Annotated in this window: 236 protein-coding genes, 17 pseudogenes, 2 riboswitches and 2 other annotated features (1 of these 257 only partly in view); of the genes and pseudogenes, 175 read left to right on the forward strand and 78 right to left on the reverse strand. The window is 36.5% G+C overall.

Annotation, left to right across the window (positions count from 1 at the left end):
- From OR571_RS16795 to OR571_RS16830, 8 genes and pseudogenes are all read left to right on the forward strand, one after another.
- Window positions 1-271, forward strand: partial view of a YfmQ family protein gene (locus OR571_RS16795; RefSeq protein ID WP_282244416.1) — the 3' portion only. Its footprint begins 164 nt before the window's first position; 271 of the gene's 435 nt are visible here — the last part of the coding sequence; the start codon falls outside the window, past its left edge; its stop codon occupies window positions 269-271.
- Window positions 272-1,207: 936 nt separating this feature from the next.
- Complete coding sequence (locus OR571_RS16800) at window positions 1,208-1,645, forward strand: hypothetical protein (protein ID WP_282244418.1); 438 nt, start codon at window positions 1,208-1,210, stop codon at window positions 1,643-1,645.
- 198 nt (window positions 1,646-1,843) lie between these two features.
- Window positions 1,844-2,284: a YybH family protein gene (locus OR571_RS16805; protein ID WP_282244420.1), complete on the forward strand. Its 441-nt coding sequence runs from the start codon at window positions 1,844-1,846 to the stop codon at window positions 2,282-2,284.
- A 582-nt stretch (window positions 2,285-2,866) separates the two neighbouring features.
- On the forward strand, window positions 2,867-3,007 hold the full coding sequence (locus OR571_RS16810; RefSeq protein ID WP_282244422.1) for a hypothetical protein: 141 nt from the start codon (window positions 2,867-2,869) through the stop codon (window positions 3,005-3,007).
- A 67-nt stretch (window positions 3,008-3,074) separates the two neighbouring features.
- Window positions 3,075-3,416, forward strand: coding sequence for a GNAT family N-acetyltransferase (locus OR571_RS16815; protein WP_282244424.1), 342 nt, complete (start codon window positions 3,075-3,077; stop codon window positions 3,414-3,416).
- 240 nt (window positions 3,417-3,656) lie between these two features.
- On the forward strand, window positions 3,657-4,154 hold the full coding sequence (locus tag OR571_RS16820; protein ID WP_282244426.1) for a DinB family protein: 498 nt from the start codon (window positions 3,657-3,659) through the stop codon (window positions 4,152-4,154).
- A 237-nt stretch (window positions 4,155-4,391) separates the two neighbouring features.
- A pseudogene (locus tag OR571_RS16825) lies at window positions 4,392-5,281 on the forward strand (PhzF family phenazine biosynthesis isomerase).
- A gap of 683 nt (window positions 5,282-5,964) precedes the next feature.
- A pseudogene (locus OR571_RS16830) lies at window positions 5,965-6,444 on the forward strand (hypothetical protein); the annotation flags it as partial.
- Between the two features lie 774 nt (window positions 6,445-7,218).
- Here the strand turns inward: OR571_RS16830 and OR571_RS16835 are convergent.
- Both OR571_RS16835 and OR571_RS16840 read right to left on the reverse strand, forming a co-directional pair.
- Window positions 7,219-8,856, reverse strand: coding sequence for a helix-turn-helix domain-containing protein (locus tag OR571_RS16835; protein ID WP_282244428.1), 1,638 nt, complete (start codon window positions 8,854-8,856; stop codon window positions 7,219-7,221).
- An 8-nt stretch (window positions 8,857-8,864) separates the two neighbouring features.
- Window positions 8,865-9,269 (reverse strand): hypothetical protein, encoded by a 405-nt coding sequence (locus tag OR571_RS16840; RefSeq protein ID WP_282244430.1) that lies wholly within the window; start codon window positions 9,267-9,269, stop codon window positions 8,865-8,867.
- Window positions 9,270-9,406: 137 nt separating this feature from the next.
- On the opposite strand from OR571_RS16840, the pseudogene OR571_RS16850 reads away from it, so the two are divergent.
- The 3 genes and pseudogenes from OR571_RS16850 to OR571_RS16860 all read left to right on the forward strand — a co-directional run bounded on the left by OR571_RS16850 (window position 9,407) and on the right by OR571_RS16860 (window position 14,259).
- Window positions 9,407-10,635, forward strand: a pseudogene (locus tag OR571_RS16850) (MFS transporter).
- Window positions 10,636-10,647: 12 nt separating this feature from the next.
- Entirely contained in the window at window positions 10,648-12,093 is a 1,446-nt protein-coding gene (locus OR571_RS16855; protein WP_282244436.1) for a M20 family metallopeptidase, read from the forward strand.
- A gap of 675 nt (window positions 12,094-12,768) precedes the next feature.
- Window positions 12,769-14,259 carry an MFS transporter gene (locus OR571_RS16860; protein ID WP_282244438.1) on the forward strand — a complete coding sequence of 497 codons (1,491 nt, stop codon included), beginning with the start codon at window positions 12,769-12,771 and terminating at the stop codon, window positions 14,257-14,259.
- Between the two features lie 173 nt (window positions 14,260-14,432).
- On the opposite strand, the gene OR571_RS16865 is transcribed toward OR571_RS16860, so the two are convergent.
- The 3 genes from OR571_RS16865 to prli42 form a co-directional block, all read right to left on the reverse strand.
- Window positions 14,433-15,548, reverse strand: coding sequence for a DUF4179 domain-containing protein (locus OR571_RS16865; RefSeq protein ID WP_282244439.1), 1,116 nt, complete (start codon window positions 15,546-15,548; stop codon window positions 14,433-14,435).
- Window positions 15,549-15,551: 3 nt separating this feature from the next.
- Window positions 15,552-16,088 (reverse strand): sigma-70 family RNA polymerase sigma factor, encoded by a 537-nt coding sequence (locus OR571_RS16870; protein WP_282244440.1) that lies wholly within the window; start codon window positions 16,086-16,088, stop codon window positions 15,552-15,554.
- A gap of 389 nt (window positions 16,089-16,477) precedes the next feature.
- The gene (gene prli42 / locus OR571_RS22805) at window positions 16,478-16,720 is read right to left on the reverse strand and encodes a stressosome-associated protein Prli42 (RefSeq protein WP_348775057.1); all 243 of its coding nucleotides are present in this window, start codon (window positions 16,718-16,720) and stop codon (window positions 16,478-16,480) included.
- On the opposite strand from prli42, the gene mce reads away from it, so the two are divergent.
- The 10 genes from mce (at window position 16,703) to rnz (ending at window position 24,848) form a co-directional block, all read left to right on the forward strand.
- The gene (gene mce / locus OR571_RS16880) at window positions 16,703-17,113 is read left to right on the forward strand and encodes a methylmalonyl-CoA epimerase (RefSeq protein ID WP_282244441.1); all 411 of its coding nucleotides are present in this window, start codon (window positions 16,703-16,705) and stop codon (window positions 17,111-17,113) included. The genes prli42 and mce overlap by 18 nt on opposite strands.
- A gap of 4 nt (window positions 17,114-17,117) precedes the next feature.
- The gene (locus tag OR571_RS16885; RefSeq protein ID WP_282244442.1) at window positions 17,118-18,665 is read left to right on the forward strand and encodes an acyl-CoA carboxylase subunit beta; all 1,548 of its coding nucleotides are present in this window, start codon (window positions 17,118-17,120) and stop codon (window positions 18,663-18,665) included.
- Window positions 18,666-18,681: 16 nt separating this feature from the next.
- Entirely contained in the window at window positions 18,682-19,794 is a 1,113-nt protein-coding gene (locus tag OR571_RS16890; protein WP_481900408.1) for a M20/M25/M40 family metallo-hydrolase, read from the forward strand.
- Window positions 19,795-19,816: 22 nt separating this feature from the next.
- Window positions 19,817-20,302 carry a chemotaxis protein CheW gene (locus OR571_RS16895; RefSeq protein ID WP_142540571.1) on the forward strand — a complete coding sequence of 162 codons (486 nt, stop codon included), beginning with the start codon at window positions 19,817-19,819 and terminating at the stop codon, window positions 20,300-20,302.
- Between the two features lie 196 nt (window positions 20,303-20,498).
- A complete protein-coding gene (locus OR571_RS16900; protein WP_282244444.1) occupies window positions 20,499-21,734 on the forward strand; it encodes a DNA polymerase IV in 1,236 nt (411 codons plus the stop codon).
- Window positions 21,735-21,827: 93 nt separating this feature from the next.
- On the forward strand, window positions 21,828-22,154 hold the full coding sequence (locus OR571_RS16905; protein WP_282244445.1) for a metal-sensing transcriptional repressor: 327 nt from the start codon (window positions 21,828-21,830) through the stop codon (window positions 22,152-22,154).
- Window positions 22,155-22,171: 17 nt separating this feature from the next.
- Complete coding sequence (copZ, locus tag OR571_RS16910; RefSeq protein ID WP_282244446.1) at window positions 22,172-22,378, forward strand: copper chaperone CopZ; 207 nt, start codon at window positions 22,172-22,174, stop codon at window positions 22,376-22,378.
- 188 nt (window positions 22,379-22,566) lie between these two features.
- Complete coding sequence (locus OR571_RS16915) at window positions 22,567-23,151, forward strand: YdhK family protein (RefSeq protein ID WP_282244447.1); 585 nt, start codon at window positions 22,567-22,569, stop codon at window positions 23,149-23,151.
- A 173-nt stretch (window positions 23,152-23,324) separates the two neighbouring features.
- Entirely contained in the window at window positions 23,325-23,651 is a 327-nt protein-coding gene (locus tag OR571_RS16920) for a four-helix bundle copper-binding protein (RefSeq protein WP_282244448.1), read from the forward strand.
- 249 nt (window positions 23,652-23,900) lie between these two features.
- Window positions 23,901-24,848 (forward strand): ribonuclease Z, encoded by a 948-nt coding sequence (gene rnz, locus OR571_RS16925; protein ID WP_282246266.1) that lies wholly within the window; start codon window positions 23,901-23,903, stop codon window positions 24,846-24,848.
- Between the two features lie 16 nt (window positions 24,849-24,864).
- Here the strand turns inward: rnz and OR571_RS16930 are convergent, their stop codons facing one another.
- Window positions 24,865-25,020, reverse strand: coding sequence for a hypothetical protein (locus tag OR571_RS16930; RefSeq protein WP_282244449.1), 156 nt, complete (start codon window positions 25,018-25,020; stop codon window positions 24,865-24,867).
- 76 nt (window positions 25,021-25,096) lie between these two features.
- Window positions 25,097-25,909 (reverse strand): pyrroline-5-carboxylate reductase, encoded by an 813-nt coding sequence (gene proC, locus OR571_RS16935; protein ID WP_282244450.1) that lies wholly within the window; start codon window positions 25,907-25,909, stop codon window positions 25,097-25,099.
- Window positions 25,910-25,958: 49 nt separating this feature from the next.
- Window positions 25,959-26,173, reverse strand: a binding site (T-box leader).
- Window positions 26,174-26,296: 123 nt separating this feature from the next.
- Between proC and OR571_RS16940 the strand changes: the two genes are divergently transcribed.
- From OR571_RS16940 to OR571_RS16960, 5 genes and pseudogenes are all read left to right on the forward strand, one after another.
- Complete coding sequence (locus OR571_RS16940; RefSeq protein WP_282244451.1) at window positions 26,297-27,238, forward strand: MBL fold metallo-hydrolase; 942 nt, start codon at window positions 26,297-26,299, stop codon at window positions 27,236-27,238.
- Window positions 27,225-27,977 (forward strand): SDR family NAD(P)-dependent oxidoreductase, encoded by a 753-nt coding sequence (locus OR571_RS16945; RefSeq protein WP_282244452.1) that lies wholly within the window; start codon window positions 27,225-27,227, stop codon window positions 27,975-27,977. The genes OR571_RS16940 and OR571_RS16945 overlap by 14 nt, the downstream gene beginning before the upstream one ends.
- A 52-nt stretch (window positions 27,978-28,029) precedes the next feature.
- On the forward strand, window positions 28,030-28,455 hold the full coding sequence (locus tag OR571_RS16950; protein WP_282244453.1) for a GNAT family N-acetyltransferase: 426 nt from the start codon (window positions 28,030-28,032) through the stop codon (window positions 28,453-28,455).
- Between the two features lie 10 nt (window positions 28,456-28,465).
- Window positions 28,466-28,822, forward strand: coding sequence for a DUF3139 domain-containing protein (locus tag OR571_RS16955; protein WP_282244481.1), 357 nt, complete (start codon window positions 28,466-28,468; stop codon window positions 28,820-28,822).
- 188 nt (window positions 28,823-29,010) lie between these two features.
- Window positions 29,011-30,092 (forward strand): annotated as a pseudogene (locus OR571_RS16960) (FAD-dependent monooxygenase).
- Window positions 30,093-30,132: 40 nt separating this feature from the next.
- Here OR571_RS16960 and OR571_RS16965 read toward each other — a convergent pair.
- The 3 genes from OR571_RS16965 to OR571_RS16975 form a co-directional block, all read right to left on the reverse strand.
- A complete protein-coding gene (locus OR571_RS16965) occupies window positions 30,133-30,408 on the reverse strand; it encodes a hypothetical protein (protein WP_282244483.1) in 276 nt (91 codons plus the stop codon).
- A gap of 63 nt (window positions 30,409-30,471) precedes the next feature.
- On the reverse strand, window positions 30,472-31,728 hold the full coding sequence (locus OR571_RS16970) for a TolB domain-containing protein (protein WP_282244486.1): 1,257 nt from the start codon (window positions 31,726-31,728) through the stop codon (window positions 30,472-30,474).
- Between the two features lie 105 nt (window positions 31,729-31,833).
- A complete protein-coding gene (locus OR571_RS16975; RefSeq protein ID WP_282244488.1) occupies window positions 31,834-31,998 on the reverse strand; it encodes an aspartyl-phosphate phosphatase Spo0E family protein in 165 nt (54 codons plus the stop codon).
- Window positions 31,999-32,320: 322 nt separating this feature from the next.
- On the opposite strand from OR571_RS16975, the gene hslO reads away from it, so the two are divergent.
- Entirely contained in the window at window positions 32,321-33,199 is an 879-nt protein-coding gene (gene hslO / locus OR571_RS16980) for an Hsp33 family molecular chaperone HslO (protein WP_282244490.1), read from the forward strand.
- A 197-nt stretch (window positions 33,200-33,396) separates the two neighbouring features.
- Here the strand turns inward: hslO and OR571_RS16985 are convergent.
- Window positions 33,397-34,034 (reverse strand): annotated as a pseudogene (locus OR571_RS16985) (cupin domain-containing protein).
- Between the two features lie 135 nt (window positions 34,035-34,169).
- Here OR571_RS16985 and OR571_RS16990 point away from each other — a divergent pair.
- The 10 genes from OR571_RS16990 to OR571_RS17030 all read left to right on the forward strand — a co-directional run bounded on the left by OR571_RS16990 (window position 34,170) and on the right by OR571_RS17030 (window position 39,755).
- Entirely contained in the window at window positions 34,170-34,658 is a 489-nt protein-coding gene (locus OR571_RS16990) for an NUDIX hydrolase (protein WP_282244492.1), read from the forward strand.
- On the forward strand, window positions 34,618-35,160 hold the full coding sequence (locus OR571_RS16995) for an NUDIX hydrolase (protein ID WP_282244494.1): 543 nt from the start codon (window positions 34,618-34,620) through the stop codon (window positions 35,158-35,160). The genes OR571_RS16990 and OR571_RS16995 overlap by 41 nt, the downstream gene beginning before the upstream one ends.
- Before the next feature lie 57 nt (window positions 35,161-35,217).
- Entirely contained in the window at window positions 35,218-35,409 is a 192-nt protein-coding gene (locus tag OR571_RS17000) for a histidine phosphatase family protein (RefSeq protein WP_282244496.1), read from the forward strand.
- Between the two features lie 373 nt (window positions 35,410-35,782).
- The gene (locus OR571_RS22995; RefSeq protein ID WP_481900420.1) at window positions 35,783-35,947 is read left to right on the forward strand and encodes a histidine phosphatase family protein; all 165 of its coding nucleotides are present in this window, start codon (window positions 35,783-35,785) and stop codon (window positions 35,945-35,947) included.
- A gap of 348 nt (window positions 35,948-36,295) precedes the next feature.
- Complete coding sequence (locus OR571_RS17005; RefSeq protein ID WP_282244498.1) at window positions 36,296-37,087, forward strand: hypothetical protein; 792 nt, start codon at window positions 36,296-36,298, stop codon at window positions 37,085-37,087.
- A 190-nt stretch (window positions 37,088-37,277) separates the two neighbouring features.
- The gene (locus OR571_RS17010) at window positions 37,278-37,745 is read left to right on the forward strand and encodes a GNAT family N-acetyltransferase (RefSeq protein WP_282244500.1); all 468 of its coding nucleotides are present in this window, start codon (window positions 37,278-37,280) and stop codon (window positions 37,743-37,745) included.
- 34 nt (window positions 37,746-37,779) lie between these two features.
- Window positions 37,780-38,310, forward strand: a complete 531-nt coding sequence (locus tag OR571_RS17015; RefSeq protein WP_282244502.1) for a DUF6886 family protein — start codon at window positions 37,780-37,782, stop codon at window positions 38,308-38,310.
- Between the two features lies 1 nt (window position 38,311).
- Window positions 38,312-38,758: a GyrI-like domain-containing protein gene (locus OR571_RS17020; protein ID WP_282244505.1), complete on the forward strand. Its 447-nt coding sequence runs from the start codon at window positions 38,312-38,314 to the stop codon at window positions 38,756-38,758.
- Window positions 38,759-38,801: 43 nt separating this feature from the next.
- Entirely contained in the window at window positions 38,802-39,326 is a 525-nt protein-coding gene (locus tag OR571_RS17025; RefSeq protein WP_282244507.1) for a GNAT family N-acetyltransferase, read from the forward strand.
- Window positions 39,327-39,338: 12 nt separating this feature from the next.
- Complete coding sequence (locus OR571_RS17030; protein ID WP_282244509.1) at window positions 39,339-39,755, forward strand: GNAT family N-acetyltransferase; 417 nt, start codon at window positions 39,339-39,341, stop codon at window positions 39,753-39,755.
- Window positions 39,756-40,325: 570 nt separating this feature from the next.
- Here the strand turns inward: OR571_RS17030 and OR571_RS17035 are convergent.
- Both OR571_RS17035 and OR571_RS17040 read right to left on the reverse strand, forming a co-directional pair.
- Window positions 40,326-41,513, reverse strand: coding sequence for a sigma-54 interaction domain-containing protein (locus tag OR571_RS17035; RefSeq protein ID WP_282244511.1), 1,188 nt, complete (start codon window positions 41,511-41,513; stop codon window positions 40,326-40,328).
- Window positions 41,514-41,515: 2 nt separating this feature from the next.
- Window positions 41,516-41,719 carry a hypothetical protein gene (locus OR571_RS17040; protein WP_282244513.1) on the reverse strand — a complete coding sequence of 68 codons (204 nt, stop codon included), beginning with the start codon at window positions 41,717-41,719 and terminating at the stop codon, window positions 41,516-41,518.
- 353 nt (window positions 41,720-42,072) lie between these two features.
- Here OR571_RS17040 and OR571_RS17045 point away from each other — a divergent pair, with 353 nt between their 5' ends.
- The 8 genes from OR571_RS17045 to OR571_RS17080 all read left to right on the forward strand — a co-directional run bounded on the left by OR571_RS17045 (window position 42,073) and on the right by OR571_RS17080 (window position 50,910).
- On the forward strand, window positions 42,073-42,819 hold the full coding sequence (locus OR571_RS17045) for an SDR family NAD(P)-dependent oxidoreductase (RefSeq protein ID WP_282244514.1): 747 nt from the start codon (window positions 42,073-42,075) through the stop codon (window positions 42,817-42,819).
- Between the two features lie 189 nt (window positions 42,820-43,008).
- On the forward strand, window positions 43,009-43,788 hold the full coding sequence (locus tag OR571_RS17050) for an SDR family NAD(P)-dependent oxidoreductase (protein ID WP_282244516.1): 780 nt from the start codon (window positions 43,009-43,011) through the stop codon (window positions 43,786-43,788).
- A 29-nt stretch (window positions 43,789-43,817) separates the two neighbouring features.
- Window positions 43,818-45,209: an aminomethyl-transferring glycine dehydrogenase subunit GcvPA gene (gene gcvPA / locus OR571_RS17055; RefSeq protein WP_282246268.1), complete on the forward strand. Its 1,392-nt coding sequence runs from the start codon at window positions 43,818-43,820 to the stop codon at window positions 45,207-45,209.
- A 25-nt stretch (window positions 45,210-45,234) separates the two neighbouring features.
- Window positions 45,235-46,812 (forward strand): aminomethyl-transferring glycine dehydrogenase subunit GcvPB, encoded by a 1,578-nt coding sequence (gcvPB, locus tag OR571_RS17060; RefSeq protein WP_282244518.1) that lies wholly within the window; start codon window positions 45,235-45,237, stop codon window positions 46,810-46,812.
- Between the two features lie 77 nt (window positions 46,813-46,889).
- Window positions 46,890-47,612 (forward strand): amino acid ABC transporter ATP-binding protein, encoded by a 723-nt coding sequence (locus OR571_RS17065; RefSeq protein ID WP_282244519.1) that lies wholly within the window; start codon window positions 46,890-46,892, stop codon window positions 47,610-47,612.
- 43 nt (window positions 47,613-47,655) lie between these two features.
- Complete coding sequence (locus tag OR571_RS17070) at window positions 47,656-48,471, forward strand: transporter substrate-binding domain-containing protein (RefSeq protein ID WP_282244521.1); 816 nt, start codon at window positions 47,656-47,658, stop codon at window positions 48,469-48,471.
- Between the two features lie 42 nt (window positions 48,472-48,513).
- Complete coding sequence (locus OR571_RS17075; protein ID WP_282244523.1) at window positions 48,514-49,203, forward strand: amino acid ABC transporter permease; 690 nt, start codon at window positions 48,514-48,516, stop codon at window positions 49,201-49,203.
- 54 nt (window positions 49,204-49,257) lie between these two features.
- Window positions 49,258-50,910 (forward strand): M20/M25/M40 family metallo-hydrolase, encoded by a 1,653-nt coding sequence (locus tag OR571_RS17080; protein WP_282244524.1) that lies wholly within the window; start codon window positions 49,258-49,260, stop codon window positions 50,908-50,910.
- A 374-nt stretch (window positions 50,911-51,284) separates the two neighbouring features.
- Here OR571_RS17080 and OR571_RS17085 read toward each other — a convergent pair whose 3' ends face one another.
- Window positions 51,285-52,304 carry an NADH:flavin oxidoreductase/NADH oxidase gene (locus OR571_RS17085; protein WP_282244525.1) on the reverse strand — a complete coding sequence of 340 codons (1,020 nt, stop codon included), beginning with the start codon at window positions 52,302-52,304 and terminating at the stop codon, window positions 51,285-51,287.
- 178 nt (window positions 52,305-52,482) lie between these two features.
- On the opposite strand from OR571_RS17085, the gene OR571_RS17090 reads away from it, so the two are divergent.
- Together OR571_RS17090 and argH are read left to right on the forward strand one after the other, a co-directional pair.
- Window positions 52,483-53,691, forward strand: coding sequence for an argininosuccinate synthase (locus OR571_RS17090; protein ID WP_282244526.1), 1,209 nt, complete (start codon window positions 52,483-52,485; stop codon window positions 53,689-53,691).
- A complete protein-coding gene (gene argH / locus OR571_RS17095) occupies window positions 53,688-55,061 on the forward strand; it encodes an argininosuccinate lyase (RefSeq protein WP_282244527.1) in 1,374 nt (457 codons plus the stop codon). The genes OR571_RS17090 and argH overlap by 4 nt, the downstream gene beginning before the upstream one ends.
- A gap of 157 nt (window positions 55,062-55,218) precedes the next feature.
- Here argH and OR571_RS17100 read toward each other — a convergent pair whose 3' ends face one another.
- Entirely contained in the window at window positions 55,219-55,992 is a 774-nt protein-coding gene (locus tag OR571_RS17100; RefSeq protein WP_282244529.1) for an HAD-IIB family hydrolase, read from the reverse strand.
- A gap of 82 nt (window positions 55,993-56,074) precedes the next feature.
- Here OR571_RS17100 and OR571_RS17105 point away from each other — a divergent pair, with 82 nt between their 5' ends.
- From OR571_RS17105 to OR571_RS23005, 19 genes and pseudogenes are all read left to right on the forward strand, one after another.
- Complete coding sequence (locus OR571_RS17105; RefSeq protein ID WP_282244531.1) at window positions 56,075-56,761, forward strand: Crp/Fnr family transcriptional regulator; 687 nt, start codon at window positions 56,075-56,077, stop codon at window positions 56,759-56,761.
- A gap of 529 nt (window positions 56,762-57,290) precedes the next feature.
- Window positions 57,291-57,824 (forward strand): GNAT family N-acetyltransferase, encoded by a 534-nt coding sequence (locus OR571_RS17110; protein WP_282244532.1) that lies wholly within the window; start codon window positions 57,291-57,293, stop codon window positions 57,822-57,824.
- Window positions 57,825-57,929: 105 nt separating this feature from the next.
- The gene (locus tag OR571_RS17115) at window positions 57,930-58,247 is read left to right on the forward strand and encodes a DUF3870 domain-containing protein (protein ID WP_282244533.1); all 318 of its coding nucleotides are present in this window, start codon (window positions 57,930-57,932) and stop codon (window positions 58,245-58,247) included.
- Between the two features lie 272 nt (window positions 58,248-58,519).
- A complete protein-coding gene (locus OR571_RS17120) occupies window positions 58,520-59,680 on the forward strand; it encodes a CaiB/BaiF CoA transferase family protein (protein WP_282244534.1) in 1,161 nt (386 codons plus the stop codon).
- Between the two features lie 16 nt (window positions 59,681-59,696).
- On the forward strand, window positions 59,697-60,902 hold the full coding sequence (locus tag OR571_RS17125; protein ID WP_282244535.1) for an acyl-CoA dehydrogenase family protein: 1,206 nt from the start codon (window positions 59,697-59,699) through the stop codon (window positions 60,900-60,902).
- A 129-nt stretch (window positions 60,903-61,031) separates the two neighbouring features.
- Entirely contained in the window at window positions 61,032-62,117 is a 1,086-nt protein-coding gene (locus tag OR571_RS17130) for a metallophosphoesterase (protein WP_282244536.1), read from the forward strand.
- A 78-nt stretch (window positions 62,118-62,195) separates the two neighbouring features.
- Entirely contained in the window at window positions 62,196-62,597 is a 402-nt protein-coding gene (locus OR571_RS17135) for an MBL fold metallo-hydrolase (RefSeq protein ID WP_282246269.1), read from the forward strand.
- A pseudogene (locus tag OR571_RS17140) lies at window positions 62,548-62,712 on the forward strand (MFS transporter); the annotation flags it as partial. The gene OR571_RS17135 and the pseudogene OR571_RS17140, both read left to right, overlap by 50 nt.
- A gap of 181 nt (window positions 62,713-62,893) precedes the next feature.
- Complete coding sequence (splB, locus tag OR571_RS17145; protein ID WP_282244538.1) at window positions 62,894-63,922, forward strand: spore photoproduct lyase; 1,029 nt, start codon at window positions 62,894-62,896, stop codon at window positions 63,920-63,922.
- A 215-nt stretch (window positions 63,923-64,137) separates the two neighbouring features.
- The gene (locus tag OR571_RS17150; RefSeq protein ID WP_282244540.1) at window positions 64,138-64,938 is read left to right on the forward strand and encodes an NUDIX domain-containing protein; all 801 of its coding nucleotides are present in this window, start codon (window positions 64,138-64,140) and stop codon (window positions 64,936-64,938) included.
- A 90-nt stretch (window positions 64,939-65,028) separates the two neighbouring features.
- Complete coding sequence (locus OR571_RS17155) at window positions 65,029-65,580, forward strand: cysteine hydrolase family protein (RefSeq protein ID WP_282244543.1); 552 nt, start codon at window positions 65,029-65,031, stop codon at window positions 65,578-65,580.
- 20 nt (window positions 65,581-65,600) lie between these two features.
- Window positions 65,601-67,052: a nicotinate phosphoribosyltransferase gene (locus OR571_RS17160; protein WP_282244544.1), complete on the forward strand. Its 1,452-nt coding sequence runs from the start codon at window positions 65,601-65,603 to the stop codon at window positions 67,050-67,052.
- Between the two features lie 51 nt (window positions 67,053-67,103).
- Window positions 67,104-67,721 (forward strand): nicotinate (nicotinamide) nucleotide adenylyltransferase, encoded by a 618-nt coding sequence (gene nadD / locus OR571_RS17165; protein ID WP_142536850.1) that lies wholly within the window; start codon window positions 67,104-67,106, stop codon window positions 67,719-67,721.
- Between the two features lie 118 nt (window positions 67,722-67,839).
- Window positions 67,840-68,093 (forward strand) — a binding site (T-box leader).
- An 81-nt stretch (window positions 68,094-68,174) separates the two neighbouring features.
- Window positions 68,175-69,731 carry a lysine--tRNA ligase gene (lysS, locus tag OR571_RS17170; RefSeq protein WP_282244556.1) on the forward strand — a complete coding sequence of 519 codons (1,557 nt, stop codon included), beginning with the start codon at window positions 68,175-68,177 and terminating at the stop codon, window positions 69,729-69,731.
- A gap of 348 nt (window positions 69,732-70,079) precedes the next feature.
- Window positions 70,080-71,540, forward strand: coding sequence for a T7SS effector LXG polymorphic toxin (locus OR571_RS17175; protein ID WP_282244558.1), 1,461 nt, complete (start codon window positions 70,080-70,082; stop codon window positions 71,538-71,540).
- A 23-nt stretch (window positions 71,541-71,563) separates the two neighbouring features.
- On the forward strand, window positions 71,564-71,731 hold the full coding sequence (locus tag OR571_RS17180; protein ID WP_282244560.1) for a hypothetical protein: 168 nt from the start codon (window positions 71,564-71,566) through the stop codon (window positions 71,729-71,731).
- 14 nt (window positions 71,732-71,745) lie between these two features.
- The gene (locus OR571_RS23000; RefSeq protein ID WP_481900409.1) at window positions 71,746-71,895 is read left to right on the forward strand and encodes a hypothetical protein; all 150 of its coding nucleotides are present in this window, start codon (window positions 71,746-71,748) and stop codon (window positions 71,893-71,895) included.
- A complete protein-coding gene (locus tag OR571_RS17190; protein WP_481900410.1) occupies window positions 71,892-72,449 on the forward strand; it encodes a PoNe immunity protein domain-containing protein in 558 nt (185 codons plus the stop codon). The genes OR571_RS23000 and OR571_RS17190 overlap by 4 nt, the downstream gene beginning before the upstream one ends.
- Window positions 72,450-72,608: 159 nt before the next feature.
- Window positions 72,609-72,749, forward strand: a complete 141-nt coding sequence (locus OR571_RS23005) for a T7SS effector LXG polymorphic toxin (protein ID WP_481900421.1) — start codon at window positions 72,609-72,611, stop codon at window positions 72,747-72,749.
- A 95-nt stretch (window positions 72,750-72,844) separates the two neighbouring features.
- Here OR571_RS23005 and OR571_RS17195 read toward each other — a convergent pair whose 3' ends face one another.
- Genes OR571_RS17195 through OR571_RS17205 form a run of 3 tightly spaced genes read right to left on the reverse strand, consistent with a single transcriptional unit; the run spans window position 72,845 to window position 75,434 of the window.
- Window positions 72,845-74,077, reverse strand: coding sequence for an ATP-binding protein (locus OR571_RS17195; protein ID WP_282244562.1), 1,233 nt, complete (start codon window positions 74,075-74,077; stop codon window positions 72,845-72,847).
- 4 nt (window positions 74,078-74,081) lie between these two features.
- Window positions 74,082-74,951, reverse strand: a complete 870-nt coding sequence (locus OR571_RS17200; RefSeq protein WP_282244564.1) for a tetratricopeptide repeat protein — start codon at window positions 74,949-74,951, stop codon at window positions 74,082-74,084.
- A 30-nt stretch (window positions 74,952-74,981) separates the two neighbouring features.
- The gene (locus OR571_RS17205; protein ID WP_282244566.1) at window positions 74,982-75,434 is read right to left on the reverse strand and encodes a hypothetical protein; all 453 of its coding nucleotides are present in this window, start codon (window positions 75,432-75,434) and stop codon (window positions 74,982-74,984) included.
- Between the two features lie 258 nt (window positions 75,435-75,692).
- Between OR571_RS17205 and OR571_RS17210 the strand changes: the two are divergent.
- The 5 genes and pseudogenes from OR571_RS17210 (at window position 75,693) to imm47 (ending at window position 78,814) form a co-directional block, all read left to right on the forward strand.
- Window positions 75,693-76,109, forward strand: a pseudogene (locus OR571_RS17210) (tetratricopeptide repeat protein).
- A gap of 21 nt (window positions 76,110-76,130) precedes the next feature.
- A complete protein-coding gene (locus OR571_RS17215) occupies window positions 76,131-76,307 on the forward strand; it encodes a hypothetical protein (protein WP_282244568.1) in 177 nt (58 codons plus the stop codon).
- A 55-nt stretch (window positions 76,308-76,362) separates the two neighbouring features.
- A complete protein-coding gene (locus OR571_RS17220) occupies window positions 76,363-76,719 on the forward strand; it encodes an Imm30 family immunity protein (RefSeq protein WP_282244570.1) in 357 nt (118 codons plus the stop codon).
- A 478-nt stretch (window positions 76,720-77,197) separates the two neighbouring features.
- A complete protein-coding gene (locus OR571_RS17225) occupies window positions 77,198-77,896 on the forward strand; it encodes an SMI1/KNR4 family protein (RefSeq protein ID WP_282244572.1) in 699 nt (232 codons plus the stop codon).
- A gap of 123 nt (window positions 77,897-78,019) precedes the next feature.
- A complete protein-coding gene (imm47, locus tag OR571_RS17230) occupies window positions 78,020-78,814 on the forward strand; it encodes an Imm47 family immunity protein (protein WP_282244575.1) in 795 nt (264 codons plus the stop codon).
- 412 nt (window positions 78,815-79,226) lie between these two features.
- On the opposite strand, the gene OR571_RS17235 is transcribed toward imm47, so the two are convergent.
- The 4 genes from OR571_RS17235 to OR571_RS17250 form a co-directional block, all read right to left on the reverse strand.
- The gene (locus OR571_RS17235; protein WP_282244577.1) at window positions 79,227-80,003 is read right to left on the reverse strand and encodes an HpcH/HpaI aldolase family protein; all 777 of its coding nucleotides are present in this window, start codon (window positions 80,001-80,003) and stop codon (window positions 79,227-79,229) included.
- A 70-nt stretch (window positions 80,004-80,073) separates the two neighbouring features.
- Window positions 80,074-80,457 carry a cupin domain-containing protein gene (locus OR571_RS17240; RefSeq protein ID WP_211356347.1) on the reverse strand — a complete coding sequence of 128 codons (384 nt, stop codon included), beginning with the start codon at window positions 80,455-80,457 and terminating at the stop codon, window positions 80,074-80,076.
- A gap of 48 nt (window positions 80,458-80,505) precedes the next feature.
- Window positions 80,506-81,393, reverse strand: coding sequence for a DUF6282 family protein (locus OR571_RS17245; protein WP_282244581.1), 888 nt, complete (start codon window positions 81,391-81,393; stop codon window positions 80,506-80,508).
- Window positions 81,394-81,495: 102 nt separating this feature from the next.
- A complete protein-coding gene (locus tag OR571_RS17250; protein ID WP_282244582.1) occupies window positions 81,496-82,776 on the reverse strand; it encodes an SLC13 family permease in 1,281 nt (426 codons plus the stop codon).
- A gap of 292 nt (window positions 82,777-83,068) precedes the next feature.
- Here OR571_RS17250 and OR571_RS17255 point away from each other — a divergent pair, with 292 nt between their 5' ends.
- From OR571_RS17255 to OR571_RS17265, 3 genes and pseudogenes are all read left to right on the forward strand, one after another.
- Window positions 83,069-83,743 carry a Crp/Fnr family transcriptional regulator gene (locus tag OR571_RS17255; protein ID WP_282244584.1) on the forward strand — a complete coding sequence of 225 codons (675 nt, stop codon included), beginning with the start codon at window positions 83,069-83,071 and terminating at the stop codon, window positions 83,741-83,743.
- Between the two features lie 708 nt (window positions 83,744-84,451).
- Window positions 84,452-84,850, forward strand: a complete 399-nt coding sequence (locus OR571_RS17260; RefSeq protein WP_282244586.1) for a hypothetical protein — start codon at window positions 84,452-84,454, stop codon at window positions 84,848-84,850.
- A 170-nt stretch (window positions 84,851-85,020) separates the two neighbouring features.
- Window positions 85,021-86,297 (forward strand): annotated as a pseudogene (locus OR571_RS17265) (M48 family metallopeptidase).
- Between the two features lie 50 nt (window positions 86,298-86,347).
- Here the strand turns inward: OR571_RS17265 and guaD are convergent.
- The 4 genes from guaD to OR571_RS17285 form a co-directional block, all read right to left on the reverse strand.
- Window positions 86,348-87,715 carry a guanine deaminase gene (gene guaD / locus OR571_RS17270; RefSeq protein ID WP_282244588.1) on the reverse strand — a complete coding sequence of 456 codons (1,368 nt, stop codon included), beginning with the start codon at window positions 87,713-87,715 and terminating at the stop codon, window positions 86,348-86,350.
- A 144-nt stretch (window positions 87,716-87,859) separates the two neighbouring features.
- Window positions 87,860-88,081: a hypothetical protein gene (locus tag OR571_RS17275; RefSeq protein WP_282244590.1), complete on the reverse strand. Its 222-nt coding sequence runs from the start codon at window positions 88,079-88,081 to the stop codon at window positions 87,860-87,862.
- A gap of 261 nt (window positions 88,082-88,342) precedes the next feature.
- On the reverse strand, window positions 88,343-89,740 hold the full coding sequence (locus OR571_RS17280; RefSeq protein ID WP_282244592.1) for an HD domain-containing protein: 1,398 nt from the start codon (window positions 89,738-89,740) through the stop codon (window positions 88,343-88,345).
- A 128-nt stretch (window positions 89,741-89,868) separates the two neighbouring features.
- The gene (locus OR571_RS17285; protein WP_282244594.1) at window positions 89,869-90,471 is read right to left on the reverse strand and encodes a LysE/ArgO family amino acid transporter; all 603 of its coding nucleotides are present in this window, start codon (window positions 90,469-90,471) and stop codon (window positions 89,869-89,871) included.
- A 99-nt stretch (window positions 90,472-90,570) separates the two neighbouring features.
- Between OR571_RS17285 and OR571_RS17290 the strand changes: the two genes are divergently transcribed.
- From OR571_RS17290 to OR571_RS17465, 36 genes and pseudogenes are all read left to right on the forward strand, one after another.
- Complete coding sequence (locus OR571_RS17290) at window positions 90,571-92,007, forward strand: aminotransferase-like domain-containing protein (RefSeq protein ID WP_282244595.1); 1,437 nt, start codon at window positions 90,571-90,573, stop codon at window positions 92,005-92,007.
- Window positions 92,008-92,103: 96 nt separating this feature from the next.
- Entirely contained in the window at window positions 92,104-92,424 is a 321-nt protein-coding gene (locus tag OR571_RS17295) for a PadR family transcriptional regulator (protein WP_282244596.1), read from the forward strand.
- Window positions 92,421-92,954 (forward strand): DUF2812 domain-containing protein, encoded by a 534-nt coding sequence (locus OR571_RS17300; RefSeq protein ID WP_282244597.1) that lies wholly within the window; start codon window positions 92,421-92,423, stop codon window positions 92,952-92,954. Before OR571_RS17295 ends, OR571_RS17300 begins: the two co-directional genes overlap by 4 nt.
- On the forward strand, window positions 92,951-94,006 hold the full coding sequence (locus tag OR571_RS17305; RefSeq protein WP_282244599.1) for a M50 family metallopeptidase: 1,056 nt from the start codon (window positions 92,951-92,953) through the stop codon (window positions 94,004-94,006). Before OR571_RS17300 ends, OR571_RS17305 begins: the two co-directional genes overlap by 4 nt.
- 162 nt (window positions 94,007-94,168) lie before the next feature.
- Window positions 94,169-94,912 carry an SAM-dependent methyltransferase gene (locus OR571_RS17310; RefSeq protein ID WP_282244600.1) on the forward strand — a complete coding sequence of 248 codons (744 nt, stop codon included), beginning with the start codon at window positions 94,169-94,171 and terminating at the stop codon, window positions 94,910-94,912.
- Window positions 94,913-94,993: 81 nt separating this feature from the next.
- Window positions 94,994-95,125: riboswitch (FMN riboswitch) on the forward strand.
- Between the two features lie 147 nt (window positions 95,126-95,272).
- Window positions 95,273-95,403: riboswitch (FMN riboswitch) on the forward strand.
- Between the two features lie 152 nt (window positions 95,404-95,555).
- Complete coding sequence (gene ribE, locus OR571_RS17315; RefSeq protein ID WP_282244602.1) at window positions 95,556-96,194, forward strand: riboflavin synthase; 639 nt, start codon at window positions 95,556-95,558, stop codon at window positions 96,192-96,194.
- 26 nt (window positions 96,195-96,220) lie between these two features.
- A pseudogene (ribB, locus tag OR571_RS17320) lies at window positions 96,221-96,811 on the forward strand (3,4-dihydroxy-2-butanone-4-phosphate synthase); the annotation flags it as partial.
- 74 nt (window positions 96,812-96,885) lie between these two features.
- Window positions 96,886-97,350 (forward strand): 6,7-dimethyl-8-ribityllumazine synthase, encoded by a 465-nt coding sequence (gene ribH / locus OR571_RS17325; protein ID WP_282244604.1) that lies wholly within the window; start codon window positions 96,886-96,888, stop codon window positions 97,348-97,350.
- Between the two features lie 407 nt (window positions 97,351-97,757).
- Window positions 97,758-98,741 carry a ring-cleaving dioxygenase gene (locus OR571_RS17330; protein ID WP_282244606.1) on the forward strand — a complete coding sequence of 328 codons (984 nt, stop codon included), beginning with the start codon at window positions 97,758-97,760 and terminating at the stop codon, window positions 98,739-98,741.
- A gap of 18 nt (window positions 98,742-98,759) precedes the next feature.
- A complete protein-coding gene (locus OR571_RS17335; protein WP_282244607.1) occupies window positions 98,760-99,365 on the forward strand; it encodes an NADPH-dependent FMN reductase in 606 nt (201 codons plus the stop codon).
- 161 nt (window positions 99,366-99,526) lie between these two features.
- On the forward strand, window positions 99,527-100,468 hold the full coding sequence (locus tag OR571_RS17340) for a ring-cleaving dioxygenase (RefSeq protein WP_282244609.1): 942 nt from the start codon (window positions 99,527-99,529) through the stop codon (window positions 100,466-100,468).
- Window positions 100,469-100,579: 111 nt separating this feature from the next.
- Window positions 100,580-101,518 (forward strand): ring-cleaving dioxygenase, encoded by a 939-nt coding sequence (locus tag OR571_RS17345; RefSeq protein ID WP_282244610.1) that lies wholly within the window; start codon window positions 100,580-100,582, stop codon window positions 101,516-101,518.
- A gap of 668 nt (window positions 101,519-102,186) precedes the next feature.
- Window positions 102,187-102,864: a GntR family transcriptional regulator gene (locus tag OR571_RS17350; protein WP_282244611.1), complete on the forward strand. Its 678-nt coding sequence runs from the start codon at window positions 102,187-102,189 to the stop codon at window positions 102,862-102,864.
- 57 nt (window positions 102,865-102,921) lie between these two features.
- Window positions 102,922-103,968 (forward strand): NAD/NADP-dependent octopine/nopaline dehydrogenase family protein, encoded by a 1,047-nt coding sequence (locus OR571_RS17355; protein ID WP_282244612.1) that lies wholly within the window; start codon window positions 102,922-102,924, stop codon window positions 103,966-103,968.
- A gap of 34 nt (window positions 103,969-104,002) precedes the next feature.
- The gene (locus OR571_RS17360; protein ID WP_282246271.1) at window positions 104,003-104,773 is read left to right on the forward strand and encodes an amino acid ABC transporter ATP-binding protein; all 771 of its coding nucleotides are present in this window, start codon (window positions 104,003-104,005) and stop codon (window positions 104,771-104,773) included.
- A 5-nt stretch (window positions 104,774-104,778) separates the two neighbouring features.
- Window positions 104,779-105,612 carry a transporter substrate-binding domain-containing protein gene (locus OR571_RS17365; RefSeq protein WP_282244613.1) on the forward strand — a complete coding sequence of 278 codons (834 nt, stop codon included), beginning with the start codon at window positions 104,779-104,781 and terminating at the stop codon, window positions 105,610-105,612.
- Between the two features lie 185 nt (window positions 105,613-105,797).
- Window positions 105,798-106,475 carry an amino acid ABC transporter permease gene (locus OR571_RS17370; RefSeq protein WP_282244614.1) on the forward strand — a complete coding sequence of 226 codons (678 nt, stop codon included), beginning with the start codon at window positions 105,798-105,800 and terminating at the stop codon, window positions 106,473-106,475.
- A 33-nt stretch (window positions 106,476-106,508) separates the two neighbouring features.
- On the forward strand, window positions 106,509-107,198 hold the full coding sequence (locus tag OR571_RS17375; protein ID WP_282244615.1) for an amino acid ABC transporter permease: 690 nt from the start codon (window positions 106,509-106,511) through the stop codon (window positions 107,196-107,198).
- A 411-nt stretch (window positions 107,199-107,609) separates the two neighbouring features.
- A pseudogene (locus OR571_RS17380) lies at window positions 107,610-108,181 on the forward strand (P-loop NTPase family protein).
- A gap of 16 nt (window positions 108,182-108,197) precedes the next feature.
- Window positions 108,198-108,374 carry a DUF4083 domain-containing protein gene (locus OR571_RS17385; RefSeq protein ID WP_282244616.1) on the forward strand — a complete coding sequence of 59 codons (177 nt, stop codon included), beginning with the start codon at window positions 108,198-108,200 and terminating at the stop codon, window positions 108,372-108,374.
- A gap of 81 nt (window positions 108,375-108,455) precedes the next feature.
- A complete protein-coding gene (locus OR571_RS17390; RefSeq protein ID WP_282244617.1) occupies window positions 108,456-108,737 on the forward strand; it encodes a hypothetical protein in 282 nt (93 codons plus the stop codon).
- Window positions 108,738-108,786: 49 nt separating this feature from the next.
- On the forward strand, window positions 108,787-108,999 hold the full coding sequence (locus OR571_RS17395) for a DUF6366 family protein (RefSeq protein ID WP_282244618.1): 213 nt from the start codon (window positions 108,787-108,789) through the stop codon (window positions 108,997-108,999).
- Between the two features lie 136 nt (window positions 109,000-109,135).
- Window positions 109,136-110,389 carry a Y-family DNA polymerase gene (locus tag OR571_RS17400; protein WP_282244619.1) on the forward strand — a complete coding sequence of 418 codons (1,254 nt, stop codon included), beginning with the start codon at window positions 109,136-109,138 and terminating at the stop codon, window positions 110,387-110,389.
- Window positions 110,390-110,485: 96 nt separating this feature from the next.
- Entirely contained in the window at window positions 110,486-110,665 is a 180-nt protein-coding gene (locus OR571_RS17405) for a hypothetical protein (RefSeq protein ID WP_282244620.1), read from the forward strand.
- Between the two features lie 121 nt (window positions 110,666-110,786).
- Window positions 110,787-111,374, forward strand: a complete 588-nt coding sequence (locus OR571_RS17410; protein ID WP_282244621.1) for a hypothetical protein — start codon at window positions 110,787-110,789, stop codon at window positions 111,372-111,374.
- Window positions 111,375-111,398: 24 nt separating this feature from the next.
- Window positions 111,399-112,406 carry a DUF1835 domain-containing protein gene (locus OR571_RS17415; RefSeq protein WP_282244622.1) on the forward strand — a complete coding sequence of 336 codons (1,008 nt, stop codon included), beginning with the start codon at window positions 111,399-111,401 and terminating at the stop codon, window positions 112,404-112,406.
- On the forward strand, window positions 112,406-112,714 hold the full coding sequence (locus tag OR571_RS17420; protein ID WP_282244623.1) for a hypothetical protein: 309 nt from the start codon (window positions 112,406-112,408) through the stop codon (window positions 112,712-112,714). Before OR571_RS17415 ends, OR571_RS17420 begins: the two co-directional genes overlap by 1 nt.
- Before the next feature lie 104 nt (window positions 112,715-112,818).
- Window positions 112,819-113,565: a class I SAM-dependent methyltransferase gene (locus OR571_RS17425; RefSeq protein WP_282244624.1), complete on the forward strand. Its 747-nt coding sequence runs from the start codon at window positions 112,819-112,821 to the stop codon at window positions 113,563-113,565.
- Between the two features lie 61 nt (window positions 113,566-113,626).
- On the forward strand, window positions 113,627-114,283 hold the full coding sequence (locus OR571_RS17430; protein ID WP_481900411.1) for a class I SAM-dependent methyltransferase: 657 nt from the start codon (window positions 113,627-113,629) through the stop codon (window positions 114,281-114,283).
- Window positions 114,284-114,443: 160 nt separating this feature from the next.
- Window positions 114,444-115,004 carry an AAA family ATPase gene (locus OR571_RS17435; protein ID WP_282244626.1) on the forward strand — a complete coding sequence of 187 codons (561 nt, stop codon included), beginning with the start codon at window positions 114,444-114,446 and terminating at the stop codon, window positions 115,002-115,004.
- A gap of 56 nt (window positions 115,005-115,060) precedes the next feature.
- The gene (locus OR571_RS17440) at window positions 115,061-115,543 is read left to right on the forward strand and encodes an NUDIX hydrolase (protein WP_282244627.1); all 483 of its coding nucleotides are present in this window, start codon (window positions 115,061-115,063) and stop codon (window positions 115,541-115,543) included.
- Window positions 115,544-115,556: 13 nt separating this feature from the next.
- Complete coding sequence (locus OR571_RS17445) at window positions 115,557-116,294, forward strand: alpha/beta fold hydrolase (protein ID WP_282246272.1); 738 nt, start codon at window positions 115,557-115,559, stop codon at window positions 116,292-116,294.
- A 26-nt stretch (window positions 116,295-116,320) separates the two neighbouring features.
- Window positions 116,321-117,118, forward strand: a complete 798-nt coding sequence (locus OR571_RS17450) for a class I SAM-dependent methyltransferase (protein WP_282244628.1) — start codon at window positions 116,321-116,323, stop codon at window positions 117,116-117,118.
- Between the two features lie 23 nt (window positions 117,119-117,141).
- The gene (locus tag OR571_RS17455) at window positions 117,142-117,657 is read left to right on the forward strand and encodes a GNAT family N-acetyltransferase (RefSeq protein ID WP_282244629.1); all 516 of its coding nucleotides are present in this window, start codon (window positions 117,142-117,144) and stop codon (window positions 117,655-117,657) included.
- A gap of 414 nt (window positions 117,658-118,071) precedes the next feature.
- The gene (locus tag OR571_RS17460) at window positions 118,072-118,422 is read left to right on the forward strand and encodes an ArsR/SmtB family transcription factor (protein WP_282244630.1); all 351 of its coding nucleotides are present in this window, start codon (window positions 118,072-118,074) and stop codon (window positions 118,420-118,422) included.
- Window positions 118,423-118,448: 26 nt separating this feature from the next.
- Window positions 118,449-119,447, forward strand: a complete 999-nt coding sequence (locus OR571_RS17465) for an NADP-dependent oxidoreductase (RefSeq protein WP_282244631.1) — start codon at window positions 118,449-118,451, stop codon at window positions 119,445-119,447.
- A gap of 111 nt (window positions 119,448-119,558) precedes the next feature.
- Here the strand turns inward: OR571_RS17465 and OR571_RS17470 are convergent, their stop codons facing one another.
- Window positions 119,559-120,851: a hemolysin family protein gene (locus OR571_RS17470; RefSeq protein WP_282244632.1), complete on the reverse strand. Its 1,293-nt coding sequence runs from the start codon at window positions 120,849-120,851 to the stop codon at window positions 119,559-119,561.
- 358 nt (window positions 120,852-121,209) lie between these two features.
- Between OR571_RS17470 and OR571_RS17475 the strand changes: the two genes are divergently transcribed.
- From OR571_RS17475 to OR571_RS17485, 3 genes are all read left to right on the forward strand, one after another.
- The gene (locus OR571_RS17475) at window positions 121,210-121,737 is read left to right on the forward strand and encodes an NUDIX domain-containing protein (protein ID WP_282244633.1); all 528 of its coding nucleotides are present in this window, start codon (window positions 121,210-121,212) and stop codon (window positions 121,735-121,737) included.
- Window positions 121,738-121,742: 5 nt separating this feature from the next.
- Complete coding sequence (locus OR571_RS17480) at window positions 121,743-122,294, forward strand: GNAT family N-acetyltransferase (RefSeq protein WP_282244634.1); 552 nt, start codon at window positions 121,743-121,745, stop codon at window positions 122,292-122,294.
- Window positions 122,295-122,375: 81 nt separating this feature from the next.
- Window positions 122,376-122,915, forward strand: coding sequence for a DinB family protein (locus tag OR571_RS17485; protein ID WP_282244635.1), 540 nt, complete (start codon window positions 122,376-122,378; stop codon window positions 122,913-122,915).
- A gap of 52 nt (window positions 122,916-122,967) precedes the next feature.
- On the opposite strand, the gene OR571_RS17490 is transcribed toward OR571_RS17485, so the two are convergent.
- Together OR571_RS17490 and OR571_RS17495 are read right to left on the reverse strand one after the other, a co-directional pair.
- Window positions 122,968-124,377, reverse strand: coding sequence for an amino acid permease (locus OR571_RS17490; protein WP_282244636.1), 1,410 nt, complete (start codon window positions 124,375-124,377; stop codon window positions 122,968-122,970).
- A 327-nt stretch (window positions 124,378-124,704) separates the two neighbouring features.
- A complete protein-coding gene (locus tag OR571_RS17495) occupies window positions 124,705-126,348 on the reverse strand; it encodes a PucR family transcriptional regulator (RefSeq protein ID WP_282244637.1) in 1,644 nt (547 codons plus the stop codon).
- A gap of 152 nt (window positions 126,349-126,500) precedes the next feature.
- Here OR571_RS17495 and OR571_RS17500 point away from each other — a divergent pair, with 152 nt between their 5' ends.
- The 5 genes from OR571_RS17500 to OR571_RS17520 all read left to right on the forward strand — a co-directional run bounded on the left by OR571_RS17500 (window position 126,501) and on the right by OR571_RS17520 (window position 132,706).
- Complete coding sequence (locus OR571_RS17500) at window positions 126,501-127,964, forward strand: CoA-acylating methylmalonate-semialdehyde dehydrogenase (protein WP_282244638.1); 1,464 nt, start codon at window positions 126,501-126,503, stop codon at window positions 127,962-127,964.
- A 68-nt stretch (window positions 127,965-128,032) separates the two neighbouring features.
- Window positions 128,033-129,403, forward strand: coding sequence for an aspartate aminotransferase family protein (locus OR571_RS17505; RefSeq protein ID WP_282244639.1), 1,371 nt, complete (start codon window positions 128,033-128,035; stop codon window positions 129,401-129,403).
- 43 nt (window positions 129,404-129,446) lie between these two features.
- Window positions 129,447-130,580, forward strand: a complete 1,134-nt coding sequence (gene ald / locus OR571_RS17510; RefSeq protein WP_282244640.1) for an alanine dehydrogenase — start codon at window positions 129,447-129,449, stop codon at window positions 130,578-130,580.
- A 329-nt stretch (window positions 130,581-130,909) separates the two neighbouring features.
- Window positions 130,910-131,401 carry a sigma-70 family RNA polymerase sigma factor gene (locus OR571_RS17515; protein ID WP_282244641.1) on the forward strand — a complete coding sequence of 164 codons (492 nt, stop codon included), beginning with the start codon at window positions 130,910-130,912 and terminating at the stop codon, window positions 131,399-131,401.
- Complete coding sequence (locus OR571_RS17520) at window positions 131,402-132,706, forward strand: DUF4179 domain-containing protein (protein WP_282244643.1); 1,305 nt, start codon at window positions 131,402-131,404, stop codon at window positions 132,704-132,706. It abuts the gene before it with no gap.
- Here the strand turns inward: OR571_RS17520 and OR571_RS17525 are convergent.
- The gene (locus tag OR571_RS17525) at window positions 132,697-133,209 is read right to left on the reverse strand and encodes a ribosomal maturation YjgA family protein (RefSeq protein ID WP_481900412.1); all 513 of its coding nucleotides are present in this window, start codon (window positions 133,207-133,209) and stop codon (window positions 132,697-132,699) included. The two genes, OR571_RS17520 and OR571_RS17525, sit on opposite strands and share 10 nt — an antisense overlap.
- Window positions 133,210-133,391: 182 nt before the next feature.
- Here OR571_RS17525 and OR571_RS17530 point away from each other — a divergent pair, with 182 nt between their 5' ends.
- The 3 genes from OR571_RS17530 (at window position 133,392) to OR571_RS17540 (ending at window position 134,989) form a co-directional block, all read left to right on the forward strand.
- Window positions 133,392-133,799, forward strand: coding sequence for a hypothetical protein (locus OR571_RS17530; RefSeq protein ID WP_282244647.1), 408 nt, complete (start codon window positions 133,392-133,394; stop codon window positions 133,797-133,799).
- An 81-nt stretch (window positions 133,800-133,880) separates the two neighbouring features.
- The gene (locus OR571_RS17535) at window positions 133,881-134,246 is read left to right on the forward strand and encodes a hypothetical protein (RefSeq protein ID WP_282244649.1); all 366 of its coding nucleotides are present in this window, start codon (window positions 133,881-133,883) and stop codon (window positions 134,244-134,246) included.
- A 32-nt stretch (window positions 134,247-134,278) separates the two neighbouring features.
- A complete protein-coding gene (locus OR571_RS17540) occupies window positions 134,279-134,989 on the forward strand; it encodes a DUF1835 domain-containing protein (RefSeq protein ID WP_282244651.1) in 711 nt (236 codons plus the stop codon).
- A gap of 166 nt (window positions 134,990-135,155) precedes the next feature.
- Here the strand turns inward: OR571_RS17540 and OR571_RS17545 are convergent, their stop codons facing one another.
- On the reverse strand, window positions 135,156-136,346 hold the full coding sequence (locus OR571_RS17545; protein ID WP_282246274.1) for an oxalate decarboxylase family bicupin: 1,191 nt from the start codon (window positions 136,344-136,346) through the stop codon (window positions 135,156-135,158).
- A 264-nt stretch (window positions 136,347-136,610) separates the two neighbouring features.
- Here OR571_RS17545 and OR571_RS17550 point away from each other — a divergent pair, with 264 nt between their 5' ends.
- From OR571_RS17550 to OR571_RS17580, 7 genes and pseudogenes are all read left to right on the forward strand, one after another.
- Window positions 136,611-136,835 (forward strand): helix-turn-helix transcriptional regulator, encoded by a 225-nt coding sequence (locus OR571_RS17550; RefSeq protein WP_282244653.1) that lies wholly within the window; start codon window positions 136,611-136,613, stop codon window positions 136,833-136,835.
- Window positions 136,832-137,314 carry a hypothetical protein gene (locus OR571_RS17555; RefSeq protein ID WP_282244654.1) on the forward strand — a complete coding sequence of 161 codons (483 nt, stop codon included), beginning with the start codon at window positions 136,832-136,834 and terminating at the stop codon, window positions 137,312-137,314. Before OR571_RS17550 ends, OR571_RS17555 begins: the two co-directional genes overlap by 4 nt.
- Before the next feature lie 11 nt (window positions 137,315-137,325).
- Window positions 137,326-137,820 (forward strand): hypothetical protein, encoded by a 495-nt coding sequence (locus OR571_RS17560; RefSeq protein ID WP_282244656.1) that lies wholly within the window; start codon window positions 137,326-137,328, stop codon window positions 137,818-137,820.
- A 17-nt stretch (window positions 137,821-137,837) separates the two neighbouring features.
- Window positions 137,838-138,272, forward strand: a complete 435-nt coding sequence (locus tag OR571_RS17565) for a GNAT family N-acetyltransferase (protein ID WP_282244658.1) — start codon at window positions 137,838-137,840, stop codon at window positions 138,270-138,272.
- 2 nt (window positions 138,273-138,274) lie between these two features.
- Entirely contained in the window at window positions 138,275-138,640 is a 366-nt protein-coding gene (locus tag OR571_RS17570; protein ID WP_282244660.1) for a YybH family protein, read from the forward strand.
- Between the two features lie 74 nt (window positions 138,641-138,714).
- Window positions 138,715-140,009, forward strand: a pseudogene (locus OR571_RS17575) (arsenic transporter).
- A gap of 655 nt (window positions 140,010-140,664) precedes the next feature.
- Window positions 140,665-140,907, forward strand: a complete 243-nt coding sequence (locus OR571_RS17580) for a hypothetical protein (RefSeq protein WP_282244662.1) — start codon at window positions 140,665-140,667, stop codon at window positions 140,905-140,907.
- Window positions 140,908-140,966: 59 nt separating this feature from the next.
- Here OR571_RS17580 and OR571_RS17585 read toward each other — a convergent pair whose 3' ends face one another.
- Window positions 140,967-141,848 carry a LysR family transcriptional regulator gene (locus OR571_RS17585; protein WP_282244664.1) on the reverse strand — a complete coding sequence of 294 codons (882 nt, stop codon included), beginning with the start codon at window positions 141,846-141,848 and terminating at the stop codon, window positions 140,967-140,969.
- A 103-nt stretch (window positions 141,849-141,951) separates the two neighbouring features.
- Here OR571_RS17585 and OR571_RS17590 point away from each other — a divergent pair.
- The 10 genes and pseudogenes from OR571_RS17590 to OR571_RS17630 all read left to right on the forward strand — a co-directional run bounded on the left by OR571_RS17590 (window position 141,952) and on the right by OR571_RS17630 (window position 150,218).
- Window positions 141,952-143,027, forward strand: a pseudogene (locus tag OR571_RS17590) (citrate/2-methylcitrate synthase).
- Window positions 143,028-143,151: 124 nt separating this feature from the next.
- Entirely contained in the window at window positions 143,152-143,265 is a 114-nt protein-coding gene (locus tag OR571_RS23010) for a DUF3885 domain-containing protein (RefSeq protein ID WP_481900422.1), read from the forward strand.
- A 68-nt stretch (window positions 143,266-143,333) separates the two neighbouring features.
- Entirely contained in the window at window positions 143,334-143,387 is a 54-nt protein-coding gene (locus tag OR571_RS23015; RefSeq protein WP_481900423.1) for a hypothetical protein, read from the forward strand.
- Between the two features lie 71 nt (window positions 143,388-143,458).
- Window positions 143,459-143,998 (forward strand): histidine phosphatase family protein, encoded by a 540-nt coding sequence (locus tag OR571_RS17600; RefSeq protein WP_282244666.1) that lies wholly within the window; start codon window positions 143,459-143,461, stop codon window positions 143,996-143,998.
- Between the two features lie 207 nt (window positions 143,999-144,205).
- The gene (locus tag OR571_RS17605; RefSeq protein WP_282244668.1) at window positions 144,206-145,960 is read left to right on the forward strand and encodes an ABC transporter transmembrane domain-containing protein; all 1,755 of its coding nucleotides are present in this window, start codon (window positions 144,206-144,208) and stop codon (window positions 145,958-145,960) included.
- The gene (locus tag OR571_RS17610) at window positions 145,960-147,744 is read left to right on the forward strand and encodes an ABC transporter ATP-binding protein (protein ID WP_282244670.1); all 1,785 of its coding nucleotides are present in this window, start codon (window positions 145,960-145,962) and stop codon (window positions 147,742-147,744) included. Before OR571_RS17605 ends, OR571_RS17610 begins: the two co-directional genes overlap by 1 nt.
- A gap of 182 nt (window positions 147,745-147,926) precedes the next feature.
- Window positions 147,927-148,274: a hypothetical protein gene (locus OR571_RS17615; RefSeq protein WP_282244672.1), complete on the forward strand. Its 348-nt coding sequence runs from the start codon at window positions 147,927-147,929 to the stop codon at window positions 148,272-148,274.
- Between the two features lie 300 nt (window positions 148,275-148,574).
- On the forward strand, window positions 148,575-149,285 hold the full coding sequence (locus OR571_RS17620) for a cytochrome c biogenesis CcdA family protein (RefSeq protein WP_282244673.1): 711 nt from the start codon (window positions 148,575-148,577) through the stop codon (window positions 149,283-149,285).
- A gap of 43 nt (window positions 149,286-149,328) precedes the next feature.
- Window positions 149,329-149,697 (forward strand): response regulator, encoded by a 369-nt coding sequence (locus tag OR571_RS17625; protein ID WP_282244674.1) that lies wholly within the window; start codon window positions 149,329-149,331, stop codon window positions 149,695-149,697.
- Between the two features lie 29 nt (window positions 149,698-149,726).
- Window positions 149,727-150,218: a CcdC family protein gene (locus tag OR571_RS17630; protein ID WP_282244676.1), complete on the forward strand. Its 492-nt coding sequence runs from the start codon at window positions 149,727-149,729 to the stop codon at window positions 150,216-150,218.
- 179 nt (window positions 150,219-150,397) lie between these two features.
- On the opposite strand, the gene OR571_RS17635 is transcribed toward OR571_RS17630, so the two are convergent.
- Window positions 150,398-150,853 (reverse strand): DUF2621 domain-containing protein, encoded by a 456-nt coding sequence (locus OR571_RS17635; RefSeq protein WP_282246276.1) that lies wholly within the window; start codon window positions 150,851-150,853, stop codon window positions 150,398-150,400.
- Between the two features lie 116 nt (window positions 150,854-150,969).
- On the opposite strand from OR571_RS17635, the gene OR571_RS17640 reads away from it, so the two are divergent.
- From OR571_RS17640 to OR571_RS17655, 4 genes are all read left to right on the forward strand, one after another.
- Window positions 150,970-151,185: a DUF1659 domain-containing protein gene (locus OR571_RS17640; protein WP_282244678.1), complete on the forward strand. Its 216-nt coding sequence runs from the start codon at window positions 150,970-150,972 to the stop codon at window positions 151,183-151,185.
- A 21-nt stretch (window positions 151,186-151,206) separates the two neighbouring features.
- Entirely contained in the window at window positions 151,207-151,419 is a 213-nt protein-coding gene (locus tag OR571_RS17645) for a DUF2922 domain-containing protein (RefSeq protein ID WP_142536931.1), read from the forward strand.
- A 57-nt stretch (window positions 151,420-151,476) separates the two neighbouring features.
- Complete coding sequence (locus tag OR571_RS17650; protein ID WP_142536932.1) at window positions 151,477-151,599, forward strand: YvrJ family protein; 123 nt, start codon at window positions 151,477-151,479, stop codon at window positions 151,597-151,599.
- A gap of 105 nt (window positions 151,600-151,704) precedes the next feature.
- A complete protein-coding gene (locus OR571_RS17655; RefSeq protein WP_282244682.1) occupies window positions 151,705-152,295 on the forward strand; it encodes an SCO family protein in 591 nt (196 codons plus the stop codon).
- A gap of 24 nt (window positions 152,296-152,319) precedes the next feature.
- On the opposite strand, the gene mscL is transcribed toward OR571_RS17655, so the two are convergent.
- Window positions 152,320-152,709, reverse strand: coding sequence for a large conductance mechanosensitive channel protein MscL (mscL, locus tag OR571_RS17660; protein WP_282244684.1), 390 nt, complete (start codon window positions 152,707-152,709; stop codon window positions 152,320-152,322).
- A 175-nt stretch (window positions 152,710-152,884) separates the two neighbouring features.
- Between mscL and OR571_RS17665 the strand changes: the two genes are divergently transcribed.
- Entirely contained in the window at window positions 152,885-153,580 is a 696-nt protein-coding gene (locus OR571_RS17665; protein ID WP_282244686.1) for a lytic transglycosylase domain-containing protein, read from the forward strand.
- A 19-nt stretch (window positions 153,581-153,599) separates the two neighbouring features.
- Here OR571_RS17665 and OR571_RS17670 read toward each other — a convergent pair whose 3' ends face one another.
- Together OR571_RS17670 and yfkAB are read right to left on the reverse strand one after the other, a co-directional pair.
- A complete protein-coding gene (locus tag OR571_RS17670) occupies window positions 153,600-153,848 on the reverse strand; it encodes a GlsB/YeaQ/YmgE family stress response membrane protein (protein ID WP_282244687.1) in 249 nt (82 codons plus the stop codon).
- A 736-nt stretch (window positions 153,849-154,584) separates the two neighbouring features.
- Window positions 154,585-155,694 carry a radical SAM/CxCxxxxC motif protein YfkAB gene (gene yfkAB, locus OR571_RS17680; RefSeq protein WP_282244688.1) on the reverse strand — a complete coding sequence of 370 codons (1,110 nt, stop codon included), beginning with the start codon at window positions 155,692-155,694 and terminating at the stop codon, window positions 154,585-154,587.
- A 129-nt stretch (window positions 155,695-155,823) separates the two neighbouring features.
- Between yfkAB and OR571_RS17685 the strand changes: the two genes are divergently transcribed.
- From OR571_RS17685 to OR571_RS17695, 3 genes are all read left to right on the forward strand, one after another.
- Window positions 155,824-156,327 (forward strand): DinB family protein, encoded by a 504-nt coding sequence (locus OR571_RS17685; protein WP_282244690.1) that lies wholly within the window; start codon window positions 155,824-155,826, stop codon window positions 156,325-156,327.
- Between the two features lie 116 nt (window positions 156,328-156,443).
- Entirely contained in the window at window positions 156,444-159,152 is a 2,709-nt protein-coding gene (gene acnA, locus OR571_RS17690) for an aconitate hydratase AcnA (protein ID WP_142536939.1), read from the forward strand.
- Window positions 159,153-159,681: 529 nt separating this feature from the next.
- Window positions 159,682-160,101 carry a hypothetical protein gene (locus OR571_RS17695; RefSeq protein WP_282244692.1) on the forward strand — a complete coding sequence of 140 codons (420 nt, stop codon included), beginning with the start codon at window positions 159,682-159,684 and terminating at the stop codon, window positions 160,099-160,101.
- 43 nt (window positions 160,102-160,144) lie between these two features.
- Here the strand turns inward: OR571_RS17695 and OR571_RS17700 are convergent, their stop codons facing one another.
- Window positions 160,145-160,690, reverse strand: coding sequence for a GNAT family N-acetyltransferase (locus tag OR571_RS17700; protein ID WP_282244694.1), 546 nt, complete (start codon window positions 160,688-160,690; stop codon window positions 160,145-160,147).
- Window positions 160,691-160,847: 157 nt separating this feature from the next.
- On the opposite strand from OR571_RS17700, the gene OR571_RS17705 reads away from it, so the two are divergent.
- From OR571_RS17705 to OR571_RS17760, 12 genes and pseudogenes are all read left to right on the forward strand, one after another.
- Window positions 160,848-164,057, forward strand: a complete 3,210-nt coding sequence (locus tag OR571_RS17705) for an AfsR/SARP family transcriptional regulator (RefSeq protein ID WP_282244696.1) — start codon at window positions 160,848-160,850, stop codon at window positions 164,055-164,057.
- Between the two features lie 190 nt (window positions 164,058-164,247).
- The gene (locus OR571_RS17710; RefSeq protein WP_282244698.1) at window positions 164,248-165,510 is read left to right on the forward strand and encodes a substrate-binding domain-containing protein; all 1,263 of its coding nucleotides are present in this window, start codon (window positions 164,248-164,250) and stop codon (window positions 165,508-165,510) included.
- 100 nt (window positions 165,511-165,610) lie between these two features.
- Entirely contained in the window at window positions 165,611-166,378 is a 768-nt protein-coding gene (locus OR571_RS17715; protein ID WP_282244700.1) for an ABC transporter ATP-binding protein, read from the forward strand.
- Complete coding sequence (locus OR571_RS17720; RefSeq protein WP_282244702.1) at window positions 166,362-167,069, forward strand: ABC transporter ATP-binding protein; 708 nt, start codon at window positions 166,362-166,364, stop codon at window positions 167,067-167,069. Before OR571_RS17715 ends, OR571_RS17720 begins: the two co-directional genes overlap by 17 nt.
- Before the next feature lie 12 nt (window positions 167,070-167,081).
- Window positions 167,082-167,942 carry a branched-chain amino acid ABC transporter permease gene (locus tag OR571_RS17725; protein WP_142536946.1) on the forward strand — a complete coding sequence of 287 codons (861 nt, stop codon included), beginning with the start codon at window positions 167,082-167,084 and terminating at the stop codon, window positions 167,940-167,942.
- Window positions 167,943-167,948: 6 nt separating this feature from the next.
- Window positions 167,949-168,955, forward strand: a pseudogene (locus OR571_RS17730) (branched-chain amino acid ABC transporter permease).
- The gene (locus OR571_RS17735) at window positions 168,952-169,959 is read left to right on the forward strand and encodes a 3-oxoacyl-ACP synthase (protein WP_282244706.1); all 1,008 of its coding nucleotides are present in this window, start codon (window positions 168,952-168,954) and stop codon (window positions 169,957-169,959) included. Before OR571_RS17730 ends, OR571_RS17735 begins: the two are co-directional and overlap by 4 nt.
- Window positions 169,960-169,974: 15 nt before the next feature.
- On the forward strand, window positions 169,975-170,874 hold the full coding sequence (phaZ, locus tag OR571_RS17740; protein ID WP_282244708.1) for an intracellular short-chain-length polyhydroxyalkanoate depolymerase: 900 nt from the start codon (window positions 169,975-169,977) through the stop codon (window positions 170,872-170,874).
- Entirely contained in the window at window positions 170,871-171,611 is a 741-nt protein-coding gene (fabG, locus tag OR571_RS17745; RefSeq protein WP_282244710.1) for a 3-oxoacyl-ACP reductase FabG, read from the forward strand. The genes phaZ and fabG overlap by 4 nt, the downstream gene beginning before the upstream one ends.
- An 18-nt stretch (window positions 171,612-171,629) precedes the next feature.
- Window positions 171,630-173,039 (forward strand): AMP-binding protein, encoded by a 1,410-nt coding sequence (locus OR571_RS17750; RefSeq protein ID WP_348775058.1) that lies wholly within the window; start codon window positions 171,630-171,632, stop codon window positions 173,037-173,039.
- Window positions 173,040-173,164: 125 nt separating this feature from the next.
- Complete coding sequence (locus OR571_RS17755) at window positions 173,165-173,590, forward strand: acyl-CoA thioesterase (protein WP_282244712.1); 426 nt, start codon at window positions 173,165-173,167, stop codon at window positions 173,588-173,590.
- Window positions 173,590-173,886, forward strand: coding sequence for a hypothetical protein (locus tag OR571_RS17760; RefSeq protein WP_282244714.1), 297 nt, complete (start codon window positions 173,590-173,592; stop codon window positions 173,884-173,886). Before OR571_RS17755 ends, OR571_RS17760 begins: the two co-directional genes overlap by 1 nt.
- Before the next feature lie 19 nt (window positions 173,887-173,905).
- Here the strand turns inward: OR571_RS17760 and OR571_RS17765 are convergent, their stop codons facing one another.
- Together OR571_RS17765 and plsY are read right to left on the reverse strand one after the other, a co-directional pair.
- On the reverse strand, window positions 173,906-174,199 hold the full coding sequence (locus OR571_RS17765; RefSeq protein WP_282244716.1) for a HesB/YadR/YfhF family protein: 294 nt from the start codon (window positions 174,197-174,199) through the stop codon (window positions 173,906-173,908).
- 19 nt (window positions 174,200-174,218) lie between these two features.
- Window positions 174,219-174,824 carry a glycerol-3-phosphate 1-O-acyltransferase PlsY gene (gene plsY, locus OR571_RS17770; RefSeq protein WP_282244717.1) on the reverse strand — a complete coding sequence of 202 codons (606 nt, stop codon included), beginning with the start codon at window positions 174,822-174,824 and terminating at the stop codon, window positions 174,219-174,221.
- On the opposite strand from plsY, the gene OR571_RS17775 reads away from it, so the two are divergent.
- The 7 genes from OR571_RS17775 to OR571_RS17805 all read left to right on the forward strand — a co-directional run bounded on the left by OR571_RS17775 (window position 174,811) and on the right by OR571_RS17805 (window position 183,186).
- Complete coding sequence (locus OR571_RS17775; RefSeq protein ID WP_282244721.1) at window positions 174,811-175,017, forward strand: hypothetical protein; 207 nt, start codon at window positions 174,811-174,813, stop codon at window positions 175,015-175,017. The genes plsY and OR571_RS17775 overlap by 14 nt on opposite strands.
- Window positions 175,018-175,291: 274 nt before the next feature.
- Window positions 175,292-177,265, forward strand: coding sequence for a DNA topoisomerase IV subunit B (gene parE / locus OR571_RS17780; RefSeq protein ID WP_282244723.1), 1,974 nt, complete (start codon window positions 175,292-175,294; stop codon window positions 177,263-177,265).
- Entirely contained in the window at window positions 177,262-179,694 is a 2,433-nt protein-coding gene (gene parC, locus OR571_RS17785) for a DNA topoisomerase IV subunit A (protein ID WP_282244725.1), read from the forward strand. Before parE ends, parC begins: the two co-directional genes overlap by 4 nt.
- A gap of 282 nt (window positions 179,695-179,976) precedes the next feature.
- Window positions 179,977-180,600 (forward strand): exosporium glycoprotein BclB-related protein, encoded by a 624-nt coding sequence (locus OR571_RS17790; RefSeq protein ID WP_282244727.1) that lies wholly within the window; start codon window positions 179,977-179,979, stop codon window positions 180,598-180,600.
- 246 nt (window positions 180,601-180,846) lie between these two features.
- Window positions 180,847-181,320, forward strand: a complete 474-nt coding sequence (locus OR571_RS17795; RefSeq protein ID WP_282244729.1) for a BclA C-terminal domain-containing protein — start codon at window positions 180,847-180,849, stop codon at window positions 181,318-181,320.
- Between the two features lie 199 nt (window positions 181,321-181,519).
- Window positions 181,520-182,083, forward strand: coding sequence for a copper resistance CopC family protein (locus tag OR571_RS17800; protein ID WP_282244731.1), 564 nt, complete (start codon window positions 181,520-181,522; stop codon window positions 182,081-182,083).
- Window positions 182,080-183,186, forward strand: coding sequence for a copper resistance D family protein (locus tag OR571_RS17805; protein WP_282244733.1), 1,107 nt, complete (start codon window positions 182,080-182,082; stop codon window positions 183,184-183,186). The genes OR571_RS17800 and OR571_RS17805 overlap by 4 nt, the downstream gene beginning before the upstream one ends.
- On the opposite strand, the gene OR571_RS17810 is transcribed toward OR571_RS17805, so the two are convergent.
- The 8 genes from OR571_RS17810 to OR571_RS17840 all read right to left on the reverse strand — a co-directional run bounded on the left by OR571_RS17810 (window position 183,166) and on the right by OR571_RS17840 (window position 190,697).
- The gene (locus OR571_RS17810) at window positions 183,166-183,393 is read right to left on the reverse strand and encodes a hypothetical protein (protein WP_282244735.1); all 228 of its coding nucleotides are present in this window, start codon (window positions 183,391-183,393) and stop codon (window positions 183,166-183,168) included. The genes OR571_RS17805 and OR571_RS17810 overlap by 21 nt on opposite strands.
- A gap of 251 nt (window positions 183,394-183,644) precedes the next feature.
- Window positions 183,645-183,863, reverse strand: a complete 219-nt coding sequence (locus OR571_RS17815; protein ID WP_282244737.1) for a spore coat protein — start codon at window positions 183,861-183,863, stop codon at window positions 183,645-183,647.
- Window positions 183,864-184,028: 165 nt separating this feature from the next.
- Window positions 184,029-184,460 carry a spore coat protein gene (locus OR571_RS17820; RefSeq protein WP_142536962.1) on the reverse strand — a complete coding sequence of 144 codons (432 nt, stop codon included), beginning with the start codon at window positions 184,458-184,460 and terminating at the stop codon, window positions 184,029-184,031.
- Window positions 184,461-184,492: 32 nt separating this feature from the next.
- Window positions 184,493-184,960 (reverse strand): spore coat protein, encoded by a 468-nt coding sequence (locus OR571_RS17825; RefSeq protein WP_142536963.1) that lies wholly within the window; start codon window positions 184,958-184,960, stop codon window positions 184,493-184,495.
- Between the two features lie 2,121 nt (window positions 184,961-187,081).
- Window positions 187,082-187,921, reverse strand: a complete 840-nt coding sequence (locus OR571_RS17830; RefSeq protein ID WP_282244740.1) for an ion transporter — start codon at window positions 187,919-187,921, stop codon at window positions 187,082-187,084.
- A 322-nt stretch (window positions 187,922-188,243) separates the two neighbouring features.
- Window positions 188,244-188,657, reverse strand: coding sequence for a DJ-1/PfpI family protein (locus OR571_RS22810; RefSeq protein WP_348775084.1), 414 nt, complete (start codon window positions 188,655-188,657; stop codon window positions 188,244-188,246).
- Window positions 188,657-189,133: a catalase gene (locus OR571_RS22815; RefSeq protein WP_348775059.1), complete on the reverse strand. Its 477-nt coding sequence runs from the start codon at window positions 189,131-189,133 to the stop codon at window positions 188,657-188,659. The genes OR571_RS22810 and OR571_RS22815 overlap by 1 nt, the downstream gene beginning before the upstream one ends.
- Before the next feature lie 178 nt (window positions 189,134-189,311).
- On the reverse strand, window positions 189,312-190,697 hold the full coding sequence (locus OR571_RS17840) for an amino acid permease (RefSeq protein ID WP_282244742.1): 1,386 nt from the start codon (window positions 190,695-190,697) through the stop codon (window positions 189,312-189,314).
- 247 nt (window positions 190,698-190,944) lie between these two features.
- Between OR571_RS17840 and OR571_RS17845 the strand changes: the two genes are divergently transcribed.
- Window positions 190,945-192,615, forward strand: coding sequence for a ribonuclease J (locus OR571_RS17845; protein WP_282244743.1), 1,671 nt, complete (start codon window positions 190,945-190,947; stop codon window positions 192,613-192,615).
- A 6-nt stretch (window positions 192,616-192,621) separates the two neighbouring features.
- The gene (locus tag OR571_RS17850; RefSeq protein ID WP_282244744.1) at window positions 192,622-192,879 is read left to right on the forward strand and encodes a (4Fe-4S)-binding protein; all 258 of its coding nucleotides are present in this window, start codon (window positions 192,622-192,624) and stop codon (window positions 192,877-192,879) included.
- Window positions 192,880-193,079: 200 nt separating this feature from the next.
- Here the strand turns inward: OR571_RS17850 and OR571_RS17855 are convergent, their stop codons facing one another.
- On the reverse strand, window positions 193,080-194,381 hold the full coding sequence (locus OR571_RS17855; protein WP_282244745.1) for a CitMHS family transporter: 1,302 nt from the start codon (window positions 194,379-194,381) through the stop codon (window positions 193,080-193,082).
- A 236-nt stretch (window positions 194,382-194,617) separates the two neighbouring features.
- Here OR571_RS17855 and OR571_RS17860 point away from each other — a divergent pair.
- The 3 genes and pseudogenes from OR571_RS17860 to OR571_RS17870 all read left to right on the forward strand — a co-directional run bounded on the left by OR571_RS17860 (window position 194,618) and on the right by OR571_RS17870 (window position 198,404).
- Window positions 194,618-196,155: pseudogene (locus tag OR571_RS17860) on the forward strand (spore germination protein).
- 16 nt (window positions 196,156-196,171) lie between these two features.
- Complete coding sequence (locus OR571_RS17865; protein ID WP_282244746.1) at window positions 196,172-197,293, forward strand: GerAB/ArcD/ProY family transporter; 1,122 nt, start codon at window positions 196,172-196,174, stop codon at window positions 197,291-197,293.
- The gene (locus OR571_RS17870; protein WP_282244747.1) at window positions 197,280-198,404 is read left to right on the forward strand and encodes a Ger(x)C family spore germination protein; all 1,125 of its coding nucleotides are present in this window, start codon (window positions 197,280-197,282) and stop codon (window positions 198,402-198,404) included. Before OR571_RS17865 ends, OR571_RS17870 begins: the two co-directional genes overlap by 14 nt.
- Window positions 198,405-198,409: 5 nt before the next feature.
- On the opposite strand, the gene OR571_RS17875 is transcribed toward OR571_RS17870, so the two are convergent.
- Window positions 198,410-199,369, reverse strand: a complete 960-nt coding sequence (locus tag OR571_RS17875; protein WP_282244749.1) for a nucleoside hydrolase — start codon at window positions 199,367-199,369, stop codon at window positions 198,410-198,412.
- Between the two features lie 323 nt (window positions 199,370-199,692).
- On the opposite strand from OR571_RS17875, the gene OR571_RS17880 reads away from it, so the two are divergent.
- Window positions 199,693-200,466: a GNAT family N-acetyltransferase gene (locus OR571_RS17880; protein WP_282244751.1), complete on the forward strand. Its 774-nt coding sequence runs from the start codon at window positions 199,693-199,695 to the stop codon at window positions 200,464-200,466.
- 65 nt (window positions 200,467-200,531) lie between these two features.
- On the opposite strand, the gene OR571_RS17885 is transcribed toward OR571_RS17880, so the two are convergent.
- The 8 genes from OR571_RS17885 to OR571_RS17920 form a co-directional block, all read right to left on the reverse strand.
- A complete protein-coding gene (locus tag OR571_RS17885) occupies window positions 200,532-201,080 on the reverse strand; it encodes a GNAT family N-acetyltransferase (RefSeq protein ID WP_282244754.1) in 549 nt (182 codons plus the stop codon).
- Window positions 201,081-201,440: 360 nt separating this feature from the next.
- Window positions 201,441-202,385, reverse strand: coding sequence for a tyrosine recombinase XerC (locus OR571_RS17890; protein WP_282246277.1), 945 nt, complete (start codon window positions 202,383-202,385; stop codon window positions 201,441-201,443).
- A gap of 598 nt (window positions 202,386-202,983) precedes the next feature.
- Entirely contained in the window at window positions 202,984-204,315 is a 1,332-nt protein-coding gene (locus OR571_RS17895; protein ID WP_282244756.1) for an amidohydrolase, read from the reverse strand.
- Between the two features lie 42 nt (window positions 204,316-204,357).
- A complete protein-coding gene (locus OR571_RS17900) occupies window positions 204,358-204,585 on the reverse strand; it encodes a hypothetical protein (RefSeq protein ID WP_282244758.1) in 228 nt (75 codons plus the stop codon).
- A 31-nt stretch (window positions 204,586-204,616) separates the two neighbouring features.
- The gene (gene brnQ / locus OR571_RS17905) at window positions 204,617-205,939 is read right to left on the reverse strand and encodes a branched-chain amino acid transport system II carrier protein (RefSeq protein ID WP_282244760.1); all 1,323 of its coding nucleotides are present in this window, start codon (window positions 205,937-205,939) and stop codon (window positions 204,617-204,619) included.
- A gap of 176 nt (window positions 205,940-206,115) precedes the next feature.
- Window positions 206,116-207,090, reverse strand: coding sequence for a sigma-54 interaction domain-containing protein (locus OR571_RS17910; protein ID WP_282244761.1), 975 nt, complete (start codon window positions 207,088-207,090; stop codon window positions 206,116-206,118).
- A 57-nt stretch (window positions 207,091-207,147) separates the two neighbouring features.
- Entirely contained in the window at window positions 207,148-207,480 is a 333-nt protein-coding gene (locus tag OR571_RS17915; RefSeq protein ID WP_282244763.1) for a transcriptional regulator, read from the reverse strand.
- Between the two features lie 31 nt (window positions 207,481-207,511).
- Entirely contained in the window at window positions 207,512-208,432 is a 921-nt protein-coding gene (locus OR571_RS17920; RefSeq protein ID WP_282244765.1) for an aminoglycoside phosphotransferase family protein, read from the reverse strand.
- 239 nt (window positions 208,433-208,671) lie between these two features.
- Between OR571_RS17920 and OR571_RS17925 the strand changes: the two are divergent.
- Together OR571_RS17925 and OR571_RS17930 are read left to right on the forward strand one after the other, a co-directional pair.
- Window positions 208,672-210,128: pseudogene (locus OR571_RS17925) on the forward strand (SulP family inorganic anion transporter).
- A gap of 21 nt (window positions 210,129-210,149) precedes the next feature.
- Window positions 210,150-210,568 (forward strand): annotated as a pseudogene (locus tag OR571_RS17930) (universal stress protein).
- Window positions 210,569-210,623: 55 nt separating this feature from the next.
- On the opposite strand, the gene OR571_RS17935 reads toward OR571_RS17930, so the two are convergent.
- The 13 genes from OR571_RS17935 to OR571_RS17995 all read right to left on the reverse strand — a co-directional run bounded on the left by OR571_RS17935 (window position 210,624) and on the right by OR571_RS17995 (window position 222,550).
- The gene (locus tag OR571_RS17935) at window positions 210,624-211,742 is read right to left on the reverse strand and encodes a GerAB/ArcD/ProY family transporter (RefSeq protein WP_282244767.1); all 1,119 of its coding nucleotides are present in this window, start codon (window positions 211,740-211,742) and stop codon (window positions 210,624-210,626) included.
- Between the two features lie 49 nt (window positions 211,743-211,791).
- Window positions 211,792-212,904: a GerAB/ArcD/ProY family transporter gene (locus OR571_RS17940; protein WP_282244769.1), complete on the reverse strand. Its 1,113-nt coding sequence runs from the start codon at window positions 212,902-212,904 to the stop codon at window positions 211,792-211,794.
- A gap of 37 nt (window positions 212,905-212,941) precedes the next feature.
- Entirely contained in the window at window positions 212,942-213,166 is a 225-nt protein-coding gene (locus tag OR571_RS17945) for a hypothetical protein (protein ID WP_282244771.1), read from the reverse strand.
- Between the two features lie 6 nt (window positions 213,167-213,172).
- On the reverse strand, window positions 213,173-214,360 hold the full coding sequence (locus OR571_RS17950) for a Ger(x)C family spore germination protein (protein WP_282244774.1): 1,188 nt from the start codon (window positions 214,358-214,360) through the stop codon (window positions 213,173-213,175).
- 23 nt (window positions 214,361-214,383) lie between these two features.
- Complete coding sequence (locus OR571_RS17955) at window positions 214,384-215,988, reverse strand: spore germination protein (protein ID WP_282244776.1); 1,605 nt, start codon at window positions 215,986-215,988, stop codon at window positions 214,384-214,386.
- A gap of 156 nt (window positions 215,989-216,144) precedes the next feature.
- A complete protein-coding gene (locus OR571_RS17960; RefSeq protein ID WP_282244777.1) occupies window positions 216,145-216,951 on the reverse strand; it encodes a YitT family protein in 807 nt (268 codons plus the stop codon).
- A gap of 159 nt (window positions 216,952-217,110) precedes the next feature.
- Window positions 217,111-217,674, reverse strand: a complete 564-nt coding sequence (locus tag OR571_RS17965) for a DUF4097 family beta strand repeat-containing protein (RefSeq protein WP_282246278.1) — start codon at window positions 217,672-217,674, stop codon at window positions 217,111-217,113.
- On the reverse strand, window positions 217,659-217,919 hold the full coding sequence (locus OR571_RS17970; RefSeq protein WP_282244779.1) for a hypothetical protein: 261 nt from the start codon (window positions 217,917-217,919) through the stop codon (window positions 217,659-217,661). The genes OR571_RS17965 and OR571_RS17970 overlap by 16 nt, the downstream gene beginning before the upstream one ends.
- A gap of 257 nt (window positions 217,920-218,176) precedes the next feature.
- Window positions 218,177-218,755: a lysophospholipid acyltransferase family protein gene (locus OR571_RS17975; protein WP_282244781.1), complete on the reverse strand. Its 579-nt coding sequence runs from the start codon at window positions 218,753-218,755 to the stop codon at window positions 218,177-218,179.
- A gap of 107 nt (window positions 218,756-218,862) precedes the next feature.
- Complete coding sequence (locus OR571_RS17980; protein WP_282244784.1) at window positions 218,863-220,104, reverse strand: CynX/NimT family MFS transporter; 1,242 nt, start codon at window positions 220,102-220,104, stop codon at window positions 218,863-218,865.
- 274 nt (window positions 220,105-220,378) lie between these two features.
- Window positions 220,379-220,948, reverse strand: coding sequence for a helix-turn-helix domain-containing protein (locus OR571_RS17985; RefSeq protein WP_282246280.1), 570 nt, complete (start codon window positions 220,946-220,948; stop codon window positions 220,379-220,381).
- A 572-nt stretch (window positions 220,949-221,520) separates the two neighbouring features.
- Window positions 221,521-221,946, reverse strand: a complete 426-nt coding sequence (locus OR571_RS17990) for a phosphotransferase (protein WP_282244786.1) — start codon at window positions 221,944-221,946, stop codon at window positions 221,521-221,523.
- 229 nt (window positions 221,947-222,175) lie between these two features.
- Window positions 222,176-222,550: a cytochrome-c oxidase gene (locus OR571_RS17995; protein WP_282244788.1), complete on the reverse strand. Its 375-nt coding sequence runs from the start codon at window positions 222,548-222,550 to the stop codon at window positions 222,176-222,178.
- A gap of 419 nt (window positions 222,551-222,969) precedes the next feature.
- Here OR571_RS17995 and OR571_RS18000 point away from each other — a divergent pair, with 419 nt between their 5' ends.
- Window positions 222,970-223,185, forward strand: coding sequence for a hypothetical protein (locus OR571_RS18000; protein ID WP_282244790.1), 216 nt, complete (start codon window positions 222,970-222,972; stop codon window positions 223,183-223,185).
- Window positions 223,186-223,190: 5 nt separating this feature from the next.
- Here OR571_RS18000 and OR571_RS18005 read toward each other — a convergent pair whose 3' ends face one another.
- On the reverse strand, window positions 223,191-224,057 hold the full coding sequence (locus OR571_RS18005; protein ID WP_282244792.1) for a GNAT family N-acetyltransferase: 867 nt from the start codon (window positions 224,055-224,057) through the stop codon (window positions 223,191-223,193).
- A gap of 104 nt (window positions 224,058-224,161) precedes the next feature.
- On the opposite strand from OR571_RS18005, the gene OR571_RS18010 reads away from it, so the two are divergent.
- The gene (locus OR571_RS18010; RefSeq protein WP_282244794.1) at window positions 224,162-224,455 is read left to right on the forward strand and encodes a DUF2277 domain-containing protein; all 294 of its coding nucleotides are present in this window, start codon (window positions 224,162-224,164) and stop codon (window positions 224,453-224,455) included.
- 40 nt (window positions 224,456-224,495) lie between these two features.
- Here the strand turns inward: OR571_RS18010 and OR571_RS18015 are convergent, their stop codons facing one another.
- The 7 genes and pseudogenes from OR571_RS18015 to trpD all read right to left on the reverse strand — a co-directional run bounded on the left by OR571_RS18015 (window position 224,496) and on the right by trpD (window position 230,644).
- Complete coding sequence (locus OR571_RS18015; protein ID WP_282244796.1) at window positions 224,496-224,981, reverse strand: tetratricopeptide repeat protein; 486 nt, start codon at window positions 224,979-224,981, stop codon at window positions 224,496-224,498.
- A gap of 148 nt (window positions 224,982-225,129) precedes the next feature.
- Entirely contained in the window at window positions 225,130-226,104 is a 975-nt protein-coding gene (locus OR571_RS18020; RefSeq protein ID WP_282244797.1) for an NAD(P)H-dependent flavin oxidoreductase, read from the reverse strand.
- A 191-nt stretch (window positions 226,105-226,295) separates the two neighbouring features.
- The gene (gene trpA, locus OR571_RS18025) at window positions 226,296-227,075 is read right to left on the reverse strand and encodes a tryptophan synthase subunit alpha (protein WP_282244799.1); all 780 of its coding nucleotides are present in this window, start codon (window positions 227,073-227,075) and stop codon (window positions 226,296-226,298) included.
- Window positions 227,068-228,261, reverse strand: a complete 1,194-nt coding sequence (gene trpB / locus OR571_RS18030; protein ID WP_282244800.1) for a tryptophan synthase subunit beta — start codon at window positions 228,259-228,261, stop codon at window positions 227,068-227,070. Before trpB ends, trpA begins: the two co-directional genes overlap by 8 nt.
- Before the next feature lie 4 nt (window positions 228,262-228,265).
- Complete coding sequence (locus tag OR571_RS18035) at window positions 228,266-228,868, reverse strand: phosphoribosylanthranilate isomerase (protein WP_282244802.1); 603 nt, start codon at window positions 228,866-228,868, stop codon at window positions 228,266-228,268.
- Window positions 228,865-229,655, reverse strand: a pseudogene (gene trpC / locus OR571_RS18040) (indole-3-glycerol phosphate synthase TrpC). Before trpC ends, OR571_RS18035 begins: the two are co-directional and overlap by 4 nt.
- Window positions 229,655-230,644, reverse strand: a complete 990-nt coding sequence (trpD, locus tag OR571_RS18045; RefSeq protein WP_282244804.1) for an anthranilate phosphoribosyltransferase — start codon at window positions 230,642-230,644, stop codon at window positions 229,655-229,657. The pseudogene trpC and the gene trpD overlap by 1 nt, the downstream one beginning before the upstream one ends.
- Between the last annotated feature and the right edge of the window lie 42 nt (window positions 230,645-230,686).

Consider the following 230,686-nt stretch of genomic DNA (forward strand, 5'->3'; position numbering starts at 1 on the left):
AAATATATTTACTGACTATTTTAATGAAGCTCTATTTCTCGAAAGAAAACAGATATTTCCAGGTAATGAAGAAAACTTCCTAAATCCAGAGACGGATGTGATACCGTTTGTCATCAACGTAAAAAGTAAAAACAAAGAAATGAATTTCTTTATTTATAGTGACGAAGATCAATTTGATGTGATTAAGCAGTGGAAGAAGAAAGTTGCGTATTATACACTTAGTTCTGAGTCTCTAAAAAAGTTTGCTATATCAAATAGTATAAATGTATAGAGAAAAAACGCAGGATAGCTGCTTTCCTATGTAATAGGAAAGTTGCCGAAAGAACTTTTGATATTGGTTTAGGAATGAGTCTAGGTTTAACTGGATTGAACGAATTCAACGAATTTGTTCATCAAGATTATTGCCGGATTGTTAATTAAGGAACAAGTGCCCTCTATTTAGCGGGCACTTGTTTTAATTGAAGAAAATGTTAATTAGAATATGAGATTGAGTTATTTCTAACACAATTGATGCAAAAGATTTTCGGTGTAAAAAGGAAACATCCAAGGTATTATTGAAATTGTTGTAATACCTGATGACAGGATTGAATATATATTGACTCACTAAAATGGATATCATATGAAAACCCTTGCGTTGACCTTCTAAAGTAGAAGGAACGATACGTGTGGTATGGGGGGCGGTCTGAAACTCAGCAGTACGATTGGAGATGACGACTCTTTAAAATAAAATCTCTGATGATCCCTACTATCTCTTGACTTAATAAATGTTGACCAATATAGATACGCCGAGGAAAGACATCTATTTTATGTCTGGGAAGTTAGTTATTAGAGAAAACAATACCGACAGAAAGTGCTTCTTAGTCTGTTCAAATTTTCGGAGATGTTCTAGTACGTTAAAAGATATTAGTATACTAGTTAATCCTATTAAATGTTCTTCTTGTGGTGGATATATGGTAAAAAGAAAAGGACCATATGGAGAGTTTTAAGGTTGTACCAATTATCCAATTTGTAAGAATTCCTATGATATTAATTAGGAAAAGAATAAAAACCATGTAGTACAAAAAGGACTACAACTAACGAGGCTTTAGTTAAAGATCATGGGTTCTTAGGCAACTCTTTTTTATTATTGAACTAACGTCGCAGGTTAGTTCATCAAGGTATTAGAACAAATAACAATCCTATATTTTAAAGCAGTGGGAGGATTAGAATGAAAAGATGCCTATGGATATTAATTTTTATATTTTTTATAACTGGATGCCAATCAAAAGAAAATAAAGATTTGAAACCACCCCATCCGACTATAACAGTTAATAATCAAGAAATTTCTTATGTAATGGGGACATATTCTTGGTCGGAAAATGGAGAAGTAGTTAATGCTGACTCGGCATCCCCTGCTGAACTTGTAGAAAAGGTGAAGGTGCATGAAGTTCCAAGAGGGAAAACAATTTCAATTAACTTTGAATACAAAGCTTCTTCAATCGAAATTGGTATTTGGGAAAACAATGGCGTGGATTTTAAAAGATCTAATAACCATGAATTTACAATACCAGAGGAAGAAGGCGAATTCATTTTTGTCATTCACGCAAGTTGGGATCAAGGTGATGGAATTTATGCTTTCCGAATTAAAACTATTACTAACTACTAGGCTCTCTTAAGTTAAAAAATAAGATTGTGAAAGTCTGTCTGAACTTAAACTAACGGGTGCTTTACTTCAATAAGTGGTATAGTTTTTTCTTATTAAACTAACAAAGGAGGTTTATTGAAGAAGGAAAAAAAGTTTGAGTATAGAATTCATCTATAGTAACATTCTTACATTTCTGAAAATAGTAAAGGGGATGCACTTATGACGGAGGTTTTTTTCAAAGTTCAAGACGTATTTGAAAATTACAAAACTGCGGTTTATGAAAAAGATGTTGAAAAATTCTTATCCATGTATGCTCCTGAATTGCATATTTATGATTGTTGGGGGAGGTGGGATATTATAGGAATTTCTTCGTGGAAGGAAAGTGTAGTAGAGTGGTTTAATGGATTGAACGAGGATGGTGTTTTACTTAAAGTTTACTTTAATGACCTAGTAGTTGAAGAAAATTCATTTCTCGCATTTGTACATTGTGCTGTGACATTTGCTGCTCATCAAGAAGATTCTGGAGAAGAACTTCGTCAAATGACAAATCGGTTCACATATGGTTTAAAAAATGTGAATGAATCTTGGGTCATAGCTCATGAGCATTCGTCATTGCCTATAAATATGGAAACTGGTAAGGGAATTTTTAACTTGAAGTAGAAAATAAAATATTTTGATTGGAGATAAAGGGATTGATTGCTGCTGTAATTCCTTTATTCTTAAGCTAACGGGTGCTTTATTAAAGATCATCGGGGTTGCTTATGCAACTCTTTTTTACTGGATTAACGTGGCAGATTAGTTGGGCAAGTACGTAGGAAAATGTACGTAAAACTGGAACTTATTCGTCTTACGAACGTATAAAAGTATAATCGCCAGGATTGTTTGGAGGGGTTTTGTTGCGTTATGATTACATTAGTCAGTTCTTTATAAGTTTATCGATTTGGTGGGGTTTCCTACTTATTTTCCAAAGATTGAACAACCGCTATCCACAAAATAACACTTGGAAAAAAGATACTTTGTTAACTTTGATTCAAAGTATAGTGATATTACTTATTTTGTTCCCTATTTTATCTTACTTTGTGAAATCATCTTAGATAACTTTATTAACTTAGGTGTAAGTGCTTGTTCAACTAAAGCAGCAGTATAGTGGAAGAAGATAAATGCTATTATTCAATGTTTCTCAAAAAAGATTAATAAAGTATTATTAACTAAACACTAAATCTAAACAAATAGAATAATGGCATGAATGGAATGACAGAATGTTTTATATTCGGAAACACGAACGAAGAAGAGATTGAGTATAAAAGGGTTTTATTAGTGACTGTTGGAAAGAAGTTAAGAAAAAAGTGTGGGTATGCGAAGATGATGATTATTGTGGTATGAGATGTTTGGAAAAAAAAACTAAAAGATGCAGTTTTGGAAGAAGAAATAGTAAAATGAGGTGGGTCCATTGATAAAAATAATTGATATAAGTAATCGTAAAAACGCTGAAGATGTTTTAAACATTCAAATACCATCATATAAGGTAGAGGCAGAAATAATCGGTTCATATGAAATACCACCATTAAAGGATACAGTTTATACTTTGCAACATTGCGGAGAAACTTTCTTTGCTTATTATGAAAATGAAGAATTATGCGGAGCAATATCTATAAAAGTAGAGGATGTTGTTGATATACATAGGTTAATCGTACATCCAAACCATTTTAGAAAAGGAATTGCACAGTTGCTTTTAAATTTCATTGAAACTAAGTTCCAGGTTGAAACAATAAAAGTAGCGACAGGTTCATAAAAATATTCCAGCAGTTTAGTTTTTATAAAAAGAATGGATTTCGAAATATGAAAGAGGTCATTGTAAATGAACAACTATCCTTAACCTTTTTTGAAAAAAAATTATAGTTTTCTTATTGAAATAACGAGTGCTTTACTTTAAAAATGAGTAAAGCATTTTTTCTTATTGAACTAAAGACACAGGTTTGTGTTTAAAACGAATATTTTAGATTTAATTTAACGATAACAAAGGAGTATTTTGGTGAGTGTTAATAAACTGCTTATTACTTTCAAGAGTGATCTTTACAATTATTCATTGCAGCAATTAAGATATATCTCGGAAGAAGGGGTTTGGTCTATTGGACAGATGTATGACCATTTAATTCTTGTTGCTCATGAGTATCTTGATAATATGGAAACATGTGCTACATTGAATGTGGAACAACCACTTGGGAAGACTCAGTTTGGCGAGCAATTATTTAGGAACGGAGGGTTTCCACCTATTAAAATACGATTACCAAATGAACTAAATTCTCCACCAAATAATTCAGACAGCAAGGAAGACCTAATTAGCAGGATGGATCTGTTAATTCAAAGATTAAGCCAATGGGAATCGAAAGTAGATTATATTAACCCAAATAATAAAATTAAACATGGGGGTTTCGGCTGGCTGAATGCTAGGGAATGGTATAATTTAGTTGAAATGCATTTTCGTCATCACTTGCGTCAAAAAGATGAGTTGGAAAGTTATATAATATAGGTGGAAGTTACTTCATAAATTGGATGCACTTCTTTAACTAACGGGTGCTTTAGAAAAATATGGCCATCATTTCGATGGTCTATTTTTATGTCCAAAACATTAAGTAGATCTCAGATATACATTATGAATGATACACTTTAACTAAGGGGCAGTTTAGTTGCACAAGAAATTAATAATGAATGGTAAAATGTTAAGGAATTCTAAATTGACCAATTGGAGGAATGATTTGTAAAGTCGATAAAGGTTTATCATTATGATGCGTTTAGTAAAGTACCTAACCAGGGAAATCCTGCCGGAGTATTGTTAAATGGTGATGAATTGACTGATGCAGAAATGCAAGAAATTGCTTTCAGAGTAGGCTTTAATGAGACTGCTTTTCCAGTTAAATCGAATGTAGCGGACCTTAGAATACGATTTTTTACACCCGGGCATGAAATGAATTTATGTGGTCATGCAACAATGGCATCAGTTTATGCTTTAAAAAGTAAAGGGTTATTAGGAGAAAAACAAAGTTAACAATTGAAACAAACGCTGGAATTCTACCGATTATAATTAACACTCCCGTTGATAGTGAAATATTTATAACAATGAAACAGGCATCACCTCAATTCAAGGAATTTACAGGTTCTAAAGAAGATTTAGCCAACTCAATAGGACTAAAAGAATCAGACCTTCATGCTGATTTACCGATACTCTTTGGAAGTACAGGTATTTGGACACTTCTAATACCGATAAAACAACTTGATACTTTTAAAAAAATGGAACCAAATAATAAACAGTTTCCTGAAATTTTAAAGGAAATGCCTAAATCATCAGTACATCCTTTTTGTTTGGAAACCTATGATTCTAATGCAGATATGCATGCTAGACACTTCTCCTCACCATACTCAAGTACCATTGAAGACGCAGTTACTGGTACAGCTTCTGGGGTAATGGGTGCATTTTATGCTAAATACATAAATAACAATTTTAAATAACGGTTAAATATAGTAGTTGACCAAGGTCACGAAATTGAAAAAGATGGTCGGGTAATGGTACAAGTTTCTAAGAATGAAGATAAATATGATATAGAGATTACTGGAAATGCAGTTTATGTTAAAGAATTCGATGTTTTATTAGAAAACTAATAGTTTGTGAAAAAGTGTACTTAAACAAAATAGGCAGGGTAGTTAAATAAGAGAAGCGGAGATGGAATATCGTATTTGATAAAAGTTGAACCAAGAGGTCATTTTTTGTTTCTACTTCCTATTATAATCGCAATACTGTTCATAATGATTCAAGCGGAGATAAGTAAAAAGGGATTTATTAAGAGTAGTTTTATAATAGCTCTTCTTTTTACGTTTATAATAATAGCTTTTTTTCAAACATCCAACCTATTAGTAATGATGTTATTAGTCTGTGTAAGTCTATGGTTAATGTTTATCGGGGCATTTGCAATGGGTTAATAGACATACAATGACAGTATTTTGGATTGTGGAGATTTCATCACCTTTACTGAATATACAAAAGAAGGGGTTTAATCGAGATTGTGAAGCAATGTACTTAAACTAACGGGTGTTATAGCGAAGATCATAAGGTTGCTTAGGCAACTTTTTTCTTATTGAATTAACGGTGCAGGTTAGTTCAATAAGAACCTGCTTCGGTATTAATCCCATCTCATATTTCTTTATAATCATATATTAAAAAAATGATAGGATGAATAAATGTCAAAAAAGGGAAGATAGTTAGAGTGAAAATAAATAGAGGTTGTCCGTCGGTTAGTAAAACTAAATGTTTTCCTCCTTTGCCTCCAGAGGCCCCTTGTTTGAGTCTTTGTGACTGTTGTGTCTCTCCACTTCAGTCCGTCTTACAACAACTTGTTGGGGAAACTGTAATCCTTGGCACGATTGCAGACGCCGTGGGAATTCCTCTCTTTTTCCAATACGAAATTGTTGAAGTAAATGATTTTTTAGTTACTATTACAGGTGTAGAAGGAACTTTTGTGGTAAATATTTCAGATGTGACAGGAGTAGGATTTTTGCCAACAGGACCTACTATTAATTTGTTAGCTCCTGTTAATTCCGGATGTGATTGTGATTGTCGTGAACGACCAATAAGACAAGTGCTAGATACATTTATCGGTTCTACAGTGAATCTTTTAGCAATTAATGGTTCTATTTCACCAGATTTTAGCGTGGAACAAACAGGTCTTGGTATTGTGGTAGGTACTCTACCTCTAGGTATGGGTCCTGATACAATCGCTCGATTTGCAATTTCAACTTGCAAAATTACGGCTGTCAGAACTAATTGAAGAAGGAATGATGTTAATAACAAATATTTAGTGAAAAAGTAGTTATTAATAATTAGTAGTTTTATTCTTTAACTAACGGGTGCCTTAGCTAATCAGACCATCATTTGATGTTCTATTTTATTTCCGAAATATCAAGTAGATCTCGGAAATCCTTTGTGAAATGATACAATCAAACCAAAGCGGCAGTTTAGTATAAAATATCGAAGAGGTTATACTATAAAAAGAGTATTGTAAAAACGATGGTGTATTCGGTTTCGGGGATTTTGATTTTAAAGAAGATAACTTTGATTTTCTACATGAATTAAGTAACTTATAAAAAAAAGGTTTTGTGATCTGAATTTTAAAGATATAGAGGGTATTTATTCATTAAAATCTGAAGGTAAGATGAAATCATCGAAGCAGCTTGCCAGTGATTGGAATCGTTAATGACATATGGAAGCAGTAAAATAGCATTTGTATTTAGCGTTTTTCTTGGCTTACAGAAGAATGGATGAACGTTCGGATAAAAGTTGTCCTTTACTAAAATGACGTTACCCCATTAGTTAATGAAGTTAGTATCGGTGGGGCAGGTTGGTCGTAGTTTTCGGATAGTGAAGGCTGAAGAGTATGGCTACGTCCAAAAGAAAGTCGTTCTAATAGTTATGTGCAAAGAAAAATCAAAAAAAGATTTCACTTCGAGTAAGTAAACGAACTATTGTTTACTTACTCGCTTCGTTAGTTGAAATCTGTTGGTTTCTGTTCTCTAATAGAAAGGCTCTATTTTAGAGCATTAACTCAACGTGATATCGAAAATCTTAAATAACATGCAAGCTGAAGTTTTAAAATGTCTTCAGTATTTGAGAATGAAATTTGAAGCTTTTCTTCGATCCTTTTTAGTCTTTGATATAAAGTATTAACATGGATATGCAAAAGTTTGGCTGTTTGTGTAGCTTGGCGATTGTTTTCTATATAGGTAACCAAGGTTTGTTCCAAATCCAAAGTATTATCCCTATCAGTTTGAAGAGGATTAAATACTTCATTAATAAAAGAGTTCAAGTCATCGATCGGTTGTTGAATAAATAAACGATTAATACCAATATCTCGATAATTTATAATGGTTTTAAGTTGCCTTGAAATAAGAAAGGAAAGTGCTTTCTCCGCTTCCGAGTAACCTTTTGCTATATTATCCATACTTGGATAGCAAGAACCGACTCCTATTTTAAGTAATTCATCATGCACTTGAAACCAGTTGGAATGAATTAGTTTTAGTTTGTTTTTTACATAGTCTTCATCTGCAATATTATTGAATTGGCTAACTATCGTTACTTTATTTCCATAACCAAAAACGATTGAAACGTATATTCCTAAATGTTTTGTTATTTGTGTAATTAGACTGTGCATTTGCATATTCAAAAAATGAAAATCTGAATGAGGATGTAAATGAATAATTATGGACATGTAATAAGAATGAGACGCAATTCCAAGCTCATTGGCCTTACTACGTATCAGATTATATTCTCGGCACTGAATAAAATCATTAAATAAATCATTTGTTTTTTGATAATATGAATCTACTAGAGATTGTCTTCTAATAATTTCCAATGCAATCACGGAACTTGCCTGTTCAATAATCATCTTATTTAAAGGAAAAAGATCATCTTGCTCCATTTCTACTATCATTATTCCAATAGGAACATCAATAGCAATAATAGGATAAATATATAATGATTTGTCGTTTAAAGACTCCATTTTAGTAAAAGAAGGTTCTGATTGTAGTTTTGTATTTATTTTTATCGACTCAATAGGAGTTTCCAATTCCCAGGTTGTCGGATTTGAATATAGTTGATTATCAGTTAAGTCTATTATCATTAATGGACGGTTGATCATCTTTCCAATTTCATGTGCGATTTTCTTTAATCCTTTACTTTGAAGAGACATTTTTATTAGGCTATTGTGTATTATATCTCGTTGAAGTAAAAGATCATTATGTTTTTTTAGAGTTTGATAGAGCCTCGAGTTTCTTAATGCGATAGAAACCTGATCAGAAAAACTTTCCAACAATTGTTGATCATCTTTAGTTAAAAGAGGAGAAGGACCACTCTGATAGACAATTAAAACACACAAAGTATGATTCTCCACCATTATAGGAACTGAAATAATAGTCTGTAAATCTTTAAATTGGATAGAATTATACAGATAAAAAAGGTTATCTGGTGAAATATTAGATGATTCCGAAAGGACGTCCTCTATATTTGTAAGAATAAAGGACTTGTTATCCTTAAAGGTTTTACCAATAATCCCTTCTCCCACCTTCATCCGCATTTTTTTGATTTCTTCACTAGGTCCACCTGTCCATGCTTTAGGAAATAGGGCATCTAGGTTTGGTTCATACATCCAAAGTACTCCCATATCCGCTGCAGTAATAACAGACAAAGCGTTTTCTAATATTTTTTTAATAAATCATCTAAATCTTCCAGTATGGATATATCACGAATGCTTTCCATCACTTTATTCCTAATATATTTTTCTCTATCTAGCATTACTTGCAAGTAATGTAAATCTATGATCATTTTAAGCTCTCGCATGCTCTCCTTCTTTAATACCGAAGACTCGCTAAGTCTGAAGACAATACTTGTATGATTGGGATAATCATAGTAAATATCAGTGTAATTTTCATAGGTATGTATTTTTTCATCGGAAAATCTCCTTGGTGTAGGAGTCTCTTTGTCAAAATGATTAGAGAGAACAAGAGAAAAATCCAATCCTTTTATACCTTGCCACAATTGAAAATGGGTAAGGCAACAGTCATCGATTAAAAATCGTTTAATTTTCAGCAAGGTTTCCACTTTTTTTCAACCTCCACAAGGACTATGTAGAACTCAACATAAATTATGTGATTATTATATAGGAACAAACATTGTTTGAATAGTACAAATTTTTTATACTCAAATAGAATTCAATAAATTTCGTAAGGAGGGACGAAATGGAGTCCAAGTTATTAAAGAACTGGAAGTATGTCATTATCATCTTACTTTTTTTAGGATGGTCAATTGGAAACTTTGATCGCTTTTTTATGAACTATGCGATTTTGGATATTTCAAAGGATCTCCAATTGAGCACTTCCCAGACAGGGATTGTGTTAAGCAGTTTTTTGCCGGCTATGCCATAATGCAGATTCCAGGCGGGTGGCTGGCCGATCGTTTTGGTTTCCGAAAGATTATTATTATAGCCGTATTTGCTTGGTCCGTTTTCACAATTTTGTCGGGAATGGCATGGTCCTTCATGTCCTTAATCCTTATTCGATTTCTTTTTGGACTTGGAGAAGGTAGCTTTTTTCCAGCAGCTTCAAAAGGTATAGCTAGTTGGTTTCCGCAAAACGAACGAAGTCGTGCCATTTCATTTATGCTTACTTCAGGAACTATTATGGGGGTAATAACACCAATAATTGGTACCCAGTCCATGCAAGATATCGGTTGGAGAACGATTTTCTATATTGCCGGTGCCATCGGGATTATATTTACCTTGTTGTACTTCTTTTTCTTAAAAGAGGGGAAAGGTTTGGCTATAACAAGCAATGAAAACCCTTCCAAAAGTAAAGTATCTTTGAAAGACGTTTTAAAAACTCCGATTATATGGAATTTGTTTATTGCCTATTTCGCCATTTACGCAGTCCAATGGGGGCTAATGGCATGGATGCCGACCTATTTAGTTGAGGTGCGCCATCTTGACTTAACATCTGTTGGGTATATTTCAGCTATTCCAGCGATTGCAGGAATTATTGCAATGCTTGCAAGCGGCTATGTTTTAGATAAATTACCTAAAGGGAAAGACAAGGTGATTGCAGCCATATTTGCAGTATTAATTGCTGTTTTTCTATATTTAATGGCATATGCGCCAAACATAATGATGTTTGCTGTTTATCAAAGTCTTGTTACCGTATTCATGTCATTTAATATAATTTTAATTATTTCTGCACCATTAAAAATGTTATCAGAAGAGGTTGTAGGAACTGCAAATGGGTTCATTAATACCGGTGCCCAATTTGCTGGTGTCCTTACTCCGATGTTAATAGGATTTTTAGTAGAAGCTTTCGACGGTTCTTATACAGTAGCTTTTATTATGCTCATTATGTTTGCATTATTGTGTGCTGGATCATTATTTTTAATTCGCCCTAAGAAAGAGGTTCCTTCTTTCGAAAATCTTGTAAGTTAGGAGATGTAATAAGTGACTAATCTATCAGAAGAAATTTCAAATTTAATAGACAAGAAGCGTACTTTATTTACACAGCTAAGTGATCAAATATGGGAGTTTGCAGAAACCAGATTTGAGGAATTCCGTTCAGCTGATCTGCTTTGCGAAGCATTGGAAAAGGAAGGGTTTGCTGTGAAAAGGGGAGTAGCAGGTCTTGAAACAGGCTTTATCGCTTCATATGGATCGGGTCATCCGATTATTGCTATTCTCGGTGAATATGATGCCTTGGCTGGTCTAAGCCAACAAGCGCATAGTGATAAGTTTGAACCTATTGTTAAAAATGGAAATGGTCATGGCTGCGGGCATAATTTGCTAGGGGTAGGTTCATTAGCAGCGGCAGTTGCAGTTAAGGAGTACATGAAGGAACATAAGCTTGCTGGAACTGTACAATTTTTCGGCTGTCCCGCAGAAGAAAGTGGATACGGGAAAGCATTTATGGCAAGAGATGGCTATTTTAAAGACGTTGATGCTGCCTTCTCATGGCATCCTTCGACAATGAATGCTGTGATGCACTCCACTGCTAATGCCGTCATCCACGCACACTTCAAATTTAAAGGAAGAAGTGCACATGCTGCAGCAGCTCCCCATTTGGGTAGAAGTGCTTTAGATGCTGTCGAGCTAATGAATGTTGGAGTGAATTATATGAGAGAGCATATCGTGGATGAGGCACGTGTTCATTATGCGGTAACAAACACAGGCGGAATGGCTCCAAACGTAGTTCAAGCAGATGCTGAAGTGACCTATTTAATCCGTGCGCCTAAACCAGATCAAGTAAGGGACCTGTACGATCGAGTAGCAGATTGTGCCCGTGGTGCAGCACTTATGACACAAACAAAATTAGATTTTGAAATTCAAGGTTCGTGTCATAACTTAATTCCCAACTTGACGCTTGAGAAAGTAATGCACGAGCATATGCAACAATTAGGTTTTCCCGCTGTGAGTGAAAACGATATAAAGTTTACACAAGCTATTTATGAAACATTGACTGAGGAGGAAAAGCATACTGCAGCATTGCAGAGTGGTAAAAAGATGGCTGTCCAATTAGCGGAACGACCAATTGCTGACTTTGTTGTTCCTTTTTCAGAGAAAGAAACATTTATGGGAGGTTCAACCGATGTAGCCGATGTTAGCTGGAATGTTCCTACCGCGCAATGTGTAACTTCTACATGGGCATTTGGAACCCCGTTTCATACTTGGCAGGCTGTGGCACAAGGTAAAACAGAATATGCCCATGATGCCATGTTATTAGCTGGAAAAGCAATAGCGTGTACGGCTATTACGGCCCTCCAAAAACCAGACTTACTTGAAAATGCTAAGAAAGAGCTAGCAGAAAGATTGGATGGAGAAACTTATACAGCCCTAATTCCAAAAGAGCTTACTCCAATGCAATACAAACAAAAGGAATATCAAACAATTTGAGGGTAGAAGCGTATTTAATAAAGTAAAAATGAACGATTCATTTTAAGCTTTGAGGCGGAAGCAGTAGAGTTAGTTGTAAAATCAGGAAATTTAGTTGTAATTTCGAAGGATTTAGTTGTAAAAACTGTTGGTTTAGTTGTAAAAGGATAAAATATCCAATAAATCTATCTGTTTTCCCTTCCAATAATGAGCTTTTAAGTGGAAACTGTAGAGATAGTTGTAAAAAAGGGAGTTTTAGTTGTAATTTCGAAGGATTTAGTTGTAAAAACTGTTGGTTTAGTTGTAAAAGGATAAAATATCCAATTGATCCATCTGTTTTCCCTTCCAATAATGAGCTTTAAGGCGGAAGCAGTAGAGTTAGTTGTAAAATCGGGAGTTTTACTGTTAGCCATCTCATAAATAAATAGGAACAGGCTAGAGCATAACTAGCTTCAGATATAGAAAAAAGAGAAATTGAGGCCACTCAATTTCTCTTTTTTCTTTATTACACGTTTAGCCTTCAAGAATTCAAAAATTTTATATACAACGGAGGTGGAGGAATGATGAAGAAGATAAGAGGAGAATTTAGGATATAAATTGACTAAGTTTGTTAAAAAAATTAATAAGAAGACATAAATAAATTACATTTGGATAGTTTAAGACTAAGATCAATTAATCAACAAGGAGGCTTTTCGATTGGATGATAATAACAATCATAAGAGGCCAAAATTAAAAAGAAAATCGAAACCAAAGTTGAAAAAAGAAGAAATTACCATTGTTGACACAAATACCGCACGCAAAGCTGTCTTTGCAACTGCTGTTGGGAATGGGATGGAATGGTTTGATTTTGGAATTTACTCGTATCTAGCTGTAACAATTGGACAAGTATTTTTTCCCGAAGTAAGTGGACCCATGCAATTAGTATTTGCTTTTGCAACATTTGCAGTTGCCTTTATTGCTCGACCTATAGGTGGAATTTTCTTTGGGATGCTTGGAGACCGTTTAGGCCGTAAAAAAGTCTTAGCCATTACCTTGATCATGATGGCCCTGGCCACGTTAAGTATTGGCTTAATCCCAGGTCATGCATCTATAGGTTATACTGCCACCGTGCTTTTACTTATTGCTCGTCTCATTCAAGGTTTTTCAGCGGGTGGAGAATATTCGGGTGCTATGACGTTTATTGCTGAATCCACACCTGATAAAAAAAGAGGTTTTATGTCAAGTGGTCTTGAGGTTGGTACCTTAGTCGGCTATATCGCAGGAGCAGGTCTTGTTACGGCACTTACCTATATTTTAGGAGAGGAAACAATGTTAGAATGGGGTTGGCGTATTCCTTTTTTCTTATCGGCCCCTATCGGTTTAATTGGATTTTATTTGCGAAATAATTTAGAAGAAACACCTGCATTTGAGGCAATGAAGGAAAGTAAAACGGAAGATGATGATAATAAATCCGTAAAGCATATTTTACAGTTCCATTGGAGAGCAATACTTATCGGTATGTTTGTTGTTTTCTTTTATATAGTTGTAAACTATATTGTTTTATCCTATATGCCATCTCATTTAACTGCTGTTCTTGGTTATGGAGAAGCAGAAGGACTTTTATTAATTGTTATTGTAATGGTTATTATGATTCCGATTGTTCTATTAATGGGCTATTTTAGTGATCGTATTGGAGCAAAGAAGGTAATTCAAGGCGGTTTAATCGGGTTGATTCTTTTGAGTATACCTGCGTTTAATTTAATCGGTAGTGGAAATACTGTCCTTGTATTTTTAGGATTGATGATTCTTGGAATATTTTCTGCTTCTTTCCAGGGGACGATGCCAGCGTTATTACCTTCTCTATTTTTTACGAATGTTCGAAATGGGGCATTGGCGATTACCTTTAATATTTCTGCATCGTTATTCGGAGGTACAACACCTTTACTTGTATCTTGGTTAATTAGCAAGACGGCGAATGAAATGGTACCTGCCTACTATGCGATACTTGCATCTATGGTCGGTCTTGTTGTGGTAACCATCTTTCTAAAAGATACTTCAGGAAAAGCTCTTCGAGGTTCACCGCCAGCGGTTGAAGAGAAAGCTGAAATAAAAGAGATTTTAGAAGAACCAGAAGAAGCGTTATGGTGGCACGAAGAAAAGAAAGAAATTGAAGAACGTATTGAAGATAGTTCAGAAGATGGCAAGTAAATTTAAAAAATGAATGGTTTTTTTTATTAAATTTAAGAAGATGACAATCATATACTAGAAGTAAGGGCCATTTTTGCTACTTTATTAATGAGAAGATGTAGATATGAATAATTTCTTATATCTTATAAAGGTCTACCTAGTTTCTTTGCATGGTAGACCCTTATGAGAAAATTTTAGTTTTTATTTATTGGAACTTGAATGGATTCAATGGTATAAGGTTCCATAACTGGTACGAGGGGACCTTCCCCTTTTGAATTAGGATTATCTACTTTCATCACATGCACGATTGGTGTTATCGTAAGAGTGGTTGCTGCCTCGTCGAAAACAGTTGTCGTAATCCTTGGATAACTTTTGTGGTTAACATCAAAATCAGTACTGTGACCAGTATCACGGTAATGAACATAGTTATATTCTTTTCCTAAATTATCGGATATCAAGTATTCGATTTGGACGCCTCTCATTTCTTCCTCCTCTTGTGAAACTAGTCGTTCGTTCACTAGTTCCGACAGATAGACGGTAGAAGAAATGGGAGTTTGCGTTAATTTCGTTAATTCAACTTCAATTCCTTCATCTTCGGTGGAAAATTCATTAGCAGCATATTTTTTTGTTTTATTATCTAACTTGTTTAATGAAAATTGAAAAGTCCAGTCTCCGAACGTTTCTTGTTCAACATTATTTAAATTACGTACAGAATCACCTGCCCATGTAACTTTAATAGCATCTGGTTTAGTTCCTTTGAGTAATTGATAGATATATACTACAGCGTATTCATGGTCACTTATTTTTTCTACTATAAAGTTATGGCCAAACCCATTATATTCATACTGATCTCCAAATTCATCTACAACCATGTTCCCTTCTAAAACAGGTCTCTCGCCCAAATCCTCTTCACTCGTTATCGTATAAGCAATTGTTATATTTTCTCCATCATATACTGCATTATTTGCTGTAATACTAATTCCATTACTTTCTTCTGTTATCCCTATATCGGTTGAATACTCGTCATATTCCTCAAAAACATAGTATTCATTGTTACTCAATAATTCAAATATGTTACTAATAATTGGTAGCTTTGCGGCCAATGCTGGAAATGTAAGACTAATTGTTAAACTAGTAATGACGATAAAGGAGGCTGCAGCTAATAAGAAATAATTTTTCTTTTTTTTCTTTGTTAATATTTTATTAAATATTTTCTTTTGAATGCGTTTTTGTTCTAGTGCGGAAAGTGGCTTTTCTTCAGATTCACTTACGTTTAACTTTACATTATTTAACTCTTTAAAAATAGACAATTTTCACACCCCATCCTTCAATAAAAGAGTTTTCAACTTTTTTCTGCCTCGAGATAGTTTATTATGCACCCACGATTGCTTTACGTTGTATTCCTCAGCAATTTCATTGGATGGAACACCTTCCACATAATATTTTTCAAAGATCGCTCGTTCCGTATCGCTCAATTCACTTAAAATAGCGGATAAATCGATTCCACTCGGTTTGAGCGTTGATTGATGATAGACATGTTCATCAAACTCAAACTTACTGACTTGTCGCTTTGTTTTTTCCGTTTTACGTATATAGTCAATAGCTCGGTATTTGGCAATTGCAGCAATCCATTGCTTGAACTCATTTTTTCTAGAATCAAATGAATCAATATGGAACCATATTGAAGTGATTACATCTGCCAAGCATTCTTCTGTATCTTGTTGATTGCCTTTTAAGTATTTTCGAATAATACTATTTAGCAGACCACCATAATTCTGAATAAGATAAGGAATAGTCTGTTCATTTTTTAAGATTATTTGTTGTACAACGTTTTCATCCGTTATCTTCACTTCAACCTCTCCCTGTTTGTTTTTGGGTACCCTGCCTATTAATACGTATATAAAATAAGAAACCTATCAAATGAAAAATATTAGAACAAGAGCCTGTTGTAATATTTTTTACATTACAATCACTAAATTGTGATAGAGCTCTGTGCTCTGAAATTTGGTATTTATATCTATATTACATTTTAAAATAGAAGAATTAGTATCAGTGAGCGTGAGTACGAGAAAATAGAATAAAATTAAATACTGGAAGATTTTTTAATTAGCAGTATTGGATTATAGGAAAGATAGAGTATTGAAGGAATGTGAAGGTTATTTGTTTGATTAAAGAAAAAGAATTAATTGGGACGACAAAAAACAGCAGAAGCATATAAGCTTCCGCTGTTTTTTGTTTCTTATTGTAAGACGAAGCTTAATCCAAATAAGAGTGAAGACATTATCATTACAAAAATCATTAGATATACAACAATTTTACGGAATTTTTGATTGCTCATGAAATTCTCTCCTTTAGTATGTACTACCATTTTAACAAAAACGAAAAAAATCACAAGAGGTAGCGAATTTTTTTGGAAATATGTACAATAGAATAGAGAATAGTCAAACAGTAAGGGGGCAAAGGGATGGAAAAGGTCGATCATATTGGAATTGCAGTAAAAAGTATAGAAGATTCGCTTCCATATTACACAGAAACATTAGGATTGAAACTAATACATATTGAAGAAGTTCCTTCTGAAAAAGTGAGAGTTGCTTTTATTGATAGTGGCAATGTAAAACTCGAATTACTTCAGCCAATCGATGAATCGAGTGCTGTTCATTCTTTCATTGAAAAAAAAGGTGAAGGTATACATCATGTTGCCTTTGGTGTATCAAATATTCAAGAACGTTTAGACGATCTGAAAGAAAAAGGGGTAAGACTCATTCAAGAAACTCCAAAAATTGGGGCGGGTGGAGCACAAGTTGCATTCATTCATCCTAAAGCATCTGGCGGGGTTTTATATGAGCTTTGTGATAAAACAGGGGGAGTGAAGTAAACTAATGGATATTTATGAGAAAATCAATGATTTATATGACCGTAAGCGTAAAATCGAATTAGGTGGCGGAGACAAACGTATCGAGAAGCAACACGAAAAAGGGAAGCTGACTGCTCGTGAACGAATAGCATTACTAGTTGATAAAGATTCATTTGTAGAGTTAAATCCGTTTATCCAGCATCGTACGGTTGACTTTGGGATGGACAAGCAAGAAGGACCTGGTGACGGGGTGGTCACTGGATATGGGAAAGTAAATGGTCGGCCAATTTATCTATTTTCCCAGGATTTCACGGTATTTGGAGGAGCCCTTGGAGAAATGCATGCGCAAAAAATAGCGAATGTAATGGATTTGGCCGCTAAAAATGGTGCACCATTTATCGGGCTAAATGATTCTGGTGGTGCTCGTATTCAAGAAGGGGTTGTGTCTCTAGATGGATACGGACAAATTTTTTATCGAAATGCGATTTACTCTGGTGTTATCCCACAGATTTCCGTTATTTTAGGACCGTGTGCTGGTGGTGCGGTATATTCACCTGCTATTACAGATTTTGTTTTTATGACAGATGAAACAAGTCAAATGTTCATAACTGGACCAAAAGTGATTGAAACAGTAACCGGAGAAAAAATTTCTGCAGAAGATTTAGGTGGATCAAAAGTACATAACTCGATTAGTGGAAATGCTCATTTCCGTGGTAAAACAGAAGAAGAAGTATTAGAGAGTGTACGTTTACTACTGAGCTATCTACCGCAAAGCTTTGAAGAAAAACCTACCATTTCAGATGTGGCACCAGAAAATGATGATCGACCAGATTTAGCAGACATTGTGCCATTTGAAGCTGTTCGTCCGTATGATATTCGAAAAGTGATTGAGCAAGTAGTGGATAGAGAATCTTTTTTAGAGGTACAAAAGGAATTTGCTAAAAATATTGTCATCGGTTTAGCCCGCATTAAAGGTGAAGTTGTTGGTCTCGTTTGTAACCAGCCTAAAGTAATGGCAGGTGGACTGGATATCGATTCAAGTGATAAAGCCGCTCGCTTCATTCGTTTTTGTGATTCCTTTAATATTCCAATCATTACATTTGAAGATGTGACCGGATTCTTCCCAGGTATTAAGCAAGAGCACGGAGGCATTATTCGTCATGGGGCAAAGATTTTATTTGCCTATTCGGAAGCAACTGTTCCTAAAATGACTGTTATTTTGCGTAAAGCATACGGCGGGGCTTATGTAGCGCTAAACTCCAAATCAATAGGGGCGGATGTAGTGTATGCATGGCCAAATGCGGAAATTGCAGTAATGGGACCACAAGGGGCTGCAAACATTATTTTTGCGAGAGAAATCGCAAATAGCGAAGAACCTGAAAAAGTTCGGGCAGAAAAAATCGAAGAATACCGTGAAAAATTTGCAAACCCTTATGTAGCAGCTTCTATGGGGATGGTAGACGATGTAATCGATCCTCGTGAAACACGTATTAAGTTAATACAAGCATTAGAGATGATGCGCAACAAAAAAGAAACAAGACCAAACAAAAAACATGGAAATATTCCATTATAAAAGGAGTCTTCATAAAGTGAACCGTTTAATAGAAGAATTTTTTGAGTTAGTAAAAATAGATTCGGAAACAAAGCATGAGGAAGTAATCGCGCCTATTTTAATGCGTAAATTAGAGCAAATAGGCTTTTCTGTTATCCAAGACGATTCTGCAAAACGAACTGGACATGGTGCAGGTAATCTAATCGCCACTTTAAAAGGAAATAAGGCAGATGCAGATGCGATTTATTTCACCGTTCATATGGATACGGTTGTACCTGGTAAAGGAATACAACCTATTTTAAAAGAAGACGGTTATATTTATTCGGATGGAACGACTATTTTAGGAGCAGATGATAAAGCGGGTATTGCCGCGTTATTTGAAGCTATTCGTCGTTTAGACGAACAAGAGGTATCTCATGGGGATATTCAGGTCGTGATTACAGCCGGTGAAGAAAGTGGCTTAGTTGGAGCAAAAGAATTAGATTCTACATTATTAACAGCAAAATATGGCTATGCAATTGACAGTGACGGAACAGTTGGTGGGATTGTGACGGCAGCTCCATTTCAATCTAAACTATGGACGACGATTACTGGAAAAACGGCGCATGCAGGAGTAGCACCTGAAAAAGGAATTTCTGCTATTACATTAGCTTCTAAAGCAATTTCTGCGATGAAGCTAGGACGAATTGACGGAGAAACGACCGCAAATATCGGACGGTTTGAAGGTGGACAAGCTACAAATATTGTATGCGATGAAGTGCATATTTTATCGGAAGCGCGTTCAATCAATAAAGAAAAATTAGATGCTCAAGTAGCTCATATGGTTGCTACCTTCGCAGAAACAGCTGAAAAACTAGGCGGCATGGCTAAAACAGAAACTGAATTAATGTATCCTGGTTTTCATTTTGAAGAAGATCATGAAGTAGTACAAGTAGCGAAAAAAGCGGTTGAAAAAATTGGCCGTACTGCCGATATAAAAAGAAGCGGCGGAGGCAGTGATGCAAATGTTATTGCCGGATTTGGAATTCCAACGGTTATCTTATCCGTTGGCTATGAGGAAATTCATACGACAAATGAACGCATGCCGGTAGAAGAGCTCGAAAAATTAGCTGATTTACTTGTAGAGATTGTAAAAGTAGCAGCAGAATAACGTATACAGGAGGCGCAGACTATTGTCTAGTGAAAAAGTAGTTGTTTTTCAATGTGGAAATGAAGAATATGCGGTTCCAATTGAACACGTCGTATCTATTGAAAAGCTTGAACAAGTAAACCCAATCCCACATTTGCCGAATTATTTAATTGGTTTAATGAAAATTCGCGGTGAACTCATGCCGATTATCGACTTTGAGGAAATCTTATATCATCGGAGTGGAGTAAACTTTGAAAATGCTCGTGTGGTGACGATGCATACACAAGATATGTCCCTCGGAATTTTAGTAAAAGAAGCAAAAGAGATTCTCGATATTGCAACAGAAGACTTAAAGCAAATTGGTTTAGTAAATTACACCAAGACCCAATATTTTACTGCGGTCGCGAATTTAGAAAACCGAATGATTACAATCGTCGATCCGTCTATTTTAGTACGTTCTTTAGAAGGAATTAAGGATATCCAATCGTATTTAGAAAATATGAAGAAGGAAGAAATAGGTAGCTTATAAAAGCTATCTATTTTTATTTGTTTGGGGAATTATGGAATTTTAAATATGTGATTAACTTTTTTCTTGTAGCAGAAGGAGCGTCATGTTTTACTTTCCGCAAAAAACAGCCAAGGGCAAATGGAGCAACTCATCTCTCGATGGCTCAAATATCGTTATTATTGCTATAATAAAATAATGTAAAGTGGAGGTGAGACACGTGTCGCGTAAGGCGAGAATTATTTTTCATCTAGATATGAATAGTTTTTATGCTTCTGTCGAGCAGGCACACGATCCTTCTCTGAAAGGGAAAGCAATTGCAGTTGCGGGCGATCCGAAACAAAGACGTGGAATTTTAGTCACTTGTTCATACGAGGCCCGTGCTAAAGGCGTGTATACGACAATGTCTGTTTGGGAAGCGAAACGAAAATGTCCGGAATTAATTTTATTACCACCAAATTTTGAACGCTACCGAGCTGCATCTAAAGCAATGTTTGATATATTACGTTCATATACGCCACTTGTGGAACCGGTGTCGATTGACGAAGGGTATATGGACGTGAGCGATATAGAGATGGGACAAGATGCGATTGCTTTTGCAGAATCCATTCAACAGCGAATCGTTCGGGAGCTGGATTTACCAAGTTCTATTGGAATTGCGCCCAATAAATTTTTGGCAAAAACTGCATCGAATATGAAAAAGCCAATGGGTATTACGATCTTGCGTAAACGAGAGGTTGCGGAAAAGCTTTGGCCGCTACCTGTAATCGAAATGCATGGTGTCGGAGAGAGCACTTCTAAAAAGTTTGCTGAAGTTGGTATCCACACAATTGGAGACTTGGCGAATGCGACTCCTAGTCTTTTAAAAGAAAAGCTTGGCAAAATAGGGATTCGACTTTCTGAGCGAGCAAATGGAATAGACAATCGAGTGGTGGATCCAGAAGCAGTTTTCGATACAAAAAGTGTTGGAAATTCTACAACCCTTCCTTATGATGTAACGGACGTGGAAGAAATTGAAAAGGTTTTAAGATTACTTTCTAAAAAAGTAGCATCTCGATTAGATTCAAAAAACCTGGCGGGACGTTCTATTACGATTCATATTCGAGATGCCAATTGGAAAAATAAAACGAGAAGTAAAACAGTGACGAATCGACTTTATGAAGAAAAAGAAATATACGAGCTTGCGACAACCTTGTTCCATACTACCTGGAAAGAGGAGCCAATCAGATTACTTGGTGTTACGGTTAACAATGTATACGACAAAGGAGAATCGGTGGAGCAGCTATCCATTTTTAACTTTGAACAGCATGCAAAAGAAGAGCCCATTTTGAAACTTGTCGAACAGTTACAAACTAAGTTCGGAAAAGATACGATTAAACGGGGAATAAAAGTAAAAAAGAAAGCCTCGTTGGAATCTAAAACGAGCTTTAGTAAAGATTTTCTCGACGATCATTAATACTAAATCTTTCAATAACAAAACATACAGTTATCACTTTACATACCCCATAAGGGTACTATATGATAGAAATAGGGATAGGAGGTTGAATCCTTGGATAATGTAAAAGAAGAACATACTATCGAATCCAATGCATCGTGTCGGAAAAGTCATCACCCTGAACAGGTAAAAAAAGATTTAACAAATCGATTAAATCGGATAGAGGGTCAAATTCGTGGCATTAAAGGGATGGTTGATAAAGACGTCTATTGTGACGATATTATAACTCAGCTTTCCGCAACTCAATCCGCTTTAAATAGCGTCGCAAAAGTCCTGTTACAAGGACATTTAAAAGGCTGTGTAGTAGATAGATTCGCTGAAGGTGACGACGAAGTGCTGGATGAATTATTAGTAACAATACAAAAACTAATGAGAAAATAAAAGGAGTAACGATATAGATGGAAAACGTAACATTAAATGTACAAGGAATGTCTTGTGGTCATTGTGTCAATGCTGTAGAAAGTAACGTAGGTAAACTAGATGGAGTGGAGCTAGTAAAAGTTCATTTAGATGCAGGTAAAGTTGATGTTTCATTTGATAACGAAAAAGTAACAGTAGCTAAGATTAAAGAGACGATAGACGATCAAGGATATGATGTAGATTAATTCAGTAAGAGTGCTGTATTAGCACTCTCTTTCTTACAACAATATATACCCCTATCCCGTATGACAAAGAAATTTGCAAGCTTAGTATCTTGGGCGGACAAGTTTTTCCTCATTCTAGTGTATACATGTAACAAGCTAACGCAATGTAAGTTAGTGAATATATCAAAGTTGAAGGGCGAGTGATAAAGATGAAAAAACAAATTATGCTAGGAGTTGTATGTTTGGCTGCAATATTTACACTGACAGCTTGTGCAGATGATAAAAGCGAAACGGATTCCAACGAAAATATGAATAGTAGTACAAGCAAAGAAGAAAGCGAGAACACGGATCACTCGATGATGGATCATTCTAGTTCAGGGGAAGTTCCAGAAGGTTTGAAAGTCGCAGAAAATCCAACTTACCCAGTAGGAAGTCAAGCCATTATCGAAACGGACCATATGCACGGAATGAAAGGGGCAGAAGCAACAATTGTAGGTGCGTATGATACAACTGTCTATACAGTTTCCTATACCCCGACTACAGGTGGAGAAAAAGTTACTAATCATAAATGGGTTATTCATGAAGAGATCAAGGATGCTGGTGATGAAGCCTTAAAACCAGGATCAAAAGTAACGATAGAAGCTAACCATATGGAAGGGATGCAAGGTGCAACTGCTGAATTAGACTCAGCAGAAAAAACAACGGTTTATATGGTTGATTACACATCAACAACTGATGGAGAAAAGGTGACCAATCATAAATGGGTTACTGAAAGTGAACTGTCATCTAAATAAGTGTGTTTTCGGATTTGTGAGTGGCCTAAGGTGCTGTCTTCTATGGACAGCACTTTTTTTATAAGACTCACATCAATACATGTTATTGACTTCTTTATTTTAGTTTAAACCAATACTTATAGGGAAAATAAATAAATATTAAATCAATAATTAAAATAGCAGGAGGAGTTTTGATGAACCTAAAATATGAAGAATGTATTAAAGCTTGCTTAGAGTGTCTAAAGTCTTGTAATACATGTTTTGATGCATGTTTACAGGAAGGTGATGTAAAAATGATGGCAGAATGCATCCGATTAGATCGTGCATGTGTGGATATTTGTGCCTTTGCAATACAAGCTATGACTTCAAATAATCCATTTGTTAAGGAAATTTGCCAACTTTGCGCGGAAATCTGTGATCGCTGTGCAGAAGAATGTTCTAAGCATGACCATGAACATTGTCAAAATTGTGCGGAGGCATGCCGTAAATGTGCGGAAGTATGTCGTGAGATGAGTTTATAATAGGAAAAGAGTAATTTAATTGAGGCTATTGTCAATCTAAAGTGACTTTGACAGTAGCCTTAAATAATTTTTAACGACAAATTAAAAGTGAACTTATATTTTAAAAGAATTTGTTATTACTACCTATTTTTCATACGGTAATCTGTTGCAAGACATGTTCCGAAAAGGTAGTATTAAATGAATTAAAGTAAAAAGAAAGCCTAGAATTCAAAGTTGGCTTTTTGGTTGATGACGAAAGCAGGTGAACAGATGCAATTATTATTTTTAGGGACAGGTGCAGGAATGCCTTCCAAGCAACGAAATACTACTGCCACTGTATTAAAATTACTCGATGAGCGGGGAACATTTTGGATGTTTGACTGTGGAGAGGCAACACAACATCAAATATTACATACTACTTTAAAACCGCGTAAATTAGAGAAATTGTTTATCACACATTTACATGGAGACCATATATACGGACTGCCTGGTTTGCTTGGTTCTCGTTCTTTTTTAGGTGGGGATGAACCCCTGACGATTTATGGACCAGCTGGTATTAAAGCTTGGATTGAAGTAACACTTGCTACATCGAAAACACATATTAAATATGCACTGAATATTGAGGAAATCGAAGAAGGTATTATTTTTGAAGATGATCAATTCATTGTAGAAGCAAAATTTCTTGAACATGTTATTCCTTGCTTTGGGTACAAAGTGACACAAAAAGCACTGCCTCCAGAATTATTGATTGAAAAAACGGATGCACTTGATGTTCCAAGAGGTCCTTTGCTAAGACAATTAAAAGAAGGTTATGACGTAGAGTTAGCAGATGGTCGAATCGTTAAGAGTTCCGAAGTAACAGGGGAACCAAAAGATGGATTCCAAGTAACTATATTAGGCGATACAAAATTTTGCGAGAGCTCAATTTTACTGAGTAAGAGATCAGATATTGTCGTACATGAAGGAACGTTTGACCAAGAAACGGCTGAACTAGCAGGTTTATACGGACATTCTACTATAATAGATGCAGCAAATGTGTGTAAAGAAGCTGAGGCCAAGCACTTGATTGTCAATCATATAAGTGCAAGATTTATGCCATCCGACATAAAAAACATGATTGCCCAGGTAGCACATTATGAGTTTCCCATTTACGTAGCGGAGGACTTTGCTGAATATGATTGGTCAAATGGGTTATTAAAGAAGATTCCGAGGGAGTAGTACCACTCGGGATCTTTTATTTTTTTTCTAAGATAACTAAACTTAACGTAGCAACTGGTCCGATAATAAGGGATAAAAGAAACCAATTTAATCCGCTTCTGTTTTTTCCTTGTGCTATGCCTGCATTAATAAGGGCAAGGGTACCCCAACCGACAAAGTATGAATTATCCATACAATCATACACACCTTTCTAGTTGTTTGGTTGCTATTGAATGCCACTTGGTCTCCCTTAAACAGTTTTTACATGTTTACTCATACTGTTTGCCAAGAACACGCGATTTGTTTTGTGCAGCGTCAATACAAGCAAATATTGCTTCATTTACTTTATGCTGAACTAGCTGTTCAACGCCAGCTTCTGTTGTGCCCCCTGGACTTGTAACTTTTCTTCGAAGTTCGGAAGGCTCGACATCGCCTTTTTTCAACATTTGTGCTGCTCCCTCCATCGTTTGGATAAACAGTTGACGGGCATCTGCTGAAGTCAAACCATGTTGCACAGCTGCTGCTTCAAACTGCTCTGCAAAATAATATAAGTAAGCAGGACCGCTTCCAGCAAGTGCCGTCACAACATGTAAATCTTCCTCTTCTACTACTTTAACTGAGCCAATTGCTTCTAGAATATGGATAATTTCAAGCTTCGAATCTTGTGATACGAGTGCATTCCAACATACTGCAGAAGCACTTAATCCAACTGCCGCAGATGTATTTGGCATTACACGTGCTATTGGTCGTTCTCCTAAATGAGATGTGATAGTTTGAATAGACACACCTGCAATAACAGAGATAATCACCGCTTCTTTGTTTATATAAGGAGCGATTCCATTGCATGCTTCTATTGCGTCTTTTGGTTTCATTGCCAAAACGACAATATCTGCTTCCGTTAATGCTTTTTTCTCTTCACAAACAATCCGGACGTTATACGAACGTTTCAAATGTTCTAGCTGTTCCATATCTGATTTATTCATCACATGAATATGTGTAGGTGAAACTTTCTCCTCTTTCGTCAAGCCATTAATAATTGCCTCAGCCATTGCTCCTGCTCCAACAAATACGATCTTCGACATGTACAATCCACTCCTTTTAGTCATATAAAAAAGCGCTTCCGTCCCTATAAATAAGGACGAAAACGCTTGTCTCCGCGGTACCACCTAAATTTGTCGATAAAAAATCGACACAACTTAATCCTCCTTATCGCGGGAGGCACGACTATGTTTGCATAGTAGCTCCGAAGTAGGTTCGACATATGAGCGGGAGGTGAAACTTGCAGCGGGTCATTTCACTCTCTAGTACTCCATCATATATGTACTATTCTTCATCTTGGCTTTTAATTTCTGAATTAATGAAATTATATGTGTGTTCCAATAAAAAGTCAACGTCCTTTTAGTGACGTCTTATGGAAAAAGCTGTACAATGGAATGAATAAGCATTCATAACAAAGGGGAACTGAGTAGATGATACATAAAATTAGTGTGCCAACACCTTTTGCAGTAGGAGATGTTAATACGTATTTATTAAAAGGGGATGCATTAACGTTAGTGGACGTGGGACCAAAAACTGAAGAAGCTCTTGCATCACTCAAAAAGGGGATAAAAGAAGCCGGCTATGCACTAACAGATATTGAACAAGTGTTATTAACACACCATCATCCAGATCATGCCGGTTGGGTGGATGCATTTGAACAAGCCACCATATTAGGTCATGCTTATAATCAACCTTGGTTAACGAAAGATAAGGATTTCTTTCAGTTTCATGACAAGTTTTATCTGCAAAGTTTAATAGAAGAAGGGGTACCAGAAAATTATTTACGCTGGGTGGAAAAAATGAAAAGACCACTTCATTTTATTGGAAACCGTCCATTGGAAAAAATTCTACAAGATGGGGATATACTACCTGGTCATCCAGAGTATACAGTGTTAGAAACATTAGGCCACGCGCAAAGTCATCTCTCTTTTTGGTCAGAGAAAGAGAACGTGCTAATCGGTGGAGACTTAATAATAGACAAAATTTCATCCAATCCATTAATTGAACCACCATTAAACAAAGAAAAACGGTCAAAATCCATGCTGCAATACAATGCGTCATTGCAAAGAATCCAATCGTTGCCAGTAGAAATGGTATATAGTGGGCATGGAGAGGAAGTTTATAATGTGTATGAGCTTCTTACAGTAAGACTTGAAAAACAAAGGGAACGAGCAATGAAGGTTTTAGACATGATGAAAGATGGAGAGAAAACAATTTTTGGACTAACGCAGGAGCTCTTTCCAAAAGTGTATGAAAAAGAACTTGGATTAACGCTTTCCGAAACAATAGGGCAAGTCGATTATTTAATGGATAATGAATATATAACAGAAAGACGAACAGAAGAAGGGATTTTAATGTATGGGCAAGCATAAAAAAGTATGCATTACCGGCGCTACAAGTGGCGTCGGACTTTTGCTTGCAAAGAAATTGCAAGCGGATGGTTATGAAGTTTGGGCTACAGGCAGAAATATTGCAGCTTTGGGTGAACTAAATCTGTTAGGCATACATACAATACAAGCGGATTTAACAGCAGAACAATCTTTTGAAAAACTATTCAAAGAGATGGGAACACCGGATGTAGTCGTGCATTGTGCTGGAGTCGGCACATTTGCTTATTTAACAGATTTAGACGAAGTCCAAATGGATCAAATGCTGTATCTTAACGTACTCGCACCGATGAAGCTTACAAAATACTTTGCTACAAAAATGAAAAATAAACAGAATGGCCATATCATTTTTGTCGCTTCACAGGCAGGAAAAGTTGCAACTCCAAAAGCTTCTGTTTACGCTGCTTCTAAGCATGCTATTATTGGATTCGCCAATGCAGTTCGCATGGAACTAAAGGAATTTGGAATAAGTGTTTCGACTATTAATCCTGGACCAATCGATACACCATTTCTCGACTTAGCAGATCAAACTGGGAATTATCGTGAAAGACTAAGCAAACATCTCCTCACACCTGAAGCGGTTGTATCCTCTATCGAAAAAGTAATCCAGCATCCCGTACGTGAGGTAGATCTCCCGTCCTATATGAGTATCACAAGCAAATTATATGCAGTTTTCCCTAAAGTGGTAGAAACAGTTGGGAAACGTTTTTTTACGAAAAAATAGTGGATGATTATACTAATACCAAAACAAGCCTATTAGAAAAGGATGAGATAAGATGCAGTTTCATATTACAAAAGAGACCGATAAGGAATCAGTTAAATATATTAATAACGAGTTATATCAATATAATTTAAAACATTTCCCCGAAGATTTAAGAGGCAGATATAAGGAAATAAATCTTTTTGTACGAGATGAAAATGACCATGTTTGTGGAGGATTAATAGGCGAGATCTGTTGGAACTGGTTAGAAATCCAAATATTAATGGTGAACGAGGATTTAAGAAAATCGGGGCTTGGTACGAAACTATTATTAGAAGCAGAGCAAGTTGCGCGAGATAATCAGTGTGATTTCATTAAGCTCGACACACTTAGTTTTCAGGCTTTAGATTTTTACCAAAAACATGGTTATGAGGTATATGGCTCCATTAACAACGTAGGAAGAGAGCACATGCATCATTATTTAAAAAAGGATTTGAAGTAAGGTTATTAAAATGACAAGGGCTAAGAAGATTTTTTGGGTTCTACTAGTTATAGCCATTATAGGAATAGTTATCGTACCTATAGTAACAATACAAGCAAATAAACATACCTACAAAAAAAGAGTAGCTAATTATCTAATAGAAGAGAAGGGCTATGAAAAAGAGAATATAGAATCTATTGAGGGCAAATGGGGAATCAAGCTTCCAACTTATTATGTAATTGTAACCTTCCAAAATGAAACATATGTGGAGTATGTCTATTTTGCACATGACAACGATATTTTTCAATTTAATTACAAGATCACGGAGGAAGGGCAACAAATGGAAATCAAAGAGGAAGACTTAATAAATTATAATCCTCGTTATTAAACTACTCTATACTTGTATAAAACCTTCTAATTTTAACTGCTTTTCTAGAAACCATATTACTTTATTTGACTATAATTGATTGTAATAATATACTAACTTACGTTATGTAAGTAATGACGAGTTATTAAAGAAATTTGGGTTAGTCAAACTTGTAAAGTTATCGATTATCCACAGTAGGAGGATAAGAAGTGAATTATAAAGTAGATGTATGTGTTGTAGGAGCAGGGCCAGGAGGAGCATTGCTTGCTTATTTACTCGCAAAGAAAAATGTATCGGTTCTTCTCTTAGAGCAACATGCGGCTGTTGGGAAAGCTTTTCGTGGGGAACATTTAAACGAAGAAGGAGAAGCAATTTTAAAGGAGCATGGACTTTTTGAAAAAATCGAACAACTAGGTCTACTTCGTATGGAAAACTAGAGTATTGGCATAAAGGCGAACCTTTTAAAACAATACTACCAAATCCACAAGTAGGACATTTAGGCATACATGTTCCACAGAAGCATTTATTATCCATATTGTTGGAAGCCGGGGAAGCATATCCCGCTTTTCAGGCAATGATGAATACCAGAGTAGTTGAGTTATTAAAGGATGAAGCCGGCTTTTACAATGGAGTCCGTGCTGTAAAAGACGGGGAGGAAGTCTTAATTGAAACTGAGCTGATCATTGGAGCAGATGGCCGTTATTCTACTGTCCGAAAAAAAGCAGAAATTGGTGTGACGATTCGTAAACATGGATTTGACTTGCTTTGGGCGAGAATTCCAGCTCCTGACGATTGGGAGCCATCGATTAGAATGGCACTTATTGAAGGAAAACAATTATCACTTTTCACCCAAGCACAAGGCTTTATTCAGATTGGTTGGAATATTGAAGAGGGATCCTTTCCTCAGTTAAGAAAGCAGCCGTTTACCCCTTTTATCGACCAACTAATCGAAGCATTTCCACAGTTGGAAGGAACGGTTCATCATCATATTCAATCGTGGAAAGATTTCGTATTACTTGATGTATATAGCTCTACAAGTGAGAGTTGGGGAAAAAACGGTGTTGCATTAATTGGGGATGCAGTTCATACCATGACTCCAACCGGAGCTTTTGGTCTAAATAGTGCTCTGAAAGATGCTGATTTTCTAGCATCGCTTATTGATAAAAATTATATATCCCAGCTTAATTATTTGGAATGTGCGAATGCAAGAAAAAGGGAAGTAGAAAAGCTACAAGAGATTCAAGTAGAAAAAGAGCAATCGTTTGCTTCGAATTTTGTTGTCGTAGTTTAAAAAATTTAACGCACCTCTATACAAAATAGGCTAAATTAAATTAGCCTTTTGTATAGGGTGCGTTATTTGCATTAACGGGCAGTAAGACTCCCACTTCAAGATAGAAGAAAAACGAAAAGATAAGTGGGAGATCAATTGCTGGCATGCGCCCGATGAAATGATCCTGATCCCAGACTAAGTACGCAACATCGTGTTGCTCCTGCGCAAAGCTCGTCGCAAAATAAAAGAGCGTTTGCAACGTCTGTGTGACCCACATCGTGTGGGACGCAATTAACAATCTGTGGGGGATGACGGGGACTAAAAGCGCGACGTCCATGTCGCAACGTCCCCACTAGCACGTCCTGTGCGTCGAAAAACTCCCACTGATTGAAGTTTCACTTTATCTTTCCGGAAAAAAGCTGTATACCCCAATGTTGTTTACCCAAATTTTTGCGTTTTCACCATTTGGGTCAGCAATCCATAAGTCAGAGGTGCTTTCTGTCAATTCTGTTTGCCGCAACCATGTAAGTTTGTTTATTGCAGGTAGGAATAGTGGATTGTTATCTTCTTTTCCTTTTGGGGGAGAGGTTATTTTCACCTGTTTATCACCTGATAGTGGAACAAAATATAAAGAAGAATTTGGACGTTTTTTGGAGTCATTGGACCATTCTGCTTCCGTTACTCTAGAAACAACGAACGAATCGTCATTTACCCATGTAAAGCCTAGATCTGCGTATTTTTCAGGAGTAAGAGTTAATGTTAGAAAAGAGGGAAGTTCAGTTACTTTTAAGTTTTTGTTCTTATAGCCATATACTATTCTTCCACCGCCAGCAATATAGCCAAGGAAGTTTTGCTTAAATGCCCATTTTGAGTCGAATCCAAAAGCCATCTCATCAATCACCTTAAACTGTTTTCCATCTTCAGAAAGAACGCATAGCATATCACTATCCATTGCCCAAGAAGCAGTCGGTGAGACTCTAAAGGATACCCATTTTCCGTTTGGAGAATAATTAAAGGAATCAGCGTTTATAGAAATGATTTTGGCCTTATCTATGCCTATTTCTCTTGGAATAACAAACAGTTTCTTTACATTTTTCGTCAAATCTTTATTATTCATATAATCCTTTTCTAATGCAACTGTATAAAGAACTGGATTTGTCCATCCATCCGGCCGAAGATCAGCACTAGAGGAAGTGATAAATCCTTTCCCGTCCGGCTGCCATTCATAACTATCGACACCTAACGCTATGTTAGTAAAGCTTTTTAAGTCGGATATATTTAAAACGCTTCCGCTCATAAAAGCTACAATATTTTCAGTAGGTGACCATTTGGGATTGTAACCGTCATAAAAGATTTTTTTATGCGTTTTAGTTTGGATCATATAAATCCATAACTCGTTGGTAATTTCTCTGGAATCAGTCATATTACCGGCAACTTCCTTTTGATAGAGAAGCATTTTACCGTCGAATGACCACCTGAGAGGGTAATTGTACTTAGCTTTTTCTTCCGTTATCTTCTCTTCTTTGTTGTTGACTTTTATCCATAAATAGCCGTCCTTTTCAAAAGCAACTTTTACATCTGATATACTCATTTCTGCTTGAGTATTCATGGGGAATATTAAATAGAAGATTAACAATGCCTTAATAATTTTTGCCAAATTATCACCTCATTCTTTAAATTCCCCTTTTATTTTTAACTTATCCGTAAAATAAACCGATTACTTTCCTGAACTCAGGAAAGTAAATCGGTTTTGTATGTTAGTCTAAGAAGCAATTTTTTGGTATTTATTTAGTAATACATCTAATTCTTGGCTACACTCTACAACTGAAGGATGTGTAAATCCATAGTTTTTTGCTTTTTTGTACATGATTTTTCTTTTTATTGCAATTTGAAACAATAAAGCTTTTTCATCCAATAAGTTCAACACGGTATTTCCTCCAAATAATATTTTAGTTATCGAATTGATATCCGTTTTTGTGTGGTGTCTAAACCAACTTTTATATTGTATAACAGGGAAAATGCAAATATTGTCGCATGGTGGAAAAAATTAAATGTTCATAAATTAGTCACAAATTATATGTATATTTTAAAAAACAAGCAAAAATGAATCGTTATGTCTATAATAAGTAATATAAAATATATTGACTTTTTTATGGGAAATGAATTTCTTTGCATAATAAGAGATTTACTTTAAGCTGTTAGCATGTTAATAGTTCGTCTTTTCGACAACTATAAAAGGAGACAAAAATATGAATGATTATATAGTAAAAGCAATTGCACTTCAAGATCAAGTCCGAGCGTATGCCATTCGGTCAACTGATACAGTTAGTGAGGCACAGCGACGCCATGATACGCTTCCCACTTCATCTGTGGCACTTGGACGTTCCATGACAGCAGGTGCTATACTGGGTGCCATGATGAAAGGCGATGAAAAATTAACGATAAAAATTGACGGAGGAGGGCCAATAGGCACGATTCTTGTCGATGCAAATGCAAAAGGAGAGGTGCGTGGCTATGTATCCTATCCACGAACCCATTTTGAAGTGACAGAGTCAGGTAATTTAGATGTGAAACGTGCTGTTGGGACTAACGGAACTCTTTCCGTTTCAAAGGATGTAGGGCTTAATCAACCATTTGTTGGTCAAGTTGCTATTGAAACAGGAGAAATCGGAGATGATTTTACCTCGTATATTATGAATTCAGAGCAAACCCCGTCCTCTGTTGGTGTAGGTGTGCTTGTAAATGAAGATAATACAATCCAAGCAGCTGGTGGTTTCATTATTCAATTATTACCTGGAACTTCGGAGGACACGATTCGATATATCGAAAACCGTTTACTACAGATTCCGTCTATCTCTACAATGGTTAAAGAAGGTCTCGCGCCAGAAAAAATATTAGAAGAGGTATTAGGCGCAGAAAATGTAAGTATACTGGAAACAATGCCGATTCAATTTCAGTGTCAATGCTCGAGAGACCGAATTGCAAGAGCAATTATTAGTTTAGGACAGCAAGAAATTCAAGACATGATTGTGGAAGATGGGAAAGCAGAGGCCCAATGCCATTTCTGTAATGAGTATTATTTATTTACGAAAACTGATTTGGAGCAACTAATAGAAGAAACGAAATAGGAAACTTATTAGACTGTTTGGATGTTTGTCATCAGACAGTCTTTTTTCATTCACATGGATTACCGTTTTTTAAAGGACTATACATCGTAAATGGAGAATATTGCTAACATGTGAATAAAAATCACATTGAATAAAGGAACTTTATATCATGGAATGCCAGCACTATTAGAGGGCATATCAGGCTGGCAAGATACAGGTTAACAAGTCGGATGATTATAATGCGTATATGGTGGCATTGGATATCCTTGATTTCCATAAGGATATATATAATTTGGAAAAGTCTGCGCGTTACTTCCAGGGTTCCGATAACAATTTTTTGGTGGTCCTATATAGGTAGAACCTTTAATAGGTTCAATCGCTTTTTTCCATTGATTTTCGTCCATACAATAAGTATGAGCCATAATGTTCGATGGTGTTAATCTTAAAATATCCGAACCAAGTATTACTTCTGGTGTGGATGTATTGAAAATAGCAAGCGCATGTGTGCGATCCTCTGTTGCCATTTGGTAATGCCACCAGCCTTGCGGAATATTTGCTACTTGGCCAGGTGTTATTGTGTAATGTTGATATTGCTTCGTAAATGGATTTAGTATGGAAACTGCCATAGCACCAGAAATGCAATATACCAACTCGGAAGATTTCGATGGTAATGTGGTTCAATATTGTTACCTCTACTTAGAAAAATATCAATCAATGATAAATGATCTAATGTATTTAACTGTTCGATACCAAGAATATTCATAAAGTTATAATTATCTTTTCTAAAGAAAGAATTTTTATTGACGTCAAAAGTGAACTGGGTGGATGGGGAAGTAGAGTCAATTGGTGAATCCATAGCTTAACCTGCCTTTTCCAATTGTTATGTGTTTTGGGCACATTCTTTGCATCATATGTAGTGGCCCAACTTTTTGTGCAATAATGGAAAGAGGTGTCTGATTATTTAAATCTATAACCATATGGAGGAACACAGATGATTCCAAAAGCTAAATCATTAGGCTTGCTTTTTAAAAACAATAAAATACTTCTCGAAGAACAAGAAGGCAAACATTCTAAAGGGACTGGATTATTTTATAGACCAATTGGTGGAACAATTGTAATTGGAGAGAGATCCGAGGAAACAGTGATAAGAGAATATGAAGAAGAACTAGCCGTAAAGATCACAATCCAATGCTATGTTACGTGTCTAGAGAATATATTTTCCATCGACGAACAAATTGGTCATGAAATAATTCAAATTTACATAGTAGAGCTGGAGGATAAAAGCCTATATGATCAAAAAATATTTAAAGTCGTTGAAGGAAATAAAATTACATATGCTAAGTGGGTTTCATTGGAAGACATTATTAATGAAATGAAGATTCTTTATCCTAATGGATTACGAGAAATAATGTGTGTTATGACTGGAAAGGAAGAAGATAATGAGCAATTGGAAAACATTAAATGTAAATTATGTCTATAAAACAGCCTTTGGAAATTTACGTAAAGATACTTGTGAACTACCTGATGGACAAATTATTGAGGATTATTATGTGAATGAATATGTCGACTGGGTTAACGCTATTGTTCTTACAAAAGAGAAACAGATAGTACTAGTTAAACAATATCGATATGCTGCACAAGATTTCTTTTTAGAAATCCCAGCTGGTAAGCCAGAGGGAAATGAAGTATATGAAAATGCCATATTAAGAGAGGTAAGGGAGGAGACAGGATTTATTAGCGAACAGCCACCTATATTATTAGGTGAATTCTATGTCAATCCAGCAACTCAAACGAATAAAGTAGTTTCTTTTTTGATTGTAGATGCGTATAAGGCTTTTGATCAAGAGCTGGACCCGACAGAGTTTATAGATGTCCATTTGGTAGATTTGAATGATATGGAAACCATGCTTGTAACAGGAGAGATCAACCAGTTATTTACGGTGAGCGCTTACTATATGTCTAAATCACTCCTAACAAAATAGTTACAGAAATAGGAACTGGAGATTGTGATAAGAACGATTTGAACAGAAGGCGAAAAAATGACTAGGTTCGGATTAATAAGACATAGGGTGACCGAGTGGAATGAATTAGGCAAAGCACAAGGAATTTCTGACATTCCTCTAAATATAACAGGATTAATACAAGCACATGCACTAGCAGATAGACTTTCCCTGGGAGAAGAATGGGACATAATTGCAGCAAGTGATTTATCCCGCATTAACGGGCAGTAAGACTCCCACTTCAAGATTTAAGAAAAAGCGAGAAGATAATTGGAAGATCAACTGCCCGTAAAAGCCCGATTGGTTCAACTAACAATCAGTGGGGGATGTAGAAAACCCACACTGATTGATGTATCACTTTATCCCGAGCAAAAGAAACTGCACATATCATATTGGAAAAATAAAATTTGCCTATCGCTATTTTTGATAAGAGAATAAGAGAAATAAATTGAGGTTTAATAGAGGGAACGACAGAAGAAAGGTTGCAATTATGGGGGGGAAATTGGCGCAAACTGGACTTAGCCATGGAGAAATTTGAGGATGTGTCTAAAAGAGGCTGTGAATTTTTAGAAGAAGCTGTCATGTCCTATAAAATAAACGTATACTGGTAGTAAGTCATGGTGCATTGATTGGTCTCACGTTACGGCATTTGTTGCCACAGAGATTTCCTAATACAAACATGGAAAATGCGTCTCTAACTATTTTTGAAAACATAGAAAATAGTTGGGAATGTACACTGTATAATTGCACAAGCCACCTAGAAGCGTAAATTTGCTAAAGGAGAGAAGAAAATTTACAGTATCACCAACAAAATAATTCTTCTTTTATTGTCACTTCTAATGTTTGTGGTTTTGTGGAAAATAATGAATTTTATCTTTGTCTCTTTTATCCCGTTTAATCCTACATCAGAGCTCATCGCATCTATAGTAATTGTCTTAATGATTCCTTGTTCGATGGTTTTTGCTGATATTACATGGAGTATGATTAAAAACTGTTTCAAAGAACAGTAGAAAATATATCTAATTTATCAAGATAGTAAACTCCTAAGTTACGTAAAAGGGGTTTACTTTTTTTGGGCATAGGGAAAAATTAAAGATATACAGAAAGGAAGATTCAAGTGAAACCTTTAATGCGAATGTTTATATCAACGTTTACGGTAATTTTGCTTAGTGCCTGTTCTCCCAATAGCGAGGCAGAACAAGCTACCAATGATAGTAAAGAGCCGACTGCAGAGGTTGAAGCAGACTCTACTCAAGAACCAACTTCCCCTGAATCTAATCAAACTAATCCAGCAATGACTCAAGCGGAAGTAATAGAGTCTATCAGAACAGACTTAAAAACCAATTTAACTAAATTGCTTCCAAGCGAACTGCCATTACAAAATGATAAGTATTTAACCGCAACAATTACATCAGATGAGAGCATTTATGAAGTTGTTTTTTACGAAAGCAAAGAGCCGACTGCCATAAATCATGAAACAAGTGCAGAAGGCCGAATTATTGCTCGTCTTCATGCTCAAAAATATGAGAGTAAGGAGAAAGCAGACGAACAAATAGCTTTTGAAAACTTTAGTGAGTTGGGAGGACAACCAATCGACCTTGGCTACGGAATCACCGGTTACCAGGACGCTGGCGCAGGTTCCATGTGGACAAGCTGGAATGAAGGTCGTTGGGCGATCGCCGCTCATACGCGTACCACAGATGGGGAAAAAGGAGAAGAGCTTGCTAAAGAAGCTACCAAATTTCTAGAAACCCATACATTGCCTATTCCTAAAACGAATGGATTCGCACATATTGATGTGTACCAATCAGATAACCGAATTGCTTGGCAAAACGAAAATGTAGTTTATAAGATAGACGAAGTAAAAGATCCAATGATCGCGTTGGAAATTGCCACTTCCATTGAATAGTTTTAATTGAAGCATCTCCTTTATGGAGATGTTTTTTTGGGATTCAGAAGCTGGATAAAGGGTTTTATTAATTGTTTGAAGAATAAACCTTAGTAGGAAAGATTCTTATAAATTCCACATGATTAATTGCTAAAGATTTTTTGCACTTAGGAATCGAATTAAGAAATATTAGTAAAAGGAGAATCAAAAAATGAAATTTAGGCTAGCCGAAAGAAAAGATATAGACCAGTTAATCCAAATGAGATGGGATTTCACGATTGAAGATAACGATATGAAAATATTTACAAAGAGTGATTTTGAGTCATTTAAAGCAGAATGCCATACTTTTTTAGAGAGTGCTTTGAAGAGTGAGACTTGGTTTATTTGGGTTGCAGAACAAGATGCGAAAATTATATCTCATATTTACATACAATTAATAGAAAAAGTGCCTCGTCCCGGCAGGATTACTTATCCATTTGCCTATATGACAAATGTCTATACAGAAAAAGAATATAGAAAACAAGGAATTGGAAGTAAATTGATCACTACCATTAATGAGTGGGTGAGTGAGAATAACTATGAATTTATCATCGTTTGGCCAAGTGATGATAGCGTTGAGTACTATAAAAGAAATGGTTACGTTCGTTGTAAAGAACCTATGGAGTATTTCCCTTCTTAGAAGAAAATAAAAACCTGTATAAGGATGTTTTCATATGCGACTCTTTCATGTAAGTGAAGAAAGTAATATAGAATTTTTTGAACCAAGGATACCAACTCGAACAGATTTAGATCAGACGAAGGGGCTCGTATGGGCTATAAATGAAGAATGTTTGCCAAACTTTTTGACTCCAAGGAATTGCCCGCGTGTTTGCTACCATGTAGGGCCAAATACTTCGGAGGCAGATAAACGAACCTATTTTTCTTCCAAGTCTTGCTCCTATGTAGTAGCGATAGAGCATACATGGTTCGAAGTGATGCAAAATACGACCTTGTACTTATATGAATTTAACACTAGTGAGTTTGCCCTTTTGGATGAAAATGCGGGTTATTTCATCAGTGATAAAAAGCAAATACCAAATAATAAAATCAAAATAGATAATTTATTCACTGCTCTCTTTAAAAGGAATATTGAATTGCGATTGGTCGACAACTTATGGGATCTACATGCAGAAATTCAAATGACAACATTGAATTGGTCTATGTGTAGAATGGGTTTTGCACAGAAAATGGAATTGGGGGATTAAGATGGAATTCAAAAAGGTAAAAAGAGAATTTAATTTAGTGGGCATGAAAAATAGAGGACTCTTTGCAAACTTTGGAAAAGAAGTACCTGTCTTTGCACATGAATTTTTAAAAAGAGCGGATGAGATAAAAAACCATACAGAAACAGAAATTGCTCTTTACGAACCTAAAAGAACCGCTGACCAAAAAGAAGGCAATTATTATGTTGGATTAATCGTTGATGGTGCTTTAAATGAAATTCCGTCCGGCATGGAATTGATCGAGATTACACACGATTATATGACTATTCGGGGGAAAATCTCAGAAATAACAGATCTTCATTCCAAATTATCTATATGGGGAGAACAACAAGGTTATAAAAGAAATATGGAATCTTATATTATTGAGACCTATCATCCAATTGAAAATAGTGAGGAAGAAGTGGAAATATATTTACCAATCTATACTTAAGAATCAAAGTTTCTTAATGAAAAAAATAGAAAGGGGTTAACTAATGTGTCCGAATAACATAGAAGGTCTTGAATTTAAGGTTGCTACCGGTAGAGACATCTCTAGAATAATCGAAATGTTAAAACAACTAGCTGTATGGATGAAGGACAATGAAATAAACCAGTGGCGGTTTCTATTAGAGGGAGGTGATGATGAAGAAATTGAACAAGCAATTAACAACCAAGAAACATATATCGTCTTAAAAGATGATCAATTAGTTGCTACATTTACGCTTTTAAGTACACAGAGTGAGTGGGATAAGCATATTTGGGGAGAAGAATTAAACTCAAGTTCTCTTTATTTGCACCGTCTCGCAGTCATTCCCTCTTATATGAAAAAAGAATTAGGTAGCAGTATATTAAGCTGGATCCAAAATAATATGAACGGCCACCAAGACTATATTAAACTAGATTGCGTTTCAGATAACCCAAAGTTAAATGCCTTTTATAAGAGAAACAATTTTGAACTTATCGGGATAAAAGATGGTCATCATAAATATCAAAAAGAATTAAATTGTAGAAACACTTAAAGGAGCCCATCTATGTTAAATTATAGTATTGTAGAGAAATTAAGCGAAAATCAATTAATAGAATTACATAGTTTATTTAAAAATGAATGGTGGACCCAGCATCGCGAGCTTGTGGAAATTAGAAAGATGGTAGACAACAGCAGCTTAGTGATCGGGTTAATTCATAATGAAACAAAAGAATTAATAGGATTCGCTAGAGTGATAACGGATGCTGTATATAGAGCATTCATTTTTGACGTGATGACGAAAGAAACCTATAGGAATAGTGGTATTGGTAACATCTTGATGAATTATTTATTGGAGCATCCGTTTATTCGAGAGGTTGAACGGATAGAGTTATACTGTCCTGACAGATTAGTTGGATATTACGAGAAGTTCGGATTTTCAAAGGATGTGAATGGCAGTAATTTAATGAGACTAAGAATATAATTATAGATCAAAGGTTTTCCATGCAGTAATTATTTTGACCATCTATGATTACTCTGTTTGTTAATTCAATCTCTGCAATATTTTGTTATTTTCTTGTCGTTTCACCATGTTTTGGAGTTTGGGGATTATTATTTTCTTTATATGATATGGCAGTTGCAGTACTCTTGGAAAAAGCTTAAATGGTTATCTGACTTATAAAAGTCTTACAAACTTTTGCTGATTGGCTAGCTTGAATTTAGTGTTTTGGATCAGTGAATCTAATCAAGCGCAGGTATACGATATATTAAATCAGCACCACCAGTATAACTGGTGGTTTGTTCTGCACGAGAAACGCTAGGATACTCTCCCATATCTTAAGACTGAAAGGTCCCGCAATCGTGCTCCGCTTTCCACGACCGCTAAAGTGTTTCTGCTATTTTTAACTTTCTGTGTTCTCTTCGCCTGTGGAAGGATCAATGTATTTTTTTATGGTCATCTGATTCTCATACTCTAAAATCTCTTCTTGAATAACATTACTATTGTATGGATATTGAAAGATGGATATAGGTTTATGTCATGAAATATAGCTAATCAAGACAGTATTTGAAGCTTTTCTAACTTTCGATAAAGAGTTCGAATACTCATCCCTAAATCCTTTGCAACCATTTGCTTGCCATTGTAATTGTACCCATAGATATTAAGTTTTTGAGTTATTATATCTCTCTCTACATCTACTAATTCTGCATTCTTTTGTGGTTGCTGAACATCTTTGCAACTTGCTAAAAGATATGGAGGAAGTGATCGTTCACTTAAAGCATTTTCTGTTTCAAAATTCATGCTATATTCGATAACGTTTTCAAGTTCTCTTAAATTACCAGGCCAATGATAAGTAGATAGCACTTCCATAAAACCATTGGTACAAGAGTTGAAATACTTACCAGATCTATGTTTCAAGTTTTCTTTCATTTCTTCTACTAGTAAGGGTAAATCGAGCAGCCTCTCTCTCAAAGGGGGTATTGTAATTGGAATTACGTTTAAACGATAGAAAAGGTCTGATCTAAACTTTTTCTCTTTAATGGATTCTTCTAGAGGTTGATTTGTAGCGGCAATTATCCTTGCATTTACCTTTTTCACACTAGTTCCGCCAACCCGTTGGATTATCCCATCTTGTAAAACTTTTAAAAGTTTCGATTGCAAGTGAATGGGAAGCTCCGCAATTTCATCTAAGAATAATGTTCCGTTATCCGCAGATTCAAAATAACCTTTTTTTCCCCCTTTCCTAGCGTTGGTAAATGCACCGCTTTCGTAACCAAATAATTCACTCTCAAATAAACTCTCTGGTATACTCGCACAGTTTATTTCTACTAGGGGCCCGTTACTCACTGTGCTATTTTCATGAATATACTTTGCCAGCATACTTTTCCCAGTCCCGGTCTCTCCTGTAATGAGTACTGTAGAAGTACTATTTCGTATCTTCTTCACTAATTCTGTAATATGTTTGAATGCTTGACTGTTTCCAAAAATGTAATTGCCTGAAGAATAAATGGGAGAAAGATTGCTTTTAAATTCATTAGAATCCCTTAAAATTGATATGATAATATCTTTTAACCGAGTTAACCATTCTGTGTATAAATCTTTTTGTTCGATTAAAATACTTTTATTTTGAGGGGATAGACTAACCAATGAAAGATAGCCAAACTTTTCCCCATTTAACATCATATCTTGAATAAGTTCTGCTTTCGATGGACAATTATTAAAAAAATGGCATCCTTCACACATTTTCATATCTCCTGGCTGATGAAGTAGAGTGATGTGGTTTCCGTATATTTTATCAAAAAAGGAACATGTACCTTCATTCCTTTTTGGGTAATATAATCCTCAGTTGCGGCTATTAAACGTCCTTCTTTATCAAAACAAGCAATATCGACTTGCAAAAGCCCTGAAAACGCTTGTATCACTTTTGAAATAGAACTTAATAAAATCACCTAATCACCTCTTTAAAAAAATATTCAACTTAAAACACATTGTATTTATAAAATTCGGAATAGTCAATATACAAAAGTTTGATATGTCATGTCTTATGTCAAAAGTGTCAGAAGCATTTTACTGTTTTCTCTTTCCAATTTTACTAATTTCCTTGTCACCGTCATACTCTTAATCCATCTACTAAAGTTGGCATAGAAATTGCAAGAGTTATATGTAAATACAGATTTTAAAAAATTCAGTGCAAAAGATATTAGTACACTGAATTATCAGGGAGGAAGTAAATGAAAAAAATTTAAACAAATAGAATATCAAAACAAAATAAAATTTTGAAATTGGAAAGGTGGATACAATTATGAGTAATTATCAAGATAGTCTAATGGATAAACGTGTTGTTATCACTGGAGGTGCAAGTGGCATTGGTCTGGCTACTGCTCTTCGATTTGCAGATGAAAAAGCTATTGTCACTATTATTGATAATAATAAAGAGTCATTAGATAGAGTATTGAGAGAATATCCGACTTTAAAACACGGTATCTTCGCGGATGTAAGCAATTATGAAAGTGTACAAAATGCCTTTCTAGAAATGGATGACTTGGCTGGTGGTATTGATATCCTTATTGCAAATGCCGGCATAAGCGTTAGATCTAGTTTTCTAGATATTACTCCGGAACAGTGGGATAAAGTAATCGGAGTTAATCTCAATGGTATATTCTATGCTTCACAAGAAGCGGCAAAAAGAATGATTAAACAGGAAAATGGAGTAATCTTAATGACAGCTTCCACTAACGGTTTAGTGGGACATCCGAATTATGCGGATTACAATGCCTCAAAGGCTGGTGTGAATCTTTTAGCCCGAACGATGGCATTGGAATTAGCACCTACAATTCGGGTAAATACAGTTTGTCCAGGTTATGTACTTACTCCTATGCAAATTGCGGAATATAGCCCAGAAGCATTGGTTCAAGTAAATGAAAAAATTCCATTAAAACGACATGCTCAACCTGAAGAAGTTGCAGCATTATTTGCTTTCTTAGCATCTTCAGAAGCGAAGTATATTACTGGACAACATATTCCAATAGACGGCGGAGAGCTAGCTTAACTTCACTAGTTTTTACCGAGTGACGTAGATGACAAAACAGGCAAACCTTTGTCATCTATGACACTAGATATTAACTGAATTGATTTCTAATCGTTAGCAATTTCCTTTGTTTTATATGTGCTTCTTTACTTTAAAAAAGTTGGCACAAAAATTGCAATATTAATTTACGTAGAAGGGGGAGAGATGTAATTGAATTACGAAGACTTACTAGGAGTTAAAAATAAAGTGGTTGCGATAACAGGTGCTGCGTCAGGAATAGGTTTAGCTACTGCAAATTTATTTGGGGAACTAGGTGCCTCAGTAGCATTATTAGATATCAATGAAGACCAAGGAAAAAAAGTTGCTATGAACATGATTAATAAAGACATAAATGCAAAATTTTACAAATGCAATGTGACATCTTCTGAGGATTGCAGAGTAACTGCTAAAAGAATTGAAGATGACTTCGGTAAAATTGATGTACTTTTTAATAATGCAGGAGTCATCCGGCGAAAAACAGTTGTTGATCATTCTGAGGAGGATTGGGATTTAGTACTAGATGTTTCTCTAAAAGGAGCATTTCTATTGTCTAAATATATTATTCCTATCATGGATAAAAATGGTGGGGGAAGCATTGTTAACACTGGATCTGGATGGGGATTGAAAGGTGGCGATTTAGCAGCTTCATATTGTGCAGCGAAAGCTGGTGTTGTGAATTTAACAAAAGCAATGGCGATTGATCATGGACCACAAAATATTCGAGTGAATTGTATTTGTCCTGGAGATACAGACACTCCTCTCCTAAGGGATGAAGCAAAACAACTAAAACATGATGAGGATACTTTTTTAGCATCTTCTGCGGTTGATAGACCACTAAATCGAATTGGTACCCCTCTAGATATAGGTAAAGGTGTATTGTTCTTGGCTAGTGATATGGCTTCTTGGGTCACAGGAACTGTTCTGACGGTTGATGGCGGAGGCCTAGCATAATAAATGAGGAGGAAATTGTTATGAAAGAAATGAAAAAAGTTGCACATCCTTATATCCCAAATACAGTACCTGAAATCAAAGAGCAAATGTTAAAAGAAATTGGAGTAAAGACGATTGAGGAGTTATTTTCCGGGATTCCAGAAGAGCTGCATTACCGTAAAACATTGCACATTCCGAAAGCGCTTTCGGAATATGAACTACGTAGATATTTGGAGGGATTATTATCTAAAAATACGAGTACAACTGAATATCTGAACTTTTTAGGTGCTGGTTGTTGGAATCATTTTATCCCAGCTATTTGTGATGAAATCAATTCTCGTGCAGAGTTTGTAACTGGGTATGCAGGGGATCCATACGAAGATCACGGTCGCTTCCAAGCTCTTTTTGAGTACCAGAGTTTAATGGCAGAGTTAGTCGATATGGATGTTGTCAACGTACCGACATTTGATTGGGCACAAGCAGCGGCAACGTCTATTCGTATGGCAACCCGAATAACAAATCGTACAGATGTATTATTACCCAAAACAATCTCACCTGATCGGCTAAAAGTTATTAAAAACTATTGCTCTCCATATATAAATGTAAGTTTGATTGACTATAAAGAAGATACTGGACTAATTGATTTAGAAGATTTGGAAAATAAAATCTCTTCTAATACAGCAGCTGTCTATTTTGAAAATCCATCCTATTTAGGGTTTTTAGAAACACAAGGTCAACAAATTAGTAAACTAGCAAAAAAACATGGAGCAATTACGATTGTGGGAGTAGATCCTAGTTCTCTAGGTATTGTCGAGCCACCTAGTCACTATGGTGCTGAAATTGTTTGTGGAGATCTTCAACCTTTAGGCATGCATATGAATTACGGTGGTGGTCAATCAGGGTTTATTGCAACACACGATGATATCAAATTTGTGCAAGAATACCCATCCAGATTATTTGGAATTGCACCTACAGTTGTAGAAGGTGAGTATGGGTTTGGTGATGTGTATTATGATCGAACTTCCTTTGCACAAAGAGAAAAAGGAAAAGAATCCGTAGGTACACAGACGGCATTATGGGGAATTACTGCTGGAGTTTATTTATCTTTGATGGGACCTGAAGGAATGTATGAGCTTGGGAAATCTATTATGCAAAAATCACAATATGCAATGCAACAGATAGGAAGTATTCCAAATGTAGTAGCATCACGATTTGAATCAACTAGTTTTAAAGAGTTCGTTGTGGACTTCTCCTATACTGGAAAATCAGTAAAAGAGATTAATAAGTATCTTTTAGACAATAGAATTTTTGGAGGTAAAGACCTCTCTGAAGATTTTCCAGAATTAAAACAAAGTGCTTTATTCTGTGTAACAGAAATTCATACAAAAGAAGATATCGACCAGCTTGTTTCCGTTATTAAGCAGTGCATAAACTCAAAATGAAATAAATTGAAAAGGATGAATTGCTATGAAAAAAATTAACCGCGAACACAAGGTACGGAATTTTCAGCAAGCTAAATGGGATGAACCGATTATTTTTGAACTTCATAATAGTGGTGAAAGAGGTGTTTTACTCCCTCACGTAGAAAGTGAAATTGTAGATTGTGTAGGAGATGGGCTATCAGCTTTACCTGCATCTTTAATTAGAAAATCAGCACCTAAATTACCTGAAATTTCACAAAACAGAGTGCTTCGTCACTATTTAAGACTTTCACAAGAGATGTTGGGAGGCGCTCTTAACGTTGAAATAGGTCAAGGTACTTGTACAATTAAATATTCTCCTAAGATTAATGAAGAAATTGCTTCATCTCCAAAAATGACAGAGCTTCATCCTCTACAAGATGAAAGTACCGTGCAAGGTATTTTAGAAATAACACATAAATTAGATCTTTGTTTGAAAGAAATTTCCGGTATGGATTACTTTTCTTTCCAGCCGGGCAGTGGAACACAGTCGTTGTTTACAATGGCTTCCATCGTTCGAGCTTTTCATGAAAGCAATGGGGAAGGTGATCAGCGAGATGAAATTATTACAACTATCTTCTCGCATCCATCTCAAGCAGCAACTGCAGCTGTAAAAGGATATAAAATTATTACATTGTATCCTGATAAAGACGGTTTTCCTGATCTTGAAAAGTTAAAAGAAGTAGTATCTGACCGTACAGCTGGATTTGTAGTAGCAAATCCAGAAGATACTGGTATATACAATACACGTATAAAAGAATTTACAAAGGTAGTTCATGATGCCGGTGGGATTTGCTATTACGATCAGGCAAATGCGAATGGTTTGCTTGGAATTACTAGGGCTAAAGAAGCAGGATTTGATATGTGCTTCTTTAATCTTCATAAAACTTTTTCTACACCACATGCATGCGGAGGTCCAGCAACTGGGGCGCTAGGAGTAGTTGCAAAACTAAAAGAGTTTTTGCCTGGTCCAATAGTTGAAAAGCAAGGTGATCAATATACTTTAAAAAGTGATATGAAGCATAGCATTGGAAAAGTTCGTTCGTTTCAAGGGGTGCCTCAGATGATAGTCCGCGCATATGCATGGATTCTAGCGATTGGTGCAGAAGGATTAAAAGATGTTGCTGAAATCGCAGTCTTGAACAACAATTACTTATATCACCATATTTTGAAAATTCGTGGTGCAAGTGCTCCATATATTAAAGGTCAACGATTGGAGCAAGTGAGATATAGTTGGGAGCAGTTAACTCGAGAGACGGGAGTTACAACCGATGATATATCAAGAAGAATGGCCGATTTTGCGCATCAATATTGGACTAGTCATCATCCATATGTTGTTCCTGAACCTTTTACGTTAGAGCCAACTGAGTCAGCTTCGAAATCAGATTTAGACGAGTATATTGCTTCGTTAACATATATTGCAAACGAAGCATATGAAAATCCTGAAAAAGTAAAAAATGCCCCTTATAATAGCACTATTCACCGAGTAGATGAGCAAGATTTCTTTGAGAACCCTGAGAAATGGGCAATTACATGGAGGTCTTACTTAAAAAAGAGTAAAGAAATAGAAAAAATAAGATCATAAGATTTTCTCCCCATTAACATATCAAAATCACTTGTTTATGGGGAGTCATTGATATTAAAAGTAAGGTGGTGTATCGCTTGATAAAAGTATCAAATTTGAAAAAATCTTTTGGGGATTTAGAAGTTCTAAAAGATATTAATGTGGTAATAAACCAAAAAGAAGTAGTAGTTGTCATTGGTCCTTCTGGATCAGGAAAATCAACATTCTTACGTTGTTTAAACAAATTAGAAGAGACAACTTCCGGAACAATTCTATTAGATAATATTAACCTTACAGATAAAAAGATCAATATCAATAAAGTGCGACAAGATATAGGAATGATTTTTCAGCAGTTCAACCTATTTCCTCATAAGACAGTTTTAGAAAATATTATTATTGCCCCTATGAAAATACGAAAAAAAAGCAGACAAGAAGCGGAAAGAATGGCATATAATCTACTCGAAAAGTTGGGTTTAGTTGAGAAAGCAGAAACATATCCCGACTCGCTTTCTGGGGGGCAAAAACAAAGGATTGCAATAGCAAGGGCGCTTGCTATGGAGCCAAAAGTAATGCTTTTTGATGAACCAACTTCAGCACTAGACCCTGAAATGGTTGGAGAAGTTCTAAATGTGATGAAAGAACTAGCAAAAGAAGGAATGACGATGGTTGTTGTTACGCATGAAATGGGGTTTGCACGTGAAGTAGGGGATCGTGTAATTTTTATGGATGAAGGATATATCATCGAAGAAGCTAGCCCAACCCAATTATTTAGTAAACCTCAACATGAGCGTACAAAGGCATTCCTATCGAAAATTTTATAAAAAATAATAGATAGTTTGTAAATATAGAGATGGAGGAAAAGTGATGAAAAAGAATTCATTGTTCGCCGTAATGATTTTATGCACAACTCTAATTTTGTTATTAGCAGGATGCGGAAACAAGGAAGATTCATCGAATGCTAGTGCTATCGTACAAGAAAGTGAAGAGGATTTGAAATTAGTGCATGATGGAAAACTTACTTTTGCTATGAGTGGTTTACTTAAACCCTTAAACTATAAGGATAATGGCAAACTTGTTGGTTTTGATGTTGAAATTGGAACCGAAATTGCAAAACGTATTGGGCTGGAGCCGAATCCAGTAACAAATCCTTGGGAAACAATACTTCAGGGATTAAAAGGAAATAAATACGATGTAATCATAGGAAGTATGACTGCCACAGAAGAACGATTAAAACAAGTTGACTTTTCTGACCCATATTATATTTCCGGTGCGCAAATTTTTGTCGCAGAAACCAACGACACCATTCAATCAAAAGATGATTTAGGTGAGAAATCAGTTGGTGTAATGCAAGCTAGCACTCATAAAGAAGTAGCAGAGACATTATCGAACGATGTGAAAGGATACCCTAGTGAAATATTTGCTTTACAAGATTTAATACCAGGACGTATTGATGCAGTGATTACTGATAAAATCGTCGGAGTCTCTGCGATTAAGGAACAGGGAATGAAAATTAAAACAGTTGATGGTGTCCTAAATAGAGAAGAAATTGCTGTAGCAATTAATAAAGATCATCAAGCTTTACTAGACAAGATTAATGTAGCAATCGCAGAAATTATTGAAGATGGCACATATGAAAAAATAAGTATGAAATGGTTTGGCGTAAATATTATGGAGGACTAAACTACAACTATAAGGTTCCCTTAGTAAAGGAGATAACTGACAATGAATTTCATCGAAAGTATTGTGTCCATTATCCAAAAACATGGAACTGCCTTTTTAGAAGCAACTACTATAACGATATCTATAACAGCTGTTTCTCTAGTAATTGCAACTGTAATAGGTTTAGTATTTGCCTTCTTTAAAGTATCAAATATTTGGATACTTGTGAAACTAGCAGATCTCTATATCTTTATAGTTCGTGGTCTTCCATTAATAGTATTAATCATGTTTCTCTACTATGGAATTTCCAGTGTTATTGTACTAAGTGATTTTATCGCTGGTGCGGTTGCATTAGGGATTCATTCGGGTGCATATTTAGCAGAAATTTTCAGAGGAGCAATCCAATCTGTAGATAGAGGTCAAAACGAGGCGGCACGATCGCTTGGAATGACTGCTCCTTTAACAATGAGTACGATTATTTTACCTCAAGCTTTTAAACGAGCGATTCCTGCTTTGGGTAATCAGTTTATCATCGGTCTTAAAGATTCATCCCTTGTTGCTTATATTGCAGTTACTGAGCTATTTAGTCATGCCTTAACTGCTTCAGCTGAAAACTATATGCCATTTGAAACATATCTAGTTGTAGGTTTCTATTATTTAGCATTAGTATTAATATTCACGCTATTACTCAATTACGTTGAGAATAGATTAGATACCGGGGGAGTAGCAAAAAATTTAAAAAGTAAGCTTTGACTTCAAAAAAACAAAAGTCACAGGTGTAAAGCATATAGAAAAGGAGTATGAAGTATGATTACTACAAAAAATGAAGTTCTGAAATTGACAGAAGAACTAGTTCGAGTTGAAAGTATAGTAGAAACGCCAGGTGAAATTGATGCGGCTAAGAAAATATATGAAATGATCTCTGAGATGCCTTACTTTATCCAAAAACCTGACCAAGTAATTCTTTCAAAAACTAGTGATGACCAATTGGAAAGATATAACGTCCTGGCGTTTGTAAAAGGAATAAAAGAAAAAAGTAACAATAAAACGATTATCTTAATGGGGCATCTGGATACAGTTGGCATCGATGATTATACAAATTTAAAAGAGGTTGCATGTAATCCTGATGAACTAATGAAAAAATTACATGATGAACAACTTCCGGAATTAGTAAAAGAGCAGCTCGATTCAGGAGAATGGTATTTTGGTAGAGGTGTATTAGACATGAAAAGTGGTGTAGCTAGCCATATGTCACTACTAAAGTATTTTTCCGAACACCCAGAAGAATTAGCCGGAAATCTTGTTTTCTTTTCGGAATGTGACGAAGAAGTAAGTTCCAAAGGCGTTTTATCAGGACTTAAAGATTTAAAAAAATGGAAAGAAGAGCGTGATTTCGAATATATAGGATTAATAAATTCGGATTTTGTTGCTCCTTTATATGACGGAGATGTGAATCGTTATGTTTACAAAGGAACTGTTGGTAAATTACTTCCTTCTTTTTTCATTACGGGGGCGGAAACACATGTTGGTTCTGCTTTCGAAGGATTAGATCCCAATTATATTGCAGCTGAATTGACAAGACAAATTAGCTATAATCCAGAACTTTGCGATCATCATTTAGGGGAAACACCTGCTCCTCCAATTTCTTTAAAACAGATGGATTTAAAGCCTAACTATACTGTTCAAACTGCTCTTTCTGCTTATGTATACTTTAATCTCTTCGTGCATTCATGGTCTCCTCAAGAGGTTCTAACCAAGCTTACGGAGCAAGCAGTAATCGCTTTTGAAAACGCTATCAACACAATGAACGAACGTTATGAAAGTTTTTGTAAACTAAGTCAGCAACCTTTTAAGCAATTACCATGGAAATCTCGGGTAATCTTGTATGAAGACATGACGAAATCGTTAAAAGAGGAGCATGGGGAAGTTTTTGTAGCGCATATGAACAAGTTTAAAGCGAATCTACTATTAGATGAAAAATTAGATACAAGAATGTTTGCGGCTAGGGTTATAGAAGAGGAATGGAAATGGATGAAAGATCAAAGGCCAGCAATTATTTTACTATATTCATCCCTATATTCCCCTTGTTTAGACATTACAGGTAAAAATGAACAAGAAGAAAATTTGATTTCGGCTTTAGATAAAGCAATAGAAAAGGTCCAGTCACAATATAAATATCCAATCGTTTCTAAAAATTACTTCCCGTATATTTGCGACATGAGCTGTGTTGCTTTAAAAGATGATGAAAAATCTATCCAATCTGTAATTAATAATAATCCTGCTTGGGGTACAAAGCATTATGTGAATTATGAAGATATAAGAGAGATTAATGTACCTGCCATTAATATTGGACCTTATGGTTATGATGCTCACAAACGCTATGAGCGTATGGAGATTGAATTTTCTACCGAAGTCATTCCAACAATTACAAAGGAAATAATTAAAACGCTTATTGGTTAATTGACTTTAATATATAAACTTTTAGAATGGAGACAATCACGTAATAAACGAGTTGTTTGCATTCTATTTTTTTGTTTCAGATAGGTTAGATTTCCTAGTGCCTATTTATTACAACATAAACAATTTTTCAAGCATCCACAGAATGATTTAATCATATCATCTGTTTCATAGAGTAAGCAGGATTTGCATATAAACAAAAAGTAAACCGCCCCTGAGCCTAGCAAGCATGGGAAGGTTTACTCGTCCTAATTGCTGATCGCCTTTGAAGCGATACTATTTTATTACAAGACTGTTTGGTGTTGGCGCACCGAGCAGTCTTTTTTAATATACTCATCTTCACCTGCCATTATAACATAATGGGAGGTGAAGTGTAACTAAAAACCTCTTTCATATTGTGTTGGTGGAGTTACTTTTCCTGTAATCGTTTCTTCTGCGTGCAATGCCCAGTATGGATCCTTCAGCATTCCACGACCAACTGCCACAAGCTCTGCATCACCATTTGCAACAGTTTGCTCTGCCAAATTTGCATCATCTAAAATGCCAACTGCAATTACTGGTACATTTAATGCCTCTTTATATGCACGTGCAAAGGATACCTGATATCCCGGAGTGTTCGCAGGTTTTAATTTCCCAGCAGGGCCTTCACCGCCACTCGAAACATGAAAAACATCTACGCCTGCTTCTTTATACTTTTTAGCAATTTCTAATGAATGCTCTAAATCATAGCCACCGTCCATATATTCAATCGCTGATATACGGAAAAGAAGCGGCATTTCTTCTGGCATTACACTGCGCACTGCTTGAATAATTTCTACTCCAAATTTGGATAAGTCTTTACCATACTCATCCGTTCGATTATTAATAGCTGGTGAATGGAATTGATGGATTAAATAACCGTGGGCTCCGTGGAGTTCGATTGTATCGAACCCAGCAGCCACCGCTCGTTTTGCCGCATCTTTATACTTGCTAACCATCTCTTTCACTTCTTGTGTAGAAAGTGCTCTTGGTTCTTTCCAATTTTCAGCGACAGGTATGTTAGAAGCACCAACAGGTGGGGTAGCATCTGTGGCTTTTCTTCCGGCGTGGGCAATTTGAATTCCGATTTTTGCATCATGCTTATGTACTTCTTTTACGATTCTTTCATAAGCCGGTATTTGTTCATCTGACCATAATCCTAAATCGAAATCTGTTATTCGGCCATCAGGTTCTACATCGGTCATTTCTACGATAACAAGCCCAGTGCCTCCCACCGCTCTAGAAACATAATGGACAAAATGCCAGTCTGTTGGAGTACCATCTTTTGCCTCGACTGAATATTGACACATAGGGGGCATTACTACACGATTTTTTAATGTGAGGCCTTTTAGTGTAATAGGTGAAAATAAATGACTCATCAAACTCACTCCTTTTTTCCATTATCTTTGTTTCCTCTTCCGGAATCAATTAATCTGTCTGTCTAATAAAAATATTTCTTATAATCATAAATTATTAGTTGTATTTATACATTACTCATGATACATTGTGTATATTAATACTAAAATTACGTATAAAGATACATTGGAGGAATATATAATGAATAAAAAAGTCGTTTTAGCTTATTCAGGTGGATTAGATACATCTGTTGCAATTACATGGTTAAAAGAACAAGGATATGATGTAGTGGCAGTATGTCTTGATGTTGGCGAAGGAAAAGATCTAGAATTCGTAAAAAACAAAGCGCTGCAAGTTGGGGCGATTGAAAGTTATATGATCGATGCAAGAGAAGAATTTGCGAATGAATATGCATTAATTTCATTACAAGCGCATACATGGTATGAAAATAAATATCCGCTTGTATCTGCACTATCACGCCCGTTAATTTCGAAAAAACTTGTGGAAATAGCGGAACAAACAGGTGCAACTGCAGTAGCGCATGGCTGTACAGGTAAAGGTAATGACCAAGTTCGTTTCGAAGTTTCTATTAAAGCATTAAACCCAGAATTAGAAGTAATTGCACCAGTTCGTGAGTGGAGCTGGAGTCGTGAAGAAGAAATTGCATATGCAAAAGAAAAAAATATCCCGATTCCTATTAATCTAGATAGCCCGTTCTCGATCGACCAAAACCTTTGGGGACGTGCAAATGAATGCGGTATCCTAGAAGATCCGTGGGCAGCACCACCAGAGGATGCATATGATTTAACGGTTTCACTTGAAAATGCCCCTGATGTTCCAGATGTGATTGAAATCGAGTTCAAAAACGGTGTCCCTGTCGCGCTTGACGGTGTGGAATATAAACTTTATGAATTAATTTTAAAATTAAATGATTTAGCTGGAAAGCATGGAATTGGCCGTATCGATCATGTAGAAAACCGTCTAGTTGGTATTAAATCACGTGAAGTATATGAAATTCCAGGTGCTCATACATTATTACTTGCACATAAAGAATTAGAAGATATAACTTTAGTAAAAGAATTAGCGCATTTCAAACCAGTTATGGAGAAAAAACTAACAGAGCTTATTTATGAAGGACTTTGGTTCTCTCCACTAAGAACTGCTTTAGAAGCATTCTTAAAAGAAACACAAGTGTATGTAAATGGTACAGTTCGTGTGAAACTATTTAAAGGGCATGCCATTGTAGAAGGACGTAAATCACCTAACTCTTTATATAATGAAAAACTTGCAACTTACACAGCAGAAGATGAATTTAACCATGCTTCAGCAGTTGGATTTATCGAACTATGGGGGCTTCCAACAAAAGTTCACGCTTTGGTGAACAAGGGAGCAGAGAAGGTGAAAGCATGACCAAACTTTGGGGAGGAAGATTCCAAAAATCTGCCGAACAATGGGTAGATGAATTTGGAGCTTCTATCGGATTTGACCAAACTCTAGTAATAGAAGATTTAGATGGTAGTATTGCGCACGTTAAAATGCTTGGGGCATGTAATATTTTGCCCCAGGAGGACGTGCAGCAAATTCTAAGTGGTTTGGAGCAATTAAAAAAACTAGCAGCAGATAATGCATTGGAATTTCTTGTTGCAAATGAAGATATTCATTTAAACTTAGAAAAAATGCTTATTGATTTGATTGGCCCAGTAGGTGGAAAACTGCACACTGGACGTAGTCGAAACGATCAAGTAGCAACGGATATGCATTTATATTTAAAAAATAGAGTCGGAGAAATTATCGAGTTAATCGAGATTTTCCAACAAACACTAGTCGCACAAGCAGAGACACATATAGAAACTCTTGCACCGGGATATACGCATTTACAGCGTGCGCAGCCAATCTCTTTTGCGCATCACTTAATGGCATATTTCTGGATGCTGGACCGAGACAAGGATCGTTTTAAAGATTCGATTAAACGTATCGATATTTCACCGCTCGGAGCAGGTGCGCTTGCAGGAACTACTTTTCCAATTGATCGTAAACTTTCAGCGGAGTATTTAGGCTTCGCAAATGTATATGCAAACAGTATGGATGCAGTAAGTGATCGCGATTTCATTGTAGAATTTTTAAGTAACTCTTCCATGTTAATGGCGCACTTATCAAGATTCGCAGAAGAAATTATTTTGTGGTCAAGCTCCGAATTTAACTTTATCGAACTAGATGATTCTTTCTCTACTGGTTCCAGTATTATGCCTCAGAAGAAGAACCCTGACATGGCTGAATTGATCCGTGGGAAAACAGGCCGTGTGTATGGAAACCTGATGGGCTTACTAACAGTAATCAAAGGATTGCCATTAGCTTACAATAAAGATATGCAGGAAGACAAAGAAGGCATGTTCGATACAGTACATACAATCGTCGGATCATTGAAGATATTTGAAGGTATGGTACGCACGATGACTGTTCACCAAGAACGTCTGCACGATACTGTACACAAAGATTTCTCCAATGCAACAGAACTTGCGGACTATCTTGCTGCTAAAGGACTTCCATTCCGTGAAGCACATGAAGTAACTGGTAAATTAGTATTCCTTTGCATCCAAAGAGGCTATTTCTTATTAGATCTTCCACTAGAAGATTTACAAGAAGCAAGCAGCTTAATCGAGTCGGATATTTATGACGTATTATCACCACTTGCTGCTGTTAGAAGAAGAAATTCTTTAGGCGGAACAGGCTTTGACCAAGTTGCTATTCAAATAGAAGAAGCAAAAAAGCGATTAGTATAAGGAAACTGTAGACACTCTTTTGAGGAGCTGTCTACAGTTTTTTGTCATTGGGATAATAAATTTAGTATCGCTCGCTACAAGTCGTAGTTGGAAAAATTTCGAGTTTAGTTGGAAAAGTATCAAACTGCGATTAGCTATAACTGAAATACAAGAATCTTCATCTGTTCATTTCCAAATGAGCAGCATAAACTTTACTAAGCTCACTAATCTTATCTGCGACTGCCCCTGCATTACTTTCAGCATTTAATGTCGCTGCATTCTGCAATTCTTCATGTTTACCGACGCAAACAGATTCTTTTGCAAATTGGAACATAGGAATATCATTTGCATCATTTCCAAAAGCGATGAATTCTTGCTTTTTCACATTTAGTTTTTGTAAGCCCGACCATTTATCAACACCAAGAGGACTAATATCTAAAATATTTTGTTGTCCATGCATGTATGTTCTGACTTGAAGCGATTTCAATCGAGATAATATTTCACTTGTATGTTCGTTTGGAAATATGACAACTTTAATCATTTCATTAATCTTATGTATCGAAATGTTTTTTGCTAACTGATCAGGGTCCAGATTTCGATAAATGGGATGTTCTGTACTTCCGGTATATGCATAATCCCATGCACTATCGATTAAATAGGATAATTGAAATTCCTCTATAATTTTTTCTATCTGTTTTTTTGTTTTATTATCAAATGCAGTTCGATGTGTGACTTTTCCACCGTTTGCAACAAATGCCCCATTTCCGCCAATCATTGGATACGTATGCATTTCTTTTGGAAGCACAGGAAGTAGGTCCCGAATTGGTCTTGCAGAGGCAAAGATAACTTCATGTCCTACATGGTGACAATATTGTAATGCCTCCATTATTTCTTTACATAAAGGTTGCCCCTTAAAACAAATTGTGCCATCTAGATCAAAAACAAATTTCATCGCTCTCCGTCCTTTCACACTCTTAATAGTAGAAAATTTTCGATATAATGAAAAGGACAGATGTCCCAAAAGGAGTTTTCAGATGCAAATAATCCAAGATAAAGTACTTTGCACTTATTATTTGAACCATAAAGCATTAAAAAAAGTTTTTACTAGCGAAGAACATCCCTTTCAAATTAGACGATATAGACGCAACGAAGTAGTTCTAGTAGAAGGGGAAGATATCGATGGTTTATATATACAAGTTTCCGGACGAACAAAAATTACTACAAGCGTCATTACGGGAAAAGCACTGTTGCTCAGGTTTTGCTCAGCAATTTCCTTTATGGGAGAGATTGAATTAGTCCAAAAGGTGCCAATCCAATCTCAAGTGACAGCAGTGGAAGAGACGGATTTTATTTTTATCACTAAAACATATATACATAACGAATTAATGAAAGATATAACTTTTTTACAGCAACTATTAGCCCATACAACATACAAACTACAGACTTGCACCACGGCATCTCGCATAAATTTACTAGCTTCCGTAGAAACAAGATTTGCAAGCTATCTGTGTACGGTTCGGAATGGTGTAAGCTTTGGAAAAGAGATTCAAACGACAAATAGTACTGAAATAGCTTCTTTAATAGGAACAACGACGAGACATTTAAATCGAGTTATTGAAAAACTAGCTTTTAAAAAGGTGATTGAGAAGAAAAAGAAAGAAATAATTGTTATAGAGTGGGAAAAGATAGAGGAGCTTTCAGATGGATTAAGGTATGAATGACTTGTAGCTACTTCTCCTTTAAAAGTTTTTTATTATTTGAAACAGATTGGAAGGGAAGAGCTAGATAGGCAAGAAAAAAATCGTTTGCTTGGATAAGCTAATATACCAGCAAACTCCTTTAGATAGCATCATAGAAAGTGAAAATAGTAATGAAATTGCGAGAGCTATCAAAATATTGCCTAGGAAATATCAGAAAATTTCATTAAATAGATGGTATCGAATTTGATGACTATCCTGGGTTAAATGACTATATAGAACTGAATGTTCCTTTTAAAGAAACAAACATAGGTAGGTCATAAAATATAATAAACAATTGTAAAAAATTTTCCTATTTATTTGTAAATCGTTGTGGTTTGAATTATTTTCCAAGAAAGCAAACAGGTAACATTGTGAAATAGATGAAATTTTGTTACTATTAAAATAGTTAGAGTGATTGTGGAAATAATCTTTCCTGTAGTAAATAAAGTTAATTGCTATTTAAATCATGGGTGTTGCCCGTGATTTTTTGTTTTTTAGAGGAGGAAGTTATATGGTGAATAAAAGAGCGATATTTATTAGATTGTTGCAAGTTTCGGATGCAGAGGATTTATTAAAGTTAGAAATAGAAAATAGAGATTTTTTCCAATTATATACTCCTTTAAAAGATGAGGAATTTTATACGGTGGAGAGACAAATAGAGCGGATTGAAAAGAGTATTTCACGTGCTGAGCGAGATACTTTCTATTCATTTGGTATTTTCCTTACTGAAAATGAACAGTTAATTGGAAATGTGACTTTATCTGAAGTTGTGCGAGGGGATCTACAAAGTTGTTGGATAGGCTATTATTTAGATAAACAACTAAATGGAAAAGGATATATGTCCGAAGCTGTAAGACAGGCAGTAGAGTTCGGATTTAAGGAGTTAAAGCTGCATCGTATTGAAGCTGGAGTGATGCCTCATAATTTAGGATCTATTAAAGTGTTAGAAAATGCCGGGTTCCATAAGGAAGGTGTCGCTAAAGAAAATGTTCGAATAAATGGGAAGTGGGAAGACCATCAAACACTGGCTATTATTAACAAATAAACACATAAGTATTATACTGAATATTCCCATTAACCTCTATTAAATATTATTTGCTTCCTGTATTCTTATATTAAATCAAGCTTTGAAACAAAAGGGGATACGGTTATGAATACAGTTTTTATAGCAGGGCATGCAAGATTACCAGCAGGAATGGCGGCACAAAATTTATATGAAACATTGACAATTACAGTGGAAATAGATAAAAAATATGGAGTGATTGTTGCGGCGAGCTGTACGTTAGCAACAGAACATGGACGAGCGTTTGTACAGCAACTGTTGAGAGGACATAGTTTGCAAGATGGCATTGATCAACCGCTTACTAGTATAAAAAATCATTATTTAGGTAAAGCGGGAAATGCGGTAATGTCCGCACTGAAAGATTTATATAAGCATTATGAGTTATATATAGCTGAGAAAAAATAAAACTTAAATTTTTAGAAAGTTTGGACAAAATGGTTTACAAACTCGTATTTATGTACTAGAATAAGAAGCAATAAGTCATGCCGAAACGATTTAACGTTCACAACCATGACTATCTTTGAAAAATATAAAAGCCAATACTGCCTAATCTGTTAAAAATTCTAGCCAGGATTTTTTACCGCAGATAATAAGCCAGTTCAATTTGATTTACAGCGGGTCTGTAATCTTTTTGAATTGGCTTTTTGAATTGACTTAGGAAAGGTGTGATTGTTTAAATGACCGGAGCACTAGCTAATATTAAAATCTTGGATTTATCACGTGTTCTCGCTGGTCCATATTGCACGATGATCATGGGTGACTTAGGTGCGGAGGTTATCAAGGTAGAAGCACCTGGTGGGAGTGACGAAACACGTAGATGGGGTCCTCCCTTTAAAGAAGAAGTAAGTGCTTACTATTTAAGTGCGAATCGAAACAAGAAGGCCATTACTCTAGATTTAAAGTCAGAAGCTGGTGTCGAAGTGATTAAAAAGTTAGTGCAAGAAAGTGATGTAATTATCAACAACTTCAAAGCTGGCACGATGGAGAGCTTTGGTATTGGTTATGACTTGTTGTCGGAGCTTAATCCAAGAATCGTATATTGCTCCATTACAGGATTTGGAGAAACGGGACCAGATCGACATTTGCCAGGATATGACTTTATCATTCAAGCCATGAGCGGATTGATGAGCATAACTGGTACGAAAGAATCAGGACCTCAAAAGACAGGTGTCGCCATCGTAGACGTTTTGACTGGTTTATATGCATGTGTGGGAATTCAAGCCGCTTTGTTAGAGCGAGTACAATCCGGCAAAGGACAAAAGCTGGATATTTCCCTTTATGATTCTGCAGTAAGTGCACTAGTAAATATCGGTAGCAACTATTTAATGGCCGAACAAGTTCCGAAAGCGCTCGGTAATACCCATGCAAATATCGTTCCTTATCAGTCATTTCAAACAGCAGATGGAGAAATGGTCATTGCCGTCGGAAACGATCATCAATTTAAAGCATTTTGTGATGTGCTTGGAAAACCTGAATACGCACAAAATATTCTTTTTCAAACGAATCCTAACCGCGTGAAAAATAGAGATGAACTAGTTCCATTATTACAAGCTGTTTTATTAACAAAAGAGACCGCCTATTGGCAAGAGCAGTGTAGAAAAAACAACATTCCAAGTGGACCAATTCAAAATTTAAAAGAAGTTGTCCAGGATAAACAGCTGCAAGCGCGTAATATGTTTATCACGCAAGATCATCCAACAGCGGGTCGTATTAAACTGATAGGAAGTCCACTTAAGCTATCTCGAACGCCGGTTCAGATGAAGCACCATCCACCTAACCCGGGTGAGCATAATGAGGAAATTATGAATCGATTAGGAATGACACAAACAACTAATTAAAAGGAGAGATTATAGTATGAACTTTTCATTTTCAGCCGAACAAAACATGTTACGTAAAACGGTAAGAGGGTTTGTCGACAAAGAAATTATGCCTTATATTGGCGAATGGGATCGGGCAGGAAAATCTGATCCAGCTATTTATAAGAAACTCGCAGGCCTTGGATTCATGGGTGTTTGCATTCCAGAACAATACGGTGGAAGCGGAATGGACTACAATTCACTCGCAATCGTATGTGAAGAGCTAGAGCGCGGCGATACAGCTTTCCGTACAGCGGTTTCTGTGCACATTGGATTGAACAGCTTGACGCTTTTGCAGTGGGGAACGAAAGAACAAAAACAGAAGTATTTAGTACCTCAAGCAAAAGGAGAGAAAATCGGTGCGTTTGGTTTAACAGAGCCGGCAGCTGGGTCTGATGTGGCAGCGCTTGAAACAACTGCTGTCAAAGATGGAGATTACTACATTTTAAATGGACAAAAAGCATGGATTTCTCTATGTGATGTGGCAGACCACTTCTTAGTTTTTGCCTATACAGGAAACAAATCGAAAAAACATAAAGCCATTTCTGCCTTTATAGTAGAGCGTACATGGGAAGGTTTTTCTTCCATCGCAACGAAAGGAAAACTAGGAATTCGTGCAGGCAACACAGGTGAGCTATTTTTCGAAAATGTGAAAGTACCGAAAGAGAACTTACTTGGGGAAGAAGGCGAAGGGTTCAAAATTGCGATGGCAGCGCTTGATAACGGGCGTTTCACTGTAGCGGCAGGAGCAGTTGGACAAATTATGGCTTGTATGGAAGCTAGCGTAAACTACTGCCATACACGCGAAACATTTGGAAAAGAAATTGGTAGACACCAATTAGTTCAACAAATGATCGCTAAAATGGAAGCCGGATATCAAATGAGCAGTTTGCTAGTATATCGCGCAGGAGAACTGAAAAACGCAGGAAAACGAAATACGCGAGAAACGTCCCTTGCAAAGTGGCAAGCATGTGATTTTGCCAACCAAGCAGCAGATGATGCAGTGCAAATTCACGGGGCAAATGGCTATTCGGACGAATATCCAGTGGAACGTTACTTACGTAATTCGAAAGCGCCTGTTATCTATGAAGGAACGCGTGAAATCCATACAATAATGCAAGCTGAATATGTATTAGGATACCGAGAAGATAAACAATTAAACAAAATGCTACCTGCTTGGGAGCAAGAATTGGTTAATTCTTAAATGAGTTGCATTCACATTTTACAGTGTTAACTTAACGTAACAATTAGAAAGTAATCGGCCATATAGTAAATGGCTGGTTACTTTTTTGCTATAATATTCGTAAGATTATAATATTACGGAGTTGAGATCATGATTGAAGTAAGAAAACTGCAATTAGATAAAACAAAACGTGCGATAGTTATTTCAGATATACATGCAAATTTAAAGCTATTTAAACGTCTGTTAGATAAAGTAGATTATACAGAGAATGATTATTTATTCATTAATGGTGACCTTTGTGAAAAAGGACCAAATAGTTTAGAAGTAATGCAATTTGTAAGAGTATTATCTGAACGATCTGCTAATGTCTATGTGACAAAAGGAAACTGTGATGTAGTTCATCGCTATGTCTTTCATGGAAGTCAGGGGATCATTGCTTATATGAATAGACAAAAGCATTCTATTCTAAATGAAATGCTAGCAAAGCATCGTAAAACCTTAGATGATTTTGTAAATTTAGGTGAGCTGAGCTGTTATTATCGCCAAAATTTTCAAGAAGAAATAGACTGGTTAGAATCATTGCCAATTGCATATGAAACAGATGAATTTATTGTCATTCATGCAGGTCTTGATAACAAGGAAAATTGGAGAGAAACTTCAGAAGAGACAGCTTTGTATACGCAAGAATTTTATAACAAAGTCCATCAAGTGAAAAAAACAGTTATTGTTGGTCATTGGCCCGTTGTTAATTACCGTGCAAATCAAGTTAGTTCCCATAACCCGATCATTGACCTCGATAAAAACATCATAGCATTAGATGGGGGAAATCAGATTAAGAAAGACGGACAATTAAATGCGCTAATTATCCAAAATGGCATGTATACACATACATATGTTGATGAATTAACAAACGAAATCATAGTGCAAAAAAAATATAACGATTCTATGAATAGAGTAGGAACGGTGACATATCCCAATTACGACTTACAAATAATACGACAAGAGAAGTACTTCACTTTATGTGAAAATACGAATCTCGGGATAGAACAATGGATTAAAAATGAATATATAAAATTAGAGAATGAAGCGACACTTTCTAAGGCAGATGTGAGCACAACTTTTCTGTCTGTTAAACAAGGAGAGAAAGTATGGATCGTTGATAATGAATGTGACGGTTATATGCTTGTGAAAAAAGAAAATGGAGAGGTTGGTTGGTTGCCGAGAGATTGCTTTTGATGAACCAAAGGAGGAAGTGATATTTTAACAGAATTAGCAGAAGGTATACATAAACTTGTGATCAAATTTCCTACTGGAATGGGAGCAGTGAACTGCTATTTAATAGAAGGAAAAAATGGCTATACCGTGATTGATACAGGAACTGATTCAAAAGAGGCGAAGGATGGATGGAAAGAAGTTTTATCATCTGGAATCATCATAGAGAAAGTCGTTTTGACACATACGCACCAAGATCATATTGGACTTGCAAAATGGTTTCAAAAGGAAGTAGTGGTACCTGTTATCGTTTCCTGTTTAGGTTATGAAGAAATGAAGAAAAATCGATTTTCCCATAGTAGAGACAGGTTAAACAACTTAATTATTAAACACGGGGGAGTTGCTCTTCCTCATAAAAAAGAAGAGGATAATTCTATTTATGATTTCGAACCGCATAAGGGGAGCAATGCTACTTGGTGTACTTGTTGGTGGAGTTTTGAGTGAACAATGGGGAATATGTCCACTTTATTATTTAATCGGAACTATTATTTGTTCGGTTTCGTTATTGGGGATATTTCTTCCTTACTTTAAATTTATGGATGGTTATTCCAGTAAATAATATTAAATAAAATATTATATGGCACACTGTTTTTAGCGGAACCATATTGTAGGACTGAATAGTTTTGTGGACACTCACTCGTAATTAAATCCTTTTCATAATTACTCACTTTTTAGACAAGCTAAGTAAAAGGAGTAAGATGATTAAATGGATAATAATTATGAATTAGGTTGTACGCAATATGAATAAACCCTTCAAACCACAGCTTGTATATTTTGAACCAAATTCACTTGATTATCCGCTTGGTAGAGAATTGAAGGAAAAATTCGAGAAAATGGGTATTGAAACGCGCTTTACGACTTCACATAACCAAATTCGGGATTTACCGGGTGAGACGGACGCTCAAAAATATCGTATTGCTAAATCTACCTTAGTCGTAGGCATACGAAAAACATTGAAATTCGATACGTCCAAGCCTTCAGCCGAATATGCAATCCCGCTTGCGACAGGCTGTATGGGACATTGTCATTATTGTTATTTGCAGACGACGATGGGCAGCAAACCTTATATTCGAACTTACGTAAACGTAGAGGAAATTTTGGAAGCAGCTGATCGCTACATTGAAGAACGCGCACCAGAGATTACTCGGTTTGAAGCAGCTTGTACATCCGATATTGTCGGAATTGACCATTTAACGCATTCATTGAAAAGAGCAATTGAACACATTGGTCAAACAGAACTAGGTAGGCTACGTTTTGTAACGAAATTCCATTTTGTCGACCACTTGTTGGATGCCAAGCATAATGGCAAGACGCGATTCCGATTTAGTGTAAATGCTGATTATGTTATTAAAAACTTTGAACCTGGCACTTCTCCTCTTGATAAAAGAATCGAGGCTGCAGGTAAAGTGGCAAGAGCTGGCTACCCTCTTGGATTTATCATTGCACCAATCTATCTACATGAGGGCTGGGAGGAAGGCTATCGCCACTTGTTTGAACGGCTTGACGAAGAATTGCCGCATGATGCAAGAGAGGATATTACATTTGAATTTATTCAACACCGGTTTACAAAGCCCGCCAAAAAAGTGATTGAAAAGAATTATCCAAAGACAAAATTGGAGCTAGATGAAGAAAAAAGGCGCTACAAATGGGGCAAGTATGGAATCGGTAAGTATATTTACCAAAAGGACGAAGAGGAAGAAATAAAATCTCATCTATACGGCTATATGGAAAAGTACTTTCCTAAAGCCAAGTTAGAATATTTTACTTAATAAAAAACGTATGGCCTCGGGAAACTGGGGCTATTTTTTGCGCGTAACCAAACAGTCTAGCAGACTTAAAATCCAATTAAATAACCAGATTTCTTAAGTAGAATTTTCTTAAAATTTTTTAAACAAAAGGGTTGCAAAATAAACGAAAAAGGAATATCATATAAACAAATAGTAATTCAATAATTACAAATTACTAAAAAGGATGATTTATTTTCATGACAAACTATAAGACAGAAGAAGAATTTCTAAAGAAATATGATTCTTCTAAATACCGCACACCAGATGGATACACAGCGGATATTGCCATTTTTACGATTGTATCGGAAAAAGTATTAGAGAAGGCTCCGCCAAAGATGACATTGAATATTATGTTGATCAAACGAGCTGAAAAAGATAGCGAAAATAATCCTAATATTGAAGGAGGAAAATGGGCCCTTCCTGGTGGTTTTGTAGACGCTCCGAAAAAAGAAACGGCTTACATGGCGGCAAAGAGAGAATTGAAAGAAGAAACAAATGTAGACGGTTTGCATATTAAGCATTTTGGCGTTTATGACGAATTTGGTCGGGATCCTCGTGGATGGATGATTTCAAATGCCTTTTACGCAATAGTTCCTGATAATCATATAGGACAGCGACAAGCAAATGACGATGCTGCAGAAGTGGAATTATTCGACATAGAAGAAGTTTTCAAGTTGGATTTAGCTTTTGACCATCGCCAAATAATTAGCGATGCATTGAAGTCCATCAAAAAAGAGATGATTCAATCAACGATAGCCAGAAATTTTCTACCGAAAGAATTCACCTTATCTGAATTACAAAGAGTTCTTTTGACTGTGGGAGAGGATCCACGTATCTCAAATGATTCTGTATTTTTTACAAAAGCACCAAAGCTTCCCTTTATCGAAAAGGTTATAGATAATGAAGGTAAGCCGAAAAAAACGAATAGAAATTCATATAGACCATCTCAATTATATACTTTTAATGATTATGAGATTATTGAGTCTATTTACCATTAGGAAAGTTACTTTCTTTCCTAATCATTTTACAAAAAGTAAATTGTAATTCGACAATTACTAATTAAAAACTAAACATGAGGAGAAGATATTATGCAAAAACGTGCATTGATTAACATTGATTATACGGAAGACTTTGTTGCGACAAACGGTTCTTTAACTTGTGGTGAGCCAGGGCAAAGATTGGAAACAAAAATTAGCGAGCTGACAGAGGAATTTATTGCAAATGGAGATTTTACGGTATTTGCTGTGGATGTCCATGAAATAGGGGACAAATATCATCCCGAAACGAAATTATTTCCCCCTCATAATATTAGAAATACAGAAGGTAGAAATTTATATGGTTCTTTAAAAAATGTATACGAAACAAATGAAGGAAGAGAAAACGTCTACTTCATGGATAAAAAAAGATATTCAGCATTTGCAGGAACAGATTTAGAAATTAAATTACGGGAACGAGGAATTTCAGAAATTCACTTAGTTGGCGTTTGTACAGATATTTGTGTGCTTCATACAGCAGTAGACGCTTATAACAAAGGATTTCATATTATCATCCATAAAGATGCAGTAGCTTCCTTTAATCAAGCAGGACATGAATGGGCACTAGGGCATTTTGAAAATTCACTTGGAGCAAAGATCGTTTAAAATTAAAGGAGGAAAATAAAATGAAATACGCAGATGATAGTTTCATGTTACACACAGACCTTTATCAAATTAATATGGTGGAAACTTATTGGAAAGATGGTATTCACAATAAGAAAGCTGTATTTGAAATGTATTTCCGTAAGCTTCCGTTTGGGAATGGCTATTCCCTGTTCGCAGGGTTGCAGCGTATAATTGAGTTTATTGAAAACTTCGGGTTTTCGGAGAGCGATATCGCCTATCTACGGGAGGAAGGGCAATATTCCGAGCTGTATCTCGATTATTTGAGTAATCTTCAATTCACAGGTACGATTCGTTCCATGAAAGAAGGAGAATTGGTATTTGCTAATGAACCTATCTTGCAAATAGAAGCTCCATTAGCTGAAGCACAATTGATTGAAACAGCACTGCTAAATATAGTGAACTTCCAAACATTGATCGCTACAAAAGCTTCCCGGATTAAACAAGTAATTGGTGAAGGGGTAGCAATGGAGTTCGGTACTAGACGTGCACAGGAATTAGATGCGGCAATTTGGGGTACTCGGGCTGCTTATATCGGAGGGTTTTCTGCAACAAGTAATGTACGAGCTGGAAAATTATTTGGTATCCCTGTAGCTGGAACACATGCACATGCGATGGTGCAAGCTTATCAGGATGAATATGTAGCTTTCACCAAATATGCAGAAGCACATAAGGATTGCGTTTTCTTAGTAGACACATATGATACGCTGCGTTCTGGTGTACCTAATGCTATTCGGGTAGCCAAGGAATTTGGCGATAAGATTAATTTTATAGGGATTCGTTTAGATAGTGGGGATATGGCTTACCTTTCAAAAGAAGCAAGGAAAATGTTAGATGAAGCTGGTTTAACAGAAGCGAAAATTTCCGCTTCCAATGATCTAGATGAATACACGATTATGAACTTAAAAGCACAAGGAGCTCGAATAGATACTTGGGGTGTTGGAACAAAATTGATTACTGCTTATGATCAGCCTGCTCTTGGCGCTGTATATAAGCTGGTTGCCATTGAAAATGAAGCTGGAGAAATGGTAGATACCATTAAAATTTCTGCTAATCCTGAGAAAGTAACAACACCGGGAAGGAAACGTATTTATCGTATTATTAATAATGTCAACGGTCATGCTGAAGGAGACTATATTGCTTTAGCGCATGAAAAACCACAAACAGAAGAGCGTTTGAAAATGTTTCATCCGGTACACACCTACATTAGTAAATTCGTAACTGATTTTACTGCAAAGGAATTGCATTTAGATGTAATAGTGAACGGTTCTGTTGAATATGAATTATCTACAATTCAAGAAATACAACGCTATGCAAACGACAATTTAAATTTATTATGGAATGAATATAAACGTACGATGAATCCAGAAGAATACCCAGTCGATTTGAGTCAAGCTTGTTGGGATAACAAGATGGAGCGAATTCGTGAAATTCAAGAAAAAGTACGAAGATAGTGTTGTGATTATATTGAAAAAGTCGAACAAGGGATTTGGAGGAAACAATTAATGGCTAAGATCGGTATTTATGGGTCTTCATTTGACCCAATTACAAACGTACATTTATGGACAGCAAGCACTGTTGCACACCGTTGTAAATTGGATCAGGTGATCTTCTTGCCTTGCTCAAGTAAAAGAAAAGACAAAAGAATGAAAACGGAAGATGAGCATCGTTGGAATATGCTTCAACTAGCTATTGAAGATGACAGTCGTTTTATTGCAGATGATCATGAAATGAAGCAAGATGCATGGAATATATATACGTATGACACAATGGTACATTTTAAGAAGAAGTATCCAAATGATGAAGTGTACTTCATTATGGGAGCAGATTTGTTAGTCGATATAGCAAAAGGTGAATGGGTTAAAGGGAGAGAGTTAGTTTCTGAAAACAAGTTCATAGTGATGGCAAGAGAAGGAGTAGATATGCTATCAACCATTAGTCGCTCAGCAATACTTAGAAACAATGATGATGGCTCAACCTTTCATTTAGTTGATAAGGGGTTGGCAATGGAGATTAGCTCGACGTATATTCGAGAAGAATTTGCTATGGGCGGAGAACCGAAATATTTATTACCTTCTTCATGCTATAACTATATAAAAAAACATGGACTATATAGTAGGTGATATGTTGCTGCGTAAAGTAACATAGCCCTCATTAACCACTGTCTAAAATAAATAATTAGACTTTTTGAAAAAAACAGTTGATTGATTAATGGTATTTGCTATTATCAGTAACAATAACTTATTAGCGATGACGAGACGATTAGATAAGATGCAGCATTACAGAGACCCTTGGTTGGTGAAAAAAGGGATGGGAATTCTTATTGAAAAAAAACTCCGAGCTTCGTATGGAACTAAGCGAGTCTTAGGGATGCTACGACGGTTTCCTCCGTTACAGGGATAAGGTATCGCCAAATGGCCGTACCTGATAAGGCTTGTTGAGTGATCAATAAGCAAACTGAGGTGGTACCGCGAATTCAAACTCTCGCCCTCAAGATGAAAATCTTGGGAGGTGGGAGTTTTTTTATTTTATTTAAAATGTGTGGAATGAAAAATAGTAAAAAAGAGGTGGAGTTTATGCACTGGGCATATGAAATAGCGAAAAGATTAATTGAAAAACATCCAACAAAAGAGGTTTTTACTTGTGCATCAGGGATTAGCCCTTCTGGTTCTGTCCATATCGGGAACTTCCGGGAGATCGTAACAACTTTTTTTGTAGTAAAGGCTTTAGAAAGCTTAGGTAAAAAGACGAGGTTTATTTTTTCGTGGGATGACTTTGATAGATTAAGAAAAGTTCCTCAAAATGTGCCCTTATCTTTTGAGAATTTTGTTGGTATGCCTTATTCGGATGTCCCAAACCCTTTTGGAGAGGGAAGTTATGCTCATTATTTTGAAAAAGAGTTTGAACAATCTTTACAAGCTTTTGGCATCCAACCTGAGTTTATATACCAAAGTGTGGAGTATCAAAGTGGACGATATTCGGACTACATTAGGATTGCATTGAAAAAAAGGAAAGAGATATACGAGATACTCATGCGTTTTAAGTCCAGCCCTTTTTCTTCCGAACAAAGTGAAGCATTTTTCCCCATCACCTTATATTGTGACAGCTGTAACAAGGATACGACCGCTATATGTGCTTTTAACGAAGAACTCGGACAAATCGAATACACCTGTACTTGTGGAAATGAAGGGGTGCAATCACTAGGGGGAAAAAACAGGATAAAACTAAATTGGAAAGTCGATTGGGCAATGCGCTGGATGATGGAAGATGTAGTATTTGAACCAGGGGGACGAGATCATTCATCTGCAACTGGTAGTTATAATGTCTCTAAAGCGATTGCGAAAGAAATATTTGATTATGAAGCACCTGATTATACTGCCTATGAATTTATCGGACTAAAAGGGACAAATGAAAAAATGTCTAGCTCATCCGGAAACGGACTAACACCAAATGATCTTCTATTAGTCTACACACCGGAAATTATTCTATTTATGTTTGCCAAATACAAACCAAATGCTTCCTTTCATATAGGACTAGATGAAGATGTACTGCGCAATTACTCAGAGTTCGAACGATATCAATCCGCATATTCAAAGGGATTGATAAAAGAGGAAGATATTAGAATTACATTGGAGTTGGCTTGTGGCGGTAGTATAAATAGGCACCCGAGTTTTAGCCAAGTTGCAAGTATTTTCTCGCGTATAGGTTTTAACTATGAATTATTGCAAACTTCCTTAAGTCGAACCGGAGTAGAATATACAATGGAAGAGATCAATCCGATTAGTGACAGGGTGGCTCATTGGATAAAATATTGGAATCCCCATCGATTGGTAAGTATAAACCAGGTAAATAATATCCTGTACTATAATAGTTTGACTACTGAGCAACGAAGAAAAGTAAATGAACTAACAGAGTTGCTAAGAAATGAAACTTCCTTATCAGGAGATTCTTTTATGAACCAAATATATGCTATTTGTGAAGAAGACGATAAAAAAAGAATGCGTGAAAGCCAGAAAGAATTATTTCAAAATGTCTATCAATTAGTTATAGGTCAAAGTAGTGGACCCAGATTACCTTTACTCATAAGTGCGGTTGGTCGGGAGAAAATGATTAAACTACTTACATTTTCTTGAGTGGATATTCCTATTTCTAATACATTAAAACTATCGGGATAGGTCAATTTCTTACGATTATTTATGGTTACTAAGACCTATATTAAGCGCTATCTAAATAACCACTATTTTCCTTGAGTGGTGGTAGAAGAGTTACAAACCAAATTCTTCTATTTAATTCCTTTGCATTGTTTTTATGAAAATTGCAACTTCTCTCTTTACCTTCCATTATAAAAGTGGAATATTATAACTATTGATAGGTTACTAGAGGAGGAGAAGCATGTTCACGTACGGGGGATTATTGTATAATGAAGAAAATGGGTATCGTTCAAAAGTGATTGTTTCTAAAAGTTTGATGAGGCATTGCTTATGAAAGTGTTAGATGTAGATCTATTTGAAGATGGTTTACAACGCAACATTGCGATGCTTTATAGGGTAAGAAGCGAAGTAGATTCCATCTATCAGTCAGTTTTAGGGTTAGTTGATATGGAAGAACAATTGAAAGGAGCAGGCGGAAATGCCATTCGCTCCTTTTATCGAGAATGTCATCTGCCATTTCTTCAATTTTTCCGCTTGTTTTCCGATAACTTTCAACAAATCCTCGGCCAGATGGAAGCAGCCCTTCACTCATTCGAGCCAGATTCCGCAGGCTACATACTGGAACAATTTCTAGAAGGCGAATTGGAAGACGGACTTACGCTAATTGGCCAACTGACCGAAAGCTTGACGGATGAGACCAATAGCATCATGGATCAGGTCAGTGATATTGTTGCTCTACCACACTTGGATGATAGTGGGGTACAAATGGGAGTCATCAATTCTAAGAAAAAACGGGATGACACAGTCGATGGGCTCCACGAATTTGATGTGTCCCAGACGACCGCACTTACTCCCATTGAACAAGGTTTGCAAGCAATGGACACATGGCTGGCCGATTTGGAAGGACTGTTTAAAGCAGGGGTAAAAGATATAACCTTTGAGCAAAGCCAGTGGGATGTTCTTACCTTAAGAAGTGACATTAGAACAGAACTGTTCCCTAAAGTATACTTAGATCCTAGTAACTTGTGGGTGGAGAAACAGGAAAAGTTGATCGGCACCATGCTTACCGCTACGACTTTCCAAGGTCTTGAAGGGAAAAAAGTGGCCACTGTCGAAGAAAACATAGAGGAAAATGTCAAGTATCATCAATATGAAAATGGGTTGCTTATTAAAGAGTATTTGGTTGGAGAAACGGTTTTCTATGAAGTTGTTTCTAAAGTAGAATATAAACAAGAGACCGTTCAAGTTGAGAAACCAAAGGAAAATAAAGGACTAGATATATTCCAGACCGTATTAGATGTGGCCGGACTTGTCCCTGTTATTGGTGAAGCGGCAGATGGTTTAAACGGTGTTATCTATTCTGCTAGGGGAGATACATTAAATGCGGCCCTTTCTTTTGGAGCGATGATTCCCATTGCAGGCTGGGCAAGTACAGGTGGGAAATTCGCCAAAAAAGGCAGCGAGGCGATAGCAGATGCCCAAAGTGCAAGTAAAGCAACGGATAATGTCAAAGGTGGAGCAAAGGGTGCAACCTTAAATCAAGACCAATTAAAAGTTGTCGAGGAAGTTGAAACGGGGAATATAACTTTAGTAACGAACAAGCAAAAAGGTAACTATGGTGAAATGAAAATGGATATCCATTTTGAAAGTCAAGGTTTTACTAGAATTAGTAACGATAGAGTAACTAGTCTAGATGATAAAATAGTAAAAGGAATTGATGGGGTATACCTTGACCTAGGTCACCTCCAAAGTATATTCTCGGTGAGGCTAAATATGGGAGTTCTACTCTAAGCAATACCAAAGATGGAAGACAAATGAGTGAAACATGGATAGAGGGAAGAAATAGACTAGAAAGCGCAGTAGGAAAAGATAATGCAGATGATATTTTGCTAGAAGGATATGATAGGATATTAGTGAATACTAAAGAAGACGGATCTGTTATAACTAAAGTATTAGATGATAATGGATATGTAATAAAATAAGAGGGTGTGAAAAAATGGTAAGAGATTCACTTAAAGATACAAAATATTTTAACGAATATGTTGCTGAAGAAAAAAATAGAATAAATAAATTTGAGTTAAAATTAAGTAGTAATGAAGTAAGAGAAGATAGAGTCGTAAACGTCAAAAAAAAGTATATGATTTGAAATTTCAAATATTAATAGCTAATTATTCAATGGGCGAACCGGTAGAAAATCTCATTGATGACTATCGTTTAATAGTGCAAGACATGAAAGAACTTTGGGATCCTGCACGTTATGAAGATATGTTGTGGATGCTAGCTATAGGTGTTATGTTGGAGATTGATGATGAATCCTTTAATGTTTTAGTGAAGTTAGTAGAAAACAGCCACCTGGATGATTTTTTATATAATTTTATCATTCATTCAAGAAAAAATGAGGTGAATTATCAGGATAGTGCATTGTTGTTTGAAGTACCATTTAATAGTCTGATAAAGGTTATTCATGCGGAGAATGAAGGTGATGCTATCCCCTTAATGAAGGAATATCTGTTAGAAAAGTGGTATGTTGGACATAAGGATATGGGATGGTATGACTGCCATAAGCATCGTGAAAAATTATACTTTGGCTATTGGAGTTTTGAAAGTGGAGCCATTGTAAAGATATTAGGACTAGATGATAGCGTATTAAAAACTATTCCCTATTATCCTTATGACATGGTACATTTTAGAGGAATCTAAAACGAAATTGCTAGTTTATTTGAAACTTCATTTATTATTAAAACTTGAATGAGTGTATTCTATACTAGATAATTCTACGTAAATTAATAATTTTAAAGAGACTCCATACCAGATTTGGAGTCTCTTTTATTATTAGCTAGCTAACAAGGAATTCAGCAAATCCTCAGTCAGATGGAAGCAGCATTTCACTCGTTCGAGCCCGATTCCGCAGGCTACATACTGGAACAATTTCAAGAAGGCGAACTGGAAAACGGACTTACGCTAATTGGTCAATGGAAAACCCCGTCGATATCAGCGTAATTTAACTTGATACAACAGGGTTTTTTATACGCTTATCTAATACTCATATGAGAAACGATCATTAAATTTAAACCAAAGTTATACATTCAATTGCATTAAATGCTTCTGCTATGCTTTTGAAGATATTTTTCAATATCATTATAAAGCCCGCTTTGGTTAGAATATTTTACATAATTTTTTGCCGTACGTAACCAATCTAAAGTGGATGCTTGCTGATTGCTAAGTGCATGCATTAGATCATTTGTGTTAAGTGGTCGTTCATTTCCCGTGGTCAGAATTTCCTCTAAAACATTTTCTGAAGCCATTTCCACTACATTTTCTATATCTGCACCTGAGTAAAACTCGGTTTTTTTAGCAAGTGCTGCCACGTCTATTTCTTCCGCATATCGACCCATTAATTTTAATTGAAAGATTTGCCTTCTTGCTTTCTCATCCGGAGGAGCAACAAATATCAATCGGTCAAATCTGCCCGGACGCTTTAATGCATTGTCTATATCCCACGGAGTATTTGTAGCAGCCATGACAAGCACTTCATCTGTACTCGTATCAATACCTTCCATCTCGGAAAGAAAGGTATCAATTACTCCTCTAAGATGTGAGGAAGACTTGGAACGACTATATCCTATAGTGTCAACCTCATCGAAGAACATAATACTAGGCTTTTGAAAGCGGGCTTTATCAAAGATATCCTTGAGATTTTGCTCACTTACGCCAATATATGGATCTAAAATATCTGTAATATGGACTGGATAGAAATTTGCCTTACATTCGCCAGCAGTCGCTCGAGCAATAAATGTTTTTCCGCACCCAGGAGGACCATAGAGAAGTACTCCTCCACCTGATTTTTTCTTAAATTTAGCGAATAATCCTTTGTTAAAAAAAGGACTTATAATCCGAAGAGTAATCGTCTTTTTTAAATCTTCTAAGCCGGCAACATCTTCAAAGGTTATCGTATTAGAAACACTCTTAACCTCTTTATTAGAACCATTTCCTTCAATAACTTTAAGCTTCGGTTTTAATTGCTGTAAGTTTGTTTGTTGTTCTACAAGCATGTTTGGTTCAGAATATCCTTCTTCCAACAATTCCTCGGATGATGGCACGGTTTCTTTTATCTTTTGCTGTTGGAGTCTTGAGCTTACAGCTGTGAGTTCTTGTATTATTTCTAAGCGAAGCTCCTCATCCTGACAGCAAGCTATACCAGTTGAGAAAGATTGAACCGCCTCTAGTAAACTTCCATTTTCAGCTAGTTCTTTTCCAAGCCAATAGTGAGCTTGGGCATCTTGAGGACTTCGTTCTACCATTTGTTGTAGCCATTTCACTTTATCCATTTTATCACCTTTTTCTCTTTAGTAAGAACTTAACAATTGGTACTGATAAATAAGTATAAATACAAAATGCAATGTATGTATAAAGCCAAATAGTACCTATCATATTAAAATCCAATGAAAATAATAGAATTGTGAGTCCTACTCCTATTATCCATATAACCCCCCAACCCAGTCTACCCGCCAGTCTATTTGGAACTAATAAGGGGTGTGCATCAATTTCAAGCTCCTCTAGTGTAGCCAACAACTTTTTATTTTCGGGGTTTAAGGCAAATGCTTGCCCGTAATGTTCCATAGCTTTTTTGGGATCATTTTGGTTTTGAGCCGCATGACCTAAATGCAACATTTTTTCAAACTCAGAGTCATTCGAGTCCATATACTTTTGTATAGAATTAATTTGCTCTTTCTTCCCATTGCCTAACTCTTCTATAAAATAATGTAACCGAAGTGTTCGACCATCCTCTGGATTCATTTCTAGTGCTTTCTTTATGAGTAAGGATGCTTTTTTTCTTTGGCCCACCAATTTCATCAAATATGCATAACTTGCATGAGCATCTGCACTTTCAGGATTTATTCGGAGCACCTCGAGAAGGGCACTCTCTGACTCTTGCCACCGTTCCGTATTAATATATATCATTCCTAATACATGAAGTACCGGCTCTTCATGGATACCAAAACGGAGGGCTTCCTTCATCTGCTCTTCAGCTAATTCATAGTTTTCTAGAGAATAATTACTGTATCCAAGAATATACCAGGCTAGACCGTTGTTGATGTATTCTCCCATGCCGTCTTTAAATATTTCTATCACTTGCTCGTATTTATTAATGTGAAAATAATACTCTACTAGTTCCAACGAAACAGCTTTTTCCTTGATCAATTTTCTATCCTCCTTTTATTGGTAGTCTAACTATATACTAGAAATTAAATTTATCATAAAAAATTCTATTGCAATTCCGATAGTGCACCAAATGATGCCTGGAAGAATTAGCGATTGTGTTTTACCGTTTAAAGACATATGTTCTTTAAAGGTACGATTTAAATAGTTATAATAAATGATAAAAGTAACGATTCCTATTACTCTACCAATAATTTTAATATAACTTTCGTCTAAGTTGATTATTTGATGAGTAATTGCATAAGTTAAATATATTTTAAAGAGAAACAAAGAAGTGCTGACGGTAATAAGCTTATATAAAATCTTCTTCTCTACTTTTAGCCAAATCGCATTCTGCAATCCCAATGCTGTAATTGCAATAATTTGACCAAAGAAAGCTGCTATAAATAAACTGCTAAGGTTATAGCTTTTCGTTTTTTCTATGTATTCATCTGTAATGCTTGCTGAATATAGATCTTCCTGCATTTTTATATCCTCCTAATAATTCAATGAAGAAACACTAAATATATTTATTTATATACATAATTTTCTATTTATTCTTTTAGAAAGTCAACTATAATCCTGTTAAACATAAAAAGTACTTAAAAGAGCTTTTATTATTAAGTTTTATATAAAAAGGTTGAAAAGAAAACATTTTATCTTTCCTCTTTTTTTAGGGGGCTTGCACAAGATTTCTATAAAGAATTTTCTAGGAATGCTTATCACCAGATAATTGGGAGGAATTTGGAATTACAGGATGAACTATATGAGAGAATAGTAATTATATGCTCTCAAGGAGATGACTTAGTTAATAGTTTTGACTTGGATAATGCCATACAAATGTATTTGAAAGCTTTAGATTTAGTTCCCGAACCTAAACATAATTGGGAAGCAAGCACATGGATTTACATAGCATTAGGTGATACCTGTTATATGAATAAAGATTATAATGCTTCGAACGATTTTTTATTTAATGCGATTAATTGTCCTGATGGAATAGAAAATCCTTGTATTATGTTACGTCTTGGTGAGACCGAGTATGAATTATGAGACGTTAATAAAGCGAAAGATTATTTACTGAGAGCATATAGTCTGGAAGGCTACTCGATTTTTGAAAATGAAGAGGAGAAATATTTTGATGTGATTAAAAGTGAAATTTAAGAGGTGATTAATAAAGAATTAATGGATAAGAGAAATGAAGAATTTGACAAAGGAAATCTAGAGGAGTGTGTCATTTTCTTAGAACAAGCATGGAAAGAACTACCGGATGATAAAATAATTTTTGATGAGTGGCAGTGTTTAACGAAAAGGATGAAATTATTACTTAAGAGCAATGTAGGGACTTCTAATTACGATTAGAAAGCATAGCGACTTATATCCTGAACTATAAAAAAAGTAATTGAGGTGTAAATGTGTGAATGTGAGATCTGAGTTAAAAAAAATTTATTCTAATAGACTTTTACAATCTCCAACAGAAGTATCAGAATTTGAAAAAGCATTAGACAATCTTATTAATTTAGGAAAAACGTCTATTATTACAGAATTATGCATGGTATTTGACGATGATACTGAACGATATGAGGTTATGTTCGGTCTTGTACATGGCATAGAGCATCTTTATAAAGAGAGTATTGAAGAAGGAGTATATTTAATAGCATTAGCAGTTCCAAGTATTATTGATAGGGCAAGAGAATGGATGGAAGTGTTACATTTCAGAATTTTAAATCATGAACAAGTGAGAAGCATATATGCTAATGAACTAACTAAGTAGATATCAAGACTAAGGGGATTATCATAAATTTATTAATGGATATAAAAAGGAAGATCCACATAAGTTCGGCAATTCTGTAGAGGAAGTTTTAAAAGCAATTTTATAATTGCAGATTTGAATTATAGTGATTCTATCTGCTTTGATTTATATATGAATAATGATCAAGATGCTAAAGTTGTTCAATGTTAGTAGATTATGAAGGAAATGAGAAAGAATTAGATTTTTGATTTGATTTAAGGCCTTGATTCGAAAATGGATTTTCCTAGAGTAAATATTCGATAATATTAGATGCAAATGATTGGGGGGTCTCCATTTGGAAGAATAACTCCTTCCTCAAGCCAACCATCGTAAATATGTGGAATATGAAGTAGGGTAAATGTTGGTATATAAAGATTTTCATGTGTACTTATAAAGCTAGAAAGAGCACCATGTGCCTTTTTAAAGAAGTTTAATAGGAAATAAACAGGGGTGATTACCAGTGGATAAATTATCTTTTTTAAAACAGTATAGAAAAAACATAGAGTTTGTTCCTAACCAGGACTTACTCTATATTGAAAATCAATATATCCCAGAAGAATGGAAAGAAATTTTTAAAGAAACAGATAAAACCAAAAAGAAAGATAAATTAATAGCTTTATGGAATAGTGTGTGTGAAAAAGAATTGAGCAATACTATATCGTACTTGCAAGAGAATCTATTAGAATTTGAATTGATAATAGATAATGGACAATATGCAGTACTATACAGCGTACAAAGTGAAAATGAAGAAATTTTATTTTATGAAGGCGGTATACCAACAAACTCGTTTTTTATTCCAGAAATGAGGAAAGCTTGGTCAAAACTACCAGGATCTATTAAGAAGTTCTATGAAAAGTTACATAATGGATTTTATAATCTGCCAAGTAAAACTATGGGGCTTGTGCCAGTGAAACACATTACTCATTTTGAGGATTATGAATGGGGAATACTTGAAGATTTAGATGAACCTTTAGGAATTAATATGGATACTACATATGGGGTTTTTCAAAATGGCATGGGAGGATATGTTGCTATTGATATAACCAACTGTATCGATGGTGCAGCTACATTATGGTTTAGCAATGATCAGCCTGAATATAATTTGAATTTCTGGGATGTTGTAGATGAATGGATTGTAATAGGGCTACAAGACATATAAAAATACAAGTGAAGAAATTAGAAGCAGCATAGCAGTCCACAGTTTCCGTAGACGCAGGTGGTAATGCCAACTATCTTAGGGGAAAAACGTTTACACATACAAGGATTGAAAGCAGGTGTATGTATGAATAGAACAATAAATCTGATGAATAGTATATGGTTTGGAGAGAAATCGACTCTTTCCCAAGCAGAAATCAAAGAAAACATTTTAAAAGCTGCTAAAGAAATGGAAGTTTTATTTAACTTGATAGAATTATATAAAAAAGGGGATTTTACTCAAAAGCCGTTATTGATTCAATTAATGAATCAGACCAAAGATGAAGCTGTCTTGAATCTTTGTATTAGAGTATTTTTAAATGTCGCAACACATGATGACTTAAAGGATTCAAATAATCTTCGATTTCTAAGTGAGGGCACAGAAGAAACGATAAACACTTTTGTTTCAGCAGCCATTACATCACTCTCTCTTCATATAGTTCCTTACTTATTGGCATTGCTAGAAGAGTGGGAAGATATTAGTGATACAGCTCTAATTATGAAAGATTCTATTAGTTTCTTCCTTAATTTTGAAGAACAATATGGAGAAGAGGCCACTGTGGATGAAATTGGGGATTTTTATTATAAATATTGTGATGATAATGATACGGAAAGTTATTACTATCAACAAAATTTAGCTTTTCCTGGAGACTTAGCAAAAAAATTAATGCAGAGAGTTATGATTGCTGCAAATAATGAAGAGCCATTAAGTATGGAATTAATTCCATCTTTATTATCAATTTGGACAGGTGAAAAAGTACCTGGGAAGTATAACACTGTTATCAGTGGAGGCAACTATAAAAGTTTTATTGATTATATAAATGGACTTTCGACTAAAAGCTGGGAAAAGGGAAGGAAATATTTCTACGGACATAAGCTTTAGAAATTATATTGGGGCGGTAACTGATAAACATATAAACTTTAAAAAAGTTCAAAGGGTAAGTAATCATAGAAATGTATGAACTAAAGCACTTGTCTACTATAATTGACAAGTGCTTATTTGTATTTTTACATACATAGTTCTAAGTACCATTTCTTCAATTTTTTCGATTATTGTCTAATTAATTGTACTTCATTTTTAATTTGCCTTCCATACAGCAGAAGCAGTCAAGAGTTATAGAAATTTTAAATTCACTTTTTATCCCGCATTAACTGGCAGTAAGACTCCCACTTCAAGATTTAAGAAAAGCGAAAAGATAAGTGGGAGATCAACTGCCCGTAAAAGCCCGATTGGTTCAACTAACAATCAGTGGGGGATGAAGAAAACCCCCACTGATCGAAGTTTCACTTTATCGTTATCTCGACAGACTATATCTAACCGTATCGATTTGGTGTTTAGTCTGGCTTTTAAAGAATCCCAAGTCATTCATTATAGTAACGAATTGGAAACCTTGTTGAACACGTTTCGACGCTTCTTCCGCCGTTCCAGTGACGATGCCGGCTACGATATTGTGTTTCTGACAGGCTTTCATTACTTTGTCAATTGCAGCTTGTAACTCATCGTTATTGTTGTCGCCAAAACAGCCCATATCCTGTGATAAATCAGCAGTTCCAATAAAGATACAGTCAAGACCTGGCGTTTGGCAAATCTCCTCAATATTTTCCACGCCTTTTTTAGTCTCACACTGCATGATGACATAGATATTATCGTTCACTTCGCCTTTATTATAATTCTCATACCATCCCCATCTTGGTCCGCGCCCAGCGCCTATACCTCTTTTTCCTAAAGGAGCAAGCTTCATATGTTCAATAATATATTGTGCATGCTCTTTAGTTTCCACCATAGGAATCATCAAACCATGAATGCCAACATCCAGCATTCGCGACATCATAGGTCCGTCATGTGGATGATAAACGCGAGCAAGTGGCGCCATGTCATATAGTTCCGCAGCCCGTATCATATTGACCATCGTTTCCATATCGGTTTGGGCATGCTCCTTATCAATGAGGACAAAATCAAATTCATTAAGTCCTAAAATTTCTACATTAGTGGGTGAGCCCGAAGCAACGAAGGCACCCAATACATGCCCGTTTTTCTCCAGCTTCTCTTTGACCAAATTACGCATCTTCATAATACTTACTCCTCTTTAAACCACTGCTGACAACAATTATAAACATAGATTAATCAACAGTGGTTCGTATTTATTTTCGGTAGTTTTCAATGAATTTACCATAGGATTCGTTGTACTCTTCTCTCAAAGGATAAAAAATATCCATATTAAGTACTGGTACAGGACTGTCGTAGACTTCAATATAATGCTCCACACCAGCTGGGACAGTAATCCAAGAACCCTTGGTCATGCGGTAGGGAACACCATCTACATAATAGTCACATTCACCTTCCAAGATAAGTGCAATCTGTTCATTTAGTTCATGGGTATGCGGGTTCTTCTCGTTACCATTCTCCACTTTATTGATTGTGACGTTGATGTTTTCGGCTCCCATACCGAATACTTTCCGTGTGATACCTTCTCTCACAAATTGCCATGGCAGGTTGTCCAGATTACCGTAATCAATTTTTGTCATTTTTATTTCCTCCAGTATCATATAATTATTTTTGTGTGACTTCTGTTGTTATTGGAAATTGAACAGTTCTTTCGGATTCTTCTTAGTCATAATATTAATTTCTTCTTCGGTGACTCCAAAATGTTCTTCCAGGGCATTGACGAAATTATACATTCCTTCTATTGGTGAACCATTAGCAGCTTGACCATAGTCAGTATCAATAATGATACGATCCACACCACAGGCATCTATCATCTCTTTGGCAACGGACAGATCTACTACTGCTTCCACTTTTGAACCGCTATCTTTAAACACACAAGCATTAATCTCAATATAGGCACCCATTTCTGCCCATCTCTTCATATCGTGAATGGTTGCTCCTACTTGATAATGGGGGTGGGTTACCAGGATACGTTTCATCCCCAGCTCCAAAGCTTTTTTGACTGTAGCATCCACTTCAATCTCATTACCATGTCCGGTAGCCAATACCATATCGTGCTTGGCCAAGTACTCAATTACTTCCACAGCTTTAGGATTAAGATTGCCATTTTCATCGGCTATAACGATTGGCTCTTCCTCTACATCCGAAGCACCTGCTCCACCAACAAACGCAGAGCCTTTGTGCCCATCGATATGCGTTTTAGAGGAGACGGTTGGAAAGTAAACCATTGCCGTGCCCATTTGTCTTGCTTTATCCACTGCGTTGACATTAAAGCCACCCACTGCATTATTAAGAACGAGACATCCGTAAACCTTACAAGTACCATTTCCTAAATGCTTCTCCACCATTTTCGTTCCTAATAGTGCCGGGATATAGTGATCCTTTACGACGAATCCTGCATAACCGACTTCTTCCGCAAGCTTCAGCATCTCAGCAGCATCTACTGCTCTATTTGCTGTAGACGGCCCACAGTGTACATGCACATCATACATACCTTTTAATATACTTCTATCCATTTTAGTTCCTCCTTATTGTTCTACTTTTTTCGAATAATGATATAGTAAGTAAAATTATTGTGTAATTAAGCTTGATAGCCGTTTGAAATAGGGTAAGCAGTATTATAAACCTGCAACTATTCTATATATACCAGTATTTGCTAAAATTCCAGCGATAATGGAAATCACAATTGCTACTAGGAACAGCTTACTAAAGACTTTCGTTCTCTCTTCCGCAGAAGGTTTAAATAAAGTTCCATAGGCAGCCAGAACCATTGCGCCACCTAGCGACAAAGGACTAATGGCAGCTGTGAATCCGCCATTGATGACGGTGCTAATCAATTCAATATTCATGAAACGATTACCGTTCAACTCATTCAATGATTCGACTGTTGGAATCAAAGTCGGAATAGGTCCCGCAATCGCTAGGGAGAAGAAGGACATAATCGACGAAGTGATACCAAGTAAAGGTGCCAACGTCCACTGCGTAGAAATGGAAGACAATAAGCTAGCTAAAAGAGTTAAACCGCCTAATGTATCAATAACACTTAGGAGGTTACCAATTCCAATACAGAGGAATATTGTCTCCCAGGGAACTCCCAGAAAGGCATCTTTTTCATCAGCAGCCTTACCAAGCAATAGGATTATACTGAAAACTAGCGCTGTAAGTCCCGCATGCGTTTTTAAAAACATGATAGCGAGAATCATCAATACCAGCATCAACAAGGTCAGTTTTTGCTTGCCATTGAAAATCGGAAGATCAATTGGCCCAGCGTTACTTTCCAATGACAACGCCCCATCAGCATGTTGGTTTCTCTTCCATCCGCGGAAACCAATATACGATAAAATTCCAGCAATAAAGAACATGATTGTACCATTTAAGAGAATTTGTGTAGCGTAATTAGGGTGGCCGGCATTAGCGATAATTAAGTTGGCCGTATTCCCAAAAACGCCCACCTGTGTCATAAGTGTAGCGTTTGCTCCAAAGATAGTCAGAACTCCTATCATGATAGGATTGTAGCCCATCTGATAACCAACACCCATGGTAATCGTAGGCAACACCACATAACCGGTTAAACCTCCAGGGTCGACAACCGTTATGAGAGCGCTTACTAGAAAGACCATAAGAGGATACAAGGCAGCATAACGGCCAAATATTGCAAACAATTTCTTGGAAAGTAGTTCCAGAGATCCATTGTTTTGCGCAATCGCAAAGAAGAAAAACATTCCAAATAAATTTAGAAATAGACTCGTAGGAAAACCAGCTACAACATCTTTGCTTGATATCCCGCTCATCAATCCTAATACTATTGCGACCGCAAGGGAGATAATTCCTATATTCTTTTTTGTAAAAACTCCCAATGTGATTACAAAGATGAGGGATAATAAAGAAATTACTTCCATTCAATACCTCCTATACTTTTTATTTAGCTAGTTTTCTGACATCAATGAAGCAATCCATTATCCTTCATTTATTATCTTTAACTGCTTTGTTAATTTTATATTACTAACTTAGGAAAGCGTTTTCAGTATCATTTGATACACAGAGATTAAATTATTTTAAATATTAAGAATCTGAAAGAGATATAGAAGAGAAAGATTAGTATAGTATAATGTATAAATGAAACTGTATTTACCCACAAAGCATCTATTTTAATTTAATTATTGTTATTTTAGAGAAGGAGGTATGAGCAGTTTGCGAAAAAATAATCTATTTTTTGAAAATCAGTTTATAGATTTTAAGTCTCTTTTATTAGAAATAGGGGAGAGGTATCTGCTGGAAAAAGGGAGCATCGTAACCAATAATGTGGAGCCATTATACTTGTACTATGTAGAGGAAGGTATCTTTAGATTATCGGTCAATCATATAGAAGGTGTCAGCAAGACAATTTGTTTCCACGGTGGAGGTTCTATTTGTCCTTACTCCTTAAGCAGACCGATCGATGGCAAATTCCATATCGATGTCGACTTCTTTTCAATAACCGCTATCACTGACATTCAGACAATCCGCATTCGGCCGAAAGATTTCTATCAAGCACTGATGGAGAATCCTAATTTAAGCATCACCATGTTGGATTATGTCATTATGCACTCCAATCTATTCATGCACGAATCGATTACTCTCAGCTATGATTCTGCTTTCGTGAAGACCTGCAACATCGTTTACATATACACGCGCTCCTTGAATAAGGCAGGGATTAACCTTACTCAGACGGAAATTGGAGAGATAATTGGGGAGTCAAGGTTAGAGGTTGCGCGTTCCCTAAAAAAACTGCGTGATCAGGGGATCATTAAAACATCCCGAAGTGGTATTGAAATACTGAATCCAGAACTACTCAAACTGAACTGTAACCCTGATTTTGTTTACTAATCGAGTAGGTAACAATCAAGCATTTAAATACCAATGAATTTTCAGTATAACTAGTAAAATTATCTTTTAGACCCAAGAGGCGAGACAGGCTACGAATACGAAAAAATATGATACTGAGGGAGATAGAGGACTAAATAGTCTTCAAAAACATAATATAAATAAAACCTAAATTTGAGTAATATAATCAAAATTGACAAGAGGATAAAAGGTATTGAAGAGAATACCAGAACCAACATTTCCTATTTCTAATATTTAAAGCTAAGGAAAATGTATCAAAAGTTGTAAGCTAACCCAATTGCAAAAAATACAACTAATTGGTGAGCATAAGCAAATACATAATGTGATAGAAAAGAAAAACATAAGGAATATAATTTCGGTAGGAGATCTTTTACAATAAATACTTTTAAGAGGCGGTTTTTTCCATAAGCAAATAATTACGAGCCCATTATTCCAGGGGAAATCCTGAGATAAGGGGCTATTTTTATTGCTTAAACTTGGAATATATTTAGGTATTTTACATGCAACAAGCAATTAGATGGAAGTTAAAATAATATACATTGACGTTGATAAACATTATCATATACAATTATAAATGAAATTGATAATCATTTTCATTTGAAGTTTAGAAAGTTACTCTTACTTGTTATTAAAAAGAGAGCTTAGATTAATTTTAGTTGAAAAACGAAGATGAATGAAGGAGGAAGACCTATGTATGATCGTTTTGTAATACTAGAATCTTTTCAACAACAAGTTAGCTGTTGCTGTCCGGGACAACAGCATCAACATATTATTGAGTTCCGACAAGGAGACGTTTGGACAATTACAAATGAACGGAAATACGTCGATCTTCTAGGATGGCATTTGTTAGTAATCGTCAACAGTGAATTTAGATTTCTAATGCATGTGGAAGATATAGAGAGTCTATATAATAACGGTAGTATTTGTTCCGTATTAGATTTTGAGCTGAAAATTTTACATTTGAATTTTAAAGTAAATGAAACACTAGATGCACATGATAAGGAGTCATTTCTATTATTTGCAAATGAATTGACTAATTTGCAGGAGATTAAAGATAAAATGTACTCTTTAGATGTACAAGTTTTTTGAAATATTCAACCGCGTATATAACAGCAATATTATATCAGATTGAATAGTTGAAAAAGTCTCTTGAGAGTTCCCTTCTGAGTTTTTTCTCATTATCTTGAAGAAAGTGGTTCTATCTTTCCTCTTTTTGATTACACTTACTGTAGGAGAGAGTGTAAGGAGGGGAAGAGGATTTGACGAAAAAATGGGGAATAACTGCTTTATTGATATTTGGAGTATATGCATTAGTTATGTATATTTATATTTTCCATAGTGGAAGTGGTGGTATTCCAGCAACATTGAAAGGGACAGTTGCTGACCCGGATACGTTTATGACGGAGCGTGAGTTGTACTTAAGTGGAGAGTATTCAAAAATAAGAAATTTCCTCTTTTTTGTTTTAACTCCGTTTGAATGGCTTATTTATTTTTTTATTTTGATTACTGGTCTTTCTCAATTGTTTGAAAGATGGCTTCCTTTAAAAAACAAATGGGCAATCGTAAAAAATGCGGTTTATTTATTTTTATTATCGTTTTTCCTTTTTATCGTATTGTTTCCATTAGATTATTACAGGTATTACTTAAGCAAGTATTACGGAATAAGTACGCAAGCTTTTTCTTCATGGATGAGGGACAATCTAATTGATTTTTGGATTACGCTGGGGGAGACTGTACTCCTAGTAACCGTTCTTTATTGGCTAATTAATAAAAGCACAAAGAGATGGTGGTTGCATGCTTGGTTATTAATGATTCCTTTTACGATATTCTTGATGTTTATCCAGCCTGTCGTAATTGACCCTTTGTATAATGATTTCTATCCACTGACGAATAAAGAGTTGGAAACGAAAATTTTGGAAGTTGCAGAGCAAGCGAATATTCCGACAGAGCATGTATATGAAGTGAATATGGCCGAAAAGACAAATGCACTAAATGCCTACGTTACAGGTATTGGAAGTAATGCAAGAATTGTTTTATGGGATACGACGTTAAGCAGATTATCGGAAAGTGAAATTCTCTTCATCATGGCACATGAAATGGGGCATTATGTGGAGAAGCATATCTACTTCGGAATTGCTGGTTATCTTTTAACGACGTTTGTTGGACTTTGGTTAATGGCGAAAATAATGCCCTGGATCATCGCTCGTTTTGGACGTGTCTTAAAAATTAATCGATTAAATGCCATCCATTCGTTGCCATTATTTCTCCTCATGTCTTCTTTTTTACTGTTGCTTCCAGTCCAGTATCAAATTACGTCTCTAGGTATCAAGAAACTAGAGCCGATCACTATGCAATAGAGTTAATGGCAGATCCCGAGGCAGCTGTGAGCACTTTCCAACAATTAACGAAGGCTGGATTAAATGAAGTGAACCCTCCACTCCTTGTAAAATGGTTTCGATATGGCCATCCAACAATGTTAGAAAGAATAACTAGAGTTGCTAATGAAAAAGAACTCAACGAGCAAGATGCCCGATGAGTTCCAATTAAATGTAGGAGGTGCTAGCTGTATTAGCACCTCCTATATGATTATATACGTGAGTGGACTTTTTCTCCTTGAACCCAGACCTCCCGAATATTTTCTGGTCGAACTAGATACATTATTTTTTGGAAGACATCATCCAAATCTTCCTCCTCGTTGAAAATAGGTAATTTTGCAGTCGCTAGTTTCGTATCGATGATTTGTACGTCCCATGCATAATTTTCTGTTAACCGTCCAATTGGTAAACTTAAACCTTCTCCTCCACCCGCAGTTGCCAAGTAAAATGCCTCGTTAATCGTTATACGCGAACTTGGCACGCCCCGCTCACTAGCAGGAAGCGTGGTATCTACACCATCCTCTAACATTCTGGATGAGATGACAGCCTGTCTAGCATTATCGAAAAGGCTAGGCGAAAAACCACCGGAAATATCGGAGCCTAACCCAATCTCTACTCCTTTAGCATGCAAATGAGCAATCGGAATGACGCTGTTGGCAAAGTAAGCATTGGATATTGGACAATGGCAAACCGCCGTTCCTGTTTCAGCAAACAGATCTGCATCGTTATCATCTAAGAAGTTGCAATGGGCCATTACCGATTTCTCACCTAATAGGCCAAAATCATTCAATGCAAAGGCATCGTTCTTTTGGAATCGATCTTGTACATAGCCATGCTCCCAATCACTTTCACTGCAGTGTGATTGAATATGTGTATCGTGTTTAGCGGCAAGCTCTCCCAAACCTTTTAAAGCATCATCCGTACAGCTTGGGATAAAACGAGGTGTAACTACTGGATATACCCCTTGTTTAGTAGTTTTGGCAAGTTCTTTTACAGCTAAAATAAATGCTTCCGTATCTTCTAATGCGGTCTCGGTACTTGCATCTCGATAAAAGTCGGGATTTTGATCTGGGTTATCCATGACAACTTTTCCAACTAGACCACGTTGACCTTTATTAGCACAAATTTCCGCTAGCATGAAGCTCGCTTCTTTATGCACAGTTGCAAAATAAAGAGCAGTAGTCGTTCCATTGGCTAGCAGCGTATTTACTACCTCTTCATAAACAGTTTTAGCAAATTCTAAATTCGAGAACTTAGATTCAATGGGGAATGTATATGTATTTAACCAATCATAAAGAGGGATATCTAGAGCTGTTCCAGATTGTGCCCATTGCGGAGCGTGCACATGTAAATCGATAAAACCAGGTAAGAAATACTGACCTTCAGCTAAGCGGTGAAAGTTTTCTTTACCTTCATAAGCATTTAGTAAAACCGAATAGTCGTTATCTGTTGGTGCCACAACTTGCTCAATCATTCCTTTATCGTTGATACAAAAGAGATAGTCTTCTAAGATTTCTACTTCCTTTGGCGACTTGCTAGTAAAAGCAGTTCCTTGAAAAACTTGCGCATATTTATTCATAAACTACACCTCATTGTTCGTATTTTAGCCGTTATATTCGTAATTATAGGGGAATAGAGAGAGGGAGTCTATCGTTTTTAAGGAAAATACAATAAAAAGCGAGAGCAAAAATAACCCTCGCTTTTTTCTATTTATCAGTATTGTTTATCTTCTTTTTTTCTTCCCAAGGTCTTTGCTTGCAATATTTTTCTCTACTATTTTTTCAAATTCTATATATACATGATAGGTGTTTTCATCTATTTCTGTTATATTTACAACTTTTCCTTTCCGCCCTTTTATTTTTATATCTTCTCCTACTGAAGGTATACTTCTTAACGCTTGATTTAACACTTTTGTCTTATTTTCATAAAAATGAACAGCAAACATTCTTCTTGTCCCCTTTTCCAGCAATTTATCATTTCTAAAAGTTAGAATTCTTCTATTTTATGATGAGCTTGAAGAGTTAGAACTTGAAAGATAAAAAATGTCACACTAAGAAAGCAAAAATGATTGAGGAGCGATAGTTTAGGTGGAAAGTAAGATAATGGGCACCCACTTTTGGTTAATAATATAAATTATTATCTTTTCGCTTTTCTTATATCTTAAAGTGGGAGTCTTATTGACCCGTTAATGCGGGATGAATTTTCTTTAACACTCGTCAACAACTTCCATTATTTCCTTTATAGCCTTTGATGTTTGTACATGATGAAGCCATTTAGCGTTTGCCGTTATTTTGCTTTTGGTGTGAATCTCAACAATGTCCATATCTTGTAATATTGTTTGAAGGGATTGTACTTCACCATTCACTTTGGCAAAGGACATTTTGCTTGCAAGTGAAGGATTGAATGCATATGCAAAATCGATGATATTCGAGTTTGCTGGTAGTATAATCACATCCATTGTGGAAGTAAACACAGTTATTTCTTCTTGGAATAACTCAAAAGATAATAACTCACAAAATGCAATGGAATTATTCGAAATTGATTTTATAGTGTGAATGGAGTTTCCTAATAGTTGCTCACTAAGATTTCGCATATTGGTTTCTTGTAAATAGTCAAAGACTCCGTTTTTATAGAAGCTATGCGTTCTTTCATCTTGGATATAGACATGGACGGTTTGATTATTGATTTTAAGCTTTGTTTTTAGCTGTTTTAAAAATGGATGTTTTTCAATCGCTATTTCATCCATAAACTGATTAGGTACAGGTTCAAATAATGAATGGATAATTCCTAACACAGTGTAACAATTTAGCGCAGTTTTAGTTGTAACATGAATTCTAAAAAGATCAGAAATAGCATTTCCTTCACTTATCTGATTATAGGACTTGAATAGAGGAGACATACGAAACTCTACATGAATAATGATGTTATTTGAATCGCATACTTGAGCTTTTTGAATGAACTTTTGAAAAATAGGAATGTAATCTTTCGTAGAATCTTCCGCTCTTTGTTTAAATTGTTTATACCGAGTTGAATTTAAATAGCTAAACGCTAAATCTTCTAACTCCTCTTGCAGTCTGTATAATCCAATCTTTTCAGCTAGTGGAGAAAAGAATAATAATGTTTCATTGGCATATGGTATTTTCTTTTCGATTCTTTTGATTGCAAGGGTTCTCATGTTATGGAGACGATCCGCCAATTTTATGGCAGCTACGCGGATGTCTATGATAGCGGTTGAAAGAAGCTTTTCTGTGTTAACAGCGCCGTATTCCTCCTTTGCGATTGACCCTTTTTCAAACTTTGTTAAACCATCTACAATGAAAGCAACTTGTTTGCCAAAATGCTGTTCGATCTCAGATAAGGTAATTTTCGTGTCTTCCACCACATCGTGTAGTAATGCACAAATTAGTGATGTAATATCTGCTTTGTATTCTGCTAAAATTAGGCTTACTTCAAGTGGATGGGTGATATAGGGTTCACCCGTTGCCCTTTTTTGTCCATTATGCGCTCGCTCGGCAAAGTCCATTGCCTGTTCTAATTGTTTAAATTCAGCATTAGACAAGTATTTGCATCTATACCTCAGCAACTCTTTGACTTTATTAATCACCGAATTCACCTCATTTTTAACATATTATACAGGAGTAGTTGAAGAAATAAAGTATTTCTATTCAGAACTATTAGATAATTATAATTGAAAATGTCCCAAAGCAGTAGCTAGCTTTAGGACATTTTTGTTTAGAGTAAGCTTATTAGTAGATAACCCGCAGTACACCAAATAAAAACAGCGGAGCATTTATTGAAAATAGTCATTAGCTTACCTGTTCCATCAAGCTTTTTGATCGTTGCACCTGCAACTGTCAACCCGAAAAACCAACACCAGGATACAATGATACAGGCGGCTGTAAATAACAATTGCTCTGTTCCTACATATTTTAAAGCGCTAGTCCCTATGACACCAATCGTGTCTAAAATAGCATGCGGGTTTAACAGGGAAACGGACATCGCAAAGACAATTTGTTTCTTTGGTTTTAAACTTTTCCCCGTTTCTAGGCTAGCAGGCTTGGATTTCCAAATAGAGTATCCCATATACAACAGAAAGACAATCCCTACAATCATTAGTCCCAATCGCAACCCCTCCAATTGCAAGACGATAACAGACAAACCAAATACCGCAAGTACAATTAGTAAGGTGTCACAAAGTGCGGCTGTAATAGCTGCAGGAAAAGCCTTCAACAAACTTGGTTGGCTAGCACCTTGTGAAAAGATAAAGACATTTTGTACGCCCAAAGGCAATATAAGTCCAAATGCTAATAAAATTCCGTGTAATATCGCTTCCAAATTAAAAACTCCCTTCCATAAATAGTTTAGCTATGTTACAACTAGAAGAAAACAACCAATTGGATGGTTTCTAAACCAACCAATTTAAGGAGCGATTTTTTGAGCTGGAAACCGGATCGACATTCACATCTGTCACTACATATCCAAATTGTTGATTGGATGACAACACTTATTAGTCGCGGGGAATGGACAGTTGGCATGAAACTCCCACCTCAACGCAAGTTAGCCGAGTTGTTAGGCGTGAATCGTAGCACAATCATTGAAGTTCTGGACGAATTAAAAGCGGATGGATTACTTGAAATGAAAAGAGGAGCTGGTACTTTTGTATCGAATAACTCTTGGAATATGTTACTCAATAAATCACAGCCAAATTGGCACAAACATATAGAAGCAAGTATCCATAAACCAAATTATCATACAATCCAGCTCATTAATGAATATGAACAAGATTCCTCTATGATTAGGCTTGGTACTGGTGAGCTTTCCCCAGAACTACTGCCTACTAAGCTTTTAGAACAGTCACTTCAATCTATTTCATTAAATGCGCGAGATATCGGATATTCTGAACCAAAGGGAAGCAAAAGACTACGAATAATTTTAAGTAACTATTTGAAAAGGCGAGGAATACATATTGCTCCAGAAAGTATCTTAATTGTTTCAGGGGCATTGCAAGCTTTGCAATTGATCTCCGTTGGTTTACTGGAACAGCAATCAATCATTTTTCAAGAGCATCCTTCTTATTTAAACTCAGTTCATCCGTTTCAATCAGCTGGTATGCAAATGGTATCCGTCGAGCAGAATGAACGCTTAGCTAAAACATTAAAAGCTGCACGAGGGAAAAAACAATCACTTTTCTATACCATACCGACTTTGCATAATCCAACAGGAAGTAGTTTAACGATTGAGGAGCGCAAAAGATTATTGGATATTTGTACAGCATTACAAATACCAATTGTTGAAGATGATGTGTATCATGAATTATTGTTTGAAGAATCTCCGCCGGCCATGAAATCTTTGGATAAAACAGGGCAAGTACTATATATAGGAAGCGTGTCCAAAACATTAAGCCCTGGATTAAGAATTGGTTGGGTTGTTGCCCCTGAAGCCGTTATTAATCGACTCGCGGATATTAAAATGCAAACAGATTATGGATCGAGTGCTTTTTCACAAGAAATAGTTGCCTATTGGCTTTCTTCTGGTTTATATGAGGAACATGTTACAAACTTGCGCCATCAATTAAAAGAGCGTGCTTTATTCGTAGAGACTATTCTCGAAAAAGATTTTAGTCAGATTTCTACATGGGAAAAATCAAAGGGAGGATTCTATATTTGGTTAAAATTCAACGAGCCAATTGTAAATAAAGCGCTATTTTTGAAGCTCATAAAACAAAACATACTTATTAACCCTGGTTATATATATGATCCGAGCGATTTACATCATATTCGACTTTCCTATGCATATGCCACTTTGGAAGAGTTAAAAGATGGATTAAAAAACTTATTGGCCGTTATTAAATCTGACTCATGTTCTATATGATGGAAAGCAATCCCGATTTGGGGTTGCTTTTTTATATCACTTATTGATATATTAATTTTAGTTATATCAGTAGGTGATATAGTAAGGAGGATTATTTTGAAATCACTCGAGCAATTAACTGACTCTGTGTTTTACATTATGGCTGCACTCGCACAGCCTAAACATGGATACGCAGTCATGAGTCTTATTGAAGAGATGACTAAAGGAGCTTTTATTATTGGACCGGCAACACTTTATACAATTATTAAAAAGTTGTTAAATGAACAACTTATCATGTTGCATGATGAAACAGATTCACGCCGCAAAGTGTATGTATTAACAGATAAGGGGAGAAAAGTTCTCGCGGAAGATATAGAGCGACGAAAGATTATGATTACATTCGCGGAAACAGGGCTTCGAGGAGAGAGTTCACATTGAAAAAGTCGAAATATATATTATCAAATGGGCTTGCCTTTGCGGAAGAAAAGGACATGCAAATGCTACAACTAAAAGGTACGGAAGGCTGGCATTTAAAAGATTTTGCACTTGGTGGCTATAGACTAGAAAAAAGAGAGTGTGAAGAAGTCCAATATAGTATTGATTACCGTAAGCTTTTAGAAGATGACAAGCATGAATACTTCGAAGTATTTGCAAGCTCTGGATGGTCACATGTTTGTTCAAAAGGTGATATGCATATATTTAAAGCTATGCCTGGTACAATTCCGATTTATAGTGATGCGAATTCAACGATCGATAAATTGTCTAGATTAGCAAGACCAATATATTGTGTCACATTTTTCTTTTTAGTCACGACAATCATTTTGTGGGCGCTGATGACTATTACGGACGGTCCCATTCAGCAAATAAGTAAATGGATAGTCATTTTTTCTTTCGTTTTTTTAATTCCTTCACTGATGATGGTCTGCTCTATTTACTATAAAAAATGGAAGCAGAGGATAGAGGTATGAATTCGATTTTCACTCCTAAATGGCTCTCCCTATGTGCATTATTAATGATTTTAGTAGGTATCTCTTTTGATCGGACATACGACATGACGGTTATACTTTCCGGAATTGTGTTATCGTTATGGATTGCGATAACTGTTCATGAGTTAGGACATGTGTTGGCAGGGAAAGTTAGCGGCTTTGAATTTGTTTTCTTTATTTCAGGTCCATTTCAATGTTTAAGAACGGCAGATGGAATACGTTTGATGGAAAATAAAAACTGGCTGTATTTTGGAGGGGTTGCATGGATGACGCCCCCTCGACTAGAATTCAAGAAATTAGCTAAAAAAGAAGCTGTATTTGTAGCAGGGGGACCCACTGTTTCAATATTAATCGGCATACTGAGCTTGGCTGTCTATTATTTGTCAGATTTTATTCTTTTTTTGTATTTTGCCATTATGAATATAGTTATTTTTTTTGCAACAGCAATTCCTTTAAAAACGAGCATGAAGACAGATGGGTATATATTGTTAACACTTTTAAAGAATAATGAGGATACGACTAAGTTATTAGATGAACTTATATTAACGAAGGAATTGCTTAGTAGTAAGCAACCCACACAATGGGATGTAGAGTTAGTAAATTCTGCAAGACAAAAGAGGCCATCTGTTGAAAATTTGCAATATGCTATGCTTCTATATTATTACGAAGTTCAACAAAATGGTTTTCATCATGCCGTAAAAGTATTGCAATCATACAAATCGATACCTATTACAAAAGATAATAAGTTCCCAATGAGCTTTATTATAAGTATGTATCAAATCGAACTATTTCTAGAACGAGATGGTAATACACAAGCTATTCTTAAACAGCAGAAAAATCTTTCCGTTATCGAGCCAGTATCTTACTATAGGGGACAAGCAATGATTGCTTATTTAGAGAAAGACTTTGAGCATGCTTTGGCTAATTTAGAAAAGGTTTATACACTCGTTGATAAAAATGAATCATTATATGGATTTTTCATAGCGGAGAAAATCTTAACAAACCTAGTAAAAGAGAAGATAGTTAGGAAATAGAGTTGTCTTACATATACATAGAGCTAAGGTGTTACTTTTCTGAAAAATCTGTGTTATAGTCTATGAGACTACAAGTTTTGGAGGACAATACATGTTGCTTTACAATTGATCCATCCCTGATAGGCCTTATTGAATAAAAAAGTTGAATAAGGAGTGTTCAGGATGGAATGGGTAAAAAAATTTTACGATAAACAATTTCGATTATACAAAGAAGGCTTAACAGGTCCAAACGAAGAGCATGAGGAAATATTGGCGAAAATAGAGAATTTGGCATCTAAACCTTTCCAGTCCATTTTGGAGTTAGGGGCTGGAGGCGGAGAATTTGCCATAACAGCTGCGAAAAAAGGATATGATGTAACTGCAGTTGAGTTGGTATCCTCGCGCGTTGACTACATGAGAAAGCTGAAAAGCGAACATCATTTAATAGGTAATTTTGAAATCATAGAAGGAGACTTTTATGAGATTGAGCTTCCGAAATCCTTTGATGTTATTTGCTATATAGATGGATTTGGAATTGGTGAGGATCAAGATCAACGAAAATTATTAAAACGAATGAGCAAGTGGCTAAAACCAGATGGATGTATCTTAATAGATATATATACGCCTTGGTATTGGGCACATGTGGCAGGTCAAGAGATGAAGATCGGAAGTAAGCTGCGAAAATATGATTTCGATTTTATGGATTGTCGTATGTTAGATACATGGTTTGATGGAGAGGAAAAAGTCACTCAATCGCTAAGATGTTATTCTCCTCAAGATTTAAACATGTTATTAGAAGATACGGGTCTTACGCTACTCGATATAAAACCTGGCGGTGCAATGGATTACATGACTTGGAAGTATTATGCGTATGTGGACTTAGATAAAGCTATGTCATACATGGTGAAACTAGTGCCAGCTAACTAATAATTATTAAATTTAATGTGGTGTAAGTTGTTTTTGGTGAATTTTTAATCTCCAAGTGTTATACTACGTTTTAATAGATGAATAATCCTTCGGGGTCGGGTGAAATTCCCAATCGACGGTGATGCAGAAATTGCTAAGCCCGTGAGCCTTTTTAAGGCAGGATTTGGTGCGAATCCAAAGCCGACAGTATAGTCTGGATGGGAGAAGGATGTGCAAGTAAGCTTATTTCCTTATGGAGTGAAATACACTCTTAGAGGTTTATTTAGTGATGCTTTTAACATGAATTTCCTAAACCACCCCGTAGAGATACATCTATGGGGTTTTATTTTTATCATAAAATCCCCAAAATTTTATACAAGTGTATTCCTTCGGGGTCGGGTGAAATTCCCAATCGACGGTGATGAAGCAATTCTAAGCCCGTGAGCCTTTTTAAGGCAGGATTTGGTGCGAGTCCAAAGCCGACAGTATAGTCTGGATGGGAGAAGGATGTACGAGCAAGCTTATTTTCCTTATGGGGTAAAAAACACCCCTAAAAGGTTTATTTGTCGATGCGTAAAACATAATTTCCCAAAACCAACCCCTTAGAGCTGATCTTTGGGGTTTTCTTTTTGCACAAAATTTCTTGTAGAAAAGAGGTGTATCTATGTTCACGGGAATTGTAGAAGACTTGGGTAAGGTTAAGTCGATGAAAAGCGGTCCTAATAGTATGCAGCTAACATTAGAATCTAAAAAGATGGTAGAAGATATTCACTTAGGTGATAGTATCGCAGTAAATGGTGTATGTTTAACAGTCATTTCATTTTCGGGCAATCTATTTACAGTCGATGTCATGCCAGAAACGGTGAAGTCTACAAACATTCGTTCTTTGCAAACTGGACATGTCGTTAATCTGGAGCGTGCAATGCCTGCAAATGGCCGATTTGGCGGTCACTTTGTTTCAGGGCATGTGGACGGAACGGGTGTTATCCTTCGCAAAAGAAAAGTGGAGAATGCCGTATATGTGGACATCGGCATAAGTGAAGAATTGAGTAAATACTGCATGCTGAAAGGCTCAGTTGCAATCGATGGTATTAGTTTGACTATTTTCGATGTTCAGCTGAGACAGCTCACTGTATCGCTTATTCCTCTTACATTTAGCGAAACAATTTTAGGTATAAAGAAAGAGCGGGATGTCGTCAATATTGAAAATGATTTACTTGGCAAATATGTGATCAATCATTTAGAGCAAAAGAAAGTAAATTCGTCGGTAACGATGGATTTCTTAAGGCAAAATGGATTTTAAAATAGGCGATAGGCGGTGTTTTGAAAATGTTTCATTCAATTGAGGAAGCAATAGAAGATTTAAAAAAAGGGAAAATTATTATTGTTGTAGATGATGAAAGTCGTGAAAATGAAGGAGATTTCCTTGTATTGGCAGACTATGCGACACCAGAAAATATAAACTTTATGGCAACATATGGCCGTGGGCTGATTTGTACACCTATAACTCAGCAGTTAGCGGATCGTCTAGATTTAAATCCGATGGTAGAGAATAATACAGATAATCACCAAACGGCTTTTACTGTTAGTGTCGATTACAAAACAACTGACACTGGCATAAGTGCCTTTGAGCGTTCGGAAACAATTTTACAGTTGTTAAATACTAAATCGGTGAGTTCCGATTTCCGTCGTCCGGGGCATGTGTTTCCACTGATTGCAAAAGATAACGGGGTACTGGAGCGTCCAGGTCACACCGAGGCAGCAGTAGACTTTGCAAAACTTTGTGGTGTACAAGCCGCAGGAGTTATTTGTGAAATTATGAGTGCAGATGGTTCCATGGCAAGAGTTCCAGAATTACATACTATTGCAGAGATGCACGATTTGAAATTTGTGACGATAGAGGCGTTAGTGAACTATCGTTCTAAACAGGAATCGAGTAGTAAGGCGACGGTTTAATAAGAAAAAAATATAATTTAACTTAGGAGAGATGAAGAATGGGTAAAGTATTTGAAGCAACGTTAATCGGAACGGATTTAAAAATTGGGATAGTGGTAGGAAGATTTAATGAATTTATCAATGGAAAATTATTAGATGGTGCAATGGATGGTTTGAAACGTCACGGTGTATTGGAAGAAAATGTCGATGTTGCATGGGTACCAGGTGCATTTGAAGTACCTTTTATCGCTAAAAAAATGGCTGAAACGAAAAAATACGATGCTATTATCGGCTTAGGTTCTGTTATTCGAGGTTCTACTACTCACTATGATTACGTGTGTAATGAAACTGCGAAAGGCATAGCAAGTGTAGGATTATCAACTGGTGTTCCAGTGATGTTTGGTGTTGTTACGACGGAAACGATTGAACAGGCGATCGAACGTGCCGGTACTAAAGCTGGAAACAAAGGCTATGACGCTGCGGTATCTGCTATTGAAATGGCCAATTTGAATCGTTTATTCTAATTTAATAAGTTATAGATAAAGGCAGACTGTTACTAGTCTGTCTTTTTTTGAGCAAATAAGAGGTTGGGAAGAAGCAGGATAATATAAGATAAACGGCAGCTTTAACTAAAATACTATTAAAATAAACGAAAGTGTTGACAGCTAAAATGGTTACATGTTATATTTAGTTCGAATTAAAGATAAATTATTTAAAGATTATTATTTGAAGACATTTTGAGGAGTATGTTTTTTGGAAATGGCCACAGTAAATCGTATGCTGTTCCTGTTATCTTTCTTCAGCAAAACAGGTGTTAGATAGGAAACAAATGATTGAAATACATCAAAAAGTTAGGTAGAAGTGAAAAAAAATTAATGTATATCTCGAATTCGAGATTAATTAATTAATTGAAATAAAAGGAGGAAATAGAATGAATCATTTAAAAGGAATTCACCACGTCACAGCGATTACAAGTAGCGCAGAAAAGAATTATGAATTTTTCACTTACGTATTAGGAATGCGTCTAGTAAAGAAAACAGTCAATCAGGATGACATTCAGACGTATCACTTATTCTTTGCAGACGATAAAGGATCAGCTGGTACAGATATGACATTCTTCGATTTTCCAGGTATTCCTAAAGGAACACATGGTACGAATGAAATATATAAAACAGCTTTCCGCGTTCCAACAGATGCCGCACTGGATTACTGGGTAAAACGCTTTAATAAATACGAAGTAAAAAATTCCGGTATTAAAGAAGTATTCGGTAAGAAAACTATTTCATTTGTCGATTTCGATGATCAGCAATACATGTTAGTTTCAGATGAATTTAACGAGGGTATTGCATCTGGGACGCCTTGGCAAAATGGTCCAGTACCACTTGAATTTGCGATTACAGGTTTAGGGCCGATTTATATTCGTATTGCACAATTTGATTATTTTAAAGAGGTTTTGGAAAAAGTAATGTTGATGCGTGAAATAGCACAAGAAGGTTCTCTGCATTTATTTGAGGTCGGAGAAGGGGGAAATGGCGCCCAAGTAATTGTGGAACATAATACGACTTTCCCTGCAGGACGACAAGGCTATGGTACAGTACATCAAGCAGCCTTCCGCGTAGAAGATACAAAAGTACTGTATGAGTGGATTGACCATATGCAAGCAGCTGGTTTTAGTACTTCGGGATATGTGGATCGCTTCTTCTTTGAATCTTTATATGCACGTGTGGCACCCGGGATCCTTTTTGAATGGGCAACAGATGGTCCAGGATTTATGGGCGATGAACCTTACGAAACAGTGGGAGAAATTTTATCGTTACCACCATTCCTTGAAGGAAAACGCGAACAAATTGAAGCATCCGTACGACCGATTAATACAGTACATAGCACACTAAATATCCAAAAAGAGTACTTGTAAGGAGGTGAAATAGAAGAAATGGGATTTTTAAGTAAATTATTTGGAACACAACAACAACAACCTGAGGAGGAAAAAACAATGACAAAATCAAATATAGGTATTATTTTAGGTTCAACACGTGAAGGACGCGTAAGTCCACAAGTAGGAGCATGGGTAAAAGAATTAGCAGATAAACGCGGAGACGCTAACTACACAATTATTGATATTGCTGATTACAAATTACCACTTTTAGGTGAAGCAGGCGGCGACGCATCTGGTGCAGCAGCATGGTCAGAAATTATCGCAAAACAAGACGGATTTGTATTCATCGTTCAAGAATACAATCACTCAATCACAGGAGCACTTAAAAATGCACTAGATTACTTACGTGAAGAGTGGAACAACAAAGCAGCAGGTATCGTGTCTTACGGTTCTGTAGGTGGAGCTCGTGCAACAGAACATTTACGTGGTATTTTAAGTGAATTATTAGTAGCACACGTACGTGTACATCCTGCATTGTCATTATTTACAGACTTCGAAAACGGTACAGATTTCAAACCAGCTGCAGTTCAAGCAGATTCAGTAAACCAAATGTTAGACCAAGTGATTCCTTGGACAAATGCACTAAATACAGTTCGTAAATAAGTTTATTGTATGTAATTCTTTACAAATCACAAAATGTACATGAGTGCATGTACATTTTGTGATTTATATGAATAAATTTTGAGCAAAATGTTATCAAGTAGATTGAAGGTTTCGCTCAGAGTTTATGAGGATAACAGGTTCAAGAAAGGGGAGGAGTCAAGATGAATAAAATAGCAGGGCATCACCATATTTCGATGATTACCAAAAAAGGACAACAAAACAATCAGTTTTATCAAAATGTACTTGGACTTCGGAGAGTGAAAAAAACGGTCAATCAAGATGATCCAAGTATGTATCATCTATTCTATGGTGACTTAACAGGAAGTGCAGGAACAGAGCTGTCTTTTTTTGAAATGCCAATGGCAGGAAGGACAAAAAGAGGAACCAATGCTATTACGCGTATTGGTTTGCTCGTCCCTTCTTATGATAGCTTGCTATATTGGAAGAAAAGGTTTGAATTACTAGATGTGCAACATGGAGAGTTGACCATGTATGCAGGGCGTGAAGCCTTACATTTTGAAGATTGTGAGGGACTTCGACTGGTCCTTCTAAATAATAACGGTGACGCAGTGCCGGAATATTGGCAGTCTTGGGATGATTCAATTGTTTTAAGTGAGCATCGTATTCTTGGAATGGGTGCTGTGGAAATGACGGTACGATCACATAATTGTTTAGCAAGCACATTGGAAAACCTATTTGGGTATGAGCTTGCTTCCCGAAATGAAAGCGAAGCTATCTATCAGTCAATAAAAGGACAGGCTTTTGGTGAAATTGTTATTATAGAGCAAGGTGGCGCAAAAGAAAAACCTGGCAAAGGCAGTGTACATCATCTAGCTATCCGAGTAAAAGATAGTGAAGAGCTACATCAGTGGCAGCAGCGTATTCAAGACTTTGGTTTTGAGGTAATGAAAATTACTGACCGTTACTATTTCGAAAGCTTATATTTTAGAGAGAAAAACGGAATTTTGTTTGAGTTGGCAACAGACGGACCAGGATTCACAGTAGATTCTTCCATTGAATCCCTTGGTAAAAAGCTAGATTTACCGCCATTTCTTGAAGACAAACGTGCAGAAATAGAGGCAAAACTAGAACCCATTGAGTAATAAGTTTATTTGTTAGAGAAAATAATCGACGATTAGGTGATATTAGGTGATTACCGAAAGCCTAACGTTTAATTTATTGAAGTTAACCGACTATCTAAGGAGGAAATAATGATGAAAAAACAAACTGCGGGCATCCACCATATTACAGCAATTGTAGGGCATCCACAGGAAAATATCGATTTTTATGCAGGAATATTAGGTTTACGTTTAGTCAAACAAACAGTGAACTTCGATGATCCTGGCACATACCATTTATACTTTGGAGATGGTGGTGGAAAGCCAGGTACAATTATTACGTTTTTCCCTTGGGCAAATGCGTATCACGGACAAATTGGAGACGGTCAAGTAGGCGTCACAACGTATGCAGTACCAACAGGATCATTAAGTTTCTGGGTCAACCGTCTCGCTACATTTGCGATTCCATTTAAAAAGGCGGAGCGTTTTGGTGAGCAAGTGATTCAATTTGACGATCCACATGGCTTACATTTAGAGCTTGTTGAACGTGCAGAAGGGGAACAAAACAACTGGACATTTGGTGGAGTAACACCGGAAGTTGCGATTAAAGGATTTGGCGGTGCAACGCTTTACTCTACCAGACCAGAGGAAACTGCTAAAACCTTAACGGAGGTAATGGGGCTTGAATTGGTAGGTACGGAAGGTGATTATTCACGTTTCAAAGCTCCAGCAGATATCGGTAATATCATCGATTTAAAAATGGTAACAGGTGTAAGAGGCTCAATGGGTGTGGGTACTGTTCACCATATTGCATGGCGCGCCAAGGATGATGTAGATCATCTAGAGTGGCAGCAGTATGCGATGAGACATGGTCAACATGTAACCGAAGTGAAAGATCGCAATTATTTTAATGCACTGTACTTCCGTGAGTCAGGAGAAATACTATTTGAAATTGCAACAGACCCACCGGGATTTGCACATGATGAAACAATTGAATCAATGGGGACTCAGCTAATGTTACCTATTCAATACGAACAACACCGTGAGCAATTAGTTATTTCACTTATCCCAATTCAAGTGCGCCCAATCGATTAATACCTTGACTTAACTATTGATATCGATGTGAGATGAAAGATAAATATAAGCAATCAAGTCATAATGTGCTTAATAATTTTAACCTGCATTAGAAGCTTGAAAAAACAAAAAACTAATCAGTGATCACACCGATTAGTTTTTTGAAGTTTTTCATTGTTTTGTAGAACGGGGACAATAAATGAAATTTAATAAACAATCATTCATTGAGGAGAACGTTCTTGAACTTGTTTGGCCTATTTCTTTATAAATCGTCCAAAGTTGAATGACAATAAAAGGGAACCGAATCATCTATAGAGATTCGGGTCCTTTTTTAATTTCAGCAGTCAAAATTTGTTGTAAAATTATCCATATTTTTGCGTATATAACTAACTAGCTACACTAGCGGTCCGTCGAAATTATTCACTACGTATATTTATTCATTAGCTCTTGCCGCAGCGAGGTCTTTCTTTATGCAGAGTAAAAATGGATGTATAGATTAATTGTTCGGATGATAGACCCCAAATGGAAAAATGCTAAGAATGAAGTGGTAGCTACCAATGTAGAGAAATTATTCCATTAGTGCGTAAAATAAAAATCAGAAAATACTAAATATTCTATTTCCTTTTTAGAAATTGTGTGCTAGAATAACTTTATAATTGTATACAGTTATTTTAAAGGCGGTGAACTAGTTGAATGAAAGAGCAAAAGCCAGTCGAGTCTCTACGAAAGATATTGCACATAAAGCGTTGAGAGAAATGATCATCAAAGGTGAACTGGAACCGGGTCAACCAATTGCGGAGGAAGAGTTAGCCAAAGAGCTACAGATCAGTCGAACCCCTCTTAGAGAAGCCCTTCAGATCTTAGAACTAGAAGGATTGGTCAATCGCAGTTTAAACGGCCGAATAAATGTGGCGCCGATTTCGATCCAAGAAGTAAAAGAAATATTTGTTATCCGTAGCAACTTGGAAGGGATTGTCGTTGAAGATGCCATTGATAATATCACGCAAAAGGACATTGACCACTTAACCCATCTCATTAAATTACTCAAAATGGCGATAAGCCTGGAAGATTATGAGACAATCGATCGATTTGGTAAGCAATTCCATGAATACATTTACACGGTGAGTGGCAACAAGATGGCTGTCAAGTTCTTGTATCAGCTCAACAGCATGATCAACCGGTACAGGCGATTGGCACACAAAAGTATTGGCGATACAAAACAATCCGTAAAAGAACATAAGATGATCCTTCATTACATCATCCAAAAAGACAAAATCAATGCAGTAGAAGAAATGAAGAAACATATTTTAGGTTCGTTGAATCAAGCCATCAAGACGGTCGAAAAATACGAACATACCCAATTCTAACAAGAGAAAGATACAGATTGAAACAGATTGCGAACCATATGAGAGGAGGAAGAGTTCATGACATATGCAGTAATTGGCGGTGGAAATACAGGGCAGGCCATTGCAGGATATCTGAAATTGAACGGAGAAAGCGTGAAATTGTATACCCGTGATCCAGAGAAAGCTGAAAGAATTTCTACACAAGGGTTGGAAGTGAAAGGGATCTATTCGGGGCACGTCGATTTAAAGGCATCGACCACCATAGATCAGGTGATTGCAGAAGCCCAGTTTATCATTGTATCGACGACGGCAACAGGGCATGAGACGATTGTCAATCAAATTAAACCGTTCTTGCAACCCAATCAAACCATTATCTTTTTTCCAGGATACTGGGGTGCACTTGAATGTGAACGAATTCTGGGTATTAATTTGATTACAGAAAAGAACATTACAGTGGCCGAAACGAGTGCCATGCCTTTTGTTAGTTTGGCCGATCAAGCCGGTTCTGTTGCGATCTCTAAAATTAAATACAACGTACTAATTAGTACGTTGCGTAAAGAGAACCAGATTTCTCCATCTTTTATGGAAAGGTTTCCGCAATTGATTCCGGTAGAAAGTGTATTTGAGACTTCCTTAAATAATTCCAATGTGGTGATTCATCCTCCGATCACCCTGTTTAACGCGGCAAGGATTGACGCATCCGAGAGATTTCAGTTCTATCCTGACGGAGCATCTCCCTATTCCTGTAACTACGTAGAACAGATGGATAAAGAACGACTGGAAATAGCAAGTCGTCTACATGTCGATCTTAAAAGTATTTTGAGTATCTTGAATGAATTTTATGATTCCGATTATCCCACGTTATATGAAGCTTTGCCTGGCTTGTTCCCTACTGGATTAGGTCCTTCGACACTCGATTATAGGTATCTGACAGAAGACATTCCTTTTGGACTTGTTCCGATTTCAGAATTAGGGAAAATCTTAGGGGTGGCAACACCTTATACTGACTCCATCATCAGCACGGCATCTTTACTTATGAACAGCGACTATAGGCAAGTAGGGATTCGCTTTCAGGGGTTGACCGAGGAGAATCTACGGCGGATGTCCGTGGTAAAGCACATATAGGATTTGAAATAAAGCACTTGGGGAGGTAGAGATTATCTTACACGTTAAAAACTTGCATATTTCATACAACCAAAAAGAAGTGTTGAAAGGTATTAACCTATCGGTCGAAAAAGGCGAGGTTGTATCGTTTATTGGTCCGAGTGGAACAGGGAAAACCACCTTATTAAAATGCATCAATTACTTAGAAAAACCCCAACAGGGCGAAATTCAAATCGGGGATCTGCATCTCAATTATCAAAGTTTATCCAAGCAAGACATCCTAAAGCTTCGCAGGAAAACCGCCATGGTGTTCCAAATGTTTAACATTTTCAAACATAAGACGGTCATCCAAAATGTAATGGATGCTCAAATAGCCGTTCAGAAAAAGTCCAAAAACGAAGCGTATGCCATGAGTTTGAAACAATTAGAAAATGTAGGTCTTAAAGATAAAATAAATGAATATCCCTCTCGCTTATCGGGAGGACAATTACAAAGGGTCGGCATTGCACGTGGCTTGGCGCTTGAACCAGAGTTGATTTTGTTTGATGAACCTACTTCAGCTCTTGATCCCGAATTAGTAGAGGAGGTATTGAAAGTAATAGAAGATGTAGCAAAGTCCGGCATGACAACGCTACTTGTCACCCATGAAATGGACTTCGCCAAGCGGATTTCCGACAAAGTGGTCTTTATGGAAAATGGTCACATTGTGGAAGTGGGAACACCTGAACAAATCTTCGAGAAATCAGTGAATGTGAGAACAAGGCAGTTTTTGAAAAAGATCTATGCAGAACAAGACCAACAAAAATTAAACATTAAGGGTGGTTGATGGGAATGAAGAAAAAGTCAATTTTAGTAGCAGCTTCTGTACTGGGTTTATCTCTTCTTACTGCATGCAATTCCACTGACAACAAGTCACAAGCTGAGAGCACTGGAGATTCAGGCGTAAGAACAATCAAAGTGGCGACTGGCCACACGTCAAAACCATTGAGCTGGGTCGATGAGAACGACGAAGTGACGGGTTATGAGCCTGAGCTGATAAAAGAACTGGATAAAGTGCTTGAAGACTATGAATTTGAATTGTTCGGTGTGGAAGATTCAGCGGGTGAAACAGGAGTAGCTACTGGAAAGTACGACATGTTGGCAGGTGGTTTAGGATTCACGGAGGAACGTGCAGAGCAATATATCATTCCTTCAGAATCGAGTGGTCGTGCCCTGATCAAGATTTACGTGGCAGAAGATAGTGGAATTGAGGGCATTCAAGATTTGGTAGGGAAGAAAATTTCTCCTCTATCCCCAGCGGGTGCCACATATAAAACCGTTAAGGATTGGGAAGAAGAAAATCCTGAATTTAAGCTAGAGTATGATTTGGCTGATGTGGGAATTCCAATCGCAGATCGACTAAAAGAAGTGGCTACTGGCAAATATGATGCATTGTTCTATCCATCGAGTTACGGACAAATCGAAATCATTGAAGATCAAAAACTACCTGTTGTGGGATTGGACCCAGTCAAAATTATACCTACGTTCTTTATGATCCACAAATCAGAGGAAAATGAGGAACTGAAACAAGCCATCGATGAAGGTCTAAAAGAGTTGGCAGAAGCAGGCGTGCTTTCTGAGCTGTCTACTGAATTCTACGCAGAAGATGTGTTTCAATACGATTGAGGCTTTTACATGAACGTCTTGGTTCGATTCAGATAAGGCCATAGGGAATATCTGCGGAGCGACTAGAGCACATCCATATTCTCTCGTTTGGTTGAATCACTTGAGAATATGGATGTAGACTAAGACGAAAAACATTGACATGAGTCCGTCATGTACAGAAGAGATATTCATTAGAGAAGGGAGAAATGACGTTGGAAACGGGTATGCAAGAATTACTAATGGAGTTTCTTAAAACGCTTCCGATCAATATTATCATCATCATCTTGTCGGCTGCACTTGGGTTACTCTTTGCTGTGCTATTAACGTTTGTGCGACTAAAGAGAATTCCCGTCATTAGTCAATTAGCCGATTTGTATGTATCTTTTGCGCGAAGTGTTCCTGGACTGATTTTACTATTTATAGCTTACTTTGGAATTCCAAAAGTGTTACCTCTCATCGGTTTGGGCACATATGATATAAGCCCGATGCATGCTGCTATTATTTCCATGGGATTTTATCATTCTGGTTATATTTCTGAAGTGTTTCGACCCGCTTATCTCGCCGTTGAAAAAAGTCAACATGAAGCTGCAGATAGCTTGGGGTACACACCAATGCAAAAGTTTTTCCGAATTATTTTGCCCCAAATGGTCCCTGTTGCTCTCCCAGGATACGGAAATGCCTTGGTTTACTTGATTCATGATACGTCGCTGATCTTTGCCATTGGCATCGTGGATATTATGGGAACTGCAGAATTGTCTATCGCTCGATCATACGGTACTAATCAAATCCTAATTTACTTTATCATTGCCTTGATGTTTTCGGCTATGTGCTTCACAACGGACGGATTGGTTAGAAAACTGGAGAAGAGAGTGGCCATTCGATAAAAGATTTAACCACAATAAGCAGGGGGGATTAACATGTTTGATTTAGCGGCTTCATACGAAATGTTTTTAGGGATATTGGGTGTACTTCCTGAAACCTTACTCATAGCGATTACTATACTTGTACTATCCACCCTTCTAGGAGTGGTGTTGGCTCTGATACAACAATATAAAATCCCTGTGCTGGTTCAACTTACAAAGTTATTTAAACTGTTTTTACGAGGGACGCCTATGGTGGTGTTTTTATACTTAATGTATTATGCACTACCTGCCATTGGACAGTTCATCGTTACACTTCTAGGTATCGATTATAATATGAACAATATGTCGCCTCTGGTTATTTTAATTGTCACAGTTAGCCTCACGTTGTCTGCTTTTCAATCTGAGATCATCCGAGGCTCATTTTTAGCGGTAGATCCGGGGCAAATTGAGGCGGCACAATCCTTGGGCTATAGTTTTTCTCAAACGTTTACGAGAATTGTTGCCCCGCAAGCTTTTGTCCATGCTATCCCTGATTTCGCAAACTCTTTCACAGTGGCCATCAAAGCCACTTCACTTGGGTTTTTAATCACCGTGATTGATATCTTTGCACAAGCCAAAATCATGGCAGCGCAGAACTTTCGCTTTGTCGAGGCGTTTATGATGGTGGCACTCATTTACTGGGGAATCGGTATTTTAATCACTAAGTTCTCCGACCGCTATGAGAATGACGTGCGAATCAAATGAGCTCATGCCATCACACAAGCCCGATACATACACATCCGTCCTTGCAGCCGCATGGGCGTTTTTGTATGCTTCTCTAAGCAACAGGTACTCTTAATCTTGATTAATTTCCTACAAATTCTACACTCGTGACTACACTGTATACCAACTAAATATAACAAAGGTATAGACCACACAGATGACGAAAATCGAAGCGAAAGAGAGGAATGCGGGTTTCTTCGGTTTAGGTGAAACCACAGTAAAGATGATAGATACGAGTACTCCGGCAAGTAAAGTAAGAGCGTGAAAGACAAGCAGTTCTAGGAAAGACAGCGCTTTAGACATGAACTTAATGATTCCTGTCACCCATCGCACGAAGAGAGGTTGATGGACGACCTCTAATCTCTTACAGTGAACCTTTAATAGAGGGGGAAAATGAAGAAAATACATATTTTCGGTGCTTCTGGTTCAGGAACGTCCACACTAGGAGAATCATTAGCAAACGAATTGTTCTATACTCATCTTGATACAGATGAATATTTCTGATTAAATAAATTTATAGACATAAGAGGCATAGAAAATAGAAAGAAATTACTGAAAGAAGAATTATATAAGTATGAAAGGAAAGTACTGTCAGAAGCATTATGTGGTTGGGGTGACAGCTTTAAATCTTATTTTGATTTGGTAATCTTTTTATGGATTTCGCAAGATATCAGAATGGAGAGGTTGCAACAAAGAGAGTTTCAAAGATATGGCAATGAAATATTACCTGGTGGTATTAAACAGACAGAGTATGAGTAGTTCATGGAATGGGCTTCCTTATATGACCATTCAGGGATGGAAGATAGGAGTAAGACATTGCACGAAAGTTGGATAGCCGATTTAACCGTCCGGTATGGAGAATAGAAGGAGATTCTACAGTACAAGAGCGAGTAGAAATCACTTTAGAATATTTACGTTTAAAGAACAATAAACAAATTCCTACAGTTATGCTTGAACATTTTTAAATAAGGTGGTGTTTTAATGTTTAATATGGGAGAAATAATTTATCAGATTATCGTGTGGGGACTTATCATTTTATTTGTAATATCATTTACACTATTTATTAGAAGATTGCTGTTGAATCAACAAGCACAAAAGAATCAACTTAAGGAAATTGAAAAGAAATTGGATAAATTAATGAGGTTGATGAACGGCTAATAGGTTAGGTTCATTTAACAGGAAGTGGAACTTTATATGGAATCATGGAGTCATATTCAGAAAATGAACTAGAGGTGTAAGATGAAACGATTCAGTTTAATCTCCATATTCTTCATGCTTTTAGGATTTCTTTTCTTTACAGTTAACTGGATAATAGAGGATTATTTTGAGCCTCTTATCCTTGCTGGATTTATTTTCATACTAATCGGGGCTCTATTTTGTTTTATAGCCATATCTAAAAAGGAAGCAGGAGGCACAAAATATATAACACTCGTTTCTTTTTTTCTCATTCTCTTTTTAGTTGTTTGGTTTGAACCCTTTCACGTTATACGAATGATGACTTGGCTTAAAAATGTTATTTAATTCCCACAAATAGAGGTACAACTGAAGCTATTTCTAGGAGGTGTTTAGTTTGAATCATCACGATAAAACGGAAGAAAAAAGAGAGCGATTGAGACAAGCGGAACTAAAAAATAATCCGACTGGTTCTCTAAACGATGCCTTAAATAGAGGAAGCAATGGGAATTTAACGGATTTAACAGGCGGTATGGGATGGAAAGGTACAGGAATATTAATCGTTGTTTTAATAGTTGGGTACGTTTTGTATAAATTGTTTTTTAACTGATTTGACTTAACCTCTAAATTTTGCTCTTTCTTTTTCCAATTATTTTGGTCTATTACCAATAAAATCTTCTTGAATAAAAACGAACGTTCGGCATATAATGAGAACAAACGTTCTTTGTTGAAGGAGAAGAGATATAATGCAGGAAGGTTTAGAAAATCGAAAAATTATATGCATTGATATACGGAGCTTTTTCGCAAGCTGTGCGGCTGCAGATGCTGGACTTGATGTTATGCATACGCCGATCGCTGTCATTGGAAATTTAGAACAAAAAGGAAGTATCGTGCTTGCGGCATCTCCTCTGATGAAAAAGAATTTTGGAGTGAAGACAGGAACACGGCTCTTTGAAATTCCAGACCATCCATCAATTCATTTAATCGAGCCGAAGATGGAGTTTTTCGTTAGGGTTTCCATGGAAATCACACGGTATTTAAATCAATTCGTTCCAAGTGAGTGCATTCATGTGTACAGCGTCGATGAATGCTTTGCTGATTTGGGAGGAACCGAAAAATTATGGGGACCAGTAGAAAACACGGTCAAGCGAATACAAGACGGACTTTTTAATCAGTTTCAGTTACCATGCGCAGTTGGAATGGGACCAAATATGCTGATGGCGAAGCTTGCCCTTGACCTAGAAGCGAAAAAAACAGGCTTTGCAAAATGGACATATAAAGATGTGCCCCAAAAATTATGGCCGATTACTCCATTAAGCAAAATGTGGGGAATTGGCTCGCGTTTGGAAAAAACATTAAATAATATGGGAATTATAAGTGTTGGGCATCTAGCAAACACATCGCTTGAGACATTAGAGGCTAAGTTTGGCGTTATGGGAAATCAATTATATCACCATGCACGGGGAATCGATTTGTCAGAGCTAGGTGCACCGTTAGCTGCAGGGCAAATTAGTTACGGAAAGGGGCAAGTGCTGTTTCGTGATTATCATTCCAAAGAGGAGATCATGACGGTCGTATTAGAAATGTGTGAAGACGTGGCAAGACGTGCCCGCGAAGCCGAAATGGCAGGAAGAACAATTCATCTGTCCATTAGTTATAGTCATAACGCGTTTGGTGGAGGGTTTAATCGTTCCCGTTCAATCGATGAACCAACAAATGCGACCATGACCATATACAAAGTATGTGAACAAATCTTTGATGAGTTTTATGATCACAGACCTGTTCGCAAGCTGGCGATCTCCATTACTAACCTAGAACCCGAGTATTCCATGCAGCTGAGCCTATTTGAAGAAGACAAATGGAAGGTTCGAGAACTAGGAAAAACAATGGATTACCTCCGAGGGAAATACGGCTCCAATGCGATATTGCGCGCTGTTTCTTATACGGAAGCGGGAACTGCAAGAAAACGTGCTGGATTGCTTGGAGGACATAAGAAATAAGGTAAGGCTGAACGTTTGCATGCGTTTGGTCTTTTTTATTTCCTATTATTAGAAGGACTTTCGAGTCTAGAAGTAGAACAATTATAAGAGGAGGGAATGAATGGAAAAGAAGTATTTTTCCTGTATAAGTGGAGTTTGCATATTACTGACAATAGGGATGTTTTTACCGCAAGCAATTATGTCTTTATTGATAATACAGGAAAATGGGGCATAGTAGCATTCCTTTTAGGAATCAGTGGAGTCATTTTCACTTATTTATCGGATGGGAATATATAATAGCAACGAGTAATCACTACTTCCATAATTAACCCTGCTAATTGTTCTATCTATTTGACCTTTACCAACTTATACATATAAAGAAGCAGTCACTAAAGTTGAAACTATAACGGGAGAAAAAATGATTCCAACAATAGAACCCCAAAAATCCATCGGACACTATATTATTTACACAAAAGAAGGAACTTATTTATTTAATACGGAGAGTGGGGAGTTTGGAAAGGGAGGAATAAATTTTCAAATGGAAAAAAATAAGGATGTTCATGTAAAGAAAACTTTTACTCAAAAAATAAAAGCATTTGTACCATATTTTTTTGTTATGCTCACTTTGGTCTGTTTATCCTATCTTCTTGTCTACAACTCTTCCTATTCGCCAAATGGTTATGAAATCGTTTCAGCATCAAACAATGAAATAACAATTAAATCATTCAATTTAATTGGAACTGAAAAAAGTATTCAAACAATATCATTGTCGAAAGAATATGAATGGAAAGTGGAAGCGATTGAATATCAGATTGAGAGACAAAAAGATTTCCTATGTTTACTTTTTTCGATGGTAAGTATATCAACGACTTTAATGGTTATGTATATGAGAAATGGAACGGGCATGTGGAAGGCAATCTTTCGAAGTAATCTTATCTTTTGTATATTGCTTCCTCTCACTTCACTAATCTTCGTGTGGGATGCAATTCAAAGTTACATTTCTTAATCAAACAAAAGGAGTGATAAATAAATGATACAGGAATTAAAAAAAATCGTAGAGCAATTATCGGAGCAGGAAGCAAAATCGCTGTTACTCCAACATTTTTTACAAATTCAATTGCTAGAGAAAAAAAGCTATTCAGAAAGTGAATTTGCTGAAAACATGAAAAAAGAGTATCAGAAATTGCTACAGTATTCCTCTAAACAGAAACAACAGCCTTATCATACAATACATATCGTGTTTGGGGATTCGACGGCAGGCAGCTTAAAAATAGCACTACCAAGTGATGAGAAGGTAATTCGATTTTCCGATTTGTTTTCTATCGGTCCCGTGAACCAACTACACACCAAAGAAGGACTTAAACAAAGAAAAAAGTGGTTGTTCTTACATATTAATTTGGACGAAGAGACCACACATACCTATATAGAAGAGTTTATACAAACGCTGTCAGAAATAAAGGCAATACCTGAGCACATACCAATTTACATATGGACAGCAAACAATGCCCATGAACAAATCGGCGCACGATTTGTTTTGCAAAACCTGAAAGAAAAGAAAAATGACATTCGTCTCCTTAACATTAGTACAGCTTTTCAACATCTATGGCCAAACATCATTCCAGTTCATACAGGAGAATTGGGACATGATAAATTAAATAGGATCTATAAAACCTACAAAAATGAACAGCCATTAACAGAACAACTCCGTAACAAACTTGCAGAAGAATGGGGAAAACTTTCGAAAACAACTGAAGTACTGCGTATTTGGAAGGATGACCAAATTAAAAGTGTGCCAGAAAATTACTTCGATACATTTATTATCGAGCAATTGCGTTATTTGCATAATAAACAAACGAAGCCCGTTTTTATGAAATCGGCACGGCTAATCGGGGAACTACTTGGGCAATCAGATCAATACGTTGGTGATGTATTTTTTGAATACCGAGTTCGTCAGCTAATTTTAGAAGGGATTTTTGAAATAGAAGGCGTTCCAAAAGCGATGCGTTCTTATAGCGTAAAATTAAAAGGAGTTTTCTAATGCCATTAGAACAAGAAGTAATGGGTTTGTTAATAGGTGGCTTTGTAATTGTTATGGGAATTGTAATAATAACAACATTATTGATTTGGTATAAAAATAAACATAAAAGTTATGTATACACTTGGATATTATTGCATCTATTACTTTTCTCAGTAGCCGTTTACTTTTTACTAGAGGCGATCTCCTTTGATACTAACCATCTAATGGCATCTGGAGAGATCTCACTGCGTATAGGGATTGCCGGCGTTGTTTGGGCTTTAAGCATGCTATGTTTATTGGTTGGTGTATATAAATTTTCGAAGAATTAATTAAAAAGATGGAAACTAGTGAATATTAAATAGGAATATATAAAATGAATTGATTGCGTATCATTTATTGGTAGATTGATACGGAAATAAGAAAGGAGAACGGAATGGACAATACACAGAAATTTGACGGAAAAGCTGTTGTTTATGCTAAAGCTAGACCTGGATATGCAATTGAGTTGGTTGGTCTGTTGTCGGATAGTGGTGTCGGAAAAGATTCATTTGTTGCCGATATTGGCTCTGGCACAGGAATTTTTTCAAACGTTTTACTTGATCTTGGATGCCATGTATATGGAGTGGAGCCAAATGAGGATATGCGGAAAGAATCTGAAAAGAAATTGGCACAGTTTACGACGTTTCATCCTGTGAATGGAGCGGCTGAAAATACAACATTGCCCGATAAAAGCGTAGATTTTATCACAGTGGCGCAAGCATTTCATTGGTTTAATACAGAGCGATTCAAATTGGAATGTAAGCGAATTATCAAAGAGAACGGGAAGGTTATATTAATATGGAACTCCCGAATAATGGAAAGTCCAATGGTAAAAGAGAACGAACAAATTTTTCGGAGATTTTGTCCAGATTTCAAAGGTTTCAGCGGCGGCATTGGATATATGGATGAAAGCATTCAAAATTTCTTTGGCAACTTTACCGTATATCGTTTTCCAAATAATTTACCATTTGATAAATCAAAGTTTATCGAAAGAAATCTGTCTGCATCCTATTCATTAAAAGAAAACGATGCACAATATGAACTCTATCTAACAGAGCTAAATAATTTGTTTGATAAATATGCTGTGGACGGTATGCTTCTTATGACGAACGAAACAATCGTATATATTGGGGAGGTTTAAGCTTCATTCCTCTTGCTATTAACATATTTGATTTATCCTAGTAAAATTTGGAGGTAAAATGGTGAATGATAAAGTAAAAGAAGCATACAATCAATTGGCAAATGATTATGAACATAATGTAGATACAAAAAGTCTATTTAACACTGAATATGAGCGACCTGCAATGATGAAATTACTTCCAATAGACGTAAGAGATAAGCATGTTTTAGATGCTGGATGTGCAGCTGGCTGGTATACATCCAAATTAGTTAACTTAGGTGCTGTTGTCACAGCAACTGATATTAGCCCTAAAATGGTAGAGGCCACAAAGAGGCGGATCGTAGAAAAAGCAGAAGTATTATGTCTAGATTTAGAGAAAGAGTTACCTTTTGAAAATGAATCTTTTGATGTCATTGTGAGCTCGTTAGTTCTGCATTATATGAAAGATTGGAGCAATCCTTTTAGCGAGTTTCTTCGAATTTTAAAACCCAATGGGACATTATTATTTTCCGTACATCATCCATTTATGGATATAAAATTATCCGAGAATGGCGACTACTTTTTCACTGAATATATTGTCGATCAATGGAAAAGAGAAGGAAAACTTATCGATGTCCCGTTTTATCGTCGTCCGCTACAAGAAATACTAAGCGAAACACTCCGTTATTTTTCTTTGGTGAAAATAGTAGAACCGCAGCCAACGAAGGAATTTCAGATGAAGGAACCAGAAAAAATATGAAAAGTTAATGAAAAACCCCGCATTTTTTCATTGATCAAAGCAGTAAAAAACAAAAAATAGCACGAAATAATGGATGAACTTCAAAATAATTAGTACATGGACTATACGGGAAAGTCTGATCAAATTATAAATTTAGCGTTAAACATTTGGAGGAAATACAATGGAGAAATTTGTTTTTATATTTGGTCCACAAGCAGTTGGAAAAATGACAGTAGGTCAGGAACTGTCAGCTTTAACAGGACTGAAACTTTTCCATAACCATATGACCATTGATTTGTTAGAACCACTCTATGGGTTTAGTCCGGAAATGTGGCGTCTGACCCATTTGTTTCGTCGAGAAATCTTTCAATCCTTTTCAAAAAGCGACCAATATGGATTAATCTTCACTAAAATATGGTACTTTGATCAAGAAGAAGATTGGAATGAGATTGAATACATGTGTAATATTTTTAGTTCGCAAGGAGTTGAAATATATTTTGTAGAATTGGAAGCTGATTTAGAAGAAAGGCTTATTCGAAATAAAACTACTAATCGACTGGAACATAAGCCAACCAAGCGAAATATTGAAGAATCCGAACAGCATTTACTTAGCACATTAGACAATAGAAGATTAAATTCCATAAAAGGTGAAATTAAAACCAAAAACTATTTACGAATTAACAATACAAAATTCAAAGCAATGGAAGTAGCCCAAATGATAAAGGATGAATTTTATATATAGAATGTAATTAGCTTCATATAAAAAGTAAAATTAATAAACCTAGGGAGGTTGAAGCAATGGTAATGCCAATGCATATTGTAGCAGTAGGCGGTATCGTAGAGGATGAACAAGGAAATATTCTTTTGGTAAAGACACATCATGGTGGTTGGGTATTCCCTGGAGGCCAAGTAGAAGTGGGAGAAAACCTAATGGATGCTTTAATCAGAGAAATAAAAGAAGAAAGTGGGATAGATGTAGCTGTATCAAAACTAATTGGTGTTTATTCCAATACAGGAATTCATAAATTTTACGACGGTGTAACAGATGTTCCAACGAAGTTAATGATGGATTTTATATGCAAACCATTAGGAGGAGAACTGGCTACTTCAGAGGAAACATCAGATAGTCAGTGGATAGCGCAAGAGAAAGTGCTTGATTTCTTAACAGCTCCAGCTATTCGAACTAGATTTAAAGCTTATTTGGAATTGGATGGGAAAATAAAATATATGGATTATGTCACTCATCCTACATTTGAAATAAAATTGAACAGAACTGTTTAGAAAGTAAATTAATCTGTCTGAAGATAGAACAGTTGTATATTATGAGCAGCGGGGATGTGGAAGAAGTGGTAAACCAACTGACGATAATGCTTATAGCATGAATGAATTAGTTGATGATTTTAGGAAAATTATTGAATGGACAGGTAGTGAAAAAATAGACTTACTAGGTTACTCGTTTAGAGGGGAGTTAGCGCTTGAGTTCGCTTCAAACTTCCTATACCTTATAAACAAGATAATTTTATCAAGTCCTAGTATGATCAATCTAAAGACGCAATATATGATTCAAATAGCTGGTTTTCAGTCGATTGCAGATATGACTCTAGTAAATAGGATAGAAGAAATACTTAAGAAAAATACCTCTATTGAACATAAATACAAACAAGTATGGGAAATTGTTGATCAGGAAACAATTGACCGACTACTCTTTGTAGATCCAGAGGTTGCTTCAAAATACCGAGAGTTAGTAATAGAAAGTAATTTACATAATTTACATAATACAGGACGGATGTTAACAGTTTTGCAGGAAAACTCTGTAACTCCTCCGCTATACGAACGGCTTAACAATATCCATCATAAGACATTAATCATCACTGGTGTTTACGATAGGAGTACAGGAATTCCCATATCCAATCTAATACATAGAAATCTTTCGAACAGTGAATGGATTTTATTTAATAATAGTGCCCATTTTCCTGAATTAGAAGAAACAGAAAATTTTGTAAGTAGCGTCTTAGGATTTTTGAAAGCCTAATACAAGTAAGAGAGGAAGTATTAACAGTGACAGCTTATGGAGAAGATTTATTCAAAGGGACGGCTCATTATTATTCACGTTATAGACCAATGTATCCAGCTTCATTAATTAGGTTTTTAGTTGAAAGATTTTCTTTGGATGGTGGCGGTCGAATGCTGGATTTAGGTTGTGGAACTGGCCAATTATCGTTCAGATTCACTGACTGGTTTGAAGAGATAGTTGGAATTGATAAGGAACCTGAAATGATTGATGAAGCAATACGCCTATGGAAAGAATTTAGAGCAGAAAATCTGGAATGGTTTACTGGCGATGTCGATACATATAAAGAAAAAACGGATAAAACTTTTCGATTGGTGACAATTGGAAAGGCTTTTCATTGGATGGATAGAGTAAAGGTACTCGAAACTTTAGACGAAATGATTGTTCCTGGCGGTGGGGTAGCGATTATTGATAATTACTCTCCAAATAAGGAGCAGCTGCCATGGCAAAAGAAAGTGGATGAGGTAGTGAAGCGTTGGTATGGAAATGAAAGAAGAGCAGGCAACACGACATATGCGCATCCGACCATTAGCCATCAAACGATTATTTCAAATTCCAAATTTGACTTAGAAATTCACGATATGCCAACTTACGAACAAGTATGGACAGTGGATTCTATTATCGGTAATATATATTCCACTTCTTATGGTACTAAACGATTTTTAGGTGAAAATGTTCGGTCATTTGAACAGCAGTTAAAAGAAGAAATATTGGCGATTGATGATACTGGAATTTATAAAGAACAAATTAATGTATCAGTCAAGCTCGCTGTAAAAAGCAAATAAGAGAACGAGATGGTGGTCTTACGATGGACATTTCAATTGAAAAGTTAAAGAAGCAGGATGCAGAAGAATTATATAATTTTGAAAGTGATAATAGAACCTATTTTGAAAAAAGCGTACCAAGTCGAGGGGAAGAGTATTATGATTTTGAAACTTTTCAAAAAAGACATAGAGACTTGTTGGAAGAACAAGAGAAGGGGATATCTTATTATTATTTAATAAAAGATCAAACCGAATCCATTGTAGGTAGAATGAATCTGACTGATATTGATAGAATCGAGAGTAGAGGTCAAGTTGGTTATAGAATTGGAGAAATTCATACTGGAAAAGGTATTGCAAATAAAGCTTTAAAACTACTATTAATAGAAGTTTTAAAAGAAAATATTAAAGAAGTTTATGCAAAAACAACAAGCAATAATATTGCGTCACAAAAAGTATTAGAGAAAAACGGGTTTATACAGGTTTCAAAGAGTAATGAAGAATTTATGATGAATAATCAAAATGTGAAGTTTGTACATTTTATTTGGTCAAATACCTTTTAGCATTTATCATTTAACAAAAAAGAAAAATCCAGTTATATAACTATGGAACCATTTCATTTGGAGGAATTAGCCACTACCGTTTTACCTACCATTCCAATACCTGCTTATACAAATAGGGATACTGTCAGGAATAAATAGAAAAAGTAAAAAATACCCCCTAAATCGTAATGAATTTACTATACGATTCAGGGGATATTTCTTTTTAGAAAAACACTAGATTACTTATCTAGTGTTTTTTTTTACGGATTTAAGTTGCTAAACATTAAAAGTTAATAATGCTTTCTCTCTAAGATGTATTCGTCTCGATTTTCTTTCTCAATATTGCACATAACCTAACAATGGTATATGGTTGTATTCAGCATAATGGTTCATCAACTTAAACCATTGAACGGATTACTGGAGGTATTTTACTGAATGAATAAACAGGAACAACTAAGTATGATCAAAGAGGATTTTATTAATTGTCAGAAAGTACTATTGGCAATAGGGGATGAGACCCGTCAATCGATCTTGTTAGTTCTAATGGGGACTGATTGTCAAACAGGATTACGTGTAGGCGAAATCACTGAACAAACACATCTTTCTCGACCTGCTGTATCCCATCATCTGAAGGTTTTACGAGATGCAGGTGTTATTTTAATGCGTAAAGAAGGGACAAAAAACTTTTATTATATTAATGTACGTACAGAATTAGGCTTATTAAGAACGCTTATGTCGGATATTGATAAGTTCATGCAGAACTTTTATAGAAATGATGAAATGTAAAAAAACTTTATTTGGAGGTATAGGCTATGAGAGCAATGGTTATTGATAGATATGGAAAAGTTCCAATGCGTTTGGAAGAAATGCCCACACCGAAAATAGGTGATTATGAGGTACTCGCAGAAATTCATGCGGCAAGTATTAATCCTATTGATTTTAAAATACGTGATGGGAAAGTGAAAATGTTAGTTAAATATAATATGCCTCTTATTTTAGGGAATGACTTTTCTGGTGTCGTTGTAAAGGTTGGAGCTAAAGTGACTCGTTTTAGGATTGGTGACGAAATATATGGACGACCACGTAAGAGTAAAATCGGTACTTTTGCTGAATATATTGCTATTCACGAAGAGGACATCGCCTTAAAACCTAAAAATTTGAGCTTTGAAGAAGCTGCATCGATCCCGCTGGTTGGATTAACCTCCTATCAAGCCCTAACAGACATTTTACAAGTACAAAAGGGACAAAAAGTTTTGATACAAGCTGGGGCCGGTGGTGTCGGTACCTTTGCTATTCAACTGGCCAAATTAATGGGTGCCACTGTTGCAACGACTGCAAGCGAAGCTGGTGCAAATTTAGTAAAATCTCTTGGTGCAGATGAAATTATAAATTACAAGACAGAAAAATTTGAAGAGATACTGAAAAATTATGATGCCGTATTTGATACACTTGGAGGCGATATACTCAACAAATCATTCGGAGTGGTAAAAAGCGGAGGAAAAATTGTTTCCGTTTCGGGTTTGCCGAATGCACGTTTCGGTAAAGAATATGGTTCTGGATTTTTGAAAACTTTCTTGTTCTCTATAGCAAGTACTAAACTTACTAAACTTGAAAAAAAACATAATGTTCAATATACATTTTTGTTTATGAAGCCAAGTGGAGAACAATTGCGTATAATCGGAAACTTTTTTGAGACTGGTAAAATCAAAGCTATAATTGATAGAGTTTTTCCTTTTGAAGAAGCTCAGAAAGCAATGGAATATGCAGAGTCAGGAAGGGCGAAAGGGAAAATAATAGTAAAAATCAGATAGTTGTCAAACGATGCTTAGAAAAATCAAAACGATAATTACCTAATCTATTCGTTCGCAAAAAACTCCTAGGTTCTTTATTTCCTAGGAGTTTCGCTGCTAAAGTGCAAGTATCTATTTTTTTACTTCAATAAAATGCAGTTGATGCCCTTCTTTTTCATAAATCGAGAATTCATATCCAGCATGCTCAATATAGTTATCTTCTGCTAGATCTGTATCTTGTGTGAAATACCAGCCGCCGATAGTGTTGACATCTGGGTTTTCTATTTCAATGTTTAATAATTTGGATACGTCCTCTAATAACACTTTTGAATGGATTATATAATGGTTATCTTTTAATTTTCGAATATCTGCTATTTCATCGTTATCGAATTCATCACGAATTTCACCGACGATTTCTTCTAAAATATCCTCAACTGTAACAAGGCCGGATGTACCACCATATTCATCCAATAGAATAGCTATATGAATACGTTCCTTTTGCATTTTTACTAATAAATTATTGATTGGTGTTGTTTCAATAGTATTGATCACAGGGTTTGTAAACTTTGCTAAGTCGAATGATTCTGCTGTAATTCGATTGCTAAAACCTTGCGTCAAAAAGTCTTTAATATTAACAAAACCGATAATATTATCTCGATCTTCTTCATAAACAGGATAACGTGTATAACGTTCTTCTGAAATAATCGTTACAATATCATTAAACGTTGCATTTTTTTCAAATCCAACAATGTCTGTGCGGGGCACCATAATTTCACGAGCAGTACGCTCATCAAATTCAAAAACATTGTTAACATATTTCAATTCATTCTGATTGATCTCGCCGCTTTTGAAGCTTTCTGCTAACAATAGACGAAGTTCTTCTTCCGTGTGGGAAAGCTCATGTTCTGAGGCCGGTTTCATCCCTATTAAACCAACTAACACACGAGCGGAACCATTTAAAAGCCAAATGAATGGATATAAGATTTTATAGAAAATCATAATTGGCTTTGCAAAAGCAAGAGTCACTGATTCTGCCTTTTGAATGGCAACCGTTTTAGGTGCGAGTTCTCCAACGACTACATGTAAAAAAGTGGCGATTGCAAAAGCAGCTCCTATCGTAAAGAAGTGGATATAATCCGTGCCTATCCCAATAGTTTCAAATAATGGATGTAAGATGAATTCAAATGTTGATTCGCCTACCATCCCAATTCCTAGTGCGGTTACAGTAATACCTAATTGACACGCTGACAAGTATTCATCCAAGTGTGTGGTTACATGCTTTGCTGCAAGAGATCCTTTACGTCCTTCTGCAACAAGTTGGTCAACTCGTGAATTTCGCACTTTCACGATGGCAAACTCGGTTGCCACGAAAAAACCGGTTAATATCAATAAAAAAATGAATATCGCTAGATTTAATATAGTCAATAAGCTGTCTTACTTTAAAGTAAGACTTCACCTCCTATGTGCGTCAGCCCTCATATTAGTGACTGCGATTTTACAGAGTATCAATTCATCTATTTGTCTTTTTACCCGTTCCGACAAAGGTTTAACCCTTTCTGAAGACATTCCTTCCTTTTGATGGAAGTCCACAGTTCAATAACTTTTAGGGAATAGTAAGGAGAATTCGAAGTAGAACGTTCAACTAATATTGGTATAATAGTGTAGTAGCATTAATTTTCAATCTATTTGACCAATTGCAAATTTTAAGTGTCGTTTGTTAAAATATCCAGCTTTAATTGGGATATAATAGAGAGCTTTGAGGTAGAAAGGGAGAAGGTTTTTCATGAATAAACAAATATATGTTGATTGGGGAGGACATAAGATCAGTCTTCAATGGCATCCTCACAAAAGCATAGGTCCAGGTGATATCGTGACAAGTGTTCATAGTTATTGTTTTAGCCAAGAAAAAGTTTTGTTGGTTGAAGTAAAAAAAAGAGGCTTTAACATTCCAGGAGGGCATATAGAGTTTGGAGAAACTCCTGAAGAAGCGATGCATAGGGAAGCATATGAAGAAGGTTATGTGAAGGGGAAGATAAAGTACGTTGGTGCAGTGGAAGTGAACCATGAAGATAACCCTCACTTTGTACAAGATGGCCCATATCCTCTAATAGGCTATCAAATGTTTTATCGAATGGACATAGAAGAGTGTCTTCCTTTTTTAAGAGAGTATGAAACAACGACCAGGATCTGGGTGGAACCAGGAGAACTACCTTATGTGATCAATGACCATGAGCTATCGCTGCAAATCTTAAATGAAGCTCTAGAATTGGGGATACATTACAAAGATAATCAAGGAATTAAAAGGAGTTAAATACAATGGAAAAAGATTTTCCTACATTAGAAACGAACAGATTAATCTTAAGAAAAGTATCAATAGACGATGCTAAAGATATGTATACATATTTATCGGATCAAGATGTTGTAAAGCCGATGGGGTTAGAACCTTTTGAAACAGTGGAAGACGTATGGGATGAAATAAAATGGTATCAATCAATATACGAAAAAGGGACAGGGATTAGATGGGGCATCACCCTAAAAGATTCTAATAAGGTTATAGGAAGCTGTGGTTTTCTTAATAGACATCCTAAACATTATCGAACGGAAATTGGATATGAATTAAGCAGTGATTACTGGGGCCAGGGAATAGCAAGTGAGGCATTGAAGGCAGTTAGCAAATATGGTTTTGAGCATTTCCAGTTAGAAAGAATTGAGGCATTAATCGAACTAACGAATATTCCATCACAAAAACTAGTAGAAAAACAAGGATTTCAAAGGGAAGGATTGTTAAGACATTATGAATTCGCAAATGGTAAATTTGAAGATTTGTATATGTACTCCATTTTAAAAGAAGATCTTCAACTTATCTAAAGGTACTCGATTTAATAGGAAAACGAATAAATAGATGGTTCTCCGAATATGTAAAAGTATTAACTATAAAGGGGTATATACATGTACAAATTATTAGAGGAAGACGAATACGCACCAAATTATTCAAGCTATGTAAAGTTAGTACCGGATGAAGATTTTATACAAACTTTAACAAAGCAAATGGAAAAAACGATTGGCTTATTACTCGACATTTCGGATGAACAAGCTCATTTTCGTTATGCACGTGAAAAATGGAGTGTAAAAGAAGTGATTGGCCATATGGCAGATACAGAACGAGTAATGGCATATAGACTATTAGCCATTGCGCGTGGGGATACTGCTTCTCTTCCTGGTTTTGAGGAGAAAGAATATGCCCAACACGCATCATTTGATAAACAGTCAGTAAAAGATCTTCTTCAAAATTTGAACATTGTGCGCCAATCAACCATTCACCTAATTAAAAGCTTAGCAGAAAAAGATTTACTTCGCCGCGGTACTACAAATAATTCAGAAGTAACTGTTCGTGCATTAATAGCAATTATAATAGGTCACGAGCTTCATCATTGCAATATTATAAGAGACAGATATTTTGGTGCTGCAGCGTATCCGGAAAACAAATGAATTAAAAAGACGATATCGCTACACAAAGCGAATATCGTCTTTTCTATTTTACCTAGCGGATTGTCCTGGAGGAAGCTTGTAAAATACCTTCCTTCAACTCCCCGACTTTATCTTTCTTTCGAACAAAAATGAAATAAGAAGCAATGGTCAAGCTAGCGATTAGCAAAGTGAGTAGGGCTTGTACACGCAATGATTCAATGATAAGCATAGCGACGTATATTCCCGAAATAATGATAATAGTTGCATACGTCAAGTAAGGGAAAAGCCACATCTTAAGCTGAAGTGCTTCGGGATTCTCCTTTTCCAGCCTTTTTCGCATCTGTAAATGAGAGAATGCGATAACAAGATAGACTAATAGAGCCACAGCCCCTGATGAATTAATTAAAAACAAAAATATTTTATCCGGAGAAGTATAGCTAAAGATAACCGCAACATATGAAAATATTGTACTGAATAGTATTGCTCGAACAGGAACACCTTTCTTACTTAGTTTTAAAAATCCTTTTGGCGCGTCGCCTTTCTTCGCCATCCCGAATAACATCCGAGAATTTGCATATAAAGCAGAATTTAAACAAGAAAGAACTGCAGTCAGAACAACAAAGTTCATAATTTGCGCTGCTGCGGGGATACCGATATAATCAAGAACCGCAACGAACGGACTTACTAGTATATTAGCGGAATTCCATGGTAATAGTGTTACGACTAGCGCGATAGAGCCAATATAGAAAATGAGAATACGCCAAATAACACTGTTAGTTGCAACTCGAACTGCTTTTCCCGGATGCTCGGACTCTCCAGCTGCAATTGCGACAATTTCCGTACCCATGAATGAAAAGATGACTACTGTAATTCCTAGCAACACAGAACCAATGCCAGTTGGCATAAATCCACCAGCGCCTAGGATATTCACTGTTCCAGGTGCGTTTACACCAGGGTACCATCCAAAAATGACACAAAGACCGAGAACAAGAAATAAACCAATGCTAATGACTTTTATAAGTGAAAACCAATACTCGAATTCACCAAAGGACTTCACAGAAAAAAGATTAGTAAGCGTCAATAAAACAGTTAAGATAAGTGCCATTAGCCAAAGTGGAAAATCAGGTATCCAATACTGCATAATAGCTGCTCCCGCAATCGCTTCAATCGCGATCACGACAACCCAGAAAAACCAATACAACCATCCAATTGTAAATCCTGCCCACGGTCCAATCGCATCACCTGCGTATGTTGAGAAGGAGCCGCTAGTCGGGTAGGCAGCCGCCATTTCTCCGAGCATTCTCATGACCAATACGACAATTGCCCCTGCAAATGCATAGGATAGAATTGCCCCTGGACCGGAAGCATTAATCACTGCACCACTCCCGATAAATAAACCTGCTCCAATTACACCTGCAATGGAGATCATACTAATATGTCGGATCTTTAAGTCCGATTTTAACTGCTCTTGTTGACTTGTCATTTACATTCCCCCTTGTGAAAGTGTTACTTCCCAGACAAAAAAATGTCTTGCCCCAACTAATTACGGTATCAAGTTCGTGAATGGATCTGTCACTTGTTTTTTATAGGGTGCATAAAGAACCTCCTTTTGATGTAAGCGATTTCAGAAGTTGATTGAATATTCTTTGAAGTCTTTACATACATCATACACAAGAAAAAGAGAAAATTGGCGGACATTTTGTAAATAGATAGATTACTAAATTATACGGATTGTTAAATTGCCGCATGGAGCGATAGCTCGGTTCGTTAGAAGTATAGAAGAAAAAAGAGATACAATTTGCTGTTTTTATTAAACTATACCAACATCCATTTTATTGTCATTAATAAATTGGTAAGCCATTATGGCCACTTCAAGGGCAAGTCGATTGGAAGGAGCCATAAAATCCTCTCCTAGTAAAGATTCTAGTTTCTCAAGCCGGTGGTACAAAGTTTGCCTAACGATAAACAAGCGATCTGCAGTATCTTTTTTTGAACCGTTGCATGCAAGATAGACGCGAAGTGTTTCAAAAAGATTGCTTTCCATCTTCTGATCGTAATCTAATACGGCTGATAAGTAATCTAGTACATACGTCTCTAATTCCTCACTATTTTTTAAAAGAAGAAGGAGTCTATAAATACCTAGTTTTTCAAAGAAGTTTGTTTCTGCTATCTTAGCATCATGAAGTGTAAGCACTTTTTTAGCTTCATCGTAACCTCTTTTTACATCTCGCAGATCTTCATAAACCATGCTTATACCAAAAGTGCACCTAGTCCCATCGATGAAATTATTGGATTTCATTTCCATAATACACTGAATCACTTGGGTAAAACGGTTGGTTTCATTTTTAAGGTGATCGGCTGCGATGAAGGAAGCAATAATGGCAATCTCATTTTTATAAGATGCAACTGTTGGAAAAAATCCTGCTCTTTTGAATAGAGATCGAATCATTAAAGATCTTTGGACTTTAATTTCTTCCCAATCTTCTTCACTTATACTTGTCACTGGCAAATTCATCTGAATGATAAAAATTCGAAAATGCATGTTACGGCTTGCTGATGGTAAATATTTTTGTAAATCGCCTTGTTCAAAATCTCTGCCATCCAATAAGTTCCGGACAAATTCATCTTCGTTATGTTGGTTCCGCTCTTCAATCGTACGATTGCGCAATAATATCTGGGCAATAGCAAGTGCAGCACGATCCAGCATAAGAAAGGTAAATTCGTCTGGCATCGTCTGTTTTAATTGGATGCATAGATATCCCCAAGTTTGTCCCAGTCCTTCTACTAGCATGAGAGCGAAGGATTGCTCATTGATCGTAAAAAGTATTTGTTCCGATTGGGGCAAAGTGGAATCTTCGAGATAAGTTCGAATAGTTTTTTCTAATTCCTTAGTTTCAGATGGGTAATAATATGATTTTCCATTATCAGTAATGAAGATAACATCCTCACGGAAAAACTGATGCAACTCTAATAGAATCTTTAAAATACCATTGGGAGTTAGAGACAAAGCATTAAATTTCCGTGAGAGCATATCAAGCTGTGAAAGCATTTGATGGTGTTGATTGATGATAAATGTATGAAGATCTTGGGTGATGTCAACAAACTTTACAGTATGTTCAAATATAACAATAGGAAAAGAGTGCTTGTTAGCAAGTTCAATGAGTTCTGTAGGAATCTCCTTAAAGTAAATTCCAAGCTCTATGCAAATACATGCGACATCTTTTTCTATTAACTTTTTTAAATATGCTAGTTGCTTAGGAAGGTCGAGCTGCAGACCACCACCTGTTGTAAGAATCATTTCCCCTCCGTTGATCAATGATTCAAAGTCATTTACTTCTAACACATGTGACCATTTCACTTGCCGCCCTAATCCACTTTCTCCCGCAATAACTCTTGCACATTTGAACGAATCACGAGCAAGCACATCCCTAACAGTCAATTTCAATTCATTCATCCAAAAGATACCTCCCCATAACGTAAAAATAATAAGGTCATGATTTAACATAGTGTAAAGTGACAATAGTCAAAATAATTTGTAAAGTATACTATGAAGTCTATCGAAAATAGCATGAACTAGCAAGAGAAATAGAATAGGAGGAATAAAATATGACGACTACAGCAGTAGAAAAGAAAACGCTAACAAATTTCATCAATGGACAATGGGTAAAGTCAACGACAGATAAATATGAAGAAGTACCGAATCCAGCAACCGGGGAAATTCTTGCAGAAGTTCCGATTTCTACGAAGGAAGATTTGGACAATGCAGTAAGAGCTGCAAAAAAAGCGTTTGCCAAATGGAAAAAGACAGCTGTTCCACAACGATCCCGAATTTTATTCAAATATCATCAGTTATTAACTGAAAACTGGGATCAACTGGCGAAGCTCATTACGATGGAAAACGGAAAAAATTACAACGAAGCATATGGTGAAGTGCTACGCGGAATTGAATGTGTAGAGTTTGCGGCTGGTGCTCCGACACTCATGATGGGTACACAACTACCGGATATTGCGACAAATGTTGAGTCTGGTATGTACCGTTATCCACTTGGAGTAATTGGAGGAATTACCCCTTTCAACTTCCCTATGATGGTGCCGTGCTGGATGTTCCCTCTAGCAATTGCGAGTGGTAATACGTTCATTCTAAAGCCATCAGAGCGCACGCCACTTTTGGCAAATCGTCTTGCAGAGCTACTGCATGAAGCAGGCCTTCCGGATGGAGTTTTCAATATCGTACATGGTGCACATGATATCGTGAACGGCATCCTTAGCCACCCGGACATCCCGGCTGTATCATTTGTAGGCTCACAGCCAGTAGCAGAATATGTATACAAAACAGGAACATCGAATGGCAAGCGCGTACAAGCATTAGCAGGTGCCAAGAATCATACGATTGTCATGCCTGATGCTGATATGGACTTAACTGTAACCAACATCATTAATGCTGCATTTGGATCTGCTGGAGAAAGATGTATGGCTTGTGCAGTCGTCGTTGCTGTAGGCGATGTAGCAGATCAGTTGGTTGAAAGATTAGTGGAAGAGTCGAATAAGATGACAATTGGTAACGGTTTAGAAGAAGGGGTATTCCTTGGTCCAGTCATTCGAAATTCCCATAAAGACAAAACATTAAGCTATATCGAATCAGGTATTGAAGATGGCGCGAAGCTGTCACGTGATGGCCGTAGCGATAAATCCTCTTCAGAAGGTGGTTATTTTGTTGGACCGACCATTTTCGATCATGTAACACAGGAAATGAAGATTTGGAAAGAAGAAATTTTTGCACCAGTATTATCTATCGTGAGGGTGGAGACATTGGAGGAAGCAATTGAGTTTGCGAACAAATCAGAGTTCGCAAATGGAGCATGTCTATTTACAGATAGTGCAAAAGCAATCCGTCAGTTCAGAGAGGAGATTGATGCAGGAATGCTTGGTGTAAACCTTGGAGTACCTGCACCAATGGCATTCTTCCCATTCTCTGGTTACAAAAAATCATTCTACGGCGATCTACATGCCAATGGCCGTGATGGAATTGAGTTTTACACCCGGAAAAAAATGTTAACAGCTCGTCACTGATCGTAAAGTATTTGTTCAACAAAGGATAAATGGGTTGAAGCTTATAAATTAAAAAGGGAGTGGAGAAAATGACAACAGCAAAAGAGACGACAAAGTCATTAGTGCAAAAAGACCGTGAAAATGTATGGCATCACATTTCTGCTTACAACGAAAAGAATCCTCCGATGGTTGTAGAGAGCGGAGAGGGAGCATGGATTACTGATCATGATGGCAACCGTTATCTTGACGGGATGTCTGGACTGTGGGCAGTGAATGTTGGTTATGGTCGTGAAGAACTTGCACAAGCAGCATACGAGCAAATGAAGAAACTAGCGTATGTACCGATGACTCAAAGTCACGGACCAGCAATTGAATTAGCAGAAAGGTTAAATAAAATGCTTGGCGACGATTATCAGATTTTTTATTCGAATAGCGGATCTGATGCTAATGAAGTAGCGTTTAAGTTGGCGCGTCAATACCATCAGCAAAACGGGGAACCTTCTCGTTATAAATTCATTTCCCGTTATCGTGCCTATCATGGAAGTTCAATGGGGGCACTAGCAGCGACAGGTCAAGCATTACGTAAATATAAATATGAGCCGCTTGCACCTGGATTCTTACATGTAGCACCACCTGATAATTACCGTAGACCAGCAGGACAATCGATCGAAGAATATAATATTCAACGTGCTCAGGAGTTTGAAGAAAAAATTATTTGGGAGCAAAAAGAGACGATTGCGGGAATTATAATGGAACCGCTTATCACAGGTGGCGGTATTCTCATTCCACATCCTGTTTATTTAGAAAAAGTCCAAGAGATTTGTAACCGTCACGGTGTATTGCTTATTGTAGACGAAGTGATTTGTGGTTTCGGACGCACAGGAAAAGCGTTTGGTCATCAGCATTTCAATCTGAAGCCGGATATCATTACGATGGCAAAGGGGCTGACAAGTGCTTACTTGCCACTATCTGTAACCGCAATTCGCAAAGATATTTATGAAAAATTCGACACTGGAGAAGAAAACAGCCATTTCCGTCACGTAAATACGTTTGGTGGAAATCCAGCAGCTTGTGCGGTTGCATTAAAAAACCTAGACATCATGGAAAGAGAAAATCTATTTGAACGTTCTGCTGAAATTGGAGAACGTGTGTTAAAAGAGTTAGAGACTCTTAAAGACCATCCATTTGTCGGAGATATCCGCGGTCTTGGTTTCCTAATAGGGATTGAGCTTGTTGATGACAAGGAAACAAGACAGCCAGCGACTAATGCACGTGTTGCAAAAATTATTAGCGAGTGTAAGGCAAACGGACTCATTATTGGAAGAAATGGGGATACGGTTGCCGGTTATAACAATATTCTAGCACTTAGCCCACCGCTTTCTTGTACGGATGAAGATGTCGATTTTATCCTTGCGGTACTAAAAAAAGTATTTAAAGAAAACGAGTCTTTTAAAGGCTAAACCATATCAAGGAATACTACATGTAGATTGAGGAGGAGTATAAATGAAAATCGGTGTTCCAAAAGAGATAAAAAACAATGAAAATCGAGTTGCAATGACACCAAGTGGAGTTGTTACATTAAAGAATGCTGGTCATGAAGTCTATATCGAAACAGGTGCTGGTTTAAAATCAGGTTTTACCGATGAGGACTACAACCGCGAAGGAGCCATTGTTGTTGCAACAGCAAAAGAGGCATGGCTAGCTGACATGGTAATGAAAGTAAAAGAACCATTAGAAGAAGAATACGGTTATTTCCGAGAAGGGTTAATCCTTTTCACCTATTTACACCTGGCGGCAGAGCCGGCTCTAACGAAAGCTTTAATAGACAATAAAGTCGTTGCAATTGCTTACGAGACAGTACAATTGCCGAATAATACATTGCCATTGTTATCACCGATGAGTGAAGTAGCTGGTCGTATGGCTACACAAATCGGTGCACAATATCTGGAACAAATTCACGGAGGAAAAGGGGTTCTATTAGGAGGAGTTCCTGGTGTACCACGCGGCAAGGTGACCATTATCGGAGGCGGAATTGCTGGAACAAATGCGGCACGTGTTGCAATTGGGATGGGAGCACAAGTAACAGTTATCGATTTAAGTGTAGATCGACTCCGACAATTGGAAGAGCTTTTCGGAAATGATGTGCAGACACTCGCGTCCAACCCTTATAATATCGCTGTATCGGTGAAAGATTCTGACCTGGTTGTTGGAGCAGTTCTTATTCCGGGTGCACGAGCTCCGAAACTCGTTTCGGAAGAGATGATTAAGTCCATGAGTCCTGGTTCCGTACTTGTTGATATTGCGATTGATCAAGGTGGCATTTTTGAAACATCAGACCGAATTACAACACATGACAACCCGATATACGAAAAGCATGGTGTCGTTCACTATGCGGTTGCTAATATGCCAGGTGCAGTTCCTTACACATCCACAATGGCTTTAACAAATATGACTGTACCATATGCTTTACAAATTGCGAACAAAGGATACGTTCAAGCTTGTCTTGATAATGAGCCCCTAGCAAAAGGTGTCAACATATTAGATGGTCATGTGACGTACAAGGCGGTGGCGGAAGACCTTGGGTATGCATTTAAATCGGTACAAGAGCTACTAAAGAAGGAATTTGCACATCAATAGATCAAAAGAAACGAAGTAAGTAAGAATAAAGAGCGATTATTTTGTAGAATAAAACATACAAACAAAGGGCAGCTTCTCCTAATTAAAATTTAGGGGAGTGGCCCTTCTTTTTATTAGGTGCGATTGGAAACTGAACTAGTGTTTATAAAATTGACTGCAGAGTCAAAAGAAATAGTTTATCTACTCCAATAATTAAATAAGCAGTACAATTTGATCAAGGGTTTGGATAGCATATCCACCTTCGAAATGGAACTCTATTTTTATTAACCAAAATAAAATGAACGATTTACGATTTCAAACTGTCTAATAGATAACGAGGGGGTGGGAGCATGAATTTGGAAAAACGAGCAATCGCGGGTGATGAACAAGCATTATTGGAGTTATTAACCCGACATGAGGAAACGCTTTACCGGACGGCCTTTGCATATCTGAAAAATGAGCATGATGCGGTTGAAGCGGTACAAGAGCTGACGTATCGGGCTTTAAAAAAGATTCATACCGTAAAAGAACCCGCATACATAGCAACATGGCTTGTCCGAATTGTTATTAATATTTGTTTAGACGTGAAAAAGAAGCAAGAGAAATTTATATATAATCATGATGTGGAAATCGCATCAACGGATCAGCAACCATTCGAAATGGCTGATATCATCGCAAGCTTACCACCAGAACAACAAGAACTAATTTACTTAAAATATTTCCAAGATATGAAGAACACAGACATTGCACAGTTTAAGCAAATTCCCGAAGGTACTGTGAAATCAAGGCTACACACGACATTAAAAAGATTACGCGTCCTTATTGAAAAGGAGGAACTGTAAATGACTAACTTGAACGAGCAGGACTTGCATAAGCTTATCAAGGAGTTAGAAGCAATTGAAATCCCGAAAGAAGCCTTACATCAAGCACGTATGAAAGCCGTGCAACAGCATCGATTAACAAAGAAGAGAAAACGTCGTCTGTATTCAGTTGCAAGTGTAGCTGCTATTATGCTGGTACTGTTTGTAGCATCCATTCGTGTATCTCCCGTATTTGCACAAACGATGGCCAAGATTCCAGGATTTGATTCTATCGTGCACATGATTTCTTTTGATAAAGGAATTGGTGATATTGTTGAAAATAATTACTATGAGGAACTTGGAATTAAGGTAACGGAAGGCGATTATACGTTGACTTTACAAGGTGTTGTGGCTGACCATACCGGGATGACAATATTCTATAAGCTGGAATCTCCCTTTGATCTATCCGATTTGAGTATAACTTCTATAGAAGTGTCTCAACAAGGCATCCCATTTGGTGTAATTAATTCCTACATTACCTCTCATTCTGGTGAAAGGAAGGTACATGAAGACAAAGTTGAAATTACGTCTACTGATGATTTATCTTATGACAACAAGAAATTTGAATTTAATTTAAGTTTGAGTGATGTAGCAGAAACAAAGTTCGCCATACCGTTCACTCTCACTAAGTCTATTGAACAACCAAAAGTATATGAGGTGAATCAAACTGTTGTCGTAGATGGACAAACAATAGACATTAAACAGTTGAAAATTTCGCCATTACGTGCAGAGATTCGTCTAGCTGCTGACGAACAAAACACAATGCAATTACTAAAATTCACATCAATGAGATTGATTGATGAGAATGGCGAAGAATGGGGGCAACTAAGAAATGAATCGGGAGGAGTCAGCAATTTTGAAGACGGTGACGTGAGCTTATTTTTACAAAGTAATTACTTCCGACAGCCGAAAAAATTAACGTTAGAAATAGATAGGATTCAAGCACTTCCAAAAGGTTCGGACTATATCGAGATAGATTTTGAGCAAAAGAAAGTCCTCTATATGCCAAGTGATTTGGATATTACTGTTCAAGTACCATCGGATAATACATTGGAAGTCACTTATCCATCTGGCGGTTGGCTGCTGTTTTCTCAAATGGTGGATCAAGAAGGCAAAAATTTAAGTAATAATCTAATTGAAACGCATATGAGCAGAGAAGAACCATATGTCACAGAAGTCTCTACATTTGATTTTGAAAAGGCAGTGAATCCAATTCGCTTCCATATTAATAGCTATCCATCGTATTTGGACGGTAAGGTAGAAATTGATATACCCTTTTATGAATAGGGTTTTACCTTTATGTAACAACCCCCACCGTTATAAGGAAGTAAGCCTCCTTTGCGGCGGGGGTTATTGTGTATTCGCTGGATAGATAAAAGTATCACTTTATCGAAGAAGGTAGCTAACAGAATCCCAACCACATATCGAAATAAATCTACTGTCTGAAATCCTTTGCCGAATATTAAAGCTCCGAGTGAAGTAGCACGAATTTGCTTTATCCACTCTCCTTGATATAGTTGGCTGAATTCAATGCTAAAGCAAAAAAGGAAACTAATCCAAATAGCTAAGATTAACCTTTTACGCACCAAAAGGAAACGGAGTGCGTAATAGACCATCATAGCCCAAATAACATCCCCAGCGTTTTCTGCTATAAACGGCGGAAGTTCATGGCTATATCTCCTAGAGGCTAGCCCCAAGAAAATGGTAGTGGCAACTGTAATTACATAGGCTATCCTAATTTTAATGTAACGTAAATTGATGTATTCGTTTTTTATAGTCAATGAGATCACTCTTTGGAATATATTTAATCTTCAATATACAAGTATTGTATTGTGGAAGCAAGAGTTGGATAAATCGAATTCTTTGCAGTAGAGATTTGTACTGAAAGCATTTGCTGGCTATGGTATTTTCTTATTATAGAAGGAGATAACAGAATTTACGTTGAATATGTATAAAATAGAAGGAGTGAAAGATGGATAAAAATAAACGTTCCAACTTCTGGGTGGCTTTTACAAATACCGTTATTCTTTGTTTGGCTCAAATTATTTATTGGACAATCCTAGCCGAAATTATGGATACATTAGTTTTTCAATTTTTAGTTTTTCCTTTAATCATTGTATTAATAAATACTATTCTTTGGTTCAGCACATTCAAACTAAAATTTTATCAACATGCGCTATTCGTCTATGGCGCTTTCTTTGTTTCGGTTATTGTTTCTTCATTTCTGCTCTTAGTAGTGTTAGATCATCAGGAACTTCCGCCTGGTGAAGTAGTATTATTTACGGATGTTTTATTTATTTTTATCACTGTATCCGTACAGTTGTTAATTTTAATGCTGTTAAATTTCATTATGTATATTTTTTATAGAGTCTTTACTTAATGGAAAATCATTTAAAGCTCCTATGAAAAAGTCACCTTCAGCAGGTTTTCGTGTTTAATAAATGTTATTACATAGGAGGTATTGGTCATAAAAACTAAAGTCAACTATCCATTTATATATTTCTTGTTGGATCCAAATATAGTGTTTGTTTATAAAAACGAAACACAAAATTACATAACTGTTTTGGATTTAAGTAGAACGGAAGGTTGGGGAACATTTGAATTAGAACAAGAAGATGAATTTGAAACATTTGATCCTTACAAAAGTAATCCTATTCAAGGCAAAACGTTTTTTGCAAATCAGGATGACATGGTCTTGCTGGTAGAATCCATTAATCAACAGATCCAAAAAAATCGTCAGTTACGAACAGCTTGCCCGGTTCATATCGTTTCCTCTGAATCCGCAGCGGGTTCCTTAGAGTCGGTCTTGAAAGACCAAAGACTGTAGTAGGCTTCCCCGATTTCCTTTCTATTGGGCCTTTGGGAGAACTGGATAAAAAAACAGGTCAAACTTCTCGAAAAGATTGGTTAATTGAAAATATTAACATTGAACAGGAAGTAGAATATCCCGTTAAATTTTCAAATACACTCCGAGAAATAGAAGATATACCTAGTGAAGTTCCTATCTATATTTGGTATGGAAACAATGCAAATGAACAAATATGTATGCGGTTTCTAGTCTACTTATTAAAGGATAAAACAAGTGAGCTATTTCTAATAAACTCCACTGATCTTTATGAAAAACATTTAAGAACTCAAAAACAACAGTTACATATTTTCAATACCAGCCAAATGGAATCCCAAGATATAAAGATATTGTTTGAAAAAAATAATAAGGCCACTCCATTATCTGAAAAAGAACGGAGCCATTTACAATTGGAGTGGGAAGCATTAGCACAAACGAAAGAAGTGTTGCGTATTTGGAACAATGGTGAAATAAAAGGCGTGCCTGAAAATTATGTTGATTCGACCATCTTACATAGGATAGAAGATCTCCAAAAACAGCAAGGAAACAATGATTTCATCAAAACTGGGAAAGTATTAGAAGAATTATTTGTACAAATGGATGGGTTTGTTGATATTTTCTTTTTGGAATACAGGATTCGGCATTTAATATATAGTGGCTTTCTCGAGATAAAAGGAATACCTAAATCACTATGGAATTATAGCGTAAGAATGCGAAATGAATGAACATCTGGGAGTCGGAGTATGCTTGTAGTGTACTTAAATTATTAGGCAGGATATTATAAGGGTGGCTTTGATTAAATTTTATCACTCTAAATTAAAGGGTATTTTTCTATCGAAAAATTTTTTACGCAATAAGAAGTATTAGATACAAACAAAACTATAAGAATTGTTATTTAGAGTAATAGGAGAATCCCGGATATTTTACGACAGGATGCTTCACTTTACTAAGTGCATCCAATAATTGTGATCCAACATGCAAATTGCTTTTCACTAGGTCACGTGGCGTAAGGGCCATCCATTGATTTAAGGAGACATCAACAAATCGATCGCTCTTAAACATTTCCAAAAACCATAAAGTTTGGTCGCCGGTATTCTGAATATAGTGGCCATTAGCAAAAGGAACATATCCGACATCACCAGCTCTATAATCAAATGTCCGAGCTGCGCCATTCCCGGAAAACACCGTCATACGTCCCTGCCCTGAAAGATAATACTGCCATTCATCATTATTCGGATGCCAATGCAGTTCCCTCATCGCGCCAGGTTCCACTTCCACAAGGGCTGCTGCGATATTTTTCGATACAGGAAAATTAGTAGAGTCTACGATTCTTACGCTTCCGCCAGGGGTTTTCAAAGGTTTTTGTGCTAGCAACTGATGCGTGAAACTTTGGGGAATGGTTCCGTAGGGAGATTGAACCTTTTCACTTTCAAGCGGGCCTGGAACCTTGTCTTGATAAATATATACTTGCTTTGATGGAATATGATCAAAGGCATTAATCGGTACTCCAAAATTAGCAGATAGCACGTCTTTTGGCGTGTGTGCAAACCAATCAGAGATAGACAAGGTGCTAAGATCTGAAAATTTACCATCATCAAAGACGAGAAGGAATTCGCAATGTTCCAGCCCCTGAATCGAATGAGGAAGTCCAGGGGGAAAGTACCAAAGATCTCCTGGACCTACGTCAGCAATGAAATTTCGTCCTTCACTATCGATGGACGTGATTCGCGCTCTACCTATTATCATATAGGCCCATTCTGCTTGAAGATGCCAATGTAATTCTCGTACGCCACCAGGGGTCAAGCTCATATTGACACCAGCAAGCGTAGTAGCGATGGGAAGTTCCCTAACGGTGATTTCTCGTGACCATCCTCCAAAATTTAATTTCATCGCCGTGTCTGAAAACGAAAATTTCATATTTGGGAGTAAGCCAGCATCTGTTTTAGGTGGAACTAACAAGTCGGGATTTTCAATATCTCGCATTACATCTCTTGGTCCCGTATCATATCCTCCTGCTCCGTCATCTCGGATCGGTTGTGGGATATTATCGTAGATAGCTCGATTTAGTTCTGGATTATCCAATTCATCGACTCCTTTTTGCGTATCTGATTCTTTTCTAATCTGATATATGATGCGGATACTGAGTAAATGACTGTCTACATGATACAAATTCGTGACTAGGTCTAAATCAAACCAGTAATTGCACTTGAATAATTTAAAAATGGGAGGTAATCAGTATTGTTAGCTGAATATCCTCCTTTTATATTGAATAAAAAGTAAAGTAAAGTATTCAAAAAGTAAAATGAACTATACAAAAAGAAAAATAAACTATACAATTAAAAGAGAATGTTTGGAGGGAGCAGTTTGCTAAAAAATCGAGTAAAGGAATTAAGAGCTAGATTCAACTTGACGCAGGGTGATCTTGCTGAAAAAACTGGAGTAACAAGACAGACAATTGTTTCATTAGAAAAAGGTAGCTATACTCCATCATTACTGCTCGCCATGAATATAGCAGAAGTGTTTGGAGAACCCATTGAACAAATTTTTTATAAGGAGGACGATGCGAAATGAGGATGTATGTGACAGTTATTTTGAGGTGTTTGCTTTTTGTTGCCATAGCGCTAAGTGTGTATGATTATGTGAAAATTAATCAGTATTTTGAGCTATTTGGACGCGGTTATATTGATGAATTCTCTGTGTATATTAGTACTTGGAGAGGAACTTTTTTAACCATTGTTACTATACTTTTAATAATTTTTAACGTGGTTGATCTTATCGTAGTAAAGAAAAAGAAAAATGCTCTATTAAAAGAATATATTTTATCTGAATATGATGTTTCGGATGAGCGGTCTGTTGAAATCACTGGCAAAGCTGTTCGTTATGCATTTGTTTTTATTATATTTTACACGGTCATTCTTTTAGGGTCGTATATGCTAATACCAAATTATTTTCTTGATTATCCTTGGTATCCGATATATACGACCGCTTCGATACCAGTTTTTGGTTTGATCATTTATTTAGTAACCTTTAAATACTTTCATGCTCGGTGAGGGAGGCTATTATGAGAATTTTGACTGTAACAGTTATTTTACGAATACTTCTTATTATTTCATTCGCAGTATTGGCATTTGTTAATCTAAAGAATAATCAGCTTTCTGATATGTTTTTAAATAAGGAAATTAGCTTCGACTATTATAGAGAAAATAGGATCAATGCAGGGTTTTATGGTCTTATAGCTATAATTATTGGAATGATAAATTCTTCATACACACAGCATCTATCCAAAAAACGGAATAATGGAAGAATAAAAATGAGGGAAGTAGTTATTCCAGAGATGACTCATGAGGATGAAAGAGAGTCTGAAATAACTGGTAAGTCTGCAAAAGCAGCATTTTCTGTCATAGTTGTATTTACTATTCCTTTGTTAATTAGTTTTTCCATGATTCCATATGCCATTCACTCACCTTTGAATTATGCTATATTTGCCATTGCAATTTTACCTATTGTTGGATTTATTACCTATCTCATCACTTACAAAGTGCTATATTCTAAGTGACTAAGGAGATATGAAACGTGGAAGAAATAAACATGGAAGTTCTACCAACATCTATAAGAAAATTATTAACGTACGTTACATCTGAAAGCAAAATTGATGCGGAGTATAAGCTTTATCAAGAAAAGGAAAACAGAAAATTGTATGGATACAAGCAAGCTGAGCAATTTGTTGGCTGTATTGGAGTTGTATTTACAGAGGACAATACTTGTATTATTAAACAAATTGGCGTATTTCCCGATATGAGAGGTCGGGGAATAGGGGAGAGAATGATAAATTTTATAATAGAAAACTATTCACTCTCCAAGATTTTTGCAGAAACAGATCAAGATGCAGTGAATTTTTATAAAAAAATGGGATTTACTATTATTAGCCTAGGAGAAAAATATCCAAGAGTTGAACGTTTTATGTGCAAATACAAAAGAACAAGAAGTATGAAAATACAGGAGGATTGATAATGGGCTACGAAAGAGCATTGGATCAATATATAAGTGCGACAAATACGCATGACTTCAATAATGTGAGAAGCGTTCTTCACGAAGATGCAATTTACTGGTTTTCAAACAAAACTTGTACAACTAGTCGTGAGATTCAAAGTTATTTTGAAAATGCATGGAATCTTATAAAAGAAGAGGTCTATTCAGCAGAAGATATTAAGTGGATAACGAAAGAAGAGAAATCTGCGACATGTATTTATACGTATCGATATGAAGGGTATTATAATGGAGAATTTGTGAAGGGTAGTGGAAGAGCCACGAACATCTTCACAAAAGAAGATAATGGCGAATGGAAACTAATCCATGAACATTTAAGCAGCTTCTAAGATATGCTTGATGAGAAACATCGAATGTTACAAATATATTATAGGTGCATGGCACCAAAACGGGGGCTTTTTGAATGACGGATGCGATTTTGGCATCTTTGATTTTTCTTTTGACACTCACTTTAGTTATTTGGCAGCCTAGGAACTTATCCATTGGATGGTCTGCGTGTGGCGGGGCTTTGATTGCTTTAGTAGTTGGAGTGGTGGGATTTCAAGATGTACAAGAAGTAATAGGAATTACATGGAATGCAACATTGACTTTTGTTGCGATAATTATCATTTCATTGATTTTAGATGAAATTGGATTGTTTGAGTGGGCAGCGCTTCATATGGTGAAGGCCGCTAAAGGTAATGGTGTGAAGATGTTTGTGTATGTCAGTATATTAGGTGCGATTGTTGCGGCTTTTTTTGCTAATGATGGTGCGGCACTTATACTAACGCCAATTGTACTTGCAATGGTTCGACATTTACATTTTAAAGAGCAGATGATTTTTCCATTTATTATGGCAAGTGGATTTATTGCGGACACCACCTCTTTACCATTTGTCGTGAGTAATTTAGTGAATATTGTATCGGTTGATTTCTTTGGTATTGGATTTGCGGAATATGCTTATCGAATGTTGATACCCAATTTGTTTTCCTTAATTGCTACAATAACGGTGTTATATATCTATTTTAGAAAAAGTATTCCGAAAACTTATGATTTATCAAAATTGCGCATGCCTCGGGAAGCAATAAAAGATGTTGGAATGTTCCACTTATCTTGGGGAGTGTTATTTATCTTGCTTGTCGGTTACTTTATTAGTGAATTTATTGATATGCCGATATCCATTATCGCAGGTGTCATCGCTGTTTTATTTTTATTGATGGCGAGAAGAAGTGCCGTAGTAAATACAAAGGCGGTTATAAAGGGAGCACCTTGGAGTATCGTTTTTTCTCTATAGGTATGTATGTCGTTGTATATGGAATGGGAAATGCTTGGCTAACAGGTTCTTTGGCGAGTGTTGTTGAATTTATAGCAAACAAAGGACTATTTGTTGCGACAATTGGGATGGGCTTTATCGCAGCATTTTTATCTTCCGTTATGAATAATTTGCCCACTGTCATGGTTGATGCATTAGCAATCGCGGAAACGAATACTTCTGGGTCGATACGTGAAGCACTTATTTATGCAAATGTGATTGGATCGGATTTAGGTCCTAAGATTACTCCTATTGGTTCGCTTGCTACACTCGTGTGGTTACATGTTTTATCTCAAAAAGACATTAAAATTTCATGGGGAACTTATTTTAGAACAGGAATTGTATTAACGATCCCAATTTTATTTATTACGTTATGCGGGCTCTATCTAACTTTACTAATTTTCTAGAGAGGGATGCTTTTCAGCGTACAGCGGAAGTATTTGTACTTCCCACTCAGATACATAATTATTAGTACAATAAAACCAAAGAATTAAAAGGATAAATGGTTGATTTGAATCACAGCTTGTACAATTAAAATAGAACGTATGTGTGGTATAATAGAAGAGTAATAAAATAGCGTGTTCAAGGGTGGTCAGCATTTCCAATTCACTATTTTTGGATTTTTTCCAAAATAGGAAAGGAGATGTTGTATATGACAACTTTCGAGTCTTTAATGTTCGCAGTGGCGTTCGCTGGTTTGATCGTTTCCATACTTACTTTTACTAAAGAAAAAAAGTAAACCACCCCTGAGCTTACCGGCAATTGGGTGGTTTACTAATCTTCACTGCTGATCGCCTTTGAAGCGATGCTATGGTATTACAGGAACGTTTGGTGTTGTCGCACCAAGCGTTCTTTTTATTTTATCCTGTGTCTACTACGATTATAACATCATTTAAGAGTTTGAGTAAATAAAAGCAATCCATCATATGAAATGCTAAACGGAGCGTCCATACCTAACTTCCCAAATTGTGAGCTACAGCTGACTGAAGCAATCATTCACTTGTTAGATAGATTGAAACTTTTTATTGAATAAATCGTAAACATTCATTGGGAGGTAAGTACTTGAAAAAATATTTGCTGTTCATGATGAGTGTTGCTGTATTATTTTTTATATTGCAAATAGGATCGGGGATGTTACTTACGCTACTAAATACACCAGAAATAACTTCGACTGGCGTAGGTATGTATTCTGAAGTTGACTTTGGAAATGCATCACCCATTTATTTAGTAGGTGCAGTTTTAGCTGCTACCATTGCATTTTTCCTTTCACAAACATTTACTCTCAAAAAGAATACGTCTATTTAAGCTTTTAAATGAATATAAAAGGGGAGCACATATGTAATATGGTGCCCCTTTTTGTTCGTCTATCGAAAATAATAAGTCGAAATTCGGTCGATGAAGTCTATTTCCAAGTCCCCTTGTCTTTTTACAATAAGGTAAGTAGAGACGGAAGGTAATTCAAACAAATCAAAATGTGGTTGCATCATTTTACCTTCGATTAGCTCTCGTCTAACAATAGAGTGTGGCAAAAAAGAAACTCCTAGTCCATCTTGGATGAATCTTTTGGTTATATGGGCTTGTGTTACTTTCATCGTTCGAAGACTGACAATATGTTTATTTAGTTGCAATAAAAGACTATCCCAAAAGACGGGATGGTGATGCGTGAATAGATAATTTTTCTGCAGAACGTCTTTTATATCAATAGGTGGACCACTTTCTTCATCATATTCATCAAAAGGCATAATAAATAATATAGGATCCTCATAGATTGGAATAGATTGTATATTTCTTTGTTGTGCTTCCAGTGCTGAAACACCTATATTGACCTCTCCTTGCTCCACCAGTTGTTCTATCTGATGCGATTCTTCTATACGAATACTTATCTCCACATCCGGATGATGTTTCATAAAAGAACGTAAAACATTTGGTAAAATCGTTTCCGCCATAAGTGGTGAAATGGCAATACTCCAGTTACGGCGATATCCCTGGGCAAATGCTTGTACTTTGCCTACACTATTTTCAATTCGGTTCACTATTTGCTGCGCCTCTGGTAAGAAGAACTTTCCCGTGTCTGTTAGTGACACTCGATTATTTTGTCTCTCAAAAAGCGGGGTACCTAAATGTTCTTCCAATAACCGAATATGAACAGTAACGCTCGGTTGGGACAACATTAATTTTTCGGAAGCTTTTCGAAAGTTGAGCGTTTCTGCCGCAATGCAAAATGTTTTAAGCCATTGATACTCCATACTTTCACCTACTCGATTAATAATGTTAATTAATTTAATTATATATATTTAATTTTCATTATCAACCAACACTCATATACTAAAATAAAAGGAGATGGTAAATATGTATCAAAGAGGACTAAAGGATATAGTAGCGGTGCATACAAGCATCGCATCTGTCGAAGGAAACATAGGGGAGCTAAGATATAGAGGGGTTAAAGTCGATGAATTGGTACCCAATCTTTCGTTTGAAGAGCTAGCAAACTTTCTTTGGACTGGAAAACGGACAAGCGCCACTCTTCAAAACGATAGAGAACTTGCGAATCATATCAAAAATATTATTGACTCGCTACCAAAAGAAACTCTATTAATGGATGCCATGAGAACAGCAATATCTGCGTATGCTCATAAGGAATTTAAGGAAAAAACGATACAGGAACAAGCTATCATACTAACAACTGCTTTACCAATCATTGTGGCAAGACATTACCGAAATCAGCATGATCTCCCAATAGTGGAAGCGGATGAGTATTTATCCCATACAGCCAACTATTTATGGATGATAAATGGAGAGGTCCCTAGTGAAGTACAAGTGGAAGCACTGGAGACCTATTTAAAGCTGACGATGGAGCATGGTTTAAATGCTTCCACATTTGCAGCAAGAGTAACGATTTCGACGGAATCTGATTTAACAGCAGCCATTACTTCTGCACTTGGAACGATGAAAGGCCCACTTCATGGTGGTGCCCCGTCTGGCGTTATCGATTTACTAAATGAGTTTAAGGACCCTTCCTCCATTCGAGCAATTGTAGAGAATAAAATCAAGAATGGAGAAAAATAATGGGATTCGGCCACCGCGTTTACAAAACAGAAGATCCACGTTCGATTCTTTTGCGCGAAAAATGTTTGCAGCTACAAGGAAAAGACGCCTGGTTAGACTTAGCGACAATAGCTGAAAAAGAGATTATCGATTTACTCGCTGAGCACAAGCCGGGACGTAAATTGTATACGAACGTGGAATACTATGCAGCGGCCATTATGCGCTCGATTGATATGCCGGCAGAGCTATTCACTCCTACGTTCAGTATAGCAAGAATGGTTGGCTGGACTGCCCATGCTATTGAGCAGATTAATGACAACACTATATTCCGTCCCGAATCTGTTTATGTAGCTGAGATAAAAGAGGGGATAAATTCTTAAATTGAACACACGAAGAAGAGAATGTTTTTCTTCGTGTGTTTTTTCGTTATATTTATTAGTAGATATCACCATAAATTTAGAAGGGAGGTAAATTGGAGATAGAGAGATGGATATAGAACACTTTATGAAGGCTAACTATCCAAATCATAAATTGAGGACACCTTTATTCTATGAATGGGATATTGGAATTCGGTTTGAACTTGGCGTTAACATGCAAGAGAAACATCACTATATGTGAGATGTTTATCGCCGAGCAATTACATTGTTTCTACCTTACATAACATCGATCGGAAAACGATTTATCAAGTGTATGACGACCGTGGATGTGATTTGCTAGCAATTTCTCCTGAGTCTATATGAAAAATGTACGATAGTTTTAATGATTGGATACTAGATTATAATCGAGAAAAGATTGTCGAGGTGTTGAAGGGATGAAAAGAATATACATAATCAGGCATTGTAAAGCAGAAGGACAGGAAGAAAATGCTAACTTAACTTCTGAGGGTTACAATCAAGCAATGATGCTGAGGGATTACTTTGAAAATGTGAAGATTGACAAAATAATTTCTAGCCATTATGTACGAGCAGTTCAATCTGTTGAACCTTTGGCTGAAAGCAAAGAAATGGACATTATAAAAGATGCTAGACTCGCTGAAAAGATACTCAGTACGGAGAATTATCCCGATTGGATGGAAAAGCTTAAGATGTCCTTTCAAGACAGCTCATTAACATTCTTGGGGGGAGAATCTAGCGATGTAGCACTATGTAGAATCAGTTCAGTCTTGGAGGAAGTTATAAATTCTTCTGAAGAAGATGTTATTCTTGTCACACATGGGGCTATTATGTCTTTGTTATTAAACAGCATGGATGAAGGTTTTGGTTTTGAACAGTGGCAGACATTGTCCAATCCTGATATTTATTTGGTTGAAGTGCTAGAAGGGGAAAGAACCTTTAAGCGAATATGGAAATGAAATAGAAGTTTTTGTAATTCGCTATATAAAAGAAGCAAGCAGAAAAATAGCAATTTATTTTTCCGCTTGCTTTCTGTTTTGAGTGCTTTTTCACATAGTTAAAATAAAGTTTCAACTACCGAAATAAATTCTATTATTCATCTTCCGAAATGTATGAACATTTGCTAAACTATATTAGTCTTAATATAGAAACATGGGGGAAAAAATGTGAGAGTATTTTTGGATTTAGGATGGTTTTTTAAAGAAAGAAAAAAGCAATATTTATTGGGTATTGTTATGCTTATGCTCGTCGCTTTTTTACAGCTGATCCCTCCTAAAATTATTGGGTATGTTGTAGATGAAATAAGTGCGGGCACTTTAACGAGTGCTACCTTATTAAAATGGCTTGGAATTTTAGCGGTAGCTGCAATCGGTATGTATGCATTGCGTTACTACTGGCGCATCATGATTTTTGGTTCAGCCATTTTTCTAGCAAGACAGCTAAGAGAAAGATTGTTTCGTCATTTTACGAAAATGGCTCCTTCGTTTTATCAGAAAAAACGAGTGGGAGACTTGATGGCTCATGCTACGAATGATTTGTCTGCTGTTCAACAAACGGCAGGAGCTGGTGTACTGACTCTTATTGATTCCATCACAACAGGTGGCTTTGTTATTGCGGCTATGGCTATAACAATTAACTGGAAGCTGACGTTAATCGCGCTTATCCCATTACCACTTATGGCTATCTTAACGAGCTATTATGGTAAGCTATTGCATCAACGTTTTCGTTATGCGCAAGAAGCATTTTCCAATTTAAATGATAAAGCACAAGAAAGTATTTCTGGTGTGAAAGTCATTAAAACATTCGGACAAGAAAAAGAGGATACCGAAGATTTCGTGCAATTATCGCAAGATGTAGTAGATAAAAACATTCGCGTTGCCAAAGTGGATGCATTATTTGATCCCACGATTTCACTCATTGTTGGAATTTGTTTCTTCTTATCGATTATATTTGGAACTCGATTTATATTAGCGGATGAGATGTCAATTGGAGACTTGTTTGCATTCACTTCTTATTTGGGACTACTCGTGTGGCCGATGCTTGCTTTCGGCTGGTTATTTAATATTGTTGAGCGAGGTCGTGCTTCGTATGACCGTATTATGAATTTATTGGATGAAGAGATTGAAATTGATGATAAAGAAAATGCTCTGGAACAAAAGCCGGAGGGAAATATACAATTTCATGTAGATGAGTTTAAATTTCCAGGTGACGAAAGATCTGCCATACTTGATGTTCATTTTACGCTTAAACGCGGAGAAACATTAGGAATCGTCGGAAAAACGGGGTCTGGTAAAACAGCGATACTTAAACTGTTAATGCGAGAATTCGAAGGATTTAAAGGGCAAATTTTATATGGAGAACACCCAATAGATGTATACAAAAAACGGAGTTTACGTGAAGCGATCGGATATGTTCCTCAGGATCATTTCTTGTTCTCCACAACGGTAGCCGGAAACATTGCGTTCGCTAATGCAGGCGCTTCTATAGAACAGGTGCATGAAGCTGCGAAACTTGCATATATTCATGAAGATATATTGCAGTTTACGGATGGTTATAACACGGTTGTCGGCGAACGAGGAGTGTCTTTATCAGGTGGTCAAAAGCAGCGTATTTCAATTGCACGTGCCTTGATGATGGATCCTGAGCTACTAATTCTCGATGATTCTTTATCTGCAGTAGACGCACGGACAGAAGAGGCCATACTAGAAGCTTTGAAAGCAAAACGACAGAATGAAACGACCATTATCACTTCTCATCGATTGAGTGCGATTCAACATGCACACCAAATAATCGTTATGAGTGAAGGGACCATTAAAGAAAAAGGCTCCCATGAACAATTAATGGAATTAAAGGGAATGTATTTTGAAATGTATCAATTACAACAACTTGAATCATTAGTGGAACAAGGAGGTGAAGCATAATGAATGAAAAACAGCTACAGTTAAGCGGAAAAGATCAGTGGAAGGTTTTCAAACGTTTGCTCACCTATTTAAAGCCTCATAAGAAAGTTATTGCGTTAGCATTATTTTTACTGATTTTAACAGTGATAGGAGACATTTTAGGCCCTTTTCTTATCAAGGTATTTATGGATGATTATTTAACTCCACGAAATTTCCCGACAAGTCCCATTGTCGGTTTAGCACTTGGCTACGTCTTCATACAAGTTGGTAATGTCATCGTGAGCTATTTTCAATTACTAAGGTTTCAAGAAATTGCGTTAAAAATTATCCAACAAATGCGAATCGATGTTTTTTCAAAAGTGCACAAGTTAGGCATGCGATACTTTGATAAAACACCAGCAGGAAGCATTGTATCTCGCGTAACGAATGATACGGAAGCGATTAAAGATATGTTCGTTAGTGTATTAGTCGCATTTGTACAAAGCGGATTTTTAGTAATCGGTGTATATATCGCTATGTTTATAATGAATGTAAAACTAGCGCTGGTTACCATTCTTTTATTACCGATATTATTTTTCATTATTACTACGTATCGAAAGCATAGCTCGATTGTGTACCAGGATTTGCGTGAAAGACTGAGCCAACTAAATGCGAAGCTAGCGGAATCATTGCAGGGTATGACAATGATACAAGCGTTCAGACAAGAAGATAGATTGCAAGATGAGTTTAACGAAATTAATGATAAACACTGGAATGCAGGTAAGCGTAATATCAAGTTAGATAGCTTGCTGCTTCGACCGGCAATCGATTTAGTGTACGCATTGGCCATTATTATGGTCCTTAGCTATTTTGGGATTATTTCGATGAATAATGTAGTAGAAGTTGGGGTTATATATGCGTTCGTTACATATATAGACCGATTCTTTGAGCCTATCAATCAAGTGATGCAACGTTTGTCTATATTCCAACAAGCGATTGTTGCAGCTTCTCGTGTATTTAAATTATTAGATGAAGAAGATCTGGCACCTTCGCAAAGGGATGTAACAAGTGCAAAAATAGAACAAGGAAAAATCGAATTTCAAAATGTCACTTTTTCTTATGATGGGAAAACAGATGTGCTAAAAAATATTTCGTTTACTGCAGAACCTGGCCAAACGGTAGCATTAGTAGGGCATACGGGCAGTGGGAAAAGTTCCATTATCAACTTGCTAATGCGTTTTTACGAGTTTGAACAAGGGGATATTAAAATTGATGGGCATTCTGTGAAAGACTTTCAGGCCGAAGAAATTAGAGAAAAAGTTGGCCTTGTCCTACAAGATCCGTTTTTGTTCTACGGAGATATTGAGAATAATATTCGATTACATGATAAAGAGATGAGTGATGAGGAAGTAAAAGCTGCTGCAGAATTTGTGCAAGCAAATATATTTATCGAAAAGCTTCCGAATACGTACAAGCAAAAAGTAACAGAGAGAGGCTCTACTTTTTCAAGTGGACAAAGACAATTAGTTGCCTTTGCGCGTACAATCGCAACGAACCCAAAAATCTTAGTATTGGATGAAGCAACTGCAAATATTGATACCGAAACGGAAGTTGCCATTCAAAGTAGTTTAGAAAAGATGCGAAAAGGACGTACTACGATTGCAATTGCTCATCGTTTAAGCACGATTGCTGATGCGGAGCTTATACTTGTTCTGCATCACGGGGAAATAGTGGAGCGTGGTACTCACCAAGAACTTCTTAATCAAAAAGGTTTATATCATAAAATGTATCTATTACAAAACAATGTGGTGGATGATATCGCCTAATTATTACAGTCTAACAACCCAGCAAGAGTTAAAACCTTTTGCTGGGTTGTTAACTTTTAAAGATATCAATATGTGGAAAGACCAATCTCCAAGTAACCGACTATTTTTCTATTATGATACAATAGTTGTGGAAACAAGAAAGGTCGTAAGAGAAGATGTATTCAATAATAGAATGTACAAAAATGGTTACAGAGCAAGGTCAAAACGTTGTAGCATGTGCAAAAGAATTAGAGCAGCTAGCTATGAAAACAGGGAAGGAGCGCTCTAATTTATATGAAAAATATTGTGCAAATCAACATTCTTTCAATGTATATACATATATGAATTCTACAATTGAACACTTAGCTGAGGTTCAAGTATTTCAAAGAAAAATAGCTTTATTTGGAGCAGTTTTTGTAGATACAAGAATAGATTATGAGGCAGAGGTGAATGCGCAACATGCAACGAAAGCGTATGAAGACTTAGTAGTAGCATTACAAGAAATGAAAAATGCATTGCAGTATCTGGAAAAATCACAAAGTGCAAAATAATCCCTTCTAATTCGAAATTCACCTACCTATATCTTATAGTGGGTGATTTTTTTGTAAGGATTTAAAGAAATCAGTGGGGAGGAAGACGATTGATTAAATTAGTAGTAGAATTTGGGCAATGAGTCAAAATGAATAATTTACATTCCAGTCTTTCACAAAGGTTGAAGATTTGCTAAACTTAAAAAGTCTTAATTAAATATAATCAGTTAAAAGAGTCAAAAAGCTGTCACAAGCAATTGTAGAGTCAAAGCGAGGTAAATTTGGTACGATAGGGACAGTAAATCGGAAAGGAAGACAGCCGTGAGTACCGACATTAATCTTTTATTGGCATTTGGAGCCGGATTTTTAAGCTTTATCTCTCCTTGTACACTGCCATTGTATCCTGCATTCTTATCTTATATTACGGGAATGTCACTAGAAGAAATCAAAACAGACAAAAAATTGATGCAAAAAAGAGGAATGTTACACACATTATTCTTTTTATTAGGATTTTCAATTATATTCGTTGCAATAGGATTCGCAACCTCTTTAGTAGGCACATTCTTTATTCAATATGGAGATTTGCTACGCCAAATTGGTGCAATTTTCATTGTCATTTTTGGATTGATCATCGTTGGTATATTTAATCCAGCATTTTTAATGAAAGAAAAACGCCTACACTTTAAAAATCGTCCTTCCGGATTTTTAGGGACCGTTCTGATAGGGATGGCATTTGCAGCAGGATGGACACCGTGTACAGGACCAATTTTGGCTGCAGTCATTGTAATGGCAGGGTCAAATCCAGATGTTGGTATATGGTATATGCTAGCATATGTATTAGGATTTGCGATTCCATTTTTCGTATTATCTTTCTTTGTTACAAGACTTAACTGGATTCGTAAAAACAGTAATTTAATCGTAAAAGTAGGCGGTTATATAATGATTGCCCTAGGTATCTTATTGTTTTTTGACGGTTTAGAATATATTATACGTGTTTTGAGTCCGTTTTTTGGTGATTTTACAGGATTTTAACCGTATGAAGAATTTTTGATTTCATTGGTGAGGGGGCACGAGTATGAGAACCGTATTAGTAGTGGATGATGCAATTTTCATGCGAACTACGATTAAAAGAATGCTTGAAGAACATCAATTTGACATAATTGGTGAAGCAGCTAATGGTCAAGAAGCAGTTGAAATGTATAGAAAATTATTACCAGATGTAGTAACAATGGATATTACAATGCCAGGTATGACCGGTATTGAGGCAGTTAAAGCAATCATCTCTGAGCATCCAGATGCAAAAATAGTGATGGTGACTGCTCTTGGACAACAAAAACTAATAGTAGATGCACTAGAGTCCGGCGCCAAAGATTTCATAACTAAACCATTTAACCCTGAACAAATAGTGCAAGTGCTACAAAATGTGACAGCCGACTCAGAATAGATGCATTAGAATTGAAGGATATGATATATATGATATTTGAAAAAATTTCACCAAACGTAATGATCATTGTTTCTACGGTGTTTGCTATCGGAATGGGAATAGCGGTTACGACCATTCGAGCGAAATCTGCCAAACGTCCGGCAAGTGTGAAGAAAATATTGTTGCCTCCTCTTTTTATGTCTACTGGAGCACTGATGTTTATCTTTCCTTTTTTTCGAGTAACAGGGTTAGAATTTTTAGAAGCGATAATTGCTGGAATATTGTTTTCCACCGTGCTGATTTGGACTTCCAAATTTGAACGTAGAGATGGTGAAATTTATTTGAAGCAATCCAAAGCATTTATTTTTATCCTGTTCGGGTTGTTAATCATACGAATTATTGGAAAGCTAGTGCTTAGCTCTACAATTAATGTAGGGGCACTTAGTGGCATGTTCTGGATATTAGCTTTTGGTATGATAGTTCCTTGGAGAATTGCGATGTATATGCAATTTAGGAAAATACAAAAAGAAGGAAGTTTGTAAGAAAAGCGCAAGAGCCTATCTCTGCCCCGACAGGCAAATGGGAAAAAGCGAGGAGGCAGCTCCTCAGCCACCACAGCTTTTTCACATTTGACCCCGAGGGGCAAGGCGCTGGCGCTGGAGCTGGATCAATAATAAAATAGAAAGCGAGCATTCCTGGGAATAGGGATGCTCGCTTTTTTTTATTTTCCTCTAGGCATATCAGCTGATAGCTCGAAAAACTGTTCATATGGTGTAACATCGATCTTAAGTTCTGCTAGTTTTTTTCGTAAAAATTTATGGTCTCGCTTAGGCGTGGCAATAATATAACCACGGATTAACAGCTCCCTTGTAATAGAAGTCGCTTTTTCTTCTAACGCCAATTGCCCAATTTTACCTGCTATTTTTTGTTTTGCCACCGGTCTAAAGAGTTCTGGCACTGGACTTACTAATTCATTTAATAGTACTTTTTGGTCTTCATTCCATAAATGTATCGTGTTGTTGACATAATATTCTTCCCAATCTAGCACAGACTTTCCGTCATCCTTAGGCAAAGCTTTTAAAAACTTTCGGAACATAAAAAATCCGCCAATTGCCATTAATGATATTAATACGACCACCCAAAAAAGTATAAACCATAAAAACCAACCATTTAACAATCTATTCACCTCAATCTTCTTACCAATAGTATAAGATGTTCTCAAGAATATTTCACTAGGAATGTATCCTTTCGATCAAATAGTTTCTATCTACTAGGTGAAAGGAGGTGATACACATGGCGAACTTAGAACACAAAGAAGCAGTATTAAAGCTGATTTATGAGGCAGGATTGACAGAAGACGGAAAGATGAAGACAAAATCGAAGTCTTACCGCAATTTACAAGTTGCTGCAACGGCAGATCAATTAGAAGTAGTAGCAAACGCATTAACAAGTTTTACAGATAGTCCTTATATTGGGGCTGAGAAAATTGAGACATCTAACTTAAACTAATAATGATAGGGAGGAGACAGTATGGCTAAAACATTGCAGTTACAATTTGAAGCAGCAAACGGAAAAAACATGATGATATCCGTGGACGAACCAAAAGAATCACTTACTTCAGAAGAAATACAAACAGGCATGGATGCAATTATCAGTAGTAATGTTTTTCAAGTGGAAGGATCGACTCTTGCACTAGCCAAAAGTGCAAAAGTAGTAGAACGAAACGTAACAGATATTATTTAATACAAAATGACTCTCCGTTCGGCGGAGAGTCATTTTTTAAAAGGGAGATGCATAAGAATGGAACAATGGCTTGCAGTTATTCAAGATGTTGGTTTTCCTATTTTTGTATCATTTTATTTGATGCATAGAGTGGAACACAAACTCGAAGAAATTAAAAATGCATTATTATCATTAAAATAACATTCCTATTCACAAAACTGTTGAATTAATAAGAGCCAATGTAGTTGAATGAAACAATTTGTTTCGTTAAGATTAGGCTATAATAGAAAAGAGAGGTTTCATTCCATGAAAAAATTATTAGCAATGCTATCTATCACTTTGCTTATACTTGCAGGGTGCGGAAGTGGGGGTAATTTTGAAGCACAAACGAATTGGAAAGTAGAAGATTTCAATTACAAAAACCAACGTGGTGAAGCTGTTTCACTAGATGATTTAAAAGGTACCGTTTGGCTAGCAAGTTTCATCTATACGAATTGTACAACAGAATGCCCATTAATGACCTTCAATATGAGCGATATCCAAAAGGAACTTGTGGATAAAGGAATAGAAGATTATGAGATTGTTTCCTTTACAGCGGATCCTGAGTACGATACACCAGAAGTATTAAAAGAATATATTAGTAATTATGAAGTTCCTGATGAAAGCAAATGGAATCTTTTAACTGGTTACTCTCAAGAAGATATTAAAAAATTTGCAGCGGATAATTTTAAAACAGCTGCTATTAAAAATCCGAATACGAATGAAGTAATGCATGGTATATCCTTCTTTTTGGTTGATCAAAACGGTGTCGTTGTGAAAAACTATGATGGTTATCAAGATGTACCAAAAGAAGAGATTGTAATGGATGTAGAAGCATTAATTGCAGATGGAAAGTAAAAAGAACCCTTAGTGGGTTCTTTTTTATGCATTATTTTGCTTTTTAAGTAAGTCTCTGATTTCTTCTAATAATACTTCTTTTGAATCTACAGGTGGAGCTTCTTTTGTAGCTTCCACGACATTTTCTTTTCGTTTAAATTTAGATAATAAGCGAATAAACAAAAAGATAGAAAAAGAAATAACGATAAAATCAAAAACAGACTGTATAAAATTGCCGTATAAAATTTCTGTTTCCTTGTACTTAAATGACAAGGAAGTGAAATCAACGCCATTTAATAGAAGTCCAACTAGCGGAGTAATAATATTTTCTACCAATGAAGATACAATCTTTCCAAAAGCAGCACCAATAACAACTGCTACAGCCAAATCTAGTACATTTCCCTTAAAAGCGAAATCTTTAAAGTCTTTCAACATATATTATCACCTCCATTGTGCCATACTACAAAAAAATGCTAAAAATGTATAGGGAGTTTCGACATATTTAGACTACTTTTTTGCAAGAAAACATGCTATTGTTTTCTTTGAGTGATAAACGGGTAAGATAGACGATGACACAAAAGTATTACGTGAAATAGGTGAATAAAGCTATATGAAGCAAAAGAAGGGCACATCCTATAAAGCTAAAGCTTGGATACTTGTATTACTTCTTCCCATTACGATTACCGTGTATATACTGTTGATCATCGGGTGGAAAGAATTACAGAGGATACCGGTAGTAATGGAATGGGCAGAATCCATTCATTTAAAATCATTTTCTCAAGAAAAATTAGATATCCCTGAAGAATATATTGCAATCTACCAACAAGCAGAAGAGATATATGGTGTGCCATGGACACTACTCGCTGCCCATCATCGAATGGAAACTATATTTTCAACCATGGATCCACTGCTTTCTCCAGTAGGGGCAGAGGGGCATATGCAGTTCATGCCATGCACCTTTGTAGGTTGGTCCCATCCTAGCTGTAGCGGGTTAGGACAAGGCGATATCCCTGAAAAGGATAAAGTAAATCCCGAAATAATTGCAGAGTACGGAGGATATGGTGTGGATGCAAATAAGGATGGGGTAGCTGATCCTTATGATATAGAAGATGCCATTTTCAGTGCGGCAAACTATTTAGCAGCAAGTGGAGCGGCTGATGGCGAATTAGAAAAGGCTATCTTTAATTACAACCGGAGCGATAAATACGTAGAAGATGTGTTGTATTTTTACCATTTATACGAAAGTCAGTTGGAAGCACTCCAATCTGCCTCTGCTTTACAAACAGAAAAAAAGGATGGACTCTAATTGGAGCCCATCCTTTTGCTTATTTACGTGTGGATTTTAAAATAAGACTTAAAATGAATACTAAAATAATGGCACCGATTAATGCAGGAATGATTGCCATATCCCAAACAACTGGACCAAAGTCTGAGAAGATTAGCCCACCAATCCAAGCACCAATAATACCTGCGATGATATTACCGATAATACCTCCAGGTATATCTTTACCTAATATTAGTCCTGCTAGCCATCCAATAATACCACCGATTATTAAATATAATATGAATCCCATATTCATTCATCTCCTTCTAAGAATGTTGTATTGCTGTACATTCTTTATATAACCAAGCGTGAGAAAAATTAAACATGCTATCTTTATTTTTATTTCGGCCTGTACCTTATCATCAAAGCTCCTCCTTAGGATTGAAGCCGAAACGGCTGACTCATGAGCGACTATAGAAAAGCATGAAGGTGTATGCAACACAAATATCCTGACATATGAATTTCTTCAATTGAACGTTCAAATAAAAAGAAGGTGCAAATTAGTGAACAAAAGAACTGTATCGAGTTTTATCCATTCAAATAATGGTCACTATATAATGCACGTCCTGTCGTGTGCCGAATATTATGAAGAGGAAATAATACATGTGTTGGATGGAATGGTTTATTTTCTGTGTGTAATTCTACAGCGAAAACGAGCTAATAGTATGCTTTTTCAACTAAAAACACTTCTTCCTTAGTAACTATTGGTAAGAATGAATAAAATGAAAACACTATAGCATAATATAAAGTTACTATTCAAAATATTTTGCTATTTTAAAAGGTAGCGTGTATAATAACAAAAAAAGGGAGTGGAGAATATGGACATTGAAGTGACAAAGAAGTTAAATAAGCAAGGGGTATGGTTCGCGATTCTCCATACAGTATTCATTTTAAATTTAGCAATAGACATATTTTCATTACACTAGAATGATAATTTATAAATACAAAACGACCAAATGTATCTTACTCATTTGGTCGTTTTACTTTTATGTTACAGAACCACTTTCAAACTTGGTTTCTTTATAATACATATTTTTTACTAGAATGTTAGGGCCTAAGCATTTTACTGCTGGACAATGACAATTCAATGACTTAGATAGTGGGGAAGCGAGCCATTTATCAAAAATAGCAGGAAGAGTATCCGTTTGAATATTTCCGAGCTTCGGTGCATCTCCAAAATCCGTTACAATGACTTCACCCGAAAAGATATTAATATTTAAACGAGATCTCCCATCAGGATCGTTTCGCACGGAAACGTTTTTGGCTTTTTTTAATTTATTTAAAAGTTCTAGACTTCTATGATTCTGACTGCATGGATAAAACGGTAATGTCCCGAACAGCATCCATGTCTCTTCATCACGAAAATTAAGTATTTGTTCGATTGCATCGTGGGTTTCATCTAAAGTAAGCGTAGTAAGTGCGCTCGCAAAATCTGAAGGGTACATTGGGTGAATTTCATGCCTTGCGCATTTCATTTCTTCTACTACCTGCTTATGGATATGCTCCAAATAGGGAAGTGTTTTTTTGTTTAACATTGTCTCTGCTGAAACCATAACCCCTGCTTCTGAGAGCATTCGACTATTGTCGATCATTCGTTGAAACAATTTCGCACGTTGCTCATATGTCGGTTTTCTATCCATCATCGCAAAGCCAGTTTCAACAAATTCGTCAATTGTACCCCAATTATGCGAAATATGTAGAACGTCTAGGAACGGAGCGATCAGTAAATATCTATCTGTATCTAACGTTAGGTTGGAATTTATTTGTGTTCGGACACCACGACTTTTAGCGTACTTTAATAGTGGCAGCACATAATTCATAACAGATTTCTTAGAGAGCATCGGTTCTCCGCCTGTAATGCTAATTGTTTTTAGGTGAGGTATCTCTTCTAGTCTTGTCAAAATTAAATCGATAGGAAGTGCCTCATCATCTTTTGTTTGTAGCGTATATCCAACTGCACAGTGTGCACAGCGCATATTGCAAAGATTAGTTGTAGTGAATTCAATATTGGATAATGTAAGTTTGCCGTGCGTTTCGATGTCACGATAAGCTTCCCACGGATCATTGGTTGGTGTCATTTTGTTTTTTGTAAGCATGTAAAACTTCCTTTCCAATATGATATTGTCTCATACTCTTATGAAAATGAAAATATAACTCGGCGGAAAGATTGCACGGAGGAGCGATGGGGTATAAGATAAATAACCAGATAAGAGTGGAGGAATAACATGTTTATTGGAAATAATAATGAAATTAGAGCTGCCCTTTTTCAGCAAGTGGATACATTGACGGATTTAGAATTCAACAAAAAACCAGACCCTGAATCTTGGTCTCCAAAAGAGATCATCGATCATTTGGTAAAAATGGAGCAAACAATTACAAAAGGGATAAAAGCTCAATTAGCTAATCCAGAAAGTCCGAAAGCAAAGAAAAAACCAATACAGCTTTCGACATTACGATTCATTAAAGTAAAAGCACCGAACCATACAGTGCCTTCCTCAGATTACGAAACGAAGGAAAAGATGAAGCTATTACTTCATGAAGCTAGAATGGAATTACTTTCTGTCTACACATCCAGTAATCTTAATGTATTAAAAACAAAATCATTGAAACACCCTGTTTTTGGGAAAGTTCCACTAATTCAATGGTTTCCTTTCGTTGGACTGCATGAGAAAAGACATTTAAAACAATTAGAAAATACGATTGAGAAACTGAAAGGTCATAAGGAATAATTATCACTTATAATAATTTTAATGTAATTTACTTATCGACTTTATTCGAGTATGATTGAAGTTGGAGAGAAGTCACTAGAATAGAGTCTTTTCAATAGACATTAGGAGGAAAAGTTATGGCAAAAAGTAATTTACACAACAGCCGTGCTTCTTTTTCTGTAAATGGTAAAGAGTATAACTACTACCGTTTAGCAGCTTTAGAAGAAGCTGGAATCGCAAATGTTTCACGCCTTCCTTATTCAATCAAAGTATTATTAGAATCTGTTTTACGTCAATATGACGGCTATGTTATCAAAGATGATCATGTAAACCAATTAGCAAAATGGGGAAAAGATGCAAATACAGAAGCGGAAGTTCCATTTAAACCTTCACGTGTAGTACTACAAGATTTCACTGGGGTTCCAGTAGTTGTAGATTTAGCATCACTACGTTCTGCGATGAAAGAAATGGGTGGAAACCCAGACAAGATTAACCCTGCAATTCCAGTTGACCTTGTAATCGACCACTCAGTACAAGTAGATAAATACGGTACTGATACAGCGTTAAAAGTAAATATGGATCTTGAGTTTGAACGTAATGCAGAGCGTTATAATTTCCTTAAATGGGCACAAACGTCATACAACAATTTCCGCGCTGTTCCACCAGCAACAGGTATTGTTCACCAAGTAAACTTAGAGTACTTAGCGCCAATCGTGCATGTAAATGAAGATGCAGATGGTACATTAGAAACTTTCCCAGATTCAGTAGTAGGTACTGACTCTCATACAACAATGATTAACGGTCTTGGTGTATTAGGATGGGGTGTAGGTGGTATCGAAGCAGAAGCAGGAATGCTTGGACAGCCTTCATACTTCCCAATTCCAGAAGTAATCGGAGTTAAACTAGTAGGAGATCTTCCAAATGGAACAACTGCTACTGACTTGGCACTTAAAGTAACTCAAGTATTACGTCAACGCGGCGTAGTTGGTAAATTTGTTGAGTTCTTTGGTCCTGGTGTATCTAAATTACCACTAGCTGACCGTGCGACAATTGCAAATATGGCTCCTGAATATGGTGCTACTTGTGGTTATTTCGCAATCGATGAAGAATCACTTAACTATTTACGATTAACTGGTCGTGAAGAAGATCATATCGCTGTAGTAGAAGCATACTTAAAAGCAAATGATATGTTCTTTGATCCAACATTAGAACCAGTTTATACAGATGTAATTGAAATCAACCTAGCTGATATTCAAGCAAACCTTTCTGGACCAAAACGTCCGCAAGATTTGATTCCACTTTCTGACATGAAAGCTCGTTACCATGAAGCAGTTGTTGCTCCTCAAGGTACACAAGGTTTCGGTTTATCAGAAAAAGAATTCGATAAAACGGCAACTGCTAAATTTGCAGAAGGTGATGTAACAATTCCAACAGGTGCTGTAGCAATTGCTGCAATCACTTCTTGTACAAATACATCTAACCCATACGTAATGCTAGCGGCTGGTTTAGTTGCGAAAAAAGCAGTTGAAAAAGGCTTAACAGTTCCTGCATACGTAAAAACTTCTTTAGCACCAGGTTCAAAAGTTGTAACTGGTTATTTAGAAGATTCAGGACTAAACGAATATCTTGATAAAATTGGTTTCAATACAGTTGGTTACGGCTGTACAACATGTATCGGTAACTCAGGACCATTACTTCCTGAAATCGAAAAAGCAATCGTTGACGAAGATTTATTCGTAACTTCTGTTCTTTCTGGTAACCGTAACTTTGAAGGACGTGTACACCCACTAGTAAAAGCTAACTACCTGGCTTCACCACCATTAGTTGTTGCTTATGCACTTGCTGGAACAGTAGATATCGATTTACAAAAAGATTCATTAGGAAAAGACAAAGATGGCAATGACGTATTCTTTGCAGACATCTGGCCTTCAACTGATGAAGTAAATGCAGTGTTAAATAAAGTAGTTACTCGTGAACTATTCCAAAAAGAATATGCACGTGTATTTGATGAAAACGAAGCATGGAACGCAATTGAAACGTCAACTGAGTCTCTATATTCGTTTGATGATACATCAACATATATTCAAAATCCACCGTTCTTCCAAGGATTGTCTAAGGAGCCTGGTGATATTCAAACACTTGCTGGACTCCGCGTAGTTGCGAAATTCGGTGATTCAATCACTACTGACCATATTTCACCAGCAGGTGCGATCGGTAAAGATACACCAGCAGGTAAATACTTGCGTGAAAATGGTGTAGAAATCCGTGATTTCAACTCTTACGGATCTCGTCGTGGTAACCACGAAGTAATGATGCGTGGTACATTTGCAAACATCCGCATTCGTAACCAAATTGCTCCAGGTACAGAAGGTGGATACACTACTTACTGGCCAACTGGCGAAATTATGGCAATCTATGATGCTGCTATGAAATACCAAGAAGAGGGTACTGGTTTAGTAGTTCTTGGAGGAAAAGACTACGGAATGGGATCATCTCGTGACTGGGCAGCTAAAGGGACAAACCTTTTAGGTATTAAAGCTGTTATTACAGAAAGCTTTGAACGTATTCACCGTTCAAATCTAGTAATGATGGGTGTTTTACCACTTAATTTCTTACCAGGTGAAAACGCTGATACATTAGGTTTAACTGGTAAAGAAGAAATTAGTATTAATATTGCAGAAGGTGTTAAACCTCGTGATATTTTACAAGTTACTGCTAAAGCAGAAGATGGTACAGAAAAACAATTCAATGTACTTGCTCGCTTTGACTCCGAAGTAGAAGTTGACTATTACCGTCACGGTGGTATCCTTCAAATGGTACTACGTAACAAAGTATTAGAAGCATAATTAAATGGAAAAGAGCCTAATTCACTTGCTGAATTAGGCTCTTTTTTGAAGTGCGACGATTTTTGCGTCGTAGTGAGCGGCAGTAAGTTCGCGACCTAAATCCTATTTTGTCGCCGATTGCATTTGCTTAGGTTCCAGCAAATGGTGTACGAAACAAGAGAAAACGCTCACTGGATGCAACCAAGCCGACCTTTCTGCTTAGCTCTATTAAATATTCTTCATACAGAGGTGTTTCATTTTCAACTTAATTTGTTATAGAAAGAGTTAGTTGCTCTCGTGAGTAAACTGGTTGCTTTAAAACCAGAATTGGTTGCTGTCAACAGTCGCTTGGTTGCTTTCAGCTGCTGTTTGGTTTCCCTTAGCCATTTTTAGGATGTTGGCATTTCATAATCTGCTTTTTATAAAGTGGATATTGAGAAAGCAAGCCATTAATTGGATTTGTCTCCAGCTCTTTAATACAATTGCTAATTTTCAATGGGATGAATAGGCCTTTAACTGGTGGCATATTATCAAAGTAAATGATGTAGGAGTGGCTGAGGCGAAAAAAAGAAAAAAAGGTTTTGTCGTGGGTGTGCTTATTTTATTTGCTTCTCTTTCTTTTGTGTTATTTACAAATGCTCCAAAGGCAGTATTGGAAATTTGTTCACCACTATTTCAAAATGGTTCGTTAGAGATGCAAATAATGCAACTAACGCTTATGGAGAAAGGTGGATTGTATGACCAAGTGGGACAAAGACTAAAGGAAAAAGGCTACGAGCACTCTATTCTTGGTGGAATAACGGAAAAAGATAAAATATTAGTCAAATTTGTACTTAAGAATCAAGAAGCTACTGAACAAAGACAGGAAGAAATTAGGGATATTTTTCATGATTATATCGAAAAAAATAACTTAAACACTCAAACGTTTACTGTGAAAGTAAGTAATGACACTAGTACAAACTGGAGATGAAAAACACCTTTCTTTTTCAAAAGGTGTTTTATTTTATGCATCGCTATTGATTATTCCAGTCTGGTTTAATAATTGAAAAAATATAAGCATCGTTTGATTTGTTATCTTGATAAATATATCCTCTTAAAAGCCCTTCCTTTTGAAAGCCTAAGTTTAATAGTAGCTTAAAAGAAGGTTCGTTCTCCGGGAAAGTAACTGCTCCTATGCGATATAAATCTAATTTGTCAAAGCAATACTTGATAACTGCTCCTGCAGCCTCACTAATGATACCTCTTCTCCAGTACTCTGGCTTCAAGTCATATCCTATTTCCGTTTTTCTACTAGCTATTTGGAGATTATTCAACCCGATTGTTCCTACAAATTCCTCTGTATCTTTAAATGTTATACCCCAGCGGATAGATCGCTTTTCTTGAAAACTTTTCTGAAAAGAATCTACTAGATTCATTGCTTGCTGTATGTCTGTGAAATGCGCCATACCATAATATTTTGTAACTCGCACGTCGGAAAAGATAGAAAAAACATGATCGATATGATCTTCAGTAATCTGAACTAGTTTCAGTCGATCCGTTTGTAAAATAGGAAATTCCATTTAAATGTTTCCTTTCTTTCTTGCGTTTATTATTGAAGAATATCTTAACATACTTCTATATTTCATGATACATCTGAATTATCATTTAATTAAGATAATTAATATGGTAGAATTAGTATAAAAGATGATGCTACTTAATCATGATCGGAGGTAAAGGATGGAACAAACAACGATAATTACATCAAAAATGACCCCGCCTGTTACATCTTCCTTTTACATGAGAAGATCATCCCTTATCAAGAAATTAAAAATGAATACGAATAGCAAATTATCTATTTTACATAGTGGAGCTGGTTTTGGTAAAAGCTCTGCATTAGCTCAAGTGTATGCCGATTCAAAAGAATCATATTCTTGGTATTCGATATCGGAGGAAGACGATAATATTCATCCTTTTCTTCGGTATCTAGTTCAAAGTATTCGCAAAGTTATCCCGAAGTTCGGTGCAAGTTTAATGGAGCGAGATTTGCTTTCTATGTATCCAAAAGAAGAGGAATTGACGCAGTGGTATTCATTATTTAGTAATGAACTCGCAAAGATTGAGCAACCCTTTACTATTGTCCTAGATGACTTTCATCTCATTGATCATGTCTTTCATATAAATTATATAATCGAAAAAATAATTGAGTTTCTTCCAGCTCATATTCATCTTGTAGTCGCTTCTAGAACTCGCCCTAAGTGGTCAATCCTATTAAAACTCAAACTAAAAGGCCAGTTAGTGGAAATTACGGAAAAGGACTTTATGTTTACAGAGGAAGAAATACAAGTATTTTTGGAAGATTATTTTGAAAAAACGATTACGGAGGAAGAAGCAGCGGAGATTATGAGACTGACAGAAGGTTGGGCGATCGCCATTCATTTAATCGCAATGCAGCTTGCGGAGACAGACAAACATATCAACGAGTTAGTGGACCCCACCTTAAAAGATTTGTTTTCTTATCTGTCTGAAGAAGTATTTCTATTGATGAGTGAAGAGGATAAACAATCGTTGTTGAACTTTAGCATATTTCCGATATTCACGGAAAAAGAAATTCGGGCATTTTTTGGTGAAAATGCAGCAAAAGATCTAGAGAGGTTATCAAGTAGTCATGCATTTATTCAAACCTTAAGTAACCCAGGATCTTATCGCTTTCACGCATTGTTTCAGCAATTTTTAGAAACGAAATGGCTGCAAAAAGATAGTAGTTTGTATTATGAAACGCATAAAAGAGCTGCTAATTATTTTAGTGAACAGCAAAATATCATTCAATCCATATATCATGCAGTAAAAGCAAATGATGAATATTTTCTTGGAACAATAATCGCCCAGTTTGCCGCTTTCATCATTCAAGATGGGCAATTTGATTGGTTTTTAGATTTGCTAAAGGAGCATCTTTCGGATAAAAAACGAGAAGAATTCTATGAGCTATTCTTTTATGAAGGCGAGTGTCATCGTTATCGGGCATTTTATGAGAAAGCTAGAAAAGCGTATGAGACTTGTTTGGCTCTTGCGTTGGAAAACAAAAATGCTCTCTATTTAAGTCGAGCAAATGTAGGGCTTGCGCATATATATTTAGATACGATCCAACCTGCTCTTGCAAAGCCTTATCTAGAGGATGCGGTGAAGTGGGCAGAAGATAGTCCAGAAATGGAGATTCACGAGAGAACCGTATTGAAACGGTTATTAGCTGAGAACCTAGTGAACTTAGGTAAGGCAAATGAGGCAAGTGATTGGGTTCGACAAGAGGAGTTAGATGCATCGATTCTTAAAGAAGGTAATCTAGATGCACGAATCCTCCTTAGAACCGGGTTACTAAATGAAGCCGAGGTACTATTAAGAAATAGGATTAATGATGAGATCAACTTACCGGATTCCCATAGAGAAACAGAAGTACTTCTTTCCTTTATATACTCTTTAACAGGAAATATAGAAGAGGCAAAACGTTCTGCTATTAAAGGGATTGATACGGGTATTAGAGAAAAATCTAGTTTTGTGGAGGCAGTCGGTTGGATACGTCGAGGACATGCCGAAATATTAGACAATCCCTTCGATTTAGAAACTCCTGAGAAGTATTACTTAAAAGCGGTTCAAGGTATGGGAGAATTAAATGTGTCTAGAGGAAAAGCAGAGCCTTTTATGGGTTTAGCTATTTTAAAATCGAGGCAAGGATTGTTTCAAGAAGCCATATCATACGGGGAAAGTGGTTTAATAGAAACAAATAAAGGAAATGACTATTGGTTATCTGCATATATTTTAGTTTGTTTATCCATTGTTTATATAGAAAATGAGATGCTGGAGAAAGCTTTACAGTCTATTTGGGATGCGAATCGTCTATTTAAAAATGGTGGGGATGTATACGGCGAAATGATTTCTGATTATTGGTTAATGTTTATTCATGACAAATTAGCGGATCAGGAAAAGTTTGTTTTACATGCTGAAAAGTTTGCATCTATTTGTGTACAATATAAATTTTCTTTTTTCCTACTAAAAAAGACTATTTTCGGTCCTGCAGATCTACAATTGCATTATCCGTCATTACAAAAAGCACTCGTATTAAAAACAGATTCCTCCCCATTGCATACATTAGCAAATTTGTTAAAAATAAATTCAAGCACTAATTATCCAGGATATCAGCTAACGCTACAACTATTCGGTCCTTTTACGCTTTTTATGGGAAATGAAGAAATTAGTGAGCGGAAATGGCAACGCGATAAATCAAAGGAATTGCTTTCTTATTTGTATTTGCATCGAAATCGTTTTGTCCCAAAAGAAGAATTGATGCATGCGATATGGGGAGAAGGTGACGAGAAATCGCTAAATCGGGATTTTAAAGTAGTATTAAATGCCCTATTAAAAGTGATAGAACCCAATCGTTTAGCGAGGGAAGAATCCTTTTTCATCATTCGAAAGCAAGCGATGTACCGAATAAATCCGGAAGCCGCTGTAACGAGTGATTTAGAATCATTTCAACATCTGACGGAAAAAGGGTTGGAGGAAAAGAACCCGATGCTGTCAGCGGATTACCTACAAAAAGCAGTCAAATTGTATAAAGGCGAATTATTAGAGGATAAATCTAGAATCGATTGGATATCACATGATCGGGAAAAAAATCAGCAACAATATTTACTCGTGTTAGAAAGGCTCGCTCAAACGTATACGAGATTGAAAGAGTTCGAAACATCCATTTACTGGGCGGAGAAATTAATAAGAGTGGATCCCACATGGGAGGAAGCCTATCGATTATTGATGTTCGCCTACTATCAGCTTCAAAATAGAACACAAGCAGTGAAATGGTATGAAAAATGTATTTCCGTACTATATACCGAGCTAAAAGTAGAGCCGATGCATACGACGATTCAAATGTATGAAATGATTACAAGCTATGGTTGAACGCAGAAAAGCTATGATTTTCTGCGTTTTTTGATTCCCCCAAAAAATTTAATAAAACATTTGCTCCTGCGCGAGCTCGTCGCAAAAGAGTTACAAAAGCAAAGCTTTTGTAACTCTTTTGTAACTCCTTTTCAGTACTATAAACGGGAAGCATGGTAACGCTTACAAAAAAGATCAAAGGGGGATTTACATGCCAAAAAAATGGGGCCTTTTATTGTTGTTCGTATTCGTCTTAATTTTCAGTGCAGCTTGTAGTGATGATTCAAGTTCAACGGGTACAACGAAAGAAGAAACAGACGAAGGAACAACAACACCAGTATCTAGTGAAGTGACGGAAGAAGGAGGCACAATCAAAATTGGTGTGCTTGCCTCATTAACGGGTGCACTGGAGTCTTATGGGAAACAAACGAAAAATGGTTTTGAGTTAGGACTTGAATATGCTACAGACGGAACACTGGAAGTAGCAGGCAAGAAAATTGAAGTTGTTTACGAAGACACAGAAACGAAGCCAGAAGTTGCTGTACAAAAAGCTACCAAGCTATTAGAAGAAGATGAAGTAGATTTTCTAGTTGGATCCTCTAGTTCAGGTGATACGTTAGCGGTGCTTCCTCTCGCGGAAGAATATGAAAAGATTATGATCGTTGAACCAGCAGTAGCTGATAGTATTACAGGTTCAGAGTTTAACCCGTATATTTTCCGTACGGCACGTAACTCTTCACAGGACGCAGTTGCAGGTGCAGCGGCAATTGCTAAACCAGGTGTAAAAATTGCAACATTTGCACCAGATTACTCTTTTGGATGGGATGGAGTGGCAGCATTTAAAGCAGCTGCTGAAAAATTAGGTGCAGAAATTGTATTAGAAGAATATGCTGATCCTGCAGCTACTGATTTTACCTCTAATCTACAAAAGATTATCCAAGAAAAACCGGATTACTTATTTGTTGTGTGGGCTGGAGCGAACTCACCATGGAACCAAATTGCTGATTTAAAAATGCAAGAAAAAGGGATTAAAATTTCAACTGGAGCACCTGATATTCCAGCTTTATCTATTATGGAACCATTAGTTGGAATGGAAGGATTCTCTGTTTACTATCATACGCTTCCAGACAATCCGATCAATGATTGGTTAGTGGAAGAGCATAAAAAACGTTTCAACGGAGAAGTGCCGGATCTATTCACTCCAGGTGGTATGTCTGCTGCTATCTCAATCGTGGAAGCTTTGAAAAAATCAGAAGGAAATGCAGATGGAAATGAACTGATCAAAATAATGGAAGGTATGTCATTTGAAACGCCAAAAGGAACGATGACTTTCCGTCCGGAAGACCATCAAGCATTACAGCCTCTTTACTCGATTAAATTAGAAAAACAAGAAGGCGTTGACTATCCTGTTCCAGTATTAATAAGAGAGCTGTCACCAGAAGAAACTGAACCACCGATTTTAAACAATAAATAAGCCAGAGTAGTGATAGACTAAGCAATTAGCTCTATCGCTCCCCATATGATAGAGCTTGTTCTATCGTATGGGGAGCGATAGAAGAAAGGGGTATATGAAATTGGAACCAATACTGAAAACAGAAAATCTAACGATTAAATTTGGTGGGCAAACTGCTGTAGATCATGTGAATTTTACGATGCCAGCAAAGCATTTCAAATCGATTATTGGACCGAATGGCGCCGGTAAAACAACTTTTTTCAACTTGATAAGTGGTGAGTTAAAGCCCACAGAAGGAGATGTCTTTTTTAGAGGGGAATCAATGGCCAAATACTCGTCCGTTGAACGCACAAGAAAAGGACTTGGACGATCATTTCAAATTACAAATGTGTTCCCCAATCTAACGGTAATCGAAAATGTCCGACTAGCAGTTCAATCGAAAGAAAATATCCGATATCAAATGTTCCGCCATTTTACTGCATACAAGGATTTGCATATACAAGCAGAAAAATTACTAGAAGTGGTATTACTTTCAAACAAAGCGAATGCAGTAGCCAATCAATTATCTCATGGAGAGAAACGAAAACTAGAAATTGCGATGTTACTTGCGCTTGATACAGAAGTTTTACTATTAGATGAACCAACCGCTGGAATGTCACTAGAGGAAGTACCGGCTATTCTGGATGTAATTAAACAAATCAAACAAGCTGGAGACAAAACGATTTTGCTAATCGAGCATAAGATGGATATGATCATGGACCTATCCGATTCTATTATGGTGCTTTTTAATGGTAGATTACTAGCGGACGGAACTCCAAAAGAAATCATGGACAATGAAACTGTTCAAAATGCTTATTTAGGGGGACTATACGATGAGCATCTTGCTTAAAGTTGATAATATTCACACGCATATTGGCCAGTATCACATTTTACAAGGCGTTTCCTTTGAAGCAAAAAAAGGCGAGGTAAGTGTTTTACTTGGGAGAAATGGAGCTGGAAAAACGACTACGCTAAAGACAATTATGGGTTTGACTCCAGCAACTTCTGGAACGGTCACTTTTTTGAATGAAGGAATCACCAAAAATGCAACACATCATATTGCTTCTAACGGAATCGGTTATGTACCAGAGGATCAAGGAATCTTCGGAGCACTAACCGTAGAGGAAAACCTAAAAGTGGCGATGAAAAAAGAAAATGATGCTGCGCGGGAAAGACAAGAGTATGTACTCGACCTTTTTCCTGACTTAAAGAAGTACTGGAAAAAAGAAGGCGGACATCTATCCGGAGGTCAAAAACAAATGCTATCGATGGCACGGGCCTTTATTAATGATAGCAAGTTACTGCTTATAGATGAGCCTTCCAAAGGGCTTGCTCCCGTTGTGATTGAAAAAGTAATGGAAGCCATTATAGAAATGAAAAAACAAACTACTATTATTCTAGTAGAACAAAACTTTATCATGGCCAGCAGGATAGGAGATACATACACATTAATCGATGATGGTGAAACCATACAATCGGGACAAATGAGTGAATTGATCCAAAATGAAGAGTTGAAACGACAATATTTAGGAATTGGGTAAGGAGGGGAAACAATGGAATTAATCATCAATTTATTAATAAACGGATTAGCGACAGGCATGCTTATCTTTCTTCTAGCAGCCGGACTCACATTAATATTTGGATTAATGGATGTACTAAATTTTGCACATGGTGGTCTGTTTGCCTGGGGTGCCTTTTCAGGCGTTTGGTTCTATGGGTTAACCAACAGCTTTACTGTAGCAATTATCGGAGCTATTTTAACTGGAATCGTGCTTGGGTTTATTACGGAAAAGCTTATTATTACACCAGTTTACGGCAATCATATCCAACAAATTTTAATAACGCTCGGATTTATGATTGTGTTATCTGAAATGCTAAAAGTCGTTTTTGGACCAAACCAAATCGCAGCTAAGACCCCCCCATTGTTATCGGGCAGTTGGGAAATCGGAGATGTCATTATTATTAAGTATCGCTTGTTTATCATCCTAGTAGGCATTCTAGTCTTTGGTATCTTCCAGTTCATCTTAAAACGCACGAAAATAGGATTAATCGTACGGGCAGGCGTAATGAACAAAGAAATGGTGCAAGCGCTCGGCATTAATATTAAACAAGTATTTTTGTATGTATTTATGGTAGGAGCAGCCCTTGCTGCGCTTGGAGGAGTACTGATGGCTCCTTATTCAGGGGTTATTTATGCAGAAATGGGTATGGAATTCGCGATATTAGCGTTTATCGTAGTTGTGATAGGCGGGATGGGTAGCTTTCCAGGTTCTCTTCTTGCTGCAATACTTGTCGGTCTTGCGGGCAGCTTTATGGCGTATTATGTTCCTGCACTATCACTTGCGGTTAATATGATGCTTATGGCAATTGTATTAATTTTCCGTCCGCAAGGTTTGTTTACAGCGAAAGGATGATGCGAGATGAAGACAAAATTCCAAGTTAATAATGGTATCTTACTTGTCATAGTGGCAGCCCTCGCTGTGTTCCCTTTTGTTTCCGATTCACGGACATGGACTATTTTGTTGACGCAAATATTCATCTTCTCTATTTTGGCGATGAGTTATGATATTTTGCTAGGGTATACGGGGATCGTATCATTGGGCATGCAATGTTTTTTGGAATGGGTGCTTATGCAACCGCAGTTATGCTCGATCGTTTTGACCCAAGTTTAAGTGTCTTTTTTCTTTCCATTGCGGTCGGAATGGTCATTTCAGGGGTTATCAGTTTTTTAGTCGGTCTATTAACACTTCGACTGAAGAGTCATTTCTTTGCTATGCTGACACTTGCAGTTTCCGGTTTATTTTTGGTACTTGCAGAGAAGTGGAGAACGCTCACACATGGAAATGATGGATTCACGTTTCGTGCGCCTGATTTCTTTAAAGATCGTGTGATGTTCTATTTACTCGTACTTGCTTGTTTAGTGCTTGTATATTTCCTATTGCGTCGGTTTGTTTCTTCTCCTTTAGGAAGAGTGTTGATCGCAGTACGTGAAAATGAACAACGAACGAAATCATTAGGCTTCCAGACCTTGCACTACAAGGTGATTGCATCTGTGATTGCAGGGATTGTCGCAAGTTTAGCGGGTTCTCTCTATGCTATTTCCTTACGTTTTGTCAATACGAGTGTGCTTACGATGGATATTACGCTAGATGCACTACTTATGACGATTATTGGAGGAGTCGGTACATTAATCGGACCGATTATTGGTGCGGGTGTTATTGAACTTGCACAGCATTACTTATCTGGTCTTGCTAAAGAATATCCTATATTTGAAAGATGGATCATTTTCTTTGGAATCATATATATATTGGCGGTTATCTTTTTCCCAAGAGGGATTGTTGGAACGATTAGTTTTGCGTTTTGGAAACGTAAAAACAACGAACAGAAAGTTAAAATGGCTCCTAAACGAAAGGAGCTACTAAAATGACGATAGGGATTGTCAGTACTGGCGTTTACATACCAGACAACGTAATGACAGCTGAAGAAATAGCTGCGCTATCTAAGTTACCGCTCCATGTTGTAAAAGACAAAATGGGAATCACACAAAAAGCCATTCCTGGCCCAGATGATCATACAGTAGCAATGGGAATTCGAGCAGCAGAAAAAGCACTGCAAAAAGGAAATATTGACCCAAAAACGATCGATTTAGTCATCTATATAGGAGAAGAGCATAAAGAATATCCTCTATGGACTGCTGCTATCAAGATGCAAGAAGAACTCGGTGCTTATCATGCTTGGGGATTTGATGTTGCGCTTCGCTGCGGAACAACGATTATGGCCATAAAAGTTGCGAAAAGTTTAATGGAGGCAGACGCGACGATCAACACCGTTTTACTGGCCGGTGGTTATCGTAATAGTGATTTTATCGATTATACGAATGAACGCACCCGCTTCATGTTTAACTTAGGAGCAGGCGGAGCCGCAATGATACTGAAAAAAGATCATACTGAAAACATAATTCTAGAGACGGATATGATGACGGATGGATCTTTTTCAGAGGATGTCGTTGTACCAGTCGGCGGAACAAAAGAACCTTTGACTACGAATCATTTAGAAAAAGGATTATATCGCCTAGATGTATTAGACCCAGAAGGCATGAAGACGAGGCTAGAGCAGAAATCCATGCAGAACTTTTTAAAGGTCATTCGACATGCATTGATGAAAAGTGGTTATGCCGAGCCAAACATTGATTACTTGGCTATCCTCCATATGAAAAAATCGGCACATGATTTTGTATTACAGGAGCTTGGTTTAACAAGTGAGCAAACAACTTATTTAAGCGATTACGGTCATATTGGACAAATGGATCAAATAATATCACTGGAACTCGCACAAAAAGAAGGGAAATTAAAGGACGGCGATTTAGCTGTTTTAGTCAGTGCTGGAATAGGGTATGCATGGGGTGCAGTAGCTGTTAAATGGGGAAGATGAAAAGGAGTGGAGAAAATGAGTTTATCGAAAGTTCAGTTGGAAAACGGAGAACAGCTCGCATATCGTGAACGTCCGGGTGGGGAAGAGGTGATTGTACTAATCCACGGAAATATGACTTCATCGAAGCATTGGGATGTGCTAATCGACAAATTAGATCCGAAATTTAAAGTATACGCAATCGATTTACGTGGTTTTGGAGAATCAACGTATAATACGCGAGTAAAAGGGATAAAGGATTTTTCGGATGATTTAAAAGAAGTTATCGACGCGTTAGAATTGAAGCATTTTCACTTAATAGGTTGGTCTACTGGCGGAGCGATCTGTATGCAATTCGTCGCAGATAATCCGGGATATTGTGAAAAACTTGTACTGCTAGCGTCCGCATCCACGAGGGGCTATCCATTTTATGCAACAAATTTGGATGGTACACCTAATCTAACAAGTAGATTCCAAACAATCGAAGAAGTGGAGAATGATCCAGCAAAAACGATACCGATGCAAGGCCTGTATGACATGAAAAATAAAGCAGGATTAAGAGCTGTTTGGAATGCTGCAATTTACACACATAACCAACCAAAAGAGGAGAATTACGACGCTTATCTGGATGATATGCTAACGCAACGAAACTTAGCAGATGTCTATCATGCGTTAAATACTTTTAATATTAGTTCAATAGATAATCAAGCGGCAAAAGGGACCAATCAAGCTAAGGATATTACAATTCCTGTCCTTATATTACGAGGGGATCGTGATTTAGTGGTGACAGAGGAAATGACACAAGAAATTGTCGCTGACTTAGGGGAGAATGCCACCTATATCCCACTTACTAATTGTGGCCACTCTCCATTGATAGACGATTTGGAGCAGTTAACCAACCGAATCGAAAATTTCATTTCAAAGGAGAAGGAGCAATGAGATTAAAAAACAAGGTTGCCATTATTACCGGAGGAGCGAATGGTATAGGTTCGGCAGCAGCTCTTCGCTTTGCAGAAGAAGGTGCAAAAGTGGTGTTAGCGGACTTTGATGCAAATACGGGAGCAGAAAAAGAGAATGCACTAAAAGAACAAGGCTATGATGTGAAGTTTATTCAAGTAGATGTAACGAATCGGGAAAGTGTGGATTCGCTTGTTTCGCAAACAATTGAACATTTTGGAGAGATTCATATATTAGTCAATAATGCAGGGATTACAAAAGATGCTATGTTGACTAAAATGGCGGTAGAAGATTTTTCTCGTGTTTTAGACGTGAACTTAACAGGGGTCTTTCATTGCACACAAGCAGTAGTACCTCATTTAATCGAACAAGGCTACGGGAAGATCATTAACACTTCGTCCGTAAGCGGTGTATACGGAAATGTTGGGCAAACCAATTACGCTGCCTCCAAAGCGGCAGTCATCGGTATGACTAAAACATGGGCGAAAGAGCTAGGACGGAAAGGGATAAATGTAAATGCTGTCTCCCCCGGGTTTACTGCAACTGCAATGGTAGCGAAAATGCCTGAAAAAATTATTGAACAGATGAAGGCTGGAGTTGCCTTGCAACGACTTGGTGAGCCACAAGATATTGCGAATGCCTATCTGTTTTTAGCTTCGGATGAAGCGAGTTATGTACATGGAACAGTTTTACAAGTAGATGGCGGTATTATGATGTAACGAAAGGAGCGGTGCAAGGTGTATACAGAGCAAGCTTGGATATATAAACGTACAGCATTGTCTCCAACCAAAATAGCGCTTATTGATAGTGGTACAGATGAACAATGGAGCTATCGAATGCTAACCGAGCATATATCCAAATGGGTTCACTATTTTCAACAAAAGAATTATCAAAAAGGCGATCGAGTCGTCGTTATTTCCCAAAACCGAATAGAGTTATTTGCGATTATTTTCGCATGTGGTGTAACGGGTCTACTCTATGTGCCGCTCAATTTTCGTTTAAGTAAAGTAGAACTAACGTATATTTTAGAGGATTGTCAACCAGTGCTCATTATTCATGATGAAGCCCATCAAGTGTTGTGTGAGTCATTTTTACAGGTGGAGCGTTTATTAGTGACAACTAAACTAGAAAGTGCGAACTTTTTCTATCCTCCTCAGACTAACTGGAGCCCTTCGGATTGTTGGATTATTATTTATACAGGAGGGACGACAGGGAAGCCAAAAGGAGTAGAGCTGTCTTTTGATGCAGTCAATTGGAATGCGATTAATACCATTACCAGCTGGGGACTAAGCGATGTCGATTGTACGCTGAATTATATGCCCATGTTTCATACAGGAGGGTTAAATGCTCTAGGCATACCGATTTTAATGTGCGGTGGAACGGTGGTTGTGGGAAGTCGCTTTGATGCAGAGGAAGCACTTAGAGCGTTAAATACTTATAAAACGACGCTGTCTTTATTTGTTCCGACTATGTATCAAGCAATGCTCGACACGACCTATATTAAAACAGCGACTTTCCCAACAGTAAAAGTATTTTTATCCGGTGGTGCACCTTGTCCTCATACGATCTATAAACAATTTGAAGACAAGGGCATTCTTTTTAAAGAAGGATATGGACTTACGGAAGCAGGACCAAACAACTTTTTTATAGATCCGCGGGATGCCCGTATAAAAAGAGGGTCCGTCGGAAAATGCATGCTTTTCAATGAAGTGAAAATTTTGAATGAAAATGGAGAGCTATGTCGTCCAAACGAAGTGGGAGAGCTTTATATTTTAGGTAAGCATGTATTTACGAAGTATTGGAATAACGAAGAAGAAACGAATCGAGCTTTTGTAGATGGTTGGTTAAAAACAGGTGATTTAGCAAAGGTCGACGAAGACGGATATTATTATATAGTCGGTAGAAAAAAAGAAATGATTATCTCGGGTGGGGAAAATGTGTATCCGCAGGAGGTGGAGCAGTGCCTCGTTTTACATCCAAATGTCCGAGAAGCAGCAGTAGTCGGTGTCGCAGATGAAAAATGGGGAGAATGTGTGACTGCATTTGTGACTTGTACTGCGACAGATGAATCGTTTGAAACGGAATTGTTGCAAAGTTGCAAGCAGGTACTTGGCAGTTATAAAGTACCGAAAAAATATATGTTTTAGATGAGCTACCTCGTACGGATGTTGGCAAAATTGATAAAAAACGATTACAAGAATTAGCTGTAAAGATTTGATTTACAGCTTTTTGTTTTGTCTTTTTGTATAATAGGCTTTGAGGTGACAGGAATATGTTTATAAGTGAGAAAGAAATTGAAGTACGCTACGCAGAAACAGATCAAATGGGAGTAGTTTATCATGCAAACTATGTAATATGGCTAGAAATTGGTCGAACACAGCTCATTAAAGACTTAGGATTCTCTTATGCTGGACTCGAAAAAGATGGTTATCTATCTCCCGTTACAAACGTGAATATAAACTATAGATCTTCTGTAAGGTACGGGGAGACAGTAGTTGTAAGAACATGGATTGAAAGTCATGGTAAGCTTCGGACTACATACGGGTATGAAATTATTCACGAAGACGGGACGGTTGCTTCTTCTGCTACATCGGAACATGTTGTGGTGAATAAGGACAATTTTCGACCAGTTTCCTTAAAAAAAGTTCATCCAGAATGGGATGCAAAATATACGGAAATTGCTAAGGTGATGGATTAATGGCATTTGGTATTTCGAGAGATGAGTTGCTGCGTTGGAAAGCGGCAGTTGAAATAGAACAGATTGCCTTTCTCACTCATTACTGGCTAGACGATCGTTTCCCAGGATGTAAAACGGTAACTAAAGTCGGTTGTAGTAATTTAGAAAAGTTAATCGACTGGGGCAAAAAATACGGATTAAAAGAAGAGTGGATTGATCACAAGGAAGCCTATCCTCATTTCGATTTATTTGGAAAACATGAATATGAAATCATGCAAAAAGAAGGGCTGTTAGATCAACTGATGAAGTTTCAATAAAAAAAAGCGTGATATCGAATCACGCTTTTTTATACGTATAGGCTAACTCATCTAACTTGTGATCTACATCTACATGCAAATCATGTCCATCGAAATACCATTCATCTACTTCTTCTATGAAAAATAATACTTCTCCAAGTTTCACTGTAACAACAGGTTCAAACGGTGTATCCTTGGTCATTCCAAGCGAAAAACCTTGCTGTATCGGACTAGATCCGCCGTAGCGTGCATAAAAACGGATAGTATCTCCAGAGCCTACTTCCATTTCCTTTTGAAACCAGGTCCATGCATCTTGCGAGATAAAGATTTTCATACAAATCACCAAGCCTTCCTTATATCCACTTAACCTTAGGTTCCGTTCCTTTTTTAATACGTTCGATGTTCGCGCGGTGACGATAAAAAATAAATACGGCTATTAAAACAAGCATCGCAATTAAGGGCCAATCCTTTTCCACTGTAAAGTAATAAACAATCGAATAAATAAGTGCAATCACTGCTAATATCATGGAGGTTAACGAAACCATCTTCGTTATCTTTAAGATAATAAAAAATCCTACAACTAACAGTACGAAAAGTGGCCAGTTGTAAGCAAGTAAAATACCACCAGACGTCGCAACCGCTTTTCCACCTTTAAAGTTAGCAAAAATGGGAAACATATGCCCAATTACAGCAATAATCCCAAGAATAAGCGGATGTACAGAAGTAGATTCAAATATAGCCAAATAGCCTAAAAGTGTTGCTGCTGTCCCTTTTAAAATATCCATAATCGTAACAATTAGTCCTGCTTTTTTACCAAGCGTACGAAACGTATTCGTTCCACCTAAATTACCACTGCCATGCTCACGAATATCTGTATTATAAAATAATTTCCCTATCCATAAGCCGGAAGGGATAGACCCAATTATATAGGCAAGTAAAAGTAAAATGATGATCGTCATAGCATACTCCTTTAGTTATGAAACTAATATTATATTGAACTACTTCAGTTTACCACGCACGCTTCATTTTGTTCAATGTAAAGAAAAAGAACTTCCACAAAAATATGATTACTTTGCTACTCCAACAATATTTAACGAACAAAATGTTAAAATAGAGGTATACTTAGAACAGGACAACATCCAAGAAGATTGATAACATGGATGTTACATGTAATTCTCGTATAGAGGATGAACCAATCTTTAAAGAAGGAATATTGCACTAGGATAGAGAATCCTACACAAAGGCAGATTGCAATCTAATGGATAATTACCTACAATTAAACTCTGGCCTCTTAGTTGCCTGGTTAGTTTGCAAAGGCTGCTTTTGCCTTGCAATTTTCTTTTGGAAGTATTGACATAATGATTATCTGTTTGTACGCTTAATAGAGAATGAAGAACAGATGTTTTGTTTTTTGGAGGGAACGTATTTGAGTAAAGAAGAAAGATTAACGAGCTATAGTGATGACGATATTCAGGTTTTGGAAGGTTTAGAAGCCGTTCGTAAAAGACCTGGTATGTATATAGGCTCAACTGATGCACGAGGTTTGCATCATTTAGTTTATGAAATAGTAGATAACTCGGTCGACGAAAGCTTAGCTGGGTTCGGTGATCATATTAAAGTAACGATACACACGGATCAAAGTATTACGGTGCGAGATTATGGTCGGGGAATGCCGACCGGAATGCATAAAACGGGAATTCCAACTGCCGAAGTTATTTTCACTGTATTACATGCCGGTGGGAAATTCGGACAAGGTGGATATAAAACGAGTGGTGGCCTTCATGGTGTTGGAGCTTCTGTTGTAAACGCGCTTTCATCCTATGTGGAAGTTATTATTCACAGAGATGGCAAAAAATTTGTGCAGCGCTTCGAAAACGGAGGGAAAATTGTCCAATCGTTAAAAGAGGTAGGAACGACGAAAGAAACCGGAACATCCGTGCACTTCTTACCAGATAACACAATCTTCTCTACGGTGAAATATAATTACGAAACATTATGCGAAAGACTGAGAGAATCAGCTTTTCTACTGAAAGGACTTAAAATCGAGCTAGAAGATGAACGTACGGGCGCTCATGATATTTTTTACTATGAAACGGGAATCCAAGCTTTCGTTTCTTATTTGAATGAAGAAAAAGACGTGCTTCACCCAGTGTTCTATATGGAAGGCGCGCAAGATGAAATTGAAGTAGAGTTTGCATTTCAATTTAATGACGGCTATTCAGAAACAATACTATCTTTTGTTAATAATGTACGTACAAGAGATGGTGGAACACACGAAACGGGAGCAAAGGCCGCTTTGACACGAGTTTTTAACGAATATGCGCGGAAAACAAGTTTGTTAAAAGAAAAAGATAAGAACTTAGACGGTTCCGATATTAGAGAAGGAATCTCTGCCATTGTTTCTGTACGAATTCCAGAAAACATTTTGCAATTTGAAGGCCAAACAAAAGGCAAGCTCGGAACGGGTGAAGCAAGGAGTGCAGTAGACGGGGTTATTTCCGAAAAACTGCAATATATTCTAGAAGAAAATGCAGAGTTAACTGCTTCTTTGATAAGAAAAGCAATTCGAGCACAACAAGCAAGAGAAGCTGCTCGTAAAGCGCGAGAGGATGCACGAAACGGGAAAAAGCGTAAACGTTCCGATACGCTTCTCTCAGGTAAGTTAACGCCCGCTCAGTCGCGAAATGCAGCTAAAAATGAATTATACCTAGTCGAAGGAGATTCAGCTGGAGGCTCTGCAAAGCAAGGTCGAGATCGTACATTCCAAGCAATTTTGCCTTTACGAGGCAAAGTTATTAATACGGAAAAAGCAAAACTTGCGGATATTATGAAAAATGAAGAGATTTCAACTATTATCCATGCAATTGGCGGTGGTGTAGGAGCAGATTTTCAAATTGCGGATATTGCATATGATAAAATCGTCATTATGACCGATGCCGATACAGATGGTGCCCATATTCAAGTTCTTTTATTGACCTTTTTCTATCGCTATATGAAACCATTGATCGAGCATGGAAAAATTTATATTGCACTACCACCACTCTATAAAGTTTTTAAAGGAATAGGCAAAAAAGAAGTGTTCGAATATGCATGGACAGAAAAAGAACTGGATGCAGCTACGAAAAAGGTTGGTAAAGGTTTCATGCTTCAGCGTTATAAAGGGCTTGGAGAGATGAATGCAGACCAACTATGGGATACAACGATGAATCCAGAAACTCGCACGCTGATACGCGTAACTATCGAAGACGGCGCAAGAGCGGAAAGACATGTAACGACATTAATGGGCGATAAAGTAGAGCCTCGTCGTAAATGGATCGAATCAAACGTTAACTTCAGCTTAGAAGATGATTCCAATATTTTAGAAAATGAAAGAATACACACGGAGGATGAAGTAGTATGACACAAACCGAACGTTATCAAGATTTACCACTAGAAGAAGTAATCGGCGACCGGTTTGGACGTTATAGTAAATACATCATTCAAGACCGTGCACTTCCAGACGCAAGAGACGGGTTAAAACCCGTACAGCGTCGTATATTATATGCTATGTTGCATGAAGGCAATACGAATGACAAGCCTTTCCGTAAATCTGCTAAAACAGTCGGAAATGTAATCGGGAACTATCATCCACATGGAGATAGTTCTGTTTATGAAGCAATGGTACGTATGAGCCAAGACTGGAAACTCCGCCATATGCTTATAGAGATGCAAGGAAACAATGGTTCTGTGGACGGTGACCCACCAGCGGCTATGCGTTATACGGAAGCGCGACTTTCTGCTATTTCACAAGAGTTATTAAATGATATCAATAAAAATACGGTAGAATTTATACCAAACTTTGATGATTCGGATACAGAACCAGTCGTGTTACCTGCTGGCTTTCCAAATTTGCTCGTTAACGGTTCTACTGGGATTTCTGCCGGTTATGCTACAGATATACCTCCACATGCATTACACGAGGCGCTAGACGCGGTATTAATGCGTATAGAAAACCCAGCAGCAACTATAGAAGAGCTTATGACGGTGATCAAAGGTCCTGATTTCCCAACTGGAGGAATTATTCAAGGTGTAGATGGCATCAAAAAAGCATATGAAACAGGTAAAGGGAAAATTGTTGTACGTTCTAGAACAGAAATAGAAACGATCAAAGGCGGCAAAGAACAGATTGTTATTACGGAGATTCCGTTTGAAGTGAATAAGGCAAATTTGGTCAAAAAAATTGATGAACAGCGTCATGACAAGCGCTTAGATGGCATTGCAGACGTCCGTGATGAATCGGACCGTAGTGGTTTACGAATCGTTATAGAGATGAAAAAAGAAGTAGACGCATATGGTATTTTACAGTTTTTATTCAAAAATACAGACTTACAAGTAACCTATAACTTCAACATGATTGCGATCCACAATCGTAGACCAACGATGATGACATTGCCTTTATTATTAGATTCATACATCGATCACCAAAAAGAAGTAGTTACTCGCCGTACCGCATTTGATCTACATAAAGCGAAAGATCGTCTACATATAGTAGCCGGTCTCATGAAAGCTTTATCTATTTTAGATGAAGTCATCCGAACAATCCGTGCTTCTAAAGATAAACGAGATGCCAAAAATAATTTAATAGCCGCTTTTGAATTCTCTGAGCCTCAAGCAGAGGCAATTGTTTCCTTACAACTATATCGATTAACAAATACGGATATTACGGAGCTACAAAAAGAAGAAGAATCATTAAATGCACTAGTAAAAGAATTAGAAAGTATTCTTGCAAAAGAATCAGTTCTAATGAAAGTAATTAAAAAAGAATTGTTAGTAGTAAGGAAGAAGTTTGCTGAGCCACGTAAATCGACAATCGAAGAGGAAATAGAAGAGATCAAAGTAACACTTGACGTGCTTATTCCAAGTGAAGAAGTAATCGTAACAGTAACTAAAGATGGTTATATTAAGCGTACAAGTGTGAGATCATTTACCGCATCTAACGGACAGGATTTTGCTATTAAAGAATCAGATTATTTGCTATATCAAGATTCGATCAATACACAGCATCATTTACTTCTCTTTACGTCAAAAGGGAATTATATCTATCAGCCAATACATGAGTTACCTGATATACGCTGGAAAGACTTAGGTCAGCATATTTCTAGCATTGTTCCGTTAGATACAAATGAAACAATCATTAATGCAATTGGCATTGATTCATTTGAACAAGATTTATGTGTATTAACTGCCACGAAAGATGGACAAATTAAGCGATCCTTATTATCGGATTATGTTGTACAACGATATGCTCGACCGATTAAAACGATTAATCTAAAGGCAAATGATGAGATGATCCTAGCACAGCTGGTCGCTCCTTCTGATGACGTGCTATTAACGACGCACTTAAGTTATTCTGTAAGATTCTCTTTAGATGAAGTACCTATTACCGGAGTGAAAACAGGCGGAGTGAAAGGTATAAGCTTAAAAGAAGACGACTATGTGGTGAGTGTAAATGTCATACCTTTAGATAGCCAGGATGATATAACATTAGTTACACATCGCGGGGCAGTAAAGAAAATGGCATTGAAAGAAATCGAATCAGGCGCACGAGCTAAACGAGGCATCGTCACCCTTCGAGAGCTAAAATCAAATCCACACAAAGTATTTGCAGTGTTGTTAACAAATAAAAAAGAGGAACTCATTTTAGAAACAGAAAAAGGAATTCAAGAAATTGTTAAACTGAACACCCTACGTCCAGTAGATCGCTATTCCAATGGATCGCTCGTCGTTGACACAGGCAAAGACGGTCAACTTGTTCGAGTATGGAAGCAAGCGATTGAAGAAAAAGATTAAGTCAACATAACCTAGAATCTAAACAAAAAGCATTTCCATTAGGTAGTATACCTATTGTGAAATGCTTTTTTATTTTGCTTAGTCTATAGGAGAGTTCTAATCTAGGTCAAAGAATACAAAAATTGAGTAACTCTAATCATATTTTTGTAATCTTCTGAAAAATGGAGGGAGTTTTTATAACTCTAGTTTAAAATATTTTATAAACTTACCTAGAGATATAGTTAAAACCCCCGTTCACCCTGTTTTTCCATGAATAGAATAGCAGAGAAAGGAGGTGATAATATGTGTTGTAATAATTCTCAGTGTAACTGTGGATGTAACTTCGGTCGTTGCACTAACCTTGGACCTTTTGTAGCTGTTGACGCGGATTGCATTATTCCACCTGCGAGTTCTCGCGCTTCGGTTATACCGTTCGCTTCAGGTATTACTACACCAGTTTTATTAGCTACTACCATTGGTGGATTAGTTAGTACTGTAAGTACTATTGGATTTGGTTCTGCCCTTACAGGTATTACCCTAGTTGGAGGTTTAATAGACGTAACTGGTCTAGCTGCAACCGAAGCCTTTACTGCTCCACGTGCAGGTAACGTAACTGCTATTTCTGCAAACTTCAATACACTTGTAGCCGGAACAGTTCTTACTGGAACTGCTACAATCCGCGCTCAAGTCTACCGTGCACCAGCTGGATCTAACATCTTCAGTCCTACAGCTGCAACCGTAGTATTAGCTCCATCTTTAACAGCTCCTATAGCAGCAGGCGTATTAAGCACTGGATCAGCGGCGAATTTCTCTGTTCCGGTAGCACCAGGTGACCGTCTACTTATGGTGTTTTCAGTAACTGCGACTGGATTAACAGCTGCAGATGTCGTTGCTGGTTTCGCAAGTGCAGGTATAACTATTGACTAATTAAGCAGATGTAGTCAGAACATCTTTTTTATCTCAAGCCCCTTTCATTTAAACAATGAAAGGGGCTTTATTAATGCTAATTAAAAGCAGGGGGAAGGTTCTCACACAATTAATCTCTGAGTAAGTTTATAAATGAGTCTATTCAATAAATTATAAATTAGTTTTATTAATCTCAAAAGATTTAGTTATAATCCCCGTCCCTACTTCAATTCTATGAATAGAATAGCAGAGAAAGGAGGTGATAATATGTGTAATTGTGGATGTAATTCTCTTAGCCCCCGAATTGTAACTACCAATAGACCAGCTTATGGATATGTCTTTAACTTTCCTACCCAAACAGTAGCTTCTGGTGGTAATGTAAACTTTAGCGGTAACGGACCATTAGTTAGCATCAGCCATACTCCAGGTACAGCAGCTATTTTGATTCCAAGAGCAGGAGACTATTTAGTAGAATATACAATCGCTGTCGATGGGCCTCAGATGTCGGCGTATGCATTAATTCTTAATGGTGTAGAAGTTCCTAACTCTGCTACTCGTTATGGTGCTACAAGTCCAGCAGGTACCAATCAGACATTGACTGGTTCAGCAATAATAAGTGTTCCAGCTAACTCAACACTACTATTAAGAAATGTAGGTAATACTGCCGATACTCTAATAGGGACTGATGATGGACAAGGCGTGCTCAATGCATCTTTATCCATTCATAGACTTGGAGCTTAGAGTGTTCTGTAAGCCATAGGTTTTATTTATGATTTAACAAGAAAAAGTGCGATGTCCTAATAGTCATAGGATGCCGCGCTTTTTTGTTTAAGGCAATTTTATTAATAGAATTCTACAAAAATGCGCATTTCATTCTTTCTTCATAACTATATGGTATAAGTATATAGGAGTAGTAAATATATAAATTTGGAGGAAGAAAATGAAAAAAATTATTTTAATGACAATCGCTTGTTTATTTTTATTCAGTACACAGGCTTTTGCACACACAGGTTTAGAGAGTTCGGATCCAGCTCAAGGGACTACGGTAACTCAAAGTTTGGATGAAATCACCTTAACTTATATGACGAAAATTGAGGAAACAAGCTCATTCGAATTAGTGAATGCTTCGAATGAATCCATGGATATTACAAACTTAGCCGTAAACGATAATGTAATGACAGGTAATGTAGAAGGAAATTTAGAAAATGGTCCCTATAAAATTGTTTGGAAAATCGTTGGAATCGATGGTCATCCAATTGAAGGGGAAGTAGACTTCGTATTAAATGCCCCAATTACAGAAGATACTGTTGACGAAACAGCAACAGAGACAGTGGAAGAAACGAAAGTTACAGAACCAGAAGTAGCGGAAGAAGAGCCAGCTGCAGAAGAAACTGCTTCAGCTGACGCGGAACAAGATAAGGGTAGCAATACTGGACTTATTATTGGGATTGTAGTTGTATTAGCTGCAGCAATCTTTTTTATGACACGGAGAAAAAGTAAATGATTTTTCTTCTAACAACAATTAGCGAAGCACTTGTTTATACGTGCTTCGCCTTGTTAATGGGGAGTTATATATTTTCGTTATTTCCAGCTGATTTAAAACCTAAAATAATCATCTCCAAGAAAATTAAGCTTATTGCAGTTGCGGGTATCATTATTTTTTCATTTGCACCACTGATAAGTCTGGTTACTTTTTTATATGAAGATTATGGTCTGTGGCAAACGCTAAAAACTATAATTTTCACTTTTGAGGTAGGGAAGTCATGGTTATTTTTAGCAATCATTTTGATTATTTTAGGCATGTATATATGCTTGTTTGATAAGAAAACAGCCGCTATTTATCCTATTATTGGAATTATATTGATTTTTGTCTTAATTGCAGTCCTTGGAATGGCTGGCCATGCAAGCTCGATTTCTCCAGTGAAAGGTTTTATCACCCATTTCATGCACTATGCATCCGTCGTTGTTTGGGTGGGCATTTTACTAATCGTCAGTTGGTTTTCGCTTAATACGGAAAATTGGGTTAACTTTTTGAAGTGGTTTCATATCATGGCTTTGTATTGTTTTGCCATTGTAATCATTACAGGACTATCTCTTATGAATCTATCGATGGAATGGAGCTCTTATACAGATTCTTGGATGCTCTCTTACGGTCAAAGCTTGCTTATCAAGCATTTGCTCATTATACCATTAGTCGGGTATGCATTCGTAAATGGAATTGTGATGAAGAGAAAGTTGCAAAAAGAAGAGAGTTTTGATCCTAGACCATGGACAAAAGTTGAATTCTTTGTCATTTTACTTATTTTCGTAGCTACTGGAGCAATGAGTCAGCAATCCCCACCTAGTAATTTAGCGGATATATTGAGTTCTGAAGGGATTTCTCCTTTGTTTGGATTATTCTACGATGGAGCTATTCAACCTAGTTTAAACGTCCAATTAATGCCTAAATTAGACGGTATATTGCTAGCAGTTGTATCTCTTTGTTTCTTTACGGTAAGTATCCTATCTTTTTTCAAAAAAATGCCGCCATTATTTTCTTTTACCATGAGCATTTTAGTTGTCATTTCTGCATACTTAGCGTTACTTTTAAGCGTGCAGGTTGTATAAACAAATATAAAAAGCATTTCCATCGGGATATTGACCTTGTTGGAAATGCTTTTTATATTTGTTTTCATGATGCTGTAGTTTTTCCTTTTTTGTTTTCGTCAATCGAACATGGGTACTGAAGTCGATCTCGTTGCGTAATTTTGTAACATCTTTACCTGTATTACGTAGTAAATGTGTTCTTTTTCGTTTGGCAGCTGATTTTGCCATATAAATCACTCCTCATCAAATTGATTGTTTCAAGTCATAGAGTATATTATTTTAGAGCAATAAACAAGCATTATCATATTGAAAATTAGACCCTTAATCTTATTGCCTACCAGGTGCTCGGAGAGGGAGGGAGATTCACTGTAGAAAATCTTAATTATTAAAGCAATCGAAGAGAAGATCTCAATTGTTTAGCTCTAGACTAAGGAATTCTACATAAAAAACGCCTCTGTCAAAGGCGTTCTTTATATAACTTATTTGTTACCTTTTTTTGGTGAGGTCGTTTTATCGACAAATTCATTGACCTGTGTCGTTAGTTCTTCTACTAGTTCTTTAAGCATCTGTTTTTGGTCCGAGGATAGTTTTCCTTTTGCATCATCGAGATTTATGCCATTTTTACGGAGGGTATCACTTACTAATAAATCAATGACCTTGTTAGGAATAGCATTTGTTTTTTTAGGTAGTTCGCTCATACTCATCACTCCTTTTTATTATCATTTTTAATATATGCAGTTATCATGAAAGAGGAGAAGAGGAATACTATTTCAAACACACAAAAGTTATACTGAAATAAAAATAAAGCAACACAAAATAAGCCCGACACGACAGAGGGAGTTTATTTTGTGTTGCAAAATATATTAGAGAATGTCTAACTTAGCTACTAATGTAACAAGAATTTGAAGCATTGCTTGGATGTTCACTGCCACATCGGTGTCAGTTGTTGTAACTGATATATTTCTTGATCCCTCAACTATCGTTTTTTGAACGTTTTGTTGTTTTGTTTTTACAAATTGCTTCATATCTTGAGTTACCGCTCTGCCTTGAGCTGTATCTCCAATTGTAAGGCTAATAACTGCCGCAATTGCTGCTTGAATACCTAGTTGCAAAGACAATGCTGCTTGAGTATCCGTTGTTTGAATATCAACACCTTCTGAATCCCTTACGATGATCCATTCCTTAGATTGCTGTTTAGTGGTCACAATTTGTTCTCCATTTTGTTGAACATCTGCATCATTGTTTTTTCCTTTGTCATCGCAATGATCTAATGCTCTCCATTTGCTTTTACTCATTATTTCACCTCTTTTCGTTTTTTCTTTTTTCATTAAAGAACATCTAATTTAATTATTAATGCAACCAAAACTTCTAGAAGTACCTGAATATTGACTGATAAATCTGTATCAGTAGTTACGATATTAACGTCTTTAGAGTTATCAATATAGATTACTTGTTTATTAGTTTGTTCGTCATTAAATTGTTGGAAGATGTCTTGCGCAACAGCATGGCTACGGTCACTATCGCCGATTGCAATACTTACAACTAAAGCAATAGCAAGTTGTAAGCCTACTTGAAGAGAAACCGCTGCTTGTGTATCTGTGGTCTGAACGCTGATGTTGCAGGAATTTCTAATCCATATTAATTCATCTGATTCTTGATGAACCGAAGAGAGCTGATCGATGTCTTGTAGAACAGTTGCATCATTAGAGAAATCATCATTCCAATGCTTAGTTTGGTGTTCCATCCCCATTGGATAATAATTTTCAGATTGTTCGCAGTATTTCCGCTGACTCATTGTATAATCTCCTTTCCTATTTATTGGCAGGGTTGAAAAAGGGATTAATTTAAACCTTGCTTCTGTAACATATGAACAAGTTAAATATTGATATAGTTCATTTAACTATCAAAAAACTGAAAGATAACATTTACTTCTTTTTTGGGAATATTGCAATCTGGATAAATAGCAAATATGTGTAGTTTAGGTATTGTTCAATTGGGGTTTTTTTATAGTGATGCGTATGATATAAAGAACTTCAATAAATAATATGACCTTAAAGGCTATTCATATAGATTGCTTATTGGGGAGCTTAAAAAGAGAAGTACAGGGCTTTCGTACATACATTTAATAATTGCTTATTCCTAACCATAATCATTTAGGAATCTTGGAAATTGTGTAGTGAATTTGCTGAAAAACAAAGAAAAAGCGAAAAAATGCTTTGGGTGGGGAAGACATGCTGTACTTGAAGCATTGAGAAGTTAAATCACAACTTATTCCAATTAAAGGAATTAGGTCAAGTGAATGTTTAAATAAGGTAACTAAGCAAATAGCGATTACTGATTGCAGAGAGATTGAATTAGCAAATGACATTTTAGAAAGGATGTAATTTTGAGAAAAATTAAAGGAATAATGATAGAATAAAAAAACTCATATAAGTTCGAAGGGTTCAACAATATAAATATGCAAAGTAAGATAGATAAAAGACTGGATTAAAACAAAATAAAATAAGACATTCTAAGAATTGATAGAAAATGCGTTTTCTTAACGTTTGGGTTTTAAACATATAAATTAGCTTTTTTAATAAATTCTTTCAAATATCTCACTGTTTCAAGTATACTTCTTTATTGAAACGCAGCTTTGTATAATATATATTATGTAAACTAAAAATAAAAAATAATAAAAGGTTACATTTTCGAAGTCTCTTCTATCATTTGTTTAAATTAAAATGTTGTATGCTGTTTTCAATTATCTCATTCATAGTTACTCTTTTACTTTTGCCAAATCGTTTAGCTTGCTCCACAAGCTCTTTATCATAAGATGAACTGAATTCTACACGATCTTTTGGCTTTTCACTTCTGCTAAAAGTGGTTTTGCTTTCACTAAAAACAACAACTCTAATCCAGACCCAATTAAGTAGTTTACACATGTGTTATTATTTGCAACTTGTATTTTTAATTTAAAATTAATTGTTTAATTATTACCTTATATACAATGCGTGAAGTATTTGGCGCGAGGATTAATTTTCCGTTATTTATTTTCTCCATCTTACTTGATCATTTGAATCTTCAACAAGATATGGTTTTTGCGCTTGTTAAGACATAAAAACTCTTTTGCATATATGAAAGTTTCTGGGTCTGCATGTTTATATACGATTTCAGATAGCTTTGCAACATCATTCTTCAATTATACCCAATTCAATTTGCGAACCAACGTTCCGTAAATCAAAATAAACTGAGAACAAAAATATTCTCAGTTGTTTATTCTTATTAATTCAAATTGTTTCATCATCTACAAAAGTATTACTCAAGTTTTCTTCGATGCAAGCACTTCGAAAGTTTTTAATGTCTTATTAAATTGCGAATGGGTTACCTCTCCCTCACTCTTCCTCCCGATCCGCTTCAATTGTTGCGTTTAATGCCAACCTATTCGTTTGGGAAGCATTATTACGTATGATCTTAGTAGTTTCGCCTATTCTGTCTGTTATTCAGTGATTAAACCGCCTGTATTTTTTCTTTAGCATTTATTATGACTAATTCTACTAGTTCTTCAGGCATTGCTTATAATTGAGAAATGATTTTTACTGTGTTATTTTCACCTTCTGTAATAGTGGTTGCAATCTCATGGACAGCTGGACTTTATCTTCATTTGTTATAGAAATATAGGTAGCTTTAGGCGAACTTGCATAGCCCTCAATTCAATGTTGAAGTGTATTTTGAATAGATAGTCCATGCCAGTGCTTTCTAGTGAGATGAAGTTCGAATCATCATTTGTTTTAATCAAACAGTTCTTACAGTCACTAGTCGATATACTGAATAGAGATCCTTTTACAAAGAGTGTTACACTGTTCCTCTTCCCTTACAAACAGGGCATTTTACTTCCATCGGTATGGGAAGGAATATTTTGATCGTACCCGTCCCTTTACATTTTTGACATACCATTTGTACTTCCTCCCACCGTATCATTTGCTTTGGTCATTTCATCATCTCGAATGGTTCCTTTTTTCTTATGTCGAATTCTTATAGAGTCAATGAGGTGTTCTATTTCCTCTTCATCCAACATATCGATTTTTGCTAACCGTCGAGTAATATATGGTACAAAATCGTCCTCATTCTCTTCTATGGCTTTATTGTCCCTCTCCACTGTGCGCTCAAGGTTTGAAAAATACATAGCCATACTCCCTGTGATAGAGCCGATTAATCCAATGCCAACTAGCATTAGAATTCCTGCTATTATTCTACCTCCCATAGTAACGGGGGAAATATCTCCGTATCCTACAGTAGAGACTGTTACAACTGCCCACCAAATAGAATCTAAAAAGCTGTTAATATTCTGGTTATGCCCCTTCTCTAATATAAAATTGCTTGTAGCGCCCCATGTTAAAACGATGAGAGTGAAAGCAAATACATAGTTTAAGCCACCAGATTTGAAAATACCTTGTAACGTTTTAGAAACCTTCATTATTCGAAACAAACGAACTAGACGCATTAATCGTGCCACTTTGAAAAAAGCATCTAAAGGGATGATAGCTATTAGGTCAAATATATTTTCTTTAACAAACTTCCCTTTATCGGAGGCGATTGTTAATCTGATTATGTATTCTATAAAAAAATAGAAGATGAGGCTATAATCTATCCATTTGATTTGTTTAGCTTCTAGGATTTCACTGCCAGTATATCCTGCGATAGTTATTGTTAAATATAATAAGATTAATAGAAAGATAAAAAACTCGTAAATAATACTAAATCCCTTTATCTTCATCCGATCACTCTCCAAGTTTGTAAAGCACCTTGGGGCACTTTATCTATCATTACCCCATTTTAAATTGAAATATCACTATAAAAGATATATTTATTCTAGAATTAGTTTACCCAGCAGATTGCTTTTGTATTCCTAAAGCCTCTTTTCATTATTTCTATCTAAGCAACAAGAGCTAATGACAAAAGATATCAATTCCCAGTTATTGCGACAGCTTGTTGTATCTCCAACTGCTTAATAACTAGGAGATCCGCATCTCTATTCCAAGTCGTATGAAAAAACCGATTTTTCCTATAGAAAGGAAAGATCGGTTAGTAGTTTCTCATTATGTTCTATCCCAAAAACGTTGCTGAGCGATTGCAGAGACAAATTCATTACTAAAGTTTGGATTATTAATCGAAGAAACAACACCAACCAGGTTATTCTTATCAGAGGCTTTAATGTAAGTCTGTCCTGTGGAGGCAACACCAATTGGTTTAAAGTTTTTATATGCGGTATTCACGAAATACTTAATATCTTGTTTTAGCTTTGGTTTATTTTCCACATTACCTCCAACCACATAAACGGAGTCAACTAAATAGGGACTAGATGTAAGGAAAGTCTTATTGACTTGGATTTGTGTTCCGTCATCACCGGTTACTATGCCAAGCCTTTCACTAACAATCTCCATAAAAACTCCATTTTGCTGTAAGAAATTTAGTACAGATGTTACTTCTTGCCCATTAAAGCCATTGCTAATTAAGGCATAGCAATAGTAGTTAGATCATAATTTCCTTCTTCTGTATAGAATTTAACGCCTTTACAACGTAAGTCTCTTGCTGTATCCTTCGATCCTTTGCTCCCTTGTACAGTGGAAAACCGAACAAATACTGAAGTCTTTTTCCCAGCTTCCTGTAAAAAACCGGCTTTGGTATATTGCTTCATAGATTGATAACATTCAAACTCCCCGTGAGCTCCGTACCCTCTTGCATGCACTTTTCTTTCAGGTATCGGCTCATGAACAAAATGGGTCATCTTTTCAAAGAAATCATAATCCTGCCGTAATGTTGGACCGCAGACACCAACTTTTAATTGGTCCTCTTCGTTTGATATTATTCTCGATTGATTTGTTGTTAATGGCTTTCCTGTATTTTGTACACGAAATTGTTCTAATTGTTCATTTTTGCTATTTTCATCCACATTTCTGTTGCCTTCCTGTGATGTATTATCATTCACATAATCACCTACCAAATCGGTTTTTTACTCCACCATTAACTCTATGCATACTTACTAACATTATTCATTTCGTGTCTTTCACTCTTATGAAAAAATAATTTGTTCAAATGATAGAAAAAAGAAATCCCCTGTCTAAAAAAAAGACAGAGGATTTCACAATTAGATCAGTAAGTTATTCTCAATGGTTTTCAACGGAAGCAGTGTCTACAAGAGTACCTTTAACCTTTGTTTTTCTAATCATATAAACTACAATCAGCAAAATAAACCATACAGGAGTTACAAATAACGCAACTCGTGTATCTGCTGCAAGCGCTAAAATGACAAGAACAAAAGCTAAGAAAGCAAGGATTAAGTAATTTGCAAATGGATAAAGTGGCATCTTGAACTTATTTACTTTAGCTAGTTCAGGTCTTGTTTTACGATATTTTAAATGACAAATTACTGTAATTCCCCAAATAAAGATAAAACATACGGTAGAAATACTAGTGATTAGAGTAAACACTCCTTCTGGCATTACATAGTTCAATACAACAGCAATTAGAATAACGATTGTGGAAAAGAACAATGCATTGGAAGGCACTTGACGTGTAGTCAATTTTGTTAACGGTACGGGTGCGTTTTTATCTTTAGCCAATGAAAATAGCATGCGGCTTGTACTAAATATAGCACTGTTACATGCAGAAGCGGCAGATGTTAACACAACAAAATTAACAATACCAGCAGCTGCAGCAATACCAACCGCTACAAAAACTTGAACGAATGGACTTTCCATTGGATTAATTGCATTCCATGGATAAATACTCATAATGACAATCAGTGCACCGATGTAGAATATCAAAATACGAATCGGGATATTATTGATTGCTTTTGGAATTACTTTTTCAGGATTTTCTGTCTCTCCTGCTGTAAGTCCAACAAGTTCTATTCCGACAAACGCAAACACAACCATTTGGAAGGAGAGGATAAATCCATTTATACCATTTGGGAACATGCCCCCATTGCCCCAAATATTTGAGAAGCTGGATGCCCCTGCATCGGTTGAAAACCCTTTAATAATCATGAAAATACCGATGACAATTAATGCTAAAATAGCAATTACTTTTATCAATGCGAACCAGAATTCCATTTCCCCAAAGAGCTTTACAGTTGCTAGATTCATAACTAGCAAAATAACAAGTGCGATTAATCCGGGCATCCATTGAGGTACGTCAGGAAGCCAGTATTGCGTGTAAAGTCCAACTGCCGTTAAGTCTGCCATCGCAATAGAGATCCAGCAGAACCAATACGTCCATCCTGTGATGAATGCTGCCATGTTACCCATATAATCTTGTACAAAATCTACAAAAGAATGATAGTTTAAATTCGATAGAAGTAGTTCTCCCAGTGCACGCATGATTAAAAAACAAATAATCCCTGTTATCAAATACGCAAATAATATGGAAGGCCCTGCTAAGTGAATAGATTTACCTGCTCCTAAAAACAAGCCAGTCCCAATTGCACCTCCAATAGCAATCAACTGAACATGTCTGTTTTTTAAACCTCTTGCTAGCTGTTGTTCTTGCATATAGTCGCCCTCTTTCTCTAGTTCAAACGATTTCCATTATTAAAATGATTAAAAATTTTAATATAAATAACAGTCTAGCATAATACTAGTCTATTCGACAATATACGATTTTTCATAATTCCGAAAAAGGTAAATATTCTACATGATGATTATTATTTTAAGTTTTAAAAAACCATTTAAACTCACTTATAAAAGATGTGGAAAAGGCAATACTTTAAATATGATTTTGAAGTGGAGGAAAAATATAATGAATACAACAAATCAAAAAATATCGATTTTTGCGCTCGGTGGCGTAAATGAAATCGGTAAAAATATGTATGTGTTACAATCCGAGGATGACATTATCGTCATTGATTGCGGTTCTAAATTTCCAGATGAAAGTCTGTTAGGTATTGATTTAATCATCCAAGATATTTCGTACTTAAAAGAAAATCAAGAAAAAATTAGGGCACTTATTGTAACACATGGACATGAAGATCACACGGGAGGTATCCCCTACTTCTTAAAGCAACTAAACGTCCCAATATATGCTACTAATTTAACGTTAGGGCTAATTGAAATTAAATTAAAGGAGCATGGCCTCTTAAGATCAACAAAGTTGTTTCTAATAGATAGTGAGTCGGAGCTACAGTTTGGCACGATTAGGACAACCTTTTTTAAAACTAGTCACAGTATTCCGGACTGTCTTGGAATAGCTTTTCATACTTCACAGGGGACAATCGTGCATACAGGAGATTTTAAGTTTGATTGGACCCCGGTTGATAAACACGGTCCTGACATTCACAAAATGGCGGCGCTAGGCGAAAATGGTGTTTTACTGCTCCTATCCGAAAGTACGAATGCAGAAAGACCAGGTTCTACTCCTTCGGAACAGCTCGTAGGAGATCATATAGAAGAAGCATTTCGCCATGCACCTAGGAAAGTCTTCATCTCTACATTCGCTTCCAATGTGCACCGGATTCAACAGATTGTAGATGCAGCAATTAAGACAAACCGCAAAATTGCTTTACTTGGACGTAGTATGGTCAATGTAGTAGCAGTTGCGATTGATCGGGGATACTTGGAAGTTCCTGAGGGTATGATTATAGAAGCAAATGAAGTCAACTCGATGGATCCAGAAAAAGTGGTTATTCTATGTACAGGGAGCCAGGGTGAGCCGATGGCGGCATTATCCCGTTTATCGAGCTCAAACTTTAGGCAGGCAGAGGTTCTTCCGGAAGACACTGTCATTCTAGCAGCAGGACCCATTCCGGGGAATGAACGGAGTATTTCTCGGATAGTAGATAATTTATTTCAACTAGGAGCTAGAGTAATTTATGGTTCCGGTAGTGTTACTGGTTTGCATGTTTCAGGACACGCGTGCCAGGAAGAGTTAAAGCTAATGCTTACGTTGATGAAACCAAAATACTTTGTCCCTATTCACGGAGAATATCGAATGCTTCATCAGCACAAATTACTAGCGGAATCTGTTGGAGTCCATTCTGAAAACATTTTCATTGTTAGTAATGGTGACGTCGTAGATATTGAGAACAATGAGGCCATTCAAACAAGAAGTGTTGACGCTGGAAATGTTTTTGTAGATGGAATAGGTATTGGAGATGTTGGTGAAATCATCTTACGCGATCGCAAAGTACTTTCAGAAGACGGGATGCTAGTCATTGTTACGACGATAAGTAAATCAGCCGGAAAAATTATTTCTGGTCCTGATACCATTTCCAGAGGTTTTATATATGGACCAGAATCTGGTGAGCTTATTAACGAAGTGAATGAAACCGTGCAAGCAACTATTTATAAAATGAAAGACAAAAATAAAAATCAACGTGTACTGAAACAAAGCATCAAAAAATCAGTGGAGCAGCTCCTCTATTCTCGTACAAAGCGGAAGCCGATGATCCTTCCGATTATCATCGAAGTGTGATATTTCATGGAAGAAGATACAAAAGATTTACTACAGAGAGGTTATAAGAAATATACCGGTCATGAAGTAGATGTCTATTTTCATACCGGTAAATGTACACATGCTGCCAATTGTCTAAAATATTTACCCGCTACCTTTAACATGAATAGAAAACCTTGGATACTACCTGATGCTGCACTTAGAGAAGATGTAAAAAGAGTAATCGCAACCTGTCCAAGTGAAGCATTGATATATATAGAAAAAAATGACTCATTCTTCGTTTAAGTACAAAATAGCTAAAGCTCCAGTACCCTAGTCAACCTAGATTCGGGGAATCATAAAATGGAAATATGACAATAGCGGCAAACTGGCGATTATTTGCTACTGCGGAAGCCCTATTTTGAAGTATCTCCCTTCACTATTCTTCTATAGTTTCCTAACCGATAAAAACGCTACTGCATTTTTTTGCAGTAGCGTTTTTATAATTATAATGTAATCGCACCAGTCAATACGGCTGCAATCGTCATGACAACGCAAGTACCAAAAGCCCATTTAAATAAGAATTTTTGATGTTCACCAAAGTTAACTCCAACTAACCCGATTAGGATAAAGGTAGCTGGCACTAATGGAGACAGCGGGAATCCAGCAGTTGAATGTCCTAATAATGCAGCTCGTCCTATTTCTACTGGATCAATTCCAAAACCAGCAGCTGTTTCACTCAGGATGGGAAGAATACCGAAGTAGTAAGCGTCCGGAGAAAATACAAGGCCCATTGGAATACTAGTTAATGCTACAATAACAGGCATATGACTTCCAAGCGACTCAGGAATTACTGAAACGAGCGTCTCCGCCATCGCATCCATCATTCCCGTTCCACTAAAAATGCCTGTGAAAATTCCTGCTGCAAAAACCATCGTACTAATCATGACAAAGTTATTTGCATGGCGTAAAATTTGATCTTGTTGTTTTTGTGCATCTGGGAAGTTAACTACTAAAGCAATGGCAAATGCTGTGGCAAATAAAATAGCAATCGGCAATATATCCATTACAAGTAAAACCATTAATACGATAGTTAAGAAAAGATTAAACCAATAAATTTTAGAAATACCTTTTTGCTCAACAGTAGTTGCTGCTAGTTCTGCCACAGATGTGGATGGCTCTTCCAACACAATTACTCCTAGTCTTGCTCTTTCCTTCTTCCCTAACAAATAGGCAGAAAATAACGTCCACAATAAACCAGCTATCATCACGGGAATTAACGGGATAAATAAATCTGCTACTTCCACTTGAAGGCTCGCTGCTGCTCGAACGAGCGGTCCACCCCAAGGAATAATATTCATCACCCCTGCAGCCAAAGCTACTACGCAGGCTAGCACTAAACGACTCATCCCAAGTCGTATGTATAAAGGAAGCATGGCAGTAACAGATACCATAAACGTAGAAGAACCATCTCCATCTAAACCTACCAATATAGTAATAACAGCAGTAGCTAAAACAACCTTCAATGGATCCCCTTTTACAAGCGTTAAAATTCGATTAATCATTGGATCAAACAAACCAACGTCAATCATTAAACCAAAATAAAGGATGGCAAAAACAATCATTACCGCAGTGGGAGTAACTTTGAGGATACCTGCCATCATCATCTCTCCCATATCAGCACCAAATCCTGCAATGAGCGCAAATACAATCGCTACCCCAATAAAAGCTACTACAACTGAGAGTCGCTTAGTAATCACTAAAAATAGAAAAGTTACAATCATCAAAAAACCCAACAAAGCCAACATAAACAATAATTCCCCTCTAATACGCACGTTGAAGCACGAATTTTCTATGTATATGCAATATATTTTATAAAGTATACACTATTAAGTCAAGTTTAATTTTTTAGAAAATTGTAAACAATATGTGGATGCATCTTATATTTTTATTTAGCTACAGGAGAAATTACATAAATAAGTATAGATACTTACATAAAAGCCTATTCTATAAACTAAGCAAGAAATGAGAGGAGCTATTATTGATGAAATTTAAACTACCTTTCAAAAAGAAACAGCAAAAATCTGAAGAAACGAATGCAGTTAAAGAAAATGTCGTTAAAGAAAATGTAGAAGTGATTGCTCCTTCAGAAAACGATTTTACTCAGTTGATAAAAGATGCTACCAATAATCCTGCTGATCTAATCATTAAATCCATTCCTCCCAATCTAACCCTTATATACATAAATAATTTAGTAAATGATCAAACGTTAAACGAGCATATTATAACTAATCTACAAAATAATTTTTTTGAAACACCGGAAGCCATTTGGCCTGCCCTTTCGATACCAGAGGTTAATATTTCTAATGAGTTAGAAGAAACAATCGCTTCACTAGTAAATGGAAGTGTTCTTATCTATGTGAATGGTTATTCAAAAGTGGTCTTGGCCCCTATCCTTAAACGAGAATCGCGGAGTTTATCAACGCCTGAGAATGAATCACAAGTAATTGGAGCGCAGGTCGGGTTCAATGAAAGTCTTTCCACTAATATCTCTTTGGTTCGTCGCTATATTATAAGTCCCAATCTATGTAATGAAGAGTTGAAAGTTGGTAAGCGTACACACACTTCCCTCTCTCTTTTATACATGAAGGGTATTGCTTCTGATCAAATGGTTAATACACTTCGCCAAAGGATACAAGAAGTGGATGTGGATGCTTTACTAGATAGCGCCGTACTTCTGGAAATGATTGATGACAACACGCTTTCGCCTTTTCCACAAATGCTTTTAACGGAAAGACCAGACAGGTTTTGTGATGGTCTTTTAATGGTAAATTGGGAGTCATAGTCGAAGGTAGTTCTCTGGCAATAGTTTGTCCTATAGCTTTTGTGGAATTCTTTGAGAGTAGAGAAGATCAAAATTTACGATGGCAAGTAGCCACTTTTGCTCGCTTACTAAGATTTACTGCAATTTTTCTCTCTGTTTTTCTAACACCTATCTATGTAGGGGCGCTTACATTTCATTATGAAGTAATACCCCAGGCCCTCTTAGTTCCATTGAGCGAATCGAGGGCGTTAGTCCCTTTCCCACCTGTATTTGAAGCATTACTCCTTGAGTTAATCATAGAATTGCTGAGAGAGGCTGGGGCGAGACTACCTACAAAGATCGGTCAAACAATTGGTATAGTAGGGGGTATAGTTATTGGAACAGCAGCCGTACAAGCAGGAATCACGAGTAATATTTTACTTATTTTTGTTGCTTTAAGTGCACTAGCTTCCTTTACAACACCAAGTTATACGATGGGGAATGTCATCCGGCTAATACGTTTCCCTATCATTTTAATCGCTGGATTTTGGGGATTTTATGGAATAATGCTTGCTTTTTGTTTTCTACTCATCCATCTTTTACGTCAATCAAGCTTGGGAGCACCATATTTGTCTCCTTATTATCCACCAAGGTTGAAAGATATGCGGGATAGCATTATCAAATTTCCCTTGCCATTTATAGCGAAAAGAGCGTCTATCACAAGACCGGCTGACCAAGAGAAATTCGATCCTGAACCCGTAAAACCGGAAAAAAGCTGAACTGAAGGTGGAATAAATGAAGAGTTCAATACAAATTAACCCGAAAGATATGATTAATGCTTCTTTAGTTTTTTTTGTAGTTCATAGCGCTCAAGTCGGGGTTGGTATTCATGGGTTTCAGCGTGTTGTCTATCAAGATGCAGAAAAAGATGCCTGGATTTCTGTTCTTATTGCAGGTCTTGCCACTCATATCGTCGCTTTATGTATGATTAAAACATTAGAAATATACGGTTCCAATGATCTTTATGGAATCCATCAAGAAGTTTACGGAAAATGGATTGGAAATTTCTTTAATGTTATTTATATATTGTATTGTGGTATCGCATTTTTCTCCGTCTTGCGAAATTATATTGAAGTTATTCAGACATGGATTTTTCCCGGATTAGCTACGTGGTTTCTTTCTGCGACTTTAATAATAATTATTATATATGCATTTTCAGGAGGACTTCGGGTAATTGTTGGCGTTTCTTTTTTTAGTATTATGCTCGCTTTATGGATTATCCCAATGCTATTATTTCCTTTAAAATATGCATATATAGAGGCTCTTTACCCCATTTTAGAAGAGGATATAATTGCTATTTTAAAAGGCGCAAAATCGATGGCCTTTACGATTATTGGATTTGAAATAATTCAAATCATGTATCCTTTTGTAAAAGATAAAGAAAATGTGAAAAAGAATGTACATTTTAGCTTATTATTCACAACAATCCTTTATCTAATTGTAATGCTCGTCTCTCTCACATATTATAGCGAAGGAAAGTTAGAGAAAACGATTTGGGCAACATTAACTTTATTCAGCTTTATTAGTTTTCCTTTTATGGAACGATTTGAATTTGTCGCAATTTGTTTTTGGATGTTGATCATCCTACCGAATCTATGTCTTTATTTATGGGCTGCTTATCGCGGTGCACACAGAGTTATTAAAATTAGCGGAACAAAATTTGTTTGGATTTTTTCCCTGCTTGTATTTATAGCGACAATATTTGTCCAAAGTAGGTCCCAGATAAATATGATTAATACCCAATTTGGAAATATAGCTTTTTATATAATCTTTGTCTATCCTATAATTTTACTGCTCATAGTGATGCTGAAAAAGAAATTTACATCAAAGAAGGAGCAAAATAATGAGAAAGTTTAGGATCTATTTTATTCTTCTTGTTCTAGTCAGCATTTTAGTCGGTTGTACAGAGACAAATATATTGGATCGGGTAGGATTAACCACTTTAGTAGGCTATGATGTCGGGACAGAAGAAAAAATTTCCACAACTGCGGTTGTTAGAGAAATAAACCCTGAATTTCAAAGTAATGTTGAAGTGATTACAACGGAAAACGAAACAAGTAAAGGAAATAGAATGAAAGCCAATCGAAAGTTATCCAAAAAAATTACAGTCGGTCAGATGCGAGTCGTTTTGTTTGGCGAAGAAGTGGCAAAAGGTGACCTTCACTTTTACATAGACTCCCTCCTAGAAAATCCGTCTGTTAGTAATGGGCTGTATTTGGCAGTTGTAGAAGGAGAAACTTCCGAATTACTTCAACACGAATATAAAAATATAGATGATATTGGTCAACATATATATAGATTAATGGAACAAAATATTAAAAATGAACACATGATTTCTTCTACCTTGCATGAAATTGCACACGATTACTATATGAAGGGCAAGGATATTGCGATGCCTATTATAAATAGAGATGAAGAATTCGTCGAATTGACCGGTGTTGCCTTATTTCATGAGGGCAAAATGGTAAGCGCGTTTCCAGTGGAAGATAGCTTTTATCTAAAAATCATGAGAGATAATTTTAAGGCAGGCATATTTGAAACTATCTTACAAAAAGAGGATATACCTCCCGCTTTGATGAAAGATACGATTACCGAAATGCCAGTAGCGTTTGATGCAATTCGCTCAAAAAGAACATTGAAATTAGTGGATCCGGCTACCCCCGAGTTTGACGTACAGTTAAAAATTAAAGCAAGACTATTAGAGGTACATCCTGACATAAACACAGGAGATCCAAAAGTGATCGAAGCACTTGAAAGTGCGGTAAGTAAGAATTTATCAAAAGAGCTAACAAGGATTGTTGCTCAATCCCAAAGCGTTCAATCGGATATCTTTGGCTTTGGCGATAAATATAGAAGCTCGGTTAGAAACTCTGAGTTGACGAAAGATAAATGGCATGAAATGTATAAAAATATGAAGATAAATGTAAAGGTTAAGTTTGAAATACTTAGAGATGGTGTTTTTGAGTAAGCATATTACTCACCATTAAGATGTTGACCAATCATGACCGATAAAAAATGTTGAAAGAATATATTATAATTTAAATCAAAAGCAATTCGATGCGTTTTATTTTTGTTTGTTTTTTGCGTATTGGAATGATGATTCTCCACAATGCTTTGCCCTCTCGCAGGACTTCCAAGGTCAAGTACTATACTGATGGGATATGATTTAAAGGTGAACATTTCAGGGTGCATTACCGCCATTAATGTTACAACATCATGGACAGGTGCTCCTTGTAAAGAAGGATCACGTTCCTGATAAAAGTGAGTATAATATTCCATCAATGATTTAAGGATTTTAGTTTTCCCAAATTGGTTAACATAATCTACCATGCCAGGTGTAACAATCGCCTTTTGTGTTGCATTTAACGGAATAATCGTGACATTATTTGCGTAAGTTAGCACAATATTCACAGCAATTGGATCCCCATAAAAATTTGCTTCCGCAACGGTTGTTACATTTCCTGGTACACCAAAAGCTCCACCCATAATATAATACTCCTCTATATTATTCATCAATTCCCTATAGAGAATAAACATTGTTGCTAAAGAAGTAAGTCTCCCAATATTGATGATTACTAAATCATTTTTGTAAGTCTCTATAATTTTCACTATTTCCAAAAAGTTTTCGAGTTCAAATTCTTGATCATCGTTGGGAATGATAGGTCCTAATCCATGTTCTCCATGGATCTCAGGATAAAAAGCTGGCTGTTCCCCTGTTAATGGCACTTCGGCCCCGTGAATGATAGGGATAAAATTAGGATAGTCAAATACCTTTGTTAAGTAATGAATATTAGAAACTGCATCCTCTCTTGATACATTCCCATAATCGGCAACAATTCCTACAATCTCTACCTCTTTATTTAAGCTTGCATATATGAGCGCAACTGTATCATCAATGCCTATATCTCCAAATAATAATACCTTCTTTCCCAAGGAGATCCCTCGACTTTCTATTTTTCAAATTTATTTTAATATACTATGCGGTTGTAGTTTGTCTTTATTCTGTTTACTAACATGTATTTCATTTGCTGCTTAACGAAAATCATTTATTTATGTTTACATAATATAATTACAGTAATCTAATGTATCTTACTTCTCTGAATTTAAGGCGATTAAATTATCCGAAAACTCTTGCTTTACCCTTTTGCTAATGTAAAATATAAGAGAATGAAAAAATCCTCCAAACATTAGAAAAAGGAGTAAATGTATGTTAACGAAAAAAACAATTAGAAGATATAAATCAAACTTCAAAAAGAATGATGAAACACAATGATCACATCCAACTGAAGTTAAATTGGGAAATGCTTAGAAATCGTACATCCACTCAATTAGACTTTTTTCAATATGAAAATGATGAGCTGGTAGCCTTTTTGGGGTTATATCCGTTCGGTTCGACTATAGAAGTATGTGGTATGGTGAAGCCTAATGAACGGCGAAAGGGATATTTCTCTAAACTATTTCAACAAGGGATGGCGATAGCCAAACAACCTCCATACAATAAAATTTTATTAAATGCGCCAACAAGTTCTGCAGAAGCTAAGCTATTCTTAAAGACAATTGGAGCAAATTATGTATTCTCAGAGCATCAAATGAAGTGGAAAGAAAAATTTTTGGAAGAAGTTAATGGCTTTACCTTGCGGCTAGCAAATGAAAAGGATTTAGAAATGCGTGTTCAGTTGGATGTTGAAGCATTTGGTTTAACGAAAGAAGATGCACACGCGATGGAAAGCAGAATCAATGGAGATAGTGATAATGCGATGTACATGATTGATGTGAATGAAGAAACGATCGGAAAAATTCGAGTAAAAAAAGAAAATGGAGAAGCATGGATCTATGGTTTTGCCATTCTACCTACCCATCAAGGAAAAGGTATTGGCCGGAAAGTAATACAAAAAGTAGTGAAAGATCAGTCATCATCTGGTCACTCTGTACATCTTGAAGTAGAGACAACTAATGCAAATGCACTTAAGCTGTATGAATCGGTCGGTTTCATTGTCATACATGCCCAAGATTACTATAGTTATAATTGATTAATAATTTTTACCCTGCTGATAATCGTTTAGATTAACAAGCAGGGTTTTTCAGATAAATAATTTTACATTTCTTCTTTCCAATCCTTCATTAACATTCCATAAACTACATGGTCAACATAATGATCATACAACCACTCTGCTTGACGAATGCACCCTTCTTCTGTGAAACCTAGTCTTTCAGGGATTGCTCGACTTTTTTTGTTTTCGACGGCAGCACGAATTTCTACCCTGTTTAATTTTAAGTCGTTTAGTGCGTAATTGACAAAGGCTTTAACCGATTTAGTCATTAATCCTAAACCAACATACTCATCTCCAAGCCAGTAACCAATACTAGTTGATTTATTGCTCCAGTTAATTTGATGAAAACCGAGAACGCCAGCGAGCTTTCCATCATACCAAATACCTGCCTGCACTCCATTATTTTCACTAAATTGTTTCATCGTTGACTGGATAAAGTTTTGTGTATCAGCAACAGACTTGGTGAAATCGATGAATGGCAGCCATTCTCTCAAGCTGTCTTTTGAGCCAATCGTTAAATCGAACAAATGTTCAGCATCCCGTAATTCGAGCATTTTCAAGTATGTATTTTCATCTAATTTGTATGTAAACATAAAAAACCTCCTATTAGTTAACATAATAAAATTATGTTAACCTATTTGTTGGAACTTTGAAAAATAGCTAGAAACCTAGCGCTATCTAGCATTGGAAACCATTATCTGTGCAATACTAACGAGTCGATTAATAAATAGAACGAATGTTCCGTACTCCGTAAATTAAGCATTCTCTTGTTGTTCATTACCAGTAATCTAACTGCGGCTCCGGTATCTTTTCTATTAAGAAATTAAGAGATTAATCTAAAATAATTCGTTAAAAGACTACTCAGTGAAATAGCATCCAATATCGTTAAATTGTAACATTATTTTAAATATTAATATAGTTTATTTTTATTTAGTTAATATAATACTATTATTTTAACCTAATTGGTTAAATGGATTGTTTTCAATCACTTGTTGTATTTCTTTATCTTCCACATGTGTATAAATTTGTGTCGTGGAAACACTAGTATGGCCAAGTATATGCTGCAAGCTCCGGATATCCGCTCCATTTTTGTACATAATCGTCGCAGATGTATGTCTAAGCTTATGTGGGGTTAGTTTCTCTTTGTTCAAACCAGAATCTGCATTTATTTGTTTCACAATCTTAGCGACTGTTTGACGAGTTAACCTCGTCCCTTTTTGTGATAAAAATAAGGCTTCGTTGGTATTAGCCCCTTGTATGTATTTGCGTTCCTTTAACATATAAACTTCAAGCGATTGGATACACACATTGTTTAAGAAAACTGTTCGTTCCTTATCTCCCTTCCCTATTACATACAACACTCTATCCTGAATCGAATTTAGATTTAAGCTACATAGCTCCGAGACACGGAGTCCTAAGTTCAAAAAGAACATAATCATCGCGTAATTACGATAGTAATGATTACTTCTTTTAATGCCTTTTATAAAAATTTCCGCATCTTCTTGGTTCATATAAATTGGTTTTTTCTTCCCGATTTTAGGTGTTTCCAACTCGTCTGCAACATTTTCTTCTATTAATCTCCTTTTCCCTTTTAGATATTTGAAGAATGATTTAATCGTTGCAGCTTTTCGTGCTCTCGTGGCCGCACTATTTCCTCGCTGTACTTCACAGAATTCCAAAAATAAGTATATGTCTTCCAATGATATTTCACGTATAAAATCGATAGATATATCTTTTAAATCTATCTCCTCCATTTTGGAAGGATCTATGTCATTTTCCATCGCTTTTAGAAATCGCAAAAACAATGTGATATCGTATTCATACTCTTTACGTGTTCGTATAGATTTTCCTTTTATTGTCGTTAAATATACTAAAAAATCCTTTAATATTTTCGGCATTTGCTCCACCTCTCTACCTCCTATTTTATCACAAAATAAGGTTCCCAAATATGAATTTGGGAACCTTATTGGAATTTAAGTAGATTTTCATAAAAAAATTCCCTTCCCATCAATCTTACTAATAATAAATGGTATAAATTAGGGATGCTTCAAATTCGCTCTTAGAGGCGTTTATCTTTTTATTTGTGTGTAATTGTAGGTAAACGGCTTTAAAATTAACGTGTTGAAAGTAATTGAAGGACAAGGACGATTTATAGCTACTTTAAAAATGAAGACATTATATTCAATTCATTGGAACTCGCGGATAGGAACTTCGCTCATTTGAGCTACGATCCTTTCGTACTTACTGAGTAATATCTATTTTTATAGTGCCACTTCACTTAATTGAAATATCTATAAAATACTGAATACACAAAAAGACCGAACAGTACATCTACCGGTCTTTTTATGTATTCAGCCATTACTTTTTGAATTATGTGGCTATATCCATTAAATTATTTGATTCTTTTGTATCAATCATTCCACACCTGCATTAATAACTTGGCGGCCCTCAACTTGTTAGCTCCTCATCTGCAATTCTGGATTTTCGGTGCATATTTTAAATAGAAGGAACTCCTTCTTTGAGATACACTAATTCTCCTTTCAAAAAGGTTGCTTCGACAGATATTTTATCAATTTCATCAAGAGATACTTCTAATATATCTTTGTTTAACACAATAAAGTCTGCACGATAACCTTCTTTTAACTGGCCAACATTTGGGAGGCGAGTAATGTATTGAGCACCTCTTGTATAGAGTTCAATTGCAGTTTCGACATCAATTTTTTCCGTATCACCTGTATTCGTACCATCATAAGCAACACGTGTTACAGCAGATTTGATACCAACAAAAGGATTTACTGGATCTGCCCATGCAGTGGCGGGAGCATCTGAGGAAAACGCTACTGGAATACCCGAATTTAACATTGTTTTAACTGGATAGGTTGTTTTGGTTCGATCAGAACCTAAATTATTCAGATAACTTTCAATCTCTGCATATAAAAAAATAGGTTGCGGAACAAAAGCGATACCCATTTCTGCCGCACGATCAATAGCCTGCATTGTAGGCATAGCGGCGTGTTCGATACGAATGGACGGACCATCTTGAAGCCAAGCTTCTTTCCCATAAAATGTGTTCACGATTAAATCAATCGCCTGTTCGCCCATTGCATGGATCACCAATTGCACACCATGTTTTTTGGCATACTCAGCCGCTTCTAACAGTTCATTTTCTGAAGTAGTTGAAATACCGTAGTTATCTTCATCACCTAGAAATGGTGGACTGACCCAAGCTGTTCTTCCAGATACACTTCCATCTGCGAATAGTTTCACTCCACCAATATGAATAGGATTTTTCCGATCGGTGTTTTCTTCGTTTAAAATAGGATTCATTTTTAAATCATGCCACATATAATATAAAACAACATTTTGTGTTAAACCTTTATCTCTTGCTAGTGTATATATATCTACATAATCCATCGGTTTATGGCTAGCCATAAGATCTGTGATTGCAGTAATACCGTGTGCATATAAAGATTTTGTCAGCTCAGCAAGTCGAGAAGCATTCTCTTCTATGGAAAGCTGTGGCATTTTATTTAACAATATTAATCTAGCACTTTCTCGTAATATACCAGTTGGTTCACCATTCTTATCTCGGTCAATTTTTCCCCCAGCAGGGTCAGGTGTATCTTTACTAATACCAGCAATTGAAAGTGCTTTACTATTCACAGAAATGATATGCCCACATGTACGGGTAACGACAATTGGCTTGTCTTTAGAAACTTTATCTAAATCTTGTCGGTTTGGTGCCCGTCCCTCTTTCAGCTTACCTTCGTCATAACCCCAACCTTCAATCCATTCTTCCTCAATCATTGTTCTTAACTCACGGATCATGTCCTCTACGGAATAGACTAACGGAGGAGTACATGCAATTTGTTAAGAAAAATTAGCAAGTAATAGGGGATGCATATGTGCATCAATAATTCCCGGTAGCACTCGGCGCCCCTTTAAATCAATTACTACGTCTTCAAAGTCTTGTATTTCCTCTTGGTTACCTATCCATTCAATATTACCATTTTGAATAATCATCGCATTCGCATATTTTTTTTCAATATTAGATGTAAAAATTTTACCATTAATAAACATTACTTTTGTCATTTCCATGATGTAAGTCTCCTTTATTTTTCTAGTTAGATTATTCAACCTCTACAGAATGAAGTGTATCTGCAGGGTTATTTTTTGGACCAATAATTATATAAAGAATACTACCAACAATAAATCCGACAATTGCCGGTACTAACCAACTAAAACCATCTGAGCTTAAAGGTAGTTTTGCAATAATGTCAGTCAAAAAAGGAATCGTTAATCCTAATGAGGCTATAGTTTCAAATAGACTTACGATAAACGTTAATAAAATAGCTCCTTGGTAAGATCCTGGATTTGGAACGAAATGACGGAAAGTTCCTAAAATCACTAATACAATTGACACTGGATATAATGCTGTAAAGATTGGAATTGCATAAGTGACAATAGCTCCAACGCCAGCAGAACCTATTCCCATACCAACAATACAGACAACAGCAACCCATATACGATAGCTTAGTTTGTTTTTCGTTAAGTCATTCAAGAAATCAGCGATTACCGTAATTACTCCGATGGCGGAAGTTAAACACGCTAATGCAATTGCTACTGCTAGAGCAATAGAACCAAAATTCCCAAGTGATAATTCTATTAAGTTGGATACTAAAGCAGTGTCTTCAATACCAGCTTGGAAAAAACCACTACCTGAAGCTCCAAGAAATAATAACCCCCCATAAATAACTAATAACCCTAAACCAGCGATAAGCGTTCCGGTTATCGCCATCGTACGGGCTTGCCTTCCTTTATACCCAAAAGCAACTATTGCAGCTATAAAGATAGGTGCGCAAAAAATTCCAGTTACGACATCCCCAGTTTGATAAGCACTTATAAAAGCATTGGAGAAAGCATTATTTATTTCTGTAACAACTGGTACACCGATTGGATCAAAAATACCTTTTCCCACAATAAGCAAAAGTGCAATAACTAACACAGGTGTGAGAATTTTACCTATTTTATCTATAACATTAGATTTATCCATAGCAAAATAAAAACAAATGGCAAAAAACACAATAATCGTGACTAGAGAGGGAACCTTCGGAAACAGCTGGTGGACCCCTAACTCATGCGTTGTTGCAGACATACGTGGAATAGTCACGAACATTCCAATACCAACCATTAATAATAAATTAAACACTTTATAAAACCATGGACTAATCGGTCTAGTTAAATCTTCAAATTTTCCCCCTGCATTTAAAATGGCAACGACTGCTAAAAGTGGTAAAACAATTCCTGTGATACAAAATCCTATTAATGCGAACACCCATTCAGTACCGGAAACATTTCCAATTGACGGTGGGAATATTAAATTACCAGCACCAAAAAATATCGCAAATAATGCGAATCCCACTATCATGCTATGTTGAATAGACTTTTTCATTCCATTTCCCCTCTTCTCTTTCTAACCCCATTGAAAACCCTTACAAAATAATTGACTTTCTAAGCATCTAATTGTAGAAGTCAATGTTTTAATTTTCTAATAGTTGATTTTATCTTAATCAATAATGTCCAATAAAAAAAGGAGGTAAATTTTTCACCCCTTTGGTAAAAATATTTTTACCTCAATTCATATTTTTCCATTTTATATTTTAATAATTGTTTTGATATTCCTAATCTTCTAGCGGTTTCTGCAAGTTTTCCTCCAGTCTTACTTAGCTCTATCACAATAAGGCTTTTTTCATATTCCTCCACTTTATCCTTTAGGTTAAAGCTATCTTCGGAAATAGTTATTTTCTCCAATACACTGGAGTAGTTTCTTATTTTTGCTGGAATATCATATAAGTGTATCTCTTTTGAGTTAGCATTATTATACGCGGTTTCTATTGCATTCTTAAGTTCTCTTACATTGCCCGGCCAATTATATTGTTGAAAAGCCATTAATACTTGATCATCCAATTTTTCAATTTTGATTTGCATATGACGATTATAAAATTCGATAAAATAATGAGTAAGTGCAGTAATATCCTCCTTCCGGTCAGATAATGGTGGCAAATCTAATTGAAAGACACTTAATCGGTAATACAAATCTTCTCGTAATAGTTTTTCTCTCATTAATTTTTCAGGATTTTCGTTGGTAGCTGCTATTACACGTATATTCAAGTGAATATCCTGTTTTCCACCTACACGTCGGATTAGTTTGTCCTCAATTACTTTTAATAATTTTGCTTGGAGCTTAATATCTAAAGCACTAATTTCATCTAGAAAGATTGTTCCTCCGTTTGCTTGCTCTAAGATACCGAGTATATCAGGTGTGGAGGTTAATGGATCTTTCTCCGTTCCAAACAGTATATGTTCTATGTAAGTGGGAGGAATTTCACCACAATTTATCGGGATAAATGGTTGAGTATATCTTCTACTTAAATTATGAATGGACTGTGCAATAATTTCTTTTCCGGTTCCTGTTTCGCCATTTATCAGGATAGTCGAATCGGTACTAGAGACCTTGCGTACTTTATTCTTTATTTCTTCCATCACACTACTCTGTGAAATTAAATTGTCAATTGTATAAATGGTATTATTTTTTCTATACATTTTATGACTTGCAAATTGATCAAGTAATTGTATATCTTCTCTCTGGTAGTAGTGCTTTTATAATTCAATAGCTCCTACTATAGAAGTTCCATTATGAATAGGAAAAGTAGAGCTTCTTGAAGTATATGTGAAGCCATTATTGGATGTTAGTTCTTGCTCTGCATTCCATAACGGTTTACCAGTTCTTAATACAGTCATTAAAGTACTATCCTCTATCGATAAGTTTTTATAAAAGGATGTCACACTTTTTCTTAAAAACTCTTCGGGTTTGAGACCTAGATGCTTTAAAATATGCAAATCAGCTAAATCATAAAAAATTGTAATGCCATTTGCATCTACAACTAACACATTGTCATAATCAGATAAATGATTTAGTTCTGTAAAACTCATTTATTTGTCCATCCTTTCAATTGCTAAACCCTCAACTATCCAATTTATCAAGATCCCTTAATTCTTCAAACCACTTTGCACATCTAAATGAATTTTCCCAATTCGGATCATTGTCTTCTAAGCCCCAACAAGCGTATAACATGGACATGGCGACAGCTGCTTTTAGGAGTCGATCATTATCTAATTGCATTTCCTCGCTAAGTAAGGTAACTCTCTGCTTTAATAATTGTTTTGGATTGAATGTATTTATTAACTGATTTGTTAAAAATGAAACAAAATCAAAATAAGGATCTCCAATTACTCCCTTCGGATCAATAGCTGTCCATCCATATTCATCCGAGAATAATATATTCTCGTGATGCAAATCGCCATGTAAAAGCTCGATTCCTTCGGAAGAATTAGTAATTTCGTGAGCATAATTTTTTGCAAGTTGAATGTTTTCCGTAGAAATAGGTCCTTCGTTCATTGGATAAACTTCTAAGTAACGGTCGAAAGCCTGCATCCAATCCTCAACCGTTGGATGATTTGCGTTTGTTTCAACCTTTCTCCGTATGTCAGTCCAAACCTTTACAAAATGCTTAATAGCAAGTCTTTCTTCAACTCCAACAAGCATAGTACCAGGCAGTAAATGTTCTAGAAGCATTACACCATCTGTCGAATCCATTTTTAATAGTTGAACACAGCCTTCACCATCATACGTCTGAAGTGTACGAATCTCATTTTCAAAATCATAATTTGGCACACCAAGCTTCAAAATTGCTCGGTTTCCATATTCATCTTTAACTTTTAGCACATAATTATACGATAAGTTTTCTACTGGGCCTTTGGATTGAAGATTCCATTTTTCAAGATACGTTTGAACAATAGAGTCCAATTCACTTAGCCATTCTTTTCCTACATTTCCAAAAGCACCAGTTACTTTTTGTACAAACTCATTTGGATAATTTATCATCTAATAGACACACCTCTACATTCTTCAATAGTAAAATTCCCCTTAAATATGCTCTTCATATTATTTCATTATCGTACACGTTTTAACTCCTATCAATATATTTATATTCTAAGTCTATTAAGTTTTCTCAATACCACCCTTTACCCTCAAAAAATATTTTGTTTTGTTTGGAACAATGTTAAACTGATACGATGAATAAAAACAAATGTAATGGAAAGATAGATGAGGTGAACAATTTAGTGTTAGAAAAAATAAAGAAAGAATGGTTTTCCAATGTGAGAGCCGACATATTATCTGGAGCTGTAGTAGCGTTGGCACTCATTCCAGAAGCAATTGCTTTCTCTATTATTGCTGGTGTTGATCCGATGGTTGGATTATACGCTTCATTCCTAATAGCCGTTACGATTGATTCGTTGGAGGAAGACCTGCTATGATTTCAGCAGCTACAGGTGCAATGGCTCTATTGATGGTTCCACTTGTAAAAGAGTATGGACATGATTATTTACTAGCAGCGACTGTTTTAACAGGTGTTATTCAAATCCTATTTGGTGTTTTTAATATAGCAAAACTCATGAAGTTTATTCCTCGAGCTGTTATGATTGGCTTTGTTAACGCATTGGCCATCTTAGTTTTCTTAGCCCAAGTTCCACATATTCTAGGAGAGTCCACTGTGACATATGTTTTTGTAGGGATTACATTAGTCATCGTGTACGTGCTTCCCAGATTTGTACAATCCATACCTGCCCCGCTTATTGCGATCATTGTTCTTACGGCGGTTACTTTGTACGCTGGAATTGATATGAAAGTGGTCGGTGACCTAGGAGGAATCACGAAATCCTTACCGGAATTTTTTATCCCTAACATACCTTTCAATTTTGAAACACTTGCTATTGTATTCCCCTACTCCATTGCTCTAGCAATTGTCGGTTTATTAGAATCCTTACTAACCGCATCTATAGTGGATGATATGACAGGGACTGATAGTAATAAGAATAAAGAAGCAAAAGGACAAGGTATTGCCAATATCGTTACTGGTTTCTTTGGAGGAATGGCTGGATGTGCAATGATTGGTCAATCGGTGATTAATGTTAAATCAGGTGGGCGTGGAAGACTTTCTACGTTCGTTGCAGGTTTGTTTTTAATGTTTTTAATCCTTGTTTTAGGAGATTTAGTAGTACAAATTCCAATGCCAGTTCTTGTAGGTATTATGATAATGGTTTGTATTGGTACTTTCGACTGGTCGTCTTTTACTTACTTACGTAAAGCTCCTCGCACGGATGCAATTGTGATGCTTGCAACTGTCATAATCGTTGTAGCTACACATGATTTATCCAAAGGGGTTATAGCAGGAGTTATCTTAAGTGCAATCTTTTTTGTAGCTAAGATAGCGAAAATTAGAGTGACGGAAAACCATATGAATGAACACGCCCATTTTGTGATTGAAGGTCAATTATTTTTCGCTTCTGTAGAGGATTTTGTCGATGCATTTAACTACTCCATAGAAAGCACTAATGTTATTATCGACTTTAGACAATCGCATGTTTGGGATGATTCTGCTGTTGGTGCAATAGATAAAGTCGTTAATAAATATAATGAGAACAAAAACATTGTAACCATTAAAGGACTAGACTCTTCTAGTGAAAAATTAGTTGAAAAACTTACTATTCACAATAAATCGTTTGTGATTTCCGATTAACTCTTTTTGGAGGTGCTCAAAATGTATGAAAAAATTTTGTTAGCAGTTGATGGTTCTGAAAACTCGCTTCGTGCAGCCGCAGAAGCTATAAAAATAGCTTCTATGAATGCTGAATGTACAGTAGATGTCGTATATGTAGTGGACTTCTCCAAGTCAAAGAATGAGATATTGCACACGCAAGGAAGGGAAGAACTCGATTTTTCACGTCGTCAAAAATTATTCCCTGTACAAGAGCTGTTACAGGTGAAAAATATTCCATACACAACTACCATTTACGAGGTGAACCAGGTCCAACTATTATTAAGTACGCAAATGAACATGCTTTTGAATTAGTCGTTATCGGTTCGAGAGGCTTAAATGGATTGCAAGAAATGGTACTTGGAAGCGTGAGTCATAAAGTAGTCAAAAGAGTTAACTGTCCTGTATTAATAGTTAAATAAGTACAAAAATGTACCCTGCCTATATTAAACGGCAGGGTTTTTTAATCAAAAATATTTAGTTACGATGCTTTCGTAACTTTTGTAATTGTTTTTTTCGTATAGCATATACAACTACCATTAAGAGAGGTAAAAGAAGACAAATCGTTAATGAAAAGTAAATATCAATAGTAGTGTCATAAACACTTTGCTCTAAATTGTTAGGAAAAATCACGAGTGATAAGATGACGACAATCATACCTAATGGGTATGTTAGTGGACGATAATCTTTCAATTGAAACATTTGAGCCAAACCAAATACAGCTGCATAAAAATAAATAACCATCTTAAAATAGAGACAAATTATCCAAAGGGCAGCCATCATTGCCTCTATGCGGGTTACAAAATTTCCAATGTTTATCTTTTTGGCGAGTTCATAACTCGGAAACATCTGTAAAGCTGTCATATCACTACCCAATACTAAAATACACAAGATGGTGATAATCGTGACAATTAGTCCACCAATTAAATTTCCGATTAAAAAGTGTTTCTTAGCAGAGCTAGGTCGGTTAATAAAGGCTGGAAAAATCATTAACAAACTAATAGTATTCAAAGATGATACAACAATCAATGGTAGCGATGACTGAAAGATTTTATTTATATCTATCTCCAAAACAGGCTGGATGTTTTTAAATTCAACTTCTGGGGCGATAAAAACCACCAATATAAAAAAGAGTATAAAGAAAATGGCGATAAAGATTTCTGCAGAACGTGCAATAGTTTCGAGCCCAAGTCGAATTGCCATAACTAATATGATAGCAAAAAGAATATTAGTAGCTGCCATTGGCGTATTTGGCATTACATGGATCGTCAGGAATGAACCAGAATAATACAAAAGTATTGCAGTATATAAAAAAGTCATGAAGATAAATAAGAGAGAAAAGATGTTACCTATCCATTTTCCAAAAAGCGTTTTATTCACTTGAATATAAGTAAGATTTGGGAACCAGAGTCCTATTTTCGTGAATAGCCATACAATCAATAGTCCAATCCCCATACCAAGAATTGCGGCAATCCAAGCGTCTTGTTTCGCGTTGGCAGCTAAAGCAGATGGTATTACTAAGATGCTAGTACCGATCGTAAATAATATAACTAAAACTAGAAATTGGTACGAATTTATTTTAACGGTTGGCAACATATATATCTTCACCTCACTTCTAGTCCATATATATCTAAATTATATTAATTTAAGCGTAATCAAGATTTTTTTTCAATTGTTTTTTTCGTATAGCGTATACAATTACCATTAAGAGAGGTAAAAGAAGGCCAATCGTTAAGGCAAAATAGATATTTATAGTCGAATCAAATTTTTGTTGTTCCATAACGTTAGGAAAAATCACGAGCGAAAAGACAACGACAATCATCCCTAACGGATACGTTAAAGGTCGATAATCTTTTAAATTTAAAATTTGTGCTAACCCATAAACCGAGGAATAAAAATATATAACCATCTTAAAATAAAGACAAATAATCCAAAGTGCAGCCATCAGTGCCTCTACTCGGTTTATAAAATTCCCAATGTTTATCATTTTGGCCAAACCATATCCAGGAAACTCCTGTCTTGCGGTTATATCAGCACCTAATACGAAAATACACAAAAATGTGAGGATAATGATGACTAGTCCCCCTATTAAATTTCCAAATAAAAAAAATTTCTTAGCAGATTTAGGTTGGTTAATAAATGCTGGGTAAATCATCAATAAACTAACAGCATAGACGGAAGAGATAACGATCAAAGATAACGATGACTCGGCAATACTATTTATATCTGCCTCAAATACTGGTTGTATGTTTTCGAATTTGATTTCAGGTGCAATAAAAACCACTAATATAATAAAGAGTAGGAAGAAAACGCCGATAAAGATTTCTGCAGAACGAGCAATGGTCTCTAGTCCAAGACGAACTGCCATTACCAATATAATCGCCATCAATATATTAGTGGCTCCCATTGGAGTATTTGGCATTACATGGGTTGTAAGGAATGAACCAGAGTAATATAAGAGTATTGCAGTAGATAAAAGAGTCATGGAGATAAATAAGAAAGATAAGATGTTACCTATCCATTTACCAAAAAGCATTTCATTCATCTGAACAAAGGTAAGGTTAGGAAACCAAAGACCTATTTTCGTGAATAGCCATACAATCGATAGTCCAATCACAGTACCAATTATTGCGGCAATCCAAGCGTCTTGCTTCGCAACTGTGGCTAAAGCTGATGGAACAATTAAGATGCTCGTACCAACCGTAAATAAGATTACTAAAACTAGAAATTGGTACGAATTTATTTTAACGTTTTGCATCATCTAATATCTAACCTCACCTTACGTTCAAATTCACCTAACGAGTTATTGCATCATGTAATGGCTTATAAATGAAAGTTAAAAGATCAATTGGATTGGGAATAGCACTTCCAAAACTATACGCGATACTTAGCCCAACTCCAATAGCAAGAAGAATCGAAAACACAATCAACTCTTTTTTATGCTTTTTTTCCAAGAGTGATGGAACTTCAATAAATAAAATAACGGCAGCCACTAGAAGTATTCCTGCGCTTTTCAGCATTATTAGCTAGTCCTTTCTTTTTACTACTACAGAATTATTCACTGTACCAGTTTTCAGAATTTTAACATCCACTTTAACATTCGCTGCCAAATCAGTAAAATGCTGATTCCACTGTTTTTTCATCGTTTTCCATTCTTTCGGATTTGATCGATGAATAGCATTACCAAATCCAAAAATGTCTGTCTCATATTTTTCTTGGACGCTGATAATAGAATGGTTAATCGTCTCTTCCACTGCTTTTTCGTAAGCTTTTTCTAGTATTTTAATTGATTCAGGTTTAGTAAGATCGATTCGACATTCTACCGCACCTACATTTGCCTCTATATTAACTTGGAGATCCACTTCCGGACTTCCATTTTTAACAATACCTTTCACTTTTGTTTTGAAATGAAGAACCTCTATATCGGCTTTTCCACCTTCAGGGCATGAAACTGTCCCTACCGTATTTTTCACTTGATTTACGATGCCATTATAGCCTCTACTTTCATCTTCTGTTAACCAACCAACTAATTTATCTTCTTTAAACACCGCTAAATCATCAAGTTTAATACTTGTAGCTGGAGTGATTGTTTCCACATTTTGTTTGCTTGATCCTATTTCTGAATTACCTGTCACTAGAATCCCCGTTAACACTGCTTCTTTTCCATCACTTCGCAGATCTGTTATGAGCTGATCTAATGTAACTCCTACTGTAGCTGCCCAGTTTTCTTCTGACACTTTAAGTGTGCTAAACATTTTATTGGCTGGTATGGTTTCTAACGGAGTTTGAACGTTCAAAATTTGTTCTGCTGTAGCGTCTCTAGCTACAGCAACGTAGAAATCCGATCGTAATTCCCAATCCCTTGATATCAAATCTAAAGGATCTCCAATTCCTTCTTTGGCTAATGATTCACTTATTATAAGCATCCGAAGATGTCCAGGATATATTTTTCTAGACATGCCCTTTGTCATTTTTCTAATAGCTTCATACACTGTTTCTCCTCGCCCTTTAATAAGGGTTACTGGAGTAGCTCCCGTACCACCTTTCATAGAGACTTCTGATGGTACTACGACTTGAGCTGAAACTAAGTATTCGTCATCTGATTTATCAATTCCTATCGCCAGCGTTATACCTAGCTCGTTTAATTCCCTTCGATTCCAACAACCCGTAAGAAAGATGCTAAGAATCAGTAATATGAAGATGCCTTTTTTCATTGACTAATCCTCCTAACTATCTTTCATTGGTCTTTTTCTGGCCCTGGCTTTGCAGAAGCTGGATTTTGCTGTTTCTTTATATTTTCTTGACTAATTAAAGGAGTCCGAGTAAACATTTTCCATATAGGTAAACGAATAAATGTATCCTTTTGACCGGAAATATTGAACGGTGCTATTGGGTACATGTATGGAATGCCGTACGAACGTAGACTACATAAATGCAAAATGAGCGCAATTAAACCAACTGTGATTCCAAATAATCCAAACGAAGCAGCGAGCCCCATAAATACAAAACGCAAAATTCTGACTGACATCGCCATGTCGTAAGTAGGGGAAACAAAACTAGCAATAGCTGTTATAGACACAACGATTACCATCGCAGCAGAAATCATACCTGCTTCTACTGCTGCCGTTCCAATTACAAACGCGCCTACAATTGACATGGCTGAACCGATAGCCCTTGGCATTCTTAAACCAGCTTCACGCAAAATTTCAAAGGTGATTTCCATTATAAGCGCTTCAATAAATGCTGGGAACGGGACACCCTCTCGTTGGGCGGCCAGGTTAATAAGGAGTGCAGTCGGTATCATTTCATGATGAAAAGTAGTAGCCGCAATAAATAAAGCAGGAGCAAGTAATGCAATCCCAAACGAAAAAAATCGAAGGATTCGTACAAGACTAGTAAAGTCTGCTCGTTGATAATAGTCTTCTGAAGATTGAAAGAATTCAACGAATAAGGCTGGAACTGTTAACACAAATGGTGTACCATCGACTATTATAGCTATTCTACCTTCCAATATGGCTGCAGCTACTACATCAGGCCGTTCCGAATTATAAACAGTTGGAAAAGTTGTCATTTGAGAATCTTGAATCAATTCCTCAATATTGCCACTTTCGAGTATTCCATCGATGTCAATGCGATCTAGTCGCAAACGAAGTTCTTCCACTATATCGTCATTTGCGATGCCTTTAATATACATTACCGCAATATTCGTTTTCGTTCGCTTTCCAATATCTCTGCTTTCCATCCAGAGATTCGGATCTTTTATTTTCCTTCGTATCAAAGCGGTATTTATACGCATATTTTCGGAGAATGCTTCCCTGGGACCTCTGATTACTGTCTGGGTCGTACTTTCTGTAACTCCACGTTCAGCCCAACGCTTATTACCAAGGGTCATTCCTTCTGAGTAACCATCGATCAAAAGTATGACATTCCCTGATAATAGGGTAGTAAATAACATATCAAAATCGGTCACATCTCTTATTTCTCCTACGGTCAGTGCAAAATCTTTTATAGTGTCCAGAAGCTTAGGATTTGGAGTAAGCTCGCTCTCTAACTCCGTTTCTTTAATTTCTAGCATTAATGATTCCATTATGAATTTTTGAATAGAAGGAGCATCGCTTAAGCCGTCCGTATACATTATTCCTGCTTTAAGGGTCCCTTTATTTCCGATTCGTATCTCTCGAATTACAATATCAGTACTTTCACCTAGCGTAGCTTTTACGATTTTGATATTAGCTTGAAGACTAGTTTTTAAAGTTTGTTTTTCCTTGTGCTCCTTTACTGGATTCTTGGAAGGAGTTGGAGGTTCTAGCTGATTATTATTTTTCTCATAAAAAAATCCCATAGTATCCCTCTTTTACTGTAAATAGTTATGTATGTAATATGTACCTATAAAGTTTATCCAATATTATGAGAAAATATCCTTTTCATTTTCATATAGAAATAAAAAAAGTCGATATACCTATATAGGAATATCGACTTTTTTAAAATAATAATTTACTTAGTTTTTGGCAAATTCACCCACGACTTCAACTGTCTCAAAAATATTAATAAATGCTTTTTCATCGTGCTTACGAACGATTTGCTTAATCTGCATTGTTTCATAACGAGTAACAACCATCATTAAAATCTGCTTTTTTTCTAAAGTAAAACCACCATACCCATCTGTAATCGTCACCCCACGATAGATAGAGCTAAGTAGTTCTTTCCTTATTTTTTCTCCGGAAGTTGTAACGATTTGCATCGTCAGCTTCTCGTGATTCGTATAAATTGTATCCACCATTTTACCGGTCAAGTAAATAGATAACAATGTATATAATGCGATTTCCCAGTTAAATACTGCTCCTGAAATGAGTACGATGAGGCCATTCATACCTGTTAATAGTAAACCGACACGTATATTGCTTCTTCGGGAAATAATCATTGCAATAATATCCATTCCACCTGAAGTACCTGAATATTTTAGAATTATCCCAATCCCAATTCCGCCTATTATACCACCGAATATGGAAGAGAGTAATACATTATCGGTGATCGATTGAGCTGGTAGGAAGTATAAAAAAATGGATAAAGAGATTACACAAACGAGTGTATTCAACGTAATTTTTTTCCCAAGCTTGAAATAACCTAATACAAGTAAAGGTAAATTAAGAATGAAGTTCAGTAACCCAGTATCAAAGGGAGTGATTAATCCAAGTAAAATGGCTATCCCACTTACCCCACTACTTAGTATTTCATGAGGCACTAAAAAGAAATTAAATGCAAATGCGATAATTAGAGAGCCCACAATGACTATTAAATTTTTCATTTTATTATGTTCCCCTCCAAGTCGATGAAAAAAACTCGCCCAATTAGGACGAGTCTTACTTGTAAATACAAGAGTATTCTCTTCTAAATGATATAACAATAAATTTAACAAAGAAAACCATGCAAGTCAATTATTGTTGTTCTAAAGTAATTTATATTGCTATTTTACAGTTATCATACCGTTATCAGTTGTTAAATTGATCAAATTTTTCCCGTTACCAAACGTCGTTTGCTCTGCAGATTTACCAAAAATGCTTACTCTACCATTGTCTGTTTTAGCAAGTATCGTCGCATTAGTCGGCTCCAGACCAGACTGAATGCTAATAAGACCATTATTCGTTTCTAACGTTATTTTTCGATCCAAGTTGTTTGTAATTAATGAAATTTGGCCATTATCTGTTTCTGCATTGATAGTGCCTTCTACATTGTTAAGGGCAATTTTCCCATTATCGGTTTGAACCCGTACATTTTCGCTAGCAACATCTTGAAGATCTATTCTTCCGTTATCAGATTCCAGATTCACTTCTGAAACTTGCATATTTTTTATGATTATTTGTCCATTATCAATTTCTGTTTTAATTTCTTTATATTCCTTTTCAGGTACTTGAATAGTAATTTTATTGTTTAATGAAGAAAATCCAATTTGGATAAACTGCCAGCCTTTTTCTTTTAATTCGACATTTAATGTATCACCGTTAACATCCGCACTTAATGATAGTTCAATTTTTTCTTCATCTTACCTGAAAATGATACCATCGTTTTATTTTCTTTAGATGGTAATAATTCTACTGCTGCATTGTCTGCTAAAACTTCAATCTTGGAAAAATCAGTTTCTTCTATGACAATTTCATCTGATTTTTTTACGAAAGTATCTGTGACATTTAAGATAATATTTATAGCTGCTCCAGCTAATAACACAAATATACCAATAATTGCAATCTTTTTTAAACTCATTTTGTCAGCTCCCATTTCATATTTCCTTTATACATCTTATTATATAGTGTATGGAAAATATTCAAATGGTCTGGAGCAGTGACTTTCTCTAAGTCTTGAGGCGTATTACTACTACAAAGGATGTAAGAGCATTTTTTCTGTCAAAGTAACAGCGGTACCCTTCAAGCTCAAGGTTGGGCTATGTTTGTTACTGGTGAAATGAAAATTGTAAAACAATTAACGTTGCATAGGTTATTCCCTACATTAATGCGTCATTCACCTTTCTGATTCCATTATCCAATTTGTGTTTCTAGTAAATTAGTTTTTTCATTTAAGAGCTCGGTATATGTAGCTAGCTCCTCTTTGCTGGTTGTTTTTATGTATATAGGTTCTCCAAAAATAATTGTAGCCTTTTTCATTTTCCTTAACTCTTTTAATGTCCTAGGACCAACATATAATGCAGGAATGATTGGGGCCTTCGATAAATTACCAATTGTTACGGCACCTCTTTTTAAAGGTGCTCCTTCTGATGCTCTAGTGCCACTGGGGAATATGCCAACTACTTCACCAGATCTTAAAAGCTTTACTGGTTGCTTAATACTGCTAGGAGATGGGTTTTCCCTGTCGACAGGAAAAGCATTTATGCTTCGTAGAAACCGCCCAATCAGTTTGTTTTCAAAAAGCTCTTTCTTTGCCATAAAATGAATCGGCTCTGGTACACACATTCCTAATATGACAATTTCTAACCAGCCTCTATGCGTACAAGTGACGATATACCCGCCATCCTTTGGCAAAAAATGCTCGTTTTTCATTTCTACTTTTCCAAATGAACGTACCACCAGTTTTGCAACCGATAATGTAAAATTATACATAGACATCACCTTTTATTATCTAGTTTTAGTATCTAGTACTAATTATAGTGTGAAAGTAATAAAAATACCAGACCTAGAAAAGGCCTGGTATAGTTATTTACTTCAACTTATTGAGCAGAACCTATATATCGATCTTTTGCAGCCGCAAGGCCAAAGAAAAAGAGCAGTAGAGAAGCTCCAACCAATAACAAAAGTGGAGTAGTCCAGCTATTCGTAATGTCATGTAGAAAACCGAACAGCGTTGGTCCAATAGCAGCAAGAAAATAACCGACCGATTGCGCCATACCGGACAATTCTGCAGCTTCATGTGGGTTCTTAGTACGTAAGCCGAAAAACATCATGGCTAAACCAAAAGCAAATCCTCCGCCGATTCCTAAAAGAATTATCCATAAAACAATCAAATTCAGGCTCCCATAAAGTAATCCAAGTGTGCCACTTAACAGTAAAATTGTCATCAAGACAACTAATGAACGTTGACTTGATATACGATCAGCGATAACCGGAATAATAAAGGTAAACGGAAGTAAAGCTAACTGCATAGTCGAAAGTAACCAGCCAGATTGATCCGAACTTATCCCTTGTTCTTTTAGAATTTCAGGTAGCCATGCGATCAGTACATAAAATATCAGAGATTGTAGACCCATAAACAACGTTACCTGCCATGCTAGTATCGAACCCCATAAATTAACATTCTTGGTAGCAGTTTGAGTATGAGCAACTGATCTTTGAACATGGCGATGCTTCATTTGCGGTAACCAAAACAATATGGATACGAAGCTTAAAATCCCCCAAACCCCTAAGGCTCCCTGCCATCCGAATCCTAAGCCAAGTGCAATTGGAACACTAATACCAGAAGCGATTGCCCCACATAAGTTCATCGAAATTGAATAAACACCTGTCATCATACCCATTCGTTTCGGAAATTCTCGCTTTATAAGGCTCGGTAGTAGTACATTACAAATAGAAATGGCGAATCCGAGTATAGCGGTTCCAATATATATATTAGCCATCCCTGATAAAGAACGTAAAATAATACCGATAGTGAGGAAGATGACAGAAATCAGAATGATTAGTTCAACCCCGAATTTACGACCTAATTTAGGTACAAAAGGCGAAAAAAATGCAAAAGCGAGTAATGGTAATGTGGTAATCATTCCAGCTACTGTATTCGATAAATGCATATTATCTCTTATGAGACCTACTAGAGGACCGACCGAGGTTAAAGGTGCTCGTAGGTTAGCTGCAATAAAAATAATTCCTAAAATAATTAGCAAAAGGGCTGATTGTTTTCTAATTATAGAAGGAGACTTTGTATCTTGATCTTGACTAAATTGATTGTGTAAACTCATCATGCTTCCTCCTTCAAATACATCTAATCAGCTGATTCATTGATTAGTGTAAACTTCTTTTGAAATTTCCTCTTATACTGTAGAATTATATTTTTTCATCTACATATATTATACTATATCTTTTATTCATTATTGTAAACTATAATAAACCTAATTTATGAGATTTATTCTACTCAACTTTTCAAAAGAATAATAGTTTACACAAAATAACCCTTAATCATCACTCATAAAGATGATTAAGGGTTATTTTGTGTATTTAGCGGGTGATACGAAGTTAAATCCCATACTTCAACACAATATGTAGAACGACCACATCATTAGAATTGTTTGTATAGGAATGTATACTATCTGCGCGAAAACTAATAGAATCATACTCATTCAATTCATAGGATTCCTCATTCACGCTAATTGTAATTTTTCCCGACATCACTGTAACAATTTCAGTCGTATTCTGGTGGTGTTTTTCTGGATGGTAGGTGCTGTTCGGTTGTAAGTAAGTACGACACATCTCAATTTCATTACTGGCATTTTGAAAGATAGGCTCCATTATCCAAGTTTTCAAATCCCCAGCGATCCTCAGCCCTTGACCTGCCCTGGATACATTGACATTGCTTTCTCTTGCAAACAATGCCATAAGAGGTATCGACAAACCTTTTGAAATTTTCCACAACATACCAAGTGTTGGATTTGTTTCCCCACGTTCGATATTTCCAAGGGTTAATTTGCTCACGCCTGTTAATTCCGATAAATCTTCGAGGCTCAATTGCTTTTCTTTACGAATTTTTTTTAGAGCATTCCCAACTTGTAAGACAACTTGCTTTGGATCTTCTGCCTCCACTTTTATCCCCCCTTATGATAATTACGAATCGTTTAGTTTAATACCTAATGAAAATTATACGGATTGAAAGATAGAAATGCCAGCCCCAAAAAGGACTGGCAGGGATAACGGATATTTATCCCGCATTAACGTGCAGCAAGACTCCCCCTTCTAGATGTAAGAAAAGCGAAAAGAAAAGTGGGAGATCAACTGCTTGCATGCGCCCGATGAAATGATCCCAGACTAAGTACGCAACATCGTGTTGCTCCTGCGCAAAGCTCGTCGCAAAATAAAAGAGCGTTTGCAACGTCTGTGTGACCCACATCGTGTGGGACACAACTAACAATCAGTGGGGGATGACGGGGGACTAAAAGCGCGACGTCCATGTCGCAACGTCCCCACTAGCACGTCCTGTGCGTCGAAAAACCCCCACTGATAGAAGTTTCACTTTATACCAAGAAACTTCTCTACTAGTAACCCATTTCCAATCAACAGCAATAATGCACACGGAGTGGCTATAAATCTCTGTAGAATCTCGATACTAATGATTAGCCTCGATAAAATAGACTGCTCACAATTGGATAAAGTAAGCAGTCTGTTCATTTGTTATACCATTTCGGAACAAGTAACCTAAAATCTTCGAACTGATCTAATGTAAAACGAGTGTACTTTTGAAACTTATCTCTTTGTTTCGTTGCAACTTCATGACCCCATACTTCAGCAGAAACAATATGAATCGCTGCATACAAACGATGTAGTTTCCAAAAAGAAAGAGGAATTGGTTGATGGTCATGATAACCGTCTAATACCCCTTTGGAATAGGCTGTACTAATAGGCACATTAAAGTATTCCATTTTGTAAAACTCATTAATTGGATCTGCATAGGTAATTTTTTGCATATCAATCAAACCAGTAAATCGGTCTTCTTCTACTAATATATTCCCTGGGTGAAAATCATAATGCTGAACGCAGCTAGGTTGAAATGCGAAGTAAATAGGTATGGTCAACGCACCATTTCTCATCATCTGAAAACCCTTCTTCGATGAATTGCAAAATAGTACACTTATTTAAAAATGGTATATTCGGCTTTTCCATTAGTCTCCCCCTATTTCTTTTACTATAAAGTTGTAGAATATCTAATAACAAGAATTTCACTTTACATTATTTCCAGACATTTCACAATGTATTTTTTCCATACAAAAAAGCCGACCCGTTATTCAAAGAAATAACAGATTGACCTTCTAAGCTATTTTTTTAACGAGCTGATCGAACGTTCTGTAGTACATTGATAGCGAGCATTATCACACTAAAGACTACAAGCACTCCACCGATTGCTGTAAATACAGTTGCTATTGCTGCTCCGTTTAAAATGAGGACGGTAAGTGCAATCATCATTAATGGAAGGCCGATATTGGCACTCCAAAAATGAAGCCCGGCATATACGTTGCTACTTGTACTTGGAAATAAATAATAAACAAACCCAGCAAATGCGAAAGATGCCCAACCAATCAGATTGACATGTACATGCACACCTTTCAACGCATAATCGTGCGCCATCGACATGTACAGACCTAACAGAACCCCAATCACAAAATAAACAACCGAAATTTTGATAAAGCGGATAGCCATGCCTACTTTCCCCTTTCTCATAATAGAATAATTAGTTCTATATATTCTATTTACAAAGGAAATGGAGTATGCTAGGTCTGTAAAATAATGGGGTTGTCCGTCCTGTTTCGACAAAGGATATATACTCTTATAGAGCTTGCTTAAGAAAATTCAATTAATAGTTGAACGAGTATAGTATGCGGTAAATATTTTTCTCTTGTGTTAACAGATTATTATATTAAAGGTAAATCACTCTCTTGCATAGAATGTATATAAAGTGAAACTTCAATCAGTGGGGGGGTTCTTCATCCCCACTGATTGTTAGTTAAACCAATCGGGCTTTTATGGGCAGTTGATCTCCCACTTATCTTTTCGCTTTTCTTCAATCTTGAAGTGGGAGTCTTACTGCCCGTTAATGCAGGATAAAAGGAGGGCGTAATATGAGTTATATGAGTATAGTTTTTGCTGTCACCTATTTGTTTTTATTCTTATTTGTATGCTATAAGTTGTTGAAAACGAAACGAATTCCATCCAATCGATACACACCTTTTGACGACTTGATGACCGGCACGAAAACAGATATCAAACAAGAAAAAAGTATTCAAGATACGAAACACGAAACGGCATACGAAGAAAAAACATTAAAAAAACCATAAATGCCTTATTCCTTTGCTTGATAATAAATTAGCTCATGTATTTCCTTAAATCCTGCAGCTTTATATAAGCGGTTGGCTTTATCATTCTCTTTTGCAACACAAAGAGAAATTTCTTCGATTTTTTTGAAAGAAAAAAAATAGGACAAAGCGGCTCGGATGAGTAATGTGCCAATTCCTTGTTTTTGGTAGTCAGCTGCTACAGCAATATATTCAATCGATCCTTCTTTATGCTCGGGATTCGCTTCGACATAAACGTATCCTTTAATCCTTCCTTCTTTGTCATTTATGACTAATAACTGATTATGATCACTTAATCGATCAATTATTTCTGATGCGCTATAATATGTATTTGGAAAAGTAGCCTCATGAAGGCTCATAAATGAATCTTTATATGCTAAATCATAGGATTCTATCTGCGCCAAATCAACTTCCCCTAAGTCGTTGCGGAAAGCTTTCAATAATAGATGATTTCCTTTATTTATAGCATTTTTATGTATCGCAAACTGTTGAACGAACTCATTTTTTATATTTACGAAAAATGAAAATTCATTTACTTCGCTAGTTAATAATGCATTCGCTTTTTTCCACAACCTATCAGCAAGTTGATAATCTCTTCCATTTTTAATAAAAGGTCCCCATACTTCTGCACTTTTGCTTTCCTTATCTATATCCAACCCCAATGCACCTATCAGCTTTTCCTCGTCATAAGCAACTACAAAAGTTTTAGAGATATCTGCATGATACAACGTATGGGCAATCTCCTCTTTCGTTTCCCCACAATAACCGATATGACTTTCCGGAACTGTATTCATTTCTTCTAAAAAAAGGGAGAGCTTTTCAATGGCTTTGAGGGGACATATTCTAATATTCATCCTTTACAAACCTCATTTCATAAACGTTTTTGGTATTGAAAATAATAGATGAAGGAAACAATATGATACAATCAAGATAAAATACATTAATAGAGGTGGACCATATGTGCCGCAATATAAAGACACTTTTTAACTTTGAGCCAGTCGCAACAGATGATGAGATTTATGCAGCTTCCCTTCAATATGTTCGTAAAGTTTCCGGATTTAATAAGCCTTCGAAAGTCAATGAAGAAAGTTTTCATAAAGCAGTGGAGGAAGTGTCTATTATTACGAGAAATTTGCTAGACTCCCTACAGACGAGCGCAGAACCACGGGATCGAGAGATAGAAGCAGAACAAGCACGACTGAGAAATGCAAAGAGATTTGGAACCGGAGAAGTTTCATCATCTACTAAGTAATATGTAAGAGCTGCCCAACTGGGTCTAGCTCTCTTTTTATTTATTCCCAGACGTTATTCAATTTATCGGAATAGAAACGAATTGCTTTTTGGTAATTCAAAATATCCTTATCGTTGGTTGTATCTAATAGGCATTTTAATAATAATTCCATCGCATGATGATGTTCGTTTAAATTATATAGCGTCATCGCGTAGAATACCTGGATTGAACTGTTGGTGGGAAAAAGATTGATTCCTTTTAATAAAACATCTTTAGATTTCTCATAATCACCTAATGCTCTATATGTGCTTCCTAATCCTAGTAGCGCCCCTTGTAGATCATTCTCGGCTAAACCTAATTCAATGGCATTTTCATAGTAAGTTATTGCTTCAGATTCTTTGCCTAATACATCGAAACTCCAAGCACATTGGTAATTAAGGACTGCATCATTTGGCCATTTTTCTACCATTCGTAAAAGTAACGCATTCGATTCTTCAAACTTCCCATCATTTCTTAAATCTATTGCATGAGTCAATCCACCGGTCATCCGAATCCTCCTCTTTTCACTTGCATTTTTTCTGATTAAGTACGTAGAATGTGCTTCATCTCTAAGCATTGCACACATGCAAATATAGCCACACAATTACAAGCAAAGTGTGGCTGTTCATGATATTAAGGCTAATCTAGTATCCTATTCAAATCTTCCCAACTGCATTAAGACTAATCAGTCTATCTCTTGCCTCTAAATATTCCTTATCCAGTTTGTCTACGAATTTTGCTGCACTAGTTATTTCATGGATAGAGCCAACACCTTGGCCGCTCCCCCAAATATCCTTCCATGCCTTTGCGGACGTTTCACCAAAATTCATCTTAGATGGATCACTTTCCGGAAGATTGTCAGGGTCTAATCCTGCCGCTTTAATAGAAGACTTTAGATAATTTCCATGTACACCTGTGAAAAGACTGCTATACACAATATCATCAGAGGTTGCTTCAACAATTGCTTGCTTATAGCTTTCAGATGCACGAGCTTCATCTGTTGCAATGAACGGCGAGCCAATATAGGCGAAATCGGCACCCATTGCTTGAGCAGCGAGGATAGAACTTCCTGAAGCAATCGAACCCGATAAAGCAAGTGGACCATCGAACCACTGTCGGATTTCTTGGATTAAAGCAAAAGGACTCTTCACTCCAGCATGACCACCAGCTCCTGCAGCAACTGCAATTATCCCGTCTGCTCCTTTGTCGATTGCCTTGTGCGCGAACGTATTATTAATCACGTCGTGAAGAGCAATTCCTCCATAGCTATGTGTAGCTGCGAATATCTCTTCACGAGCGCCTAAAGATGAAATAATGATGGGAACCTTATACTTCACACATAATTCCATATCATGTTCTAAGCGGTCATTCGACTTGTGAACAATTTGATTGATTGCGAACGGCGCAGCTGGACGATCAGGATTTTTCGCGTTATAAGCTGCTAATTCCTCTGTAATTTCTGCCAACCATTCATCCAGCAAGGAAGCGGGTCTCGCATTAAGGGCGGGCATTGATCCAACAATCCCTGCCTTACATTGCTCGATCACTAGCTTTGGGTTACTAATAATAAACAGTGGTGCTCCGATTACAGGGAGACGTAGGTTCTGAAGTACTGACGGCATTTTTGACATTTGTTGTTCCTCCATTCAATAAACACTCTTATTTAATTGCTTCATAAATATTCTATCATCATTGGTTTTAATTTTCAGATTAATAGGAATATAACATACTTAGGATGACTTGCATACCAGTAATTTAGGAAGCACAGGACGCACTAAAACAACAAAAAGGCCCTTTGACTTTATATCAAAGGACCATTTCTTTAGTTCAATACTTTCTTCTTAGATGCAGCAACTAGTTCACGGATTTTCTCCAACTCTTTCTGATGAAACCCCTCCACAATCGCACTTCCAACAATAACTCCATCTACCAAAGCTCCAACCGATTTTACTTGTTCAGGAGTCGAAATTCCGAACCCGGCAAGCACTGGAACTGAACTTATTTTTTTCAACTGATTCAAGTGCTTTTCTAAATAATCATCAAATCCATCACGAACGCCCGTAATCCCATTTACAGTGACTGCATAAATAAAACCTTCTCCAACAGCAACAATCTTTTCGATACGGTCCGGTGGGCTAGTTAGCGAAACAAGTGGGACAAGCGATACGTCAGTTTCTTGAAATGCATCTTTTAGCATTTCGTTTTCTTCCAATGGTACGTCTGGTACGATCAACCCATAAACGCCACATTTCGCACAAGCTTGTGCAAATGCATCGATGCCATAGCTTAAGATAGGGTTGATATATGTCATAATAACTAACGGAATCTTCACCTCATCTCGAATTCCTGTTAATTCATCTAAAATAGTTCGCAATGTGACTCCGTTCCGCAGTGCTCGTTCCCCAGCTCGTTGAATCGTCGGACCATCTGCCACTGGATCAGAAAACGGGATACCAACCTCGATTGCGGTAGCCCCTGCTTCTTGTAGGAATAAAATTTGCTCTGTTAACGAACCGTCTCCCCCCATGATATAAGGGATAAACGCTTTTTCTCCTTCATTTAAACGTTTTTGTATTGCTTTTGTTAATGTTGTTTTAGTCATTTTGAGCACCTCCAAGCGCTTCGCGAACGGTATGTACATCTTTATCCCCACGGCCTGATAAACAAATAACAACAATTTCGTCTTCCTGCATTGTTTTAGCCAAGCCTGCCGCATAGTGAATAGCATGTGCGCTTTCTAAAGCTGGAATAATTCCTTCTGTTCTTGCAAGCAATTGTAGTCCTTCAAGCGCCTCATTGTCAGTTACAGAAGTAAATGTTGCTCGACCTATATCATGCAAATAAGAATGCTCCGGTCCAACAGCGGGATAATCAAGTCCAGCAGAAATCGAATGTGCTTCTTGGATCAATCCATCGTCGTCTTGTAACACATACATATACGCCCCGTGCAATACGCCTTCTTTTCCACCAGCAATTGCTGCAGCATGCTTTCCTGTTTCAATTCCACTTCCTGCAGCTTCTACACCATATAATGCAACCTTTTCATCTTCAATAAAAGGATGGAACATACCGATTGAGTTACTGCCGCCACCAACACATGCTACAACCGCATCTGGTAAACATCCTTCTTTTTCTATTAGTTGTTTTCTTGTTTCCACTCCAATAACACGTTGGAAATCCCGCACAATTTTCGGAAATGGATGTGGTCCAAGCGCAGAACCAAGTATATAATGCGTGTCTTCTACATTTGACACCCAGTAGCGGAGCGCTTCATTGACAGCATCCTTAAGTGTTGCTGAACCTTGATCGACTGACACGACTTTTGCACCGAGAAGCTCCATTCGGAATACGTTTAGCTCCTGTCTACGAACATCTTCTTTCCCCATAAACACGACACATTCCATATCAAATAAGGCGCAAACCGTTGCAGTAGCCACCCCGTGCTGACCTGCGCCAGTTTCTGCTACTATTTTCTTTTTCCCCATCCGTTTTGCAAGCAAAGCCTGCCCGATCGTGTTATTAATCTTATGTGCTCCCGTATGGTTTAAATCTTCTCGCTTTAAATAGATTTTTGCTCCACCAACTTGGCGAGTTAAACGTTCCGCAAAATAAAGTGGGGTTTCACGCCCAACATAATCCTTTAAGTAATAATTTACTTCTTCTATAAAAGCGGGATCTATTCTAGCATCCTCATAAGCTGTTTCTAATTCTATCAATGCCGTCATTAATGTTTCTGGAACGAATTGTCCCCCGAATCGTCCATATCTACTCGATGTTGTTTGTACCATTAGCTCATCTCTCCTCATCTTTTGCCGCTTGAATAAACGAACGAATCAATAGCTCATCTTTTCTACCATGTTTTTCTACTCCACTGGATACGTCCACCATATATGGCTTTACTCGCTGTATAGCCTCCGCTACATTTTCTACATTTAGCCCACCAGCTAATATCACTTTTACTTGTGGAACTTCATGTCCTTGCATTAGCTGCCAATCAAATGTGATCCCACTTCCAGCTTGCGGTGCATCAAATAGAAAGAAGTCCGTTTCATACTGCTTTGCACGTTCGACATCTTCTTCAGTTCGAATTGATAAAGCTTTAATAGAAGGATAATTAGTTGATTGAACAAAATCTGCACTTTCATTGCCATGAAATTGAATAAGATCTAAAGGTACTTCATGATAAGCCTTTTCAAGTTCTTCTTTTGTTGGATTTACAAAAACACCAACTTTCAATACAGTAGAAGGAATGTCTTTCGCGAGTTCTCGCGCTTTTTCTACCGTAATTTGCCGCTTACTAGGAGCAAAAACAAAACCAATTGCATCTGTCCCTGCTTCAACCGCAGCTGTGACATGTTCCTTTTCCATTAATCCACAAATTTTCACTTTCGTCATTTCAGAATGCCCCCTAGCTCCACTTGTAAGGAACGAAGTGCACTTTCAACATCGCCGCTACGCATCAGCGACTCACCCACAAGTACGGCGCGAGCACCTGCTTTTGCAACACGTTCTGCGTCCTCTGTGTTCCAAATACCACTTTCGCTTATGAGTACTCGCTCCTCATGGAACGGGAAAATCGATGCAATTTCTTCTGTCCGTTTTAAATTGACGTCAAACGTTCGTAAGTCTCGGTTATTTACACCGATTATTTTTGCACCTAACTGTAGGGCACGATCTAATTCCTCTGCATCATGCACTTCGACGAGTACTTCTAGGCCTAGATTAGTTGCATATTCATAAAGCTCCATAAGCTCCTTTGTATTCAGTGCTGCCACAATTAAAAGAATGACAGAAGCTCCAGCATTTTTTGCATAATCAATTTGCACAGGATGGATAATAAAATCTTTGCATAATAAAGGAATTGGTACTGTTCGCGCGACATTTGCTAAATCTTCAAAGGATCCTTAAAAAAGGGAGTATCCGTCAAAACAGAAATACAAGCAGCCCCTGCCTCGTAATAGGCTTTTGCTTGTGACTCAGGATTTACGCTTTCTGCTATTATCCCTTTAGAAGGAGATGCACGCTTTATTTCAGAAATCACCTGCAAATGCTCGCTTCGGTATAATCGATCAAATAAAGAAGGACGTTCCACTCCACTTTCTACCATCGAAGGTTGTTCTTCTAGCAAGAGCTCAATTTGTTTCTTTTTCTCGACTAGTATCTTGTCTAAAATGGTTGCCATCATACTACCTCCTGTTTGCGTGCGTTATTGCTGAAGTCGATCACCGATTCTAATTTTGCAAGTGCTTTGCCAGACAAAATACTATCCGCTGCGAGTTTTACCCCTTCTTGAATCGTACCTACCATTGCATTTGCATATAATCCAACCCCGGCATTAAATATCACTGTGTCAAAAAATGGACTGCGTTCTCCATGCAATACCGAACGCATGATTTTCGCATTTTCAAACGCATCCCCACCCCGGATTGCTGTCACTGGAGCAGCTCTAAGCCCAACATCCTCTGGTGTTAAAGTAAAAGGAATTAAATCCCCTTTATCTACTAGTACAAAAGAGTTTTTTCCCGCTAGAGATGCTTCATCCATACCTAGCGCTCCGCAAACAACGATTGCTCGTTCTCTTCCAAGCATTTGCAAAACAGTTGCATACTCCATCGTAAAGTCCGGTCGATTAATACCTGTATATTGAGTTCCAAGTTCAATTGGATTAGTTAGAGGGCCGATCAAATTAAAGATAGTCGGCTTCCCAATTTGTTGTCTCACTTGCCCGATTCGCTTTAACTTAGGATGAACGCTTGGTGCATAAAGAAAAGTAAGCCCTTCTCGTGCAAGTAAATCCATCGACGCTTCCGAAGAGATAGTAGTATCTATTCCTAATGCTTCTAATACGTCCGAGCTACCTGCCGCACTTGAAATTTTCCGATTCCCATGTTTTGCAACAGATGCTCCTGCTCCTGCTAATACAAAAGCCGAAGTCGTACTGATGTTGAAGCTTTTTAAGCCGTCTCCTCCGGTACCACAGTTATCCATGTAGTTTCCTGCTGGTTCATTCAATTTGACCGCAAACGACTTCATAACAGTGGCAAGTGCTGCCACTTCATTGGCTGTTTCTCCTTTTTTGGATAGGGCGATTAGAAAATCAGCAATGGTTTGTAACTCTGTCGCTTCATCAAACATTAAGCGGGACGCTTCTACCATTTCTTCATATTGCAAGTGTTCATTTTTTCTCTACTTTTTCAATAAAATCTCTCATCT

Source organism: Psychrobacillus sp. NEAU-3TGS (assembly GCF_029955155.1).
Lineage (GTDB): Bacteria > Bacillota > Bacilli > Bacillales_A > Planococcaceae > Psychrobacillus.

Excerpts from the sequence above, each read along its gene's own strand:
- OR571_RS16800 (WP_282244418.1), top strand. The coding sequence starts at position 1,208 with ATGAAAAGATGCCTATGGATATTAATTTTTATATTTTTTATAACTGGA.
- OR571_RS16805 (WP_282244420.1), top strand. The coding sequence starts at position 1,844 with ATGACGGAGGTTTTTTTCAAAGTTCAAGACGTATTTGAAAATTACAAA.
- OR571_RS16810 (WP_282244422.1), top strand. The coding sequence starts at position 2,867 with ATGAATGGAATGACAGAATGTTTTATATTCGGAAACACGAACGAAGAA.
- mce (WP_282244441.1), top strand. The coding sequence starts at position 16,703 with ATGGAAAAGGTCGATCATATTGGAATTGCAGTAAAAAGTATAGAAGAT.
- prli42 (WP_348775057.1), bottom strand. The coding sequence starts at position 16,720 with ATGATCGACCTTTTCCATCCCTTTGCCCCCTTACTGTTTGACTATTCT.
- OR571_RS16885 (WP_282244442.1), top strand. The coding sequence starts at position 17,118 with ATGGATATTTATGAGAAAATCAATGATTTATATGACCGTAAGCGTAAA.
- copZ (WP_282244446.1), top strand. The coding sequence starts at position 22,172 with ATGGAAAACGTAACATTAAATGTACAAGGAATGTCTTGTGGTCATTGT.
- OR571_RS16915 (WP_282244447.1), top strand. The coding sequence starts at position 22,567 with ATGAAAAAACAAATTATGCTAGGAGTTGTATGTTTGGCTGCAATATTT.
- OR571_RS16920 (WP_282244448.1), top strand. The coding sequence starts at position 23,325 with ATGAACCTAAAATATGAAGAATGTATTAAAGCTTGCTTAGAGTGTCTA.
- rnz (WP_282246266.1), top strand. The coding sequence starts at position 23,901 with ATGCAATTATTATTTTTAGGGACAGGTGCAGGAATGCCTTCCAAGCAA.
- OR571_RS16930 (WP_282244449.1), bottom strand. The coding sequence starts at position 25,020 with ATGGATAATTCATACTTTGTCGGTTGGGGTACCCTTGCCCTTATTAAT.
- proC (WP_282244450.1), bottom strand. The coding sequence starts at position 25,909 with ATGTCGAAGATCGTATTTGTTGGAGCAGGAGCAATGGCTGAGGCAATT.
- OR571_RS16940 (WP_282244451.1), top strand. The coding sequence starts at position 26,297 with ATGATACATAAAATTAGTGTGCCAACACCTTTTGCAGTAGGAGATGTT.
- OR571_RS16945 (WP_282244452.1), top strand. The coding sequence starts at position 27,225 with ATGGGCAAGCATAAAAAAGTATGCATTACCGGCGCTACAAGTGGCGTC.
- OR571_RS16950 (WP_282244453.1), top strand. The coding sequence starts at position 28,030 with ATGCAGTTTCATATTACAAAAGAGACCGATAAGGAATCAGTTAAATAT.
- OR571_RS16955 (WP_282244481.1), top strand. The coding sequence starts at position 28,466 with ATGACAAGGGCTAAGAAGATTTTTTGGGTTCTACTAGTTATAGCCATT.
- OR571_RS16965 (WP_282244483.1), bottom strand. The coding sequence starts at position 30,408 with ATGGACGTCGCGCTTTTAGTCCCCGTCATCCCCCACAGATTGTTAATT.
- hslO (WP_282244490.1), top strand. The coding sequence starts at position 32,321 with ATGAATGATTATATAGTAAAAGCAATTGCACTTCAAGATCAAGTCCGA.
- OR571_RS16990 (WP_282244492.1), top strand. The coding sequence starts at position 34,170 with ATGATTCCAAAAGCTAAATCATTAGGCTTGCTTTTTAAAAACAATAAA.
- OR571_RS16995 (WP_282244494.1), top strand. The coding sequence starts at position 34,618 with ATGAGCAATTGGAAAACATTAAATGTAAATTATGTCTATAAAACAGCC.
- OR571_RS17000 (WP_282244496.1), top strand. The coding sequence starts at position 35,218 with ATGACTAGGTTCGGATTAATAAGACATAGGGTGACCGAGTGGAATGAA.
- OR571_RS17010 (WP_282244500.1), top strand. The coding sequence starts at position 37,278 with ATGAAATTTAGGCTAGCCGAAAGAAAAGATATAGACCAGTTAATCCAA.
- OR571_RS17015 (WP_282244502.1), top strand. The coding sequence starts at position 37,780 with ATGCGACTCTTTCATGTAAGTGAAGAAAGTAATATAGAATTTTTTGAA.
- OR571_RS17020 (WP_282244505.1), top strand. The coding sequence starts at position 38,312 with ATGGAATTCAAAAAGGTAAAAAGAGAATTTAATTTAGTGGGCATGAAA.
- OR571_RS17025 (WP_282244507.1), top strand. The coding sequence starts at position 38,802 with ATGTGTCCGAATAACATAGAAGGTCTTGAATTTAAGGTTGCTACCGGT.
- OR571_RS17030 (WP_282244509.1), top strand. The coding sequence starts at position 39,339 with ATGTTAAATTATAGTATTGTAGAGAAATTAAGCGAAAATCAATTAATA.
- OR571_RS17035 (WP_282244511.1), bottom strand. The coding sequence starts at position 41,513 with ATGTGTGAAGGATGCCATTTTTTTAATAATTGTCCATCGAAAGCAGAA.
- OR571_RS17045 (WP_282244514.1), top strand. The coding sequence starts at position 42,073 with ATGAGTAATTATCAAGATAGTCTAATGGATAAACGTGTTGTTATCACT.
- gcvPA (WP_282246268.1), top strand. The coding sequence starts at position 43,818 with ATGAAAAAAGTTGCACATCCTTATATCCCAAATACAGTACCTGAAATC.
- gcvPB (WP_282244518.1), top strand. The coding sequence starts at position 45,235 with ATGAAAAAAATTAACCGCGAACACAAGGTACGGAATTTTCAGCAAGCT.
- OR571_RS17070 (WP_282244521.1), top strand. The coding sequence starts at position 47,656 with ATGAAAAAGAATTCATTGTTCGCCGTAATGATTTTATGCACAACTCTA.
- OR571_RS17075 (WP_282244523.1), top strand. The coding sequence starts at position 48,514 with ATGAATTTCATCGAAAGTATTGTGTCCATTATCCAAAAACATGGAACT.
- OR571_RS17080 (WP_282244524.1), top strand. The coding sequence starts at position 49,258 with ATGATTACTACAAAAAATGAAGTTCTGAAATTGACAGAAGAACTAGTT.
- OR571_RS17085 (WP_282244525.1), bottom strand. The coding sequence starts at position 52,304 with ATGAGTCATTTATTTTCACCTATTACACTAAAAGGCCTCACATTAAAA.
- OR571_RS17090 (WP_282244526.1), top strand. The coding sequence starts at position 52,483 with ATGAATAAAAAAGTCGTTTTAGCTTATTCAGGTGGATTAGATACATCT.
- argH (WP_282244527.1), top strand. The coding sequence starts at position 53,688 with ATGACCAAACTTTGGGGAGGAAGATTCCAAAAATCTGCCGAACAATGG.
- OR571_RS17100 (WP_282244529.1), bottom strand. The coding sequence starts at position 55,992 with ATGAAATTTGTTTTTGATCTAGATGGCACAATTTGTTTTAAGGGGCAA.
- OR571_RS17105 (WP_282244531.1), top strand. The coding sequence starts at position 56,075 with ATGCAAATAATCCAAGATAAAGTACTTTGCACTTATTATTTGAACCAT.
- OR571_RS17110 (WP_282244532.1), top strand. The coding sequence starts at position 57,291 with ATGGTGAATAAAAGAGCGATATTTATTAGATTGTTGCAAGTTTCGGAT.
- OR571_RS17115 (WP_282244533.1), top strand. The coding sequence starts at position 57,930 with ATGAATACAGTTTTTATAGCAGGGCATGCAAGATTACCAGCAGGAATG.
- OR571_RS17120 (WP_282244534.1), top strand. The coding sequence starts at position 58,520 with ATGACCGGAGCACTAGCTAATATTAAAATCTTGGATTTATCACGTGTT.
- OR571_RS17125 (WP_282244535.1), top strand. The coding sequence starts at position 59,697 with ATGAACTTTTCATTTTCAGCCGAACAAAACATGTTACGTAAAACGGTA.
- OR571_RS17130 (WP_282244536.1), top strand. The coding sequence starts at position 61,032 with ATGATTGAAGTAAGAAAACTGCAATTAGATAAAACAAAACGTGCGATA.
- OR571_RS17135 (WP_282246269.1), top strand. The coding sequence starts at position 62,196 with ATGGGAGCAGTGAACTGCTATTTAATAGAAGGAAAAAATGGCTATACC.
- splB (WP_282244538.1), top strand. The coding sequence starts at position 62,894 with ATGAATAAACCCTTCAAACCACAGCTTGTATATTTTGAACCAAATTCA.
- OR571_RS17150 (WP_282244540.1), top strand. The coding sequence starts at position 64,138 with ATGACAAACTATAAGACAGAAGAAGAATTTCTAAAGAAATATGATTCT.
- OR571_RS17155 (WP_282244543.1), top strand. The coding sequence starts at position 65,029 with ATGCAAAAACGTGCATTGATTAACATTGATTATACGGAAGACTTTGTT.
- OR571_RS17160 (WP_282244544.1), top strand. The coding sequence starts at position 65,601 with ATGAAATACGCAGATGATAGTTTCATGTTACACACAGACCTTTATCAA.
- nadD (WP_142536850.1), top strand. The coding sequence starts at position 67,104 with ATGGCTAAGATCGGTATTTATGGGTCTTCATTTGACCCAATTACAAAC.
- lysS (WP_282244556.1), top strand. The coding sequence starts at position 68,175 with ATGCACTGGGCATATGAAATAGCGAAAAGATTAATTGAAAAACATCCA.
- OR571_RS17175 (WP_282244558.1), top strand. The coding sequence starts at position 70,080 with ATGAAAGTGTTAGATGTAGATCTATTTGAAGATGGTTTACAACGCAAC.
- OR571_RS17180 (WP_282244560.1), top strand. The coding sequence starts at position 71,564 with ATGAGTGAAACATGGATAGAGGGAAGAAATAGACTAGAAAGCGCAGTA.
- OR571_RS23000 (WP_481900409.1), top strand. The coding sequence starts at position 71,746 with ATGGTAAGAGATTCACTTAAAGATACAAAATATTTTAACGAATATGTT.
- OR571_RS17195 (WP_282244562.1), bottom strand. The coding sequence starts at position 74,077 with ATGGATAAAGTGAAATGGCTACAACAAATGGTAGAACGAAGTCCTCAA.
- OR571_RS17205 (WP_282244566.1), bottom strand. The coding sequence starts at position 75,434 with ATGCAGGAAGATCTATATTCAGCAAGCATTACAGATGAATACATAGAA.
- OR571_RS17215 (WP_282244568.1), top strand. The coding sequence starts at position 76,131 with ATGGATAAGAGAAATGAAGAATTTGACAAAGGAAATCTAGAGGAGTGT.
- imm47 (WP_282244575.1), top strand. The coding sequence starts at position 78,020 with ATGAATAGAACAATAAATCTGATGAATAGTATATGGTTTGGAGAGAAA.
- OR571_RS17235 (WP_282244577.1), bottom strand. The coding sequence starts at position 80,003 with ATGAAGATGCGTAATTTGGTCAAAGAGAAGCTGGAGAAAAACGGGCAT.
- OR571_RS17240 (WP_211356347.1), bottom strand. The coding sequence starts at position 80,457 with ATGACAAAAATTGATTACGGTAATCTGGACAACCTGCCATGGCAATTT.
- OR571_RS17245 (WP_282244581.1), bottom strand. The coding sequence starts at position 81,393 with ATGGATAGAAGTATATTAAAAGGTATGTATGATGTGCATGTACACTGT.
- OR571_RS17250 (WP_282244582.1), bottom strand. The coding sequence starts at position 82,776 with ATGGAAGTAATTTCTTTATTATCCCTCATCTTTGTAATCACATTGGGA.
- OR571_RS17260 (WP_282244586.1), top strand. The coding sequence starts at position 84,452 with ATGTATGATCGTTTTGTAATACTAGAATCTTTTCAACAACAAGTTAGC.
- guaD (WP_282244588.1), bottom strand. The coding sequence starts at position 87,715 with ATGAATAAATATGCGCAAGTTTTTCAAGGAACTGCTTTTACTAGCAAG.
- OR571_RS17275 (WP_282244590.1), bottom strand. The coding sequence starts at position 88,081 with ATGTTTGCTGTTCATTTTTATGAAAATAAGACAAAAGTGTTAAATCAA.
- OR571_RS17305 (WP_282244599.1), top strand. The coding sequence starts at position 92,951 with ATGAATTCGATTTTCACTCCTAAATGGCTCTCCCTATGTGCATTATTA.
- OR571_RS17310 (WP_282244600.1), top strand. The coding sequence starts at position 94,169 with ATGGAATGGGTAAAAAAATTTTACGATAAACAATTTCGATTATACAAA.
- ribE (WP_282244602.1), top strand. The coding sequence starts at position 95,556 with ATGTTCACGGGAATTGTAGAAGACTTGGGTAAGGTTAAGTCGATGAAA.
- ribH (WP_282244604.1), top strand. The coding sequence starts at position 96,886 with ATGGGTAAAGTATTTGAAGCAACGTTAATCGGAACGGATTTAAAAATT.
- OR571_RS17330 (WP_282244606.1), top strand. The coding sequence starts at position 97,758 with ATGAATCATTTAAAAGGAATTCACCACGTCACAGCGATTACAAGTAGC.
- OR571_RS17335 (WP_282244607.1), top strand. The coding sequence starts at position 98,760 with ATGGGATTTTTAAGTAAATTATTTGGAACACAACAACAACAACCTGAG.
- OR571_RS17340 (WP_282244609.1), top strand. The coding sequence starts at position 99,527 with ATGAATAAAATAGCAGGGCATCACCATATTTCGATGATTACCAAAAAA.
- OR571_RS17345 (WP_282244610.1), top strand. The coding sequence starts at position 100,580 with ATGAAAAAACAAACTGCGGGCATCCACCATATTACAGCAATTGTAGGG.
- OR571_RS17355 (WP_282244612.1), top strand. The coding sequence starts at position 102,922 with ATGACATATGCAGTAATTGGCGGTGGAAATACAGGGCAGGCCATTGCA.
- OR571_RS17365 (WP_282244613.1), top strand. The coding sequence starts at position 104,779 with ATGAAGAAAAAGTCAATTTTAGTAGCAGCTTCTGTACTGGGTTTATCT.
- OR571_RS17370 (WP_282244614.1), top strand. The coding sequence starts at position 105,798 with ATGACGTTGGAAACGGGTATGCAAGAATTACTAATGGAGTTTCTTAAA.
- OR571_RS17375 (WP_282244615.1), top strand. The coding sequence starts at position 106,509 with ATGTTTGATTTAGCGGCTTCATACGAAATGTTTTTAGGGATATTGGGT.
- OR571_RS17385 (WP_282244616.1), top strand. The coding sequence starts at position 108,198 with ATGTTTAATATGGGAGAAATAATTTATCAGATTATCGTGTGGGGACTT.
- OR571_RS17390 (WP_282244617.1), top strand. The coding sequence starts at position 108,456 with ATGAAACGATTCAGTTTAATCTCCATATTCTTCATGCTTTTAGGATTT.
- OR571_RS17400 (WP_282244619.1), top strand. The coding sequence starts at position 109,136 with ATGCAGGAAGGTTTAGAAAATCGAAAAATTATATGCATTGATATACGG.
- OR571_RS17405 (WP_282244620.1), top strand. The coding sequence starts at position 110,486 with ATGAATGGAAAAGAAGTATTTTTCCTGTATAAGTGGAGTTTGCATATT.
- OR571_RS17410 (WP_282244621.1), top strand. The coding sequence starts at position 110,787 with ATGATTCCAACAATAGAACCCCAAAAATCCATCGGACACTATATTATT.
- OR571_RS17415 (WP_282244622.1), top strand. The coding sequence starts at position 111,399 with ATGATACAGGAATTAAAAAAAATCGTAGAGCAATTATCGGAGCAGGAA.
- OR571_RS17420 (WP_282244623.1), top strand. The coding sequence starts at position 112,406 with ATGCCATTAGAACAAGAAGTAATGGGTTTGTTAATAGGTGGCTTTGTA.
- OR571_RS17425 (WP_282244624.1), top strand. The coding sequence starts at position 112,819 with ATGGACAATACACAGAAATTTGACGGAAAAGCTGTTGTTTATGCTAAA.
- OR571_RS17435 (WP_282244626.1), top strand. The coding sequence starts at position 114,444 with ATGGAGAAATTTGTTTTTATATTTGGTCCACAAGCAGTTGGAAAAATG.
- OR571_RS17440 (WP_282244627.1), top strand. The coding sequence starts at position 115,061 with ATGGTAATGCCAATGCATATTGTAGCAGTAGGCGGTATCGTAGAGGAT.
- OR571_RS17455 (WP_282244629.1), top strand. The coding sequence starts at position 117,142 with ATGGACATTTCAATTGAAAAGTTAAAGAAGCAGGATGCAGAAGAATTA.
- OR571_RS17460 (WP_282244630.1), top strand. The coding sequence starts at position 118,072 with ATGAATAAACAGGAACAACTAAGTATGATCAAAGAGGATTTTATTAAT.
- OR571_RS17465 (WP_282244631.1), top strand. The coding sequence starts at position 118,449 with ATGAGAGCAATGGTTATTGATAGATATGGAAAAGTTCCAATGCGTTTG.
- OR571_RS17475 (WP_282244633.1), top strand. The coding sequence starts at position 121,210 with ATGAATAAACAAATATATGTTGATTGGGGAGGACATAAGATCAGTCTT.
- OR571_RS17480 (WP_282244634.1), top strand. The coding sequence starts at position 121,743 with ATGGAAAAAGATTTTCCTACATTAGAAACGAACAGATTAATCTTAAGA.
- OR571_RS17485 (WP_282244635.1), top strand. The coding sequence starts at position 122,376 with ATGTACAAATTATTAGAGGAAGACGAATACGCACCAAATTATTCAAGC.
- OR571_RS17490 (WP_282244636.1), bottom strand. The coding sequence starts at position 124,377 with ATGACAAGTCAACAAGAGCAGTTAAAATCGGACTTAAAGATCCGACAT.
- OR571_RS17495 (WP_282244637.1), bottom strand. The coding sequence starts at position 126,348 with ATGAATGAATTGAAATTGACTGTTAGGGATGTGCTTGCTCGTGATTCG.
- OR571_RS17500 (WP_282244638.1), top strand. The coding sequence starts at position 126,501 with ATGACGACTACAGCAGTAGAAAAGAAAACGCTAACAAATTTCATCAAT.
- OR571_RS17505 (WP_282244639.1), top strand. The coding sequence starts at position 128,033 with ATGACAACAGCAAAAGAGACGACAAAGTCATTAGTGCAAAAAGACCGT.
- ald (WP_282244640.1), top strand. The coding sequence starts at position 129,447 with ATGAAAATCGGTGTTCCAAAAGAGATAAAAAACAATGAAAATCGAGTT.
- OR571_RS17515 (WP_282244641.1), top strand. The coding sequence starts at position 130,910 with ATGAATTTGGAAAAACGAGCAATCGCGGGTGATGAACAAGCATTATTG.
- OR571_RS17520 (WP_282244643.1), top strand. The coding sequence starts at position 131,402 with ATGACTAACTTGAACGAGCAGGACTTGCATAAGCTTATCAAGGAGTTA.
- OR571_RS17530 (WP_282244647.1), top strand. The coding sequence starts at position 133,392 with ATGGATAAAAATAAACGTTCCAACTTCTGGGTGGCTTTTACAAATACC.
- OR571_RS17550 (WP_282244653.1), top strand. The coding sequence starts at position 136,611 with ATGTTTGGAGGGAGCAGTTTGCTAAAAAATCGAGTAAAGGAATTAAGA.
- OR571_RS17555 (WP_282244654.1), top strand. The coding sequence starts at position 136,832 with ATGAGGATGTATGTGACAGTTATTTTGAGGTGTTTGCTTTTTGTTGCC.
- OR571_RS17560 (WP_282244656.1), top strand. The coding sequence starts at position 137,326 with ATGAGAATTTTGACTGTAACAGTTATTTTACGAATACTTCTTATTATT.
- OR571_RS17570 (WP_282244660.1), top strand. The coding sequence starts at position 138,275 with ATGGGCTACGAAAGAGCATTGGATCAATATATAAGTGCGACAAATACG.
- OR571_RS17585 (WP_282244664.1), bottom strand. The coding sequence starts at position 141,848 with ATGGAGTATCAATGGCTTAAAACATTTTGCATTGCGGCAGAAACGCTC.
- OR571_RS23010 (WP_481900422.1), top strand. The coding sequence starts at position 143,152 with ATGAAGGCTAACTATCCAAATCATAAATTGAGGACACCTTTATTCTAT.
- OR571_RS17600 (WP_282244666.1), top strand. The coding sequence starts at position 143,459 with ATGAAAAGAATATACATAATCAGGCATTGTAAAGCAGAAGGACAGGAA.
- OR571_RS17610 (WP_282244670.1), top strand. The coding sequence starts at position 145,960 with ATGAATGAAAAACAGCTACAGTTAAGCGGAAAAGATCAGTGGAAGGTT.
- OR571_RS17615 (WP_282244672.1), top strand. The coding sequence starts at position 147,927 with ATGGTTACAGAGCAAGGTCAAAACGTTGTAGCATGTGCAAAAGAATTA.
- OR571_RS17625 (WP_282244674.1), top strand. The coding sequence starts at position 149,329 with ATGAGAACCGTATTAGTAGTGGATGATGCAATTTTCATGCGAACTACG.
- OR571_RS17630 (WP_282244676.1), top strand. The coding sequence starts at position 149,727 with ATGATATTTGAAAAAATTTCACCAAACGTAATGATCATTGTTTCTACG.
- OR571_RS17640 (WP_282244678.1), top strand. The coding sequence starts at position 150,970 with ATGGCGAACTTAGAACACAAAGAAGCAGTATTAAAGCTGATTTATGAG.
- OR571_RS17645 (WP_142536931.1), top strand. The coding sequence starts at position 151,207 with ATGGCTAAAACATTGCAGTTACAATTTGAAGCAGCAAACGGAAAAAAC.
- OR571_RS17650 (WP_142536932.1), top strand. The coding sequence starts at position 151,477 with ATGGAACAATGGCTTGCAGTTATTCAAGATGTTGGTTTTCCTATTTTT.
- OR571_RS17655 (WP_282244682.1), top strand. The coding sequence starts at position 151,705 with ATGAAAAAATTATTAGCAATGCTATCTATCACTTTGCTTATACTTGCA.
- mscL (WP_282244684.1), bottom strand. The coding sequence starts at position 152,709 with ATGTTGAAAGACTTTAAAGATTTCGCTTTTAAGGGAAATGTACTAGAT.
- OR571_RS17665 (WP_282244686.1), top strand. The coding sequence starts at position 152,885 with ATGAAGCAAAAGAAGGGCACATCCTATAAAGCTAAAGCTTGGATACTT.
- OR571_RS17670 (WP_282244687.1), bottom strand. The coding sequence starts at position 153,848 with ATGGGATTCATATTATATTTAATAATCGGTGGTATTATTGGATGGCTA.
- yfkAB (WP_282244688.1), bottom strand. The coding sequence starts at position 155,694 with ATGCTTACAAAAAACAAAATGACACCAACCAATGATCCGTGGGAAGCT.
- OR571_RS17685 (WP_282244690.1), top strand. The coding sequence starts at position 155,824 with ATGTTTATTGGAAATAATAATGAAATTAGAGCTGCCCTTTTTCAGCAA.
- acnA (WP_142536939.1), top strand. The coding sequence starts at position 156,444 with ATGGCAAAAAGTAATTTACACAACAGCCGTGCTTCTTTTTCTGTAAAT.
- OR571_RS17700 (WP_282244694.1), bottom strand. The coding sequence starts at position 160,690 with ATGGAATTTCCTATTTTACAAACGGATCGACTGAAACTAGTTCAGATT.
- OR571_RS17705 (WP_282244696.1), top strand. The coding sequence starts at position 160,848 with ATGGAACAAACAACGATAATTACATCAAAAATGACCCCGCCTGTTACA.
- OR571_RS17710 (WP_282244698.1), top strand. The coding sequence starts at position 164,248 with ATGCCAAAAAAATGGGGCCTTTTATTGTTGTTCGTATTCGTCTTAATT.
- OR571_RS17720 (WP_282244702.1), top strand. The coding sequence starts at position 166,362 with ATGAGCATCTTGCTTAAAGTTGATAATATTCACACGCATATTGGCCAG.
- OR571_RS17725 (WP_142536946.1), top strand. The coding sequence starts at position 167,082 with ATGGAATTAATCATCAATTTATTAATAAACGGATTAGCGACAGGCATG.
- OR571_RS17735 (WP_282244706.1), top strand. The coding sequence starts at position 168,952 with ATGACGATAGGGATTGTCAGTACTGGCGTTTACATACCAGACAACGTA.
- phaZ (WP_282244708.1), top strand. The coding sequence starts at position 169,975 with ATGAGTTTATCGAAAGTTCAGTTGGAAAACGGAGAACAGCTCGCATAT.
- fabG (WP_282244710.1), top strand. The coding sequence starts at position 170,871 with ATGAGATTAAAAAACAAGGTTGCCATTATTACCGGAGGAGCGAATGGT.
- OR571_RS17755 (WP_282244712.1), top strand. The coding sequence starts at position 173,165 with ATGTTTATAAGTGAGAAAGAAATTGAAGTACGCTACGCAGAAACAGAT.
- OR571_RS17760 (WP_282244714.1), top strand. The coding sequence starts at position 173,590 with ATGGCATTTGGTATTTCGAGAGATGAGTTGCTGCGTTGGAAAGCGGCA.
- OR571_RS17765 (WP_282244716.1), bottom strand. The coding sequence starts at position 174,199 with ATGAAAATCTTTATCTCGCAAGATGCATGGACCTGGTTTCAAAAGGAA.
- OR571_RS17775 (WP_282244721.1), top strand. The coding sequence starts at position 174,811 with ATGATGATCGTCATAGCATACTCCTTTAGTTATGAAACTAATATTATA.
- plsY (WP_282244717.1), bottom strand. The coding sequence starts at position 174,824 with ATGACGATCATCATTTTACTTTTACTTGCCTATATAATTGGGTCTATC.
- parC (WP_282244725.1), top strand. The coding sequence starts at position 177,262 with ATGACACAAACCGAACGTTATCAAGATTTACCACTAGAAGAAGTAATC.
- OR571_RS17790 (WP_282244727.1), top strand. The coding sequence starts at position 179,977 with ATGTGTTGTAATAATTCTCAGTGTAACTGTGGATGTAACTTCGGTCGT.
- OR571_RS17795 (WP_282244729.1), top strand. The coding sequence starts at position 180,847 with ATGTGTAATTGTGGATGTAATTCTCTTAGCCCCCGAATTGTAACTACC.
- OR571_RS17800 (WP_282244731.1), top strand. The coding sequence starts at position 181,520 with ATGAAAAAAATTATTTTAATGACAATCGCTTGTTTATTTTTATTCAGT.
- OR571_RS17805 (WP_282244733.1), top strand. The coding sequence starts at position 182,080 with ATGATTTTTCTTCTAACAACAATTAGCGAAGCACTTGTTTATACGTGC.
- OR571_RS17810 (WP_282244735.1), bottom strand. The coding sequence starts at position 183,393 with ATGGCAAAATCAGCTGCCAAACGAAAAAGAACACATTTACTACGTAAT.
- OR571_RS17815 (WP_282244737.1), bottom strand. The coding sequence starts at position 183,863 with ATGAGCGAACTACCTAAAAAAACAAATGCTATTCCTAACAAGGTCATT.
- OR571_RS17820 (WP_142536962.1), bottom strand. The coding sequence starts at position 184,460 with ATGAGTAAAAGCAAATGGAGAGCATTAGATCATTGCGATGACAAAGGA.
- OR571_RS17825 (WP_142536963.1), bottom strand. The coding sequence starts at position 184,960 with ATGAGTCAGCGGAAATACTGCGAACAATCTGAAAATTATTATCCAATG.
- OR571_RS17830 (WP_282244740.1), bottom strand. The coding sequence starts at position 187,921 with ATGAAGATAAAGGGATTTAGTATTATTTACGAGTTTTTTATCTTTCTA.
- OR571_RS17840 (WP_282244742.1), bottom strand. The coding sequence starts at position 190,697 with ATGCAAGAACAACAGCTAGCAAGAGGTTTAAAAAACAGACATGTTCAG.
- OR571_RS17845 (WP_282244743.1), top strand. The coding sequence starts at position 190,945 with ATGAATACAACAAATCAAAAAATATCGATTTTTGCGCTCGGTGGCGTA.
- OR571_RS17850 (WP_282244744.1), top strand. The coding sequence starts at position 192,622 with ATGGAAGAAGATACAAAAGATTTACTACAGAGAGGTTATAAGAAATAT.
- OR571_RS17855 (WP_282244745.1), bottom strand. The coding sequence starts at position 194,381 with ATGTTGGCTTTGTTGGGTTTTTTGATGATTGTAACTTTTCTATTTTTA.
- OR571_RS17865 (WP_282244746.1), top strand. The coding sequence starts at position 196,172 with ATGAAGAGTTCAATACAAATTAACCCGAAAGATATGATTAATGCTTCT.
- OR571_RS17870 (WP_282244747.1), top strand. The coding sequence starts at position 197,280 with ATGAGAAAGTTTAGGATCTATTTTATTCTTCTTGTTCTAGTCAGCATT.
- OR571_RS17880 (WP_282244751.1), top strand. The coding sequence starts at position 199,693 with ATGATGAAACACAATGATCACATCCAACTGAAGTTAAATTGGGAAATG.
- OR571_RS17885 (WP_282244754.1), bottom strand. The coding sequence starts at position 201,080 with ATGTTTACATACAAATTAGATGAAAATACATACTTGAAAATGCTCGAA.
- OR571_RS17890 (WP_282246277.1), bottom strand. The coding sequence starts at position 202,385 with ATGCCGAAAATATTAAAGGATTTTTTAGTATATTTAACGACAATAAAA.
- OR571_RS17895 (WP_282244756.1), bottom strand. The coding sequence starts at position 204,315 with ATGATCCGTGAGTTAAGAACAATGATTGAGGAAGAATGGATTGAAGGT.
- OR571_RS17900 (WP_282244758.1), bottom strand. The coding sequence starts at position 204,585 with ATGGAAATGACAAAAGTAATGTTTATTAATGGTAAAATTTTTACATCT.
- brnQ (WP_282244760.1), bottom strand. The coding sequence starts at position 205,939 with ATGAAAAAGTCTATTCAACATAGCATGATAGTGGGATTCGCATTATTT.
- OR571_RS17910 (WP_282244761.1), bottom strand. The coding sequence starts at position 207,090 with ATGTATAGAAAAAATAATACCATTTATACAATTGACAATTTAATTTCA.
- OR571_RS17915 (WP_282244763.1), bottom strand. The coding sequence starts at position 207,480 with ATGAGTTTTACAGAACTAAATCATTTATCTGATTATGACAATGTGTTA.
- OR571_RS17920 (WP_282244765.1), bottom strand. The coding sequence starts at position 208,432 with ATGATAAATTATCCAAATGAGTTTGTACAAAAAGTAACTGGTGCTTTT.
- OR571_RS17935 (WP_282244767.1), bottom strand. The coding sequence starts at position 211,742 with ATGTTGCCAACCGTTAAAATAAATTCGTACCAATTTCTAGTTTTAGTT.
- OR571_RS17940 (WP_282244769.1), bottom strand. The coding sequence starts at position 212,904 with ATGCAAAACGTTAAAATAAATTCGTACCAATTTCTAGTTTTAGTAATC.
- OR571_RS17945 (WP_282244771.1), bottom strand. The coding sequence starts at position 213,166 with ATGCTGAAAAGCGCAGGAATACTTCTAGTGGCTGCCGTTATTTTATTT.
- OR571_RS17950 (WP_282244774.1), bottom strand. The coding sequence starts at position 214,360 with ATGAAAAAAGGCATCTTCATATTACTGATTCTTAGCATCTTTCTTACG.
- OR571_RS17955 (WP_282244776.1), bottom strand. The coding sequence starts at position 215,988 with ATGGGATTTTTTTATGAGAAAAATAATAATCAGCTAGAACCTCCAACT.
- OR571_RS17960 (WP_282244777.1), bottom strand. The coding sequence starts at position 216,951 with ATGAAAAATTTAATAGTCATTGTGGGCTCTCTAATTATCGCATTTGCA.
- OR571_RS17970 (WP_282244779.1), bottom strand. The coding sequence starts at position 217,919 with ATGGGAGCTGACAAAATGAGTTTAAAAAAGATTGCAATTATTGGTATA.
- OR571_RS17975 (WP_282244781.1), bottom strand. The coding sequence starts at position 218,755 with ATGTATAATTTTACATTATCGGTTGCAAAACTGGTGGTACGTTCATTT.
- OR571_RS17980 (WP_282244784.1), bottom strand. The coding sequence starts at position 220,104 with ATGAGTTTACACAATCAATTTAGTCAAGATCAAGATACAAAGTCTCCT.
- OR571_RS17990 (WP_282244786.1), bottom strand. The coding sequence starts at position 221,946 with ATGATGAGAAATGGTGCGTTGACCATACCTATTTACTTCGCATTTCAA.
- OR571_RS17995 (WP_282244788.1), bottom strand. The coding sequence starts at position 222,550 with ATGGCTATCCGCTTTATCAAAATTTCGGTTGTTTATTTTGTGATTGGG.
- OR571_RS18000 (WP_282244790.1), top strand. The coding sequence starts at position 222,970 with ATGAGTTATATGAGTATAGTTTTTGCTGTCACCTATTTGTTTTTATTC.
- OR571_RS18005 (WP_282244792.1), bottom strand. The coding sequence starts at position 224,057 with ATGAATATTAGAATATGTCCCCTCAAAGCCATTGAAAAGCTCTCCCTT.
- OR571_RS18010 (WP_282244794.1), top strand. The coding sequence starts at position 224,162 with ATGTGCCGCAATATAAAGACACTTTTTAACTTTGAGCCAGTCGCAACA.
- OR571_RS18015 (WP_282244796.1), bottom strand. The coding sequence starts at position 224,981 with ATGACCGGTGGATTGACTCATGCAATAGATTTAAGAAATGATGGGAAG.
- OR571_RS18020 (WP_282244797.1), bottom strand. The coding sequence starts at position 226,104 with ATGTCAAAAATGCCGTCAGTACTTCAGAACCTACGTCTCCCTGTAATC.
- trpA (WP_282244799.1), bottom strand. The coding sequence starts at position 227,075 with ATGACTAAAACAACATTAACAAAAGCAATACAAAAACGTTTAAATGAA.
- trpB (WP_282244800.1), bottom strand. The coding sequence starts at position 228,261 with ATGGTACAAACAACATCGAGTAGATATGGACGATTCGGGGGACAATTC.
- OR571_RS18035 (WP_282244802.1), bottom strand. The coding sequence starts at position 228,868 with ATGACGAAAGTGAAAATTTGTGGATTAATGGAAAAGGAACATGTCACA.